Source organism: Pseudophaeobacter sp. EL27 (assembly GCF_900313025.1).
Lineage (GTDB): Bacteria > Pseudomonadota > Alphaproteobacteria > Rhodobacterales > Rhodobacteraceae > Pseudophaeobacter.
The window spans coordinates 512,796-696,091 of record NZ_OMPQ01000008.1; the positions used below are offsets into that span (position 1 = coordinate 512,796).

The following is a 183,296-nucleotide window of genomic DNA, read 5'->3' on the forward strand; positions in this document are numbered from 1 at the left end:
CATCATCAAAGACACCTTCGCTGTCGCCAGTGCCGGCGATATCGACGCGAATGCAGGCGTAGCCTTCACTGGCAAAAACGGTATGCGTGGTCTCATCCCGGGGCGCAGTGCCATCGGCTTGGCGATAGGGCAGATATTCCAAAATGGCCGGAACCGGTGTTGCCACCTGAGGCAACCACATCCGAGCGGCAAGGCGGCGTCCATCGGGCAGATCGATCCAGGTTGTCTCGATCAGGTCATAGGCATTTGGCATCGGGCGGTCTCTTTCTGACTGGCTGTTTCGCATCAAACTCGCCCAGGTAGCTGAGTTCAGCTATTGCGTGATTGTGAGCAAAGTGACGCTAATGTAAGCACGTAGGCATATCGACCCAAGCAGAGTGCCACATGCCCACCTCCTTTTCGCAAAATCTGCGCTGGCTTTGTGCCGAAGCAGGCCCGATTGCCCAGACCTGTCGCGGCATCGGCATCAATCGCCAGCAGTTCAATCGATATCTGAATGGCAACGGGGCCCCCTCTGCGCATAACCTGCGGCGCATTGCCAAGTATTTTGGCCTGACAGAGACAGAGCTCTCGGCACCCCACGCGGAATTCTGCCTGGCCCAGGAGCTGCAACAACCGCAAAGCTCCAGCTCTGGCCTACTGCCCTTCAACAGGTTGTTTCAAAACCAGGCCCGGCCCCTGCGGCGGTTCTTGGGGGTATACCATGCCTATTTCTGCACCCCCACCTGGCCGGGACAGATCCTGCGCAGTCTGGTGCAGCTCCGGGCCGAGGACGGGCTGGTTGTCACCCATACCTATGAGCGGGCGACATCCGGCGATGGCAGCATTCGCCAGCGCGGGCGGTATCACGGGTTGGCCAGTTTTCAGGGAAACCGGCTTTGCATGTATGAGACCCCCCGGCGCGCAGGGGGGTTTTTGTCGGAAACGGTTCTGATGCCCGAACACCCGCAGCAAACCACCTATCTGCAGGGCTTGACGCTAGGGGTCTCGGCACGCCCCGGTCAGCAGCCCTTTTCCACCCGCACCGTCTGGGTGCGCATCGCCGAGCGCACCAGTGCGCGCGAAGCCCTCGCCCTGACGGGGGCCTACCCCAAGGCCAGCGCAAAGCTGGACCCAAAGGTACGCCGCCTTTTGGGGGATCAGCCCCCCATCAGCATCAACACCCAGACGCCCTAGGGCTGCCGCCGGATCAACTCGGCAGCTTGGGCAGCTTAGGAGCGGATTTGTCCAAAGCCAGCTCTGCATCAGAAAACTTCCAGGGGCCGCGCACACCGGGGATGCCTTCTGGGGAAATCTGCATGCCACGATGTTGGATCTGTGGATCCTCAAAGGCCTGACCCACGGTATTGATGGGCCCGGCCGGAACTGTTGCAGCCTCCAGCGCTGCCAGTAGGCCTTCCTGGGTCCAGCCTGCCACTACCGCTTCCAGCAGGGTGGTCAGGGCAACACGGTTGGCAACCCGCAGCTGGTTCGTCGCAAACCGCGCGTCTTCCTTGATGCCCGCAAGGCCCAAAACATCGCAGAGCCGCTGGAACTGGCCGTCATTGCCCACTGCCAGAATGATATGCCCATCCTGCACCGCCATGACCTGATAGGGGGCAATATTGGGATGTTCATTGCCCAACCGAGTCGGGCTATTGCCTGTCGCCAGATAGTTCATCGCCTGATTGGCCAGAACGGCGGTGGCGCAGTCCAGCAGGGACATATCGATATGCTGGCCCCGCCCCGTCGTGTGGCGTTGTTCAACCGCTGCCAGGATGCCAATGGTGCCATAAAGCCCCGTCACCACATCGGTGATCGCCACGCCGACCTTCTGCGGCTGGCCTTCGGGCTCGCCGGTGATCGACATCAGCCCTGACATGCCTTGCAGCAAAAAGTCATAACCGGCGCGTTTGGCATAGGGCCCATCCTGACCAAACCCGGTCACGGAGCAATAGATCAGCCGCGGGTTCACCTTGGCCAGGCTGTCGTAATCCAGACCATATTTGGCCAAACCGCCGACTTTAAAGTTCTCGATCAGGATATCGGCATCCCGGATCAACTCCAGCACCTTTGCGCGGCCCTCTTCGGTGCGAAAATCCGCCACCACGCAGTCCTTGCCGCGATTGGCCGCGTAGTAATAGGCTGCAGTTTTGTCCTCTTCACGCTCGATAAAGGGAGGCCCCCAGGTTCGGGTGTCATCACCATTCGGGCTTTCGACCTTGGTGACCTCAGCGCCCAAGTCAGCCAGCGACTGGCCAATCCAGGGCCCTGCCAGAATACGCGCCAGTTCAACAACTTTGAGGCCAGAAAGCGGGGTCATGGGCAATTCCTATCCGGGGCCGTGCCCCTTGCATTCATTCCTGACCGCTACCTAACCCATCTCGCATTTCCCTTGCAATAATTTGATCAAAAATAGGACTGCGGCGCGCCGTCGCTTCAGTTTCCCTTGATCCGAACCGTAAAGCTGGTCCGCGCCCCAGAAGGCGGTGGCGGAAAAGGCGCGGCGCGGCGGACCTGCGCCAAGGCAATCCCGTCCAGCTTGGCTGAGCCAGAACTGCGCGCGATGCTTAAGCCCGACAAGCCACCTCCGGCAGTGACCCGGAAGCGGACCACAGCCACGCCACGGACATTGGCCCGGCGCTTGGCGCGCTGGATGCGTCGCATCACCAGCCCGGGGTAATTGCTCACAGCTGCATTGCCCTGCACCTTGGCACGGCCGCCAGTGTTTGACGCCTGACCACCAGGTGCATTGCGGGTCGCGTTCACCTCTCCCTGAGTTGCACTGGCCTCGCTATTGCCGCGCGGTTTGGCCGTGGGCGCAGGTTTGACCGCTGGTTTTTCAACCCGCTGCGCGGCGGGTTCAGGCTCTGGCTGCACCGGAGGCTCAACCGGGCGTTCTGGTGGGCGCAGGGAATGGGTGACGACGGGGCTTTGCGGCTCAGGCGGTTGCACCTCGATGGGTTCTGCGTGAACTGCGCTCTCCTGCAAGTCCGTAGTTTCCAATACTGGTGCAGGTGATGGCTCAGGAAGTACAGCAGGCTCTGCTGGTTTCGCGGTTTCCGCCAATTCTGTCGCCACCTCCGTAGCGGCGTCAGCAGCAGGTTGCGAAACAGGCACAATGGTCGGGTCCTTGGCGGGTGTAACCGATGACCGCTCGGGCGAAACAACACCCAAGGGCACCCCGCCCTGAACGGCTTCGATCTGCGCAACAGGATTCAGAACCTCAGCGACAGGCTGTTGGGCAAGGGGTTGCTCAGCCGGCGCAACGGCTTGCGGCTGAACCGGTGGTAGTGGGTCGGCCTCCAGTGTTTGCTCCGGCACATCGGCCTCTATTGGAGTTTCAACGCCAATGGCCAGATTGACAAAACTATTGCCCTCGCCTGCCAGTGCTGTGTTCCCCCCCGCCAGCTCCACCACCTTGGGCTGGTTTTGTAGGACAGGGACAGCGTGCAGCCCTAACGCCAACATAAGCGCCGAAACCGCCACCAGATAGGAATGCGGCACCTGCCGCAGTACGGCATTCACTTGCGCGGTCATCGCTACAGAGCCCTTTCAGAGATCAGGACCACCCGCTGTGCGCCAGCCGCCCGCAGAGCGTTGCCAAGCCGCACCAGTTCCTTGGCGGGCAGGGCCTGATCCGGCACTATTTTCACCACCTCTCGCGCCTCGGCGGGCAGACCGAGGACATAGCTGACGGCATCCGGCACAGGCTCACCACGCAAGGACAGCCGACCATCTGCGTGCACAACCAAGGTATCCGGAGGCTCACGCCCTTCCAGATCTGTAGTCTTGACCAAGGAGAGATCCTTGTCGATCGGCGGCGCCAAGGTGCCCGCGATCATGAAAAAGATCAGCATCAGAAACACGATATTGATCAGAGCGATGGTCGGCTCTTTCTGTGCCTGTGCCAGTGCTTTCAATTGCATCAGCCCAGCACCACCGTTTGCAGGTTTTCTACCTGGCGCAGCGCCGCCAACAAATCCACAAGCCGCTGCGAGGACGCCGCATCATCAGGGCTGATCAGGACCAGATGCCCCTGCCCGTCCTGCGGTTGACTGCGCACCAGATCTGCAATCCGGCTCAGATCAACGGGCTGCCCGTTCAGTGTCACCTGATCTGGCCCCAGCGTGACAAACAGTTTTTGGCGCTCTTCCGCAGTCGTGGCTTTGCCAGCCGCCATCAGCTCAACCTCGCCATATTTGGAGAAGGTCGAGGTCAGCATGAAAAACAGCAACAACAGGAAGATCACATCGATGAGCGAGGTCATCGACATACGCCCGCGTTTGGGTGGTGAAAGCTTAACCGGCATGCGCCAAAGACCCCATGGCCTGTGCCGGATCCGCTTCAGCAGAACTCTGCGGTGCAAAAGCAACCCGCAGCGCCTGGTTGGCAAAGACGCGTTCCCGCTGCATCCGCGCCGTGAGCCAGCTCAGCACCAGCGAGGTCGGCATTGCAACTGCAAGGCCCGCAGCCGTGGTCAAAAGCGCCACCCAGATCCCACCCGCCAGCAGCGACGGATCCACGGAAGAGCCCGCAGATTGCAGCTTCTGAAAGGCTTCGATCATACCAATCACGGTGCCAAACAGCCCCATAAGTGGCGCCAGCTGCGCCACCACATCCAGTGCCCCCAACCCGCGTTCAAGCTGGGCAAACTGGGTTTCCGCTTCGGCATCGACCCGCGCCGACAGCTCAGCGGTCTGGGGCGCACTCAGCGCCATGCGCAGGACCGGGCCAAGATAAGACCGGCTTTCGCCCAGCATTCTCAGCGCGTGCTCCCGATCGCCAAGATCCCAGGCGGCGACAGCTGCTGCCAGCTGCCGGTGGCGCCCCACCCGCGCCGCCTGGTATTGCCACAGTTTGTAGAGCACCAGCGCCGCTGTCAGCACTGAGACACACAAAAGCAGCAAAACAACGGGACCACCCAGATCCAGAACACGCGAGATTGCATCTTGGATCAGGGTCATCCCAACAACTCCATCTTGGTCCGGCTGGTCAGGGTCAGCCCCTTGGAGCAGCCCGTCTCCTCCAGCCCCGCCCCGGAACAGGTCTGTGCCCCGTTGATCAGCACCCGGCTGATATCAGCGCAGGCCTGCGGGAATTGAAACTGCCGCACACGCAGGCGCCCGGCAGGAAGGTTTTGAAAATCCAACAGAGTCAACCGGGACACTTGGCCGGCACCATCAAAAAGCACGGTCTCATAGACCGCCTGGGAAATGTCCTTGTCGTGGCCATTACGTACCACAAAGGACAATTTACAGGCCCCAGAAGTCTCTTCAGCCGAACTCAACTCGATTGCGATGCCTGGTGTAGGGGCGGTGGTCTGCGCCACGATTTCTGCCCCTGCCACGCCTGCTGCCCCTGCCCATCCTGACAGCGCAAGCGCTGCCAGAGTGCGTTTTTTTTGTGCCAGATGTCCCATTGGTTTCCTCTCGGTTGCGATTGGATCAGAAGGTTTTTGCCACGCTCAGTTTGATGTTGCGGCCTGCGGCAACCTGAGTAGCAAGGTTTGGCTGATAAACGCGGTCAAAGGCGTTTTCGATCCCCAGACGGACCTCGGCCCCGGCCAGCACGCCATTCTGCGGACGATAGGTGGCCCGCAAGTTGCTGATGCCATAGCCACCGCGGTTGTTGTTGCCGTTCTTGGCCACCACCTGTTCCCAGCTGAGGTCCCAGGTCTCGTTGATGCGTTTGCCGACGGTCAGACGTACGCCATTGGCTGGCGCATTATCCCAAAGCTCCCAGACCCCGGTTAGGACAGACGTATTAAACGCCTCGTAATCCCCATATGTGGCATTCAGATCAAAGTAGGTTCCATTGGACATGGCATAGGTCAATTCGACCTCCACCCCGTGGCTATCCACCCTGCCAATGTTTGAATACGAAGTCACATCCCATAGGTCAGTAAAGAAGACATTTGCCTTCACTTGCAACGAGTCATCACCTGTAAAAACATCGCTGGACACATAAGAGGCACCCACTTCATAGGTGGTCGATTTCTCCGACTGATTCATTCGGCTGGGGACGCTCAGATCGTCGATAATTGGCAGGTTTTCAGTATAGGCGGCGCTGGCAAACAGAGCCAGACCGGAGTCAAACTCATAGCGTGCAGAGATACCCCCCATCAGCGCAGAATTGTCATAGCGAGCACCTGCAAATGTCGCCGCACCGGTGATCTTCTGGTCCTCCCAGCGCAGGGCCGGAGTGATCGTCCAGTTGTTGCCCAGAGCGATTTCATCAATGATGAACAGAGCAATCCGCTCGTCCTTGCCACCGGGAACCGAGACGCTGCCAGAGGTCGGGCTAACCTGGCTTTCCAGCCGGTCCTTGCTGGTGAATTCAACACCAAAGCGCAGATCATGCGAGACAGCACCGGTCTGGAAAAACATGGCATTTTTGATGGTCAGCTTGTCGATGGTATAGTCGTGATCGCCATCCAGCAGGTAATCAACAAACCCACCTGGGTTGGTTGGCTCACTTTCGATATAGATGTCGGAATAGGAGTATTGAACTGACAGATCGATCAGATCATTGCCAACTGGACTATATTCGTATTTCAGTGTGGCAACCTTGGATTCCGTGCTCCGGTTCACATTACCAAAGTTGACCACATTGAACTGGTCATAAGGTGAGTCGAACTCATCCGAATAGGACTGTTGATAAGCAAAGGTCAGGGCATGTTCGTTGGCTTCGCCAAAGGTGTATTTGGCCTTTGCCAGTGCTGAGTAAGGCTCTGTCGAAGTATTGTCGACTAGATTGCCATTGCCATCATCATAGGAATCGGTGTCCCGCTTGACGTAGCTCAGCAGAACTTCGAAGTTCTCCATGGGTTGCCAGGCCAGGATGGAAGAACTGTTGTAGCCCTCACCATTGGAAGAATAACCAAGTTGCTGGCGGAACCGCAGGCCGATCTCGCCACCGGTGAAGTCTGAGGCGTCTTTGGTTTCCAGTTGAACCACCCCACCAATAATACCCGACCCCCATTCAAAGGAACCGACGGTACCGCGGATCACCGAGACGCTTTTGTAGAGTGCAGGATCGGTAATCAGCTGTGTGCCGATGCGATAGATTTCTTCCGAACCAGTTGTGGCCCCATCGATAACGATGGCCACCTTCTGGTCGGTCCCGTAGGTGCCATTGGCACCAAAGCCGCGAATATTGATCCCCGAGCCTTCTGGGCGCGACCCGTTCACCAGGGAAACCCCGGGAACCGAATCGATCAGCTCGGCGATCGTACCGGCCTGACGGTCATCGATTTCTTCCTGATTAATGACTGTAAGGGGGACAGCGGTGCCGACCTGCACTTCGCGTTTGCCCTGCCCCAGTTCCACTGTTCCCAGGAATTCTTCGCCCTGCAATTGCTCCTCAGGTGGCAGTTCATCCAGCAGATCTTGCGCCATAGCGCCCGATCCGAGCGTCAAACCCAATACGGAAACGGTCCCCAGCAAATGCTGCGTCAGCCGAAATTTCCCCATCTCATGTCCCTTTGCATCTTGGTCTTTTAACCGATGCTTGCAGGTAGGGCTGGCGCGGTAGTTTGGTTGTTTCTGGTGGAACCGTTGATTTCCACTTGAGCCTGATAGTAAAGGTGATAAAAACAGTCAACATAAATTAACCACTGCTAAACAGCAGCCGCCAGCCTGAATTTTCTCCCCAAACCACATGGGGCAAAACTTCGGAGCCAGCCCTTTCCGCAGAACTTGCAACTTTGAAAGGGCCCAAAATGAGCCTTACTCCGCCGCTGGATCCGCAGGCCATCCGCGAGATGCGCCAGGAAAATCCCAAGATCCGTGATCGCGATTTTGCCGCGCAGTTCGACATCAGCGAAGCCCAGCTGGTGGCTGCATACCTGGGCGAAGGCGTCACCCAGCTTGACGCAAATATCGACGAGATCTTCCCCAGGCTTGCCGCATTGGGCGAGGTCATGGCCCTGACCCGCAACGCCTCCTGCGTGATCGAAAAGGTTGGTACCTATAACGATTTTCGCCCCGGCAAACATGCCTCCATGGTGTTGACCCCAGAAATTGATTTGCGGCTTTTCCCCCGCCACTTCGCCACGGCCTTTGCGGTTGAGCGCAATTCGGACGCGGGCATTCGTCGCTCCGTCCAGTTTTTTGATGCTGCCGGGGATGCGGTGCACAAGGTCCACCTGCGCGCTGCTTCCAATCTGGAGGCCTGGGCCACACTTGTCAGCGATCTGGCCCTGCCTGAGCAAGAGCCACATCTTAGTGTGACACCACGCCAGCCTGCAGAAGCCCCCAAGGCGGATCCACAAAAGGCCGAGCATCTGCGCAGCGCATGGGCTAAAATGACCGACACCCATCAGTTCCGCCAACTGACCTCCAAACTGAAGATGAACCGACTTGGCGCCTATCGGATTGCCGGGGAGCCTTTGGCGCGCCAGCTCGAGGCCGGTTCGGTTGACACCATGCTGCATGCTCTGCGCGATCAGGGCATTGAAGTAATGATTTTTGTCGGCAACCCAGGCTGTATCCAGATCCACGCAGGCCCGGTGCAAAACCTGCGCAGTATGGGCCCCTGGCAGAACATTCTGGACCCCGGATTTGATCTGCACCTGCGTCTCGATCATTTGACCGAGGTCTGGGCGGTGAACAAACCTACCCAACGCGGAGATGCCATCTCGGTTGAAGCCTTTGACAGTCAGGGGCAAGTGATCCTGCAGGTCTTTGGTCGCCGCGACGGTGATCGCGATCACCGGCCGGAATGGGCAGAGATCGTCGCCGCCCTTCCCTCACTTTCTGACACCAATACAGGGCAGCGCACCCTACCAGAAACGGAGGCAGCCCTATGACGCTGAGTTCTTCCTTTTCTGCTGGCCTAAAAGCCGCAGGAGCCCTCGCTCTATGTGCCCTCCTCCCCGTTCAGGCTGTACAGGCTGAAGAGCCAAGTCGGATCGTCTCAATCGGTGGTGCTGTAACAGAAATCGTCTATGCCCTAGGCCAAGAAGATCGCCTGGTGGCACGCGACACCACCTCCAACTTCCCCGCCAAAGCTGCGGCCTTGCCCAATGTTGGCTACGCCCGCGCCCTCTCTCCCGAGGGCGTGTTATCAGTTGATCCCGACTTGATCCTGGCCTCCGAAGGCTCCGGCCCGCCAGAGACCCTGGCAGTACTGAAACAGGCCGGTGTGACCTATGTGGAAGTACCGGAAATCTATTCCGCCGCTGGCGTTATTGCCAAAATTCAAACCGTGGCGGATGCCTTGGATCAATCCGAGGCAGGACAAGCCCTGATCACCCAAGTCAGTGACGAGCTTTCAGCCGCGCAGGCGCTGGCGCAGAAGACTGCGGGCGACAGTCCCAAGCGGGTGCTCTTTGTGCTCTCGACCCAGGCCGGTCGCATCACCGCAAGCGGCACGGGAACCGGTGCCGATGGCATCATCACCATGGCCGGGGCGGTCAATGCGATCTCCGAGTTTGAAGGCTACAAACAGCTGACCGATGAGGCAATTGCCGCAGCAGCGCCGGATGTCATTCTGGCCATGGATCGCGGCGGCGACCATGGGTTGACCAAAGACTCCATCCAATCCCTGCCCGCCCTGATGCTGACCCCGGCTGCGCAAAATGGTGAGCTGATACGCATGGATGGCGCACTGCTTTTGCAATTTGGCCCCCGTGCCGCCAGCGCGGTCAAGGATCTGTCACAGGCAATCTACGGAGCCGCCCAGTGAGCGCCCTGACGACGGATATCAATGATGCAGATCCAAGCGATGGATCTGCACCCCTTGTTGATCGGCGCATTCGGGCCCGTCAGCTCACTGTCCTTTTACTGCTTCTCCTTCTGGTGACCTCGATCCTGTCCCTCACCACCGGGGCCTCCAGCGCCTCGCTTTGGAATGCCTTGACGGATCTGGCTGCAGGGCGAGATCTGTCAACGATGGATCGCGTGGTGCTGTTGGATATTCGCTTGCCACGTCTGTGCATGGGTATTCTTGTTGGGGCCTCACTCGCCGTTTCTGGCGCCGTGATGCAGGGGTTGTTTCGCAACCCACTGGCGGACCCCGGTATCGTTGGCGTCAGTGCTGGGGCAGGCCTCGCTGCCATCTGCGCAATTGTCCTGGGCAGCCTGCTGCCAAGCGCGATCCAGCAATTCCTTGGCACCGCTTTGGTGCCCATTGCCGCCTTTTTGGGGGGCTGGGGATCTACCATTTTGCTCTACCGGGTCTCGACACGTGGCGGTCAGACATCGGTGGCAACCATGCTGCTGGCCGGGATCGCACTGGGAGCTCTGGCCGGGGCCGCCTCTGGTGTCTTGGTCTATTACAGCGATGACAGCCAGTTGCGGGACCTCACCTTCTGGGGCATGGGATCCTTGGCCGGGGCCACCTGGACCAAGGTTCTGGCGGCCCTTCCCATCATCGGCCTGGCCCTTGCAGCCGCACCTTTTCTGGCGCGTGGCCTCAATGGCATGGCCTTGGGAGAAGCCGCAGCCGGGCATATCGGCATAGCGGTGCAACGCGTGAAAAACACCGCGATCCTATCCGTTGCCGGAGCCACAGGAGCTGCTGTTGCCGTTTCGGGCGGGATTGGGTTTATCGGCATTGTGGTGCCACATCTGCTGCGCCTTGCAACTGGTCCGGATCATCACAGCCTGCTGCCCAATGCCGCCCTGCTTGGGGCTTCGTTGCTTCTGGGCGCAGACATGATCGCGCGGGTGGTGGTTGCCCCGGCAGAGCTGCCGATTGGCATCATCACCGCCATCCTTGGCGCCCCGGTATTCCTGTGGATTCTGCTCAATCGACGGGGGAACCTGGGCCTATGATCACGTCATTGGAAGCCCGCAACATCAGCGTCAAACTGGGGGGCAAAGAGGTGCTGCATGGCGTCGACTTCACCGCCAGATCTGGCAAGGTAACCGCGATTGTTGGTCCAAATGGGTCGGGTAAGACAACTCTGTTGCGTGCCATGACCGGTGAAGTGCCTCATCATGGCCAGGTCAGCATCAACGGCGTTGATGTGGCCAGTTTGCAGCCCTGGCAACTGGCGGCAATCCGGGCCGTTCAACCTCAAAGCAGCACGATTGCCTTTCCCTTTACCGTGCTTGAAATCGTTCGCCTGGGCCTGAGTGCAGGCCTGTCTGCTGCCGACAGTTCCGTGCCACTGCAGGCGCTGGCCTGCGTAGGGTTGGGCAGCTTTGCCGGGCGCATGTATCAGGATCTGTCCGGCGGGGAGCAGCAACGCGTGCAGCTCGCGCGGGTCATCACCCAGGTCTGGGAGCCCATAGTAGACAATGTGCCACGCTGGCTGATCCTGGACGAGCCTGTCGCCAGCCTCGACATCGGCCATCAGTTCACCGTGATGGATCTGGCCCGTTCTTACGCCGCCCGTGGTGGGGGTGTTGTTGCGGTAATGCATGACCTCAACCTCACCGCGATGTTTGCCGATCATGTGGTACTGATGCAGGCGGGTCAGGTGGCAGCAACCGGCTCTCCAGCCCAGGTTCTGACCAATGAGACCCTGGCCAGCACCTACGGCTGCCCGATCCCGGTCAATACCACGCCCCCCGCTGAGATGCCCTTTTTACTGCCCCAGGCGCGGGCTGCCCTGGCCATTCAGCCGGGTGAATGACCCCTGCATCGAGCCCAGCCTCACCTCTGGGCTCGAATGGATTTATGCCTCTCGAGGTTATTCAAACCACTGCGCCCAGCCATCCAGGTAATATCCGACCAGAGCATGTGATTGCAGCGTATTGACTTCCACCTCCGTGGGGCCACTTTGCGGGTCAAAGACCCCTGCGGCCTGCCAGACTTCAGGTGTGAGGTATTTCAGCTCTGTGGCGAGAGTTTCCGGCAGGTCAAGCCCTGTCGCGGCAGGCATTTGCGGGCTTGCCAGCACAAAGCCCCAATCGCCAAAACTGGGCAGATAGGCGTGATAGGGCTGTGTCGCCAACCCAGCCCCAGGCGCCCATGGGTTGCGGCTGGATTGCAGCGTTGCATTGATGGACCAAAACGCCTCGCGGGCAAAAAGCGGTGATCCCGCCTGGGTCACCATGATCCCCTGTGCGCTCAGCTGCTCGACCAATGCTCCGTAAAACTGACGGCTGTAGAGCTTTGACAGGGCGAGGTTTTTGGGGTCAGGCAGATCGATGATAATGACATCATAGACCGTGCTGCTATCTTCAACAAAGCGCCAGGCATCTGCGTTTTCGATCTCGACCCGTGAATCGGACAAAGCACCTTCGTTCAGCTGTGACAGATCTGGATGATCGCGAAACAGCTCGGTGACACGGGGATCCAGATCCACCAGTGTGACGTGCTCTACCTCTGCCCAGCGCAGCACTTCACGCACCGCCATGCCATCACCGCCGCCAAGCACCAGAACCGACTTGCGCCGCGAGGCCTGCGCCATGGCCGGATGTACCAGACTTTCGTGATAGCGGTGCTCATCCAGACTATCGAACTGGATCGAGTAGTCGAGAAACAACCGGGTGCGGTCGCGGTAGCGGGTGACCGTGATCTGCTGATAGGGCGTTGCTTCGCTAAGGATAATATCATCCTCAAACAGATTGGCCTCGGTCACCGAGACCAGACGCTCGGCCTGCCAGAGACCAAGAAGTGTCACCAAGAGCGCAACCGCCCAGACGCCGACCTGCGCTCCACTGGTATCGCGGCGAAAAATCCACAGGGACAGCCCGGCCACGCCAAGGTTCAGCGCCCCAAAGGCGAGGCTCCCGGCCATCAGCCCGAGATGCGGAATGATCAACAGCGGAAAGGCCAAGGATGCCACAAGCGCGCCAATGTAATCGACGCTCAGAACATTCTCAAAACGGAACTCAGGCGCGCCAATCTCTTTCAGCACACGGGCGATCAGCGGGATCTCCATCCCTGACAGCACCCCCACAGTGATTAACAGCCCATATAGGGGCAGGCTGACGCTCTCCATCCAGGCAAAGCTGAGAAACACCGCTGGCGCCATAAAGCCACCGGCAATTCCCAACAGGATCTGTGCCCAGACAAACCCCGACATGGCACGGTCAACATAGCGTGACAGCCAGGCTCCCAGCCCCATGGAGGAAAGGAAAACCCCGATCACATATGAAAACTGGCGTACAGAATCGCCCAGCAGGTAGCTCGACAAAGTGGCCGCGATCAGCTCATAGATGAGCCCCGCCACAGCCACCAGAAAGGTCGCCACCAAGAGCCAGGTTTCGCGCAGGCGCAGGGCGGCGGTTGCCGCAGCCGGGTCAGCGGATGCGCCCGCGTCCTGTGCCTGTGACACCGGCGCTTCAGGAGACAATGACGGCCGCGATGATGATTGAGATCGACACAAACAACATGCCAATCAGCACCGCCAGAGCCATGTTCTGATCCTGCTCGATCTCTTTCATGATCGGAAACGGCGTCATCCAGTCGATCACCTTCCAGACCGCCCCCATAAGCGCCACACCCAGGAAGGTATAGACAATGGTGCTGATCATTTCAGCCAGCTGAACTGCGGCAAAATACTCCATGAGAGTCCTTTCTATTTGATACTTCCATTCAATCCCCGCCCAGCGCTGACGGCGCGAATAGAGCGATCCAAATCACGGCTTTCGCCGCCATGTCCCAGATAGGCAACATAGGTGGTTCCGGCGATGGCCGTGGCCGAGAGCAGGACAAAGATCAGGCGAAACAAAATCATCTCAATCGTCGTCCTCATCAACCCAGTCGCTGTCGCGCCAACGGGCCTTGTTGTGCAGATAGCGGCGCAGCAGTGGCAGCCCGCCAATGCAGCCAAATCCAAGGCCCAACAAGACCAGCCAGAAACCGCTGGAAACACCATTGCGAATTTGTAGCGACACCTGCGTCATTTGATGTTGCGGCGAAGACGAGCGATTCACATTAGGCGCCCAAAACCCGCTCTCTTCCAGGTCCAGCGTCACCGAATAGGTGCCTGTCACTGGCGGGAAAAAAGCCAGGCTCGCCCTATTGCTCCCCTCGCTCCAACTGCCATCCTTATCCCGGCCAGAGTAATATTCCACGGTGCGGCCCGATTCAAACAGCACCTCCCCCTCTGGGTCTTCCAATTCAACCGCCAGATAGTTCCAGCTGTTACGCCCATTGCCACGCAGATTTATCTTCGTCAAACGGCCCGCTTCTGGCACGTCAAACGATATGCTCACCGGCAATTGGGCGACATTAAACTGGTGCTGGCGGTCAACCAAGGTGCCGTTTTGCAGGCCCATCATGGCCCCCAGCACAAAACACAGCACCATGGCACAGAGCCCTGCCACCATCAGAAAGCCAGCGTTGGCCCCGGCCTTCATCTTCTTCAGCGCATGTATACCGCTGGGCTTGAAAGTTGAAGGCAGGTCAAATCCAGTTATCTCTACCGACTCCAAGTAAACCGTATGATAGATCTCACGTTCCCGATTGGTGGTGGAAAAGCCCAACATGGCATTTTCGGACATCGCAGTGATCGTGGTGGTCTTGGCGCCCTTGCGCGGTGCCCAGGTAAATTCCCCCTCAGCATATATGACCTCGCTGGTGGAGGTGTCGTAGTACTTGAACCGTTCCCCCTCGGAGCGCAGAGTTGGGCAAATCTCGGCCCTATTGACCTCGCCCTCCGACAGCCAGCGCACCGGCTTGCGGTAGCGACGCGAAAAGGTCAGATGCCCCTCTTCCAGCGTCACCCAGGCATAGCCATGGGTCGGGGAAAACACCTGATGATCCACCCATTTCCAGCTGCGCGGCCCCCAGGTCTCTTCGTGTTCCAACAGGCCAATGATGGTGTAATCCACGCCAAAGATCTGCCCCGCCGCACCAATCTTGAGCGGGGTCTCCGGGCGGTTCAAAATATTGAATTTCATCAGCGTTTTATAGCTGTCCAGAGCATCCAACGCGGTGCCGCAATAGCTGCAAATATGGGTGGTCACCCGGCCACCACCCAATATGTCCAGCCCGGCCCCACAGGCGGTGCAATTGATCGACTTCAACTCGGGGTTAAGGCTCATGCGGTTTTTACCACGACCTCAAAGGGGTCGATCCATTGGCCAATGAACCATTCAGTCTCCTGACCGGAAATCTCGGCTGAGAGCACCGTCCCACTCTCGCCTTGCAGGTTGAGAAAACGATAGGTCTCCCCCACAGTCAGCGGATGGCCGAAGCTGCCCTTTAGACCCACACAGGTGCCGGTGCCATCCTCGTCGACCCGAAACCCCTCAGCCTTGTAGCGCAGATTACGCCCCAGGCGCAGCGTGCCCCGGTATTCAGGCCAACCTTTTGGAGGCAATACCCGTTGCAGGATCAGATCGCCCTCATCGACGGAGATCCAGACCGGTTCACCAGATGAATCGATTGCCCAAAATTCGTCCCAGGTGCCACGCCCGTAGGAAAACCGCGCATGACCCAGGATCTGATAGCGCCCCTTACCGATCTTCAACTCGTCACCCAGCTGACAAATCAGCGGCACCTCATGCAGCACCCCCTGGTCGCCCGCCAAACGCAGCCCAGCATCTTCAAGAAGCAGGGTTGTCGTGCAGGCATCGCAAGTAATCATTTTGGCGCTCTTGATCGCTGGGGCGACCCGATTGCCACAATTGGGGCAGTTCAATTCACTCATGAGTGAACTGTTATCATCGATACATGGATCGCAAACGGGAAAAATCACCAAATCCCCTCATGCTTTCATTTTTCAGCTGATCGCTTGTTCCATGCGACAGGCCTGACGGTTTCACATGACGCGGAAAACCTATCCGAAATGCTACTCCTGTGCCTGAGATTTGAGCCTGCATGTTTTCTGCGCTCGGCGCATAACGGCTATGCCAGCACAAGAGCTACTCGCACTAAGACCCACCGCCTATGTTCCCTGCATGGGAGACTTTTATCAGGAGTGACCTGCAATGGCACATACCGCCCACTTCACGACCCCCGCCACCTATGGCGTACTGAACCTTCTGGCAAAGCCCTTCACCGCCCTGGGCAAAGGCCTGATTGCAATCGCCGAAGCCAACAGCCGTTCTCAGACCCTCAACTCTCTGATGGCCATGAGCGACGCTGAGCTGACAAAACGAGGTCTGAAGCGTGATCAACTGGTGCATCACGTCTTTTCCGACAGCTACTACCTTTAAGGCAGGTCTTGCGACTTAGCGGGCACGCCCTGTTTGAATTGCGGTCTGCAGTTCACCACTGTTCAGAACAGGGCGCACCCGGCCTTTGTCCGGCTCATCAACAAGCCACTGATCGGGACCCTTGATCTAGGCGGAACGCGAAAGCACCTCTTCCTCATAATCGATCACCCCGGTTTCGAAATTCTCGGCAACCTCAGCAATTGGCGGCTCAGAGACCCTGCCCTGCCACTGGCCGTCTCCGGTGGCCAGAGTCGAATCTTTGTGTAGTACGAACTGACCGACCAGCTGAGTAAGCCCGCTCGTTTCGTTGTTCAAAGACAAGATTGCCGAGCTTGAATCCTCCACCATGGTTGCATTTTTCTGAGTCACCTCGTCTAGTTGAGACATGCCAATATTGACCTCGTTGATACCTGTGGCCTGATTGGCAGAGACCGCAGAGATACCGGACACCAGCTCTGATATCTGGGCGACCTGAAGGACAACGGCTTCCAGGGCTTTGCCCGCCCCGTCAACCTGCTGCACCCCATCCTGAACATGGGCTGAACTGGTGCCGATCAGGATTTTGATCTCTTTTGCCGCTTCAGAAGACCGTTGTGCCAGACCACGGACTTCTGAGGCTACAACCGCAAAGCCCCGCCCGACCTCGCCTGCCCGTGCCGCTTCGACCCCAGCGTTGAGCGCCAGAAGATTGGTCTGGAAGGCGATATCATCAATAACACCGATGATCTGGGAAATGCGGCTGGAAGAGGCCTCAATCTCATTCATCGCCGCAATTGCCCCCTCAACGACCCTGCCGCTGTGTTCAACATCGCTGCGCGCGGTCACAACGGCTTGCTCAACTTCTTTGGTGTTTTCCGCAGCTGTATTGACGCTAATGGCCATCTGCTCCATCGCCGCCACTGTTTCCTCTAGTGTTGCGGCCTGGCTGGCAGTGCGCGTCGACAGATCCTCAGAAGCAACCCGAATTTCGCTGGATTTCCCCTGAATGCCCTGGCTGGCCAGAACCACCTTGGAAATCAATTCGTTCAAGTTATCCACCGTTTCATTGTAATCAACACGCAAAGGATCGTATTCATCGTCAAAAACTTCAGAAATACGGTCGCTGAAATTTCCTTTCGACAGGTTTTGCAACCCACTCCCGAGACGCGTAATGACACGTTCACCTTCGGCACGTCGTTTTTCCTGTGTGGCAAGCGTTTCCACCACACGTTCTGAAATCAGATCAATATCATGGGCAATTTCGCCAAACCCGTCTGCCCGCATACGTGAGGCGATTCTGATTCCAAAATCCCCTTTTGCCACTTCTTTCAGGGCAGATCGCAACCGTTCGATTGGTCTGGTAATGGTCAATGTCGTCTTGCGCGCATTATAGAGCATGATAGAAACTGTAAGGACGGATACCGCCAACAAAGTATACAGCATATTCATATCATGCTCTCTCGCTGCGATAGCAGTATCATGCGCAAACGCCTCTAGGTTTGCACCGAGGGGTTTTAACAGGTACTCGAGATCCACAAACTCCTTCATAAAGGATGGCAACATCTGCCTTGCCTGCGCATTATCGCTAAAGGCCAGCTTTTGAAGAGAAAGGCTAGAATTCACATAGCTCTCTGAAGACGGAAGAGCTGCTTCAATCAGGGCCGTGATCTCCGGTGTGCTTGGCATCGCATGAAACTCGCGCAGAGATCTCAAGAAGACATCGGCCTCTTCCGCAAGCTGCAATGAAAGTGCAGTCTGCTGGCCAGCGGGCAACGTCTCCCCTGCAAGCAAACTGTAAATAACAAGCCCCTCCATCGATTTATGCTTTATATCTGCAGTTAACTCCTGGCGCACGGCCTCGGTTACGGAAATTTGCCGTTCAAGTTCCAGCTCACTCTGCCAAAGACTATAGGTCGCCAAAGCAGCCAAAAATAGGATAGATGACACCGCGGCAAACCCAGAAATCAAAAGTCTGGCATTTATTGATATATTCCTTAACACCTTAAAACTCCAACTGGTTGCTTTTTTCTTTTCTAAATCAACTTTCTTAAAATTTCAAAAATTGAATAAGTAGGCAAAATCTTGGCTTAGAGAAAAATCTCAAGCCAAATCCGAATTCACGTTTTTTTGCGGTATTTTTATTTACTACCGAAAATGATGGCGTCTCGCCGGTCGCATCAATTTGGGTTTCTTCTGTGCAGGGCTTTGAAGGATGCAGGGCATGACAGGTTCTAGCAGGACGCCAGCCAATCTCGCCCTAAGACTTGCGAACCTGCAATAAGGTCTCTGCGACACATCTCAGATGATCCTGCATCGCCTGTCTGGCCGTAACGCTATCACCCTGTAAGATCGCAGCAGCAAGTGCCTGATGCTGCTGCCCCAGAACCACCATCACTTCGGGCGAGTAGACCGCCGCCCGGGTGTTCGCCCAACTGGCCTGTGCCCGCACCGATCGGATCGCCTCATAGACTGTCAGAAACAGAGGGTTCTGCGCCATCTCGGCAATTTTGTAATGAAAGAGATCATCCGCCGCATCATAGCTCTGCTGGTCAGATGCATCGAGCGTCGCCTGGGTTGTCTGGGCAAAGACCTCGCGCATTTTTGCATCTGCACGCAGGGCCGCCAGCTCTGCCAGGGCTGGCTCGATCTGCAGGCGCACCTCCATCACCTCTTGCAGGCTCACCCGCCGCGCCAGGCTTTTGAGCCGCGCCGCATCGGTGGCAGGGGGCGGTTGTACAAAGGTGCCCTGCCCACGACGGCGAAAGAGCAGCCCCTCCCCCTCTAGCTGGTCCAGCGCCTGTCGCAGCCGGGCACGGCTCACCCCCAGGTGCTGTGCCATCTCCCGTTCCGGCAACAGCCTGTCGCCGCGCAGCACTGCCCCCTTTGAGATTTCTAATCGCAACTTTGCCGCCAGCAGCTCTTGCGGCTGAGGGGTATCAGAGCTCTCTTTGGTGGTCTCCCGAGGCGCATGATCCGTCATCGGCTGCTACAGTCCCGCAAGATCGGAAAACATGCGCGCAGAGGTAAGCATCAGGAACAGACCAAAGGCCAGACGCAGGGCACGGCGCGGAATGCTATGGGCCAGCTTCACCCCGAGCCGCGCAAAGCTGGTGCTCAAGGGAATGATCACCGCTGCCAGAAACAGATTGACGTAGCCAAAGGAAAACGGCGGCAGGCCGTCGGCGCCAAACCCGGTCGCCATATAGATCAGAGCTCCGGGGACGCCGATCACAAACCCAATGGCCGCCGAGGTGCCAACGGCCTTGCGAATATCATAGCCGAGGAAATTCAACAGCGGCACGCAGACAGTGCCGCCGCCAATCCCCATCATCGCAGAGATCGCCCCGGCCACAACACCCAAGGCTGCCCAGACCGGTTTGGCAAAGCTGCGGGGCGCAGATTCTCCGCCGCCGCTACGCAGGATCATATCAAGGGCGACGATGGCTGCCACAGTGGCAAAGACCGCGATCAGCACCTTGCCGGACACCAACCCTCCCAAGACACCGCCAATCACCACGCCAAGCAGGATCGATGGCGCCCAGAGCTTGAGCAGCCCCATATCGATGGCGCCTTTGCGGTAATGGCCATAGCCCGATGACAAAGAGGTAAACACAATTGTCGCCAGCGATGTCCCAACCGCCACCTGCATGGTGAGGGCGCTGTCCATCCCGGTCAGCGACAAGGCCAGGTAAAGGGCCGGCACAATAACAATGCCGCCACCAACCCCCAACAGACCGGCCAATATGCCGCCCACAACGCCCGAACCGGCAGCCACAGCTGCCAGGGTCAATAGGGTCTCGGTTTCAAACATGGCTCTGTTTCCTGTTCTTGCTTGTGTCTTGTTCGCGCTGGTGCTCGAGTGCTGCCCTTAGCGGCCGACCGCGTAGGCCTGCATCAATCGTGGCGTTGCCGCCGCTTGCAGGCTGCCGTCCGCATGACGCAAAGCAGCGGTCAAACGGCCCACGGTCCAATCCTCCGCCACTGTCACCAGATGACCGCGCTGGCGCAGATCAGTGATCACCGCATCGCCGTAGGCTGCCTCAATCATCATTTCCCCGGGCAGGGCCGCACGTGGGAAAAAGCTGCCCTGAAAATGCATGGAATGAAACAGTGGCGCGTCTAACCCTGCCTGCAGATCCAGCCCATGATGCACAAAGCGCAGGAACCAGATCAATTGCCATTGATCCTGCTGATCCCCACCCGGAGTGCCAAAGACCAACCGGGTGCCATCTTTCTCTGCCAGGCTTGGTGTCAGGGTGGTACGCGGGCGTCGCCCCGGGGCCAAGGAGGTCGGCAGGCCTTCTTCCAGCCAGAACATCTGGGCGCGACTGTTCAGAGGAAAGCCCAGCCCCGGCACCACGGGGCTCGATTGCAACCAGCCGCCTGATGGTGTTGCAGAGACCATGTTGCCCCAGCGATCAATCACATCCAGGTGCACGGTATCGCCGCGCTTTTCCGTGAGATGCGCCATGGTCGGTTCCTGAGGCGCAGCATCCGTGACACCAAAATCCTTCGCAGCACGGGCTATATAGGCCTCGGCCTGATGCTCAAACCCCGGCACCCGCCCCGGGCGTTGCTCCAGCGAGGCCTGATCGGTGATCAGCGCCGCACGCGCGGCATTATAATCCTCTGACAGCAGCACATCCATCGGCACAGCACTGTGATCCGGGTCACCGTAATAGGCCTCGCGGTCGGCATAGGCGAGTTTCATCGCCTCAATGACTGTATGCGTGAATGCGGCCCCCATGGGATCCATCGCTGCCAAGTCAAAATGTTTCAGGATCGCCAGGCTTTGCAACAGCACGGGCCCCTGCGACCAAGCCTGGGTCTTGTGGACCTTCCAGCCGTGGTACTCATAGCTCAGCGTCTCTTCATAGCCAGCCCGCCATTGGGCCAGATCCGCTGCCGTCAGCACGGCACTGTTCTTTTGCTCAGAGACGTCATGCACATGTGCTGTTTTCAAATAGTCACAAATTGCCTCGGCAACAAAACCTTCCGCCCAGGCACTGCGGGCGGCGTCAATCTGTGCCACGCGGTCCTCTCCACTTGCCTCACCCAGATCCACCAGGCGCTGATAGGTCCGGGCAAGGTCGGGGTTCTTGAAATTGCTATTGGGTGCAGGGGCCGTGCCATCCGGGCACCAGGTTGCAGCGGAGGAGGGCCACTCATCGGCAAAGTACTCCGCAAGCCCGGCAATTGTATGGGCGACCCGCGGCAAGACGGGATGGCCATCACGGGCATAGGAAATCGCCGGTTCCATCACCTGCGCCAGGGACAGGGTACCATGGTCACGCAGCATCAGCATCCAGCCATCAAAGGCGCCGGGAATGACCGTCGCCAACAATCCAGACCCCGGGATGAGCTGCAAGCCCTGCGCCCGGTAATGCGCAATCGTAGCTCCTGCGGGTGCAGGTCCCTGGGCCGCAAGCACCTCTGTCTTGTCACTTTGAGCCGAATGGAAAATGGCCGGCAAATCCCCTGCCGGGCCGTTCAGATGAGGCTCCACCACCTGCAGCACCAACCCGGCTGCAACGGCCGCATCAAAGGCATTGCCGCCGCGTTCCAGAATGCCAAAGCCCACCGCAGAAGCAATCCAATGGGTCGAGGTGGCAACCCCAAAGGAGCCGCGAATTTCCGGCCTTGTGGTAAACCCCTGCATCCTTGCCCCCTCGCTACCAGTTGAACCAATGTTGAATTGGTTCAACAAGCACGCAAAGACCTGCCCGAGTCAAGCCTTGCAGCAAGGCAAAGGGGATCAGATAGGTCAGAACAGCGTGGGTCAATTTTTGCGGGGTGGTCCTTCGTTAATCAGATCAAACACCGTGGCGCCGGTATCCGCCGAGGTCACCGTACGGCGGAACATCCCAAACATCTCGCGCCCTACGCCCTGTTGATAGGCGCTGAGATCAGCGCTGGCACAGGCACGCTCCAATACTCCGGGCGTGAGAATCTCCAGCACGCCAGCAGAGGCGTCCAAACGGATCACATCGCCATCGCGAAGCTTGGAAATGGGGCCGCCATCCAGCGCTTCGGGCACCACATGAATGGCCGCAGGCACCTTGCCCGAGGCCCCTGACATGCGCCCATCAGTGACCAGCGCCACCCTGTGCCCCCGCCCCTGCAGGATCGCCAGCATCGGGGTCAGGCTGTGCAGCTCTGGCATGCCATTGGCCTTGGGGCCCTGAAACCGCACGACAACAATCGTATCGCCAGTGAACTCGCCTGCCTTAAAGGCCGCCTTGGCGTCCTCCTGATCATGAAACACCCGCGCAGGCGCCTCGATCACATGGTGCTTTTCATCCACTGCCGAGACCTTGATCACTGCGGTTCCCAGCGAACCTGTCAGGCGCTTGAGCCCGCCAGAGGCCTGAAACGGCTCTGCGGCGGGGCGAACAATCGCCTCATTCAAGCTCTCCGTGGTGCCAGGGCGGAAGGTCAGCCCCTCCTCCGACAGGAAGGGCTCTTGGGTGTAGTTGGCCAGCCCATCGCCCGCCACAGTTTTGGTGTCGCCATGCAGGAAGCCCGCGCCCAAGAGCTCTCCGATCAAAAAGCCAAGACCACCTGCGGCGTGGAAGTGGTTCACATCGGCCAGCCCGTTTGGATAGACCCGCGCCAGCAATGGCACCACCTCGGACAGATCCGCAAAATCCTGCCAGTCCAGAATGATGCCCCCAGCCCGCGCCATGGCGATGAGATGGATCAGCAGATTGGTTGACCCGCCCGTCGCCATCAGCCCAACAATGCCATTGGCATAGGTCTTTTCATCCAGGATCTGACAGACCGGCGTGTAGCTGTTGCCAAGCGCTGAAAGCGACAGCGCCCTATTGGCGCCTTCAACAGTCAACGCCTCACGCAGCTTGGTGCCCGGATTGACAAAGCTGGACCCAGGCAGATGTAACCCCATGAATTCCATCAACATCTGATTGGAATTGGCAGTGCCATAAAAGGTGCAGGTGCCGGGGCCATGATAGGCGGCCATTTCTGCCTTCAGCAATTCATCCCGCCCGATCTCTCCGGCGGCGAATTTCTGGCGGATCTGAGCCTTTTCATCATTGGCCAATCCGCTGGTCATAGGGCCGGCTGGCAGGAAAACCGCCGGAATATGGCCAAAGGCCTGCGCCCCAATCACCAGCCCCGGCACGATCTTGTCACAGACCCCGAGGTAGACCGCCGCATCAAAAACATTGTGGCTCAGCGCGATGCCCGCCGCCATGGCGATGGTATCGCGGGAAAACAGGCTCAGCTCCATGCCTGCCTCCCCCTGGGTGACGCCATCACACATGGCAGGCACCCCGCCCGCCACCTGAGCAGTACCGCCAGCCCCCCGCAGAGCCTCACGGATCAGCGCCGGATATGTCTCAAAGGGTTGATGCGCCGACAGCATATCATTGTAAGCCGTCACAATGCCCAGATGCCCCAGGCTGGCCTGCGCCAAAGTTGCCTGATCAGCACCAGCAGCCGCATAGGCATGGGCCTGCCCCGAACAGCTGAGATGCGCCCGCGCCGGCCCCTTGCCAGCAGCGGCCTCCATGCGTTCAAGATAGGCCCTACGACTTGAGGCGCTGCGGGCGATGATCCGGTCGGTGACCTCGGCGAGAGTTTTATTTGGTCGCATGTTGGAGGCCTTTCGGGTGTCTGACGGGGCTAGCCATGAGCGGGCAAGGGGTGGCGGCGGATCATATCAGGCGCCTATCGTGCGCCAACGACGGTTGTCGCGGTGCATCAACAAGAGTGAATCTTCAGGTCCGGAGCTGCCACGATCATAGGCCTGTGGCACCGCTCCTGCCTGGCTCCAGCCAGCAATGATGGGATCGGCCCAGGCCCAGGCGGCCTCAACCTCATCGCCACGCATGAACAGAGTTTGATTGCCACGGATGACATCCATGATCAGCCGCTCATAGGCGTCCTGGGGCCGCCCCGCTTCGGGCAGAGAGTCGGCAAAGGTCATGTCCAGATTTGCAGCCGTCAGGCGCATACCGCCCGGACCCGGATCCTTGATGGTGGTGCGCAGGATGATGCCTTCATCAGGTTGCAGGCGGATCACCAGCACATTGCCATGCACCCCCGCCGCACCTTCAAAAATATTGTGGGGCGGGTCGCGAAAATAGACCGCAATCTCACTTTCGCGCGCACGCAGGCATTTGCCTGTCCGCAGATAAAAGGGCGTTCCCGCCCAGCGCCAATTGGCCACCTGCACCTTCATCGCAATAAAGCTCTCGGTACGGCTGCTGGGATCGCCGGCGTGATCCAGATAGCTGTCTGCATCAGAGGTGGCCGGGTTGGCGCGATATTGCCCTCGCGCCAGATCATTCTGTGAGACCGGCTCCAGGGATTCAATCACTTTGACCTTCTCATCGCGCACCGCATTGGGCGTAAACCTTGAGGGCGGTTCCATCGCGGTGAGGCAGAGCAGCTGCATCAGGTGGTTTTGCACCATGTCCCGCATCGCACCGGAACGGTCATAATACTCTCCGCGCCCAGAGACGCCGATGCTTTCGGCAACAGTGATCTGCACATGGTCGATATGGGTGGAGTTCCACAAAGGCTCAAACAGGGAATTGGCAAAGCGCAGCGCCATCAGGTTCTGCACGGTTTCCTTGCCCAGATAGTGGTCGATCCGGTAGATCTGGCTTTCGTCAAAATGATCTCCCAGCGCCGCATTCAGGGCCTGCGCCGAGGCGAGGTCATGGCCAAACGGCTTTTCCAGAACGATCCGGCTGTCGGGGGTGGCTATGCCACAGCTGCTGAGACGGCTGGCGATTTCAGGGAACAGACTGGGGCCAACCGAGAGATAGAAAGCCCGGATCACATCCGGGCGCAGATGGGCCTTCAGCTCCTGCCAGCCGCTATCGCCCTTAGCCTCCACTGGCACATAGTCCAACAGCTGCACGAAAGCGGCGATATCCTCTTCTCCAGTTTCGCCTTCCTGGCCAAACTCCCGAATGGCCTCGGCCACCAGCTCCTGAAACCCTGCCCGATCCAACCTGCTGCGCGAGGTGCCGACAATGCGGCTTTTGGGACAGAATTGAGCGATCTGGAAACGATGAAACAGGCTGGGCAGGATTTTGCGCCGTGCCAGATCTCCAGTGGCACCAAAGAGAACCAAATCAAAGGGATCAACGGGGATGACGCGAGAAACCATAGTGTATCAGATCCAGTTATGATGGGCGCCCCTCTGGGCGTTCCTCAGGGTGTGGGTTTGGGCGCTGTCAGTTTGGCCACCAGCCCAAGGGTGGAACCATCCTTGCTCATATCCTTGGCGCCCTGAATGAGGGGCAGCAGATCAACGGCAAGTTCCTTGCCCAGCTCGACGCCCCATTGATCAAACGAATTGATACCCCAGATGACGCCTTCGGTGAAAACACGATGCTCATACAGGGCAATGATCTGACCCAGTGCAAAGGGGGTCAGGCGCGGATAAGCCAGCGTAACCGATGGGCGATTGCCGGGAAAGGTCAGATGGGCTGTCATGCGATCGAGGTCATCTTCGGCAATGCCTCGGCTCTCGGCCAGGGCCCGGGCCTGCTCTGATGAGCGCCCCCGCATCAAGGCTTCGGATTGGGCCAGACAATTGGCTTTGAGCAGATCATGCTGATGCGTCAGCGCGGGTTCATGCCCTTCTGCGGCAATAAGGAACTCTGCCGGCACCACATGGGTGCCCTGGTGCAGCAATTGATAAAAGGCATGCTGGCCATTGGTGCCGGGCTCTCCCCAGACAATAGGGCCAGAGGCGCGCGCAACAGGAGCCCCCTCCAGCGTGACACCCTTGCCGTTGCTCTCCATATCCAGCTGTTGCAGATAGGCCGGCAGCCGCGCCAGCCGCTGTTCATAGGGCAGGATTGCCCGGGTGGCGTAGCCGCAGATATTGCTGTGCCAGATCCCTACAAGCCCAAGCAGCACCGGTAGGTTGTTACGAAGATCCGCACTTTGAAAATGCCGATCCATTGCCGCCGCCCCGCTGAGCAGAGCCCGGAAGTTTTCACTACCAACCGCAATCAGGATGGGCAGACCAACTGGCCCCCAAAGCGAATATCGCCCACCGACCCAATCGCCAAAACCAAAGACGCGCTCCGGAGAAATACCCATTTCGGCAGTTTTGTCCAAAGCAGTTGAAACCGCCGCCAAATGCTGGCTTGCCTGATCGCCAAGGGCGGCGCGCAGCCAGTTGATCGCCGTTGCTGCATTGGTCATGGTCTCAACAGTGGTAAAGGACTTGGAGGCGATGACGATCAGCGTGGTTTGCGGGTCCAGCCCTTCCAGGCTATCCGTGATATCGGCACCATCCACATTGGAGATAAAGTGGCAGCGTGGCCCATCGTGATAGGGCGCAAGAGCTTTGACCGCCATCACCGGGCCCAGGTCGGAACCCCCGATGCCGATATTCACCACATCCGTGAAACGCGCCCCTGTTGCGCTTTTGTGTAGGCCATTGCGCAGACCGCCGGCAAAACTCTCCATCCGTTGCTTAGTATGGTGAATGTCATGCATAACATCCTCACCATCGACCAGCACCACGGGTTCGCCCTGTGCCCGCAAGGCAGTATGCAACACGGCCCGGCCTTCTGTCACATTGATCGGGTCACCGCGGAACATGCCCTGGATCTTGCTGGCCAGGCCAGCTTTCTCTGCCAGGTCGATCAGCAAGTTCAGCCCGACATCATCCAGGCTGGTTTTGGAGTAATCCAGTAATAGCCCGTCAGCTTCGCAAGAAAAGGTCTGAAACCTGTTTGGATCCAGCTCAAACAGGTCGGCAATCGTCGTCGCGCAAGTCTGCCGACGATGTTCGCTCAGCCCTGACCAGATTTTGTTCATTTTCAAATACCTTTACGAAACCACTTAGCCGAATCACACCTCCTGCCCTTATGCAATACAGTTAGCGCTAACAGGGAGGGGTGAGAACCCCTTATTCTTGATTGCCTCCACACCACCCGGCAGAGAAGAAAGCAGCGGGCAACTGTAGGGAATGGGAGGGCTGAGGCTCCTCACCGCACAAAGGGTGTCCTTGCGCAACACCCCATGTGAGCACGGTGACCTGGGAGGGTTTCACCCCCCTGGTCGCCCTGCGGGCACCAGGCTGCTGAATGGTTTTCCGGTGGCCTCTTCATATTCCTGCTCATCCCAGAACCCGATCAGGATGCCGCCCTCGGCGGCAATTTTCTGGCTGGCAAGGACCGCCGGTGTCGCTGTGATGCGGGTGTGATGGCGCCGCGACCAATCCAGCAACGCGGCCTCCATACGGGCGCGCACGGCGATGTGTTCTGCCGCATCCGAAGCGCCAAGGTCGGTCAATTCCTGCGGATCCGTTTCCAGATCAAACAGTACCGGACGGAAGGTTTCGCAGCGGATGAACTTCCAACGGCCGTCAAAAATCATCACCGTATGGGCCTGTTCCTGCGCCACACCCAGCTCGCGCGCCATTTCGGACCAGTGATAGTCATGTTCGCAGATAGCATAGCGCCGGGAGAAGCCATCCGTCCCGGTCAGGATCGGGGTCAGGTCGCGCCCCTCGATGATATGGGGTTTGGCCTCCGCACCAAGTGCATTCATGAAGGTTGGCGCCAGGTCGATCATCTCGACCAGCTCTTCAGCAACCGAGCCACGCGACGCATCGGCCTCTGGGCGGGGATCCGCAATGATCAGCGGTACTTTGGCAGCGACATCGTGGTAGAAATCCTTGTCCCCCATCCAGTGATCACCCATGTAATCACCATGATCCGAGGTAAAAGCGATGATGGTATTGTCGCTCAGCCCCGCCTCATCCATCCAGGCAAAGAGCCGCCCCAGATTATCATCCAGCTGCTTGATCAGCCCCATATAGGCGGGGATCACATGTTCGCGCACATGATCGCGGGCAAAGCTGCGACAGACGCGGGCATTGAGATAGGCCCCCAGCAGCGGATGATCGGTGTCGCGCTCGGCCTCACTGCGGATCGGGTCAACCACATGTTCGGGCCCGTACATGTCATGATAGGGCGCGGGCACGATATAGGGCCAATGCGGTTTGATATAGGACAGATGACACATCCAGGGTCGCCCATCAGCACTGGCCTCGGTCATAAAATCAATCGCCCGGTTGGTCATATAGGCGGTCTCGGAATGCTCTTCCGGCACATCGGCTGGCAGGCGCGAGTTTTTCAGCAACCAGGCCGACAGGCGCTCGCCCTCTTCATCCAGACCGGAATTGGCAAAGTCACCCCAGGGGTTTTCCGACTTGTAGCCGTTTTTCACCAGGTAATCGTCGTAGGCAGACCAGTTCTGCCGCGCGCTGTCGGGATGCAGCCCATCGTCGCGCTCAAAGGGTTCAAAGCCGCATTCCGAGCGGCTCACTCCGATGGTGCTGTTGGGATCAATACCTAGCCAGGCCATGCCCTCCAGATCTGCGCGCATATGGGTTTTACCCACCAAAACCGCCCGCGCCCCTGCTTCGCGCAGATGATCGCCCAGGGTCGGCTCGCCCACCCGCAGCGGCATGCCGTTCCAGGTCGATCCGTGACTGCGTACATAGCGCCCCGTATAGGCCGACATCCGCGAGGGGCCACAAACTGGCGACTGGATATAGGCCTTGTTGAACTGCACGCCACGCTTGGCCAGCGCATCAATATGCGGCGTGTGCAGATGCGGATGGCCATAGCAGCTCAGGTAGTCAAATCGCAGCTGATCCGCCATGATCCACAGGACATTGGGGCGTTTACTCATGGGTTTTTCTCCTCCTCCAGCAGGTCCTCTACGGGCTGGCGAAGAAACTCTTCGAGCCGATCAAATAGACCTGCAAACTGCTCTAATTCCTCTGCAGAAAAGACACGTCGAAGCCCTTCCCGCCGTTTTCTCATGATTGGGGCGGCCTGTGCATAGGCCGCGCGGCCCGCTTCGGTCAAAGCGACATTCATCTGGCGGCGGTCTTCCGCGTCCCGCTCCATGGTGACAAAACCCTTGCGCCGCATCCCCGGCAGGGCGCGGCTCAGCTGCGAATGATCCACCCGCTGGATTGAGGCCATCTCGCGGATCGACAAAGGGCCCGCCTCACTGAGATCCCAAAGCACCCGCCATTCCACCACCGACAGCCCACCAGCACGTTGCAGGAATTTCGCCGCCTGCCCGCGAGATGCAGCATAGGCCGCAGGCATCCGGGCAAAGATATTCACCTCTTCCCGGGCGCGCCGCGCTTTGATCCGCTCGGCCTTTGTTAGGACAGGTTTTGGCATGCGTTCCTCCGAGATCCCATAAAGCCGCAAAACCACATACATGACAAGTCATGTATTGGAACACCCCCACCCAGGTAGCGGACATGCCACTGCCCCAAGCACAGCGGCCTGACGTTCAAGGATGATGCCAGAGCCCTATTCAGCCAGGCTGGAGCCCGCAGGAGCGTTTTCACGCAGGGCGCCGCGGTAGGCTTTTGGGGTTTGACCAGACCAGCGTTTAAAAGCGCGCGAAAAGGCGCTTTGTTCGGAGAACCCGGTCAAAAAGGCTATCTCGGAAAAGGAATAGGTTGATGAGCGAATAAGCTGCTGGGCAAGTTTGCGACGGGCCTCATCGGTGAGGGACTGAAAGCTATGGCCCCTCTCACTCAGACGTCGTTGAAAGGTACGCCCGCCCAGCCCCATGTTTTTTGAAACCTCTGACAGCTGCGGCACCCCGCCACTGAGCAGTTTTGCTATTTCTTCCACAACACGGGCTTCAAAGCTTGGCTCTTGGTCCGGCTCTTTTTCCATCATCTGATCTAGATGAGAGATCAGGTATCTCCAGACCCCAGCATCGCCAATGGCACAGGGTTGATCAACGTCCCACAGATCAAAATGCAAAGCATCAGACGGCGCTCCAAATTCCGGTTCGCAGCCAAAATGTTCAACCAGGGCCTCAATAGATCCCTGTCTTTCATGCACGAACTGAACATGACAGGGCTTTAGATCCTGCGTGGTTGTTTCGCGACAAAGCGTCAGTGTGGTGCCCATTGCGGCCTCTCTGGACAAAAAGCTGCCAATCCCGCCAGGGTCAGGGACCTGCATGGACCAACAGAACCGATCGCCCTCTTGCATGGCAGAGAAACTGGCAAAGCGGTTATGCAGCCGAGTGTAGCGCCAAATGCGCTGAAACCCGTGACGCAGGGTTGGGGCAGATTTAAAGGCAAGCCCAAAGACCCCAAATTCATCGCACCGCATGCTCTGGCAGGTCTTCATGTGGAACTTCAGGTCGGGAAGTTCGCTTTCGGCGATGACTTCCATCAGGGCATGATAGGTGGCAACCGGCACCATCACGGAAGGATCATCGATCATTTCCGGCGTCAGCCCAATCAGATCCAGCAGCTTTCCCTTGTCTGGGATCTGATCCGCATTCTCGATCTGTTTTTTGGCGTAGATAGTCGAAACGGAGGTCAATTCTCTACTCCAGAAGAACACTCATAGGGGAGAGGAAGCATTTTGGCTGCGAACAAAACCCCATAACAAATACGTTACCACAGGTTCAGCCTTTGGCATGCGCTGTCAAGTCTTTGGCACATCCAGTCAATATTTCGGCACCGCTAGTCACCTATTCATTCAGGCATCCGAAGGGTTTGGAGCTGTCGCTTCGCTGCAAAATCAAGCCCGGCCCTTCTGCGCTTCGTTTGGACACAAGGAATAGATCAATGAACAGCTCTCTCATGCCGCTCTTCAAATTCATCATTATTGCCTTACTCGGGGGCTGTGCGACCCTGACAGCAGCCACACTGGTTCTGGATCTTGGCCCCCCGCAGGCCCGGGCCGAGATCCAGCCTATCGCTGCGTTTTTATTGTTCGATCAGGCCCTATCCCACCTGACGTAGAGGCGTTTAGGCTCTAAGGATCGGTACTCGAATAGGGTTACCCCCCCATTGCCCCACTCCTGGCAAAGCGGGCTGTGCCACCAAAGAGGGTCAATCTTCCAAAAGGTGTCTGATCTTGGAGATCAAAACAGGTCCGGAAATCGGCTTGTTCAGCAGAAGGCATCTTGAAAGATCTGAGAGGCCGTCGAGAGCATCCGAGCCATAGCCGGTTAAGACGACAATTGGAACTTCGCCAAATGTGTCTCGGGCCTGGCGCACCCAATCCACCCCCTGAATGGACCCCGGCATTGTCAGGTCAGTGACCAGCAAATCAAAACCCGTTGAGCTGGTAGCCAACTCCAAAGCCGCCGCCCCGTTGCTGGCCTCTGTCACGTTGAAGCCCGAGGCTGAAAGCCGCTTGCTTAGCGCGTGCCGGACATCTTCGTCATCTTCAACCAACAGGATTTTTTCATCGCCCAACAGCTCTGTGGAGGTATCACTGCCCGCGACCGTCTCCAGCTCCTCTGATGTGACCGGGAACCTCAGTTCAACCGTTGTCCCCTGTTCCCAGATGCTATGAATACGAATTTGGCCACCTGACTGGGTCACAAAACCATGCACCATCGCCAGGCCCATTCCAGAGCCTTTGTCGATTTCCTTTGTTGTGAAAAAGGGTTCAAATACCTTGTTCAAAGCCTCCTCTTTGATCCCTATTCCAGTATCGGTGACAGACACGACCACCTGATCAACCAAAGGCTCCCTGCCTTCTGTCCCATCTGAACTCAGGTTGGAGACGGAAAGTGTCAGCCTGCCACCACCCGGCATCGCATCCCGGGCGTTCAACACCAGGTTCAAAATCGCGTTCTCTAGCTGCCCCTGATCCAGAAGAACGGCCTTTAAATCCGGGTCATATGAAAACGCTACAGAGATGTTCTCAGGCAAGGTCCGACGCAGCATTTCCTCAATACCGCCCAAGACCAGATCAATTCTGAGCACCTGCGGAACCAATTGGGCACGGCGCCCAAAGGACAGCAGGTCATAGGTCAGCTTTGCCCCGCGTTTGGTCGCCAGAAGCGCCTGATCGGTGAATTTCTGCGATGTCGCGTCGAGCTCCTTTTGGTCCTTCAGTAGTTCAAGATTCCCCATGATCACCGAAAGCAAATTATTGAAATCATGCGCAACACCCCCAACCAACCGCCCGATCGCGTCAAACTTTTGCGTCTCCAGAGCAAATTTCTCCGCTTTCTTACGCAGGTCCATCTCTGCACTCAGCGCTTCAACTGTCGTGGCAAGGTCCGAGGTACGTGCCTGAACAACACGACGCAGGATGAAGATAAGCGCCCCCGACAGTAACAGCACTGAAGCTGTGATAAGGGCGGCAGTCGTCAGCCAACCGGGGAGTGGTGCTTTGTGAAATGAGATCCATTCGTACTCAGCTGAATGAAACTCCGATCCAAATGTCATTTGCTGTCGGTAAGAGGCCAGATTCATCGCCTGCACAAAGCTGTGCGGGGCATCTGTCGGGACGATGTAATGATAGGAATTGACCTGAAATGGCAATTCAGGAATGCGCAGGCTGTTTTGCTCGGCCATTTTGACTGCAAAGAAGGTGTTGGTAATTGCCATATCCGCATCACCGACCAGAATGGCATCAATCGCGCCCTGCACGGATGACGTCCAGATCAGCTTGCTCTTCAACCCCTCCTCCCGCAATACCCGGCTCAGGTCGCGCTCCTGAATGCTATTGGCAAGAACGGCGATCCGCTTTCCTTCAAAATCCTGTAGCGATGCAATCTCAACCTTCTCGGAGGTGACAATTGTGGACCAAGAATAGATGAGCGCCTCATTGATGAACTGAAACTGCTGCGCCCGTTCTTCAGAAAAGGCCACGTCCGGCATCAGGTCGAGCTGCCCCTGCCGCACCATTTCCAGACAGGTTTCCCACTCACAGTCGATATATTCAAAGTCATACCCCAATCCGGTGAGTATGGCCTCCGTCACCTCCGGCCAGAACCCTGTCGGTTGCCCCTTCTCATCGCGAAAGATCTTGGGAGGGTTTTCATAAAACCCGACCCGCAGCGGATCTGCATTCCCCTGTCCGGGCAATGCTGCAAGGACAGCCAAACCGACCAGGGCGCCGCAAAGTCTATACAGGTATTCCTTTATCACTAGATGTGCCCTTTGACGTCTCAAGCCCAATCCGTTCTGAACATTCCCACAGGTCTTTGCAGGAGAGGGGATGCCTAGTCCAAGCACCAGTTTCACTCGGGTTTATACCCTGCATTTCGCAGGATATCCCGATTGATGTCGTTGACCGCCTCGTTCAGCATCTCCTGAACATCGGCCCCGCCGGCGATCTCGACCAATGCTCTTTCAAACACTTTTGCGATCACAACATAGCTGGGGGATACCGGACGCAGCATTGCCTGCTGTCGTGACAAATCGACAAACCCCGACAAGCGCCCATCGGGGCCGTAGTTCTTCGACGCCTTTGCCGCGGCAGGGGTCGGCGGGATCAACCCCAAGGTATCCGCGATGCTAGAAAGGTACCGGTCCTGGATCGCAAATTCCACAAAGGCACTGGCTCCGGTGACATGCTCTGACGTGGCAGAAACACCAAACTGCCAACTGCCTGCGCCAATCACGCTGCCCTTGCCAAAATCAGGCGCAGGCAAATACACAACGTCCTCACCATGGGCTTCGATAACGTCCAGCACTGTCCAGTTGCCATTCCAGGCCATAGCATAGGTGCCATCAATCAAACCTTCGGTCCGATCTTTCTGGGCTAATCCTACAGCTGGAACCAGCGCGCGCGTAAACAGGGATTGCCACCATGCCCCAAAACGCAATGCGGCCTCGCCATTCAGCACCCCCTGCGCGGTCATATAGGTGGATCGGTCAACCAGATCGCCCCCGTAGCTTTGCAAAAAGGGGCTTAACGCATAGGGAAACCATTCCCCCTCCCCGGAGACCCCCAGGTCGAGCGGATAATCGAACTCTCCTGAAGCCTTGATTTTAACCAGGGCCGCTTCGAACTCGGTGGCGGTCCATGGCTCAGCAAGGCTAGGCAAACGTATGTCATATTTTGCCAAAGTGGATTTGCGTGTCAGGATCGCAAGGGCGGCCTCCCAGAGGCCAACCGAGTAGATCTCGCCATTCCAGCGCCCGACGGTAGAGGGCAGAAAAGGATCTACAAGAGAGGCATCAATTGCCAAGGGCTGCAAATACCCCTGCCAGGCCCAATTGGCGACCACGGGTGCATCGACGTCAATAATATCAGGCAGGTTCCCGGTCCAAGCCGCCTGAACAACAGCATCGTTATAACTGCCTTCCGGGATACTCTTCAGTATGACTTTCCAATCCGGTTGGCTGGCGTTGAAGTCATCAACAATCTCCAGAATGATTCCCCGTTCAAGCTCATTCTGAGATCCATGATACCACATGCTCAGCTCGGTTTGCGCCGCGGCCGGACGGGCAAAGAACATTGAGGCAAGCAAGGGTATGATGAGTCCAAACCGCGAAACCACTATCGATCTACCTTCCAATAACTGACCCAACCGCCCTTTGAAGCAAGAACTCAACCCTGGGCGCACCTCCACAATCTTAGGGCTAACGTAATCCGACTTCGCCACAGACGACCACCCTAAACTTTGCAGCGCCAGCCTCTGCAAAAATGCCCGCTCAAAATCTGACGTCGCGTCCCCCCAAATGATCGGCAGCCTGTCTTGACTCAAGAAATGAACCCATGTTCATTATTTCAAAATGAATCTGGATTCACATCATGGCCTATCGGGCGACTGAAAAGACCCGCAGACACAAAGAAGACATCCACCAAAAGATCCTGAGCGTGGCGCGAGAAGCCGTCGCCGAGGGCGGATTTGCGGCCGTTCATATGTCTTCGATTGCCGCCGCTGCAGGCCTGGCAACTGGTACGCTCTATCGTCACTTTCCTTCAAAAGCGGACCTTCTGGCCGAAGTTTTTCGCCGTGTCACCAAGCGTGAAGTCCAGGTGATGGCCGAGATTGCCGCCTCTGACGGGCCTGCAATCCCACGGCTGAGCGATGCGCTGGATGTCTTTGCCCGCCGCGCTCTGCAATCACCAGTGCTGGCCTATGCGCTCATCTTTGAACCCGTCGACTCCATGGTCGACAGCGAACGCCTGGTGTTTCGCAGGTCCTATGCGGCTGTTTTGGGCCGCATCATCGATGATGGCATTAGGAGCGGCGAATTCCCCGAGCAACCGACACAGCTCGTTGCCAACTGTATGGTTGGCGCCCTGGCAGAGGCCTTGATCGGGCCTCTCGCCGACAAACCCAATAGCAGCCCTAACGACAGAAGCACTGAAATCGCGGCGATCGTTCGTTTTTGTTTAAACGCCGTTACTGGACACCTGAAGGGGAGCCCCTCATGAGCATTCGTAACCCGGTCGCTGTGTTGCCGACCCACGAAGTCACCAATACGCCACCCCATATGGGGGACCAGGATCTTTGGACATCGGATCTGGCCCTGCGCGAAGGCATCACGCGTGAAGGAGCCGCCTGGGCCGAACCTCAGATGGCAGCTTTTGGCAAGGCCGCAGGCCGTGAGGACGTGCTCGAACAAGCCGATCAGGCCAATCGCTCTGGCCCCGAGCTAAAGCCCTTTGATCGCTACGGGATGCGGGTCAATCAGGTGAGTTTTCACCCCAGCTACCACGCGCTTCAGGATTTGGCGGTGTCAAACGGTTTGCCAAATTTTGCCTGGAACAACGCCGGGGCTGGCGGCCACGTGGCCCATGCGGCTCTGAACTATATGCTCAACCAGATCGAGGGCGGCGTCCTGTGCCCCATCGCCATGACCTATGCAGCCATTCCAACCCTGAAGGCGAGCCCGGCCATTGCCGAGGAATGGTTGCCGAAACTGCTGTCAACCAAATATGACAAACGTGACATTCCCGTTGGCGAAAAAACTGGCGCCCAGATGGGAATGTTCATGACCGAAAAGCAAGGCGGATCAGATGTGCGGGCAAACACCACCCGGGCAACCCGTGATGGCGAGGGCTACCGCCTGACGGGGCATAAGTTTTTCTGCTCGGCCCCGATGTCGGATGCCTTTTTGACACTGGCCTATGCCGAAGCGGGCCTGTCCTGCTTCCTGATCCCGCGCTTTCAGCCCGACGGGCAGCGCAACGGGTTGTTCCTGCAGCGGCTCAAGGACAAACTGGGCAACACATCAAATGCCTCCAGCGAGATGGAGCTGCAAAACACCTGGGGGCTACTGGTCGGCCCCGAGGGCAAAGGCATCAAGACCATCATCGAGATGGTACAGGGCACCCGGTTTTACTGCGCCTTTGGCTCTGCGGCCCTGATGCGGCAGGGGCTGGTTCAAGCACTGCACCATACCTCGCATCGCTCAGCCTTTCAGAAACGGCTCATTGATCAGCCGTTGATGCAAAATGTCCTTGCGGACCTTGCCCTGGAATCCGAGGCGGCCACCACGCTCAGCCTGCGGCTGGGTCGGGCCATTGACGAAGGTGAGGCTGGCAACACAGAGGCCGCTGCCCTGGCACGCATCGGCACCGCCATCGGCAAATACTGGATCTGCAAACGTGCCCCCAATCACACCTACGAGGCGATGGAGTGCCACGGCGGGCCGGGCTATGTCGAAGAAAGCATCATGCCGCGCCTCTACCGCGAAGCCCCGGTGAACTCGATCTGGGAGGGCTCTGGCAATGTGATCTGCCTGGATGTGTTGCGCGCCCTCCAACGCGATCCCGAGGCGGGTGTCGCGTTTCTGAACGAAGTGGAAAGCGCCAGAGGTGGCAATGCGCATTTTGACAAATCCCTGGATGATTTGAAGGTGGCTCTGGCCGATACCAGCGATATTGAACTGCGGGCCCGTCGCATGACCGAACACATGGCGCTGGTCTGGCAGGCTGCGCTCTTGGTGAAACACGCCCCGGCTCCTGTATCGGATGCCTTCTGCGCCTCGCGTCTGGGCGCCCCCTGGTCTGGCAGCTACGGCACCTTGCCAACCAGCGTAGACTGTGGCGCCATTGTGCAAAGAGCCCGGGGGCTCAGCTGAAGTGGCAGGCCAGACAGTCGCGATTGCACCAACAGTTTCTTGTTCGTGCGCAGCCTAACAGCGCAACAGAGCGCCTAGTCGATTGCAAGGTCCATCAGAGCATTTCGCCTCTGTCCAGACCGTGCTAGGCCTAGCCTTATGAAAGCATGGATAGGATCAATGATATTGGAACGGTTCCTCTGGCTTGCAATCCTGCTGGCCATCATCTGGGCAGTTGAGGTGGTGAACCTGATCTCGGGCTACGCGCTGAATGGTCTGTTCGGGCTGCTGCCGCGCTCCCTTGGCGGGCTGGATGGCATCCTGTTCATGCCCTTTCTGCACGGCTCTTTGAGTCATGCCGTCGGCAATTCAGTTCCCCTGCTCATCCTCGGCGGTCTGCTGGCGGCCACCGCTCAGAGATTGGTTCTACCAGCCTCGGTCATCATTGTCGCTTTGGGCGGGTTCGGTGTTTGGCTGTTTGGTAGCACCGCGCTCCATGTCGGCGCCTCGGGGTTGATCTTTGGCTGGTTTGGTTTTCTGCTGACCCGAGGGGTGATAGAAAAACAGCTGGTGCCGTTATTGGCCGCCACCGGAGTCGCTTTCCTGTATGGCACGATGCTCTGGGGCCTCCTGCCCGGACAACCCGGTGTCAGCTGGGAGGCCCATCTCTTTGGCGCTGCCGCAGGGGTTTTTGCAGGCTACGCCCTACGCAACAAAGCCTAAGTTCGCAGCCTGCTTGAAGGATGGTTGGGGCGCTCAGTCCCCTTCTGCGACCCCCTGCGCCCGCAGCCTGGCGCGGCGCGCCCGGTAGCTGGGCAACAGCACCAGCAACGCGGCAATCACCAACAGACCTAGCGTCAGCGGTCGCTCCCAGATGAATGCCGCCCCATCATATAGCTGCATCGAGCGTGAGAAATTATCCTCCAGCATGCCGCCCAGAATGAAACCGATCAACAGAGGTGCCAGCGGGTAATCTGCAAAACGCAGCGCCGTGGCACAGACGCCAAACCCAACCAGCAGCAACAATTCAGTTGCGTTATTCTGGCCGATATAGGCCCCCATCAGGGTGAAGAAGAGGATGAAGGGGATCAGATAGCTGCGCGGCACCGACAGCACCTTGGCAATATAGGGGATCAGCGGCAGGTTCAGGATCAGCAGTACCAGGTTGCCAATGAACATCGACATGATCACCGCCCAGAACACCTCTGGCTGATCAATCATCAACCGCGGCCCCGGCGTCACATTGAGTGCCACCAAAGCGCCAAGCAAAATGGCGGTGGTGCCAGACCCCGGAATGCCCAGGGTCAACAGAGGCACAAAGGACCCGGTGCAGGCAGCATTATTGGCGCTTTCGGGCGCTGCCAGCCCCTTGATGGAGCCTTTGCCAAATTCATCCTGCTCATGCTTTGGCGCGATATTACGCTCCACTGCGTAGCCCAGAAAACTGGCGATTGTGGCCCCGGCTCCCGGCAAAACACCGATGAAAAAGCCCTGGACGGACTGTCGCCCAATGACGGGGGCAATGGATTTTGCCTCCGCACGGCTGATGCGCAGATCCTTGATTGCACCGCTGTCGCCCTCTTGGGCGGTCTTGGGCTTCAGCACCAGAAACAAGGCCTCAGGTAGAGCAAACATAGCCATCGCCAGGGTGATAAATCCAAACCCTGACTGAAGATCCATCAACCCCATGGTAAAGCGCGGCAGATTGAACAGCGCGCCCTCGCCCACCGTGGCCATGATCAGGCCAAGCACCGTCATCAGCAGCGCCTTGGCCACCTGCCCGGTGCCCGCAAAGGCGGCGATCGCCGAAAGACCCACAACCATCAGCGCAAAGTATTCAGGGGAATGAAACAACAGCGCCACCGAAGACAAAGCGGGTGCAAAGATCATCAACAGCAAGGCGCCAATCGTGCCCCCGGCAAAGCTGGCAATGGCAGCAATGGTCAGGGCCTTGCCAGCCTTGCCCTGACGGGCCATGGGGTAGCCATCAAAACTGGAGGCGACAGTTCCCGCCACCCCCGGCGCATTCAGCAGGATCGAGGAGGTCGAACCGCCAAAGATGGCGCCATAATAGACCCCCGCCAAAAGGATCAGCGCCGCCGAAGGATCTCCCATCGAAATCGCCACCGGTATCATGATCGCGATGATCGACATCGGCCCAAGCCCGGGCAGCATGCCAATAAAGGTGCCAATCAGGCAGCCGCCAATCACCATCAGAAGATTTTGCATCGACAGGGCCGTTTGTAGGCCAATCAAAAGTCCTTCGAGCATGTCAGCCTCCCCAAAAACCCGGCAATGGGCGCATATAGATGCCCAGAACCTGTTGAACCAAAAACCAGACGACCAGTGTCGCCGTCACTGCGACCGGCAGCAGAATAGGCCATTTGCGCTCCCCCAGGATCAAAGACCCCAGAATGAGGAATGCGGAGGTCGAGACAATAAACCCGACAGGGCGCAGGCAGAGCGCATAGGCAACCATCAGCCACAGCAGCAGCAGCGCTTGGCCCAGATGATAATCGCCCAAGCGGCGGTAATTGATCTCGGCGGGTTTCTCCTCGGCCTTTTCCAACCCCAATAGGATGGCACAGGAGGAAATCAGCCCCAGAATGGAGAGCACCTTGGGAAAGGTACTAGGCCAGATCGGGTTGCGTTTCATGAATGGAGCCAACCCGGCATCCATGGTGAACCAGGCCGTATATCCATAGGCCAGACAAATGCTTAGCAGGATCAGTGCGATCCATCGATCAAGCGCCATTTTCCCCTCCCTGCGCGTTTCATGCGGCAAGGCGGTCGCCGCCCTGCCACATTCGGTCTCACCGTCAAATCAGAGCTACAGGAAGCCCAGCTTTTTCATCAAATCGCCAATGACCTGCTCCTGCTCTTCCAGGAAGCCTTTGAAATCATCACCCGAATTATGGATGTTCACCCAGCCATTGCGGGCGCGGACCTCTTCCCACTCAGGGGTCTCATACATCTTGGCCAGGGCCGCCTGATACATCGCCAGTTTGTCCTCAGAGAGGCCGGGGGCGGCAAAGAAACCACGCCAGTTGACAAAGCTGGTGTCGATGCCCTGCTCCTTCATGGTCATGGCCTCCGGAGCGGCACTCACGCGCTCCTGCGAGGTGACACCGATGATTTTGACCTCACCCGCATTGGCCAGATCGACCGCCTCGGAGAATCCGGTGGACAGGGCTGCGATCTCCCCCGACAGCAGCGCCGCCATGGCTTTGCCACCGGCATCATAGGGGATGTATTTCACCGCCAGCGCATCCTTGCCTGCGGCCTCCATCACCATGGCAGCAACCAGGTGGTCCATACCGCCGGGAACCGATCCGCCCCCAATGGCGGTTTTGGACGGGTTGGCATCATAGGCTGCCAAGAGATCACTCATCGAGTTAACCGGGCTGTCCTTGCCCACAACAATGGCGGCGTAGTCGCCAATCGTGCCGGCAACCAGCGTCAGATCACGAAAGTTATGCGGGAACACCCCGGTCAGCGAACGGATCACGATCGGGGTCGAATTGACCATCAGCGTGCCCTGATTGCTGTCGGCATTTTCGATCAGGTAGCCAATGGCTTTGCCACCACCGCCGCCAGACATGTTCTCGTACGAGGCAGTGGCAACCAGCCCCGCCTTGGTCAGGGCTTCACCCGTTCCACGTGCAGTCCCGTCCCAGCCACCACCGGCACCGCCGGGGATCAGAAAGTGAATGCTCTCGAGGGTGTTTTCCCCCTCGGCCAGAACCGGTGTTACAAGGCTCAAGGTGGCGATTGCACCCGCCATCAGGGCGCGGCGACCCAACTCAAATGTCATCATGATTTCCTCCCATTTGACAACTGTCCGAAAGGCGGCTCAGTTGAGGGAGACAAACATGAGAAGCTGACACCGAGCTGTCACGCCCTGAAAAAAGTGAACGAAGAGCATGAAATTCCTGCTGGTCGAAGACAATCCAGACCTTGCAAAAGCTGTTTGTGACCGGATGCATCTGGACGGTCATACTATTGATCATGCTGAAAATATTTCGGATGCAATTGGATTTTCCGAAACCGGAGACTACGATCTGATCCTGCTCGACATTATGCTGCCTGATGGCGACGGGCGCAGCTTTCTGAAACGCCACCGCGACCAGAAACGCGACACCCCGGTCATTGTCCTGACGGCGCGCTCACAGGTTTCCGACAGAATCAGCATGCTGGACCTGGGGGCCGACGACTATGTGACCAAACCCTTTGATCACGAAGAGTTACAGGCCAGATGCCGGGCAGTTCTGCGCCGTAAAGCGGGCACCGCACAGAGTGTTTTGCAGATCAAAGATGTCTCCTTTAATCCGGTGGCCGGGGTGGTCACTGTCTGTGGCAAGACCATCAACCTGCGCAATCGGGAGTTGCGATTGCTTGAACTGTTGTTCAATGCTCCGGGACAGATTTTCCCCAAGCAAAAGCTGGTCGACCGGCTGTTTTCCTATGAAGAGGATGTCTCTGAAAATGCGGTGGAGGTCTATATCGCACGGCTGCGCAAACATCTCGAAGGTTCCGCCCTAAAGATCACCACCCATCGCGGGCTGGGGTACCGGCTGGACCATGACTGAGTCACCAAAGGTCTCAGGATCCCTACGAAATCGGCTTGCAGTGACGCTGATTGGTGGCGCCTCACTGCTTGCGGTGCTGTTGTTTCTGGTGGTGCGCACCTACGCTGCCCAGATCGCACAACAGGGGCAGGACAGCATCCTGGGCGCCTCTGTTACCTCGATTCTGGACGCCGCAGTGCTGCGTGATGATCAGGTAGAGATCGACTTTCCCTACGCCGCCTTTTCCATGCTGACCACACCAGCGCATGACCGCGTGTTCTATGCGATCTACCGCGATGCCGAACTGCTGTCCGGATATGCGGACCTGCCCCTGCCAAAGGGTTCAGACAGCGGTGAGCGGCGCTATCAGAGCGCTGAATTCATCGGCAAACCCATCAGGATATCTACCGCGTCACGTACCCTGCTCGGTGCCGATGTCAAAACCCGCATCACCGTTTCGGTGGCCCAGACCCAGGATGCGCTGTCGGACAGATTGAATGCGATCTCGCGAAATATTGCCTCTTTTGGCATTGGCTTCTTTGTTCTGGTGGTGCTTTTGTCCTTTTGGGCCACCTCCAGCACCATCGCGCCGCTCAATCGTCTTGCCACCTCGGTTACCAGGCGCGGCCCCCAGGATCTGAGCCCGGTCATCAAACCCGTGCCCACAGAGATGCTGCCCCTGGTCGCCTCTCTCAACCGGTTGATGGCGCGGCTGAATCAATCGCTGACCCAATCCGAAGATTTCATCGCAGAGGCCGCCCATCGCGTCCGCACCCCATTGGCGACAGTGCGTTCCCATGCTGAAACCACCCTCCAGCGGGTCGATAAGGAACAAAACCGGCAGGCCCTGCGCGCGATGATCCGCGCCATCGATGAAAGCTCACGCGCGGCGGGGCAGCTGCTGGATCACGCCATGATCACCTTCCGCGCGGATCAGCTGGAGTACCAACAACTGGATCTGGTGGAATTGGTTCAAAAACTGGTGCTGCGCCTGTCCCCAGTCGCCGAAATGAAAGACATCGACCTGCGGTTTCTTGGCGATCAGCCGGTCCTGTGTCAGGGCGATCCTATCCTGTTGCAAAATGCCATTCGCAATCTGATCGACAACGCCCTGAAATACTCCCCAAGCGAAAGCGCAATCGACATTTGGGTGACATCACAGCCCCAACCACAGGTGGAAATCCGCGATCAGGGGCCAGGGTTCCCCATTGATGAGATCTCGGATCTGGCCCAGCGGTTTTCACGCGGCAATAACGCAGCCGGGACCATCGGCTCAGGGCTGGGGCTGACAATTGCGCAGGATGTCGCCATCGCCCACGGTGGGAAACTGGCCCTGTCCAACCACACTGGAGGCGGTGCATGCGTTATATTCTCGCTCTGATCTTTGCGCTTTTGCCGCTGATGGCACTGGCACAGCAACAGGAAACCTGGGAAGACCGGGCGATGTTTCACGGCAGTGGCAGTGGCAGCGGACCGACACTCACGATCCTGTCCAGCACCGACAGATCCTTCTTTGCGCCGATTATCACCAGTTTTCTAGCCCAGCGGCCCGATTTGTCTATCGAATACCTTGTCTCGGGAACGGCTGAGATCGACCGCATTTTCCGTCAGGATCCCAGCGGGTTTGATCTGGTCATTTCCAGCGCAATGGATCTGCAATTCAAACTGACCAACGATGGCCATGCCTTGGCGATTGAAGGGGTCACGACGCCGGATTGGGCTCAGTGGCGGCAAAGCCTCTTTGGTTTTACCACGGAACCCGCAGCCATTGTTGTTCGGCGCGCCGATTTTGCGGGGCATTCGCTGCCGCAGACCCGCCAGGATCTGATCAAGGCCCTGCGCGCCCGCCCAGAAGTTTTTCGCAACAGACTGGGAACCTATGACATTCGTCAATCTGGTCTGGGGTATCTTTTTGCCACCCAGGATGCCCGTGCCTCTGAAACCTATTGGCGGCTGATGGAGGTGATGGGGAGTCTGGGGACACGTCTGTATTGCTGTTCCGGCGATATGATCACCGATCTGCAAAAGGGGGAGCTTGCTGTCGCCTATAATGTGCTCGGCAGCTATGCTGCAGCCCGCACCAAAGACAGCGAGGAACTGGCCATTATCCTACCTGCCGATTTCCCGATCACCATGATGCGGAGCGGATTTGTATCTGCCCAAACCAAGCAGCCAAAACACGCGAGAGATTTTATCCGCCACTTGCTTAAGGTCCAATCCGCCCCAGTGGACCCCGGCATCTTTCCTCTGCCGCCTCTGATCCCGGCACTGGACCCACGACCGCAATCCGCAATTGGGCTGGGTCCCGCCCTGATGACCTATCTGGACCCCCTAAAACGGCGCACCTTTTTGCAGGAATGGACAAGCGCCGTCATTCAATAGACAGCCCAGCGATCTCACCTGCCCACCCAGCCTCGGCAGAGGCGTCACGGCGCAGCATCAGGGTCCGATAAAATCAACACGCCGCTCCTGCAGGGCAGCATGAAGGTAATCCACCAGCAGGCGCACCCGCAGGACCCGGCGCAGATCCCCATGCAGCAACAACCAGGTGGAGCGCTCCTGGTTCAGTTCCGTGCCCGGAACCCGCTGCAATTCGGGGAACTCCTTTTGCACCCAGCTGGCCAGAAAGGTCATCCCTGCCCCGGCCCGCGCCATGTGCAAATGCATTTGTGGATCGGGAATGGAGTGGCGTATCTTTGCCTCAGGAAAGGGCGAATTGGCGATCATCGCCATCAAACTGGGCTCAGCGCCATAGCCGATCCAGGTCAGCCCCCGCCCCTTTGGTCCCGAGGCGGGCAGCATCTGATCGATGTGAATATCGGGATAGAGCTTGCAAAATTCGGCCAAGACCGGCGCCAGAAGATAATGCGCGGTCATCGGGTCGGCGGACAGGCGCACCCGCCCGGTTGCTTCACGGTCCAGCCCCTGCACCGCGTTGAACCCTTTCAGCAATAGCGCCTCTGCCTCCAGTGCCTGCGGCAGCAGTGCCCGGCCGGCGGCGGTCAAATGCAGCCCATCCCCGCCGCGTCGGAACAGTTGCACCCGCAGCCCGGCCTCTAGCGCCTCAATCTGGCGGCGCAGGGTTGCATGGGTGCTGTCGATTGCCACGGCCGCCGCCCGAAGCGAGCCATGTCGGGCCACAGCCAAGAAGGCGGGGAGAGGTTTCCAGTCCTGCATAGCGGAACAATATCAAACCGTACTGGACCACCTCAAGCCCTTATCGGAGTGCAAACAACCCATCATAACGCCCCTATTCCTGACTACAGAAGGCAAAGCAATGACAGAGACATTCCGCGCCTGGGCGATCCCCCATTATGGCCCCACAGAAGTTTTACAGGCCGTGACAACCAGGCTCACTGCCCCTCAAGGGCAGCAGTTGCAAATCGAAATCAAGGCCTCGGCGGTGACTCGCGCCGATTGCATGATGCGGGCGGGGGAACCACAATTTGCCCGCGCCTTTCTTGGCCTGAAACACCCACGCAACAATCTGCTGGGCACGGGGCTATCCGGTTTAGTCACCGCCATTGGTCCTGAGGTCAAAGGTTTTGCCATTGGCGACAGCATCTTTGGCGAGAGCGGGCTGCACTTTAGTGCCAATGCCAGTCATATCTGTCTCGACGAGAGCGCCCTGCTGCTGAAAAAGCCCGAGAACCTGTCACATGCCGAGGCCAGCACGCTTTGTGATGGTCCTTTGACTTCGCTGCATTTTCTGACCCGCGTCACCAGATTGCGCCCCGGCGCGCGCCTGCTGGTGCTGGGTGGCTCTGGTAGTCTGGGCAGTGCAGCCATCCAGATTGCCCGCCATTTGGGTGCCGAAGTCAGCGCTACCTGTAGCGCCCGCAACGCAGATCTGGTTACCGCGCTCGGGGCGCATCACGTAATCGACTACAACCGCATCGATATCGCTGACACGGCCAGGACCTATGATGTGATCTACGACACGCTGGGTATCTCTTCCTATGGGCGGCTCAGAAATAATCTGGCGCCACAGGGCCGCTATCTCTGTCCGGTGCTGAGCGGCGAACTGCTCCGCGCAGCGCTAAAAACTGCGCTCTGGGGCGGACGTAAAGCAAGGTTCTCAGCGGCGGGTATGCAGACGACATCCCATCTGCGGGGGCTGCTGACACAGCTGCTGTCCCTGACGCGCAGCGGGGCTTTGACGCCCCTGATGGATCGTGACTATCCCCTGGCCGACCTGATCACCGCCCAGCGCTATGTCGAGACCGGACGCAAGACTGGCAATGTGGTGTTGCGCTGACCCCAGCGTCCGGGACCAGCTATTCCAGATCTGATCGAGGGCCACCTGTACAAGGGCCCTGTGCAGGGATCAGGCCTGCACAGCCTTCATGAACCGATCTTTGATCACCACCGGATCCAGGGTGATCACCGGCATCTTGGTATTGCCGCTGTCACATTTGACCACCAGTACCGTTGCCTGGCCCGCCGCCAGCGCCTGTTTCAGTGCCGCACTGGTGTCCACATCCTGCACCTCAACCACATTGTCACAGCCCGCCGCCCGCGCCATGCCGGCCAGGCTGGTCTTTTTGCCAGTGTAGGTCGGTTGATCCCCGGTCGAGCCATAAGAGCCATTATCGATGATCATCAGGATATAGTTGGACGGGGCGTTATTGCCGATTGTCGGCAGCGTGCCAAGGTTGGTCAGAACCGAGCCATCACCATCAATTACCACCACGGGCTTAGGCTGTGCCAAGGCAAGGCCCAGACCAATGCTGGAGGCCAATCCCATGGTGCCAAGCATGTAAAAATTGCTGGGTTGGTCATCGATGGCATGCAATTCCTGGCTGGGAATACCAATGTTACAGACAACCAGTTGATCCCGCAGCAGGGGTGCGATCTCCGATAGGATTTCAGAACGGATCATTATTCGCCATAGCCTCCCCAGAAATTGGCGTCCGTCAGGATCGCCACCGGTTTGTTGCTCATGAAGGTATATTTCAGGATCATATCAAGTTCCTCCACATCGGACTGTTTGTGGAAATGGTAGGTCGGGATATTCAACTGCGCCAGCAGGGCCTTGGTATGCACCGCCATCTCGACCTGACAGGCCACCGGTTCGCGCAGCTCACCGCGATAGGAGATCAACATTGGCAGGGGCATGCGGTAGTACTGGATCAGCGTGGCAAGGGTGTTGATTGTGCCCCCGATCGCCGTGTTCTGCATGATGATCGCCGGACGTTTGCCCCCCATCCAGGCCCCCGCACAGAGCCCCATACCCTCATCCTCCTTGTTGGAAGGGATATGAAAAACCTCGTCGCGTGCCTCGACTTCTTCAATCACCCCGGCCAATTGTTTGCAGGGAACAGTGGTGACAAAGGAAATACCGTTGGCAACAAGATCATCCACGATCTTCTTGTCGATGTTCATTTTGGACATGCCTTTTCTTTGCGCTGTGAACCCTTCCTCTACCACAAGAGGCGGTTGCAGGCATAGTTTGGCGCTCCTCAACATTTGCGACCTGCGGGTCGGTGCGATCTTTGGAGCAAAATGGTGTTGAATTCCCGTGCGGAAGCCATCTTGCCTCAGTCACCTTTCATGCTACCTTTCTCCTGTATTGAGGAGAGTTGTTATGAGTATTGTTAAGCGAGTTGTTGTCGCTGCGCCCCTGATTGCCCTGTTTGCGCTGGTACAAAGCCCTGCTCCTGTTCTGGCAAGTGATGGCGGGGGAGATGGTGGTGGGAGCGGCGCCTCATATGGGTTGAGCAACTCAACAACCCGATCCGTGGTAAAGATTCTATCCCGGGGGGGCGACCGCTGCGCCGAGCAGCCAAAGGTCTACCGTTTTGACTGTTATCGCTGGGTCTATAGGCGCGCAGCAAACAAGTTGGTGGGGAATGGTGCCTATTCTGAAGCCCAAGAAGCACTGGAGCAGGTCGAGCGTCGATTGCAGGCCGTGGTCGCGCAAAACCGCGACACCACCCAGCCCAATCGCCGCCGCGCTCTTGAAACCTACACACCTGTAAAACCGGCGTCCGTTCCTAGGGTGAAACGCGAAGCTGTTCGAGCAATGGCCCAGGCTGAAACCGTTTTGTTGCGCTCTGCACCCAACAAACAAGAGCACTATGCCCGCATTGCTCAGGCCGTTAATTCCAACAAGGTTCTGTTGCGTTCCGCCCTCTTGCCCGGTGGCATGATCCGCTTCGCCAATAGATTGATCACGGGTTTTCTACGCCAGATTTGACACAGAGCCTGCCCCCTCGTTGCGCCCTCACTTCTCGCGCAACGGGGAGGCGGCAAAGTCATAGCCTCTCCCGCTGAATCCCTAACTGCAGAGCTCTGGCATTAGATCGTCGCGCCATAGAGGTCAGCGGACCACATGCACCGCACAGGCTGCATGGCGCACCACCTGACTGGCCGTCGAGCCCAGCAGCAAATCCTGCATACCCGGACGATGGGATGAGATAATCACAAGATCGGGTTTGTTTGCCTCTGCCCAGTCGAGGATAGACCGCCCGGAATGCCCCTCGATCACCAGGCTGCTGGCCTTGCCTGGCAGGGTCTTGGCCAGGGCGGCCAGCTCTGTCTCCAATGCCCTGCGTGTCTCTGCCATATAGTCTGCCGACATGTATGAAATCGCATAGGCCGGCACCTGTTCGACCACATGCAGCAGGGTGATCTTGGCCTCTGGCGTGGCCAAGAGCTGTGCTAGTTTGAGCGGTGCCGATACATCGCGATCAGGATCAAACGAAATTGGCACGAGAATATTGTGATACATGAAAAGCCTCCTTGGCTACTCGCCTAAGGTGAGCATGTACCCAGATCATCCGGCGGGCCTTGATTCAAATCAGGGACTTTGCCCTTTCTGAAGCGCCCCTGTTTGGGGTCAAATACTCTCGAACGTCGCTGAAACCTCATACATCACCGGCTCGAAACTCCGGCAAAGCTCGTTGATCTTGCGGTTGCGCGCCCGCATCTCGTCAGAGCGCAACATCGCCATAAAATCCTCGCGGCGGCGCCATTGCGAGTAATTTGCAATCCGTGTCTGGGCGTCATTTACATGCAGCCCCGCAGAGATAAACCCCGGCTGTTTTGAGATGAATGCGCCATAGGCGTCCCTCAGTGCATCCAACAGATCCTGGCAGGTCCCTGGTGTCATTTCAAAGGTCGTAATGACCGTTTGGATATCCGCACCATCGGTAATTTTAGGCATTGGCTTCTCCTTGGCTATCTCGCTGAGTGTGACCAGCCTACGATGGTTGCGCCAAGAAACAGACTCGTTTTTACCACAGGAGTTTTCCAACCGGAATAATACTCGTAAAAAGAGTGCATGATATCATTTTTTCCACGATAACCCCATGTTCCGCCCAGAATATCTGGCTCTGGCGCTTTGCACCGCAGCCCTGCCTCTGCCCGCTACCGCCGGTGCCTGGAAGCACCCTGTCGACGGTGGCTTTGCCGCGACCAGCTTTACCCTGCGCAGGTCAGATCAGGGGCTGGTCAGCGAGTTTGGCTTTTACCGTGATTTTGGTGTTTCACCGCATTTTGATCTCGGAATTGATCTGACCCATCAAGGGAGCCAGCGAGTTGGCCTGCCAGGTCGTCATTCCGGGCAGCAATCCGGCCATGTGCTCGTCTTTGCCCGTCTGCCCCTGCGCCAAGGCGCCAGTAAAACCCAAATCGCGGCTGAGTTGGCCCTTGGCAGCAATCATACAAACCTTCTGTGGCATCCGATGTACCGGGTCTCCCTGTCGGCCGGGCGCAGCAAGGCAACACAGCATGGAAATCTATGGGGTAACCTCGACCTGATCTATGAACAGCGTGGCGATGCCCCGCACCCTCTATGGAAGGTGAATGGTAGCTTTGGGTTAGACAGCAACCGCCGGGTCTCGCCGCTTTTGCAGATTGAGACCTCCTTTGGCCGGGACACCGATCTGAGCTATTCGCTCACCCCATCTCTGCGTATCAAACTCGCTGGCTTTTCCTTTGCCGGCAAACAACGCTTCGAGAACAGTGAACTGACCATCGGGCTTGAATATCGCCGTGCAAACACGCAGAGTCTTGGCCTCAAGATAGCCCTGTGGCAACGCTTCTGATGCATCGCTCTAGCCAGATCTTTCCTTGCTCAAATGACGAAGAGACTGACCCGATGACAAACCCGATCCGCCCAACCGATGAGGATGCCCGCGCCCTGGCACAGGCCCTGATGACAGAGGCACGCTTTGCCGCCCTCGCCACACTGGACACAGAGGGCTGCCCCCTGGTCACAAGGATCGCCTTTGGCCTGTGTCCCGCAGATCAGCCGATAAGCCTGATGTCCAGCCTCGCACAACACAGCCAGAACCTGCGCATCAATCCCGCCTGCTCACTGCTGGTCGGGGAACCTGGCCCCAAAGGCGACCCGCTCACCCATCCCCGGCTCAGCCTGGTGGGCACGGCGCGGCCTGTCGACAACCAAAGCCTCGAACATGCGGAATTGGCCACGCATTACCTGCGCAGCCACCCCAAATCCAAGCTTTACATCGGATTTGGTGATTTCTCCTTTGTCCGGTTTTCTGTGCGACTGGGCAATTTGAACGGTGGCTTTGGCAAGGCGTTCAACCTCACTCCTGATGATCTTGCCCAGTCCAGATAAACGCCACTCTATTTGTCGACCCGCAGCACCACCTGCACCTCACCGCGCAGGGCCTCGCCCCAGTTCAACCGGATCTCATCCTTGTTGCTGCCCTGTTCCAACTGCACCCAGGGGCGCGGATAGCGATAGGTGCCACTGGAATTGCGCATCGGTCCAATCGCAACCACCGCATCCGCCGCCCGTGCCCGCCCTTGAAACGGCAGGGCCCCTGCAGCCGAGACCGCCCAACTGGTAGACACTGAGGCCTGCTCATGGCGGATCCGCAGCGGGCTGGCCACCGCAGTTGTGATCCCGTGAAAGGTATTGCCTTCAAAGAACACCGATTTGCTACGGCTGAAATCCAGATCAGAAAAGCTGGTATCCACCCGGTCTGCCCGATCAATATTGCCATTGATCGACCGAAACTTATTTCCGGAAATGCTCACCCCATTGAGGAAATGCCCAGTGCCATAGGGTTTGATCACCACATAGCTGAACCAGGGCGCCACATCGCTGGACAGAAACACATTGTCGGTGATCGACAGCGCAGAAAAGGAAAACCCCCCAGTGAAATTTGGTGTCGGATCCTGCTCATTGGTCCACTCAATGAAGCAATTGTCGACATAGTTATCCGAGATCGTCGAAGCACAATAGGTCGAGGCCATGACCAGCCCCGCCGTACGCACCCCGCCCGCGATACTGTCACCTTGGAAAAAGTGATTGCCGGTGATGGTGTTATTGGCGCCCGCAAGCAAAGCAAAATGGCGGAACTTGGTCACCCGGTTGTTGCGCAGCTTGGCGTCATTGGCGTTCACATTGATCCCGACGCTGCTGCGATTGGGCACCGTTTCGGCCTCCTCCGACGACAGGAACTGGCAATTATCCACCAGAATGCCCTGACACCCCGACCCAATCGAAGTAATGCCACGATCCTTGGGTCGGGAAATAAAGCAATGATCCAGGCTGAACACCGTCCCGGCCGAAGGCAGGCGTAGTGCCGAGCAATGGGAATTACACTGGATCTCCACTTCGGTCATGCCAAATTTGCTCAGCGCGCTAAAGCCGCTGAAATCCAGCAGGTATTTGAAATCCTTGAAGGTAAAAACCTGGGTGCCTGCCGCATCATAGAGCGGCGCGTTCAGAGTGATCTCACCGGCGCCAGTGTTTTTGCTGCGCACATAGATCTCGCGCCCAACGCCTGCCCCCTCGACCAGCGCGCCAATGGGAATATTGGCGATATTGCTCACGCTCTTCAGCTTGCGCGGATCATTGGGGTCATAGGTGGCCTGCTCACTCCAGACCTGCGTATCCCAGGCCGCCCCGCCCGAGGCCGTCAGCTGGCCATTGCGGATCACCCGCCGGGTCGCATAGGAGCTGCGATTGGGCACCGCCGCCTGCATGTCGATCGGAGCGGTGACCGTGACCATCCGCCCACCCAGGTCCAGCGATTCATGGTCCGAGGAATTCAGCAGTGCCTGAAAGGCCTTCCGGAACCCCTCTTCCTCATTGCCAAAAGCTGCCGCATAGGAAGAGAAGTCAAAGCTTTTGCGCAGCAGCAGCATCCTGTCCACAGGCATACGCAGGCTGCCCTCAAAATGCACCGGGCTATTCAGGGAAACCGTCTGAGCCAAAAAGAACTGCCCCGCAGGCACCAGGATCTGCCGCCCTGCAGCCGCGGCATCCGCCGCCTCAAAAGCCGCGGTATTGTCGGTGACATCGTCCCCAATCGCGCCAAAATCCGTGACATCCACCACGCTCACCATATCGCGCAGAAAGGCGCTGGTCAGATCGGTGATCTCGATGTCATCAATACGGACCACGCCCCCATTTGGGCCAATCAGATCCAGCCCCAAATGGCCATAGCTGGCCTCCAGCCCCCAGGGCATGTCGACACCCGTACGACTGCCGGTGCCGACAATGGCGCTCACCTCAACCACCGACCCATAGGAGGTCAGCGTGGTACTGCTGCCCACCTCGGTGACCCCAGCAACATGATTGTCACTGCTATCCCCGGCCCAGCCGGCAATCCGCACCGTTGGCAGGGCACCGCTGACGGCTTTGATCCGGGCCTTTACCTGCAAATAGAATCCCGGCAAAAGCGGCGTTTTCCCCATGTAGCGCAGCTTCTGGGTGGCCTGCAATTTCTGCAGTTCCAGACAGCCGGCAAAATCCGCATCCGCCACCACAATTGCTGCATTTGTCGCCCCGTCATAGGTGTCAGAGCCCGGCGTGCCATCACCGCTCGACCAGACATCCAGTCCGGCCTCAAACTCCGGCGGCATCAGCTCCAAACCCGCAGTAATCACCTTGTTCATCCCAAAACCCTTTCCAAAAGCGCCCATGCATATCGCCGCCAAGAGATAGAGCCCCGGGTTTAAGACTGCTCCATCAGGGCGCGCGCTGCCCCTGCACCTCGCGCCTCACCTGGCCTGGCTTTGCTTTGGAGCCTGCCTCTCGCCTGAGGACCGCCCGGCAGGGAAAGGCGGCTGCCCCGGACCAAATCGCCGAGGGGCCCCGCCCCTTTAGGTGGGGATACGGCTATTTTGTTTGGGACGCAGCCACCGGCCCCTGCCAGGACCTCAGATCAGGCGAGGGGTGAGGTCTTCAAAGCATTGCTTGGGTGGGATCTTGAGCTGAAAACACTGCTCTTAAACAAAAAGAGAGCGCCCAGAGGGCGCTCCCAATTCTTAATAGAGACCAGGTCTCGAGAGACTAGTCCGCCAGGGCTTTCTCGATCAGTGTGATGGTCTCTTCCACCCCATATAGTGCGATAAAGCCACCAAAGCGCGGGCCTTGGGAGGCCCCCAGAAGCACCTCATAGATTGCGGTAAACCAATCGCGCAGAGGGTCAAACCCATGGATCTTGCCAATGGCAAAGACCACGGATTGCAGGAATTCCTCATCTGCAAGATCGGCCTCAGGCAGGGGATCATCCTTGCCCAGAACCTCGTTTTTCTTGGCAATCGCCGCAAGGGCAGCATCCGCCGATTTCAACGCATCCGCCAGGTCCTGCAGGGCGACACGTTCCTGATCGCTGGGCGCGCGGAACACCTTGGTGGGTTTGACCTTGTCATTGAAATAGGCCACCGCAAAACCCGCCGCCTGATCCATGGCCGGATTGCTTTCAGGTGTCGCATCGGGGGCGTATTTATTGATGAACCCCCACATGGTTTCCTTATCTTCGGCACTGGAGGCAGAGGCCAGGTTCAGCAACATGGAGAAGGGCACCACCATATCCGAGGCTGGCACATCACCCGCATGGATATGCCAGACCGGGTTGTTCAGCTGCGCCTTGGTGTCCTGCGTCGCATAGGCGCGCAGCTGCTGGTGGTATTCATCCACCGCTTTGGGGATCACGTCAAAATGCATCCGCTTGGCGGTCTTGGGCTTTTGATACATGAAATAGGACAGGCTCTCGGCGCTGGCATAGGTCAGCCACTCGTCAATCGAAATCCCGTTGCCAGAGGTTTTGGAGATCTTCTGCCCATTGGCATCCAGGAACAATTCATAGGTGAAATGCTCCGGCGCCCGCTGGCCCAGCACCCGGCAGATGCCATCATAGATCGGCGTATTGGTGCTGTGGTCCTTGCCGTACATCTCAAAATCCACGCCCAGCGCCGCCCAACGGGCGCCAAAGTCCGGCTTCCACTGCAGCTTCACATTGCCGCCGGTGACCGGCAGGGTCCATTCCTTGCCGTCCTCATCGTCAAAGGTCACGGTATAGGTTTCGGCGCAGACCTTTTTCATCGGCACATAGAGCACCCGGCCGGTCTCGGGGTGGATCGGCAAAAAGATCGAATAGGTCTGGCGGCGTTCTTCGCGCAGAGATTTCAACATGATCGCCATGACATCATCGTATTTATCGACAGCGCGTTTCAGCACTTCGTCAAATTGGCCGCTCTCATAGAAATCCTTGGCCGAGTAGAAATCATACTCGAAGCCAAAGGTATCGAGGAACCGGCGCAGCATGGCGTTGTTGTGATGCCCAAAGCTCTCATGGGTGCCAAAGGGATCCGGCACCGAGGTCAGCGGTTTTTGCAGGTATGACGTCAGGCTATTGGCATCGGGCACATTACCCGGCACTTTGCGCATACCGTCCAGATCATCGGAAAAACAGATGAGCTTGGTTGGGATATCACTGATCACCTCAAAGGCATTTTTGATCATCGTGGTCCGGGCCACTTCGCCAAAAGTGCCGATATGGGGCAGGCCCGAGGGACCATAGCCGGTCTCAAACAGCACATAGCCCTTCTCTGGCGCGCCCTTGGCATAACGTTTGAGCACCCGGCGGGCTTCTTCAAACGGCCAGGCTTTGCTCTTCAGAGCGGTGTCGCGCAAGTCAGACATTGCTGTTCTCCATCAGCGGCCCCTATGGCCGCCTCATTCCTGTCCCACTGCCCCATGCAGCAGGTCGGCTTGGTCTATGGTGCAGATGCAGCATGAGTCAATGAAGAGAGCCGCGCTTGCGCCCGTTTCAACCGCTAAAATGCGCCTTTTCAACAATCCAGTCCAGAATCTGGCGCACATCCTGCTGAGCGGCAGCCCCGTCCCGCAACCCGGCAAAGTAACCCCGTGCCGATGTGGTGGTTGGCGCCTCTAGCCGCAACAGCGCACCGGTCTCGATAAAACTGTCGAGAATGCCCCCCCAGGCGAGAAAGATCCCCTGTCCCGCTAGGCCAGCATTTACCAGCATCGCATAGGAACTGAAATCCAGCACCCGCGCCCCCCGTGGCATCACCTGACCCGCAGATTTGAACCAGCTTGGCCAGTCATGCCACTGGCTGCGGGCGGCCTCCATCGTCAAAAGGGTCATGCGGGAGAAGTCATAACCCTGTGCGGTCATGCCCAGCCGCGCCAGATAGAGCGGGCTGGCCGCCGCATAGACCTCATCGCTCAGCAGTCGGGTCTCTGCATCGCCACCACCGCCGGGCAATCCAAAGCGGATCGTCAGATCGCCGGGGCGCACTGCCTCTCCATACTCCTGGCTTATGATACGAATCGTCACATCAGGAAAGGCCTGCTCCAGTTCCCCCAAGCGCGGAATGAGCCAGAAACCGACAAAACCAGAAGGTGCCGTGACCGTCACCACCCGCGTTTCCGCCGCTTTTCTGATCTGTGAAACCGCGTCGTCGATCTGCCCAAAACCACTGTGTAGGGCCTGCAAAAGATCCTTACCTGCATGGGTAATTCGGGCGGGTTTGTGGGTTCGGTCAAACAGATCACAGCCCAGATCCGCCTCCAGCGTCGCGATCCGACGTGAAACTGCCGGTTGCGAAACATTCAGCTCATCCGCAGCCGCGGTCAGTGTACCATGGCGTGCCGCCGCATAGAAAGCCGTAAGCCCCGAAAAGCTGGGAAGACGCTGCATCTAACATAACCTCACCGTATATTAGACTGCAGCTTTACCGCATTGAGCCAAACATCAAAAGCCCCTTATCTACATTCAGTCAACCTGCACACCAACCTCACGGAGGCCCAGCACATGCAACAGGAAATGCCCCAGGATATTGCAACGGATATCACCACCCTTGCCACTGATCTCAGCGAAACCGAACAGCTGCATCAGGCCTCCAACCTGCCTTATGCCCCCCAGGACAACCTATTGGTGGTGGATGCGGCACAGGTTCCGCTTTCTGGTGGCACAGATGCCGCCTATGGCGAGGTCCGCTGGCGCACCCTGATCAACAGTTGTTCTGAAAAGTCCCGCGATATGGTGCTGGGCATTGCCGAGTTCGAACCCCATGGCCGTCTGCTGCCCCATCGCCACGACCCCGCCGAGTTCTACCTTGGCCTTGAGGGGTCCGGCATCGTCACCATCGATGGCATCCCTCATGAAATGCGCCCCGGCGTTGCCATCTATGTGCCCGCCAATGCCGAGCACGACACCAAGGCCGGCCCCGACGGGCTGAAGTTTGCCTATGGGTTTGCCGAAGGCAGTTTTGAACAAATCACCTACCGCTTTACCGCCGCGACAGAGGCTCAGGGCTAAATCCACCAGCGCGCAGGCTGTTTCCCGCCAGTTTCGCATCAATTGACCAGAGGCAGCAGTTGAACCTGTCTCTGGCCATGCCTATCCTTTGGCTTGAAATTTCGCGCAAAAAGGATCTCCCATGCCCGAGCAAAACGCCCAATCCATGTCCCAGCAGGACTGCCTCGTGGCCCTGATGGTGGCGGTCTCTGCCTCGGACGAAAACATCCGTACCGCCGAGCTGATCAAGATCCAATCCGCCGTCAACATGCTGCCGGTCTTTGCCGATTACGACATCGACCGCATGACCCGGATTTCCAAAACCGTGTTGGATCTGTTTGAACAGGAAGACGGGCTGGAAGCCCTGTTTGGCCTGATCCGCGACGACCTGCCGGAACGCCTCTATGAGACCGCCTATGCTCTGGCCTGCGACGTTGCTGCCGCCGATGGCAAACTGGCCGAGACCGAGCTCGAGTTCCTCGCTGAGGTGCGCTATGAGCTCAACATCGACCGGCTGCACGCCGCCGCTATCGAACGCGGTGCCCGGGCCCGTCACATGGTCTAAAGCGCCCTCGGAGCCTGCCCATTTAGTCTTTTGGCGGGACAGGCGCCGACCAGCTCTTGGAATAGCTCTCCATCAATCCCCTTAGATCCTCGGTACTCTCAGGAAACCGAGAATAGCTGTAGGCGGCAGCAACCTCAGCCCAGTCCTGCTTTTCATCTGTCATCACCTCAACATAGGGCGGCAGTGCCCCTGCATTGTCGAGCACGGAAATTCGCAGGTTCACCCGATCATCAGCTCCGGCGATGCGGGAATAGACAAAGGTCAGGCAGGAGCGGCAGTAGTAGTGTTCTCGGCCTTCGCTGCGCAGCCCTCCTCTCATCAGATCTCCGGTGACAGAAAAACTGTCCACCGGAAACATCGCGGTCAGGGAATAGGCGCTGGCGCATAGTTTCTGGCAATCACGACAGTGACAGGCCAGAGTCAAAAGAGGCAGGGCAGTCAAGCTGACATGCACGGAACCACACAGGCAGGAACCTTCTAGTGGAAGTTTGGGAGGTTTCATGGGGGGGGGCCTCATAGGGGGTGCCCGGAAGGCGCCGCAGCTGAATTGAGCCTGACCAAAGCTACCGCGCCCAATTGGTCTGGTCAATTTCCCCATTTTTGGCACTTAATGACATGACCCTCTGGGCGATAGACTGGCACCAACACCGCCTTTGGAGCCAGATCATGAACCAGCCCCTCGACATAACCACCCTCCCCTCAGTCTGCCCATTGGACTGCCCCGACACCTGCAGCCTCAGCGTCAAGGTTCAGGGGGGCACGGTGTTAGAGGTCAAAGGCTCCACCGCAAATCCCTATACGGCCAATGTGATCTGCAACAAGGTGGCGCGCTATTATCCAGAGTTTGTGCACGGCAAAGCCCGCCTGACCCATCCGCTCAAACGGGTCGGCCCGCGCGGCTCTGGCCAGTTTGAACAGATCAGCTGGGACGAGGCTTTGGACATGGTCCACGCGGGTTTCACCCAGGCGATTGAGGCCCATGGCCCCCAATCCGTGCTGCCCTTCAACTATGCTGGCCCCCATGGTGAGCTGGCTGGCGGCTCGATGGATCGGCGGTTCTTTTACCAGATGGGGGCCAGCATGCTCAATCGCGGCCCGCTCTGTGGTGGCGTGCGTGGTGGCGCCTACGCCAGCCTGTTTGGCGCCGCTCCCGGCATGCCGCCGGTTCAGCTTGAGCACTCCGATCTGGTGCTGGTCTGGGGCAATAATGTCACCGTCTCCAACCTGCATCTGGCGCCCCTGCTGAAGAAGCTGCGCGCCCGCGGTGGTAAGCTGGTGGTGGTGGACCCCAAGCGGATCAAGATTGCCGAGCAATGCGACATGTACTTGCAAATCAAGCCTGGCACCGATGTGGTGCTGGCCATGGGGCTGGCTGCCGAGTTGGAGCGCCGGGACGCACTGGACCAGGGATTTATTGCGCAATGGGTTGCGGGCTTTGATCCCTATATGGCCCAGGCCCGGCAATATGGGCTGGATCAGGTGGTCGAGACCTGCGGGATTTCAGCTGCCGAATTTCACGCCCTGGCCGATATGATGGTGGCGGCCAAAAAAATGGCCTGCGCCTTTGGCAACGGGATCGAGCGCGGTCGCTCCGGCGGCTCGGCGCTACGGGCCGGCATGGCGCTGCCCGCTCTGTTGGGCCACCACGGGCGGCTGGGTGCCGGGGTCATGGCAAAGTCCGGCGGTGCCACCCCCAAAACCCAAAGCCGTCTGCACGGCGATCACCTGATCAGGCCCGGCACCCGGACCTTCAACATCGTCGATCTGGCCAACATCCTGCAGGACGACGGCCTGGAGGTGCCGATCAAAGCAACCATGATCTACAATCACAATCCGGTGGCCACGCATCCAGATCAGGCCAATCTGATGCGGGCGCTGATGCGCGAGGATCTGTTCATTGCGGGCTGCGATGTGGTGATGACCGACAGTATGGCCTATTGCGACGTGATCCTGCCAGCGGCTTCGCATTTTGAATTCGACGACATCTACGGTGCTTACGGCCAGAACTACCTGCAACGGGCCGCGCCAGTGATCCCTCATGTCGGGGAAAGCCTGCCCAATACCGAGATCTTCCGCCGCCTGGCTGCGCGTTTTGGCTATACGGATCCGCTGTTTCAGGCCAGCGACACTCAGCTGATGGATGAGGCCATCGACGCCAGCCATCCACAGCTGGAGGGCAAGCGCCCCAGCGAGATCCCACTGGATCGCGCGATTGAGATGATGGCCTCTGACGGGGAACCGCTGGTGATGTGCAAGAACGTACGCCCCGCCACCGCCTCGGGCCGGATTGAACTGTTCAGCCAGGACTATGAGGTCCGCTATGGCTTTGGCGTGCCGCGCTACGATCCAGCGCCACAGGATCTGCCTTTGACGCTGATCACCCCCAGCTCCTCCAAACGGACCAATGCCACCTTTGGCAGCGACTCGGCCTCTACCGGGCCGGAACTCCTGGAGATGCACCCCAAGGATGCGGAGGAACGCGGATTGCAGGATGGCGAGATCGTCTCGGTCTGGAACGCCCTTGGTGCGGTTACTCTGCAGCTCAAAGTCACCGAGGTGACCCGCCCCGGCGTGCTCTACTCGCCCAAGGGCACCTGGCGCGGCACCTCGCAGACAGGCTTCACCGTCAATGCGCTGATCCCGGCGGATATCCGTACCGATATCGAGGATGGCGCCTGCTATCACGAAACCTTTGTCGAAGTGAAACCTACACAGTAGCGACCCGGGCACTTTGGCTCTGCCTCTCGTCTACTTGAGGCAGGGCTTTAGGTGCCGTAGCTCTGCCCCCAGCGTTCAATCAACTGCTGCTGCAAGCGCTTGGCCTTTTTGTTCCAGCTCCGGGCGCCTTGTGGGCGTTCGCGTTCTGCCCGGCTGATGCGGGCCCGTGCCTTGGTATCAGCAGCAAAAATCGCAAAGGCCAGTACCGTGCCACTGGAGGTGGTCAGGAAGCCACCCAGCCCTGAGACAAAATTCAATGTTCCGGTTTTTGCGGCCACCTTGATCGGATGGCTTTTGATTACCCGGCCATTGCCATCACGCATCGGAAAGCTCTTGAGCAGCGGCTTCAGACTGCCTGATTTATAGGCCGCCACCAGCACCTTGAGCATCGCGTTGGGGGTCACTCGTGACGCCTCTCCCAGGCCGGAATGATCGACCATGCGAATAGAGCTGGCACCATATTTGGCTCGGGCCCAGCGCGACATCTCAGCCGCAGAATCTTTCAACCCCTTGGGGCGTTTGCCGCGTTTACTGGTGGCGGTCATACCAATCATTTCAGCCATCAGATTGTTGGAATACTTCAACATCGCCTTGAGCATCATATCCAATGGCGGACTGTGGTGCTGTGCCAGCAGGGTGGCGGTTGGCAGGGATGAGATCTTTTTTGCCGCCTTGAGCTTGATGCCATGAGCCCGCGCCATGGTGCGAAACACATCGGCGGCATATTCTGCCGGGCGGCGCACCGGCAGCCAGCGCGCGCCCCCTTTGCCCAGCGCCTGCGAGGCCACGGTCCACTGATCCGCACCATTGCGGTCTGCATAGGTATAAACTGGCAAGGACCGATTGGCGATTTTCATCCGCGCCATGCTGACCTCGGGGCGGTATTTTTCCGTGCGGGCATCCATGTTTACCGTCCAGCTATTGCCGGCCCGCTTCCATTCAAAATGTACCCGGTTGAAGTTCAGGGCGATCCCCGCGACCGCCGGGCTGTAGCCCACTTGGTCCGGCTGCCCCGCATCAATTGTGCGCACGCGGGGTAGTGCCCCGTCCCAGACCTTAAAGGCGCCGCGCACTTCGCGAATACCGGCCTTTTTCAGCGCGGCTGCCAGCTGTGCCAGGTGATCGGTGTTCAGCAGCGGATCACCGCCCCCGGCCAGGATCAGATCGCCCTTCAGCACCCCGCCCGTCACCGTGCCAGCCGCCAGAACCCGGGTGGTAAACCGGTAGTTTGCCCCCAGAGTGTCGAGCGCATAAAGCGCCGTCAGCGCCTTGGCGACACTGGCTGGCGGCAGCGCCTCTGCCCCTGCATGGGCTTCCAGCTCTTTGCCATTTGCAACCTCGGCCACCGCACAGCCGATCTGACCAGACAGCCCGGAGCGCGCCAAAAGCACCTTCAGACTGGACGCGGCATTGGACTGGGCGGCGCCCGCTCCGGACCTCAGCCCAACCGCTGCACGGGCCTGGGGTCGCAGGGAGGTTTTAGGCGCATTGGCCAGCGCCGCCGGCGCGGCCAGAGCCGCCGCGGCGGCTGAAAGGAAAGAGCGTCTCGAAAACATGTCAGTCAATATCTAATAAAAATGCATTCAAACGGCAAATGAAGACCATATTTTTTGTTCGTGCCATAGCTCATACCCTATCTGCGGCAAATGCGCCTGCAAAAAGTTCCAGCCCAGTATCTTCCTGCTGCGTGAGAGACCATGGGCACTCAAACCCTGGCACGGTAAAGGGTCGCCAAAAAGGCAGCAATTTGATCTTTTCTGGTCAGGTGATCACTCCGCCCTGGAGGGCCAGCCCCCGGTAGCGCGGATCGCAGAGGAGCTCTCTGCAATCATCGGCACATTGACAAAACACCAGGCCGGAGCCACTGATCGCGCCAAATTTTGACTCTGACTGTCCTGGAGCATCTGGCGGCGATAGATGCGCGCGGCAGGCGATAATCGCGCAGAAATCCGGTCTCCGGGACGGGCCAGCACACCAATCGGCACCGTCTCCATAATCTGTTGCCAATCCTTCCAATGATGGAAATGCGCCAGATTGTCCGCCCCCATCAGCCAGACAAAGCGCACATGAGGGTAAAGCCGCCGCAATGCCCGCAGGGTTTCAGCCGTGTAACGTGTCCCCAGACGCGCCTCGACATCGCTGATCTGCACTTTTGGGTGATCCATCAGCTCCCGGGCAGCTGCAACGCGCCGCTCCATACTGGCGGGTGCGCGGGACTTTAACGGATTGCCGGGCGAGACCAGCCACCAGAGTCGATCCAGATTGAACCGCTGCAAGGCCGCCCGGCTAATCTGCACGTGTCCTTGGTGGGCCGGATCAAAGGATCCGCCCAGTAATCCCACGGTCATGCCGGGGCGCAGATATGGAAAACCCTGCTTCATGCGGAGGTTGATGCACATAAATTTCCGAAATTCCAAGCCCCAAGCCCAGGTTGATGCCACACCCAACACACCTGTCTGTCCAGCCGGCCGACTTGCGCTGCCCTGCGCACCCTCTAGAGTTGCGAAAGTTTTTTCATGTATTGGAGACTTCCATGCACATGATCTTGCAAGTGATTTCGCTAGAGGGCGCACAATGAAAACTGAAAATTTGAATGTACGATTTGGTGAGCTGACAATAACAAAGGCAGACTTAGAAAGGCTTGGACCCCGGCTAGCTCAAGCCTTTGTTTCAACCTCTTTTGTCTCACAAGAGATCAGAGAATTCATTCGCCTCGTTGATGGCGCGATCGTCGAGAATGATACTGAACAAAAAGTACAGCTAATGGAGACGACACAGAGAGGTATTCTCCTTCGCACCTTAGCAATGAAAGTTGAGAACTTTCTAGCGATTTGGGCCAACCTGCTGTCAAAGGCGACGATTCACAAAGAGGACGAATTTGGCATTCTGAAAGAGCTATATGACCATCACAAAAAGAACTTCGCTTCGCTGGACGGACATCCAGGAAAAGAAATCGCGTCACACATCCGCAACAGGATAACAGCGCATGCAGACCTTGTAGGCATCCAAACCGCTATTGAAATGACCATGGAAAACTGGACCCACAGCATTTTGTACTGTGAGGATCAAGGGAATTCCTTCTTTGCAATCGGTGAGGATATTGTCTTTGGTCTAGGTCTCCGGCACGAGAACGGACGCAAAAACGGTAGCCCGGAAAAACGGTACACTCCGAGCGAGGGGTTAGATAGGCTAGGCATTTGGCAAGGCTATGTTATCTTGGCAGCAAAGATCTGCTTAGACTACCATTTTGACCTCATACACGACGTACCTCCTAAAGCTCTAGGCAAGGAAAGTGTCACTTGGGTCCACACATCAATCCCAAACGGGCGTCACAGCACGCTTGAAGACTTTCGACTTCCTGTCTACAGCCATAGACCAGTTTCTGAATAACCCCATCATGGAGCAGTCACATGGCCGCCTATCAATATGTCTACCACATGCAGGGTGTCTCCAAGACCTACCCCGGTGGTAAAAAATGCTTTGAAAACATCCACCTCTCCTTCCTGCCCGGCGTAAAAATCGGTGTGGTCGGCGTCAACGGTGCCGGTAAATCGACCCTGATGAAAATCATGGCCGGTCTCGACAAGGACTTCACCGGCGAGGCCTGGGCCGCCGAAGGCGCCAAAGTCGGCTATCTGCCGCAGGAGCCTAAGCTCGACGAGAGCCTGACAGTCCGCGAAAACGTCATGCTGGGCGTGGCGGAGAAAAAGGCCAAGGTCGACCGCTTCAACCAGATCGCTGTCGAGATGGCTGAGAACTACACCGACGAGCTGATGGAAGAGATGACCGCTCTGCAGGACGCCATCGATGCGGAGAACCTCTGGGATCTGGACAGCCAGATTGACATCTCAATGGAGGCGCTACGCTGCCCCCCCGATGACGCCGAGATCGCCAATCTCTCAGGCGGTGAAAAACGCCGGGTGGCCCTGTGCAAACTGTTGCTCGAAGCCCCCGAGATGCTTCTTCTCGATGAACCGACCAACCACCTGGATGCGGAAACCATCGCCTGGCTGCAACAGCACCTGATCGACTACAAAGGCACCATCCTCTGCGTCACCCACGACCGGTATTTCCTCGACGATATCACCAGCTGGATCCTCGAGCTCGACCGCGGCAAGGGCATCCCCTATGAGGGCAACTACTCTGCCTGGCTGGAGCAAAAGGCCAAACGCCTGGAGCAGGAAGCCCGCGAGGACAAGAGCAAGCAGCAGACCCTGCAGCGGGAACTGGATTGGATGCGCCAGGGCGCCAAGGCGCGTCAGGCCAAGAGCAAGGCCCGGATCAACGCCTATAACGATCTGGCTGGCCAGTCCGAGCGCGAAAAGCTCACCCGCGCCCAGATCGTCATCCCCAACGGCCCGCGTCTGGGCAGCAAGGTGATCGAGGTCGAGGGCATCTCGAAACACTATGGCGACAAGCAGCTGGTCGAGAACCTGTCCTTTGACCTGCCCCCCGGCGGGATCGTCGGTGTGATCGGCCCCAACGGCGCCGGTAAATCCACCCTGTTCCGCATGCTGACCGGCCAGGAACAACCCGATGCGGGGTCGGTCTCCTATGGCGACACCGTCAAACTCTCCTATGTGGATCAGTCGCGCGATGACCTGAAAGACAACGAGACCGTCTGGGAGGCGATTTCAGGTGGCGCCGAGATCATCGAGCTGGGCGACGCCCAGGTGAACTCCCGCGCCTATTGCTCCTCGTTCAACTTCAAGGGTGGCGATCAGCAAAAACCGCTGAACCTGTTGTCCGGTGGTGAGCGCAACCGTGTCCACATGGCGCGTCTGCTGAAAGAGGGCGGCAACGTGCTCCTCCTTGATGAGCCGACCAACGATCTGGACGTGGAAACCCTGCGGGCACTGGAAGATGCGCTGGTAGATTTTGCCGGCTGCGCCGTGGTGATCTCCCACGACCGCTTCTTCCTTGACCGGATCTGCACCCATATGCTCGCCTTTGAAGGCGACGCCCATGTGGAATGGTTCGAGGGCAACTTCGAGGACTACGAGGAAGACAAGAAACGCCGCCTCGGAGCCGACGCGCTGGAGCCCAAGCGCCTGAAGCACAAGAAGTTTGTGCGGTAGGAGTTAGATCACAAGGCCCGCCCATTTTGGCGGGCCTTTTTTGTTTAAGGAAAAGTTATGGCAACGGGACGATCAGTACGTCTATTTCTTGCAGAAGGTATTCCAACAGGCATATTAACTGCCGAAATCGTCAATTGGACTGGCCACGTTTTGGCTGCTCCAAGAACGAAAATTGAAACAGCCTTGCGACGCGAAGAGTTATCCAGAACTGGTGTCTACGTTCTTTTAGGTCAGTCTGTGGAAAGTACATTGCCTTCGGTATATATTGGAGAAGGCGACGACATTTCCAAACGTTTATATGCCCATTCGAAGGACGAAGGAAAAGAATTCTGGGATCGCTTCGTGGCAGTCACAAGCAAAGATATGAACCTGACGAAAGCCCATGTTAAGTTCTTAGAAGGAAGGCTAATTTCGATTCTTTCCGACGCTAAGAAATCAGTTTTGGTAAACCGCACCGAGCCAACTTTCGATCGACTTCCAGAAGCTGACATTTCGGACATGGAAGCTTTTCTTCTGGAAATTCAACTAATCTTACCAGTTGTCGGGATCGATGTTTTTAGGAAAGCAAGCGACGCCAAGAAACAACAGATATCTGGAAAAAGTCAGAAGACAGTTATTTTCATCCTTCAACATCAATCCAAGGGCATTAATGCAGAGGCTGCCGAAGTCGACGGAGAGTTCGTAATGCAAACTGGTAGTATCGGAGATCTCTACGAAGCATCATCTTTCTCACCAAAAATCAAAGAACTACGGGAGCAATTGATAGAAAGTGGCCGGGTTGAGGTCTTGGGTGGCAAGAAATTGAGATTGACCGAGAATGTTGCCTTTACGAGTCCCAGCGCCGCTGCTGTTTTTCTCTTCGGAACCTCAAGAAACGGGCGCTTCGACTGGAAGCTTAAAGGTAGCGGGAAAAGCTACGGCGACTATAAAGACTCCTTGATAAATCAGAATTAGTCTCGAAATTCGAACAATGGTGGCTCGTGCAACCCACTTCAAGGCCCACACCTGATCTTGGGGAGGTGAGAAAGAAAGCGCCTTCCCGTGGGAAAAGTCAGGCGCGGGCCTGGCGGCCCAAGGACAAACCCGCAATCGTCGCCTTCCTTAGCAGCCTGCACCAGCGAAGGGCTCCGCCCGTCCACACTTCAAACAGTGTCCCACACTGTTTGTCCCTGCGGGAACCAGTGTGAACTCCACGGGGGGAAGGTCAGGCGCGGGCCGTGCGGCCCAGGGACCAGCCCGCAATTGCCACCATCCAGAGTCTGCACCAACTGCGGTAGGCTCTACCCGTTCCAGGCTCTGTTAGCAGCGGTACAAACGGACAGCCTATCATCTTTCTAAAAATATTCCCGCCGGAGGCAAGGCAGGATGGCGCTTACTCTGCGCCCCACTCCCCCTTGCATTTTGCCCTTTGGCCGCGCTGCGCTAGGCTTGTTTCATCACCACGTCTCCAGTTCACGATTGTCCTGTTTAAAAGGTTCCTCCCATGCCGATCTCTCCCGAAGAAATCACCGCCAAAATTGACGCCACCAAGGGCCGCAAGGCCAAGCGTCGCAAGCTCACCTCCACACCCGAAGGCACCAAGGGTAAAAAGCTGCCCAGCGATCTGCGTAAAGGGCTGGAGGCGCATTTTGGCAGCAAGCTCTCCAAGGTCAAAGTCCATATCGGTGGCAATGCCAAAGACCTGTGCAAAGAGCTGCGGGCCAAGGCCTTTACCATCGGGAACGATGTTTATTTCGCCCGCCCCGCCAGTGCCAAGAACACCGATCTTTTGGTGCATGAGCTCACCCATGTTCTGCAACAGGGCCGTGGCCGGATGCCAAAACCACGCGAAGGCCAGGCCTTGGTGTCAAAGTAATCACCGCAAACTCACAGGGAAAACCCGCCGCAGGGCTGGGCGCTTTCTCTTTGGTTTTCTGCACCTTGAAACCTGCGCAATCTATCCGGGCCTCAGAGTGCACACGGTTTAAACAAAATCTTAACCAATTACCCCTGTATTGGAAGGGCACCGCCGCGCTACCTTCTGTTTGTGGCCGTGCTGAGGGAGAGGTATTTTGGCTTTTGTGAGTATCATGTTTGGCTCGGTCTTTGGGCTCCTGTCGGCCGTCACCGGCTTTGCACTGTTCGACCTGCAGGTCTGGCAGAGCCTGCTGCTCTACACGACCTCCGGCACCCTTTTTGCAGCAGTGGCAATCACCCTATTGGTTCTGCGCAGTGGCCTTGCCACAAAGCTCCCCTTGGAAAAACCGACAACAATTGGCGCCTGAAAAATCAAACCCGACAGCCAGTGTCGAACGATCGGGGCCAAATAGTCAGAGCCTGAGCCGCGCTAAATGCGGCACAAGCAAGCGCTAGCGGGCCTTGACCCAGTTCACAATCTGCCCTTCCCGCAAAGCGCCTGACTGGCGCTTTTTCTCTTTGCCCCGTTCAAAGGCCACCAGAGTGGGAATACCTTTGATCCGGTAACGCCCGCCTGTGGACTGATGCCGCTGAGTGTCCAGCTTGACCAGACGCGCCTGCCCAGCCAGCTTCCTGGAAGCCTTGGCAAATTCCGGGCCCATCATCTTGCAGGGGCCACACCAGGGCGCCCAAAAGTCCACCACCAGCGGCAAATCGTCGTTTTGAGCCGCCTTTTGCAGCACGGCCGGGTCCACATCCACGGGTTGCTTTGGGAGCAAAGCCGCGCCACAGCTGCCGCATTTTGCCTGCGCCGTAAGCCTGTCTTCTGGAACCCTGTTCAGCTGTGCACAGCTAAGGCAGGTCAACGTCTTCATGGGCCTTTGCTCCGCCATCAGGAGGTCTCCAATGCTCTAACCAATCTGTTGTTGCGGCAAGATATAAGCCCTCATTTACCTTCTGCAAGCCAATGGGCAGGCCTGCAGGCTTGACCCCACTGGCAGCGAAACGCAGACTGCAGAGACCCTGTTCCAACATGTGAGGCCCAAATGGTTTCTCGCCGCGCGTTTTCCACCTCTGCTCTGGCAGCATTTTCTGCTGCATCGCTGACCGGCCTTGCCCTACCAGCCCCTGCCCTGGCCAAAGAGGCCCCGGCATATGATCCAACCCCACAATATGTGCGGATCAAAAAGGAGTTTCTTCCCGGCCAAATTCTGATCCTGACCCGATCCTACTATCTCTATTTGGTGACCGATAAGCGCGAGGCAATCCGTTATGGCGTTGGGGTCGGGAAAGCCGGATTGGAATTCACAGGCAGTGCGATCATCGAACGCAAACGCGAATGGCCCAGCTGGCGTCCCACTGCGGAGATGATCAAACGCAGCCCCCGCACCTACAGCCGCTTTGTTGACAATGAATATATTCAACCGGGAGGCCCCAATAATCCGCTGGGGGCCAGGGCGCTCTATCTGTACCAAAACGGCGTGGATACCTATTTCCGTATCCATGGCACCACCCAGCCCGAGACCATCGGCTCGTCAGCCTCCAACGGCTGCATACGGATGTTGAACGAACATGTCACCGATCTCTACGATCGGGTCCCTGTCGGAACCAAAGTCACAGTCATGTAGCAGGTCTGACAACGGTCAGAGCCCCGCGAATTGCCTCCAAAACCACCAACCAATGGCCTAATTGACCCATTGGGACGCTTTTCGCGCGCCTGAGGCAACGCTTCTGGCCATGACGCCAAGTACAGCAAGAATTTTTCTTGCGTGGACGCTTCTTCTGTCCAATGCTGTCATCGCGAGGTCATAGAAGGGGTGCTATTGGTCCCTGACAGGGGATTTCCCCCAGTATGAGCGAGCCATACTGCCGCATGTTGCGGGCAGAACGCGTGAGAAGAAACTAGGAGAAGAGACGATGGCTACTGGCACCGTCAAATGGTTCAACACCACAAAAGGCTTCGGCTTTATCGCCCCCGATAATGGCGGCAGCGATGTATTTGTTCACATTTCTGCAGTTGAGCGGTCCGGTCTGACTGGTCTCGCAGACAATCAGAAAGTGAGCTACGAGATGCAGCCCGGCCGTGACGGTCGTGAATCTGCGGTGGATCTCGCGCTGCTATAAGTCGCCATAGATAGGTAATTCTTGCGGCCCCTGTTTCGGGGCCGCTTTTGCGTTCAGGCCCCTAGCTGCCCTGTTCGGAGCCCCTGATCCGGTTTGCCAGCTCCTGCACCACTGGTCCAAGAGCCGCGACATTCAGCGCAACCCCAGCCCTGTTGGGGTGGATATTATCCGCCTGCATATAGGGCTGCGCTGCCGCCGGATCTGCACCTGCAACACCGCGAATTCCGGCAAAGGCATCTGGATGCAACAGGGCGTCAAATTCCTGCGCCAGCTCTGCATAGATCACATCAAAGCTTGCCTTGTACTCGGGGCCAAAATTCCCCGGGGCCTGCATGCCGACCAGTAGCACCTCAACCTCGCGCTCCCGCGCTGCCTGCACAATCTGGCGCAGGTTGGCACGCGCCTGCTCTGGGGAGAGCCCCCGAAGCAGATCATTGCCACCCAAAAGCACAATAATCCCCTGTGGCTGGTCTGACAGCGTCCAGTCGATTCTGGCAGCGCCGCCAGCAGTGGTATCGCCGGACACCCCGGCATTGCTCAACCGAACTGCAACGCCATGCTCCTTAAGCCAGGCCTGCAACTGCGGCACCAACCCGTCCCCCTGAGGCAGGCCATAGCCCTGCACCAGACTGTCGCCAAACGCAGTAATCCGCAGATCTTCGGCCCGAATCCCGGAGGCGAGGGTGGCAAAAATAATAATCCCAAACAGGGCCAAAACCTTGCGCATCGCAGCAAATGCTCCATATCCGATACAGTATATTTAACAGGCGCAGCTTCATGACAGAAACAGACAGACCCGTTCTTCACCTTAAAGATGCGTCTTTAACGCTGAATGGCAATACCGGGCCGGTGCGAATTTTGCAGGATATCTCTCTGGATGTCTCGCGCGGAGAGACCCTGGGCCTGATCGGCCCCTCCGGGTCCGGCAAATCCTCGCTGTTGATGTTGATGGGGGGGCTGGAGCTGGCAACCGGAGGGCACATTTCCGCACTTGGGCAGGATCTCACTGCCATGGATGAGGACGCTCTGGCACGGTTTCGCCGCAACCACATGGGGGTAGTGTTCCAAAGCTTCCACCTGATCCCCACCATGACGGCCTTGGAAAACGTCGCAACCCCGCTGGAACTGGCCGGGCGGCGCGATGCCTTTGAGGTCGCTCAGGCAGAGCTGGAAGCTGTGGGCCTAGGTCATCGCGCCGGTCACTTCCCGGCGCAGCTATCCGGTGGCGAACAACAGCGCGTGGCCCTGGCCCGCGCCCTGGCCCCCCGTCCTGAAATTCTGCTGGCGGATGAACCCACCGGCAATCTGGATGAGGCCAATGGGGCAGCGGTGATGGACCTGCTTTTTGGTCTGCGGGATCGCTCAGGTGCAACGCTCATCATGGTCACCCATGCGCCAGAACTGGCCAGCCGGTGTGATCGGGTGATCCGTCTGCGCGATGGGCAACTGGCTGAACCTGAAGTCGCAACCGAGGCGGCGGAATGACGGCTTTGGCCCGCAGCCCCGCCTCCTCTTTCCGACTGGCCTGGCGTTTTGCCCTGCGGGAATTGCGCGGCGGCGTCAAAGGCTTCCGCATCTTTCTCGCCTGTCTGGCCCTTGGGGTGGCTGTCATCGCTGCCATTGGCTCGATCCGGGCCTCGATCGAGGCCGGGCTGACCCAGGAAGGCGCCAGCCTGTTGGGTGGCGATGCTGAGATGACCTTCACCTACCGTTTTGCCAATGACGAAGAACGGGCCTGGATGGTTGACCAGGCCGAGGCGGTCTCGGAAGTGGTCGAGTTCCGCTCGATGGCAACTTTGGGCGAAGAACGCGCACTGACCCAGGTAAAGGCCGTGGATACGGCCTATCCGCTGGCCGGTACCCTGACCCTGCAACCCGACATTCCTCTGGCGCAGGCACTGGCTGGCAACGGAGAGCTGCCCGGTGTGGCAATGATGCCGGTTCTGGCCGACCGATTGGGACTAAAGCCCGGTGATACCGTCCGCTTTGGCACCCGCGATTTTGTGCTGATGGCCACCATCAAGGCCGAGCCGGACGCCGCTGCCTCTGGCTTTGCGCTGGGGCCACGCACGCTGGTGGCCCTACCTTCGCTGGAAGGCTCCGGCCTCTTGGCGCCTGGCTCGCTCTATTCCACCAAATACCGCCTTGCCCTGCCGCCAGAGAAAAATCTCGACGCGCTCCAGGCTGAAGCCCGGGCCCAGTTCGAAGACAACGGCATGCGCTGGCGTGATGCGCGCAATGGCGCCCCCGGCATTGCCACCTTTGTGGAGCGCCTGGGCGGGTTTCTGGTATTGGTAGGTCTGTCTGGCCTCGCCGTGGGCGGTGTTGGCGTCTCTGCTGCGGTGCGCGCCTATTTGGCGACAAAAACCGAAACCATCGCCACCCTGCGCACGCTTGGGGCCGAGCGACAGGTGATATTCCTCACCTATTTCCTGCAGATTGGCGCGCTGACCCTGCTGGGGGTCAGCATCGGACTGATCCTTGGTGGGCTGGGCCCGATCCTGCTGGGGCCAATGATTGCCGCGCAATTGCCCTTCCCGGCGCTGTTTGCCATCTATCCCGCCACCCTGATTGAGGCCGCCCTTTATGGCTTTCTCACTGCTTTTATCTTTGCCCTCTGGCCGCTGGCCCGGGCCGAGCGTATCCGCGCCGCTTCGCTGTTTCGCGGTGCCCTGGGCGAGGTCAGCCGCCTGCCCGCTCTGCGTTATATTCTAGCCACCGCTTTGGCGCTGGCCCTGCTTGTCGGCTCTGCTGCCTGGTTCTCCGGCGCGGCTGAGTTGACGCTCTGGACCGCTGGTGGGCTGATGGGTGCGCTTTTGGTGCTGCTGGTTGCAGCCCTGGGCCTCGGCTGGTTGGCGCGACGCGGATCTCACATCACCCGTGGCCGCCCGGCGCTGCGCTGGGCGCTGGCTGCCATTGGCACCTCGCGCGATGGCGCGGCTCCTGCAGTGCTGGCGCTGGGTTTGGGGTTGACGGTTCTGGCTGCCATTGGCCAGATCGACGGCAATATGCGCCGCGCCATTGCCGGCAATCTGCCCGATGTGGCGCCCTCCTATTTCTTTGTCGATATCCAACGCGATCAAATGCCCGCCTTTCTGGCGCGCGTCGACGGGGATCCGGCAGTCAGCAAGGTCGAAAGCGCCCCGATGCTGCGCGCTGTGATTACCAAAATCAACGGCGTGCCCGCTCAAGAGGTTGCCGGCGATCACTGGGTGGTGCGCGGTGATCGCGGCATCACCTATGCCGCCGCCCAACCCAAAGGCACCGAGGTCGTGGCCGGCAGCTGGTGGCCCGAGGATTATACCGGCCCACCCCAGGTCAGCTTTGCCGCCGAAGAGGCCGAAGAGCTGGGCCTGAGCCTGGGCGACACCATCACCCTGAACGTGTTGGGCCGGGATATCCAGACAGAGATCACCAGCTTTCGCAATGTCGACTTCTCCACCGCTGGCATGGGCTTTGTGCTGACTCTCAACGAGGCCGCTCTGGCCGGTGCGCCGCATAGTTTCATTGCCACTGTCTACGCAGAAGCCAGCTCGGAAGCGCAGATCCTGCGTGATCTGGCCCAGGCAATGCCCAATATCACTGCCATCCGGGTGCGCGATGCCATCGATCGGGTCTCTGATATTCTGCGCCAGTTGGCGGCAGCCACCAGTTATGGCGCGGCAGCCACCCTGCTCACCGGGTTTTTGGTGCTGCTGGGCACCGCCGCCGCAGGTGAGCCCGCCCGCCGCTACGAAGCGGCCTTGCTCAAGACACTCGGGGCCTCGCGCCGCAAGATCCTGCTCAGCTTTGCGCTGCGTTCGATCATTTTGGGGGCCGGTGCCGGGGTTGTGGCGCTCAGCGCCGGCATCGCCGGGGCCTGGGCGGTGAATCTCTATGTCTTTGAAACCACCTATGTGGTGATCTGGCCCAATGCACTGGCAGTGATCTCTGGCGGCGTTGCAACCACGCTTCTGGCGGGCTTGATCTTTGCCTGGCGCCCACTGGCAGCCCGTCCGGCCCGCATTTTGCGCGCCCGAGAATAGTCAAACTGCTCCTTAAGGATAGGGATTTTGGAGCAGTGCAATCGCCAAAAGAAAACCCCTGGCCGGATCGGACCTGGGGTTTTCTTTTATTTGGAACAGGCGACCTGACTGTCAGGGTAGCAAGAGATTGCAGGCAGGCTATCAGGTCCAACTCAGCTTGCAGTCGCAGCACCAGCGCAGGCGACCGGCTGCAGGATGCGCATCAGGTCGTGATTGTCGCAAATCAGCGATTCCAAAGTGATGTCATCCAGCGAGGCATAAAAGGCCTGTGCAGCCGCTGAGAGCGCCACCTTCAGGCGGCAGGCATTGGAGAGCGGGCAGGTGTTATCCGCATCAGCAAAGCACTCCACCATTGGCAGCGCCCCTTCGACATCGCGAAAGACATTGCCAATCTGGATCTCCTCCGGTTGACGCCCCAGAGCCATGCCCCCATTGCGCCCGCGTTGCGTATGCAGATAGCCCAGCTGGCTGAGCTGGTTGATCACCTGCGCCAGATGGTTCTCCGAGATATTGCAGCATTCGGCAATTTCAGCCTTGGTGACCAGGCGATCCGCATTTGCAGCACAATACATCAATAGCCGGACGGCAATATTGGTCCTTTTTGTAATGCGCATAGTCCAAGCTCCCGCTACTTTAGGCTCAGCCTATATTGCACGGCCCAGCAAAAGGCGGTTTGACATACATCAATTGGGCTTTTTTTCAAAAATGGAATGACGATCAAATGACGCTGCGCCCTCCCTACTTCTTTGGCTATGGCAGCCTGGTGAACACGGCCACTCACGACTACCAGGATCCACAGCCCGCGCGGCTCGATGGCTGGCGTCGCAAGTGGTGTCATACGGCGCTGCGGGATGTGGCGTTCTTGACCGTGGAACCCGCCCCAGAGGTGCAGATAGACGGGTTGATCGCCGCCGTTCCAAATGCCGACTGGCAGGGGCTGGACAGGCGCGAGTTCGCCTATGATCGCCTTGCTGCGGATCACCAGATCCAGCACCCGCTGCCAGGCAATCCCGAGATTTCGCTCTATGCGGTGCCCCTTGAGGCACAGAACCAGGGCAGCGCTCGTCACCCCATTTTGCTGAGCTATTTGGACGTGGTGGTGCAGGGTCATCTTCAGGTCTTTGGCGAGACGGGCGTGGATGATTTCTTTGCCAGCACCAGGGGCTGGGACGCCCCGATCCTGAACGATCGGCAGAAGCCGCGCTACCCGCGCCATCAGCTTCTGACAGCGGTTGAGCGGCAATTGGTCGACCACCATCTGAACCAGCTAAAAGCACAGATTTTGACCTGAGCTCACTCTTCCCGTTCGGCAATGAAGGGCAATGAGGTCGGCGCCGCACGCCGCGCCGGGCAGAGCCCGGCGCCCGGCCCAACTGTGTTGTCCCATTCTTTGAATGGGGCTGAACAGGCGGGAGCCCCCCCTTTTTCTGGGCGCTCTTCTGAAATTGAAAAAGGCGGCCCTCTTCAGGACCGCCTCTTGTATCATCTGATATCGTCAGCGCGTTTAGCCGCGCGCCTGAACCACCGACATCAGCGCCAAAAGCGCACTCATGTCGGGTCCGCGTTCACGCCCCGTAACCGCCTTGCGCAGCGGCATGAACAAGCCCTTGCCCTTGCGGCCGGTGGCCTCCTTCACGGCTGTGGTCCAGCTTTTCCAGCTGTTGTCGTCATAGGGACCTTCGGGCAGCAATTTCATTGCTTCAGCGATGAACTCCGCGTCCTCATCGGCGATCAGCGGCGCAGCCCCCTTCTCACAGAGCTCCCACCAGCCGCTGAGATCCTTCAGCGTGGTGATGTTTTCCTTGGCCATCGCCCAAAAGGCTTCCTGCTTCTGTTCAGGTACGCCCAGGGCCTCCACATGCGGTTTCACCTGTTCCAGCGTCAACATCTGCAGATAACGCGCTGTCAGCGGATAAAGATCCTCAACATCAAACTTGGTTGGCGCCGCACCAAAACGGTTGATGTCAAAACCCTCAACCAGTTCCGCCATCTCGGAGCGAATTTCCACCGGATCCGAGGAGCCCAACCGTGCCATCAGGCTCAGCAGCGCCATGGGCTGCACGCCGGCTTCGCGCAGATCGCGCAGCGCCAGGGTGCCAAGCCGCTTGGACAGTGCTTCGCCCTGTGGGCCCGTCAGTAGCGAGTGATGAGCAAATTCCGGTACCGTGCCGCCCAGCGCCTTGATGATCTGGATCTGGGTCGCGGTATTGGTCACATGGTCTGATCCGCGCACCACATTGGTGACGCCCATCTCGGTGTCATCCACCACAGAGGCCAGCGTATACAGGAACTGGCCATCGCCACGGATCAGCACCGGATCCGAAACCGAAGCCGCGTCAATCGAGATGTCACCCAGAACCCCATCCGCCCATTCAATGCGTTCGTGATCCAGTTTGAAGCGCCAGACACCATCGCCGCGCTCAGCCCGCAGAGTGGATTTTTCATCCTCCGACAGAGCCAGGGCTGCACGGTCATAGACCGGCGGCTTGCCCATATTCAGCTGTTTCTTCCGCTTCAGATCCAGCTCGGTCGGGGTTTCAAAGGCCTCATAGAAACGGCCTATGCTGCGCAGTTCTTCGGCGGCGGCGACATAGCGGTCCAGGCGGCTCGACTGGCGTTCAAGCCGGTCCCAGGTCAGGCCAAGCCATTCCAGATCCAGCTTGATCGCATCAACGTATTCTTCTTTCGAGCGCTCCGGATCGGTGTCATCGATGCGCAGAATGAATTCACCGCCTGCTTTGCGGGCGATCAAGAAGTTCATCAGCGCGGTGCGCAGATTGCCGACATGGATATATCCAGTGGGCGACGGGGCAAAACGAGTGGTTGTCATCAGATATCTCCTGTTGCCTTGCCCATCTCATATGGGGCTGGATTTGTCCAGTTTTTGCCACACCCAAGATCCAGGCCAGTCCTCAAGCCAGTCCTCAGGTCAGTCAACCGGACACACAGTTGCGTGATAGCCGCTCCCAGGACCCCCGATCTGTGCAATGCTGAAACAATCCAAGGTGGAATACCACGTTTCGACCAAACCAGACCTGAAGAAAGTCAGCGATCCCCCACAGCCCAGCACAGAGGACCTCCCATGACCGCAAAATTCTCCCGCCGTTCAGCCCTTGCCGCCGCAGCCGCCATTCCCCTGGCCGCAACTGCCCGCAAGGCCAGTGCCACAACCGCCAGTGCGAAACCGGGAATTGCGCCTGCCTCCCACACCCGCAGCGTCAAGCTGGGCGGTTTTATAGTGACCACGCTGCTGGATGGCAGCCGCCCCGTTGGCGATGCCAAGGCCATTTTTGGTGGTGGTGCCACTGACGCCGAGTTTGCTGCGAGTTCAGCACAGAACTTCATTCCCGCCGATATGGCGCAGTTCTTCTTTACTCCCACCCTTGTCGACACCGGCCAGGAGAAAATTCTGTTTGATACCGGTCTGGGTCGGGGAGGCATCCAGATGGCCCTGGCCGAAGTGGGACTGACCCCGCAGGATATCGACGTGGTCGTGCTCACCCATATGCACCCGGACCATATCGGCGGCATGACGACAGATGGCGCCGAGACATTTTCCAAGGCCCGCTATATCACCGGTCGCCAGGAATATGATTTCTGGGGAGGCCAGGACAAAACCAGCGGCATAGGCGGCTTGATGGCCCAGAAGCTAACGCCTTTTGCCGAGAAGCTCTCCTTTCTGGAGGATGGCGGATCGGTCGCCTCTGGGGTGAGCGCCGTTGCCAGTTTTGGCCATACCCCCGGCCATATGGGCTATATGCTGGACAGTGGCGGTCAGCAACTGATGCTGACCGCAGACCTGGCCAATCACTATGTCTGGTCCTTTGCCCATCCGGACTGGGAGGTCAAATTCGACATGAACAAGGAGGCTGCAACCACATCACGGCGGAAGATCCTGGATATGCTGGCCAGCACCCGCACCCCTATGATTGGCTACCACATGCCCTTCCCGGCAGCTGGCTATGTGGAAACACGTGGCTCCGGCTTTCGCTTTGTGCCGGTCAGTTATCAAATGATGGGCTGAGGCCAGACAGAAGAGCTGTCTCAGACGAGTCGCCTGGGCAGCTCATCAATAGCGTCACGCAAGTGAGATCAGGCAGAAGAAACCAAGCCGACGGTCAGGACGCTTGTCGGGTTACTTCTTACAAAAGCGCGACAGGCGGAATTCATGGGGGTCCACCACGGGGCGATCTCCGGTGACCAAATCCGCCGTCAGCCGCCCTGCCGCCGGGCCAATGCCAAAGCCATGCCCGCTAAAGCCGGTTGAGACAAACAGCCCCGGCAGATCATCCACCTGCGAGATCACCGGCACCGCATCCGGGGTGACATCAATCATGCCGCCCCAGCTCTGCACCACATCGGCGCCCTGCAGCACAGGAAAGGCCTTTTGTGCTGCTTCCCAGCCCTGTTTGATCGCCTTTTGTGACGGCGCTGGGTCCAGCACGCGCGTGTTCTCAAACGGAGTGGTTTGCTGTGGCGACCAGCGCCGATCCTGTGACGCCTCTTCGCGCCAACGCCCCGAGCCGGTGAGGCGCAGCTGAAGCGAACGCCATTCCTGCAGATAACTGGGCAGGAACTTCAGCCCCAAACGCAGTGTGTCAGGGACGATATCGACAATATTCTCGGTGCCATTTGCAATAGTATAGCCGCCATCCAACCGCTTGCGCAGCGAAAATCCATCATTCCAGATCGCGGTTTCCGGCCCATCCTGAACAGCAGAGGTCCGCAAAACAGAATTCAAAACCTTGAGCTGCGGCAAAGAGATGCCAGCATTGCCGAGGAACAGGCGTGACCAGGCACCACCTGCGACCACCACGGCAGAACAGGCCACCCGGCCACGTTCCGTGATAACACCACTGATGCGCCCTGCTTCGGTTTCCACCGAACGCACCGCGCATTCTGTCATCACTTTGGCCCCCGCAGCCTGCGCCGCCCAGGCGATGGCATGGGTTGCCAGTTGCGGCTCGGCACGACCATCCTGTGGAGTATAGTAGCCGGAAATCACCTTGCCTTGGAAACCGGGCATCACCTGTTTCAGCAACTCGCCGCGCAGCATTTGGCCCGGCAGGTCCATCGCCGCCAGATGCGGTGCCCAGGTTTCCAGTTTGGCCTCTTCGCGGCCACGTTCAGCCGTATAGAGAATACCAGATCTCTGATAGCCCGTGGGATGGCCGGTGCGTGCTTCCAGCCCCTCCCAGATCCGCATGGCCTCGGCCATCAGCGGCAGCTCACGCGGGTCACGCTGGGAGATTCGCACCCAGCCCCAATTGCGCGAACTCTGCTCACCGGCAATCTGGCCTTTTTCGCACAGCAGCACAGAGAACCCGCGCTCGGCCAGTTCTAGTGCCGTTGAGGCACCAATAATCCCGCCGCCAACTACAACCGCATCAACGCGTTTGGGCAGGGCAAGATCGGCTTGGAAATGGGGCAGCTTAGGTCCAGGCATGCTGGTGTCTATGCCGCGCTACTGGCTTTGGGTCTAGGGGACAAAACAGCCCTCCTGCGGGCTGGGAACAAAATGTGATCTTTGGGACGCATCAATGGCTCACTCGGTACAGGTTATTACTCATAAATCACTTGAGATCAGGCAAATTCCAGCAGTCCAGCACAAGATCCCTGCTGCCCAGTCTCAATGTAATAGTCAGGATGAATCACGAAAACGATTGACAATAGGGTAGCGACGATCCAGCCAAAATGCCCGCGGAGACAGCCGTGCGCCGGGGGCCGATTGGTAGCGTTTATACTCGCTGATATAGATCAGGTGTTCCACCCGCTTGGCTGTTTCGCGCGCGAAACCTTTGGCGACGCAATCCGCAATCGAGCCCTCCTGATCAACCAGAATCTCAAGAATGGCATCCAGCTCCGGGTAATCCGGCAGGCTGTCGCTGTCCTTCTGATCGTCACGCAGTTCCGCCGAGGGCGGTTTGTCGATCACATTGGGGCGAATGACCTCTCCGGCCGGCCCCATCATCCAGGGGCGGTGATTGGCATTGCGCCAGCGGCAGGTCTCAAACACCCGTGTTTTATAGAGGTCCTTGATTGGGTTGTAGCCGCCATTCATGTCGCCATAGATCGTCGCATAGCCCACGGCCACTTCGGATTTATTGCCGGTGGTCAGCAGCATTTCGCCAAACTTGTTCGACATCGCCATCAGCAACAGCCCGCGCAGGCGGGACTGGATGTTTTCCTCGGTCAGGTCCTCGTCATACCCGGCAAAGAGCGGCGCCAGGGTGTTTGAGATGGCACTGCGGCCTTCGGCAATTGGCACATAGTCGTAGTGCACGCCCAGGGCCTCGGCCACAGCTTCGGCATCGTCCAGCGATTCCCGACTGGTATATTCCGAGGGCAGCATGACACAGCGCACATTCTCCGCCCCGATGGCATCGACAGCAATGGCTGCAACAATGGCGGAATCCACCCCACCGGAGAGCCCCAGCAGCACCTTCTTGAACCCGGTTTTCCCCATATAGTCACGCAAGGATTCGACCATGGTGCGATAGTCCTGCTCCCACTCATCCGGCAAATGCGCCTTGTCGCCCTCGACCGCGCGCCAGCCATCTGCTGTGCGTTCCAGATCCAACTGCGTGATGGCCTCGTCAAAGACCGGCATCTGCAGTGCCAAAGCGCCATTGGGGTTCAACACAAAGGTGCCGCCATCAAAGACCTGATCATCCTGCCCCCCCACCAGATTGAGATAGATCACCGGCAGGCCGGTCTCGACCGCACGGGCCACCATGTGATTCTGCCGCACTTCCATCTTGTTGCGATAATAGGGCGAACCATTGGGGATCAGCAGGAATTCGGCGCCAGTCTCTTCTAGCGTTTCGGCCACATCCTCATGCCAGCCATCTTCGCAAATGGGTGACCCAATACGGGTATCGCCCACCGCATAGGGACCACCCAGAGGCCCCACATCAAAGATGCGCACCTCGTCAAAGACGGTTTCATTGGGCAGATGGTGTTTCAGACAGCGCGAGGCGATTTTGCCATCCTTGAGGATCAGATAGGCATTATAAAGCTTATCTCCTTCGACCCAGGGACAGCCGATTGCCAGCGCCGGCCCATCGGCGCAGTCCAGCGCCAATTGCTCGGCTGCGGCTATGGCGGCCTGATGGAACACTGGCTTCATCACCAGGTCCTGGGTATTATAGCCCGTCAGGAACATCTCGGGCAGCGCTACCAGATCCGCGCCCGCCTCGCGGCCCTCGGCCCAGGCCGCGCGGGCCTTTGCAGCATTGCCTGCAAGATCCCCAACGGTGGGGTTCAATTGCGCCAGTGTCACCCGGAAACGATCAGCCATCTTGCACAAGCCCTTTGCAAAACATGTTCCCAGTCGTTTATCAGATCAGCAGCCAAGGAAAAGGGGCGAGCGCAAAAGACATTGCGACAAGCTGTTTGCTCGCTTAGTTTCCCAGCAAGTCGCCCGAAGTAACCCATTGGCAAAACAAATCCCGTGTTGGCTCAGGCCGGTCTCGGGTTAGACAGAGGTTTTTATGACCGGTTTCAGCAGAACGCTTGCGATACTCTCCCTTCTGACCCTGGCCAGCACCGCCGGGAGCCCTTCCTGGGCCCAGGAGGGTACGATCATCACCAGTCAGGACGAAATCGGTGGCGTCTATGAGGGCACCTTCAAAGGTGGGCTGCAACATGGCACCGGCACCTATCGTCTGCCCAATGGCTATGAGTATTCTGGCGAATGGGTCGAAGGCGAAATCCTCGGCCAGGGCGTGGCGCGGTTCCCTAATGGGTCGGTCTATGAAGGCGAATTCGTCAAGGGCAAGCCCGAGGGTCTGGGCAAAATCACCCTCTCTGATGGCGGCACCTATGAGGGCGAATGGATGGCGGGTGTCATCAACGGCCAGGGGGTCGCGGTCTATGCCAATGGGGTGCGTTATGAGGGCAGCTTTGTTCAGGGGCAGCACCAGGGCAAAGGCGTCTTACAGATTCCTGGCGGCTACGAATATAATGGCGATTGGGTTGAAGGCCGCAAAGAAGGCACTGCAACCATCACCTACTCGGACGGCGACACCTATCAGGGCGAAATCGCCGATGGGCTGCTGCACGGCAAAGGCACCCTGCAGATGTCGGACGGGGTCCATTATGAGGGAGACTGGGCCAACAACCAGATGCATGGCACTGGTACGCTGACCCAACCCAATGGTGATATCTATACCGGCCCGCTGGATCAGGGACGACGCCAGGGAATTGGCACTCAGACCTATGCCAATGGCGATATCTATGAAGGCATGTTTCAGGACGATCTGCGCCATGGCACCGGCACTTTTACTGAAACCGACGGCTTTACCTATACTGGCGATTGGCTGGCAGGTCAGATTGAGGGCAATGGTCGGGTGACCTATCCCGATGGCTCGATCTATGTCGGGCAGTTTCAGGACGACCTCTCTCATGGCACCGGCAAGATCACCTATCCGGATGGCTCCACCTATGAGGGCGACTGGATTGCCGGGGTGATCGAGGGCACCGGCACCGCCACCTATACCAATGGTGTCACCTACACCGGCGCCTTCGAGAATGCCCGCAACCATGGTCACGGAGTGATGACCGACGCCAACGGCTATCGCTATGAGGGCGGCTGGCAGGATGGTCAGCGCCACGGCGAGGCCCGTGTCACCTACGCAGATGGCTCGATCTACAGCGGTCGTTTTGTGAACAGCCAGCGCCACGGCAAGGGCAAGATCGACGTGCCCAATGGCTTCTCCTATGAGGGCGACTGGACCGAAGGCAAAATCACCGGATCAGGCACCGCCACCTATGCCCATGGCGATATCTACGTTGGCAGCTTTGTAAACGGCAAACGCCAGGGCCCCGGCACCATGACCTATGCCGGCGGCCAAACCGTTAGCGGCGAATGGGTCAATGGCGCGCCTCCCACTGCCGAAGGCGCGGCAGCCGATACTGAAACCAGCGCAGATGACAGTGCCGATAGCAACTAAGACGAATTCATCCAGGTTTCAGGTTTCCCCCTAAGGCAGCCAAAATCTCTTAGGCCATTTGAATTCTGGTCAGTTGCCGGCGGGTTGTCAGGACCAGTAGGCAAAAGACCACCAGGGCACTGACCGTCAGGATCACTGGCTCGACGCCAAATGCCTCGACCATCGCGCCCATGGCAAATGTTCCAAGAGTCGCAAGGCCCCAAAAAGCCGTTTGCTCGACTGCGATCAACACCCCGCGCGAGGGCTCAGGGCTGTTATGCAGATAGCGGCCATAGACCAGCGCCTTGCCCAGTTTGCCCCCACCCATGATCAGGACAACAAGGCACATCTGCCAGAAACTCTGCACCAACAAGAGCACACTCAGAAGTACAGCCCAGGAAAACCAGATCATCAGTGCAAACCGCCCAGGACGCTGCAGCCGCGCTGCGTAGCGCCCTGCAAGAGCGGTTAACGCAATGGCGCCGATCCAGGATGAAATATAGAGCAATGCCACCAGATCCCCCTGGTCAGGAAAACGTTCTCGCAGCAGCAGTGGCCAGAGAATATATCCAACCGGCACGATCAACAGCCCCAACATGGCGCTGGACAGCAGAATGTCGAAATTCTCGGGACAGCTGCGATAGTGCTGCACAATACTGGTCCGCCGCGAAGGGCCATCCGACGCGGTCACTGCCACATTAGACCTAGGCCCCTTGGCCTGAAAATGCAGACGTAACAGTAGAACGCTTGCGCCCATCAGCAGCGCATTGAGCCCGAATCCCCCAAGGGCCAGCAACCAGGGCAGCAGCAACCCGCTCAGCGTGCCAAACAGTTTGGCAATATTGTGAGCAGTGGCGGCCAGAAGGGCATTCGCCTGGGCCGAGCGTGGCGTTGCCTCGGGGACGAATGTGTCAATCGCTGGGTTAGAAATCGCACTGGTGATCCCGGCTGCCAGGCAATAGGCAAAAAACGCCCAGGGCAGAAACCCGACCATCTGATCCGCCAGACCATAGACTGCCAGAACAATCGCAAAACACAGGGTGGACCAACTATAGCTTCGTGACGCGCCAATGCGATCACTCAAAGCCCCACCAGCGATGGTAAATATGAGAAAGGGCGACAGGACCAGTGCCTGGTAAAAACCAATCTGCGCCGCCGACAACTCAGCGTGAAATGTCATGTACCAGGTAAAGAGAACTGTCTGCAGCCCCTCCCCCCAATGCCAAAGCCCGTAGGCACGAAAGAAAGGTGAGCGGAACATGAATGTACCCTTGCAGCTGTTTATCTGAATTCGGAAATGAATTATGATTCATTATCTTAATTTTCACCCTCAAATTATGATGAGTCAAGTTGAATGGACAAATCTGCCCCAAAATCCACTTCACGGGAAACCCAAACAATAATCGGCCAGCGCATGCGAGAACTGCGAAAGGCTAAGGGTTTGACGCTGAAACAACTGGCCGCGGCAACAGGGCTCTCAATCGGCTACCTCAGCCAGCTTGAGCGCCAGGATGCGGATCCCTCCATTCGCGCGCTCAATGTGATCGGTAAGGCCTTGGGCGTGGGAATAAACTGGTTTTTCCCCGACTCACAGGACGCGCAAAACCTCGAGGCCGACTTTGTAGTGCGCGCCGATCGCCGCCGTGCCTTGCGATTTGATTCTGGCCTCAGGGATGAATTGCTAAGCCCGTCCCTGTCGGGGCAGCTGGAACTGGTTCTGACCACCTTTGAGCCCGGCGCCAGCTCCGGGGCCGAACTCTATTCTCACAAAGGCGAAGAAGCGGGTTTTGTTGTTGAGGGTCAGTTGGAGGTCACAATTGAGGATCAGGTCTTTCTGTTAGGCCCAGGTGACACCATCCAATTCACCTCTGACCAACCGCATCGCTATCGCAATCCCGGTCCCAGTCCCACCCGGCTGATCTGGGCTGTCACCCCGCCGCATTACTGAGCCGGACTGGCAGCCCCGCGCAGTGAATTTCTCTCTTTTCATTCGCTGCTGCCTCTGTATAAATCACCCCCATGACACGTTTCGCAGATATCCCCATGACCGACGCCGCTCTTCGCGGCGCGTCTCTGCGTGCCCTACTGCTCCTAGCCCGCCTCTGAGCGTGCCTTTTGGCGCGTCCGCTCAGAGGAGACAGGCTTGCGCGTCAAAAATGGACCTAGGACAGAACCAGAAAGCTACCAACATGACCAATATTATTGACAAAGATCGTGTGCTGATCTTCGACACCACTCTTCGTGATGGCGAACAAAGCCCCGGTGCGACCATGACCCATGACGAAAAGCTCGAGATTGCCGAGCTGCTGGATGACATGGGCGTCGACATCATTGAGGCCGGTTTCCCAATCGCCTCTGAAGGTGATTTCAAAGCCGTCAGCGAGATTGCGGAACGCTCAAAGAACTCGGTGATCTGTGGGCTGGCGCGCGCCAATTTCAAGGATATCGACCGCTGCGCCGAAGCCGTGCGCAACGCGGCCAAGCCGCGTATCCATACCTTTATCGGCACCTCCGCCCTGCACCGCGCCATTCCAAACCTCACCATGGATGAGATGGCCGACAAGATCCACGAGACCGTCACCCATGCCCGCAATCTGGTGGACAATGTGCAGTGGTCACCTATGGATGCCACCCGCACTGAATGGGACTATCTGTGCCGGGTGATCGAAATCGCCATCAAGGCCGGCGCCACAACGATCAACATCCCCGATACCGTCGGCTATACTGCCCCGGCTGAAAGTGCAGACCTGATCAAACGTCTGATCGAGACCGTTCCGAGGGCTGATGAGGTGATCTTTGCCACCCACTGCCACAACGACCTTGGCATGGCGACCGCCAACTCGCTGGCTGCGGTGGCTGGCGGTGCGCGTCAGATCGAATGCACCATCAATGGATTGGGTGAACGGGCTGGTAACACCGCACTGGAAGAGGTGGTGATGGCGCTGAAGGTGCGCAATGACATCATGCCCTGGAAAACCGGCATCGACACCCAGAAGATCATGCATATCTCCCGCCGCGTTGCCACTGTCTCTGGCTTCAACGTGCAGTTCAACAAGGCCATCGTCGGCAAGAACGCCTTTGCCCATGAAAGCGGCATCCATCAGGATGGCATGCTCAAGAACAAAGAAACCTTTGAGATCATGCGCCCCGAAGACGTGGGCCTGTCCGGCACCTCGCTGCCGCTTGGCAAACACTCGGGCCGCGCGGCCCTGCGCGACAAGCTCTCTACCCTGGGGTTTGAGGTTGGCGACAACCAACTGAAAGATCTGTTTGTGCGTTTCAAAGACCTGGCTGATCGCAAGAAAGAAGTCTTTGACGACGATATCGTCGCATTGATGCGTTCTGGCGAAGATGCTGACGACCATTTGCAACTGGTCTCAATGAAGGTTGTCTGCGGCACTGGCGGACCGGCAGAGGCCACCGTTGAGATGGAGATCGACGGCGAGGATCTAACCGCAGTCGAAAATGGCGACGGGCCGGTCGATGCGACCTTCAAGGCGATCCGCAAGATCTACCCAAACACTGCCCGCCTGCAGCTCTATCAGGTGAACGCCGTGACCGAAGGCACCGATGCCCAGGCCACCGTATCAGTACGGCTGGAAGAAGACGGCATCATCGCCACGGGTGAGAGCTCCAACACCGATACAGTCATGGCCTCGGCCAAGGCCTATATCAACGCGCTGAACCGGGTGATCATTCGTCGCGGCAAGGTTGGCGAAGGCGCCGACACCCGCGAGATCTCGTACAAAGACGTCACCTGAAGGTAGACCCACTGCCATCGCGCGCTGCAAAACACTGCGGCGCGCGATGCACAATGGCCTCAGGTGAAGAGGACGCGCCTAGGTCAGCGCAGCAAAAATCTTATCCAACCGCGCACATTCGGCTTCGGTGCCAAAGGGCGTGTTGACCAAAAACATTCCCGATCCAATCATCCGGTGCCCCTCACGCGCGGGAGGAAAGCGGACCTCGTGGCGCAATGCCCCCGGCAGGGCCTGATTTTCCAAGGCCCGCAGCATGGGCGCGTGGCTGCCATCCTTCAGGATCGGATACCACAGCGCGATCACCCCCACATTCCACTTGCGGTGCAGATTGGCGATGATGCCGGGAATTCGGCCATAGTCGCTTTTGATTTCATAGCTTGGGTCAATCAGCAAAACCCCGCGTCGGGGCGTTGGCGGCGCCAGGGATTGCGCCAGTTCAAACCCGTCCTGCAAATGCACCTTGGCCCGCCCCCTTGGCAGGGCCTGACGCAGGGCCTCGTGTTCGCCGGGGTGCAGCTCGGCAAAATGCAGTGTGTCCTGAGATCGCAACAGGTTTGCAGCAATCAGCGGTGAGCCCGGATAGGCCGTGTCACCATGTGTGGCCTGACAGGCGGCCAGCGCCTGCCGCAAGGGATGGTCCGCCGGCAACAATCCATCACCAAGCACCCGATCAATGCCCGCTGCGGCCTCGCCGGTTTTGACCGCCTCTGGTGCGTCCAGTTGATAGAGCCCCCGCCCGGCATGGGTCTCGATATAGCTGACCGGCTTATCCTTGCGGGTGAGGTAGGACAGAATCACCGCCAGAAGCGCATGTTTCTGTACATCGGCCAGATTTCCGGCGTGATAGATATGTTGATATGAAAGCATAGCACCGGCTTTAGCCCGAATTTGCCTGGCACGGAACCCAAAGAAATCACGAAGAAACCCCCTCCCTCCTCCCTCACACTGCCCTGTGGCCCCACCTCCCCCGGGCAAAGAGATCGCGGCGAAAATACAAGGTGGCTGCCCAGAATATCGCCCGGGCCGGCGAAAAGGCGCTAGTTGACCTTAAAACGCCCTTTCGCGGCGGGGCTGCGCTGGTATAAGACCTTGATCTGCGACCCTCGCGGAGTCGCCCCTCGTTGCAGTTCAATAGGATCACATTTTACATGGCGCTTTTCGGAAATCTTGGCGGGTTGTTCACCACGGACATGGCCATCGACCTCGGCACCGCAAACACTCTGGTCTATGTCAAAGGCCGCGGCGTGATCCTCTCAGAACCCTCGGTGGTGGCCTATCACATCAAAGACGGTATCAAAAAAGTGCTGGCCGTTGGCGAGGACGCCAAGTTGATGCTGGGCCGGACCCCCGGCAGCATCCAGGCGATCCGCCCGATGCGCGAAGGGGTGATTGCCGATTTTGACACCGCCGAAGAAATGATCAAACATTTCATTCGCAAAGTGCACAAACGCTCGCCCTTCTCCCGCAAACCAAAGATCATCGTCTGCGTCCCTCATGGCGCCACCCCGGTTGAAAAACGCGCCATTCGGACTTCAGTGCTGTCAGCCGGTGCCGGGCGCGCCGGCTTGATTGCGGAGCCAATTGCGGCCGCCATTGGCGCGGGCATGCCGATTACCGATCCTACCGGCAACATGGTAGTTGATATCGGCGGCGGCACCACCGAGGTGGCGGTTCTGTCGCTGGGTGACATCGTTTATGCCCGCTCGGTGCGTGTTGGGGGTGACCGCATGGACGAAGCCATTATCTCTTATCTGCGCCGCCAACAGAACCTGCTGATCGGTGAGGCCACGGCTGAGCGGATCAAAACCTCTATCGGTACTGCCCGGATGCCCGACGATGGCCGCGGCCAGTCGATGCAAATCCGGGGTCGTGACCTCTTGAACGGCGTGCCCAAAGAAATCGAAATCAGCCAGGCCCAGGTGGCCGAAGCGCTGGCAGAACCCGTGCAGCAGATCTGCGAAGCGGTGATGACCGCGCTGGAAACCACCCCGCCAGATCTGGCGGCTGACATCGTCGATCGTGGCGTTATGCTCACCGGTGGTGGTGCGCTGTTGGGGGATCTGGACCTTGCCCTGCGCGAACAGACCGGGCTGGCCGTCTCGATTGCCGATGAATGCCTGAACTGTGTGGCACTGGGCACCGGCAAGGCGCTGGAGTTTGAAAAACAGCTGCGCCACGCCATCGACTACGACAGCTAAGCCTGAGGCTGCCTTTGCTTTGCCTAAGGCAGCAGTGACAGGCGCCGGAAAGGAGCCCCTTGGCGAAAGACCGCTCCCAGCGCGAAGACTATACAACCCCGCTGCGTCGCCTACTGGTGGGAGTGGCCTGTCTGTTTCTGGCCGCCTTGTTTCTGGTCTGGCGGATCGACAGCCCCAGGGTCGAGCGGTTCCGTGCCCAGTTGATTGATGCGGTTGTGCCCAATATGGACTGGGCCATGGTGCCGGTGACCGGGGTCGTCAACCTGTTTCGCGACTTCCAAAGCTACCAACGCCTGTCTGAACAGAACCGCGAGCTGCGCTCGGAGCTGCGCCAGATGCGCGCCTGGAAAGAGGCCGCCTTGCAGCTGGAGCAGGAAAACGCGCGGCTGCTGGATCTGAACAATGTGCGGTTGGACCCAAAGCTCACCTTCATCACCGGCGTGGTGATGGCGGACAGCGGCTCACCCTTTCGCCAGTCGGTGATTTTGAACGTGGGCGCCCGCGATGGCATTCAGGATGGCTGGGCCACCATGGATGGCATCGGCCTGGTTGGGCGCATTTCCGGCACGGGCCGCAATACGGCACGGGTAGTGCTGTTGACCGATGCCGCCAGCGCGGTTCCCGTGACCATCCAGCCCTCGGGCCAGACGGCACTGGTCACTGGCGACAACAGCACCGCTCCGCTGCTCACCTTTCTGGAGAATGCCGATCTGGTGCGCCCCGGTGACCGGGTGATCACCTCAGGCGATGGGGATGTCTTTCCGGCCGGGCTGTTGGTGGGACAGGCGACCCAGGACCGCAGTGGCCGGATGCGCGTACGGCTATCAGCGGATTATGAACGCCTCGAGTTTCTGCGGGTTCTGCGCCATCACGGCACTCAGGTGATCCGTGATCCCGGCGGCTTGATCGTCCCCGCCCCCGGCGCCAACACCCCCAGATCCCGCCCCGGCTCTCTGGAGCTAGCCCCCGCTGCCAACGAGGCACAGGACCCTGGTGCAAGTGGAGCCGGAAATGGCTGAAGTTGCGCCGGGCAAAATCCAGATCATGCGGGTCAGTTTTGCGGCGCTTGCCTTTTTGATCATCTTCTTTCACCTGCTGCCTCTGGACACGCAGGCGCGCAGCTGGGCACCACCGGATCTGATCCTCTGCCTCGCCATGGCCTGGTCGCTGCGCCGCCCCGACTATGTCCCGGTGCTGCTTCTTATTCTGGTCCTGTTGATGGCCGATCTGCTGTTTCACCGCCCCCCCGGCCTGCAAACGCTGCTGGTGGTGCTGGGCTGCGAATTCCTGCGGTCGCGCTCTCAGCCACATCATGAGACAACCTTTGCAGCCGAGTGGCTATCGGTGGCGCTGGTGATCACCGTGATCACCCTTCTGAACCGCGTCACCCTTTCCGTCTTTTCCATCCCCCGCGCCCCGCTGAGCTTGTCGGGGATTGAAATGTTTGCCACAATTGCCACCTATCCTTTGGTGGTACTGTTTAGTCAAACTCTCTTGGGAGTGCGTAAACTCACTGCCGCCGAAGCCGAAATTCTGGAAGCCCGCAAATGAGACGCTCTCCCAAAGATCTGGAAGGAGCCCACCGCAAGCTGAGCCGTCGCGCCCTGCTGCTGGGTGGTTTGCAATTGGGATTTGTCGGCGCCTTGGCGGCGCGCATGCGCTATTTACAGATTGATCAGGCGGATCAGTTCCGCCTGCTGGCCGAGGAAAACCGCATCAATATTCGCCTGCTGGCCCCTGCGCGCGGCGAGATATTTGACCGCAACGGGCAGACCTTGGCGCATAATTCGCCTTCCTACCGGATCATTCTGGTCCCTGAAGATGCCGGCGACGTTGAGCAGGTGATCGCCAAGCTCTCGGAGCTGATCACCCTGCCACCAGAAGACATCGAACGGGCCCGCACCGAAATAGGTCGCAACCGTCCTTTCCTGCCCATCACCCTCGCGGATCAGCTGAATTGGGAAGATATCTCCAAGGTTGCGGTGAATGCCCCGGCCCTGCCCGGCATCACCCCCGAAGTGGGCCTGACCCGCATCTACCCGCAGCTAAGTGATTTTGCCCATGTGGTTGGCTATGTCGGCCCGGTGTCAGACTATGACCTCAACAAGCTGGAAGCCCCCGACCCGATCCTGCGGATCCCCCGGTTCCAAATTGGCAAGGTCGGGTTTGAGGCCAAGCGCGAGGATGTACTGCGGGGCACCGCCGGGGCCAAGCGGATTGAGGTAAACGCCGGTGGTCGGGTGATGCGCGAGCTGGACCGCAAGGAAGGCCAGGCTGGGGCCGATATGCAGCTGGCAGTCGACGCCGATCTGCAAAACTACGCTCAGGCCAGACTTGGCGGCGAAAGCGCCGCCGTTGTGGTGATGGACTGCGAAAACGGCGATCTGCGGGCCATTGCCTCAGCGCCGAGCTTTGACCCCAACCAGTTTGTGCGCGGCATCTCGGTGGCGGATTACCGGATGCTGACCGAGGACCCTTATCGTCCGCTCGCCAACAAAACCGTGCAGGGCACCTACCCGCCCGGCTCCACCTTCAAAATGGTGACCTCCCTTGCGGCCCTCGAAGAAGGGCTAATCGGCCCCGAGGACACGGTCTATTGCCCCGGTCATCTGGAAGTTTCGGGACGCAAGTTCCACTGCTGGAAGCGCGGCGGTCATGGTCATGTCGATCTGAATACCGCGCTCAAACAATCCTGTGATGTCTATTACTACGATCTCGCCATCAAAGTTGGCATCGACAAAATTTCTGCCATGGCCAAGCGGTTGGGCCTTGGCATTCGCCATGACCTGCCCATGTCAGCTGTGGCCAGTGGGCTGGCGCCCAACCGCGAGTGGAAGTCACGGGTGAAGGGACAGGACTGGCTGGTAGGCGATACCGTCAATGCCTCCATCGGCCAGGGCTTCATGCTGGCGTCGCCGCTGCAGCTGGCAGTGATGACCGCCAGACTGGCCACCGGGCGGGATATATCCCCGCGCCTGATCAAATCCATTGACGGTGTTGAACAGCCCTCCGGCGCGGGTGAAATGCTGGGCATGAACGAAAACAACCTGCGTATGATCCGGCGTGGCATGTTTTCGGTCAGCAACGACCGGCGCGGCACCGGCTATCGGTCACGTATCATCGCCGAAGGCATGCGCATGGGTGGTAAAAGCGGCACCAGCCAGGTGCGCAACATCACCGCCGCCGAACGCGCCGCCGGCGTGATCAGCAACAAGGACCTGCCCTGGGAACGCCGCGACCATGCGCTTTATGTCTGTTTTGCCCCCTTTGATGACCCCAAGTTTGCCGTTTCGGTGATTGTTGAACATGGCGGCGGTGGCTCCAAGGCGGCCGCGCCGATTGCCCGCGATGTGATGTTGCAGGCGCTTTACAATGGCACCCCGCCGCTGGAGGCCTACCCCAAAGGCGACCGCAGCCGCATCAAGGCGCAACAGGAGCGGCTGGAACGCGAACGTCTCAAACGTGCCGAAAACCCGGACAGTGACCGCGCATGAGCTATCTTGAGTATAACGCCAAATCGACGCCCTCGGGCCTGCACAAGATCCTGTATCTGAACTGGCCCCTGACCCTCTTGCTGGCCTCGGTGGCGGGGGTTGGGTTTTTGATGCTCTATTCAGTTGCGGGCGGCTCTTTTTCTCCCTGGGCGGAGCCTCAGTTCAAACGGTTTTTGCTCGGTATGGGCGTGATGTTGGTGGTGGCCCTGATCCCGATCTGGTTCTGGCGCAACATGTCGATCCTGGCCTATCTGACCTCCGTTGTCCTGCTCTTGGCGGTTGAGTTCTTTGGCACCGTTGGTATGGGCGCACAGCGCTGGATCGATCTTGGCTTTATGCGCCTGCAGCCTTCCGAACTGATGAAAATCACCTCGGTGATGTTGTTGGCCGCCTATTACGACTGGCTACCCCCAGAGCGCAGCTCGCGCCCGATCTGGGTTCTGATCCCGGTGATGATGATCCTGCTGCCAACCTTTCTGGTGCTGCGCCAACCTGACCTCGGCACCTCGATCCTGCTAATGGCAGCTGGGGGCGGGGTGATGTTTTTAGCGGGGGTTCACTGGGCTTATTTTGCCGCTGTCATTGCTGCGGGCCTTGGTCTGGTGACTGCTGTCTTTCAAAGTCGCGGCACCGAATGGCAATTGCTGAAAAACTATCAGTACCTGCGTATCGACACCTTCCTTGACCCCTCGCAGGATCCGCTGGGAGCGGGCTATCACATCACCCAGTCCAAAATCGCCCTGGGATCTGGAGGATGGTCCGGGCGCGGCTATATGCAGGGCACCCAGTCACGGCTGAACTTCCTGCCGGAAAAACACACCGATTTCATCTTCACCACCCTGGCCGAGGAGTTTGGCTTCATCGGCGGCCTCACCCTGCTCAGCCTCTATGTGCTGATCATCGTGTTCTGCGTGGTTACCGCCCTGGCGGCCAAGGACCGCTTTTCCTCTCTGGTCAGCCTCGGCGTCGCCATCACCTTCTTCTTGTTCTTTGCCGTAAACATGTCGATGGTCATGGGGCTGGCCCCGGTGGTCGGCGTGCCTTTGCCATTGGTCTCCTATGGGGGCTCTGCGATGCTGGTACTGCTGGCCGCCTTTGGCCTGGTCCAGAGCGCCAATATTCATCGCCCGCGCTGATCCGCCCCTGCAACCTGAGTGCCATTGCCCTTTAGGATCTCCAACAGCAGGCTGAGCACCGGCCTGCCGCGATCCCGGCTCCAGCTCAACAGGCCAAGTTCACGGTAAAGCCCGGCAATCGGCACAAAACGCGCGTTTGCGGCATAGCGATCAAGCGTGGCCCACCTGGGCAGAACCGACCGGCCCAACCCATCCTGCACCAACATTGCAATACTCTCTAACGCGTCCATCTCCGCCAGAACCTTGGGGCTGCTCTCCTGCACCTGCAGGGCCTGCCAGCAGGCAACACCGCCCCAGGCCTCGCGACTATAAAGAATGCAAGGCAACTCCCCTTCCGGCACAGCGCCCCCTCCGGCTTCGGGCAGCAGCCAACCGATCTGTTGTCTTGATATCGGCGTAAACTGCATGGTCTTGGGCAGCGTAAACTCCGGCTGTACGATCAGTGCTGCGTCCAAACCTTCTGCTTCGAACTCAGCAAACAGGGCACTGGACGCCCCCGGGATCAATTGTAGCTCGACCTGTGGCGCCGCGCTCCGCAGCCCGGCAACCAGATCCTTGGCATGATCGCTGATCACCGTGGAAATGGCTCCCAATCGCAACTGACCTTGCAGCCCGTCGGCCTGCAACAGACCCTTAAGCGCCGCCTCGTCGCGCAGCAATTGCCGCAACCCCGGCAACAGGCGGCGGCACTCGGGCGTCGGCTGCATCACCCGCCCCGCACGCACCAATAGCGACACCCCCAACAGGGCTTCCAATGTGGCAATCCGCTGCGCCACCGCCGAAGGCGTGATACCTCCCATCCGGGCTGCCGCCGCCAAAGAGCCCGCGTCGATAACCAAAATGAGGCTGCTGACAAATCTTAGATCCATGAGAAAAACTTATGTCTGAACACAGTAAAGCAAGCTAGGGCTTTCTTTTGTCTTCGCGTAAATCAAGGGCACACAAACAGGAGAACGCGACATGAGCATCTTTCACCTCGCTTACCATGTAGATGACCTGGACAAGGCCCGCGCCTTTTACGGCGGCCTGTTGGGCTGCACGGAGGGGCGCAGCACCGAGACCTGGGTCGACTTCAACTTCTTTGGCCACCAGATTTCCCTGCACCTGGGACCGGTCTTTGCCACCAGAAACACCGGCAAGGTCGGCGACCATATGGTCCCCATGCCCCACCTCGGGGTGATCCTGCCGCAGGAGGAGTGGCAAGTGCTCGCCGACCAACTGACCGCTGCCGGTCTTGACTTCACCCTGGCGCCAGTGACACGTTTTGCCAATATGCCCGGTGAGCAAAGCACCATGTTTTTCCATGACCCAGCCGGTAACCCGATTGAAATCAAAGGCTTCAAAGACATGTCCGGAGTATTTGCCACATGATCAAGGTTCAGTTTGCCGCCCGCCCGGAACGCTGGGACACTTACCAGACCCCACTGCGGGACGCCTTTGCCAAGGCTGGGCTCCAGGTCGATCTGCGCCAGAACCACCCACCGGGTGAGGTGGACTATGTGATTTATGCGCCCAATTCCGACCTGCAGGATTTCACAGGCTATACAGCCTGCAAGGCCGTCCTCAGTCTCTGGGCCGGGGTGGAGAAAATCACCGGCAATACGACCCTCACTCAGCCACTGTGTCGAATGGTGGATCCAGGCCTGACGGCGGGCATGGTGGAATGGGTCACGGGCCATGTCCTGCGCTACCACCTGGACATTGACCGCAGCCTCAAAACCCAGGACTGCTGGGATCCGGTCGTGCCTCCCCTGGCTCAGGAGCGCCCAGTCACCGTGCTGGGGCTCGGCGCTCTGGGCGCTGCCTGCGCCACGGCTCTGGCGCAGCTTGGCTTCCCGGTCACCGGCTGGTCTCGCTCCGCAAAATCTCTCGACCAAATAGCCTGCGCACATGGTAGTGACGGTTTCCAACGCGCCTTGAGCCAGGCCCAAATCCTGGTGCTGCTGCTGCCAGACACGTCAGCAACCGAAAACACGCTTAATGCAGAAACCCTGGCAATGCTGCCCAGGGGCGCGCGTATCATCAATCCAGGCCGTGGCCCCTTGATAGAGGATACAGCCCTGTTGGCAGCTCTGGACAGCGGCCATATCGCCCATGCCACCCTGGATGTCTTCCGTCAGGAACCCCTGCCCCAGGAACACCCCTTTTGGGCACACCCCCATATCACAGTGACACCGCATATCGCCGCCGAAACCCGCCCTCTGACAGCATCACAGATGATTGCCCAAAACATCCAGCGCCGCGAAACAGGCCTGCCCCTCCTCAATCAAGTCAACCGGGAACTCGGATACTGACCCCCAATTCCCCAACCACTCTTTATCATCTTTCCAAAAAATATTCCGGGGGAGGTCGCAGACCGGGGGCAGCGCCCCCTCCCCCGGCTCAAAATGACAGCCTATTCAGCAGCCAATCCGCGCCCTTTCAACAGGGCCTCCACCCCGGGCAGACGCCCCCGAAACGCAGTATAAAGCTCCGCCGGATCCACTGATCCGCCCCTCGACAGGATATGGCGCTCCAAAGCGCGGGCGCGCTCAGGATCAAAGGCACCTCCTGCCTCTTCAAAGGCGGCAAAGGCATCTGCATCCATAACTTCGGACCACATGTAGCTGTAGTAGCCCGAAGAATAGCCGTCCCCGGAGAAGACATGGGCAAACTGCGGCGTCGCGTGCCGCATTTTGATAGCAGAGGGCATGCCGATCTGTTCCAGAACCTCCGCCTGTTTTGCCATCACATCCTCAGGCGCCACCCCCTCGTGGAAGGCAAGATCAACCAGCGCCGAGGCGACATATTCAACGGTCTGGAACCCCATATCAAAGGTCGAAGCACCAAGCACCTTGGCCAACAACTCCGGCGGCATGGGCGCACCAGTCTCGGCATGGGTGGCAAACTCACTCAGGACCTCGGGCACCTCCAGCCAATGTTCATAAAGCTGACTGGGCAGTTCCACAAAATCACGCGCCACCGAGGTGCCGGAAATGCTCTCGTAGCTCACATTCGACAACATCTGATGCAGCGCATGGCCAAACTCATGAAACAGGGTGCGGGCGTCATCCCAGGACAAAAGTGCGGGCTCACCCTTGGCGAAGTTGCAGACATTGATCACAATCGGGTTGGTTGGTTTGGGGAAATTGGCCTGGGCGCGCATCGCGGAACACCAGGCACCAGAGCGTTTGGAACCGCGGGCGAAGTAATCACCAATAAACACCGCCAGATGTTTGCCGTCGCGGGTGACCTCCCAGGCGCGGCAATCCTCATGATATAGCGGCACCTCCAGCGGGCGGAACTCCAGGCCAAACAGCCGCGTGGCACAGGCAAAGCTGGCCTCGATCATCCGGTCCAGCTGCAGATAGGGCTTCAGCTCGGCCTCATCGAGATCATGCTCGGCCTTGCGGCGCTTTTCCGCGTAGTAGCGCCAATCCCAGGGTTCCAGATCACCGTTGATGCCCTCCTCGTGCATCATCTGCGCCAGAATTTCCGCGTCCCGGTTGGCCCGTGCCACCGCAGGCTCCCAGACATCCATCAGCAGGCCCCGCACCGCCGAGGGTGTCTTGGCCATCTCGGTTTCAAGTTTGTAGTCGGCAAAGCTGTCATAGCCCAACAGTTCTGCGCGTTCGGCGCGCAGGGCGAGGATCTCGGCAGCGATCGCCCGATTGTCCGTCTCGCCCCCATTGGCCCCCCGCGCCGTAAAGGCGGCAAAGGCCTTTTGGCGCAAATCCCGACGCGGCGAGAACTGCAAAAACGGCGTAATGATTGATCGTGACAGGGTCACCACTGGCCCAGCAGCGCCCTTTTCCGCCCCGGCCGCGCGTGCGGCATCGACCACAAACTCTGGCAGCCCTGCAAGATCCTCCTCACCAAGCTCCATGTGCCAGTCGCGTTCATCCGCCAAAAGGTTCTGGGTGAACTCCGTGCCCAGAGTGGCAAGCCGTCCCTTGATCTCCTGCATCCGGGTATCAGCGGTCCCTTCCAGTGCTGCACCACCGCGCAGAAATCCACGGTGAGTGATCATCAAAACCCGTTGCTGCTCAGAGGTAAGGTCAAGGCTGTCGCGTTGATCCCAGACCTGCTTGATCCGAGCATACAGCGCCTTGTTGGCGGTGATGGTGGAAAAATGCGCCGCCAGTTTCGGAGAAAACTCCCGCTGCAGCGCCTCGCGCTCGGGATTGCTATCCGCACCTGCCACGGTGAAGAACACCGACAGCACCTGTTCAAGCGCCGGAACCGGGGTCTCCAGCGCCTCAATCACATTGGCAAAACTCGCCGGGGCTGGATTGTCAGCAATTTTGCCTATCCAGGCCTGGTGCTGTGCCAGCGCCTGATCCAAAGCCGGCGCAAAATCCGCATCCTTGATCTGATCAAAGGGGGCCAATTCAAAAGCAGTGTCCCAATGGGCCAAGAGGGGGTTTGTCATCGTTGCGTTCTCCTTTGAGAAGAGGCTAGCGATGATGCGCAGCGGCTGCAATCAAGCAAGGGCTTCTCTGGCGTTTCACGACAGCATTTAGCCCCACAAAGGGAGCTCTCCCGCCAGCGCCAGCTGCATCAAAGATGCCGCCTTGCTGTTGGGCCCGGCCGCGCGCCAAAGCGCGCGGCGCAGGCGTCCAGTCTCACCGTTGCGAAGCCTTCCGTTGACCGCTGACAGTTGAAAACAAGGCTTAGCCCGGGGCACAGACCGGGCAATCCTCCCGGCGGCTCAGACGGATTTTGCGGCTTTCGCCATAAAGCGCATCATAGATCAGCAACTCCCCCTGAACTGTGGTGCCCGCCCCGGTCAGCGCCTTGATCGCCTCCAGCGCCATCATTGCACCAACCACCCCCGGCAACGGGCCAACAACACCGGCCTCAGAACAGGAAGGGGCCAACCCGGCAGCCGGTGCTTCGGGGAAGATACATTGGTAACAGGGACCGCCACTTTTGGGGTGAAACAGGCTCAGCTGGCCTTCCCATTGCGACAGGGCGCCGGAAATCAGCGGCTTGCCTAGTTTCACTGCTGTTTCATTGACGAGATAGCGGGTCTCAAAATTATCGGTTCCGTCCAGGATCAGGTCAAAATCGGCAAACAGCTCTTCCGCCAAATCTGCGGTCAGCCGCCGATGATAGGGGCGCACCTCGACATAGGGGTTTTGCGCCCGCATCGCGGCCTCGGCAGAAAAGACCTTTGGCATGCCGATATCCTGATCACGGTGGATCACCTGACGTTGCAGATTGGCATTTTCCACCTCGTCATCGTCAATCACGCCGATGGTGCCAACCCCAGCAGCGGCCAGGTATTGCAGTGCTGGTGCACCCAACCCCCCGGCGCCGATCACCAGGACCTTGGCCTGTTTCAGTTTTTTCTGCCCCGGCCCACCCAGCTCTCGCAGGACGATATGGCGGGCATAACGGTTTAGCTCAGTGTCTGAGAACAGGGAGGGAGGCTGTGACATGGGGCTGGGGCTGCCTTTTGATTGCGCGCGAAGCTTGAGCCAAGAGATAATCCAGCCATATCCCGCCGCCAAGAGGCCAAATCCGCCGAGCATCAGCAAGGGTGCCGGCGTGCCCCCGGTGGCTTCGCGCAGGGCGTGGCCCTCAGGCAGGGTCAACTGTAGCGCCAAGACCGTCATAAACAGCAGCCCCAGAAGGAGCAAACGCAGGGAACGTGGCAGGTGAACCAAACGACCGCCCCACCAGATGAGCCCCGCAAGAAACAGAACAAGAAACATCAGCCAACCCCGGTTGAGCCAAAACCGCCGCTACCGCGGTCGGTTCCGGACAGGGCATCAACCAGAGTGATTTGCGCCTGTAGCACCGGGGCCACCACCATCTGGGCAATCCGGTCACCATGGGCAATGGTAAAATCCGCCTCTCCCGCGTTCATCACGATCACCCCCAGGGGGCCGCGGTAGTCGCTGTCGATGGTGCCGGGGCTATTGGGCAGGGTAATCCCGTGCTTCAAGGCAAGCCCCGACCGCGGACGGATCTGCACCTCGTATCCCAGAGGGATCTCCAGCCGCAGCCCGGTCGGCACCAGCGCACGGGCACCGGGGGCCAGGGTCAGACTGCTGCGATCTGGCAGATTGGCCCGCAGATCTGCGCCGGCCGCTCCGGGCGTTTCATAGGCTGGCAGGGGCAGACTTTGATCTGCGCCTTCGTCGTGGATCACCTTGATCTCAACCATAGGGGCCTCGTTCATTGAATTGGAAACTTATGGGGGATGCTCTATGGCCAGTCCCGTGCCGCATAAATTTGATAGCTTGGAGTCAGTCTAGGCTCTGTAGCGCGGTGGCGATACGACTGGCGAGCCGGGTGGCGACCTCTGCCTTACCCATGCGCGGCCAGTCCTCTGCGCCCTGATCCGAAATCAGGATCACCGCATTCTCCTGCCCCCCCATGTTTCCCGTCGCCGGTGAAACATCATTGGCCACGATCCAGTCGCAGCCTTTGCGCAGGCGCTTGGCGGTGGCGTTTTCCACCACGTCATTGGTCTCGGCGGCAAAGCCAACCACCAGAGCGGGGCGGCCCCTCTCCATCCGGGACACGGCCTTGAGGATATCCGGGTTCTCGGCAAACTCCAGCACTGGCAGCCCGTCCTTTGATTTCTTCAGTTTGCGATCCGAGGCACTAGTCACCCGCCAATCGGCAACCGCTGCCGCAAAAACGCCTGCATCCACCGGCAGGGCTGCCTGCACTGCCGCTTCCATCTCTAGCGCGCTTTGCACCGAAACGACCTCTACCCCCTCAGGGGGAGGGACCTCCGCAGGGCCCGTGACAAACACCACCTCAGCGCCCTGATCGCGCAGAGCACGGGCCAGCGCTGTCCCCTGCGCCCCGGAGGAGCGATTGGCGATATAGCGCACCGGATCAATTGGCTCATGCGTCGGACCGGAAGTGACCAGAATACGCCGCCCTGCCAGGGCACCCGGCTGGGTCGCTTCAGCGAGCTGCGCCGTGATCGCGGCCAGGATCTCGGCGGGTTCTGCCAAGCGGCCTGGGCCATATTCACCACAGGCCATGCCGCCCTCATTTGGTCCAACAAAGCTCACCCCATCCCCGCGCAGGGTTTTGATATTGCGCTGAGTCGCGGCATGTTCCCACATCCGGACATTCATCGCAGGCGCCAGCAGAACCGGGGTATCCGTCGCCAACAGCAGGGTTGAGGCCAGGTCATTTGCAAGCCCCTGCGCCATCTTGGCCATCAGGTCAGCGGTGGCAGGAGCAACAACAACCAGATCAGCGCTGCGCGACAATTGGATATGGCCCATTTCGGCCTCAGACGTCAGGTCAAACAGATCCCGGTGCACCGCCACCCCGGCAAGGGCAGAAACGGACAGAGGCGTGACAAACTCTTCGCCCGCGCGGGTCAGAACCGGCGTCACAGAGGCGCCTTGATCCTGCAGCCGCCGGATCAGCTCCAGTGATTTATAGGCCGCGATGCCACCACCAATGATCAGAAGAATTTTCTTTCCTGCCAGCATCTCGCCTGCCCTTTGTTTTCCGGGCTTGGCCACAAGCCCCCGGCAACATTAGCCTCTGCGCAACAAAGAGTGAAACGGTTTTGCCTCGCCCCGAACCCTGCCTGTGCCTGTCCTTGCTGGACAGCTATTCGGATTTGGAGAAGGCAAGGCAGGGATCGGGGCGAGGCACTGCCGGAGCCGAGAGCACAACATCAAATTGCCCCTGGATAGACCCATCTTCCATTTGCCCCAACGCGCGGATCACGCTGTCTGGCATGGCACGTGCCAGGTAGATCGCAAGGCCGCGATCCAACCGCGCATGACCATTGCCTGTGATCACCACCACCGGCCCGCCAGTCTGGCGCAGAGCCGCTTCGGCGGCAGCGGCAAGGCTGGTGTCTCGCAGCCTTTGAAAATCGACAAGCATCGGCAGGATATCTTCCGGCATAGCATTGCAATGATTGGCCATCTGCTCAGCCTCGCGCACGGTTTGCTCTGCTTTTGGCAGCGCTTGATCCAGTCCAAACCGTTTTGCATCCGCCCCAAAATGACTGGCCACCCCGGCCTTTAATGCCGCCTGCGACTCAGCACGCGGCACCAATGCGCCAAAATGCGCGGCCTGCTCCGCCGCCTTGAACACCGGCGCATAAAGCGAAAAATCTGGCCAACCAGAGGCCTGCCAGTCCAAAGCTCGCGCGGTCGCGTCTGGATCCTGCAGGATCTGCGGTGTCAGACCCTCCGCCTGTGCCTGGGTGATCATCTCCCAAACCAAGGCGTGTGGCTGTAGCGCGGCGATCAGCTCCGCCTGAACCTGATGATGGTGCGGGTTATCATGCACCTCGCCCAGGATGATCACATCCGCCCCGCTCAAGGCCTCAGCAACCTCTGCCAGGGTCTCAGCCCGGGTCCCAAACTGGGGCTCAGCCTGAACCACAGAGGCTGTATCATCCGCCCTGATGGCTGTCCCGAGACCTGTCACAAGAGCCGTTGCAATGCTGATAGTTGCGAGGCCAGAAACGAACCTCGACGTAATTCCGAGTAAAAAACTATGTTTTTTCATGAGAGCAGTTTGTGCACTTCTCGCGATCGGGTATCAAGCGTTTTCCGCATTTTCACAAATGCTCCAGCCTCCAGCTGACGCACCCGCTCTTTTGACAGGCTCAACTCGCGGCCCAGCGCCTCCAATGTGCGCGGCGGGCTGCTCAATTTGCGCGCCACCACAATTCTCTGTTCACGCCCGGTCAGGGTCTGCATCGCCTCCACCAACCATCGACGCAGTTTGCGGCGATCATGACTGCTCTCAACCAGTTCAGCCGCCTGGGCGCTGTCATCTTCCAGGATCTCGATCCATTCGCGCCCCTCAGCCTCGCTCGACTGCACCGCATTGAGAGAAAAATCAGACCCCGACAGGCGGCCATCCATCATTTCAACATCGCGGAGAGGCACCCCGATTTCAGAAGCAATTTGTTGATGCAGCTGATGTTTGTCCAATCGCTGGCCCTGAGTGTGCGCCTGCCGTTCCAACTGGGCCTGTACTCGGCGCATGTTGAAAAACAGCGATTTCTGCGACGCGGTCGAGCCCGTGCGCACCATGGACCAATTGCGCATCACATAGTCCTGCACCGAGGCTTTGATCCACCAGATCGCATAGGTGGAAAACCGCACCCCCCGGTCGGGATCAAATTTATCCGCCGCCTTCATTAGCCCCAGCCCCGCCTCCTGGATGAGGTCATTCATCGGTGCTCCGTAGCGTTTGAACTTCACCGCCATGGAAATCGCCAATCGCATATAGGCATTGGTCAGCCGATGCAGCGCCTCGACATCGCGGTGATCGCGCCAGGCATAGGCCAGCCTTTTCTCAGTTTCTGCATCCAGCAGCTCTGCCTTCATCGCCTTCTTTGGCAATGGGTTATCTGTGCTACGGTCAAGCGCCATTGTTCCCCCCGGAATCAGTTCGTCTTGAAAACGAGACACTCCGGCAGCACGTAATTTGGTGAACTCAAATCGGGCCGGATGTCTCAAACTCCGCAGCGCAATGCCACGGCACAGTCTCGAGAAGTTACTCATTGCCCTATCATCAGAGCTCTGGTCCTCGCCAAATCCGCGAGCCAGCTATGCGAGTGGATGCTGTCTTCGCCCTTGTTTTGGGCGTCTTCAGCAGGTACGCACAAGAGCGAAACCGTTCATTTCTAAGGATAAAGAACTTGTCGGCACCTGTCACATTCATTCTGGGCGGCGCCGCTTCGGGAAAGTCCAAATTTGCGGAAGATTTGTGTTTTAAAACAGCAAAACCAAAGTCTTACCTCGCAACATCACAAGTATTTGATGATGAGATGAAAGCGAAGGTCGCTGCCCATTTACGGCAGCGCGGAGCTGATTGGACAACCTATGAAGAGCCTCTGGAGGCCGCAAAGCTGTTGCACCAATTGCCGAGCAATCATGTCTGCCTGCTGGACTGCGCCACCATGTGGTTGACCAATCACCTGCTGGCCGACCATGATCTGGCTGCGGCCCAGGCTGAGCTGCTGGAGGCCATTCACGCCTGTCCGGCAGAGCTGGTGGTGGTGTCCAATGAGGTTGGTCTTGGCATTGTGCCGGAAAATTCCCTGGCCCGCCGCTTCCGCGAGGCGCAGGGGCGGCTCAATATTGCACTGGCCGCAGGCGCCGATACCGTGGTGCAGATTACCGCTGGCCTGCCGCTGGTTTTGAAAGGTCAATTATGAATGCCCGCCTGTACCTTGTCCGCCATGGTCCTACCCATGCCAAAACCATGGTTGGTTGGTCGGACCTGCCCGCAGATCTCTCTGACACTGCGGCGCTGGCGCGGCTGGAGGCCGCCTTGCCGCCTGAGGCTCTGGTGGTTTCCTCCGACCTGATCCGTGCAGTGGATACTGCCACAGCGGTTCAGGGCAATCGCCAACGTCTGCCCCATATGCCCGGCTTGCGCGAAATTCACTTTGGTGACTGGGAGCTGCGCAGCTGGAAAGAGATCGACGCCGAGGATCCCACCCGCATCCGCGCCTATTGGGAGACCCCCGGCGATACCACCCCACCGGGTGGGGAAAGCTGGAACCAGGTCTGTGCCCGCGTCAACGATGCCATTGACAGCCTGCTCACCGCGCATGCCGGGCGCGATCTGGTGGTGGTCGGTCACTTTGGCCAGATCCTCACCCAGATTCAACGCGCCGAGGGCCTCAGCCCCGAAGCCGCTTTTTCGCACCGTATTGACAACCTGTCGCTCACTGAGCTGTTCTATGGGCCAGATGGCTGGCGCAGTGGCGCCCTCAATCAGCTTATCTGACCCCAATATATCAATATTTGTAATTTGTTTTCACACAAATATTCGATTTTAGAATGTCTCTTGCGGCGTTAGTCTCCCAGCATGGCTTATGAACTCTATATTGGTGATCGCATGTATTCCAGTTGGTCGTTGCGCGGCTGGCTCATGCTCGAAAAATTTGCAATCCCGCATAGCACCCATCTGGTCGGGCTTTACTCCGGCAGTATGGCGCAGGACCTAGCGCATCTAGCACCGGCCCGGCTGGTGCCGACGCTAAAGACCGACCAGGGGCTGGTGATCGGGGAGAGCCTCGCCATGGGGGAAACCCTGGCCGAGCACTTCCCCACTGCAGGTCTATGGCCGAAATCCGCAGATCAGCGCGCCACGGCCCGCTGGCTGGTGACGGAAATGGTGGCAGGGTTTTCCGCCCTGCGCGGTGATTGCCCGATGCAGCTCTCCCATGTCTGGAAGGACTTTACCCCCTCCCAAGCAGTGCTGGCCGATGTCACCCGGATCGAGGTGCTTTTTGCCCATGCCCGCAGCATTTCAGGCGCGCAGGAGGGATACCTCTTTGGCCACTATTCGCTGGCTGAGGTGTTCTATACCCCGGTCGCTGCGCGGATCATTGGCTATGACCTGCCAGTCTCTGCCGCGACCCGCGCTTATTGCATGCTGCTTTTGTCGGACCCGGCAGTGCTGAAATGGCAGGCCCAAGCGCGCGAGGTCACCTATGACCCGGAGCCCTACCTGCTGGATCTGGACCGTGCGACCTGGCCCATCGGCTAGTCTTTTCCCATCTCGCAGGTCTTTCGCCTGAACCGGCCCAAACTGCCCAAGAGCGTAAGGTCTGCGAGAAATCATCACAAAAATCGCTCTCATCATCCCTATCCTTGCTGACTCCAAAACCACGGCGCCTATGGTTTTTCCTTGTTTGTTCAAAGAAATGGAGAGGCATGATCAGCCGCGCCAACACAGTGGCCTTTCACGGCATAGAGGCCCGACCGGTTGAGGTGCAATGCTCGCTGGTGGCAGGGCTCCCGGCCTTTGCCATCGTCGGCCTGCCGGACAAGGCGGTATCGGAAGCGCGCGAACGGGTACGTGCCGCCTTTGCCTCCATGTCAATCGCGCTGCCTGCCAAGCGGATCACCGTCAATCTCTCGCCTGCGGATCTGCCCAAAGAGGGTAGCCATTTTGATCTCCCCATCGCCCTGGCCCTGCTGGCGGCCATTGGCCTTATCCCGCCGGACGCGGTGGCGCAAACTGTCGCATTGGGGGAGCTGTCACTGGATGGGGTGCTGATGCCCGTCACTGGCGCCCTGCCCGCCGCGATGGGGGCGGCGGCCCTGGATCGCCACCTTCTCTGCCCAAAACCCTCCGCCGCCGAGGCCGCCTGGGCCGGTGATGCACTGGTCATTGGTGCCGCTTCCCTGACCGAAGTTGTACGCCATTTCACCGGCGAGATGCCCCTCGCTCCGGCCCGCCCCGGTGAAATACGCAGCGATCCCACCCAACGCGACCTTCGCGACATCAAAGGTCAGGAACAGGCCAAACGGGCCCTGGAGATTGCCGCCGCCGGTCGCCACCACTTACTGTTGGTCGGCCCACCCGGATCCGGCAAATCCATGCTGGCTGCCCGCCTGCCCTCACTCCTGCCGCCACTGACCCCGACGGAGGCCTTGGAGACCGCGATGATCCACTCTCTTTGTGGTCTCATTGACGAAGGCGGCATCAGCCGCAGCCGCCCCTTTCGCGAACCTCATCACACCGCCTCCATGGCGGCTATTGTGGGGGGTGGCAGGCGAGCGCAACCCGGTGAAATCAGCCTGGCCCATAATGGTGTCTTGTTCCTGGATGAGCTCCCCGAGTTCAATCGCGCGGTGCTGGAAACCCTGCGCCAGCCGCTGGAGGCCGGCGAGGTGATGATTGCACGGGCCAATGCCCATATCCGCTACCCCTGTCGGTTTATGCTGGTGGCAGCCGCCAACCCCTGCAAATGCGGTTATCTCGCCGATGCCGCCCGCGCCTGCGCCCGCGCGCCCGGCTGCGGCGAGGACTATCTGGGGCGTATCTCCGGCCCGATGCTGGACCGCTTTGATCTGCGTATCGAAGTCCCCCCTGTGGCCTATAAGGATCTGGAGCTGCCTGCGGCCTTTGAGGGGTCAACCGAAGTGGCCCAGCGCGTTACAATCGCCCGTGAGATCCAGACAGCGCGCTACCATACCCTTTCCGAGGTCTGGCAGAACGCCGATGCCGAGGGGGAGGTGCTGGAACAGGCAACCGCGCTGAGTGCTGAGAGCCAGGAGTTATTGCAGCGCGCCGCCGAGCAGTTTGGTCTCTCGGCGCGCGGCTATCACCGGGTGATGCGGGTGGCGCGCACCATTGCTGACCTCGCCTGCTGTGATCAGGTCGAGCGAGGGCATCTCGCTGAGGCCCTCAGCTTTCGGCTGCCGCTCATCGGCTGATGCACCCCACCGCCAGCCGCCCGTAAAACAGCGGCCATGTTCTCGCAAGGCTTTGCCAGCACGATCCTGGATCAACACGCACGGCAGGTCGGAAAACCGGCAATCGATGGTGAGCACCAAACTCTGTTGGTGCATCAGCTAACCTTGGCTTCAATCGCTTGCCAGATCTTCTCAGCGATGTTCACCCCGTCAAAGCGTTCCAGCTCCTGGATGCCGGTAGGAGAGGTCACGTTGATCTCCGTCAGGTAGTCACCAATCACGTCGATGCCGACAAAGACCTGGCCCTTTTCTTTCAAAAGCGGCCCGATGGCGGCGCAGATCTCCAGATCCCGCTCGGTCAAGCCAACCTTTTCGGGACGCCCACCGACATGCATGTTCGAACGTGTCTCACCCGCCGCAGGTACGCGATTGATGGCCCCAACGGGTTCGCCGTCCACCAGGATGACCCGCTTGTCGCCATTACTCACGTCAGGCAGGAATTTTTGCACGATCAGCGGCTCGCGGCTAAATCCGGTGAACAGCTCATGCAGGGAGGTCAGGTTGCGATCCTTGGCGTCCAGACGGAACACCCCGGCGCCGCCATTGCCATACAGCGGCTTGAGGATGATATCACCGTGGCGCGCCTTGAACGCCTTGATGGTGTCCAGATCGCGGGCAATCGCGGTGGGCGGTGTCAGGTCCGGGAAATCCAGCACCAGCAGCTTTTCCGGGTAGTTACGCACCCAGAAGGGATCATTCACCACCAGGCAGTCATCCTTCAACCGGTCCAGAAGATGGGTCAAAGTGATGTAATGCATGTCAAAGGGCGGGTCCTGGCGCAGCCAGACCACGTCAAAATCAGCCAGATCAACTTCGCGCATCTCACCCAGGATGGCAGGTGTACCCGCCACCCGCTGCACCGTCATGTCCTGACCACGCGCGGTGATCTTGCCTTCCTGATAGGCCAGCTGATCGGGCAGGTAGAAAAACAGCTCATGGCCGCGCGCCTGCGCCTCTTCCGCCAGGCGAAAGCTGCTGTCGGCGTTGATGTCCACACCCATAATCGGGTCCATCTGAAAGGCAATTTTCATAGCAGTTTCCCTTTTGCTTTCGCCATAGATGGCGCAGCGGGCTGTCAGGTTCAATATGCCTTGTTCAAATTGCGCGCCGCAGGGTCAGCCCTGACCATAGGCGTTTTCCAGGATCTCGACCTCGCCCGCGCCAAAAACCAAAACCACATCAAGACGCGCCTCGCTCAGGCTGCCATGCGGTTGCTGATCCAGAAACAGGGCGGCAGAGGCCTGAACGCGCCCCATCTGACGGGGGTTGATCCGGGCAACAGCCGCCTCATAGCTGGGCCCGGTCTTGACCTCGGCAAAGACCAGCAGAGGGCCTTTGCGCAGGATCAGGTCAATCTCACCCGCTGCCCCGCGCCAACGCTGCTCAACCAGCTCATAACCAAGATCGACATAGGCGCGCGCTGCCTGATCCTCAGCTGCGGCCCCTGATAGATGGGCCCGCAATCCGGCAGAGGCAGGCGGTTTGGCCATCTCAGCTCTCTTTGGCCAGTTTCAAGGCCATTTGATAGACTTTGCGGCGCGGCATCTCATGGGCTTCCGACACAATGGCGGCGGCGTCCTTGACCGAGTTGTCAGCAAGTGCGGCCCGCAGATCGCTCTCGATATCGCCATCGCTCACCGCCACCTCCGAGGCCCGATCCACCAGGACGACAATTTCGCCCTTCACCGGGTTTTCCTCCAAGCTGGCGGCCAGCTCGGACAGGGGCATGCGGCGTACCTCTTCGAATTTTTTGGTCAGCTCCCGACACAGGGCTGCGGGTCGATTGCCCAACACCTGGGCCATATCCGCCACTGAGGCCGCCACCCGTTTAGGGGATTCGTAAAAGGCCAGGGTACCGGGAATCGACGCGACTTCCTCGAGCCGTTTGCGTCGCGCCCCACTGGCATTGGGTAAAAACCCCGCAAAAAAGAAGGCATCCGTCGGCAGTCCAGCCAGCGCCAGCGCGGTGGTTACCGCCGTGGCCCCTGGTGCGGAGGTCACCAGATGCCCGGCCTCGGAAGCGGCTTTGGACAGGGCATAGCCGGGGTCAGCTATCAGGGGCATGCCCGCCTCGGACGCATAGGCGACAGATTTTCCGGCCTCCAATACCGAGAGCAATTTGCCGCGCGCACCCACTCCGCTATGGTCGTGATAGGCAATCACTTGCCGCTCCCCCAGTGGAACGCCATGGATCTCCATCAGGCGACGCAGGGATCGGGTGTCTTCTGCGGCAATCAGATCCGCCGAGGCCAGCACATCCAGCGCCCGCAGCGTGATGTCGCGCGCCGTGCCCAGAGGTGTTGCCACAAAATACAGTCCCGGCAACAAATTGACGATCTGATGATTCACGCTGGACCCGCCTTTTTGGTCGTTTATGATTGCCCCAGAACCAACACGGCGCACAAGCGCCGGACAAGGGGAGTTACAAGTCCATTATGTTTGCTGTTTTCAAGCGGGCCCGCAAGGCAACTTTGTCTGCAATCGCCGCGATTTCCACATTTGCCCTGGCCGCCTGTGATCCGATTACGATCGGCGGTGGCCCCACAATCAATACATCCAAACCCGTGCCTGTGGCGCTGCTGGTGCCGCGTGGCTCGGCGCAGTCCGGCGATAGCGTATTGGCACAGAGCCTGGAAAACGCAGCTCGTCTGGCCATTGCCGATCTGCAAGGCGTGCAGATTGACCTGCGCATCTATGACACTGCAGGCGATCCCACCCGGGCCGCAGCTGCTGCCACCGAAGCCGTCAACGCAGGCGCGCGGATTATTCTGGGGCCGGTCTATGCCGAGGCCGCCAATGCCGCTGGCATTGCTGCCGCTCAAAAGGGCATCAACGTCCTGGCCTTTTCCAACACCACCTCGATTGCCGGGGGCAATGTTTTCATCCTCGGGCCAACCTTTGACAATACCGCCCGCCGCCTGACCGCCTATGCCAAGTCGCAGGGCAAAAACAACATCCTGATCGCGGGCGGCAATAACTCATCTGGTCTGGCCGGACAGGCCGCAATCCGCAATGCAGCGGCGCGGTCCGGTGTGAACATCACCAGCAGCGTTGGCTATGAACTGTCGCAAAAAGGCGTCATCAACGCCATTCCACAGATCCAGTCCGCCACAAGCGGCGGCGGCGCAGACGCGCTGTTCCTGACGGCCACCACCGCCGGGGCGCTGCCGCTGTTGACCCAGCTGCTGCCCGAAGCTGGCGTCAAACCCGAAGACATTCAGTACATTGGCCTCACCCGGTGGGACGTTCCTGCCCAGACCCTGGCCCTGCCTGGCGTCCAGGGCAGTTGGTTTGCCATGCCCGACCCTGGCAAGGCTCGCGGTTTCCGGGATCGCTACGAAGCCACCTATGGCAGCGCGCCTCATTCCATTGGCGGCTTGGCCTATGATGGGATTGCAGCAATTGGCGCTCTGGTCGGAGCTGGCAAGGCCGATGCGCTGACAGCAGCAGCCCTGACCCAGGGGGCGGGCTTCCAGGGCACTGGCGGCATCTTCCGTCTGCGCCCCGATGGGACCAATGATCGCGGTTTGGCCATCGCAACGATTCAAGAACAGAAGGTAGTCATCATTGACGCAGCCCCCAGCAGCTTCTCCGGCGCAGGATTCTGATCCAGCCCGGATGGCCCCTCGTGATCAGCTCGGAACGCTCCCCGCTTCCGAGCTGATCTGCGATGCTCTTAGCATTTTCAACCTCTCCGAGATGCAGGAAAAGATCGCTGCTCTGGCCAAAGAGGTCGAGCCAGAAGCCCTGCGTAGTGAGACTGTGGCTCTGCTACGGCAGGCCAACAAACAAGGGCGCGCGGCCATTGAAGAGGCCTTTGCCAAGGCGCCTTTTGCGGCCCGTGCCCTGACCAAATCCTATAGCTATCTGACCGATGGGCTGGTTCTGACGGCCTTTCATGTCGCCACCACCTATCTGCATCCGGTTGGCACGCCGACCTCTGGTGAACGGATCGCTCTGATCGCCGTGGGCGGCTATGGCCGTGGTGAAATGGCGCCGTTTTCAGACGTCGACCTGATGTTCCTCACCCCCTATAAAGTCACCGCCTGGGCCGAGAGCGTCATTGAATCGATGCTCTATATCCTTTGGGATCTGCGGCTCAAGGTCGGCCATTCCAGCCGCACCATCAAGGATTGCATCCGGCTTGGCACAGAGGATTACACCATCCGCACCGCCATGCTGGAACAGCGTTTTTTGACCGGCGACCAGGACCTCGCTGATGAGCTGGAGGACCGGCTGCGGGCGGAGCTGTTCTCTCGTGATGCCCATGATTTCATCGAAGCAAAACTGACGGAACGCGACGAGCGCCACCTCAAGCAAGGCCAGCGCTATATGGTCGAGCCCAACGTCAAAGAGGGCAAAGGCGGACTGCGCGATCTGCAATCGCTTTATTGGATCGCCAAATATGTCTACCAGGTTCAACACGCCGCTGATCTGGTCTCGATCGGGCTGTTTTCGCCAGAGGAGCTCGACACCTTTTCCACCGCAGCCAATTTCCTTTGGGCTGTGCGCGCGCATCTGCATCTGACCACCAAACGCGCCACCGAGCAGCTCAACTTTGATCTGCAGGTCGAGGTCGCCAGCCGCATGGGCTACAAGGACCGCGCCGGTCGGCGCGGCGTTGAAATCTTCATGCAGGAGTATTTTCGCCATGCCACAACCGTTGGTGACCTCACCCGGATCCTGCTGACCAAACTTGAGGCCAGCCAGCAAAAAAGCGCGCCACTCTTGGAGCGGATCTTCCGTCGCCGCCCGCGGGTAAAACCTGGCTACAAGGTCATTCACAACCGTCTGGATGTGGCCGATCCCGAGACATTCCTCGACAGCAAGCTGAACCTGCTGAAGATCTTTGAAGAAGCCCTGCGCACCGGCATGTTGATCCACCCGGATGCCATGCGGCTGGTCACGGCCAATCTGGATCTGATCGACGACGAGATGCGCGGCGACAAGGAAGCTCGGCGGATTTTCCTGGATCTGCTGCTGAAACACGGCAATCCGGAACGCGCCCTGCGCCGCATGAATGAGCTCGGCGTGCTCTCGGCCTTTATCCCAGAGTTCGAACCGATCGTGGCGATGATGCAATTCAACATGTATCACTCCTACACGGTGGATGAACACACCATTCAGGTGATCTCCAACCTCACCGCCATCGAGAAGGGCGAGCTGGAAGAAGAGCTACCCCTGTCGTCGGAAGTGATCCGTCAGGGGCTCAACCGCAAGGTTTTGCTGGTGGCCATGCTGCTGCATGACATCGGCAAGGGCCGCGAGCTGGATCATTCCATCCTTGGTGCGCAGATCGCCCGCAAGGTTGCCCCCCGTCTGGGATTGAACAAGGCTGACAGCGAAACCGTGGAATGGCTGGTGCGCAACCATCTGTTGATGTCGGACATGGCGCAAAAACGTGACATTGCCGATCCGCGCACCGTGCGGGGCTTTGCCAAGGCGGTGCAATCGGTCAAGCGGCTGGATCTGCTCCTGGTACTGACCGTCTGCGATATTCGCGGCGTTGGCCCTGACACCTGGAACAATTGGAAGGCCGCCCTGCTACGCGCGCTTTATAACCAGACCCGCGAGGCGCTGGACAACGGCATGGAGGCGCTGAACCGCGAACACCGTGGAGCTGCCGGCAAAAAGGCCCTGCGCGCCGCCCTGCCTGATTGGTCCAAATCCGATCTAAAACGCGAAACCGGACGCCACTATGATCCCTATTGGCAGGGGCTGCACGTCACCGCCCATGTCGATTTTGCGGAGATGCTGAAGGAGCTGGAGGCCAAGAATGACGACGCCGGAATTGTCATCCGGCTCTATCCGGATGATGACCGTGATGCGACCCGCGCCTGTTTTGTCATGGCTGATCACCCTGGTATCTTTGCCCGCGTCTCTGGTGCATTGGCCCTGGTTGGGGCCAATGTGGTCGATGCCCGCAGCTATACCACCAAGGATGGCTATGTAACGGATGCCTTCTGGATCCAGGATGCCGATGGCCACCCGTTTGAGGCCTCCCGGCTGCCACGACTGAACCAGATGATCCTCAAGACACTGAACGGTGAGGTGATCACCGGCGAGGCATTGGAGACCCGCGACAAGTTTAAAAAGCGCGAAAAGGCCTTCAAGGTGCCCACGCATATCACCTTTGATAATGAGGGCTCGGAGATCTACACCATCATCGAAGTCGACACTCGCGACCGCACCGGATTGCTCTATGATCTGGCCCGCACTCTGGCCGGCGCCAATGTTTATATCGCCAATGCGGTGATCGCGACCTATGGCGAACAGGTGGTCGATACCTTCTACGTCAAGGATATGTTTGGCTTGAAGTACCATGCAAAGTCAAAGCAGGATTTCCTCGAACGCAAACTGCGCGAGGCGATCTCCGAAGGGTCAAAACGGGCGCGATCATGAAACCGGTAAAACTGCTGTCGGGCTTTATGACCGTCGGGTTCTGGACCCTGGCCAGTCGTGTCTTGGGGTTTGCCCGCGACATCATGATTGCCAGCTTCTTAGGCACTGGCCCGGTGGCCGAGGCCTTTCTGGTGGCCTTTAGCCTGCCCAATATGTTTCGCCGTTTCTTTGCCGAGGGGGCCTTTAACACCGCCTTTGTGCCGCTGTTTTCCAAAAAGCTGCAAAAGGATGAGGATCCGGTTGGCTTTGCCCGCGATGCCCTGACCGGCCTAGCCACTGTGTTGATCGTTTTTACCCTGGTGGCGCAGCTGGTGATGCCCTGGCTGGTCATGGCTATGGCCAGCGGTTTTCGCGGTGATGCCCGCTTTGATCTGACCGTTGATTTTGGCCGCATCACCTTTGCCTATATCCTGTTCATCTCGCTGGCGGCACTGCTCTCTGGCGTGCTCAACGCCTCGGGGCGCTTTGCGGCAGCAGCGGCGGCTCCGGTCTTGCTCAACATCATCCTGGTCGGGGCACTGGTATTGGGGGAAAGCGGGTTGCTTGATGCCTATCTTCCGGCCAGCAAGCCGGAATTGCTGGGCTTTTCGCAGGGCACCTTGCTGGTCTGGTCGACGCTGCTGGCCGGGGTGGCGCAGATGGCGCTGGTCTGGATTGCCGCCAGCCGAGCCGGCTTTCGCCTGACGCCACGCCGCCCTCGGCTCACTCCGGATCTCAAACGCCTGGCTGTAATCGCTGCTCCGGCCATACTGGCAGGCGGGGTTGTGCAGATCAACCTGCTGGTTGGTCGTCAGGTCGCCAGTTTCTTTGATGGGGCCATCGCCTGGCTCAGCTATGCCGACAGGCTCTATCAACTGCCCCTCGGCGTGGTTGGCATTGCTGTTGGTATCGTCCTGCTTCCGGATCTGTCGCGGCGTCTGGCCGCCGAAGACACAACGGGCGCGCAACACGCCTTCAGCCGCGCAGGGGAGATTTCGCTGGCGCTGACCGTGCCTTCAGCCATCGCGCTCATGGCCATTCCGCTGCCACTGGTCTCGGTTCTGTTTGAACGGGGCGCTTTCTCCTATGAGGACAGCCAGGCCACCGCCCTGGCCGTGGCGATCTACGGGCTCGGCCTGCCTGCTTTTGTGCTGCAAAAAGTCCTGCAGCCGCTCTATTTTGCCCGCGAAGACACCCGCACCCCCTTTCGCTTTGCGCTGAACGCGATGGTGGTCAACGCGGTGGTGGCCATCGCAGGGGCTGCCCTTCTTGGCTTTATCGGCGCCGCCATAGGCACCACCATTGCCGGCTGGGCCATGGTCTGGCAGCTGGCGCGTGGCACCGGTGCGATGGGGCAAAGCGCGCGCTTTGATGCCCGGTTCAAACAGCGGATCTGGCGGATTCTCATCGCTTCTTTGCTGATGGGGGCCCTGCTCTGGGGCCTGGCCTGGATGCTAGAGCCCTGGCTCTATAGCGCCAGTATCCGCTATCCTACACTGGCCTTACTGGTCGCGATTGGTATCATCAGCTATTTTTCCATTGGTGCTAGTATCGGCGCCTTCCGGCTGTCGGATTTCAAGGCCAGCCTGCGTCGAAACAAGGGCTAAATCAGCGCCTCAATTGCATCAGGCGCAACCGCGCCGCGCGGTAGCGCGGCGCCCGGCCCAACGGGATAAAGCATCTTGATGCTGCAAGACGGGCGGGAGCCCCCGTTGCTACAGCCACGTTAGTCGCGCCGGATATTGCTGCGGATCCGCGCCCAACCGCCCGGGGCCAAAAAGAACGACAGGCCAAAGCCGGTGGCAAAGCCGCAGAGATCGGCAACCCAGTCCTGGGCGCCACCAAACAGCAGACCAAACAACAGCTGGATCCCCATCAAAAAGGCAATCAGCGAGAAGGCGCGGCTTTGCTGCGCCCCCACCAACGACAATTGCCGCCACAGAATATAGGTAAAGGCACCGATCAAGCCGTAGACCGCCGGAAAGCCACCGATCAGCGGCACCGATGCATTCATCAAAACCGCATATCCAACCGCACCGCCAATGGCCGAGAGCAAAAAGATGATGACCATCGCCAGATCGCCCATCACCTCGCCCACCATCTTGCCCATGGCCAGCACAAAGACGCAGACAAACAGCGCATGGGTAAAGGCCCCATGCACAAAGGCATAGGACAGGAACCGGATCAGATGTTCGGCTGGCCATTGCCCGGTCTCCTGCATCCACCAGAAGATCTCTGAGGAAAACGCATAGGACTGAAACGCCTCCAGCCGCCATCCAATGGCCTCGGGGCCACCAATGATGCCCCGCATCCCCAAAGAGAACGCCGCTTCAATCCCCATGATCACCAGCACCAGCGCCACCACGGCCGGGGGCAGCGGGTTGACGGGAGAGATATTTGGATCGTCACTCATAGTTTGTCGTTCTCCTTGACCTGAAGCGGTCGTTTTACGGCCCGCGCAGCCTGCCTGTGGGCGCTGCCCTGTTGACCCTGCGCTGGCCCATGGGTAAGCGACTAGGGACCATAATTCCAGACGGGAGTTTCGCCCCCATGAGCGATACGACATTTACGCCGCGCGTTTTCTCCGGCATTCAGCCTTCCGGCAACCTGCACCTGGGCAACTACCTGGGCGCCCTGAAGCGCTTTGTCGACTGGCAGGCCAAAGACATGGAGACCATCTATTGCATGGTGGATCTGCATGCGATCACCGTTTGGCAAGACCCAAAGGATCTGCAGAAATCCACCCGCGAGCTTTGTGCCGGGTTTATTGCCGCCGGTCTAGACCCCGAAAAATCCATCCTGATCAACCAAAGCCAGGTGCCCGAGCACGCGCAATTGGCCTGGATCTTCAACTGCGTCGCCCGCATGGGCTGGATGCAGCGCATGACCCAGTGGAAGGATAAGGCCGGCAAGAACGCCCAGAACGCCTCGCTGGGTCTCTTTGCCTATCCGGCGCTGATGGCGGCTGACATTCTGGTCTATCACGCCACTCATGTGCCTGTGGGCGAGGATCAGAAACAGCACCTCGAACTGGCCCGCGATATCGCTGCCAAATTCAACCATGATTACGGCGTCGACTTCTTCCCACTGACCGAACCTGTTATCGAAGGTGCCGGCACCCGGGTGATGTCCTTGCGCGATGGCACCAAGAAGATGTCAAAATCCGACGTCTCCGACGCCAGCCGCATCAATCTGACCGATGACGCCGATACCATCGCCAAGAAGATCCGCAAGGCCAAGACCGACCCGGATGCCCTGCCCTCTGAAGCCGAGGGTCTGGAAGAACGTCCCGAGGCGCGCAATCTGGTCAATATCTATGCAGCGATGAACAGCCAGTCGGTTGATCAGGTGCTGGCCGATGTCGGCGGCAAGCAGTTCTCCGAGTTCAAGCCGATGCTGGCGGAACTGTCGGTCGAGAAAATGTCTCCGATCACCACCGAAATGACCCGCCTGATGCAAAACCAGGATGAGATCGACAAGATCCTCACCCGCGGTTCCGAGCGCGCCCGCGCCATCACCGCACCGATCCTGCGCCAGACCTATGAGATCGTCGGCATGGTCCCCCCGGCCGAGATCTGATCAGATCCAACCTTCGGAAACTTAGCAGGCCCTCCAAGTTGATTTGGAGGGCCTGTCTTTTCTGGTTCGCCCGAAATCTTAGGGCAGCGCCTGACCCTGGGTGGGTGCGCAAGCGCCCTCCCGCGGGGAGGGTCGGGCGCTGCCTGGCCTATCGGCCAGGTATTCAATGGCAATAATCGTGAAGCTCAACCCGCCTCGCCGGTGCTGCAATGGCGGTCCACCATGCGCTGCACCATGGGGGCAAAATGCCAATAGTCCGGCGTCTCCATGTCGGCGCGTTTCCCCGCCTCATCGAGATAGCGCACTGCGATGATCTCTTTCAGGTTGGGATTGCCCTCAAACTCGGCAACCTCTTCGGCATTCATCGGCCCGCCCTGCAATTCCAGCGTATGCACCGAGGCCGGGCTTAGCCGTTTGAAATACTCGGGTTTGGTGGCGCAGAGATAGCGCTTGGCCGCCACATGATAGCGGCAGCAATCGGTGATCACGCTGGGAAAGAACTGCTCCAGCACCTCGGCGCCCGCGTCTTCGTGATGACGGTCTTCGGTGTCATCCGGGTGATATGTGCCAAACTCCGAAGTGAAGTGACCGATGTCATGCAGCAACGCACCGACAATGATCTCTTCGGCCTGACCGTTCTGCTCGGCAATGGTGGCGCCTTGTAGCATATGCTCGCCCATGGTCACGGGTTCACCCAGGTATTCCTCCCCGCCGCGGCGCTCAAAGATAGAGCCGAGGAAGTCGACGATATTGCTGTGGTTCAGGCTGGCGATATCTGGCTTGCTCATGAGCTCATCCTTCCTGGTGTGCTGACAGGGCGGCATATTTCGAACGCAGCCCATCCTTATCGGCGTAGCAGCCCTGCAACCAACGGGTTCCCGCGCCGCTATAGGCTTTGCGCGCATGCAGAACCCGGGTGTTATCAACCACAAAGCTCTCACCGGGCTCCAGACGGAAGGTCACTTCCATGGCCTCATCATCAATGATTTCGCCCAACCGGCGATAGGCGGCATAATAAGTGCCCATATCCTCAAAGGGCACATCCTGCACGGCAGCCAGCGAACGGTTGTTGAAACGCACGCCGATCAGCTCGCCATCCGGTGCCAACTCGATCATCGGGCGACGTGACTGCAGGCAGGTATCGGCATCGCCGGCATATTCAAACCGGGCGCAGTATTTGGCCAGCACGTTAAAATAGGCCTCATTCTCGGCCCGCAGGCGCAGTGCTGCGGCGAAGCCGTCGACCACCATGTTTTCACCACCCGCGGCGGAGCTCTCAAGGCAATAGAGCACCTGGATCGAGGGCACCGGGTCGCGATATGGATTGTCGGTATGGGCCTGCAGCCCCAATCCGGTGAAGGCCAGATTGGTTGGGTTCACCTCGGTGCGGACCTCAAAATGGCGGCCATAATTGGTCTCGCGCACATAGCCAAACAGATCAACCACCTTAAACAGCGAGCCATCTTCGGTCGGACCATTCTCGATCTTGCCAAAACCATAGCGCGTGACCTGCCCCAGCCAGTCGCGCAGCGCATCACCACCCCCGCTCAGCGCCTGAAAATCACCAGTGGGCACATAGGACATCAGGCTGCTGTTCCAGGGTTCTACCCCCTCGCCCAGCCAGCCTGCCTCTGTCGGGGTGGCCTTGTCATAGCTATTGGCAGCCAGCCAGCTTAGATCAAACTCTACTGTCTTGTCTTCAGGGGCAAAGCTCACCTTCAAGGTATTTTCTGCAATCTCGGCCGCCACCAGCTTGGTCTCGGCGGGAATGTCGCGCAGGGCCACCAGACGCTGGCCATTGCCCGGTGCGCGGGTCTCTGGATCCCAGGCGTTGTCGCGCAGCCAGATGGCGTGAAAGCGGTGGGGCTGACCATCCAGGTCTAGGGTCAGGAAATCGCCATTGGCGGAGAGGGATACGGATGTCATCGCTTGAAAGGTCCTAGCTGATCTATTCACGGGTGACAGTCTCAGCCAGCCCGCCTATAAAATCAAATCAGCAAAAGCCCACATGAGACTCAGGTTTTCTTATGAGTGATTCCAAATTCGACAGCATTCCGCTGGAATGGGTGCGCGCCTTTGAAACTACCGCGCGGCTGGGCAGCTTTACCGCTGCGGCGCGGGAAACGGGCTTGACCCAACCCGCCATCAGCCAACGCATTGGCAACCTCGAACATCAGCTGGGCACCAAGCTCTTTGTGCGCAAAACCCGCGCCATCCATCTGACCACCGAAGGCGAGGCCTGGTTGCCGCATGTGCAGGCTTCGCTGAACGCGCTGCGCGACAGCTCAGAGGCGCTGTTTGGGGTGGGGCGCAACAAGATCGTGATTTCTGCAAGCTCCTCGATCGTGCAGCACTGGATCACGCCGCGCCTGCCCGCCCTGTTGGCGGCCAGCGGTGCCGAAGTCACCATCAACACCATGGTCCTGTCCGGGGATGCCGCCGAGGAGGACGGCACCGTCAAGATCCGCTATGGTGCCGGCGACTGGCCGGGCATGTACAAGGCGCCCCTGTTTGAAGAACGCATTGCCCCCATGGCTGCGCCCGCCCTGTTGCAAACCACCAAGGATTGGCGCGATCTGCCGCGCCTCTCCGTCTCTGGCCCCCGCCCCAGCTGGCGCGATTGGCGCGAGTTCAGCGGCCAGGTCACCACCTCCCCCACCGCGCTGCGCTATGACACCTTTGCCTCGGCCTTGGCGGCCGCGCGTGCAGGACTTGGAGTGCTGCTCGGCTCGCTGCCTCTGTGTCAGGCGGATCTGGACAGCGGCGCATTAATACAGGTGAGCGCAGAGGTGATGCCGCATCACGAGAGTTATTGGCTGCTGGCCTCCAAAGAGCGCATGTCCCGGCGGCAATGGGAAGTGCTGCGGATAAGCTTAGCAAGCTAGTTTCACCCCTTAGCTGCAGGTTGCGAAAGCGAGGGGCAAAAGGACTTATTCTGGTAGCGCACCCAAAAGTGAACAACCAACTTTCCCAATCTTTTGAGACACATCTAGTGGAAAGGGAAATTGCGAATAGAGCCGCCTAAACAGGCCGAAAACAAGACCATCGTAGCACCAGCCCACGCGTCCCCAAAGTCAATGAAGACTTGCGCACATCCCATGAAGCCAATGCTCAAACAAATGGCCCACCCCAGAAACCGCACTCCGCTCCCCAATGGTCTTTGCCTAAGCAAATGCCAGCACGACACAATTGTGAATAATCCCGGTACGCTTCCAAGGAAAACAAGCAAAACTCCCAAGGAAACATTGGAAAGAATAATCTCTCCGCGCCCCATACAATCCGAAATCGAGCACAACCCTGCAAAGCTAAAAATGGATAGCAGGAGCATAGACAAGACAAAAGTTGGGATAAGAAAAAATAAGAACTTTGAATAGTCTGTCATGCCAGACGACTAAGACACCCTCACCACAAAAGCAACCAGGAGGAGTATCGGGTAGCTTACATACCAAGGACAGCGCCCGAGCCTGGGTGGGTGCGAAAGCGCCCTCCCATGGGGAGGCTCGGGCGCTGCCCGGCCTGAGGCCGTACTTCAGCGGTTCGAGTGCTACAGCCCCCGCACCCCGTTCAGGGTCAGGTTGGCGACCAGTTCGGCATAGTCCTCGCGCGCCTTGGGGCCGGCGCCGGAGTTCCACATATAGTACCAGTTCAACATGCCAAAGACCGACATGGTGGCGGCGCGCAGCTTGCCTGGGTCTGCGGCAAAGACCTCGGGCGCCACGGCCTGCAGTGTATCGCTGAGGAACTGCACCATTTCGCGCTGATAGGCGCGCAGCAGCTTTTGCTGTTCTTCCGGCAATGCCCCCATCGAACCGGACTGCACCTTATGCTCGTAGTCAGCCCCCTGATAGGCGAGCAGCACCTCTGCCACCACCTGACGCAGGGCTTCATCCGGGGCAAGATCCGTAACCTCGATCCCGCAAACCCGGTCGCGCAGGTCGCACAGATAGGTATCAAGGAGGCCAAAAAGCACGGCCTCCTTGCTGTCATAGTAGTGATAGATATTGGCCTTGGAGATCCCGCATTCGCGCGCCAATTGCGTCATGGACGCGCGATCATAGCCCGCCTCGGCAAAGACCTTGGCCGCAGATTTCAGAATCTGGGCGCGCTTTTCATCGTGGTCTTTTGCAATGGTGCGGGCCATGGGCTCAGCTCTCTCCTTGGTTAGTCAGCGTCGCGGTTGTCAACAACGCGCTTGGCCTTGCCCTGGCTGCGCTCAACCTCGCCGGGCTCTCCTACGATGATCTCGGTGGAGACACCAACCATATCCTTGATGCGCTTGGTCAGCATCCGCGCTGCGGCGGTCTTGGACAGCTCATCGGTGGCATCGGCTTCGGCCTCAACATAGACCCGCATCGCATCCATGCGACCGGCTTTGTAGAGCTCGATCTGATAGTGCGGGGCCAGACCACCGGTGGCCATCAGCTGTTCTTCGATCTGGCTGGGGAAGACATTGACCCCGCGCAGGATGATCATGTCATCCGAACGACCGGTGATCTTTTCCATCCGCCGCATCGAACGCGCGGTGCCGGGCAGCAGACGCGTCAGGTCGCGGGTGCGGTAACGCACCATCGGCAGGCCTTCTTTGGTGAGGGTGGTAAAGACCAGCTCGCCCATTTCACCGTCCGGCAGCACTTCGCCGGTCTTGGGGTCAATGATCTCGGGCAGGAAGTGGTCTTCCCAGATCACCGGCCCGTCTTTGGTCTCGACACATTCGCTGGCTACACCGGGGCCCATGATCTCGGACAGACCATAGATATCAACCGCATGCATATCAAAGGCCGCCTCAACCTCACGGCGCATCGCATCAGTCCAGGGCTCGGCACCAAAGACACCAACCTGGAGCGAACTGTCGCGTGGATCCATGCCATTCTTGCGATATTGCTCAAGGATGTTGAGCATGTAGGACGGCGTCACCATGATGCCATCGGGTTGGAAATCGGTGATCAAGCCGACCTGCTTTTCGGTCTGGCCGCCGGACATCGGCACCACGGTCGCGCCCAGACGTTCGATACCGTAATGCGCCCCCAGACCGCCGGTGAACAGCCCATAGCCATAGGCATTATGCACCATATTGCCCTTGCGCAGACCCGCAGCCCGCAAAGAGCGCGCCACCAGATCGGCCCAGTTGGAGATGTCATTGGCGGTATAGCCCACAACAGTCGGCTTGCCTGTCGTACCGGAGGAGGCATGCAGACGGATGATTTCTTCGCGTGGCACCGCAAAAAGACCAAAGGGATAATTGTCGCGCAAGTCGTTTTTGTAGGTAAACGGGAACTTCGACAGATCCGACAGCTGCTGCAGATCATCCGGGTGTACACCAGCCGCGTCAAAGCGCTCTTTGTACATTGGCACGTTGTCATAGGCGTGACGCAGCGACCACTTCAGGCGCTCCAGCTGCACGGCGCGGATTTCATCAATCGAGGCAATCTCGATCGCGTCGAGGTCAGCCTTATTCGGGGTCAGATCTTTCATGGCGTTCTCCTCACTTATTCTTCAAACAATTGGCCCTTGATCGCACGGGAAAGCCCGCGAAAGGCAGCGATCATCTGGCCGGATTGGTTTTCAACTGTCACGTCATAAATGCCGCTGCGCCCGGTGAGGGATACCTCAGTGGCACGGGCAATCAACCGCTCGCCCAGCTTGCCGGGGGCTGTAAAGGTAATGCTGTTGCTTTGCGCCACCGTGGATTGGTTGCGGCTGTTACAGGCAAAGGCAAAGGCGCTATCGGCCAGCATGAAGGTCACGCCCCCATGGCAGATACCATGGCCATTGCAGTGATGCGCCTCGACCGTCAGTTCCAGCGTAGCAGAGCCTTCGTCAATCGCGGTGATCTCCATCCCCGCCCATTTTGAGGCATTGTCGCTGGCCCACATGGCCTCTGCGGATTTTTCAGCACGCTGTTTAGGCGTGAGTTCTGCGGTCATGCTCATTTCCCCTGAAACTTGGGCGCGCGTTTTTCCAGAAAGGAGGCAACACCTTCCGCATAATCGGCGCTTTCGCCGCAGGTCTTCATCGCGTCGGCCTCTTGTTCCAGATGATCCTGCAGCGTGGCAACAGCGGCATCCTGAATGCAATGTTTGCTGAGGCCTAGACCCAGGGTGGGCCCATTGCCCAGCTGCGCGGCCATGGCGCGGGTGGTCTCCATCAGATCGGCATCCGGAACAGCCTTCCAGATCAGCCCCCAGTCTTCGGCCTGTTTGGCGGGTAGGGGCTGCGCGGTAAAGGCCAGCCCCTTGGCGCGGGCCTCGCCCAGCAGCCGTGGCAGATGCCAGCTGCCGCCGGTGTCCGGTATCAACCCGACCTTGGAGAAAGACTGAATGAACTTGGCGCTTTCCGCCGCGAAAACCATGTCACAGGCCAGCGCGATATTGGCACCAGCCCCTGCAGCGACACCGTTGACCGCACAGATCACCGGAAACTCAAGCGAGCGGATCAGATTGACCAGCGGCGCATAGAAGGTACGCACGGTGTTGCCCAGATCCGGCGGGCCATCCATCTTGCGCGGGTCGCGGTCGCCCAGATCCTGGCCAGCGCAGAACCCTCGACCGGCACCGGTCAGCAGGATCGCCCGCGCACTACCATCACGCGCGGCCTCGATGGCTGCGCGCAGGGCATAGTGCATTTCATCGTTGAAACTGTTGAGCCGATCCGGCCGGTTCAGGGTGATCTCCACCCAAGTGCCGTGATCCGCGACCAGAATAGAATCGCTCATGTCTTTTTCCCTCCTGCAGCCCCGTCTCGCTGGATCTGACCAGTCGAAACAGGCGCGATGCAAAACTCCGTTGACAAATTTCTTGCATAAACCGACCAGTCGGTCAATATATCATTGAATGCGAATTTGAGGCCCCGGCGCGGCGAGTCGTCTCACTGCGGGGAGGTCGGCCTCACTCATAGGAATGAAAAGGACAGAGCATGAGCCTTCTAGACATATCGAGTTTTGCCGCTGGTGAATGGATCGCCCCGGGTGCCGGCGCCCGCAATATCGCCAGCGCCGTCACTGGTGCCCCGCTGGCGCAGGCCGGCAATGACGCTCTGGATGTGCAGGCCATGCTGTCCTATGCCCGCGACGTGGGTGGCCCTGCCCTGCGGGCGCTGACCTTCCATGACCGCGCACGGATGCTCAAGGCGCTGTCGGCGCATCTGAATGAGCACAAGCAGGCGCTTTATGATCTCAGCTTTGAGACCGGCGCCACCCAGGCGGACCACATGATCGACATCGACGGCGGCATCGGCACCATGTTTGTCTTTGCCTCCAAAGGTCGCCGTGAAATGCCCAATGCCAAGGTCTATCTGGATGGCGAGGTCGAGCAGCTGTCGCGCAACGGCACCTTCCTCGGCCAGCATATCTGCACGCCTTTGCAAGGGGTTGCGGTCCATATCAACGCCTTCAACTTCCCCGTCTGGGGCATGTTGGAGAAACTCGCCCCCACCTTGCTGGCGGGTGTGCCTGCCATCGTGAAACCTGCGACCGCCACCTGCTATGTCACCGAACTGGCCGTGCGGCTGATGCTCGACAGTGGCATCCTGCCTGCCGGTGCGCTGCAACTGGTTTCGGGTGGTCTGGGCGATATGCTCGACCATCTGACCATGCAGGATGTGGTCAGCTTTACCGGCTCGGCCCAGACCGCACTGAAGCTGCGCCAGAACCCGGTAATTCTGGAAAACTCGATCCGCTTTGTTGCTGAACAGGACAGCCTGAACGCGTCCATTCTGGGACCAGATGCCATGCCCGGCACGCCGGAATTTGATCTGTTCATCAAAGAGGTCAGCCGCGAGATGACCACCAAGGCGGGACAAAAATGTACCGCTGTGCGCCGCATCATCACCCCGGAATCGCAGACTGAAGCGGTGATCGAAGCGCTGTCAGCCCGCCTGGCCAAAACCACCATCGGTGATCCCCGTCTGGAAGGCACCCGTATGGGCGCGCTGGTCTCTATCGGTCAGAAACGCGACGTGCTGGAAAAGGCCGCGATCCTCGCGACCGAGGCCACCCGTGTCTACGGCAACCCTGATGATTTTGCGGTTGAAGGCGCCGACGGCGAAAAAGGCGCCTTTATGCCGCCGATGCTGTTCCACTGCGAAAACCCTGATGCCGCCCAACGCGTCCATGACACCGAGGCCTTTGGCCCGGTTTCCACCGTGATGGGCTACCGCGATCTGGATCACGCTGTTGCATTGGCAAACCGTGGCGAGGGCTCGCTGGTGGCCTCCTGTATCACCAATGACCCCGAGGTTGCCCGCGAGGTTGCCCTGGGCTCCGGCGCCTATCACGGTCGGATCTATTTCAACAACCGCGCCTCGATGAAGGAAAGCACCGGTCATGGCTCGCCCCTGCCCCATATGGTGCATGGTGGACCCGGTCGTGCCGGTGGCGGCGAAGAGCTGGGCGGCGTGCGCGGTGTGAAACACTACATGCAGCGTACCGCCATTCAGGGCAGCCCCGACATTCTGGCCGCCATCGGCGAACAATGGGTGCCCGGTGGTACTGAGATCGCCGCCCCGACGCATCCTTTCACCCGCAAATATGGCGAGTTGGCCATTGGTGAGACGCTCAACAGCCCTTCGCGCGAGGTGACGCTGGAAGATATCGAGCATTTTGCCACCTTCACCGGTGATACTTTCTACGCCCATATGGATGACGAGGCCGCCAAGCGGAACCCCTTCTTCCCCGGTCGCGTCGCGCATGGCTATCTGCTGCTCTCCTTTGCAGCCGGCCTGTTTGTCGAACCCAATGAGGGCCCGGTTCTGGCCAACACGGGTTTGGACAATCTGCGATTCATGAAGCCGGTTTCGGCCGGCGACAGCATCAAGGTGCGCCTGAGCGTGAAGAAAAAGACGCCTCGGAACGAGGAATACGGCGAGGTCCGCTGGCACGTCACCCTGACCAATCAGGACGACGAAAAGGTCGCGGAATACGAACTGCTGACCATGAACGCCTTCTAAGCGGCGAAACCGATATGCCCTCACGCTCCGGGCTGGTCTAACTGGCCCAGAGCGCTTATCCTGCTGTCATGACAGCACTATCCTCTCAAACCTTTGAGGCGAGCATCGCCCAGCTCACCGATCTGCAGAACCTGCGGGTCTGGTCGATCATTGTCTCGCTGTTTGGCGATCTGGCGCAGATACCCGGCGATCAGATCAGCGGCACCACCCTGACCCAGATCATCACCCCCATGGGGATCAAGCCCGAAGCCATCCGCGTGGCGCTGCATCGGTTGCGCAAGGATGGCTGGATCGAGAGCACCCGATCGGGACGGGCCTCGGTGCATTACCTGACCGAATTTGGCCGCAAGCAATCCACCGCCGTGACCCCGCGCATCTATGCCCGTACACCGCAGCCACCAGAGCTCTGGCATCTGCTGATCGCAGAGGACGGCAGCGGCCAGACCGTGCTGGAAGAGACGCTGTTGTTACCGCAATATACTCAGGTCAACCGCCGGACAGCACTGGGGTATGGCCCGGCCCCAAAAGGCCTGGATGATTTGTTTGTGGCAAGTGTTTCTGATCTCTCGGTGCCCGGATGGCTGCAGGCCCGCCTGTTCCCGCAGGATCTGGTCGAGGCCTGCCAGTCGCTGCTAGAGGCCTTGAACAACATCGCACTGCCCGAGCCAGGTCTGGCCCCGGTGCAGGTCGCGACCCTTCGCACCCTGATCGTGCACCACTGGCGCCGTATAGCCCTGCGTCACCCGGTTCTGCCAGTAAGTTTCGCCCCCGATGCCTGGGCCGGAGAAGCTTGCCGGGCCCGTGTCTTTCAGCTCTTGGACCGCTTGCCGCAGCCACAGCTTCAGGCACTGGAGAGCCCCCCTTCTGCATAGCGCCCCCCGTTTCCCTCGGAGTATTTTGATGTCAGCCCTTAGCAGTCTTGCCCTCATCGCCCTCGCCGCCCCTGCGGCGCTGCTGGGGGCATCGCATCTCAAAACCCGAAGGCTGGCACGCGAGGCCCGACACTTGGTGCCGCCCATCGGCCAGTTCTGCAACACGGTACAGGGCAAGATCCACTATATCGACATCGGACCGCGTGATGCGCAGCCTCTGGTACTAATCCACGGGTTGAGCGGTCAGTTGCAGCATTTCACCTATGCCCTGGCCGAGGACCTGGCCAAGGATCATCGGGTCATCGCTCTGGACCGACCTGGATGTGGCTATTCAACACGCAACAGCGATGCCCTGGCCCGCCTGCCGGAACAGGCCAAAACCCTGCTGGATGTGCTGGATCAGCTAGAGATCCAGCAACCAGTTCTGGTCGGGCATTCCCTGGGCGGTGCGGTCTCACTGGCCATGGCGTTGCAGGCCCCTGAGAAAATTCGTGGCCTGGCCCTGCTGGCGCCACTGACACATCCCTCGCCTCAGGGCGCTGAGGCGTTTAAAGGATTGATCGTCCACACCAGTGTCATGCGGCATCTGATGGCGCAGACTGTTGCGGTTCCGACCGCAGAACGCACCGCCGCACCGGTTCTACAGCAGATCTTTGCCCCGGAGGTCTGCCCGGATGACTTCCTCATCAAGGCTGGCGGCGCATTGGGCCTGCGCCCTGAGAGCTTTGTCGCGGCCTCGGCAGATGCCTCCTACCTCTACCCCGCGATCGAAACCCAGGCCGACCGCTATGCCAAGGAGCTCCGCACGCCTGGGGCGATTCTCTTTGGGGCAGAGGATGCCATTCTCGCACCGCAATCTCAGGGCAAAGTGATGGAGATCTATGGTTTGGGCTGCGAAATCGCCCCGGATCGTGGCCATATGCTGCCGATCACCGCGCCTGAGCTGTGTATTGACTTCATTCGCGCCACTTTGCGGGACCTGCCCAGCGCCTAGCAAAGCGCTGAAAATCAAGGAAACTGCCGGGCGAGACAAAAAAACATCTCCGAAAGCGGGTTTCTCCTGCATTTGCGCCTTGACCCCAGGGGCGCCATTCCGTAAATCGCCCCTCACAGAAGATGGCGCGGTAGCTCAGTTGGTTAGAGCGATCGACTCATAATCGATAGGTCGGGAGTTCAAGTCTCCCCCACGCCACCATTTCTCTCCTGCAAATCAGTAGTTTGTCATTCGGCCCCCGGGCCGAGACCATTCCGTCTACGACCTGTAAACCGGCTACCCTTTGGTGGGCCAATCTGGGGCTGGCTCCCTTGGAGACAGACACTTATACCTGAATCCATGACACAGAGACCTCCCTCAGCACTCCTGGCCATTGATGGCGGCGGTACCCGATGCCGCATCGCGCTGGAACGCGCCGGTGAGATCCTCGTGGTGGAAAGCGGGCCTGCCAATGCCTCCAGTGATTTTGACGAAACGCTTGTGCAGATCCGTTTGGGGCTGGAACAGTTAAGTCACAAAGCCAACCTGCCGCTGGCGCAACTGACCGAAGTCCCCGCGTTTGTTGGGCTCGCCGGTGTTGTCAGCTCTGACATTGCCCAGCGCCTTGCGCAGCACCTGCCCCTCACCCGGACCCACATCGAAGACGACAGGCCCGCAGCCCTGCGTGGGGCGCTTGGCAACGCCGAAGGCGCCATTTCCCATTGTGGCACCGGATCCTTCCTGGCCAGTCAAATCAAGGGGGAGCGCCGCATCATTGGCGGCTGGGGTCAGCATCTTGGGGATCAGGCCTCAGCCCAGTGGCTGGGGCGCCTGGCCCTGGCCCGCACCCTGAATGTCATCGACGGTCTGGAGCCCGCCTCACCTTTGAGCGCCACCCTGTTGAGCCGGTTTTCAAATTCCGCGCAGATTGTCGCCTTTGCCGCCCAGGCCAGCCCGATGGAGTTTGGCGCCTTGGCCAGAGATGTCACCCGCCATGCCAGCGCAGGCGATGCCCTGGCCATGGACTTGATGCGACAAGGCGCCCACTACATTAGCGAGATCCTGCCACGAATTGGCTGGACCCCCGGGCAAGCGCTCTGCCTGACGGGCGGTCTGGCCCCTGAGTATCGCGCCTATCTGCCCTGCCAGATGCAAGACGATCTGCAGCCCCCCCAGGGCGATCCTTTGTCCGGAGCGCTTGCCCTGGCGCGGGACTTTGCCACCAAGGCCCAGACCATCGCACAGACTGAGGCACCGCCCCCTATCAGGACAGATCAATGAACAAACCTCCCATTCTCTACGGTGGCGGCCCGATCTTTGATGGCCAAAGCCTGCACCAGGGCAGGATCGCCCGGTTTGAGGCAGGCAAGCTGGTCAGTCTCTTGCCAGACACTTCCGCCACAGCGCAGGAGCACTATGTCGACCTTGACGGCGACATCCTCAGCCCCGGTTATCTGGATCTGCAGGTCAATGGCGGCGATGGCATCATGCTGAACGCTGAGCCCAACTGCGACGGTCTTGCGCGTATCGCCAAGGCCCACAGGCGGCTGGGCGCGGTGCAGATCCTGCCGACCTTGATCACTGACACCCCTCAAAAGACTGCGCAGGTCATCGACGCCACCCTTAAGGCGCTCAGGTCTGGGGTGCCCGGCATTGCCGGGCTGCATCTGGAAGGCCCCCATCTGGCCCAGAGCCGCAAAGGCGCCCATGACGCTGCACTGATCCGTCAGATGAGCGCGGCTGATCTGGATATGCTGCTTGCAGCTGCCAAGGCGCTGCCCGTTCTGATGGTGACCCTGGCGCCGGAAAACACCAGTCTGGATCAAATCAGAGCCCTGCGTGCGGCCGGGGTGGTCCTGTCGCTTGGACATAGCGATGCCCCCTGTGAACAGGCCATGGAGTATGCCGAGGCCGGCGTCTCCTGTGTCACCCATCTGTTCAACGCCATGAGCCCGCTGAACCATCGTGCTCCCGGCCTGGTCGGGGCCGCGCTGAGCGCTCCCAATCTAAACGCCGGGCTGATTGCCGATGGCATTCATGTACATCCTGCGGCGATGCGTGCCGCCTGGGCTGCCAAAATGTGTCGTCCCAGCCCCGAAGGTAAAATCTATCTAGTGAGCGACGCCATGGCCCCGGCAGGCAGCGATATCTCCTCCTTTGAACTGGAAGGCCGCCAGATCCTGCGAGGGGACGGGCGTCTCACCCTGGAGGACGGCACCCTGGCGGGGGCTGACCTTGACCTCACCACCGCGCTGCGGGTGCTGGTGACCCAGTGCGATATTTCCCTGCAAGAGGCCCTAACGGCCGCTGTCACCACCCCCCGGCAGGTGATCGGTCAATGGCCACAAGACAGCACCGCGCTTGGCATGGATGAGCTCGATTTCATTCGTATCCGAAGCGACCTGAGCACAGCGGCGCCACTCTGTGAGATCTCGCTCTAGCAGGCGCTCTGTTAGGGTGCCCAGAGATTTTGCTCGGTTGATTGAAACCACTTGGCCAGATGTTCGATCAAGGCGCGAATGCGCGCCGTCAGGTGGCGGCTGGGCGGATAGACCACATAGAGCGGCAGCGGCTTGTCTTCGCGATCCGCAAAAAGCAGCTGCAGGCGTCCGGCGTCGATAAAGGGTTTCACGGTATAATAGGGACAGCGGGCAATGCCCTGTCCTCCGGCCGCCATATGGGCAACCGCGCGCGGGGAATTGGCGCGGAAACTGCCGTTCACCAGAACCGACGTGACCTTATCCTTATCCTTATCCTGAAACCGCCAGGTTTCCGGCTGCGCCGAGGATTGCAGCATAAGACAGTTATGGGTCGCCAGTGCCTTTGGGTGCCCCGGCTCACCATGTCGTTGCAGGTAGTCCGGCGCGGCCACAACCACCAGGCGCATGTCGCAGAGTTTGCGCGCCACCAGAGTCGAATCCTGCAGCTTGCCAAAACGAATGGCCAGATCAATGCCCTCTTCAACGATGGGTGCGTGGTAGTCCGACAACAGCATTTCGATCTGCACCTTCGGGTGGCTTTGCTGAAACGGCGTCACCGCCTGGACCAGCTCGCGGCTGCCAAATCCGGTGGGGGCTGTGAGCCGGATAGGGCCACCCAGCTCGGATTGGCGCTCCTGTATGACCCCCTCCATCTCGTCGATCTGATCCAGCAAAGGCAGGCAGCGCTCCAGATAGGCCTGGCCGGTATCGGTCAGGGTGACCGACCGTGTGGTGCGGTTAAACAGCTGCGCGCCCAGCCGTTCTTCCAGCCGGGCCACATATTTGCTGGCCAGTTTGGTGCTGATGCCGATCTGGCGCGCGCCCGCGGTAAAGGAGTGCTGCGCCGCAACCGCAACAAAGGTCCGCATACAATCTAACGTGTCCATCGCCTGTTCCTTGGCCCGTACCTCACCTGATCAGGATATCTCATTATCCCCAATACGTACATACTCACTCCACAAATGGGTGTATTATCACCCCTACGTTCTGAATGTATTTCTTCCTCATCGAAACGGCGGCTCTCATCAGCTGCTTCCCACTCCCACCGCACCAGCGGTAAATCTCTGAGGAACATCCAATGTCCAATACTCTGCGTATCCACAGCTTCCCTCTTTCCGGTCACGCGCACCGGGTTGAACTTTTTGCCAGCCTGGCGGGCATCGCTCATGAGGTGATCAACGTTGATCTCGCCAGCGGCGAACAAAAGGGCGAGGCCTTTCTGGCGCTGAACCCTGCCGGTCAGGTGCCGGTGATCGAAGACGGTGAAGCTGTGATCAGCGATGCCAACGCCATCCTGGTTTATCTCGCCCGCAAATACGCCCCTGCCTATCTGCCCAGCGATCCTGTGGCCGAGGCCGAGGTGCAGAAGTTCCTGACCCTGGCCGCAGGCGAAGTCGCCTTTGGTCCCGCAGCAGCGCGGCTGATCAATGTCTTCAACGCGCCGCTTGATGCGGAATTCTGCAAGACCGTGGCTGAGCGTGTGCTAGGCAAGCTGGACGCCCACCTCGCGGGACGTGACTTTCTGGTTGGCACCACGCCTACAATCGCGGATGTGGCGATCTACTCTTATGTGGCTCATGCCCCCGAAGGCGGCATCTCACTTGAGCCCTACGCGAATGTGCGCCGCCTGCTGAGCAATGTTGAGGGCCTGAAAGGCTTTAAGCCAATGCCAGTCACCCCTGTTGGCCTGCGCGCTGCCGCCTGATTCTGCCCACTCACGACAGGTTCCGGGGCGTCACGCGCGCGCCGGAAACCCCTCCCTTGCAGTCTATCCTCCGCCCCCTTTCCGTCTTTACCCGTGATGAGGTCCGCCATGTCCCCCGCCATCCCCGCCCCGCTTGACGACAGCCAAAATGCCTCCCCCTTCCATGCCGGGGAGCAGCAATTGCAAAGCGAAAACGGCAGCCGCGAGATGATGGAGAAGTTTGGCCGCAAGGTGATCCGTCCCTTTATGCCGGATCAACACCGGGCGTTTTTTGCCCAGCTGCCCTTTGTGGTGGTGGGGGCTGTAGACGCCGAGGGTTGGCCCTGGGCCAGTCTGTTTCCAGGTGCTCCGGGTTTTGCCCATAGCCCGGACAATCGCCACCTGGACATCGCTTTGAACGCCGCACAGGCAGATCCAGTGCGCAGCGCCCTGCGCCCTGAGACGCCGCTCGGGCTGCTTGGGATTGAGCTGCACAGTCGCCGCCGCAACCGGATGAACGGCCGTGTCGCAACGCTGGGGGAGGCCCAGATCCAGCTGCGTGTGGATCAGTCCTTTGGCAATTGCCCGCAGTATATCCAGCATCGTGACATCACCTTTCTGCGCGATCCCACCGACAGTACCTCGGCGCAGGCTTCGCCGCGCTTCACCGAGTTGGACGCGGAGGCCCGCAGAAAGATCGGATCGGCAGATGTCTTTTTTGTCGCCAGCGCAGTCGAAGCGCGTGACAATCCCACCAATGAAGGGGTCGATGTCTCGCATCGCGGCGGGCGGCCTGGTTTTGTACAGATCGATGGCAATAGCCTGATCATTCCCGATTTCCCCGGCAACAACCACTTCAATACCTTTGGGAATTTCCTGCTCAACCCCAAGGCCGGGCTGGTGTTTCCCGATTTTGCAACCGGCACATTGTTGATGCTCACCGGCACCACCGAGCTGCTGTCAAAGGATGCACCGGAAATTCGCGGCTTCCACGGCGCTGACCGGGGGTGGCGCTTTACCCTGGACCATGGGCTTTGGCTGCGCGATGCCTTGCCGTTTCGCGCAAAACTCGGCGCCTTCTCCCCGAACTCACTGATGGCAGATACCTGGGCAGAGAGCAGCGCACGCGCCAAACAGGAAGATGGCCGCAATGCCTGGCGCCGTTTTCGGGTCGCCCGGGTTGAGCAGGAAAGCGCGGTCATTCGCTCTTTTTATCTGGAGCCTGCTGATGCAGCCCCCCTGCTGCCCTTTGAGGCGGGTCAGTTTCTCACCCTGCGCGCCAGATCCCAAACCCCGCCCTCTGGGCAGGCGACAGGGCAAGTGCTGAGCCGAAGCTACACCGTCTCTTCTGCACCCGGCGAGCCCTACTACCGGATCTCGGTCAAACGCGAAGAACAGGGCGAGATGTCGCGACTGCTGCATGACCAGATCACACCGGGCGATATACTTGAGGTGAAGGCGCCGCGCGGCTCTTTCTATATTGATCCTGCAGAGACCCGCCCGGCGGTGCTCTTGGCGGGAGGGGTCGGCATCACACCGATGATTTCCATGGCCAACCATGTGATGCGCGAAGGGCTGCGCACCCGACATCTGCGCCCGCTAACCGTCTTGCATGCCAGCCGCGACAGTGCCCAACGTGCCTTTGCGGATGCCTTCCGCGCCATGCAGCAGGCAACCGAGGGCCAGATCCGTTACCTGTCCATCATCAGCAACGCGGCTGAGGGTGAAAAACCCGGAGTGGACTACAACGGCACCGGGCATATCTCCGATGACACCCTGCGGCAGGTGCTGGCCCTGGATGACTATGATTTTTTCCTCTGCGGCCCGCCCCCCTTCATGCAGGGGATCTATGACAGCCTGCGCCGCCTCGGTGTGCGGGACGCCCGGATCTATGCCGAGAGTTTTGGCCCCGCCGCCCTGACTCGCACCGCCGACACCTCCGCCCCCTCCCAGCCTGCGGATCAACCCGCCAAAGATGAAGCCAAGGCCGCCGAAGTCCGCTTTGCCAGCCTTGAGGCCGCTGCCCCGTGGAGCGCAAAAGACGGCTCCTTGCTGGAGCTGGCAGAGGCCCAGGGGCTGACGCCCAGTTTCAGTTGCCGATCGGGATCCTGTGGCAGTTGCGCGACCAAACTCTCCCAAGGCAGCGTCAGTTATCGCAGCCCTCCCGCAGCGGAAGTGGACGCGGGTGAAGCCCTGCTGTGCTGCGCCCGCCCCGCCAAAGACAGTGCCCCCATAATTCTCGACATCTAACCCCTTCAACTTCTCATTTGAACAAAAGGAGCCTCCCTATGGAAACCCGCCCACCTCTGCCGCCCTTTACCCGTGACAGCGCCATCCAAAAGGTGCGCCTGGCTGAAGATGGCTGGAACAGCCGCGATGCCGCCAAGGTGGCGCTGGCCTATACGCCGGACACCAAATGGCGCAACCGCGCAACTTTTGTCAGCAACCGCGCCGAAGCCCAGGCCTTTCTCGAGGCCAAATGGATCCGCGAGCTGGACTACCGCCTGATCAAGGAGCTCTGGGCCTTTACCGAAAACCGCATTGCAGTGCGCTATGCCTATGAATGGCACGATGACAGCGGCAACTGGTATCGCTCTTATGGCAATGAAAACTGGGAGTTTGCCGAAAACGGCTTGATGCAGAACCGCTTTGCCTGCATCAATGACCTGCCCATCCAGGAAGCAGAGCGCAAGTTCCACTGGGCGCTGGGGCGTCGCCCCGATGACCACCCCGGCCTGTCAGATCTGGGGCTCTGAAAGGACAAGGAGCGACACTTTCAAGAAAGCTGTCGCTCCTCTATGCGGATCAAGTGCTCAAAGCACATTCTCGCTGCGCTGGAACTGATCCACCCATTTGCGCACATCCACCATGTCAAAATAGACCGCGATCAGGGCCGGCAGCACAAGCAGCACTAGAACCATTGAGGCCAAGAGACCAAAGGCCACCGAGACCACGACAGGCACCAGAGTCTGTACCTGCGGGCTGGCCTCAAACAGGATCGGCACCAGCCCGGCAATGGTGGTTGAGGTCGACAGCAGGATCGGCCGGAAACGGGCCCGCACCGCATTCAGAGAAGCGGCGACATAGTCATCCCCCTTCAGGTGAGTTTGGAAAAATGTCAAAAACAGGATCGCATTGTTGACGACAATCCCGGCCAGTGAGGCAAAGCCAATCAGGCTGGGCATCGAGATATCCATTCCCATCCCCCAATGGCCCAGAATGGTCCCAACCAGCGCAAAGGGGATCGACAACATCACCACAACCGGCAGCGAATAGGACCTGAACTGAAAGGCCAAAACCATATAAACCCCGACAAGTCCCAGCAGCAGCAGCTTCATCATGGAAGACTGCGATTCAGCCTGTTCAGCCGAAGCGCCGGAGATGCCAATCTCTACACCGGGAAAGCTCTTTTGCAGCTCCGGGCCCAGCTCCTGCGTGATCACTGCGGAAATCTGCGCCGAGGTCACAGTGGCATTGTCGATCTTGCCGCGAATGCGTGCCAGCGCCTTGCCGTTTTTACGGGTGATCGTCGGATAGCCCTGCGACAGGGTCATCTCGGCCACCGTCGACAGCGCCACCAGCTTGCCATCACCCACCAGGATAGGGAAGCGCTCCAATTCGACCAGATTGGCCACCGTATCATCCAGTTTGACCCGCACTGCCATATCGGACTGGTTTGAGCGGAAGCTATCGGTCTCAGTGCCCTCAAAGGCGCTGCGCAACTGGTCCGAAACCACCTGGGGTGTCAACCCGACGAGGTAGCCATATTCATTCAGCGTCAGCTGCACCTCCTGTCGGCCACCATAGAAATCCTGAAAGGCCTCAACCACGTCGGACCGCGCCAGCAAGTTATTGCGCAGCTCCGTCGAGGCCGCCTCTAGCTCTTCCAGGTCATACCCTGTGAGTTCAACATCCAGATCAAAGCCCCCAGGGCCCATCTCAGACTGCGAAAACGAAGACTGAACCAGATCGGGGATTGGCCCTGCAGCCGCGCGCCAGGCCTCGAGCACCGCATCAGCCGTGACATTGCGGGCAGAGCTGGTGAGCAGATCCACGGTGATCGTGGCGGTGTTGGATCCGTTGTCATAGACCTCAGAATTGACCGCATATTGGACCAGAACCCGCTCCACCAAGGGGGCGCCGCCCTCGGTATGTGGAGTCAGATCCTCATCCACCTGCCGCAGGCCTTCCAGCACCTGATCAACCGTCGCAACCGTGCGGTCCCGGTTGATCCCGGAGGTCAGCGAGAAGCGGATTGTCAGAGTGTCGCTTTCGGTGGAAGGAAAACCGATCATCTTGACCGAGCCAGAGGCGATAAGGCTGATCGACAGGATCAGAACCGCAAAAACCGAGCCCATCGTCAGATAGCGCCAGGACACCAGCCAAGTCACAACGGGGAGCACGCAGCGCTCTTTTACCCATTCCAGCCCACGTTCCGCCAGACGGGGTTTATGAACCTCTGGTTTCCCCGGTTTACCATGGCTCAGGTGGTGCGGCAGGATGAAAAAGCCTTCAAACAGCGAAATCGCCAGGGTGATCAGCAGCACCAACGGGATAAACCGCAGGATCTGCCCCATGTCGCCAGCCAGGAACAGCAGGGGACCAAACACGCAGGCGGTTGTCAGAAAGGACGAGGAGACACCAGGCAGAACCTCCAGCGCCCCCCGCGCGGCGGCCTCAGCAGGACCGACCCGGGCGCGCCATTTGTCGATGTTTTCCGCAATAACAATGGAATCATCCATGATCAGCCCAACCGCCATCAGCAGCGCCACCAGAGTGATCATATTGATGGTGATGCCCAGCAGGCTCATGACAAACAATGTGCCTAAAAAGGACACCGGCAGAGCCGCTGAAATCCACAGGGCTTCCTTCAGGGAAAAGAACAGCCACATGGTGAAAAACACCAGAACCAGCCCAACCGCGATATTCTCGCTAATCAAGTTCAGACGTTCTTCGACCAGTTCGGTCATATTGTTGGTCACGGTAATCCGAAACGGATCCGGATAGGCCGCCCGTTCGGCACTCAAGACCTTTTCGACCTCCTCAAACACCCGAATACTGTCGGTGTTCTTGGATTTGGAAACCGAAATGATCGCAGCCTGATCGCCATCTATGTATGAGGCGATGTTTTCATCGGTATCCATCATCCGGACTTCGGCCAGATCGCGTAGCCGGACAAAGCTACCGGATGTGTTTTGCAAAACGATCAGGTCTTCAAGATCGGCAACCGAGCGCCGGGTGTCGGCGTAGCGCAGCACCAGACTGTTTTCTGCCAGATCAGCACTGCCAAGCGGTTGGCTCAGGCTTCGGGCCTTGATGGCATCAACGATATTGCGCGGCGACAGGCCAAACCGGTGCAGCGCCCCCTGATCAAACACCACCTGCAACTCGCGATCGGTAATGCCCGAAACAGTGATTTCGGCAACGCCGGGCAATCCCCGCAATCTGTCCGCCAGCTGGTCGGCGTATTCGATCAGCCCCTGTTTTCCAGAAATCCCCGAAACCGCCACCAGGGCAACCAGATCGCTGCGCGCCTGAATTTCCACCGTGGGGGTTTCGGCGTCGGTGGGGAAATCATTGATGCTCGACACCGCCGAAAAGACATCGTTGAAGAACAAGGTCAGATCGCCGCCCTCCTCCAACTCGGCGGTGGCCGTTGCCACACCATCAACCGAAAGGCAGGTCAGCTCGGTCATTCCAGAGGTGCCGATGAGGGCCGCTTCCAACGGTGTACAGATTTCCTCATCCACATCCCGCGCCGAAGCACCGGGGTAGACCACACGGGCCGCCACGGTAGAGGCCGTGAACTCGGGGAAGGTCTCGCGCTCCAGATTGCTGAGAACACCAACACCCAGGATACAAAGCAGCGCCATGATCAGGTTGGAGGCAACCGGGTGGCGAACAAAAAAGGGGATCATTTCAATTCCCTTCAGCCGCAGCAGCAACAGGCACCGGCGCAAGTTTCATGCCCGCAACTGGGGGGCTGGGCAGGCCCAGAACCAGCGTCTCGCCGCCACTCAGACCAGACTGGATGATCACATCGCCGCCGACCACCTCACCAGGCACCACCTCACGGATGGCCAGTCGATCATCCTTATCCGCCAGATAGACAAAGGGCTTTCCCTCATCGCTCACATGCAGGGCGTGGCGCGGCACCGCGATACTATCCGGCCTCGGTGCGCTGGAGAAAACCACACGGACAAAGCTGCCGGTATGCAAGGGCGGACGGCGCAGCCCCTGTTGCGCCACCAGCGGATCCGCGACCCTGACCACGATCCCCATGGTGCCGGTATCTGCGTCCATTGTACCACGCAGGCGCACAACTTCGGCCTCCCAGGGGGCAAATTGCTCCAGCGTCGGCAGCTCCACATGGGCGCTCACCCCGGCGCGCTGCAGGGCCTCGATGAATTGACTGGTGTCAAAACTGCTGCTTTGCAAAAACGTGTTCTTCGGACCAGAAAAGACAACTGGACCAAAGCTGCTAGGCTGCACCTCGGCCGTCACCTCAGCCGCGGCGGTGCTGTCCAGGGACAACAGCGTATCACCAGTTCTGACAAACTGCCCGACCTCGATACTCTTGCTGGCCACCCGGCCCCGGAATGGTGCCGTGATAGTCGATTTCTCCAGCGCCCGGTCGGCCTCTGCCAATTCCGCCTGACGCACCGCCTGCGTGGCCAGCAACGCATCCCGCTTGGCTGGGAAAAGCGACAGGGTATTGGTGAGATTGGTCACCGAAGTCTGCTGCGCCAGATAGGATTTTTCTGCGGTATCAACCGTGGCCTGGGTGCCCGCCCCGCGCTCCAGCAAGGATTTCACCCGTGCCAGTTCGGCCTCGGCCACCTTGAAAATGCGTTGCTCGACCAAAAGCAGCCGCTCAGCGTTTTCTTCCTCGCGGGCCAGCTCGGCCAGGTCGGCCTCGACCGCGGATATATTGGCCAGTGTCTTTTGCCGTGACAGCTCATTATCCGTCTGGTCGATCTCAACCAGAATGGTGCCCGCCCCGACGATGCTGCCCGTATTTAACCCACTAGATACTGCGAGAACGCGGCCCTCGACCTCGGAAATTGCCGTCCAGCTATGCTCCGCTTCGACCCGGCCAAAGCCCTCGGCGCTGGCGATGATCTCCCGACGCACCACTGGCTGAACCCGCACCGCCAATTCGGCCTCTGGTGGTGTGCTCACCTGTGGTTCCGGACGAGAGGTCATCCAGACAAAACCCAGAATGCCCACGGCAAGCGGGGGCAAGACAAGAAAAGGGCGAAGGTTCATTGCGGCTACCTTTGTAACGGGCTCAAGAGCTGCCCAAGAAAAAGGGCCATGAGACATAAACGTAAAACCATATGGTTTCCGTCGCAGGTAGTTTGACTTTTTCCTTTGGGAGAACTCAACCGGCAAACGCACTCCGGCTGAACCCTGCCTCATCTAAAATCCTATTCCAATTCAAGGAACTCTTTCTGCCAGCCCTCAACTTGAAGGCCGCAATTACACCCATCTTTGGCAAATTATTTTAACATCAAATTCGATACTTAGAATATTGAAGCGCCGATACAGGAAACACGTCTTCTTTGTTGCAGAGCAAACTTCGCGAGCATAGCTCCCGTTAGGGTCGCCGCAGTTCTAGCAACGAATCTGGCGATTGATGACCCATAGTTCTCACCATATTTTCCTGTTTTGCAGCGGATTTTTTCGCCGCCTTGCAGGCTATGGTGTGGCCTTGATGTTGGTCGTACAACTGCTGTTTCCGAGTCTCGGCAAGGCCGAAACCCCGGCGACCTGGATCGAAATCTGTAGTGAATTTGGTGCCATCGAAGTACAAATCACGCTGGACGAAGATGAACACCAGGACAAAGACTGCCCCGATTGTGACAAATGCCTGATGTGCATTGCACAAAACGGACAGTTCCGGACCACTTCGGCAGCCTTTGCAACTCTGGTCCTTGCGACAGCAGGCACAGGCCATATGCACCCCAATGCAGAAGCGTCAAATCCGGCGCAGTTCTGGCATGACGGCAGGGGCCCTCCGCGCCTGACCACATTTAATATGAAACGCGCATGCGGCGCGTCCATGACGACCACTCAATTTAAGGGGGAGGCGTCGTGAGACTAACGCGCACCCTTTGTGGCTGGATCACAGCCCTGATGATTTCTCTCGCGGCCCTTGCAGCCCCGAGCCCGGCCCAGGCAGACAACCTCGCCTCGTTCCTCACTGACCTCACACCAGATGATCTCTACCCCGGTGCTGATGCCTTTGGCCCGATCCGTGCGGACGTTCCCGTCGCGCCGATCCTCAAGGCGGGTGAGACCCTTGGCTATGCCTTCCTGACCTCGGATTTTGTCGGCACCACCGGGTATTCCGGCAAACCCATTCATGTGGTTGCTGGCATTGATACCGACGCGGTGCTGACCGGTGTCAAACTGGTCAAACACTCTGAACCCATCGTGCTGATCGGTATTCCCAACTCCAAGATGGTCGCTCTGACCGAAAGCTACACCGGGCTTGACCTCAAGGCCGAGGCGGCAACTGGTGGCGAAGCGCATGATCTCGACATTATCTCGGGTGCCACCGTGACCATCATGATCATCGACGACTCTCTGGTACGCGGCGGCATCAAGGTTTCGCGCGCTTTGGGACTGGGTGGTCTGTCGCCCAATGTGGCAGATGGCCCCAAGCGCGAAGTCGATATGGCCCAGCGAGAGGCCTATGACTGGCACACCATGGCAGGTGACGGCTCCACCCGCCGCATGACCCTGGATATCGGCCAGATCAACGCCGCCTTTGAAGAAACCGGCGATGCCCGTGCCATCAAACGCCCCGAGCCGGGTGCGCCTGACGACACCTATATCGACATGCATGTGGCCTTGATCTCGGTGCCCTCAATCGGTCTGAGCCTGCTGGGCGAAGCCGAATACAAGAATTTGACCGAATGGCTGGAAGAGGGCGAAGAGGCCATCCTGCTGCTGGGCCGTGGCGCCTATAGCTTCAAGGGCTCGGGCTATGTCCGCGGGGGGATCTTTGATCGCATCCAGTTGATTCAAGGTGACAATTCGGTGCGCTTCTTTGACAAGCAACAGCGCCGCCTGGGCGCGCTGGCAACGGATGACAGCCCCAGTTTTACCGAGCTGGACATCTTCAAGATCCCGGCAAATTCCGAGTTCAACCCAGCCGAGCCCTTCCGCATCCAACTGCTGGCCCAGCGCGTGGTTGGCGCCATCGACAAGACATTCCTGACCTTTGATCTGGGATACAAGCTGCCCGAACAATACCTGCTGCCCCTGCCTGCCGCTGTGGTGATTGACAGCGCCAGTGATGAGGCCGCCGCAAAATCAGCACTGTGGCAGCGGATCTGGCGTGACAAACAGGTTGAGATTGCCGTGCTCGGTGCCATGCTTCTGGTGCTGACTGCGGTGTTCTTCTTCCAGTTCCAGGCCACCATGAATGCCCGCGCCTTCTACTGGTTCCGTATCGGCTATCTGAGTTTCACTCTGGTCTTCCTGGGCTGGTATGCCAATGCACAGCTCTCGGTGGTCAATCTGATGGCTCTGGTGGGTAGTCTGCGGTCGGGTTTCACCTGGGACGCTTTCCTGATGGATCCGTTGGTGTTCATCCAGTGGTTCGCCATCGCCGCCGCGCTGCTGTTCTGGGGCCGTGGTGCCTATTGCGGCTGGCTCTGTCCCTTTGGTGCGCTGCAGGAGCTGACCAACAAGCTGGCGCGTGCCCTCAAGGTGCCGCAGTGGACCCTGCCCTGGGGCCTGCATGAGCGCCTCTGGCCGCTGAAATACATGATCTTCCTCGGATTATTTGGGCTCTCCATGGTGTCGATGCCGCTGGCGGAAACCTATGCCGAAGTGGAACCCTTCAAGACCGCGATCATTCTGAAATTCGTGCGCGACTGGCCCTTTGTCGTCTTTGCTCTGATCCTGCTGCTGGCTGGGCTGTTCGTCGAGCGCTTCTACTGTCGCTACCTCTGCCCGCTGGGTGGTGCGCTGGCGATCCCCGCGCGGATCCGCATGTTTGACTGGCTGAAACGCTATAAGGAATGCGGCAGCCCCTGTCAGACCTGCTCGAATGAATGCCCTGTCCAGGCCATTCACCCGACTGGCGAAATCAACCCCAATGAGTGCGTCAACTGCCTGCACTGTCAGGTTCTGTACCAATCGGAAACCAAATGCCCGGTGGTGATCAAACAGATCAAACGCCGCGCCAAGACCGGCACCCCCGGTCCCAAACTGAACATTGGCCACCCCCCGGCCAATCATCCCAACGCGAACAAGACACCTGTTTCCTAAAGGAGGACACCATGTCTGAAGAAGAGAAAACAAACCTCAACGTCACCCGCCGTGGTCTGCTCGGGGCCACCGCCACCGGCGCCGCCCTTGCCGCCACCGGTGTTGGCACCTCGATGATGAGCGCTAGCCCCGCCAAAGCAGCCGGCAACGAGGCCAGCCTGGCCCCCGGTGAGCTGGATGAATACTACGGCTTCTGGTCCTCGGGTCAGACCGGCGAGCTGCGCATCCTTGGCGTGCCATCCATGCGCGAATTCATGCGGGTGCCCGTGTTCAACCGCTGCTCCGCCACCGGTTGGGGCCAGACCAATGAATCGCTGAAAGTCCTGACCGAGGGCCTGCTGCCCGAGACCAAGGAATTCCTCGCGGCCAATGGCAAGGTCACCTATGACAACGGCGATTTGCACCACCCGCACATGTCCTTCACCGATGGTGTTTATGACGGCCGCTTCCTGTTCATGAACGACAAGGCCAACACCCGTGTAGCCCGTGTGCGTGGCGACGTGATGAAATGCGACAAGATCATCGAGATCCCCAACGCCCATGACATTCACGGTCTGCGTCCGCAGAAATTCCCCCGTACCGGCTATGTCTTTGCCAATGGTGAGCACGAAGCACCGCTGGTCAACGACGGCAAAGTGCTGGACGACCCGTCCCAGTACGTGAACATCTTCACCGCCATCGACGGCGACGAGATGGAAGTGGCTTGGCAGGTGATCGTTTCCGGCAACCTCGACAACACCGATTGTGACTATCAGGGCAAATACGCCTTCTCGACCTCCTACAACTCGGAAATGGGTATGAACCTGGCCGAGATGACCGAGAACGAGATGGACCACGTTGTTGTCTTCAACATCAAAGCTATCGAAGAGGCCATCGCAGCTGGCAACTACCAGGAGCTGAAAGGCGCCAAGGTTGTAGACGGTCGCAAGGGCGCGGGCGGCAACCTGACCCGCTACATCCCGATCCCCAACTCGCCCCATGGTGTGAACGCCGCACCAGACAAGCGTCACATCATGATCAACGGCAAGCTGTCGCCCACAGTTTCGGTGATTGACGTCGAAAAGCTGGACGCCCTGTTCAACGACAACGCCGATCCACGTTCGGCCATCGTGGCAGAGCCAGAGCTGGGTCTTGGCCCACTTCACACCGCCTTTGACAACAAGGGCCGGGCCTATACCACCCTGTTCCTCGACAGCCAGGTGGTGAAATGGGACATCGCCAAAGCGATCGAAGCCTACGCCGGTGGCGACGCCGATCCGATTCTTGAAAAGATCGACGTGCACTACCAGCCTGGCCACAACTCGACTTCCATGGGTGAAACCGCCGAGGCCGATGGCAAATGGCTGATTTCTATGAACAAGTTCTCGAAAGATCGCTTCCTGAACGTGGGTCCGCTGAAGCCTGAAAACGAGCAGCTGATCGACATCTCTGGCGACAAGATGAAGGTGGTCCACGATGGTCCAACCTTTGCCGAGCCCCACGACAGCATCATCGTTCATCGCTCCAAGGTGAACCCGGTGAATGTTTGGGATCGGAATGACCCAACATGGGCCGATGCCCGTGTTCAGGCCGAGGCAGACGGTGTTGATCTCGACGACTACCAGGACACCATCATCCGTGATGGCAACAAGGTGCGCGTCTACATGTCGAGCCAGGCGCCGAACTTCAGCCTCGAGAGCTTCACCGTCAAACAGGGCGACGAGGTCACCGTCATTGTCACCAACCTGGATGACATCGACGATCTGACCCACGGCTTCTGCATGGCCAACTTTGGTGTCGCAATGGAGATCGGGCCTCAGGCGACTGCCTCGGTGACCTTCATCGCGGAACGCCCTGGTGTGCACTGGTACTACTGCCAGTGGTTCTGCCACGCGCTGCACATGGAGATGCGCGGCCGGATGTTTGTTGAGCCTCGGGGAGCCTAAGATGCGCTGGCTCCTGCTCACAGCAGCTCTGTTGATTGGTGGTGGCGTAAGCGCCGCCGATTGGCAGGTGCCCAATCAAGCGGGAGCCATCGCTGATGCGCTAAACCAGGCGGCAGATGGGGATACCCTCCATCTGGCGCCTGGCACCTATTTTGAAAACCTGACCCTCGATCGTCCCGTCACACTGAACGGTCAGGGCCATGCCACCATTGATGGTGGCAATACCGGCAGCACCATCACCGTGACTGGCCCCGGCGTTTTTGTGCAGGGCCTCACCGTTCAAGGCTCTGGCTCAGATCACGGCACCATCGACAGCGGTATCCAACTGACCAAAACCGCCAAAGCGCCAGTGATCCGTGACAATACCCTACTGGGCAACCTCTACGGCATCGACATCCACGGTGCCCGCGACGCGCTGGTCTCTGGCAATACCATCGAGGGTCGCCAGGATCGCCATATGAACAAACGCGGCAATGGCGTCTATGTCTGGAACGCACCGGGCGCAGTGGTAGAGGGCAACGACATTCGTTGGGGCCGCGACGGCATCTTTGTGAATTCCTCCAAGCGCAATTTTTTCCGCGACAACCTGTTCCGCGACCTGCGCTTTGCCGTCCACTACATGTATGCCGACAATTCCGAGGTTTCGGGCAATGTCTCTATCGGCAACCACCTGGGCTATGCGGTGATGTTCTCCACCCGCGTCAAGGTCACCGACAATGTCTCGCTGAATGACCGCGATCACGGCGTCATGCTGAACTACACCAACCGAAGTGTCATTCGCGGCAATTTCGTCAAAAGTGCCAAGAACAAATGCACTTTCCTCTATAATTCCCACAAGAACGATTTCTCCGACAATTGGTTCCAGGGCTGCGGCATCGGCATTCATTTCACCGCTGGCAGCGAGGGCAACCGCATGGTCGGAAATGCCTTTGTCGGCAACCGCCATCAGGTGAAATATGTCGCCTCCAAATGGGTTGAATGGTCCGAAGAGGGCCGCGGCAACTACTGGTCCGACAATGCCGGCTTTGACGTTGATGGCGATGGCATCGGTGATGCGCCCTATCGCCCCAACGACAGCATGGACCACGTGCTCTGGACCCAACCCGCCGCCAAGATGCTGATGGGCTCGCCTGCCGTGCAATTGGTGCGCTGGTCGCAATCAACCTTTCCCGCGCTGCTTCCTGGTGGCGTGATCGACAGCAACCCCCTGATGCGACCGGAGAAACCCGCGGTCGCCAACAAGGTTGAAGACAATGGATAAAACAGACCACAACCCGGTTCTGGTGATTTCTGGCCTCGACAAGTTTCGCGGCAAGACCCAGGTGTTGCACGGGGTTGATCTGAGCGTGAAAGCTGGTGAACGCCTGGCGCTTTTGGGTCACAACGGGGCAGGTAAATCGACACTGATCAAATCGGTTCTGGGCCTTATCCAAGCTGAGGGCGGCAGCATCCGCATCTGTGGTGCCCAGCCCGGCAGTGCGGCGGCGCGCGCCGATACGGCATTCCTGCCCGAAGCCGTGAGCTTTCACCCGGCCCTGACCGGACGGGAACAACTCACCACCTTTGCGCGGCTGATTGGCGAGAAAGCCGACATTCCCGGCCTGCTCAAGCGGGTTGGATTGGGCGAGGCCATGGACCGCCGCATTGGCGCCTATTCCAAGGGCATGCGGCAACGTCTGGGCCTGGCGCAGGTTCTACTGGGCCGCCCCAAACTGGCATTGCTGGATGAGCCCACAAGCGGGCTCGACCCGATCTCGCGGCAGGATCTCTATGCCATCATTGATGAGCTGGCAGGCAATGGCACCGCCGTGCTGATCGCCAGCCATGCGCTGACCGAGGTCGAGGCCCGCACTGACCGCATCGCCATCCTGCGCAAGGGCGTCAAGGTTGCCGATGACACGCTGGCGGATCTCTCGGCCAAAGCAGGCTTGCCGGTAAAACTGCGGGTCAAAGCCCAGGCCTCCGAGGCAGATCACATTGCCCAACAGACCGGCGGGCGCCGCATCAACGGGGCCTCGGTCGAGATCCTCTGCGCACCACAGGACAAGATGGCCGAGCTGCGCCGCATTACAGCTCTGGGGGATGTGGTGGTCGATGTCGACATGGTGCCGCCGCGGCTGGAAGATCTCTACCGCCATTATTCACAAGAGGAGCTGAACTGATGCGTATCCTCGCCATTTTCCGCAGTGAGATGCTGATCCTGCGGCGCAATCGCTGGATCTTTATGGCCACGCTGATCATGTTGGCCTTTGCCCTGGCACTGTCCTTTGCGGGCTCTGCCCCCACCGGCACACTGGGGGTTGATATGCTCACCGTCTCCGTGGCCTCGATGACGACCCTGTCGGTTTATCTTGCCCCCCTTCTGGCCCTGATGATGGGGTTTGACGCCATCTCGGGTGATCGTGACCGGGGCTCGCTGGCGCTGCTGCTGACCTACCCTGCCGGGCGTGGTGAGATTCTGGCCGGCAAATTCCTTGCCCATGTTGTGGCGCTGAGCATTGCCATGGGCATCGGCTTTGGTGCCGCTGGTGCCATTGCCGCCTGGTTTGGGGGTGCAGGCACTGAAAGCCTGATGGCCCTAGCCCGGCTGGTGCTGACTTCGATCCTTCTCGGCGCCGCCTTTTTGGTGCTGGGCTATGCGATCTCCGCTTTTGCGGGTAGCACCACGGCCGCTGCCGGTCTCTCGGCCGGGCTTTGGCTGGTTTTTGTGGTGCTCTTTGATCTGGCCCTGCTTGGCGCCGTGGTGATGGACGGCGACGGCACCTTTACCCAGAGCCTGTTTCCCTGGGTGATGGTCGCCAATCCGGCAGATGCCTTCCGCCTGTGGAACATCGCGGCTTCTGAAAGCGTGGCTTTGACCAGCGGCATGGCCGGAGCCGCCGCCAACCTGCCTGCCTGGGCAGCGCCGCTGTCACTGCTGGCCTGGCCATTGATGGGCTTTGCCCTCGCCCGCGCCGCCTTTCGAAAGGTAGAACCATGACACGCCTTGCCCTGCTGCCGCTGCTTGCAGCCCTCGCCCTGCCGCTGGCCGCCTGCCAGGAAGAAGAGGCCAAACTGCCGCCAGTCCCGGTTGAGCTGACCGAAGTTGCGCTCAGCTACTTTTGCCAGATGAATATCGCCGAACATGGCGGCCCCAAGGGGCAAATCCATCTGGAGGGTTTCCCGGCGCCGCTGTTCTTTGCCCAGGTGCGTGACTTGGTGGCCTATCTCAAAGGTCCCGAACGTGACGCCGATATCACCGCCATCTATGTCAGCGACATGGGCGTGGCCCCCAGCTGGGCCGAACCCGGCACCGACAATTGGATCGCAGCCACGGACGCCTTTTTTGTCATCGACAGCAATGTGGCCGGTGGCATGGGAGCGCCCGAGATCGTGCCCTTTGCCAGTACCGCTGACGCCGAAAAATTTGCTGCACGCTATGGCGGCTTTGTCACCTCTCTTGCGGATATCCCCGCCGAGACCGCTCTGGGTCCGGTGGATCTGGACCAACAACTGGAGACCCCCTCATGACTGCGCGCCTCTCCCGTCGCCGCTTTCTCAGCATTTGTGCCGCAACAGTCGCGGCTGGCCCTGCCATCGCCACCACTCACACAACCGCAAAGTGGCAGGGCCGCGCCATGGGGGCCCCGGCCCATATGGTGATTTCCGGCATGGAGCAGCACAGCGCCGCGCCGCTGTTTGCCCGCGTCGAGGCCGAGCTCTTGCGGTTGGAGAAGATCTTCAGCCTGTTTCATCCCGGCTCGCAGGTGACCCATCTCAATACCAATGGTGAACTTGCCGCCCCGGCGCCCGAGCTGCTGGACGTGCTCAGCCTTTCCGCCAGCCTCAACGGTGCCAGTGACGGGGCCTTTGATCCAACGGTGCAGCCGCTCTGGCAGGCATTGGCACTTGGTCAGGACAGCCAAGCCGCCATCGGCTGGCAGCATGTCCGTTTTAACAGTGCAGAGGTACGCCTGATGCGCCCTGGCATGGCGCTTACACTCAATGGTATCGCGCAGGGCTATATCACCGATCGAATTGCTGATCTGTTGCGCAGTGCGGGTCTAAAGGACGTGCTCTTGGATATGGGGGAAGTGGCGGCCCTGGGCCAGCGCCCAGATGGCACTGACTGGCAGGTCGGCGTTGCTGCACCTGACGGAGATCTGCGTGCAAAACTCACCCTGTCAGATCGCGCCCTGGCGACATCGGCAGCGGCGGGGACCTTGGTTGGCAAGGGGAAAAGCCATATTCTTGATCCAAGGACAGGACATGGTGCAACACAGACGCGCCTGATCTCGGTAAGTGCACCACGGGCCGCATTGGCGGACGGGCTCTCCACCGCTCTCTGCCTCCTGCCTGAAGCGGCAGCGCCTGCTGTCATTGGTCAGTTTGCCGGGGCAAAGCTGGAATACCTCGCCTGACCCAACCTAAGTTTGAGACAAAAACGCCCCACAAACCATCCGGTCTGTGGGGCGTTTTCTTTGGATCATGACGCGACTCGGTCAGGCTAAAACATTGCCTGGCTTTACAAAAGCGCGCGCACCTTCTCCAAGGTTGCCGAGTTCACAGCGACACCTTCGGTTGCGGCACGAGCGCGGGCCTTGGCACGGCCATCGCCGGGCAGACGCCCGCCATCCTGATCGCGGATCGAAGCCACCAGCGTCGAGATACGCTCGGCAAAGCTGCCCGCAGAGGTCGCACCGGGATCAATGGCAATGAAGAACTGGCCAGTTTTGGGTGGACCACCCACAGGGCCAGAGAAAGGGCTGGCCTCAGTCCCGAGGGAGGCACCGGTCATGGCGGAGGCCATCATCTCAACCATCAGTGCAATACCAACACCCTTATAGCCACCCGAAGGCACCATCGAGCCCTTGAGGCCCGCATCGGGGTCGGTGGTTGGGTTGCCATCCACGTCCAGCACCCAGCCCTCGGGCACGGCTTTGCCTTCGCGGGAGTGCTTCATCACTTCGCTTTTCGCGATGGTGCTGGCGGATTGGTCGATCAACACCAGGGCTTCGCCATCCGCGCCGGGCGCCGCGATGGAGATCGGGTTGGTGCCCAGAACAGGCTTGGCCCCACCTGAAGGCGCGATGGAGGCTGGCGCATTGGTGAAACCAAAGCCCAAGAGACCCGCCTGTGCCAGACGCTGAGTATGCACACCCAAGACGCCGCAGTTATAGGAGTTCTTCACCGCCAAAACCGCAACACCCTGCTCGCGTGCCATCGGGATCAGGGTCTCAAACCCCTTGTCGATGGCCGCATGGGCAAAACCGGTGGCCGCATCAACGGCGACAACGCCGGGGCGCGGTTGGCTCAGCACCGGCACGGCCTTGCCGTCTACCTTGCCACAGTCAACGTGGCCGGCATAAATCGGCACATAGGCGAGACCGTGCGAAGCAACACCGTCGGCCTCGGTCATGGCGGTTGCCACGGCCAGGGGACGGGCGCTTTCGGGCGCAGTGCCCGCCGCCACCAGGGCGTCATAGGCGAGGGTTTCGATTTCACCTAGGGTGAGAGTTTCAGTGGCGGACATCTGGAGGTTTCCTCTTCTTACAGTTTTGGAACGAGGGGCGCAGGCTGCGCCCCTGCAGTTCACGTCAATCGTTGTCGCTGAGACCAGCACCGGCCCCCAGCAGACGCGAGCTTTCAGTCGCCGGCGCATAGGTGCGATGGGCAAATTCACCCAGTTTCGCCCAGGCCGCCTCATCCACATCGGCACGCATGACTGGCTCGCTCTGGCCGGTCATCGCCGCAGGGGCCGCACAGCTGAGCTGTGTCGTATGCCTGGTCAGAATGGCATCGCGTTCCCCCTGCACACAGAGGCGCTGACCGTCAGTGGTGAGTTTGACGCCTTCCCAGGAGACGGAAACCGGCACGCCAAGGCGCAGCGCAGCACCGCCCGCAAAAGGCACCACCAGCAAGGGGAATGAGACGTTTTCCATCTCGATCACCTGACCGGCCTCCATGCGGATGGCGCAGTCGCTCATCGCGGCACCAGCAATCAGCGGGCTCATCCGGCCAGCAGGGGCCGACCATCGACCAGTCAGGGTCGCAGGTGAGAAATCCACCGCAGGCAGACGGTCATTCAGCGTCAGCAGGCCTTCCAGCATCTCGGTGCCGGGAAAGCTGAAGGCCGAAAGCCAGCGCGTGCCCTTTGCGGCCTCTTCTGCAAGGCCCCAGGCCAGACCAGCGCCGCGGGCGGCGCGTTTGCTCATGGCTTCGATTTCGTTCAATGAATGGCTCATCACTTTAGCCCTCCTTCGCAACTGACTGGGCATCTGGATAGACCCAGAAATCGCCGTCCCGTGCCGACAGCTCTTCTGGATAGGGCGCGTTTCCATACATGCAGATCCGGACCCAACGGTCCGAACGGGGGTCGAAATGCATCGCCCCAAAGAATGCCAGCTTGCAGCGCAGCATGTCGATTGGCAGCACATCCTCGGAGATCGTGTTGTCACGGATCTCAGCATAAGGCGCGCGATTGGCAATCTGAGCCCGGCGCACCGAGTGGCGGTGCTCGGGGTGGCGCAGCAGGAATTCGGCGACGGGAGTCTCATCTGGCCAATGGGCCAAGGCAGCAAAGAGCTGGGTGGCATCGCGCCCCGGTGCCAATGGCTGCTCATATTCCTCGATCGGCTCTTCAAAGCGTTCACCCAGACGCGGCTCCAGCTTTTCTTCCGAAACATACCAGGCGCGGGCCTTGTTGGCCGCAAGGGTCCAGTCGGTCTTGAGCGCCCAGCCGTAGACATCCTGTAGGACTTCGCGCAGACGCGCGACGGTCATGGCGCCGGCAATACGGAAGGTGGCGGTGTTATCCGCCGACATTTCATCCGCCAGATCATCCACCAGATCGCCATAGGGCTCCAGCATCAGTGAGACCAGCCATTCCTGACCCTCAACGGTCAGCGACTGCGTGCTCCACTGATAGAGACTCTCCCAGGGGGAGCTCTGCGCCAGGCCTTCATCTTCCAGTTTGGCGCTGATCAGATCAACGTCAGCCTGTAGGGCCGCCAGCTTCTCCAGCTGGACCGGGTGTTCGGAATGCCAGTTGGCAACCGATTGTTTGTTGCGGGCAAAGATATCGTTGAAAACAGCGATCTCTTCGGCGCTGGCTGAGGCAACGCCGCGCACACGCTGCAGCGCGGTTTCACGAACCTGGACCCAGTTGCTGAACAGCACCGGGTGATTCAACAGGAACGGCGCCATGCCGAGGCCGGTGGAGTTGCCAATGCCCATGCTGCGCGCCAGATCGGCGTCCAGTTGGGCAGCACTGGCCCCCTGCGCCTTGGCGCGGGTATCTGCCATATACTGTACCAGATCGCGCACGAACCAGCGGGTCAGATAGACCGAAAGCATCTCGACCTGGAACGGCACACGGAATTCAGGACGATCGGCGATCATTTCGCGATCCGCCGCACCCAGTTTGCCAGAACCATAGACGGCAGTGGTGCGCATCAGGTAGCCAACGGCATCGATTTGGGCTGCATCGGGCTGATCCCCAGCCGCAAGCGCGCTCACCACATGTTCCCACAGACGCACAGAGCGGTTGGCGCGCGAAACTGACAACTCAGTGCCATTGACACGGCCCGCTTCCTGTACCGGGATATTATGCGACAGGCGCTCGATATCGGCGGCAGACGGAATACCGTCAAATAGGGTAAAGGTCGCATCCCAAGCATCAGCAATGACCCGGTCCGAGCGTTTTTCGGCTGGCAGATCATGGGCATAGGCAATCAGAGAATAGGCGCGTTCCGGGCCATAGGCGGTGTAAACCGCATGACCAACGCCCTGGTCATTGATCTCAAAGGCGGTTTGTTCAAAACGCCATCCTTCACGTGCCATGCGGCGGGTCAGGATACGCATAAAGGAGAGGCGTGATTGGTGGATGGAACCAAGGCGGGCAAGGCGCATCACCAAATTGGGGTCGCGGCAGGTGACTTCGGTCATACTAGAGAGCCTTTACAATCTGGGTGTTCGCGCGTTTCCATTTCCTGCCGATGCAGGCAACGGATGGGCACCAGTTAGTGCCCACCCGGAATTTTCAAGTCTGACTTCAGCCTTCTTTGCCTTTTGCCAGGGTAATGCGCAGAGCATCCCAAAGCGAGGGCAGCAGGATCAGCGAAACAGGCACTGCGGTCACCACGATGAAGCTTTGCAGCTTGGAGACACCACCGGAACCAACCGAGATCAGGATCACGGCCATGACGCCCATTGCGATACCCCAGAAGACACGTACGGCTGTCGGTGGGTTGTCACCTTCGCTCATGGTCGCGGAAATCACGTAGCTCATCGAATCCCCTGTGGTGGCCACAAAGATGGTGGTCAGGATCAGGAACAGGATGGAGATGATAAAGCCCATGGGCAGGTTGTTGGTGATCGCCAGCAGCGCCGCGGGCAGGTTGAAGCCCTCGAATGCCTTGGAGATGGTGCCGGGCTCGGCCAGTTCCATCGAGATGCCGGTGCCGCCGATGATGGTGAACCAGAAGTTGGTCACGATGGGGGCAATGATCGACAGCATGATGATGATGGAGCGGATCGAACGACCGCGGGACACCCGGGCAATGAACATCGCCATCAGCGGGCCATAGCCCATGAACCAGCCCCAGAAGAACACGGTCCACCAGCTCAACCAGCCAGGCTCGCCAAACACACCGGCATCACCACGGAACAGCGCCATCTGGAAGAAGTTGCCCAGATAAGTGGCAAAGCCCTCAAAGAAGGAGCTGAAGATAAAGCCGGTTGGGCCAGCAAGCAGCACAAACAGCAGCAGTGCAGCGGCCAGGATCACGTTGACCTTGGACAAAAGCTGAATGCCCTTGGACAGGCCGGTCATTGCCGAAATCGTATAGAGCCCAGCCAGACCAGCAATCACCAGCAGCTGGGTGACAAAGACATCGGGAATGCCAAACAGATCATTGAGACCATAGCTCACCTGCAAGCCGAGGAAGCCGATGGGACCCACGGTGCCGGCAACCACAGCGATGATCGAAGACGCATCTGCAATCAAACCGATGGGACCGTTGATCGCCTTGTCGCCAAACACCGGGTACAGCAGGGTACGTGGCGCCAGTGGCAGGCCTTTTTCATAGTGGTAATGCATCAGCATCACGGTGCTGAGCGAGCCCAGGATGGCCCAGGCCAGGAAGCCCCAGTGCATGAAGCTTTGGGCAATCGCCGGATTCACTGCGGCCTCTGTCCCACCTTCGGCACCATAAAGCGGTGGCGAATAAAGGAAGTGGGCAATCGGCTCACCAGCCGCCCAAAACACGCCGCCACCTGCAAGCAGGGTACACATGATCATCGAGCCCCACTGGAACAGGGTGAACTCAGGCGCAGCCAGGCCACCCATGATGGCACGGCCACCGGGCAGAACGCAGAGCACCAGACCAATCAGGAATGTCGCCAGCAGCAGCACCTGCCAATAGAGGCCAAAATAGGTCGCGGCAAAGTTAAAGCCCCAGTCAACCATGGCCGAAAGCCCATCCAGATTGACCAGCGCAGCCACGCAGAACAGGGCAATAAAGCCCCCGGAAATCAGAAAGAGCGGCTTGTTGACCGAGCCTTCCTGTCCCTTGGTTTCGTTAGTTGTATCAGACATAGTTTTCCCTCCCCGGGAAACGGGTCGCGCGTTCCCGTCACTCACATTTGCAGCTACTGATCCGCAGCTGCGTCGAAATTCTCTTTAAAGAAACGGTACCAGTTGCCGCCCATGATCCCGGCAACCTCCGCATCGCTAAGACCTGTTGCCTTTAGGCCTGTCTCGACATTGCCGAAGTCACGGTTGTCCTTGAACCAGCTGGGCATCTCAGGGAAACCGGGGGCGGCGGCAGAGCCTTCGCCATAATCGATTTCCTTGCTCCAGCGGCCAACCCGCATCCATTCAACGATGCTGTCCGGTTGGTCCTGACACAGGTCAGTGCCAATCCCGAGATGCTCAGCGCCATACTTCCCTGCCGTATCGGCGATCATCTGGCAAAAGCTCTCGAGCGTGCAATCGCCCTTGCCTTTGAGGTGATGCGGATAGACCGAAAAGCCCAGCATGCCGCCGTTTTCAGTCACGGCGCGGATGACATCATCCTTCTTGTTACGCAGTGCCGGCGACCAGTCATAAGGGTTTGCATGGGTGATCGCGATGGGACGCTCAGAGATATCCGCCGCCTCGATGGTGGAGCGATCGCCCGAGTGGCTCATGTCGACCACCAGGCCAACACGGTTCATCTCTTTGATGACCTGCTTGCCCATACGGGTGATGCCGCTGTCGTAGGATTCATAGCAGCCTGTCGCCAGCAGCGACTGGTTGTTATAGGTCAGCTGCATGAAGCGGGCGCCCAATGTGTGCAGGATTTCAACCAGACCAATGTCATCTTCCATCGGGCTGGGGTTCTGGAACCCAAAGAACACAGCGGTGCGGCCCGTTGCGCGGGCCACATCGATATCGGAGGCCCACTGCCCCTTCATGATCAGGTCCGGATATTGCTCGAACCAGCGGTTCCACTGCTCGAAGTTCAGAACCGTTTCACGAAAACTCTCGTGGTAGGCGATGGTGACGTGGATCGCATCCACGCCCCCTTCTCGCAGTTGGCGGAAAATCTTTTCCGACCAGTTGGCATATTGCAGACCGTCGATCCGCATCAGACGGGCTTTCCGGCGCTGATGTAGGCTGTCTTGACCGTGGTGTAGAACTCAGCCGCGGTCTTGCCCTGCTCACGCGGGCCATAGGAGCTGTCACCACGACCACCAAAGGGCACGTGATAGTCAGTGCCTGCGGTGGGCAGGTTGACGGTAACAACACCGGTGCGCGCATTGCGGCGGAAATGGGTGGCGCGGGCCAGGTTCTGGGTGACGATGCCGGAGGTCAGGCCAAAGTTGGTGTCATTCACCACGCTCAGGGCTTCCTCGTAGCTGCCAACCTTGATCACGCTGGTCAGCGGCGCAAACATCTCTTCGCGGTTGATGCGCATGTCGTTAGTGGAGTTCAGGAAAACACCGGGGGACATGTAGAAGCCTTCGGTTGGCATCTCGAGACGCTGACCACCACAGGCCAGCTCGGCACCTTCGGATTTGCCCAAGTCCACATAGGCCAGGTTTTCATTGAGCTGCTGTTCGCTCACCACTGGGCCCATCTGGATGCCTGCTTCCAGCGCGTGGCCAACTTTCATTGCCTTTGCGCCGGCAACCAGCTTTTCGACAAAGCTGTCGTGAACGGCGGAGTGGACAACCAGACGCGACGAGGCGGTGCATTTCTGACCGGTGCTGCCAAAGGCGCCACCAAGGGCCAGGGTCACTGCCAGATCGATATCGGCGTCATCCATCACCGCCAGCGCGTTTTTGGAGCCCATTTCCATCTGAACTTTGGTGAAGTTCTGAATTGCTGCTGTTGCAATACCACGACCAACGGGAACCGAACCGGTAAAGGAGATCGCGTCAATCTTGGGGCTTTCCACCAGGCGCTGACCAATGGTGCGACCAGCACCAACCACCAGGCTGAACAGACCCTTAGGGATGTCTTGACGGTCAATGATTTCCGCCAGAGCCACAGCCGACGCCGGGGTCACATTGGCAGGTTTCCAGACAACCGCGTTGCCGTAGCACAGCGCTGGCGCAATCTTCCAGGAGGCGGTCGCAGTGGGGAAGTTCCAGGGGCTGATGATGGCCACGGTGCCGATAGGCTCGCGGCGCACGTCGATTTCAACGCCGTCACGGACGGAATCTGCATTCTCGCCCAGCTGGCGCAGGCATTCAGCAGCGTAGTAGGTAAAGAACTGACCAGCGCGATAAACTTCGCCTTTGCCTTCGGCCAGCGGCTTGCCTTCTTCGCGGCTCAGCAGCGTGCCCAGCTCTTCGGCGCGGGCCATCATTTCGTTGCCGATGGCGTTCAGCACAGCCTGTTTGCGCTCCAGACCATAGGCAGCCCATTCGGCCTGTGCCACGCGGGCCTGATCCAAAGTGGCTTCCAGCTGATCCGCCGATGCCTGTGCATAGATGCCAACCAGGTCCGACAGATCAGACGGGTTGCGGTTCTCGATCTCGCTTTCGCCAGCCAGCCATTCGCCAGCAATCAGGTTCTTGTGAAGTTCGCTCATGAGATAGGTCCCCGTATCAGTCAGCATGCAATTGAGTTCATTGCTTATGGACTCCGAGAGCCGCTTCATTCAAACTCAAACTAGTGAAGCTAATTTCAGGAAAACTGAAATGACGATCAAAATTGAAATGCTCCGTTGCTTTGCCATCGTGGCGCGGCGCGGCAAGTTGAGCGAAGCGGCCCAACAGCTGGGGCGCACCCCTTCTGCCGTCTCGATGATGCTCAAGCAGCTTGAGGGGCATCTGGGCGAACCCCTGTTTGAAACCGACCGCAAGAATAAGCTGAGTGCTCTGGGCGAGTTTGTGCTGGAACAGGCCGAGCATGAATTGCGCCAGTTCGACAACACCATTCAAGCCATCGAAGGATTTGCCAAGGCCCGCCAGGGACAGGTGCGCATCGCGGCTGTGCCCTCCGTCGCAGGCTCCATCCTGCCCCAGGCAATCCTGAGCTATTCCAAAGACTTCCCCGAGGTAAAGATCGAGCTGCGCGATATGGACTCGGCCTCGGTACTGCGTGAATTGGCCCGCGAGAGGGTGGATATCGGCCTTGCCACCGCCAATCTCTCTGGCAGCAATCTGCACCGTCAGGAATTGCTCTCGGATGCCTTTGGGCTGGTCTGTGCCGCCCATCATCCGCTCGCCGCTCTGGCACGTCCGCTCACTTGGGAAGACCTGACGCCGCATCGTTTCATCGCCAATGCGCTGTCGGCCCTGATCCCTGCATCTGCCTCACAGCGGCTGCACGAGCTCTCCCTGCTCAAAGTTCACAATATGACGTCGCTTTTGGCCATGGTTCAGGCCGATCTTGGGGTTACGATTCTGCCGGAAATGACCGCAAAACTGGCCGAATCATCCGGGCTTGTGTTCTGCCCACTGGCCGATGCCAGCGCGCGGCGCCAAATCCATCTGCTGCGCAAAGCAGGTAATCCGGTATCGCCGGCGGCGCGGGAATTGGAACGCCAGATCATCGCCACCGTCGCCGAGTTGCAACCCAGCAAGCAGATCACCACCGCACGGTCGACACCCCGGAAAGAGGAAGCCTAGATGAACGACGCATCCCAAACTCCACGCGCGCCAGCCAAGCCTATCACCCTCGGCTTCCTGATCTTCCCCGGATTTCCCATGGCCTGCCTCACTTCGGCTATTGAGCCACTACGAGCGGCCAATGAAATCTCCGGCGAACAGGCCTTTCGCTGGCAAATTCTGGCAGAGGGCACGGGCCCCATTGCTTCTTCAGCCGGTGTCAGTTTTGCACCTGATATGCGGCTTTCTGAGGCCACAGAGCTGGACCATGTGTTTTTTGTCGCCAGCCCGGACGGCAGCTTTGACGACCCGGCCAAGGCCAATGCAGCGCTCCAGCGACATCTGCGCCGGGGGGGCAAGGTTGGCGCCTTTAGTGGCGGAATTTTTCCTCTGGCACGCAGCGGTGTCATGGCCAAACAGCCCATGTCGGTGCATTGGTGCTACGAGGCTGCCTTTCAGGCTGAGTTCCCGCAGATCGAAATCCTGCAAACGGTCATGAGCGATGAAGGAAGCTGTCAGACAGCCTCTGGTGCGGCGGCAGTGTTTGATCTGATGCTCAACCATATCGAGGCCCGTCTTGGCGCGGCGATAACCACCGAGACCGCCTGTTGGTTTCAGCATCCCTTTGTGCGCGGTGCCTCGGTGCCGCAAAAACTGCCAGCCCTGGGCAATGCCGTCAGCAATGACATGCTGCCCGCCAAGGTCGCTCAGGCCATCGAGATCTTTGCACAGAATATCGAAACGCCGATCCAGATCAGTGTTGTGGCCGAGGCGCTTCATATGTCATCGCGCAGCCTGGAACGCAGCTTTAAGCGGGCAACAGGCCAAAGCCCGCTGAAATACTACCGGCAAATGCGGATGAAAGAGGCGCGGCAATTGGTGCTTTATGGTCAGGAATCGGTGACCAGCATTGGCTATATGGTCGGCTATAGCTCGCCCGCCGCTTTTCAACGTCACTACCGCGAGACCTTTGGCATCAGCCCACATAAGGAACGTCAGGCCAAGACCTCGCTTCGGGTCATCGACGACAGTGTCTTGCCGTCGATGTGAGGCTTTATCGGCGCTTTACAGCGCCGATAAAGCCGCCCCAACCAAGGCGTGATGCAGCGAGGCCGCAGAAGAACGCGGCCCCAATATTGCCACGGCCTGCCCGGGGTCTAGGCACCAGATAAAACAGCCCAGATGCTCAAGACGCACACGGCGCGCATCGCCAAGCGCCATGCTGGTCAGATCGGCGTTACACAACCGCTCCACCACGGCCTTTAATCCAGGGCCTGACAGATCAAAGCGACACCAGCCGTCTGTCTGTTCGCTGACCGACCCCGCATCGCCCACGGCAGTTTTCAGCGCTGCTGCGAGATCTTCGTGGCTGGCCTGGGGCGCCGAGATCATCCATTGATCCGCCCCCATCCAGAACCCCGAATGGGGGTCTGCCAAATGCCCCTGCCCGGCCGCGGGTAAATCAAAACCCAGATGGGCCTTTGCCAACTCGGCGCATTGGGCCTCTGCGCCCTGCCGCGCCGCAAGGCTGGCGAGGGCAAAATCGGGGCGCTCTGCAATTTCCAAACCGTCAAATTGATCAATCTGGGGCTTGTCCGCGCCAAGGGCGGTGGTGGGTTTCAATTTATGCACGAAGACGCTCCCCTTCCGGATCGATGAAATGCGCCGAGACCACTTCGACCTCGACAGTGCTGCCCTCCAGCGGGTTGGCGGCGCGCAGCACCTCGCCCAGACGATTGGCGCCGTCCTTGAGGAAGCCAATGCCGATAGAACAGCCCAGATTGGGTGAGAAACAGGCCGAAGTGATATAGCCTTGATCGGTACTGGCGCTGATCTCGCCGCTAGCATTCATCAGATGCGCTCCGGCGGTGACAGGCTCGGTAGCCGAGACGGGTTTAAAGCCAACCAGGCGCAGACCGCTTTCATCACTCAATCCTTCGCGTTCGCTCAGAGTATTGCCGATGCAGTCCTTTTTCTTGCTGACCATGCGCCCCAGACCAAGGTTGAGCGCCGTGGTGGTGCCATTGAGCTCATTGCCTGCAGCATGACCTTTTTCAATCCGCATCACGCCCAGGGCTTCGGTGCCGTAAGGCGTGACTTCGAACTCTTCTCCGGCCTCCATCAAGGCGCGTACCAAGGCATCGCCATAGCGGGTTGGCACTGCGATTTCATAGGCCAACTCGCCCGAGAAGGAGATCCGGAACAGCCGCGCCCGCAGCCCGCCACAGACGGTGATTTCACCGCAGGCCATGAAGGGGAAGCCCTCGTTCGAGATGTCTACATCGGCATCAACGACTTTTTCCAACAGCTTGCGCGCATTGGGACCGGCCACGGCATATTGCGCCCAGGCCTCGGTGGTGGAGATCAGCTGCACGTCCAGATCGGGGAACAGGCACTGACGGGCGAACTCCATATTGCGATAGGCCAGCACCGCATTGGCGGTGGTGGTGGTGACGACAAAGTGATCCTCGGCCAGACGCGCGGCGGTGCCATCGTCATAGGCAATGCCATCTTCGCGCAGCATCAAGCCATAGCGCACCTTGCCCACCGGTAATTTGGCAAAGGCATTGGCGTAGACTTTGTTGAGGAAAGTTGCTGCGTCTTTGCCCTGCACGTCGATCTTGCCCAGGGTGGTCACATCGCAGACCCCCACCGATTTACGGGTCTGCAGCACTTCGCGGTCCACAGATTGGCGCCAATGGGTTTCACCCTGGCGCGGGAACCACTGCGCCCGCAGCCAGTCCCCCACTTCGGTAAAAACCGCGCCCTGTTCTTCGGCCCAGTGGTGCGAGGGCGTCTTGCGGGTGGGGTGGAAGTGCTTGCCGGTGGCGCGGCCTGCCATGGTGCCCATGGGCACAGGTGTGTAGGGCGGGCGGAAAATGGTGGTGCCGGTTTCGGGGATGGATTTGCCGGTGAGCTCGGCCATCACTGCAAGACCGAGCATATTGGAGGTCTTACCCTGATCGGTGGCCATGCCAAGCGTGGTATAGCGTTTCAGGTGTTCGACCGAGACAAAGTTCTCCTGATGCGCCAGCTTCACATCCTTGACGGTCACATCGTTCTGCAGATCGACCCAGGCGCGTGATTTGCCACCCTGCACGTGCCAAAACGGCTTTAGTGCAATCGGGGCATCCTCGGCCTGTGGCACATCAATCGCCGAGGCAGAGATGCCAAGATCGTCAAGCGCCGCAATGGCGCCGGTGGCGCCGCCCGCCAGGGCCCGCGCGGTTGAGAGCTGACCATTGGCGGCGCCTGCAACCGTCATGCCACTTGGCAGGTCGGGTCCGGGCACAAAAGCCGCGAGCTCGGCATTCCACTGCGGGCGTCCACGCTGATGGCAGGTGAGATGCAGATTGGGGTTCCAGCCACCAGAAACTGCCAGAGCACCGCATTTAATCTTGCGGGTCTGACCATTGGCGAGGCGCACGGTGACAGATGTGAGTCCCAGACGACCTTCGGTGCCAATCACCTCTGCCCCTGCCAAGAGCTCAGCCCCCACAACCGCAGGCGCATCCGCGCGCACATCGATGACAGCCGGGACTTTGACGCCCCTGGCGATCAGATCGGCGGCGGTGCGATGGCCATCGTCATTATTGGTGAAAATCGCGATCTCCTGCGCCGGCGCGGCAGCCCAACGGTTCACATAGGACCGTACTGCCGAGGCCAACATAACCCCCGGGCGATCGTTGTCGGCAAAGGCAATCGGGCGCTCCATCGCACCCGCGCAGAGCATCGCCTTACGCGAATAGATCCGCCACAGGATCTGACGGGGCTTGTCAGCAATGGCTTGCGGCAGGTGATCCTGCACGCGCTCAACCGCGCCGTAGATACCATGATCAAAAGCGCCAATAACAGTTGTACGGGTCATCAGACGCACGTTATCGAGGCTGGCCAGTTCCGCCAGGGCTTCAGCCGCCCAGTCAGACCCGGATGCATCGCCCAGCGCCAGGGTCTCAGCATTGAGACGCCCGCCCATACGGAAATCCTCATCTGCGAGGATCACGCGCGCGCCGGAACGACCCGCCGTCAATGCAGCAGCCAATCCTGTAGGGCCAGCGCCAATGATCAGCAGATCGCAGTGCAAGAAGCCCTTGTCGTAGAGATCGGGATCTTCCTCAAATGAAATACTGCCAAGGCCGGCGGCCTTGCGGATGATTGGCTCATAGACCTTTTCCCAAAAGGGTTTTGGCCACATGAAGGTCTTGTAATAGAACCCCGCCGTCAGGAAGTTGCTGAAGCGGTCGTTCACCGCCATGGCGTCAAACCGCAGCGACGGCCAGGCGTTCTGGGCACTGGCCTCAAGCCCCTCAAACAGCTCGGCCACTGTGGCGCGGGTGTTGGGCTCCTGCCGGTTGCCTTGACGCAGCTCGACCAGCGCGTTGGGCTCTTCCGACCCAGCCGTCAGCACGCCGCGGGGGCGGTGGTATTTGAAGGAGCGGCCCATCAGGCGCTCGCCATTGGCCAGCAGCGCCGAGGCCAGGGTATCGCCCTCATAGCCCTTGAAACTGCGGCCATCAAAGCGGAAGCTCAGTTCCTTGGCGCGGTTGATCTGGCCGCCTGCCAGTCGGTTGATCTGGTTCATTTGCTGCGCCCTCGCGCTCGGGCCACATCGCGGGCCAGTTCCACCTTGGTGATTTCATGGGTCAGAGTATTGCGGGTCACCACCAGCCAGGAACGATCCCCAGTCTCGTGGAACCACAACTCGCGGTGCTCACCTGCCGGGTTGTCACGCAGGTAAAGATAGTCGTGAAACGCCTCTTGCGCGTTCTCGGCCTGCCAATCAGGACGGTCGATCAGGCTGGCGTCGCCCAGATAGGTGAATTCCTGTGCGTCACGCAGACCCAACAGGGGATGGTCGATCATCATCGCTCAATATCCTTCTTTGCGGGTCAATGCAGGTTGGGTTGGGCGCCCTGGCCCTTTTCATCGATCATGTGACCGCTGCGGAACCGGTCCAGACGATAGGCGCGGGCCACCTCATGCGGGGTGTCCGTCGCCATCAGATGCGCAAAACACAGGCCCGAAGCGGGCGTTGCCTTGAAACCGCCGTAGCACCAGCCGCCGTTGAAATAGAGGCCGTCGATGGGCGTTCGGTCGATAAAGGGAGAGCCATCCATCGACATATCCATGATGCCGCCCCAGCTGCGCAGCAGGCGCACCCGGCCCAGCGCCGGGATCAGCGAGATGCCGCTTTCCAGAACATCCTCGACCACCGGCAGATTGCCGCGCTGAGCGTAGGTATTGTACATGTCGATATCGCCGCCAAAGACCAATCCGCCCTTGTCCGACTGGCTGCAATAGAAATGGCCAGCACCATAGGTAATGACGCCCGGGATCACCGGCTTCAGCCCTTCCGAGACAAAGGCCTGCAACACGTGGCTTTCCAATGGCAGGCGCAGTCCCGCCTTTTGCATCACCCGGCTGGAGGAGCCGGCAACGGCAACGCCAACCTTACCCGCGCCAATAAAGCCGCGGGTGGTTTCCACCCCTAGGCATTTGCCACTCTCGATCTTGAAGCCGGTGACTTCGCAATTCTGGATGATGTCGACACCGCGCCGGTCAGCGCCACGCGCATAGCCCCAGGCCACCGCATCGTGGCGCACGGTGCCACCACGACGGTGCAGCAGGCCACCTTTGATCGGGAAACGCGCATTTTCAAAATTGAGGAAAGGGTACAACTCCCGCACCCCATCGGTATCGAGCAGCTCGGCATCATCCCCAGCGAGGATCATCGCATTGCCCCGGCGCCGCGCCGCATCGCGTTGTGCATCCGTGTGTACCAGGTTCAGAATGCCCCGCTGCGAGACCATGGCATTGTAGTTCAGATCCTGTTCCAGATCCTCCCACATGCGCAGGCTGAGATTGTAGAAAGACTGATTGCCATCCAGCAGATAATTGGAACGCACAATGGTGGTGTTGCGCCCCACATTGCCGCCACCGATCCAGCCTTTTTCCAGCACCGCCACCCGGGCTGTCTGATAGCGCGAGGCCAGGTAATAGGCCGTTGCCAGACCATGACCACCACCGCCAACGATGACAATATCGTAATGCCCCTTGGGTTCTGGATCGCGCCAGGCTGGCTTCCAGCCCTTGTGCCCGCTCAGGGCTTCCTTGATGATTCTCAGTCCGGAATAGGCCATAGCACCCTCATTAATAGCGCCCATAGAAAAGCAGCTCAGCAAAGCAGGAACTGCGCCGCTTTTGGACAAAAACACCACCAAAACCGACAGGCTGCCGAGACAGGCCACCAAACCCCAAAGCACAACAGAGTTGGGTAAACGCACAAATTTCCCAAACAGCACCCGCAGCGCATATTTTTTAAACAAATATCCCAAGAGCTTGTGAGAAACAGGAAAGTATTCTTGCCATGGCCGGTGGATATTTTTACCCTTTGGTCAGGATCCGCAAAGGATCGGCATTTCCACAGGGGGACTTTCAATGACCAAATCCGTTTTGGGCGCACCGACGCGCCGTCAATTCCTTGGAACCAGCGCCGCTGCTGCTCTGACAGTGGGCCTGGGCCTGTCCCCAGCACGGCTATTGGCTGCCGAGCCGATCAAAGTGGCCGGCATCTATACGGTTCCGGTCGAGCAGCAATGGGTCAGCCGTATCCATGTCGCCGCTCTGGCCGCGCAGGACCGGGGCGATATCAGCTACACCTATTCTGAGAACACCTCGAACTCGGACTATTCCCGCGTCATGCGCGAATATGCCGAAAGCGGCTATAAGATGATCATCGGTGAAATCTTTGGCGTCGAGGCCGAGGCCCGCGAAGTCATGGCAGACTATCCCGATGTTGCCTTCCTGATGGGCTCCTCCTTCAAGGAAGACGCCGCCGTGCCGAACCTGTCGGTCTTTGACAACTACATCCAGGACGCCGCCTATCTGTCCGGCATCATTGCCGGTGCCATGTCCAAATCCGGCAACATCGGCATGGTTGGTGGTTTCCCCATTCCCGAGGTCAACCGCTTAATGCATGCCTTCATGGCCGGCGCTAAAGAGATGAATCCGGACATGAAGTTCCAGGTCTCCTTTATCGGCTCCTGGTTTGACCCGCCCAAGGCCAAGGAAACCGCCTTTGCCATGGCCGAAAACGGCGCCGATATTCTCTATGCCGAACGCTTTGGCGTCTCGGATGCGGCCAAGGAAAAGGGTCTACTGGCCATTGGCAATGTGATCGATACCCAATCTGACTACCCCGACACGGTTGTGGCCTCGGCGATTTGGCATTTTGAACCAACGCTGGATGCCGCCATTGCTGCGGTGCAGGCTGGCAGCTTCACCGCCAAGGACTACGGCACCTATTCCTTCATGAAGGAGGGTGGCTGCTCGCTGGCGCCCTATGGCACCTTTGAGGGCAAGATCCCGCAGGCGGCGCTTGATCTGGTGGCCCAGCGCACTGCAGCGATCAAGGATGGCTCCTATACGGTTGCCATCAACGACGAAGAGCCCAAATCCTCTTGATCCGGGTCTGATCGCATGAGCACAAAAACAGAGGCGCAGGTTGTCCTGCGCCTTCAGGGCATCACCAAACGCTTTGGCCCGGTGACGGCCAATGAGGACGTGAGCTTTGACCTGCATCGCGGTGAAGTCATCGCTTTGTTGGGTGAAAATGGCGCCGGTAAGACCACACTGATGAATATCCTCTTCGGCCAATATACCACCGATGCCGGCGCGGTTGAACTGTTTGGCCAGCCCCTGCCGCCCGGTGCGCCCCGCGCCGCATTGGATGCTGGCGTTGGCATGGTGCATCAGCATTTCACCCTGGCCGACAATCTGACGGTCTGGGAGAATATCGTTTTGGGTGTTGATCACCTCTCAGGACTATCGCTAAAGCCCAGAGAGGTGAAATCCCGCATTCGCGCCCTGTCGGAGCGGTTTCATCTCAAGGTCGATCCAGGCGCCAAGGTTGGCCGCTTGACGGTGGGCGAGCGCCAGCGGGTCGAGATCCTCAAGGCGCTGTACCGCGACGCCAGAATTCTGATCCTGGATGAACCAACAGCGGTGCTGACACCGCAAGAGGCCGAGGCGCTGTTTGCCACACTCGAGGAGGCCATCGCCACCGGGCTGTCGGTAATTTTCATCAGCCATAAACTGCATGAGGTCATGGCAATTTCGCACCGGGTTCTGGTGCTGCGCCATGGCAAATTGGTGGCCGAACGCGCCACAGGCAGCACCAATCGCGAAGAACTGGCAGCGCTGATGGTTGGCGCCGAAGTCACCGCCCCCAGTATTGAGAGCGCAGCCCCCGGCGCTCCATTGCTGTCGTTGCGCGATGTCAGCACCCCCGATCAGGGCGCGGCACCGGGGTTAAAATCCCTGAATCTCGCCTTAGCAGCCGGCCAGATCACCGGGCTTGCCGGGGTCTCTGGCAATGGGCAAGCGGCCCTATCCGATCTGCTCTCCGGGCTGATCAGCCCTGCGAGCGGCGAGTTGGTTCTGGCCGGGCAGAAGGTCAACAACTGGTCCGCCCGCAGCGCCATTGCACAGGGCATCGCCCGCATTCCCGAAGACCGGCACAAGACCGGCACCATCGCTGATTTTGACCTCACCGAGAACGCCATACTGGAAACCTATGCCACCCGCTTCAGTCGCGGTGGCTGGATGGACTGGGCCCGAGCGCGCGCCTTTACCAAGGATCTGATCCAGACCTATGATGTGCGCTGCCCTGGTCCTGATATCCGCATTCGCCTGCTCTCGGGCGGCAATATGCAGAAACTCATTCTGGGGCGCGTGCTGGAAGAGGCACCTCAGATCATTCTGGCCAATCAGCCCGTTCGGGGCCTGGATATTGGCGCGGTGAACTACGTACATGGGGAACTGGCCAAGGCCCGCGATCGCGGTGCTGCCGTTTTGCTCATCTCTGAGGACCTGGACGAAATCATGCAATTGTCAGACGTGATCCACGTGATCTCGGAAGGCCGTCTCAGCCCGGGCTTTGCCCGTGGCAGCATGCGTCCCGAAGAGCTGGGCGGCTGGATGGCCGGCCATGGATTTGACGCGGAGGCCCCTGATGCGGCTTGAACCTATTGCAGCCCCCAGTGCTGCCCGGCGCCTTGTGCCCCCTGCCATGGCCATTACTGCGACCTTTCTGGTGGCTGCCGTCTTGGCAATGATTGCGGGCGGCAATCCCTTTGCGGTCTTTGGCCTGATCCTGAAAGGCGCCTTTGGCTCCAAATTTTCCCTGTTGGAAACGCTCAACAGCGCCACGCCGCTGATCTTTACCGGGCTCGCCATCGCCGTCGCCTTTCGCGCCAAACTTTGGAACATCGGCGCCGAGGCGCAGCTCTATGCTGGCGCAGTGCTCACCGTGATCCTGGGCACCGGAGCCCTGGGGCTGCCCAGCTATCTGATGCTGCCGCTCTGTGCCCTTGCTGCCATGTTGGCCGGGGCGATCCTGCTACTGGCACCAGCTTTGCTGAAAACCCGGCTGGGTGTGGATGAGGTGGTTACAACCCTGCTGTTCAACTTCATCTTTTTGCTGTTTGTCTCCTATCTGCTGGAAGGACCGCTGAAGGATCCCATGGGGATGGGCTGGCCAAAATCGGCACGGCTGACGCCCGAGGCCCGCCTGCCCCGCATTGTCGAAGGGCTGCGCCTGCACTGGGGTTTTGCTCTGGCACTGCTCGCCGCCGTTGTGGTCTGGGTCATCAACACCCGCACCACCCTGGGCTATGAGATGCGCGCTGTCGGCCAGAATGCCGAGGCCGCAGGCTTTGCCGGTATCCCCGTCACCCGCGTCATCCTAAAAACCGCTCTGCTCTCTGGTGGCTTGGCCGGGCTTGCAGGCTTCTCTGAGGTCTCAGGCCTGAAGGGCGCGCTGACGCTCGATCTGTCGCCCGGCTTTGGCTACACCGGCATCGTGGTGGCCATGCTGGCGCTGTTGCACCCGCTTGGTGTGGTGCTGGCCGCGCTGTTTGTCGCCGCGATCTTTGTCGGCGCCGACAGTATGAGCCGCGCCGTAGGCGTGCCCAGCTATATCGCCGATATCATGCTGGCCTCGGCGCTCTTGTTCATGGTGCTGGCCATCCTGCTGACCAAATTCCGTGTGCGGAGAGACTGATATGGATCTGTTCGATATTCTCCTTTCTGCCAGTTTCTGGGCCGCCGCCATCCGCATTGCCTCGCCGCTGATCTTTGCCACCATTGGCGAGCTGATCTGCGAACGCGCCGGGGTGCTGAACCTCGGGATTGAGGGCATCATGGTGGCGGGCGCCTTTGCCGGCTGGATTGCGGTTTGGGGCGGCCTGCCATTGTGGGGCGGTGTCGCCGTGGCGATGATCACCGGCATGATGCTGGGGCTGGTGCATTCCACCCTCAGCGTGCCCTTTGGGCTTTCGCAGCATGTGGTGGGCATTGGCCTGACGCTGCTAGCCACCTCGCTCACCTTCTACACCTACCGCGTGGTCCTGCCCGAGGTCTCCTCGCCCCCAAAGATCACCGCCTTTCAACCCTATGAGATCCCACTGCTGTCGGACCTACCGATTGTTGGCCCGGCGCTGTTTTCACAAACGCCGCTGACCTATGCCGGGTTCATCCTGGCCGGGCTGACGGCTGTTGTTCTCTACCGGACACCACTGGGCCTTGCCGTGCGCGCCGCGGGCGAGAACCCCTCTGCGGTGGCGGCACAGGGCCTGTCGGTCACGGCCATTCGCATGGGGGCGGTCATTGTTGGATCCGGCTTTATGGCCGTGGGCGGCGCTTTCCTGACGCTCTCAGCCTTTGACAGTTTCTTTTTTGACATGGTCAACGGGCGCGGCTGGATCTGCATTGCGCTGGTGGTCTTTGGCGCCTGGAAACCGGGCAAAGCGGTGCTGGGCGCCGTTCTGTTTGCCGCCTTTGACGCCTTGCAAATCCGGCTGCAACAGACCGGCATTGGTGCCGTGGTGCCCTATCAGGTCTTTTTGATGCTGCCCTATTTCCTGTCCATTCTGGCCTTGGTGGTAATGTCCCGCCGCGCCGAAATCCCAGCGGCGCTGATGGTGCCCTTCAACAAAGGCGAGAGATGATGTTTGACCTGCTTATCAAAGGCGGCACCCTGCCCGATGGCTCCCAACAGGATATCGCCATTTCCGGCAATCGCATCACCGCTATCGCCCCGCAGATTGAGGGAGAGGCCGGCGAGGTGATTGACGCCAGTGGCGATCTGGTATCGCCCCCTTTTGTCGATCCGCATTTCCATCTGGATGCAACGCTCTCTTATGGTCTGCCACGGGTCAATGCCTCCGGCACCCTGCTCGAGGGCATTTCCCTTTGGGGCGAGCTGCGCGACCAGGCATCGGTTGATGAGATGGTGGAGCGCGCCCTCACCTATTGTGACTGGGCAGCGAGCCTCGGGCTGTTGACCATTCGCAGCCATGTAGACACCACGCCGGATCACCTCAACACTGTCACCGCCATGCTGGAGGTGCGCGAAAAGGTCAAAGATTACATCGACCTGCAATTGGTCGCCTTCCCACAGGATGGATTGTACCGCAGCCCCACCGGGCGCGAAAACCTGCTGCGCGCGCTGGATATGGGCGTCGAAGTGGTCGGCGGTATTCCCCATTTTGAGCGCACCATGGCGGATGGGACGGCCTCGGTCCGCGATCTCTGCGAGATTGCCGCCGCGCGGGGTCTGATGGTGGATATGCATTGTGATGAGAGCGACGATCCGCATTCCCGCCATATCGAGACCCTGGCCTATGAAGCCCAGCGTCTGGGGCTTCGGGGACGGGTTGCGGGCTCACATCTGACCTCGATGCATTCCATGGACAATTATTATGTCTCCAAACTGCTGCCATTGATCGCCGAGGCCGGGGTCTCTGCCATCCCCAATCCGCTGATCAACATCATGCTGCAGGGGCGCCACGACACCTTCCCCAAACGGCGCGGATTGACGCGGGTCAAGGAGATGCAGGCGCTAGGTATTCCGGTGGGCTGGGGGCAGGACTGCGTGCGCGATCCCTGGTATTCGCTTGGCACCGGCGACATGCTGGATGTCGCCTTTATGGGGCTGCATGTGGCGCAGATGAGCCATCCAGATGAGATGGCGCGTTGTTTCACCATGGTGACCGAGACCAATGCACAGATCATCGGGGCCGAGGATTATGGCCTGAAGGTCGGCGCCCTGGCTTCGCTGGTGGTGCTGGATGCGGCAAACCCGACAGAGGCCGTCCGCCTGCGCCCGGCCCGTCTGGCTGTTGTCTCTAAGGGGCGAGTTATCTCTCGTATGCCCCGTGGAGATGCGGATCTATCTTTGCCCAACCGCCCCGCAACCTCGCGCCGCAGACATGTCGTTTAGGAATTACCTGTAGGTCTGGTTAGAGCCCAAATTACCGGATGCTGCGAAGGGCGCGAAGATCTACTTTTTAGACATTATGACTTTGAGACTCATAACTGTGCTGTGTAGTCTAAGGATATGTTTGGGAAAAAGAAGAACGACAAATTTGATGTAGTTACGGAGACTCTCAGCAGAGCAATGGTTGTTACAGAAACCACTGGTTGGAAGCGAACAGCTGAAGTTGTTGTTGGTGGTTTGGTAGCTCTAGGTTTCTACGAAAGTAAGGATAGTCCTCAACTTGATAAATTGGTGGCAATTGGTTCCCAGGGGCAAACGGTTGTTGACTGCCTTTCAGGACAAATCACCTACCGAAATCGTGAGCGGGACGGATACGATCCAGAAACACTTTCTGCTTGGGATTTGAGTGGTGGAACAAATGAACTCGTCAGAATGAGTGGTATAGATGGCGGCGGGCTCAAGCCCTATACAAAAGATGGATGGTCTGTTGAGGCGCTGCCAGTCGCATGGCCGATTTACTATTACATTCTACAGCATCCGGGAAGTTCAATTTTTACTGATCATACGCTTGGAAGAGAACCCAAGTTCGACTTGCTCGACGCTGACTATAAACAAATGGCTTGGGGTTTCTCAAACTCGGGGAATTCTTTGCTGCTTTCAAGTTCAAGTGACATAATAATATGGACGAGAACCGCCCCCCTTTGACTGCAAACGACAACAGACCACGGCGCGACTGCAGCCAAGATCCGCTTCGTCCGCTCAGCTGACATTTAATGATCTTAGCAATCAAGTGTTGCACAAATTGCCAAAGTACCGCTTTGACAGCGCCCGAACCGCCCCCACGGGGCAGGCGCGGCAGTGTAGTGATACGGCTCATAGGCTGCAGGTATCTGTGGCCCGGCGCAAGCCACGCACCTTTTGCCCTCGCTCAAACCCCTAAGTAGAGATCAGTTAGATCCGGTGTAAGATCCTGCATGCCGCCAGACCAGACGGTCTCTCCCTTGTTCAGGATAACCGCCTTATCCGCGACCTGTGCCAGCTCCTTCAGGGTCTTGTCGACCACCAGAATGGCCATGCCCGTCTGCGACTTGAGCTGGCCAATCGCTGCCCAGATTTCCTGCCGCACCACAGGGGCTAGGCCCTCGGTCGCCTCATCCAGGATCAGCAACCGCGGGTTGGTCATCAGGGCGCGGCCAATCGCCAGCATCTGCTGCTCACCGCCCGAAAGCGACGCGGCCATTTGGTGACGCCGCTCTGCCAGACGGGGAAACAGCGCGGCCACTTTGTCAAAACCCCACTCCCCCGCACGGGCAGCGGCGGTCAGGTTTTCCTCGACGGTCAGCGGCGCAAAGCAGCGCCGCCCTTCGGGCACCAGGCCGATACCCAGCTGTGCAATCCGGTGCGATTTCATCTGCCGCAGATCAGCCCCGGCAAATTCCAGCCCCCCATCAGAGGCCGCAAGCATGCCGCAGATCACCTTGATGGTAGTGCTTTTGCCCATGCCATTGCGCCCCATCAGCGCCAGCACCTCGCCCTCATCAAGGGAGAGGTCAACGCCAAACAACGCCTGCGAGGGACCATAGGAGGCCTTGAGCCCCTGAACAGTCAATAGGCTCATACCAAATCCTCCTCGCCCAGATAGGCGCGGCGCACCTCGGAGTTGTTGCGGATCTCATCCGCAGTGCCAGTGGCGATGACTGCGCCATAGACCAGCACCGAAATACGATCCGCCAGGGCAAAAACCGCATCCATGTCATGCTCCACCAACAGGATCGGCGCCTCATGGCGCAGGGTGTCCAGAAACCCCGTCAGATCTTTTGACCCACTGGCGCCAAGCCCCGCCATGGGCTCATCCATCAGGAATAAACGTGGTTTCAGAGTCAGGGCCACAGCCACTTCCAGCTGCCGACGTTGCCCGTGAGACAGGTCAGCAGTGCGCTGTTGAGCTGCTGCCTGCAGCCCCACCCGTTCCAAGGCTTCCTGCGCGGTGGCAAGCAGCGCCTTGTCCTTCATCACATTGCGAAACAACCCAAAGGCCCGCCCCCGCGCGCCCAGCGCCCCCAGCACCACGTTTTGCAGGACCGAGAACTCCATCGCCAAGGAGGAGATCTGAAAGGTGCGCCCCAGACCCAGATGCGCCCGCGCCACAGTGTCCAGCGCTGTCACATCCTGGCCCAGCGCCTCGATCCGGCCTGCATCCGGGCGCAGGCTGCCCGAAATCTGTTTGATCAGCGTGGATTTCCCGGCCCCATTGGGCCCAATCAGCGCGTGGATTTCCCCGGGGCGCAGATCCAGCGAGATATCGTTGCTGGCCTTCAGAGCGCCAAAGCTTTTGGACAGGTTTTCAACCTTCAGAACCACATCAGTCATGTGCCACCTCCCGGCCCAGCAGGGCGCCGATCAAGCCACCCCGGGCAAAGAGCACCATGCCAAGTAGCAGCAACCCAAGGAAGATCTGCCAGTACTCGCTGATCCCTCCCAAGAGATGCTCGAGCAGGATATAGACCGCCGCGCCCACGACAGGCCCATAAAGCCGCCCCACGCCGCCGAGAATGACAAAGATCATGATCTCACCGCTGGTATGCCAGCTCAGCATGGTCGGGCTGACAAAACGGTTGAGATCGGCAAACAACGCGCCCGCCAGACCGGTAATGGCGCCGGAAATAACAAAGGCCATGAGCCGCAGCTTGAACGGTGCCAGACCTACGGTTTCCACCCGTTCCTCAGACTGGCGTGCTGCAGACAGAGCAAGGCCAAACGCCGATTGAGCGAGGCGTGCGGCGAACCACAGGGAGAGGCCGAGGATCACAAAGGTGACGGCAAAAAACTGGATCGGGTCCAGGGTGTTCACCCCCGGCATCTCATTACGCACCCAGATCGACAGCCCGTCTTCGCCGCCATAGGCGGACCAGCTGATGGCAAAGTAATAGAGCATCTGCCCAAAGGCCAGGGTGATCATGATGAAGTAAACGCCCGAGGTGCGCAGGGAAAGCGCCCCGATCACCAGCGCAGCACCGGCGCTGGCCAACACCGCCACCAGCCAGATCAATGGCATCTGGTTGCTGCCTTCAAACAGAAAGGGCCAGGCAAACAGCGGCTCATAGTTCTGCGCATGCGAGGCCAGAATACCCATGGCATAGCCGCCAATGCCAAAAAAGGCCGCATGCCCCAGGCTGACCAACCCGCCAAGACCCAAGGCGATGTTCAGCCCCACGCCTGCCAGTGCCAGGATTGCCACTTTGGTCGCCAAAGTGATGATAAAGGGTTCGTCCATTTGCCAGGCTAATATCGGCACAGCCAGCAGCGCCAACAAAATTGCGGCGTTAAATAGTCTTTCGCGTCCCATCTTAGGCGCTCCCCCCAAACAGGCCGGATGGGCGGACCAGCAGGACTGCCGCCATCAGAATATAAATCAGCATTGAGGCCAGTGAGGCCCCCAGTGAAGCCGCATTTGCGGGCTCCATCATCAGCGCAAAGAGCCGTGGCAGGAACACCCCGCCCAATGTGTCCGTCAACCCCACCAACAGCGCGCCCACAAGCGCGCCCTTGATCGAGCCGATGCCACCAATGACGATGACCACAAAGGCCAGGATCAGCACCGGCTCCCCCATGCCGACCTGCACCGACTGGATCGCACCGACCAGTGCCCCAGCCAGACCAGCCAGCGCAGCGCCGAGTGCAAAGACCAACGTGTAGAGCTTGGAGATATCCACGCCCAGCGCCGCGATCATCTCACGGTCGGCTTCACCAGCGCGGATCTGCACGCCGATGCGGGTGCGGGCAATCAGCCAGAACAGCCCGGCCCCGACCACCAGCCCGATGACGATGATCGCCAAACGGTAGAGCGGGTACTGAATACCGCCCGGCAGTGTCACCGGCCCGGACAGATAGCTCGGCACGTCCAGAAACAGCGGAAAAGATCCAAAGAGCCAGCGGGTGCCCTCGGAAAAGATCAGGATCAGTGCAAAGGTCGCCAGCACCTGATCCAGATGGTCGCGATCATACAATCGGCGAATGACGGTGACCTCGACCAGCGCACCAGCCGCAGCGGCAGCCGCCAGGCTGGCCATCAGCGCCAGCACAAAAGATCCGGTCCAGCCCGCAACAGCGGCCGCCGCAAAGGCGCCAACCATATAGAGCGCACCATGTGCGAGGTTGATCAACCCCATGACGCCAAAGACCAGGGTCAGACCAGCAGCCATCAGGAAGAGCATGACCCCGAACTGTAAACCGTTCAGGACCTGCTCAAGAATGAGAATAAGAGACATGGGAGTTCTTTCCTTGGCATGGGGCCACGATCATGCGCGGCCCCAGCTTTCAAGGTCGCTTACATATTGCACTCAGACGCATAGGCGTCCGCGTGATTGCTCAGACCGGTGGCGATGATCTTGTTGGTGAAAACATCACCTTCCTGGATCACTTCGCGCACATAGATGTTCTGCACCGGATGATGGTTGTCGCCAAACTTGAAGTCACCGCGTACCGAGTCAAACTCAGCAGCCTTGAGCGCGGCGCGGAAGGCGTCCTGATCCGAGACCTCGGCCTTATCCAGCGCGCTGAGGATCAGATTGGCCGTGTCAAAGCCCTGACTGGCATAGAGCGACGGCAGACGGCCATATTTCTCTTGGAAGTCAGCCACAAAGGCGGCATTGGCCGCATTGTCGATATCCTTGTTCCACTGCGAGGTGTTCTTGATGCCCAGAGCTGCGGCGCCCACGGCCTGCAGGATGCCCTGATCAAAGCTGAAGGCCGGGCCTACAACTGGCAGGTCGACACCGCTGTCGGCATATTGCTTGAGGAAGGAAATCCCCATGCCACCGGGCAGGAAGAAATAGACCGAGTCAGCGCCGGAGGCGCGGATCTGCGCGATCTCGGCGGCATAATCGGTCTGACCCAGCTTGGTGTAGATTTCACCGGCCAGCTCGCCGCCATACATGCGTTTGTAGCCCGTCAGCGCATCCTTGCCCGCCGGGTAGTTCGGCGCCAGGATAAAGCTGTTCTTCAGATCCGCGTCATTGGCATAGGCGCCGGCGGCCTCGTGGAGGTTGTCATTCTGCCAGGCGACGTTGAAGTAGTTCTTGTGGCAACGCTTGCCGGCCAGAACCGAAGGGCCGGCATTGGGCGAAAGGTAAAACACATCCTGCGCCGTGGCCGCTGGCACCACCGCCATGGCAAGGTTCGACCAGATGATGCCGGTCAGGATGTCGACCTTTTCCGACTGGATCATGCGGTCAGCAATCTGCACGGCGCTTTCGGGTTTGCGCTGATCGTCCTCGATCACCACTTCAATATCGTCGCGGCCTGCGGCCTCAATGGCCAGCATAAAGCCATCGCGCACATCAACGCCCAGCCCAGCGCCACCGCCGGACAGGGTGGTGATCATACCAATTTTGGTCTCCGCCTGCGCGGCAAGGGCCAGCGTCGACACAGCTGTCGCCATCGCGAGTGATTTCAAAATCTTCATTGTTCGCATACTCCCTAAGTACTTCAATGTGCCTGCCCCGCGTTGGTCGCAGGTGCCATGACGTTACTATCCCCAGATCAGGCAGGGGGCGCCAGTTTTTCTTGCCCAGATTTGGCCCTCTTAAACGGGACCTGCGTGAAATCAGGCAACCCCAAATGCTGTTGGGGTGGATCTTGTTCAAAATTGTAAGCGCCAAATGCATTTTATTTCAAGATTAAAATATTCAACCCTAAAACAATAACCCCCCTCCTCACTTTGGCCGGAGCGAAAAACAGCGCAGTCTCCTGAGATTGCAGACTATGGCCCCGCCCTTACCAATGCGCAGGCAAGAATGTTCAGTTAAGGGAGGGGCACCCCCTCCTACTGGGATTTTTTCTTGTTCTCTAAGAGGGGCTTGGGGCTGAATTTGGTTTGCGGCGCGCCGAGTTTGCGCGCAACAACCAGGGCAACAGGCGCAGACACAACAAGGCAAAGGAGAGGGTCCAAAGCCCCCCAGACAGATGCACCCCGTCGAACTCGACCAGCGGCAGGGCATTGCCCGCAATCCGGGCCAAAGCCGCCAGTAGCAGCAAGACAAAACCAATGCTGAGCACCCATCCGGCGACCAGTGGGCGTGCCGTATGGCCAAGCGAAGCCCGCATCATCACTGCTACGGTCATGCCCCCAACCGCACCGATTCCCAACAGATGGACCGCAGCAACCTGCTCCATCAGCCCAAAGGCAGCGAAGCCCGACACCATCAACCCGATGGGAACAAAGAAATAGGCCAGATGCAGCATGACCAGCAGGGGAGAGGCCAGAACCGCATGTCCCCGCCAGCGGGTCAGTCGCGCCACATGCAAGACGCCTGCCAGCAGCAACAAAAGACCCGACACAGAGGCTTCGGGAGCCAGAACCCATCCAATCATTGCCATAGCCCCAACCGCGAGACACAGCCCGTCAAAGCGGGCAAAGGCCACCGGCATGGGCGCCTCCTTGCCGCGCTCTTTGGCCAGCCAGTTGCGGGTAAAGCTGGGAATGATCCGCCCCCCGATCAACATGATCAGAAAGACCAGCAGCGCGATCCCCAGTCGGCGCCCATAATCTGAACTGCCGACCAGCAGGACTTCGAGGTGATACAGAACATTGCCCGCAGCCAAGAGCAGAACCGGCACCAGGACCTTGAGATTACGCCAGTTTTTCCCGGCGATGACCTCGCGGGCAATCATGGCGGCAACCAAAAGCAAAAAGATCCCATCTACGGCGAGAACCACAAGAGGCGCGGCTGCCAAAGCCCCCCAAAGCGCAAGGCGCCCGAGAATCCAGACAAAAAACAACAGCGCCAGGGGCCAGCCCTTGATTGGCATCCGCCCGGTCCAATTTGGCACAGCCGTAAACAAGAACCCGGCCAGAACCGCGCTGCCATAGCCAAAGATCATTTCATGGATATGCCAGTCAACAATGGGGAAATGACCCTGGAACTCCAGACTCCCCTCCCAGATCAGCAGCCAGACCGGCACCACAATCAGCGCAAAGATACTGGCCCCGCCGAAGAAAGGGCGAAACCCGTAAGAGAACAGTGCGGGACCTGTGCAAGCGGGGCGGGAGGTCATTGGCGGCTCCTTGCGGCAGGGAACAGCCCTGCTGATCCCGTGATGTTTCCTTCCAACCCCGAAGCAATCCACCGATTTACGCGGTTTGGCCCCTGGCCGGGTATTTTCTAAAGCCAAGCTATGATCTATCAACAGGGAGAGAACTTTGACACACCACAAACTCAACACCGATTGCCCGACCCTATACAGCTGCCACCCAGGAGATCCCTTGGCCCAACTCGATGAAAGCCTGCTGAGCGACCTGCCTCCGTTTTCGCGCCTCTCCACGGGGCAAATTCGCGAGATCCTCGATCAGGCCAGCCCAAAGCGCTACGATGCCGAGACCGAGATCTTTCGGGAAGGATATGAGGCGGATCGCTTTTATCTGCTGCTGGATGGGCATCTGCGGGTGGTGCGCACAACAGAAGATGGCGAGCAGATCATCGCTCTGCATATTCCCCCCGGCCAGCTGTTTGGCATCGCCCCGGCGCTACAGCGCGACACCTACCCGGCAACAGCCTTTACCGCCTCAGAGAGCCTGGCGCTCTCCTGGCCGGTGCGGCTATGGGAGCCTTTTGTTCAGGCCTACCCCGGCTTTGCAACCGAGACCTACAAGACCCTGGGGCTGAGGCTCGACGAGATGCAGACCCGAATTACCGAGCTGGCAACCCAGGCGGTGGAACGGCGGGTGGCCGCGGCCCTGCTGCGGCTGGTGCGCCAGTCCGGCAGTGAGGTTGACGGCGGTGTCGAGGTGGCCTTTCCCATCACCCGCAAACATATCTCTGAGATGACCGGCACCACGCTACATACCGTCAGCCGGTTGCTGTCGGCCTGGGAAAAGGTCGGCACGGTCAAATCAGCGCGCAAACGCATTGTGGTCACCAATGCCCATCACCTGTCGACACTAAGCGGCACAGAGTGCTGATCCGACAGCCAAAGGGAATTTGAAACCAATGAGTGACTGGCTGGATTTTGCCCTTGCCCTGACTGCTTTCCTCAGCAGTCACATCATCCCCCGCATTGGCGGTTTACGCGACAGGCTGATCGCCAATCTGGGGCGGGCGATCTATTTCTCGATTTATGGCGCGCTCTCGCTCATCCTGTTTGCCTGGGTGATCAACGCCGCCTGGGGCGCGCCGCGGATCGAAGTCTGGCCGCATTTCCCCTGGATGCGCTGGATCCCCAATCTGACCATGCCGCTGGCCTTTGTGCTGATCTTTTGTGGCATGGGCCTGCACAGCCCCAACACATTGGGCTCCAAACGGGAGGCGGAGTTTGATCCCGCCAACCCCGGCTTTGCCGCCATCAGCCGCCACCCCCTGTTGCTGGCCTTGCTGATCTGGGCTGGCGCGCATCTGCTGGTCAACGGCGAGCTTGCCCATGTCATTCTCTTTGGCACATTCGCCAGCTTCCCGCTTATCGCCATGTGGGGTTTTGACAAAAAATCAGCGCGTCTCATGGGAGACAAAGCTGAGGTGTTTTTTGCGCAGACCTCCTGGCTGTCGCTCAAGCCATTGGCACAGCGTCACTGGTGGCAGCAAAATGCCCGCGCTCTGGCGCCCCGCTGTCTGCTTGGCTTGCTGTGCTGGCTCTCACTGCTGCCTCTGCACGAAGCGGTGATTGGTGTCTGGCCTTTTCCCTAGCGGCTTTTGAGCTGAAGACGTTTGAGGCTCATGGAGATATGCGCCCGCTGAATATGTGCCACAGCATCAATATCGCCGGCACGCAGGGCCAGTTGGATGGCTTCCAATTCGTGCTGAAAGATGCGGAACTCTTCTTCCAGATCCAGCTGCGCCTCTTCGGCGGCTCTAAGCCAGAGCCGTTTGGTCTGGAAGTAATAGCGCTCAAGCGTCTGGCGCAGGGGCAGGTTAGCGGTCAGTTGCAGCAACACCTGAAACACGTCGATATCAAACTGGGTAAAGGCCCGCGCGGTCCCAGTGGCTACGATATCTGCACCGCGCAGCACCAGCCGATCAAACTCGGCCATGAACTCGGCACTGGGCTGCACCGGATCCAGCCGCGCAGTCAGCGCAATCAGCTCCACCCGCAGACGGTAGACCTGTTCCAGCTCCGCAAGGTCGGCATCGGTCACAACCGTGCCAACCCCGTGGAAGGACTGCACCAGCCCTTCATCTTCCAGCCGGGCCAGAACCCGCCGGATCGGTGTGCGGCTGGTGCCAAACTCCTCGGCTAGGGCGACCTCCGAGAGGCGCATGCCCGGCAGGTAGTCCAGCAGGCAGATCCGTTGGCGGAGTTCGTGGTGCATCAGGGCATGTCGGTCCCGTACCGACAGCCCTGCGTCTTCCAAAGCCTCTTGCGGTGAAGGGGTGTCAGTCACCTAAAGATATCTCCCAAGTCGCTGCAGAACAGTCAGGCATTGGTCCAGTTGATCCAAGGCGAGATATTCATCCGCCTTATGCGCCTGGGCAATCGAGCCCGGACCACAGACCACCACATCCATGCCAAGTGCCTGGAAAATACCCGCCTCAGTGCCAAAGGCAACCAGATCAGCGCCATTGGCACCGGTCAGTTCAGCCATGATCTGGCGGGCCTCATTCTGATCCATCGGCTCCAGCCCAGCCACTTCGCCAATGGTTTCCAGCGTGATCTCCGCCTGCGGATAGGTCTGGCGCATCTGAGGCAGCAGCTCCTCATCGCATAATTGGCGCAGCGCGGTTTTGACAAAATCGGCATCACTGGCCGTGACCGGACGCATTTCCCAATCGACCTGCGCCTTTGAGGCAATCACATTATGGGCAACGCCCCCCTGCAAGGCACCGACATTCACGGTGGTCCAGGGGGGATCAAAACGGCTACCAGCAGGGGCCATGGCGCGCAGGCGCTGTTTCAGCTGCAACAGCTCCGCCACATAGCGCACCGCATATTCCACCGCATTGACACCCAGATCCGGTGCCGATCCATGACCCTCAAGCCCATGAAAATGCGTGCTGTATTCATAACAGCCCTTGTGACCCTCGATCACCCGCATCTCTGTGGGCTCGCCAATGATGGCCACCCCCGGCGTTAGCCCCCGCGCCTTCAGATCTACCGCCAGATGCTGCGCCCCGAAACAGCCGATCTCTTCGTCATAGGTAAAGGCAAAATGCATCGGCCGGGCGTTGACCTGTGTCGCATAGGTCGGCGCCATGGCCAGGCAGGCGGCAATGAAACCCTTCATATCGCAGGTGCCACGGCCATAGAGCCGCCCGTCTCGCTCTTCCATCACAAAGGGATCTGAGCTCCACTCCTGATCGGTCACCGGCACCACATCACTGTGACCCGACAACAGAATGCCGCCATCCATCTCTGGCCCCAGCGTGGCAAAGAGATTGGCCTTCGTCCCACAGGGAGAAGAGGCGAGATCAACCTTGGCGCCGCACTCCTCAAGCAGCCCGGCCGCATAGGCAATCAGCGCCTGATTGCTCTCACTGGACACAGTGGGAAAGGCAATCAGATCGCTTAGGATCTCACAGGTGCGCGCCCGTACATCCATCACCCTAGCCTTTGATGAAGAGCTTGCGCTCCACATCACACAGGGTTTCTGCCGCACCGTTTTCAGTGATCAGGATGGTCTCAGTGGTTTCTAATCCCCAGGTATCCATCCAGAGCGCTGGCATAAAATGGAACACCATGCCCGGTTCCAACACAGTGGTGTCCTCGCTACGGATCGAAGCGCTGCGCTCGCCCCAGTCTGGCGGATAACTGAGCCCGATGGGGTAGCCACAACGCCCCTCGCGGTGGATGCCATGGTTTTTCAACACATCAATAAAGGCATTGGCGATATCGCAGGTGCGATTGCCCGCCCGCGCCGCCTGCAGACCTGCCTCGATGCCCTCCAACTGCGCGGCCTCAGCCCGCAGCACCTCCTCTGGGGGGGAGCCCAGATAAACCGTCCGGCACAGCGGCGCGTGGTAGCGGCGATAACAGCCTGAAAGCTCAAAGAAGGTCGCCTCGCCTTCGCGCATCGGTGCTCCATCCCAGGTGAGATGCGCCGCTGTTGCATCCAATCCCGAGGGGGTCAGCGGCACAATCGCCGGGTAATCCCCCCAGTCATCGCCAACGCCGGTGATCCCGGCATGATAAATATCAGCCACCAGGTCGTTCTTGCGCACCCCCGGCGCGGCGCGCTCGATGGCTGTGGCCATGACCTTTTCCGAGATTCGCGCGGCCTTGCGGATAAAACCGATCTCATCTTCGGATTTCACCAACCGCTGCCAATTGACCAGCGCAGTGGCATCCGAGATCTGCGCCTGAGGTAGCTCTGCGGTCAGCACGGCATGGGCCTTGGCCGAGTAATAGTAATTCTCCATCTCGACGCCAATGCGCCCCCCCTCATACCCCAGTGCGCGGATATGGCCTGCCAGATCCTGCATCGGGTGGCGCTCGGTTGATTGCACGTAGTGGTCACCGTAGCCATGGATATTGTCAGCAGACATCCAGCAAGTGCGCCCTGCCCCGATACTGTCCATGTAACGCCCCCACCAGATCGGCTCGCCTTCCAACCCCAAAAGCACCCCCTGATGCACATAGAAGGACCAGCCATCATAGCCGGTCAACCAGGCCTGATTTGACGGATCCGTCACAAAGAGCAGCTCAATCCCGGCCTGCTGCATGGCGACACGGGTCTTGGCGATACGGCGGTCGTATTCAGCGCGGCTGAACGGGGCATTTCCTGGGGCCACTGCGTTGTCCTTCCTGAGGTATAAGGAGTTGTGATGTGTACAACATCAAAAACATCATGGATGTTTTTGAAGATTACTGCCAAGTTTCACCGCAAAGGCAAGTGATTCATTTGCCGTTGTACACAAATATGCAAATTCTACGCGACAGAAACGGGAAGACATGATGCTGAAGAACGATCAACTGGACAGCTGGGACCGCGACAACTTCTTTCACCCCTCCACCCATCTGGCACAGCATGCCCGCGGGGAAAGCCCCTCGCGCGTGATCAAAACCGCTTCTGGCGTCCATATTGAGGATCGCGACGGCAATCGGCTGCTGGATGCCTTTGCCGGGTTGTACTGTGTCAATGTCGGCTATGGCCGCCCCGAAATTGCCGAAGCCATTGCCGCCCAGGCCAAGGAGCTGGCCTATTATCATTCCTATGTCGGCCACGGCACCGAGGCCTCGATCACCCTGTCCAAAATGATCCTGGATCGCGCGCCTGCCAATATGTCCAAGGTCTATTTTGGCCTTGGCGGCTCGGACGCCAATGAAACCAATGTCAAACTGATCTGGTACTACAACAATATCCTGGGCCGCCCGGAGAAGAAAAAGATCATCTCTCGTTGGCGTGGCTATCACGGCTCAGGGTTGGTCACCGGCTCGCTCACCGGGCTGGAGCTGTTTCACAAGAAGTTCGATCTGCCCTTGGCTCAGGTCCTGCACACCGAAGCCCCCTACTACTTCCGCCGCGACGACCTGGACCAGAGTGAAGAACAGTTTGTCGCCCATTGCGTGGCCGAGCTGGAAGCCATGATCGAACGCGAAGGCGCGGACACCATTGCTGCCTTTATTGGCGAGCCGGTGCTCGGGACCGGCGGCATTGTTCCGCCCCCCGCAGGCTATTGGCCAGCCATTCAGGCGGTCCTGAAGAAACACGACATTCTGCTGGTTGCAGATGAGGTCGTCACCGGCTTTGGCCGCCTGGGCAGCATGTTCGGCTCTGATCACTACGGGCTGGAGGCTGATATCATCACCATCGCCAAAGGGCTGACCTCGGCCTATGCCCCGCTCTCTGGCTCGATTATTTCGGACAAGGTCTGGAAGGTGCTGGAACAGGGCACCGACGAAAACGGCCCCATCGGCCATGGCTGGACCTATTCCGCCCATCCCATCGGCGCGGCGGCCGGGGTGGCCAATCTCAACCTGATCGATGAGCTGAACCTGATTGAGAATGCAGGCAGCACCGGCGCCTACCTGCAGAAAACCATGCGCGAAGCCCTCGGCGATCACCCCAACGTTGGCGATATCCGCGGCGAAGGCATGCTCTGCGCGGTGGAGTTTGTGCAGGATCGGGACAACCGTCACTTCTTTGATCCCACTGACAAAATCGGCCCGCAGATCTCTGCTTCACTGCTGGCGCAGGACAGTGTCATTGCCCGCGCCATGCCCCAGGGCGACATCCTCGGCTTTGCCCCCCCCTTCTGCCTCACCCGTGCCGAGGCCGACAGCGTGGTGGCGGCAACCAAACGCGCTGTTGAAGCCGTTCTTCCTGGCTAACCCGACTGCCTTGGATACCTAGCTGAATTTAATCAAAATACACCGGCCCGTTTAGTTGCGGGCCGCTTCAGGCCAAATCTGAAATCAAGCCATCAACCAGGCAGAATTGGCTCTGACCGAACATCGACCGAAAAAATATGACAGCGCTCATTTTTGGGCCTTGTCACCCCCGATCACCGGACATATACGGGTCAACGGAGACGTGGCCGAGTGGTCGAAGGCGCTCCCCTGCTAAGGGAGTAGGCCCGGAAGGGTCTCGAGGGTTCGAATCCCTTCGTCTCCGCCACAATTTTCCTTTAAGTCATTGATCTTAAAGGAAAATTGTGGCGGAACATTTCCAAAAATGGTACATCCCGCAACAAATCCCGTAACATTTCCCGTAACAATCTTGAACGCTTGCCCCTCCAAATCGGTTCTGTCTATCCTGAGTTGACGTCATTTTGGAGACTCACTTAATGGATGAAACACAGAGAAAGTTGGCCAAACTGTTCATGCCTCACGCAATGGGCAAAATGGAGGCAATTCAAGCAAACAAGACAAGGTTCTCCCACTACACCAGCGCTTATGCGGCAACCCAGATAATCAAGCATGAAGAAGTTTGGCTACGTAACGCACAGGCTATGAATGACTTCAGCGAAGTTCGCCATGGAGAAATCTGCCTAGCCCAAAGTTGGAATGACCCGAATGTAGGCGGACGACTGCGCAACCTTCTTAACAGTCTTGATGACGATTTAAGCAAGCGTTTCCAAGAAGTATTTGACTCTCATTCAAACCATCGAAAATTTCAGAGCTTTCTGCTCTCGGTAAGTGAACATGACGATTTGAGTTCAGGTGAAAATTACCATGGACGCCTTTCGATGTGGCGAGCGTATGGTGGAGACACAAATGTCGCGCTTGTTTTTAACAACACTCCATTCATGTCAGAAGATGGGGGGCTTCAAGCAGTCTCTAGCCCAGTCCTCTACACAGACCCAAATGGCTTCAAAGAACCCTTTGTTGAACTCATTCAAGGGCTTGAAAATGAAATGCCCCTATTGGAGTCCCTAGGTGCAGAGGAAGTATTCAAATACTTGTACTGGGCGTTCCATATGGCATCTCTGTCCGTAAAACACCCAGGCTTCTCAGAAGAAAAGGAATGGAGGGTGGTCTACTCCCCGTCCCTTTACGGTCGATCTCCCCTGATGAAAGAGGAGGTTGAAAATATAGCTGGTGTTCCCCAAAAGATAATAAAGCTCCCCCTAAAACCAAATGTCCAATCTGGCTTTGAAGGCTTCGCCATCTCAGAAGTGCTTGAAGAGATAATCATCGGCCCTACTGAAACGCCCGGACTTATTAAGGAGGCATTAGCTCTGCTACTGGAAGAACGCGGAGTGCCAAATGCCTCGGACAGAATACGTATATCCGACATTCCACTGCGACGCTGACTCGCCACATCCCGTAACAATTCCCGTAACATTTTGGTGCAAAATTCACCATAAGTCATTGAAAACAAAAACATCCTCTGCGAAGCTAAAATCCCTTCGTCTCCGCCAGAATTCATAAAACTCGATGTGTCTCACATCGGCTTTTTTCATGTTTATTCATTGCAAAACAAGAACTTAAAACAAACTCCAGCCTGATGGCATGATTCCCACCCCTCAATCCCGCAACATTTCCCCGCAACATTTGACACCAAACAGTCCGGGAATGTTAACATGGATGGGCAAACAGATGGATGAACGCTTGGTGGCTGCCTTCTGTGCGGAATACACCACGCGGATGAATGCCCTGCGCAGCCAACACAACGCCTCACGCAATGACTTCATCAAGGAACAGCGCAAGCTGGAACGCGAGAAACAAAAGATCGTACAGTCCATCTGCGATGGTGTGCCTGCCGAGATGATCAAGGACCGCGCTGTCATCGTGAACAATCGTCTCAATGAGCTAGAACAGCTTCTGTCCACGCAGAAAGAAGAGAAGGTCATCTTCCACCCCAATATGGCGGACCGCTACCACAAGGAAGTGCGCGGGCTGATGGAGACCATGAACAACCCCGAGACACGTGCCGAAGCGTCACAGCATCTGCGCGCGTTGATCGACAAAGTGATTCTGACCCCCAACGAGACGGGTGAAGAATTGACGGTTGATCTGATTGGCGACCTGACAGGCATTCTGTCGGTTGTAACGACGTCGGAAAGCATCCGCATTGCAGCGGAGCTTTCTAAACTTCAACAAGTGCATCAGGAGCTTAGCGGTAGAACGCGCAAAGCCACCCCGAAGGGGCTTTGGTGTCGTGTTCTACTTTACAAGTATATTGGTTGCGGGAGTAGGATTTGAACCTACGACCTTCAGGTTATGAGCCTGACGAGCTACCGGGCTGCTCCATCCCGCGACACTTTATTTGGGCTACCGCGCGGAGCGCTATTTGAGCCCGTTTGTCCTCTTGCCCGTTGGGCTACTTGAGGACAATTGCAGTATTGCCG

General features: G+C 59.0%; 165 protein-coding genes and 3 tRNA genes (1 of these 168 only partly in view). 81 read left to right on the forward strand and 87 right to left on the reverse strand.

The genetic code is table 11. The annotated features are described in order from the left end of the window. Positions 1 to 253 carry the 5' portion of a CocE/NonD family hydrolase gene (locus ED661_RS07015; protein ID WP_122073177.1) on the reverse strand. It extends 1,733 nt beyond the left edge of the window, so only the first 253 of its 1,986 coding nucleotides appear in the window; its start codon is at positions 251 to 253; its stop codon lies off the left edge, out of view. A 131-nt stretch (positions 254 to 384) separates the two neighbouring features. Here ED661_RS07015 and ED661_RS07020 point away from each other — a divergent pair, with 131 nt between their 5' ends. Further along, entirely contained in the window at positions 385 to 1,176 is a 792-nt protein-coding gene (locus ED661_RS07020; protein WP_122073178.1) for a helix-turn-helix transcriptional regulator, read from the forward strand. Between the two features lie 13 nt (positions 1,177 to 1,189). Here the strand turns inward: ED661_RS07020 and ED661_RS07025 are convergent, their stop codons facing one another. From ED661_RS07025 to ED661_RS07055, 7 genes are all read right to left on the reverse strand, one after another. Next, positions 1,190 to 2,302: a CaiB/BaiF CoA-transferase family protein gene (locus tag ED661_RS07025; protein WP_122073179.1), complete on the reverse strand. Its 1,113-nt coding sequence runs from the start codon at positions 2,300 to 2,302 to the stop codon at positions 1,190 to 1,192. A 116-nt stretch (positions 2,303 to 2,418) separates the two neighbouring features. Then, a complete protein-coding gene (locus ED661_RS07030; RefSeq protein WP_122073180.1) occupies positions 2,419 to 3,519 on the reverse strand; it encodes an energy transducer TonB in 1,101 nt (366 codons plus the stop codon). Between the two features lie 2 nt (positions 3,520 to 3,521). Beyond that, positions 3,522 to 3,908: a biopolymer transporter ExbD gene (locus ED661_RS07035; RefSeq protein ID WP_122073181.1), complete on the reverse strand. Its 387-nt coding sequence runs from the start codon at positions 3,906 to 3,908 to the stop codon at positions 3,522 to 3,524. Next, a complete protein-coding gene (locus tag ED661_RS07040; RefSeq protein WP_254054783.1) occupies positions 3,908 to 4,291 on the reverse strand; it encodes a biopolymer transporter ExbD in 384 nt (127 codons plus the stop codon). Before ED661_RS07040 ends, ED661_RS07035 begins: the two co-directional genes overlap by 1 nt. Beyond that, positions 4,281 to 4,946, reverse strand: coding sequence for a MotA/TolQ/ExbB proton channel family protein (locus ED661_RS07045; protein WP_122073182.1), 666 nt, complete (start codon positions 4,944 to 4,946; stop codon positions 4,281 to 4,283). The genes ED661_RS07040 and ED661_RS07045 overlap by 11 nt, the downstream gene beginning before the upstream one ends. Then, entirely contained in the window at positions 4,943 to 5,401 is a 459-nt protein-coding gene (locus ED661_RS07050) for a hypothetical protein (RefSeq protein WP_254054784.1), read from the reverse strand. Before ED661_RS07050 ends, ED661_RS07045 begins: the two co-directional genes overlap by 4 nt. Before the next feature lie 25 nt (positions 5,402 to 5,426). Further along, positions 5,427 to 7,454, reverse strand: a complete 2,028-nt coding sequence (locus ED661_RS07055) for a TonB-dependent receptor domain-containing protein (RefSeq protein WP_122073183.1) — start codon at positions 7,452 to 7,454, stop codon at positions 5,427 to 5,429. A gap of 248 nt (positions 7,455 to 7,702) precedes the next feature. Here ED661_RS07055 and ED661_RS07060 point away from each other — a divergent pair, with 248 nt between their 5' ends. From ED661_RS07060 to ED661_RS07075, 4 genes are read left to right on the forward strand one after another with little or no spacing between them, the layout of a single operon-like run. Beyond that, positions 7,703 to 8,791: a hemin-degrading factor gene (locus ED661_RS07060; protein WP_122073184.1), complete on the forward strand. Its 1,089-nt coding sequence runs from the start codon at positions 7,703 to 7,705 to the stop codon at positions 8,789 to 8,791. After that, positions 8,788 to 9,669, forward strand: coding sequence for a hemin ABC transporter substrate-binding protein (locus tag ED661_RS07065; RefSeq protein WP_122073185.1), 882 nt, complete (start codon positions 8,788 to 8,790; stop codon positions 9,667 to 9,669). Before ED661_RS07060 ends, ED661_RS07065 begins: the two co-directional genes overlap by 4 nt. Positions 9,670 to 9,674: 5 nt before the next feature. Continuing rightward, positions 9,675 to 10,760, forward strand: a complete 1,086-nt coding sequence (locus ED661_RS07070) for a FecCD family ABC transporter permease (protein ID WP_371412414.1) — start codon at positions 9,675 to 9,677, stop codon at positions 10,758 to 10,760. Continuing rightward, positions 10,757 to 11,566: a heme ABC transporter ATP-binding protein gene (locus tag ED661_RS07075; protein WP_122073187.1), complete on the forward strand. Its 810-nt coding sequence runs from the start codon at positions 10,757 to 10,759 to the stop codon at positions 11,564 to 11,566. Before ED661_RS07070 ends, ED661_RS07075 begins: the two co-directional genes overlap by 4 nt. Positions 11,567 to 11,623: 57 nt before the next feature. Here the strand turns inward: ED661_RS07075 and ED661_RS07080 are convergent, their stop codons facing one another. From ED661_RS07080 to ED661_RS07095, 5 genes are read right to left on the reverse strand one after another with little or no spacing between them, the layout of a single operon-like run. Beyond that, positions 11,624 to 13,216 carry a polyamine aminopropyltransferase gene (locus tag ED661_RS07080; protein WP_122073188.1) on the reverse strand — a complete coding sequence of 531 codons (1,593 nt, stop codon included), beginning with the start codon at positions 13,214 to 13,216 and terminating at the stop codon, positions 11,624 to 11,626. A 7-nt stretch (positions 13,217 to 13,223) separates the two neighbouring features. Next, positions 13,224 to 13,448 (reverse strand): DUF350 domain-containing protein, encoded by a 225-nt coding sequence (locus ED661_RS07085; protein WP_122073189.1) that lies wholly within the window; start codon positions 13,446 to 13,448, stop codon positions 13,224 to 13,226. Positions 13,449 to 13,459: 11 nt separating this feature from the next. After that, positions 13,460 to 13,618: a hypothetical protein gene (locus ED661_RS21895; RefSeq protein ID WP_009810983.1), complete on the reverse strand. Its 159-nt coding sequence runs from the start codon at positions 13,616 to 13,618 to the stop codon at positions 13,460 to 13,462. A gap of 1 nt (position 13,619) precedes the next feature. Continuing rightward, a complete protein-coding gene (locus ED661_RS07090; RefSeq protein ID WP_122073190.1) occupies positions 13,620 to 14,930 on the reverse strand; it encodes a DUF4178 domain-containing protein in 1,311 nt (436 codons plus the stop codon). Further along, on the reverse strand, positions 14,927 to 15,538 hold the full coding sequence (locus ED661_RS07095; RefSeq protein ID WP_122073191.1) for a DUF4178 domain-containing protein: 612 nt from the start codon (positions 15,536 to 15,538) through the stop codon (positions 14,927 to 14,929). The genes ED661_RS07090 and ED661_RS07095 overlap by 4 nt, the downstream gene beginning before the upstream one ends. Before the next feature lie 280 nt (positions 15,539 to 15,818). On the opposite strand from ED661_RS07095, the gene ED661_RS07100 reads away from it, so the two are divergent. Further along, positions 15,819 to 16,046, forward strand: coding sequence for a DUF1127 domain-containing protein (locus tag ED661_RS07100; RefSeq protein WP_122073192.1), 228 nt, complete (start codon positions 15,819 to 15,821; stop codon positions 16,044 to 16,046). Positions 16,047 to 16,172: 126 nt separating this feature from the next. Here ED661_RS07100 and ED661_RS07105 read toward each other — a convergent pair whose 3' ends face one another. The 10 genes from ED661_RS07105 to ED661_RS07150 all read right to left on the reverse strand — a co-directional run bounded on the left by ED661_RS07105 (position 16,173) and on the right by ED661_RS07150 (position 30,400). Beyond that, the gene (locus ED661_RS07105; protein WP_254054785.1) at positions 16,173 to 18,026 is read right to left on the reverse strand and encodes a methyl-accepting chemotaxis protein; all 1,854 of its coding nucleotides are present in this window, start codon (positions 18,024 to 18,026) and stop codon (positions 16,173 to 16,175) included. A 256-nt stretch (positions 18,027 to 18,282) separates the two neighbouring features. Continuing rightward, entirely contained in the window at positions 18,283 to 19,005 is a 723-nt protein-coding gene (locus ED661_RS07110) for a FadR/GntR family transcriptional regulator (RefSeq protein ID WP_122073193.1), read from the reverse strand. A 6-nt stretch (positions 19,006 to 19,011) separates the two neighbouring features. Next, positions 19,012 to 19,836: a sulfite exporter TauE/SafE family protein gene (locus ED661_RS07115; protein WP_122073194.1), complete on the reverse strand. Its 825-nt coding sequence runs from the start codon at positions 19,834 to 19,836 to the stop codon at positions 19,012 to 19,014. Between the two features lie 57 nt (positions 19,837 to 19,893). After that, the gene (locus ED661_RS07120; protein ID WP_122073195.1) at positions 19,894 to 21,684 is read right to left on the reverse strand and encodes a gamma-glutamyltransferase family protein; all 1,791 of its coding nucleotides are present in this window, start codon (positions 21,682 to 21,684) and stop codon (positions 19,894 to 19,896) included. 120 nt (positions 21,685 to 21,804) lie between these two features. Beyond that, a complete protein-coding gene (gene edd, locus ED661_RS07125; RefSeq protein ID WP_122073196.1) occupies positions 21,805 to 23,640 on the reverse strand; it encodes a phosphogluconate dehydratase in 1,836 nt (611 codons plus the stop codon). Between the two features lie 66 nt (positions 23,641 to 23,706). After that, the gene (gene zwf, locus ED661_RS07130; RefSeq protein WP_122073197.1) at positions 23,707 to 25,167 is read right to left on the reverse strand and encodes a glucose-6-phosphate dehydrogenase; all 1,461 of its coding nucleotides are present in this window, start codon (positions 25,165 to 25,167) and stop codon (positions 23,707 to 23,709) included. A gap of 44 nt (positions 25,168 to 25,211) precedes the next feature. Then, positions 25,212 to 26,837, reverse strand: coding sequence for a glucose-6-phosphate isomerase (gene pgi, locus ED661_RS07135; RefSeq protein ID WP_122073369.1), 1,626 nt, complete (start codon positions 26,835 to 26,837; stop codon positions 25,212 to 25,214). 231 nt (positions 26,838 to 27,068) lie between these two features. After that, positions 27,069 to 28,721 (reverse strand): sulfatase-like hydrolase/transferase, encoded by a 1,653-nt coding sequence (locus ED661_RS07140; RefSeq protein WP_122073198.1) that lies wholly within the window; start codon positions 28,719 to 28,721, stop codon positions 27,069 to 27,071. Then, positions 28,718 to 29,227, reverse strand: a complete 510-nt coding sequence (locus ED661_RS07145; RefSeq protein ID WP_162930066.1) for a MarR family winged helix-turn-helix transcriptional regulator — start codon at positions 29,225 to 29,227, stop codon at positions 28,718 to 28,720. Before ED661_RS07145 ends, ED661_RS07140 begins: the two co-directional genes overlap by 4 nt. Before the next feature lie 135 nt (positions 29,228 to 29,362). Then, entirely contained in the window at positions 29,363 to 30,400 is a 1,038-nt protein-coding gene (locus ED661_RS07150) for an AraC family transcriptional regulator (RefSeq protein ID WP_122073200.1), read from the reverse strand. Between the two features lie 248 nt (positions 30,401 to 30,648). Between ED661_RS07150 and ED661_RS21900 the strand changes: the two genes are divergently transcribed. Further along, entirely contained in the window at positions 30,649 to 30,825 is a 177-nt protein-coding gene (locus ED661_RS21900; RefSeq protein ID WP_162930067.1) for a hypothetical protein, read from the forward strand. A 90-nt stretch (positions 30,826 to 30,915) separates the two neighbouring features. Here the strand turns inward: ED661_RS21900 and ED661_RS07155 are convergent, their stop codons facing one another. Together ED661_RS07155 and ED661_RS07160 are read right to left on the reverse strand one after the other, a co-directional pair. After that, positions 30,916 to 32,928 carry an ATP-binding protein gene (locus ED661_RS07155; RefSeq protein WP_162930068.1) on the reverse strand — a complete coding sequence of 671 codons (2,013 nt, stop codon included), beginning with the start codon at positions 32,926 to 32,928 and terminating at the stop codon, positions 30,916 to 30,918. 137 nt (positions 32,929 to 33,065) lie between these two features. Then, positions 33,066 to 34,301, reverse strand: a complete 1,236-nt coding sequence (locus ED661_RS07160) for an extracellular solute-binding protein (protein ID WP_254054786.1) — start codon at positions 34,299 to 34,301, stop codon at positions 33,066 to 33,068. 284 nt (positions 34,302 to 34,585) lie between these two features. On the opposite strand from ED661_RS07160, the gene ED661_RS07165 reads away from it, so the two are divergent. The 3 genes from ED661_RS07165 to ED661_RS07175 all read left to right on the forward strand — a co-directional run bounded on the left by ED661_RS07165 (position 34,586) and on the right by ED661_RS07175 (position 37,569). After that, positions 34,586 to 35,215 carry a TetR/AcrR family transcriptional regulator gene (locus tag ED661_RS07165; RefSeq protein WP_122073202.1) on the forward strand — a complete coding sequence of 210 codons (630 nt, stop codon included), beginning with the start codon at positions 34,586 to 34,588 and terminating at the stop codon, positions 35,213 to 35,215. Continuing rightward, positions 35,212 to 36,867: an acyl-CoA dehydrogenase family protein gene (locus tag ED661_RS07170; RefSeq protein ID WP_122073203.1), complete on the forward strand. Its 1,656-nt coding sequence runs from the start codon at positions 35,212 to 35,214 to the stop codon at positions 36,865 to 36,867. The genes ED661_RS07165 and ED661_RS07170 overlap by 4 nt, the downstream gene beginning before the upstream one ends. Before the next feature lie 159 nt (positions 36,868 to 37,026). Next, a complete protein-coding gene (locus ED661_RS07175; protein WP_254054787.1) occupies positions 37,027 to 37,569 on the forward strand; it encodes a rhomboid family intramembrane serine protease in 543 nt (180 codons plus the stop codon). Between the two features lie 33 nt (positions 37,570 to 37,602). Here the strand turns inward: ED661_RS07175 and ED661_RS07180 are convergent, their stop codons facing one another. The 3 genes from ED661_RS07180 to ED661_RS07190 form a co-directional block, all read right to left on the reverse strand. Next, positions 37,603 to 39,117: a tripartite tricarboxylate transporter permease gene (locus ED661_RS07180; RefSeq protein WP_122073205.1), complete on the reverse strand. Its 1,515-nt coding sequence runs from the start codon at positions 39,115 to 39,117 to the stop codon at positions 37,603 to 37,605. A gap of 1 nt (position 39,118) precedes the next feature. Then, entirely contained in the window at positions 39,119 to 39,601 is a 483-nt protein-coding gene (locus ED661_RS07185) for a tripartite tricarboxylate transporter TctB family protein (protein WP_122073206.1), read from the reverse strand. A 75-nt stretch (positions 39,602 to 39,676) separates the two neighbouring features. Further along, a complete protein-coding gene (locus tag ED661_RS07190) occupies positions 39,677 to 40,663 on the reverse strand; it encodes a tripartite tricarboxylate transporter substrate binding protein (protein ID WP_122073207.1) in 987 nt (328 codons plus the stop codon). Positions 40,664 to 40,769: 106 nt separating this feature from the next. Between ED661_RS07190 and ED661_RS07195 the strand changes: the two genes are divergently transcribed. Genes ED661_RS07195 through ED661_RS07205 form a run of 3 tightly spaced genes read left to right on the forward strand, consistent with a single transcriptional unit; the run spans position 40,770 to position 43,796 of the window. Continuing rightward, positions 40,770 to 41,435, forward strand: coding sequence for a response regulator transcription factor (locus tag ED661_RS07195; protein ID WP_122073208.1), 666 nt, complete (start codon positions 40,770 to 40,772; stop codon positions 41,433 to 41,435). Further along, positions 41,428 to 42,795, forward strand: a complete 1,368-nt coding sequence (locus ED661_RS07200; protein WP_122073209.1) for a sensor histidine kinase — start codon at positions 41,428 to 41,430, stop codon at positions 42,793 to 42,795. Before ED661_RS07195 ends, ED661_RS07200 begins: the two co-directional genes overlap by 8 nt. After that, entirely contained in the window at positions 42,774 to 43,796 is a 1,023-nt protein-coding gene (locus tag ED661_RS07205; protein WP_122073210.1) for an ABC transporter substrate-binding protein, read from the forward strand. Before ED661_RS07200 ends, ED661_RS07205 begins: the two co-directional genes overlap by 22 nt. A gap of 57 nt (positions 43,797 to 43,853) precedes the next feature. Here ED661_RS07205 and ED661_RS07210 read toward each other — a convergent pair whose 3' ends face one another. Further along, the gene (locus ED661_RS07210) at positions 43,854 to 44,591 is read right to left on the reverse strand and encodes a LysR family transcriptional regulator (protein WP_122073211.1); all 738 of its coding nucleotides are present in this window, start codon (positions 44,589 to 44,591) and stop codon (positions 43,854 to 43,856) included. Between the two features lie 100 nt (positions 44,592 to 44,691). Between ED661_RS07210 and ED661_RS07215 the strand changes: the two genes are divergently transcribed. Beyond that, positions 44,692 to 45,672, forward strand: a complete 981-nt coding sequence (locus ED661_RS07215; RefSeq protein WP_122073212.1) for an NAD(P)-dependent alcohol dehydrogenase — start codon at positions 44,692 to 44,694, stop codon at positions 45,670 to 45,672. 69 nt (positions 45,673 to 45,741) lie between these two features. Here the strand turns inward: ED661_RS07215 and comE are convergent, their stop codons facing one another. Both comE and comD read right to left on the reverse strand, forming a co-directional pair. Continuing rightward, positions 45,742 to 46,296: a sulfopyruvate decarboxylase subunit beta gene (gene comE, locus ED661_RS07220; RefSeq protein WP_122073213.1), complete on the reverse strand. Its 555-nt coding sequence runs from the start codon at positions 46,294 to 46,296 to the stop codon at positions 45,742 to 45,744. Beyond that, positions 46,296 to 46,799 (reverse strand): sulfopyruvate decarboxylase subunit alpha, encoded by a 504-nt coding sequence (comD, locus tag ED661_RS07225; RefSeq protein ID WP_122073371.1) that lies wholly within the window; start codon positions 46,797 to 46,799, stop codon positions 46,296 to 46,298. The genes comE and comD overlap by 1 nt, the downstream gene beginning before the upstream one ends. 202 nt (positions 46,800 to 47,001) lie before the next feature. On the opposite strand from comD, the gene ED661_RS07230 reads away from it, so the two are divergent. Beyond that, entirely contained in the window at positions 47,002 to 47,613 is a 612-nt protein-coding gene (locus tag ED661_RS07230) for a hypothetical protein (protein WP_122073214.1), read from the forward strand. Between the two features lie 123 nt (positions 47,614 to 47,736). Here ED661_RS07230 and ED661_RS07235 read toward each other — a convergent pair whose 3' ends face one another. Together ED661_RS07235 and ED661_RS07240 are read right to left on the reverse strand one after the other, a co-directional pair. Next, the gene (locus ED661_RS07235; RefSeq protein ID WP_122073215.1) at positions 47,737 to 48,147 is read right to left on the reverse strand and encodes a universal stress protein; all 411 of its coding nucleotides are present in this window, start codon (positions 48,145 to 48,147) and stop codon (positions 47,737 to 47,739) included. A 108-nt stretch (positions 48,148 to 48,255) separates the two neighbouring features. Further along, positions 48,256 to 48,582, reverse strand: a complete 327-nt coding sequence (locus ED661_RS07240; RefSeq protein WP_122073216.1) for an antibiotic biosynthesis monooxygenase — start codon at positions 48,580 to 48,582, stop codon at positions 48,256 to 48,258. A 145-nt stretch (positions 48,583 to 48,727) separates the two neighbouring features. On the opposite strand from ED661_RS07240, the gene ED661_RS07245 reads away from it, so the two are divergent. Both ED661_RS07245 and ED661_RS07250 read left to right on the forward strand, forming a co-directional pair. After that, positions 48,728 to 49,465, forward strand: coding sequence for a hypothetical protein (locus ED661_RS07245; RefSeq protein WP_122073217.1), 738 nt, complete (start codon positions 48,728 to 48,730; stop codon positions 49,463 to 49,465). Between the two features lie 53 nt (positions 49,466 to 49,518). Continuing rightward, on the forward strand, positions 49,519 to 50,004 hold the full coding sequence (locus ED661_RS07250; protein ID WP_122073372.1) for a HugZ family protein: 486 nt from the start codon (positions 49,519 to 49,521) through the stop codon (positions 50,002 to 50,004). 8 nt (positions 50,005 to 50,012) lie between these two features. Here ED661_RS07250 and ED661_RS07255 read toward each other — a convergent pair whose 3' ends face one another. The 3 genes from ED661_RS07255 to ED661_RS07265 form a co-directional block, all read right to left on the reverse strand. Further along, the gene (locus tag ED661_RS07255) at positions 50,013 to 52,298 is read right to left on the reverse strand and encodes a glycosyl hydrolase family 28-related protein (RefSeq protein WP_122073373.1); all 2,286 of its coding nucleotides are present in this window, start codon (positions 52,296 to 52,298) and stop codon (positions 50,013 to 50,015) included. A gap of 397 nt (positions 52,299 to 52,695) precedes the next feature. Next, positions 52,696 to 54,330 (reverse strand): lysine--tRNA ligase, encoded by a 1,635-nt coding sequence (locus ED661_RS07260; RefSeq protein WP_122073218.1) that lies wholly within the window; start codon positions 54,328 to 54,330, stop codon positions 52,696 to 52,698. A 127-nt stretch (positions 54,331 to 54,457) separates the two neighbouring features. Beyond that, positions 54,458 to 55,351, reverse strand: coding sequence for a LysR family transcriptional regulator (locus ED661_RS07265; RefSeq protein ID WP_122073219.1), 894 nt, complete (start codon positions 55,349 to 55,351; stop codon positions 54,458 to 54,460). A 114-nt stretch (positions 55,352 to 55,465) separates the two neighbouring features. On the opposite strand from ED661_RS07265, the gene ED661_RS07270 reads away from it, so the two are divergent. Then, a complete protein-coding gene (locus ED661_RS07270) occupies positions 55,466 to 55,972 on the forward strand; it encodes a cupin domain-containing protein (protein ID WP_122073220.1) in 507 nt (168 codons plus the stop codon). Between the two features lie 121 nt (positions 55,973 to 56,093). Next, the gene (locus ED661_RS07275) at positions 56,094 to 56,516 is read left to right on the forward strand and encodes a tellurite resistance TerB family protein (RefSeq protein WP_122073221.1); all 423 of its coding nucleotides are present in this window, start codon (positions 56,094 to 56,096) and stop codon (positions 56,514 to 56,516) included. Between the two features lie 22 nt (positions 56,517 to 56,538). Here the strand turns inward: ED661_RS07275 and ED661_RS07280 are convergent, their stop codons facing one another. Then, positions 56,539 to 57,018: a GFA family protein gene (locus tag ED661_RS07280; RefSeq protein ID WP_122073222.1), complete on the reverse strand. Its 480-nt coding sequence runs from the start codon at positions 57,016 to 57,018 to the stop codon at positions 56,539 to 56,541. Between the two features lie 164 nt (positions 57,019 to 57,182). On the opposite strand from ED661_RS07280, the gene ED661_RS07285 reads away from it, so the two are divergent. After that, positions 57,183 to 59,234 carry a molybdopterin-dependent oxidoreductase gene (locus ED661_RS07285; RefSeq protein WP_122073223.1) on the forward strand — a complete coding sequence of 684 codons (2,052 nt, stop codon included), beginning with the start codon at positions 57,183 to 57,185 and terminating at the stop codon, positions 59,232 to 59,234. 47 nt (positions 59,235 to 59,281) lie between these two features. Here ED661_RS07285 and dacB read toward each other — a convergent pair whose 3' ends face one another. Then, a complete protein-coding gene (dacB, locus tag ED661_RS07290) occupies positions 59,282 to 60,790 on the reverse strand; it encodes a D-alanyl-D-alanine carboxypeptidase/D-alanyl-D-alanine-endopeptidase (RefSeq protein ID WP_122073224.1) in 1,509 nt (502 codons plus the stop codon). Positions 60,791 to 61,003: 213 nt separating this feature from the next. After that, the gene (locus ED661_RS07295) at positions 61,004 to 61,615 is read right to left on the reverse strand and encodes a nicotinate-nucleotide adenylyltransferase (RefSeq protein ID WP_122073374.1); all 612 of its coding nucleotides are present in this window, start codon (positions 61,613 to 61,615) and stop codon (positions 61,004 to 61,006) included. A 193-nt stretch (positions 61,616 to 61,808) separates the two neighbouring features. Here ED661_RS07295 and ED661_RS07300 point away from each other — a divergent pair, with 193 nt between their 5' ends. From ED661_RS07300 to ED661_RS07320, 5 genes are all read left to right on the forward strand, one after another. Then, positions 61,809 to 62,624 (forward strand): hypothetical protein, encoded by an 816-nt coding sequence (locus ED661_RS07300; RefSeq protein ID WP_162930069.1) that lies wholly within the window; start codon positions 61,809 to 61,811, stop codon positions 62,622 to 62,624. Between the two features lie 20 nt (positions 62,625 to 62,644). Then, entirely contained in the window at positions 62,645 to 64,312 is a 1,668-nt protein-coding gene (ettA, locus tag ED661_RS07305; protein WP_122073226.1) for an energy-dependent translational throttle protein EttA, read from the forward strand. A gap of 57 nt (positions 64,313 to 64,369) precedes the next feature. Then, positions 64,370 to 65,266 (forward strand): GIY-YIG nuclease family protein, encoded by an 897-nt coding sequence (locus tag ED661_RS07310; RefSeq protein ID WP_122073227.1) that lies wholly within the window; start codon positions 64,370 to 64,372, stop codon positions 65,264 to 65,266. Positions 65,267 to 65,795: 529 nt separating this feature from the next. Beyond that, a complete protein-coding gene (locus ED661_RS07315; protein WP_122073228.1) occupies positions 65,796 to 66,167 on the forward strand; it encodes a DUF4157 domain-containing protein in 372 nt (123 codons plus the stop codon). Positions 66,168 to 66,363: 196 nt separating this feature from the next. Further along, entirely contained in the window at positions 66,364 to 66,576 is a 213-nt protein-coding gene (locus ED661_RS07320) for a hypothetical protein (protein ID WP_122073229.1), read from the forward strand. A gap of 84 nt (positions 66,577 to 66,660) precedes the next feature. Here ED661_RS07320 and trxC read toward each other — a convergent pair whose 3' ends face one another. Then, positions 66,661 to 67,083 (reverse strand): thioredoxin TrxC, encoded by a 423-nt coding sequence (trxC, locus tag ED661_RS07325; protein ID WP_254054788.1) that lies wholly within the window; start codon positions 67,081 to 67,083, stop codon positions 66,661 to 66,663. Positions 67,084 to 67,254: 171 nt separating this feature from the next. Between trxC and ED661_RS07330 the strand changes: the two genes are divergently transcribed. Then, positions 67,255 to 67,836: a L,D-transpeptidase gene (locus tag ED661_RS07330; RefSeq protein WP_122073231.1), complete on the forward strand. Its 582-nt coding sequence runs from the start codon at positions 67,255 to 67,257 to the stop codon at positions 67,834 to 67,836. Between the two features lie 289 nt (positions 67,837 to 68,125). Beyond that, complete coding sequence (locus ED661_RS07335; protein WP_009809472.1) at positions 68,126 to 68,332, forward strand: cold-shock protein; 207 nt, start codon at positions 68,126 to 68,128, stop codon at positions 68,330 to 68,332. A 61-nt stretch (positions 68,333 to 68,393) separates the two neighbouring features. Here the strand turns inward: ED661_RS07335 and ED661_RS07340 are convergent, their stop codons facing one another. Continuing rightward, positions 68,394 to 69,059, reverse strand: coding sequence for an arylesterase (locus ED661_RS07340; RefSeq protein ID WP_122073232.1), 666 nt, complete (start codon positions 69,057 to 69,059; stop codon positions 68,394 to 68,396). Between the two features lie 50 nt (positions 69,060 to 69,109). On the opposite strand from ED661_RS07340, the gene ED661_RS07345 reads away from it, so the two are divergent. Beyond that, positions 69,110 to 69,817, forward strand: a complete 708-nt coding sequence (locus tag ED661_RS07345) for an ABC transporter ATP-binding protein (protein ID WP_122073233.1) — start codon at positions 69,110 to 69,112, stop codon at positions 69,815 to 69,817. Next, positions 69,814 to 72,357, forward strand: a complete 2,544-nt coding sequence (locus ED661_RS07350; RefSeq protein WP_122073234.1) for an ABC transporter permease — start codon at positions 69,814 to 69,816, stop codon at positions 72,355 to 72,357. Before ED661_RS07345 ends, ED661_RS07350 begins: the two co-directional genes overlap by 4 nt. Before the next feature lie 152 nt (positions 72,358 to 72,509). Here the strand turns inward: ED661_RS07350 and ED661_RS07355 are convergent, their stop codons facing one another. Continuing rightward, positions 72,510 to 72,971: an Rrf2 family transcriptional regulator gene (locus tag ED661_RS07355; RefSeq protein WP_122073235.1), complete on the reverse strand. Its 462-nt coding sequence runs from the start codon at positions 72,969 to 72,971 to the stop codon at positions 72,510 to 72,512. Between the two features lie 107 nt (positions 72,972 to 73,078). Here ED661_RS07355 and ED661_RS07360 point away from each other — a divergent pair, with 107 nt between their 5' ends. Next, entirely contained in the window at positions 73,079 to 73,648 is a 570-nt protein-coding gene (locus ED661_RS07360) for a gamma-glutamylcyclotransferase family protein (RefSeq protein WP_122073375.1), read from the forward strand. Between the two features lie 213 nt (positions 73,649 to 73,861). Here ED661_RS07360 and gltX read toward each other — a convergent pair whose 3' ends face one another. Beyond that, positions 73,862 to 75,187, reverse strand: a complete 1,326-nt coding sequence (gltX, locus tag ED661_RS07365) for a glutamate--tRNA ligase (RefSeq protein WP_122073236.1) — start codon at positions 75,185 to 75,187, stop codon at positions 73,862 to 73,864. Between the two features lie 252 nt (positions 75,188 to 75,439). Between gltX and ED661_RS07370 the strand changes: the two genes are divergently transcribed. Then, positions 75,440 to 76,381, forward strand: a complete 942-nt coding sequence (locus ED661_RS07370) for an MBL fold metallo-hydrolase (RefSeq protein ID WP_122073237.1) — start codon at positions 75,440 to 75,442, stop codon at positions 76,379 to 76,381. Between the two features lie 111 nt (positions 76,382 to 76,492). Here the strand turns inward: ED661_RS07370 and ED661_RS07375 are convergent, their stop codons facing one another. Then, positions 76,493 to 77,803, reverse strand: a complete 1,311-nt coding sequence (locus tag ED661_RS07375; RefSeq protein WP_122073238.1) for an FAD-binding oxidoreductase — start codon at positions 77,801 to 77,803, stop codon at positions 76,493 to 76,495. Positions 77,804 to 77,998: 195 nt separating this feature from the next. Further along, complete coding sequence (locus ED661_RS07380; protein ID WP_122073239.1) at positions 77,999 to 79,657, reverse strand: NAD+ synthase; 1,659 nt, start codon at positions 79,655 to 79,657, stop codon at positions 77,999 to 78,001. A gap of 193 nt (positions 79,658 to 79,850) precedes the next feature. Between ED661_RS07380 and ED661_RS07385 the strand changes: the two genes are divergently transcribed. Next, on the forward strand, positions 79,851 to 81,311 hold the full coding sequence (locus ED661_RS07385) for an MORN repeat-containing protein (protein WP_122073240.1): 1,461 nt from the start codon (positions 79,851 to 79,853) through the stop codon (positions 81,309 to 81,311). A 49-nt stretch (positions 81,312 to 81,360) separates the two neighbouring features. On the opposite strand, the gene ED661_RS07390 is transcribed toward ED661_RS07385, so the two are convergent. Continuing rightward, positions 81,361 to 82,551 carry an MFS transporter gene (locus ED661_RS07390; protein ID WP_122073241.1) on the reverse strand — a complete coding sequence of 397 codons (1,191 nt, stop codon included), beginning with the start codon at positions 82,549 to 82,551 and terminating at the stop codon, positions 81,361 to 81,363. A 153-nt stretch (positions 82,552 to 82,704) separates the two neighbouring features. Between ED661_RS07390 and ED661_RS07395 the strand changes: the two genes are divergently transcribed. After that, positions 82,705 to 83,238 carry a helix-turn-helix domain-containing protein gene (locus tag ED661_RS07395; protein ID WP_256385552.1) on the forward strand — a complete coding sequence of 178 codons (534 nt, stop codon included), beginning with the start codon at positions 82,705 to 82,707 and terminating at the stop codon, positions 83,236 to 83,238. Positions 83,239 to 83,479: 241 nt separating this feature from the next. After that, a complete protein-coding gene (locus ED661_RS07400) occupies positions 83,480 to 85,051 on the forward strand; it encodes a 2-isopropylmalate synthase (protein ID WP_122073243.1) in 1,572 nt (523 codons plus the stop codon). A 78-nt stretch (positions 85,052 to 85,129) separates the two neighbouring features. Here the strand turns inward: ED661_RS07400 and ED661_RS07405 are convergent, their stop codons facing one another. Beyond that, positions 85,130 to 85,918: a 23S rRNA (adenine(2030)-N(6))-methyltransferase RlmJ gene (locus ED661_RS07405; protein WP_122073244.1), complete on the reverse strand. Its 789-nt coding sequence runs from the start codon at positions 85,916 to 85,918 to the stop codon at positions 85,130 to 85,132. Between the two features lie 281 nt (positions 85,919 to 86,199). Here ED661_RS07405 and ED661_RS07410 point away from each other — a divergent pair, with 281 nt between their 5' ends. Genes ED661_RS07410 through rodA form a run of 5 tightly spaced genes read left to right on the forward strand, consistent with a single transcriptional unit; the run spans position 86,200 to position 91,879 of the window. Next, positions 86,200 to 87,249 (forward strand): rod shape-determining protein, encoded by a 1,050-nt coding sequence (locus ED661_RS07410; RefSeq protein WP_122073245.1) that lies wholly within the window; start codon positions 86,200 to 86,202, stop codon positions 87,247 to 87,249. A 59-nt stretch (positions 87,250 to 87,308) separates the two neighbouring features. Next, the gene (gene mreC, locus ED661_RS07415) at positions 87,309 to 88,268 is read left to right on the forward strand and encodes a rod shape-determining protein MreC (RefSeq protein WP_122073246.1); all 960 of its coding nucleotides are present in this window, start codon (positions 87,309 to 87,311) and stop codon (positions 88,266 to 88,268) included. Then, a complete protein-coding gene (locus ED661_RS07420; protein WP_122073247.1) occupies positions 88,261 to 88,800 on the forward strand; it encodes a rod shape-determining protein MreD in 540 nt (179 codons plus the stop codon). Before mreC ends, ED661_RS07420 begins: the two co-directional genes overlap by 8 nt. After that, a complete protein-coding gene (mrdA, locus tag ED661_RS07425; RefSeq protein WP_122073248.1) occupies positions 88,797 to 90,743 on the forward strand; it encodes a penicillin-binding protein 2 in 1,947 nt (648 codons plus the stop codon). Before ED661_RS07420 ends, mrdA begins: the two co-directional genes overlap by 4 nt. After that, positions 90,740 to 91,879 (forward strand): rod shape-determining protein RodA, encoded by a 1,140-nt coding sequence (gene rodA, locus ED661_RS07430; RefSeq protein ID WP_122073249.1) that lies wholly within the window; start codon positions 90,740 to 90,742, stop codon positions 91,877 to 91,879. The genes mrdA and rodA overlap by 4 nt, the downstream gene beginning before the upstream one ends. On the opposite strand, the gene ED661_RS07435 is transcribed toward rodA, so the two are convergent. Next, entirely contained in the window at positions 91,864 to 92,748 is an 885-nt protein-coding gene (locus tag ED661_RS07435) for a LysR family transcriptional regulator (protein ID WP_122073250.1), read from the reverse strand. The genes rodA and ED661_RS07435 overlap by 16 nt on opposite strands. Positions 92,749 to 92,839: 91 nt before the next feature. On the opposite strand from ED661_RS07435, the gene ED661_RS07440 reads away from it, so the two are divergent. Then, positions 92,840 to 93,250, forward strand: a complete 411-nt coding sequence (locus ED661_RS07440; protein WP_122073251.1) for a VOC family protein — start codon at positions 92,840 to 92,842, stop codon at positions 93,248 to 93,250. Next, positions 93,247 to 94,173 (forward strand): glyoxylate/hydroxypyruvate reductase A, encoded by a 927-nt coding sequence (locus ED661_RS07445; protein ID WP_122073252.1) that lies wholly within the window; start codon positions 93,247 to 93,249, stop codon positions 94,171 to 94,173. Before ED661_RS07440 ends, ED661_RS07445 begins: the two co-directional genes overlap by 4 nt. A 101-nt stretch (positions 94,174 to 94,274) precedes the next feature. On the opposite strand, the gene ED661_RS07450 is transcribed toward ED661_RS07445, so the two are convergent. From ED661_RS07450 to ED661_RS07475, 6 genes are all read right to left on the reverse strand, one after another. After that, positions 94,275 to 96,290, reverse strand: a complete 2,016-nt coding sequence (locus ED661_RS07450) for a M3 family metallopeptidase (RefSeq protein ID WP_122073253.1) — start codon at positions 96,288 to 96,290, stop codon at positions 94,275 to 94,277. Between the two features lie 241 nt (positions 96,291 to 96,531). Beyond that, positions 96,532 to 97,578, reverse strand: coding sequence for a HesA/MoeB/ThiF family protein (locus tag ED661_RS07455; protein ID WP_122073254.1), 1,047 nt, complete (start codon positions 97,576 to 97,578; stop codon positions 96,532 to 96,534). Continuing rightward, positions 97,578 to 98,033, reverse strand: a complete 456-nt coding sequence (gene dut, locus ED661_RS07460; protein ID WP_122073255.1) for a dUTP diphosphatase — start codon at positions 98,031 to 98,033, stop codon at positions 97,578 to 97,580. Before dut ends, ED661_RS07455 begins: the two co-directional genes overlap by 1 nt. Positions 98,034 to 98,115: 82 nt before the next feature. Further along, positions 98,116 to 99,330 (reverse strand): bifunctional phosphopantothenoylcysteine decarboxylase/phosphopantothenate--cysteine ligase CoaBC, encoded by a 1,215-nt coding sequence (gene coaBC / locus ED661_RS07465; RefSeq protein ID WP_122073256.1) that lies wholly within the window; start codon positions 99,328 to 99,330, stop codon positions 98,116 to 98,118. A 124-nt stretch (positions 99,331 to 99,454) separates the two neighbouring features. Then, a complete protein-coding gene (locus tag ED661_RS07470; RefSeq protein ID WP_254054790.1) occupies positions 99,455 to 100,288 on the reverse strand; it encodes a ChaN family lipoprotein in 834 nt (277 codons plus the stop codon). A gap of 77 nt (positions 100,289 to 100,365) precedes the next feature. Next, complete coding sequence (locus ED661_RS07475; protein ID WP_122073258.1) at positions 100,366 to 101,244, reverse strand: RNA polymerase factor sigma-32; 879 nt, start codon at positions 101,242 to 101,244, stop codon at positions 100,366 to 100,368. A 179-nt stretch (positions 101,245 to 101,423) separates the two neighbouring features. Here ED661_RS07475 and cobU point away from each other — a divergent pair, with 179 nt between their 5' ends. The 4 genes from cobU to ED661_RS07495 all read left to right on the forward strand — a co-directional run bounded on the left by cobU (position 101,424) and on the right by ED661_RS07495 (position 105,051). Beyond that, a complete protein-coding gene (cobU, locus tag ED661_RS07480; RefSeq protein ID WP_371412408.1) occupies positions 101,424 to 102,032 on the forward strand; it encodes a bifunctional adenosylcobinamide kinase/adenosylcobinamide-phosphate guanylyltransferase in 609 nt (202 codons plus the stop codon). After that, on the forward strand, positions 102,029 to 102,610 hold the full coding sequence (locus ED661_RS07485) for a histidine phosphatase family protein (RefSeq protein ID WP_122073260.1): 582 nt from the start codon (positions 102,029 to 102,031) through the stop codon (positions 102,608 to 102,610). Before cobU ends, ED661_RS07485 begins: the two co-directional genes overlap by 4 nt. A gap of 81 nt (positions 102,611 to 102,691) precedes the next feature. Next, positions 102,692 to 103,375, forward strand: coding sequence for a glutathione S-transferase (locus ED661_RS07490; RefSeq protein WP_122073261.1), 684 nt, complete (start codon positions 102,692 to 102,694; stop codon positions 103,373 to 103,375). Between the two features lie 167 nt (positions 103,376 to 103,542). Beyond that, the gene (locus ED661_RS07495; RefSeq protein WP_122073262.1) at positions 103,543 to 105,051 is read left to right on the forward strand and encodes a YifB family Mg chelatase-like AAA ATPase; all 1,509 of its coding nucleotides are present in this window, start codon (positions 103,543 to 103,545) and stop codon (positions 105,049 to 105,051) included. Between the two features lie 134 nt (positions 105,052 to 105,185). Here ED661_RS07495 and gshB read toward each other — a convergent pair whose 3' ends face one another. The 3 genes from gshB to rsmI all read right to left on the reverse strand — a co-directional run bounded on the left by gshB (position 105,186) and on the right by rsmI (position 107,439). Then, positions 105,186 to 106,121: a glutathione synthase gene (gshB, locus tag ED661_RS07500; RefSeq protein WP_122073376.1), complete on the reverse strand. Its 936-nt coding sequence runs from the start codon at positions 106,119 to 106,121 to the stop codon at positions 105,186 to 105,188. Positions 106,122 to 106,205: 84 nt separating this feature from the next. Next, the gene (locus tag ED661_RS07505; RefSeq protein ID WP_122073263.1) at positions 106,206 to 106,580 is read right to left on the reverse strand and encodes a YraN family protein; all 375 of its coding nucleotides are present in this window, start codon (positions 106,578 to 106,580) and stop codon (positions 106,206 to 106,208) included. 1 nt (position 106,581) lies between these two features. Then, positions 106,582 to 107,439 carry a 16S rRNA (cytidine(1402)-2'-O)-methyltransferase gene (rsmI, locus tag ED661_RS07510; protein ID WP_122073377.1) on the reverse strand — a complete coding sequence of 286 codons (858 nt, stop codon included), beginning with the start codon at positions 107,437 to 107,439 and terminating at the stop codon, positions 106,582 to 106,584. A gap of 86 nt (positions 107,440 to 107,525) precedes the next feature. Between rsmI and ED661_RS07515 the strand changes: the two genes are divergently transcribed. The 3 genes from ED661_RS07515 to murJ are packed head-to-tail and all read left to right on the forward strand — an operon-like array spanning position 107,526 to position 113,078. Further along, positions 107,526 to 108,698, forward strand: a complete 1,173-nt coding sequence (locus ED661_RS07515) for a penicillin-binding protein activator (protein WP_122073264.1) — start codon at positions 107,526 to 107,528, stop codon at positions 108,696 to 108,698. Positions 108,699 to 108,708: 10 nt separating this feature from the next. Beyond that, positions 108,709 to 111,492 (forward strand): [protein-PII] uridylyltransferase, encoded by a 2,784-nt coding sequence (locus ED661_RS07520; RefSeq protein WP_174214164.1) that lies wholly within the window; start codon positions 108,709 to 108,711, stop codon positions 111,490 to 111,492. Continuing rightward, a complete protein-coding gene (gene murJ / locus ED661_RS07525) occupies positions 111,489 to 113,078 on the forward strand; it encodes a murein biosynthesis integral membrane protein MurJ (RefSeq protein ID WP_122073266.1) in 1,590 nt (529 codons plus the stop codon). Before ED661_RS07520 ends, murJ begins: the two co-directional genes overlap by 4 nt. Before the next feature lie 119 nt (positions 113,079 to 113,197). On the opposite strand, the gene ED661_RS07530 is transcribed toward murJ, so the two are convergent. Further along, entirely contained in the window at positions 113,198 to 113,884 is a 687-nt protein-coding gene (locus ED661_RS07530; protein ID WP_122073267.1) for a rhomboid family intramembrane serine protease, read from the reverse strand. A gap of 137 nt (positions 113,885 to 114,021) precedes the next feature. Here ED661_RS07530 and trpS point away from each other — a divergent pair, with 137 nt between their 5' ends. Continuing rightward, entirely contained in the window at positions 114,022 to 115,050 is a 1,029-nt protein-coding gene (trpS, locus tag ED661_RS07535; RefSeq protein ID WP_122073268.1) for a tryptophan--tRNA ligase, read from the forward strand. A 185-nt stretch (positions 115,051 to 115,235) separates the two neighbouring features. Here trpS and ED661_RS07540 read toward each other — a convergent pair whose 3' ends face one another. Together ED661_RS07540 and ED661_RS07545 are read right to left on the reverse strand one after the other, a co-directional pair. Then, positions 115,236 to 115,838 (reverse strand): HD domain-containing protein, encoded by a 603-nt coding sequence (locus ED661_RS07540; RefSeq protein ID WP_122073269.1) that lies wholly within the window; start codon positions 115,836 to 115,838, stop codon positions 115,236 to 115,238. Positions 115,839 to 115,842: 4 nt separating this feature from the next. Continuing rightward, a complete protein-coding gene (locus ED661_RS07545; protein WP_122073270.1) occupies positions 115,843 to 116,976 on the reverse strand; it encodes a TauD/TfdA family dioxygenase in 1,134 nt (377 codons plus the stop codon). A gap of 101 nt (positions 116,977 to 117,077) precedes the next feature. Here ED661_RS07545 and ED661_RS07550 point away from each other — a divergent pair, with 101 nt between their 5' ends. Next, entirely contained in the window at positions 117,078 to 117,935 is an 858-nt protein-coding gene (locus tag ED661_RS07550) for a LysR family transcriptional regulator (protein WP_122073271.1), read from the forward strand. Between the two features lie 659 nt (positions 117,936 to 118,594). Here the strand turns inward: ED661_RS07550 and ED661_RS07555 are convergent. Genes ED661_RS07555 through paaG form a run of 4 tightly spaced genes read right to left on the reverse strand, consistent with a single transcriptional unit; the run spans position 118,595 to position 121,762 of the window. After that, positions 118,595 to 119,191 (reverse strand): TetR/AcrR family transcriptional regulator, encoded by a 597-nt coding sequence (locus ED661_RS07555; RefSeq protein ID WP_122073272.1) that lies wholly within the window; start codon positions 119,189 to 119,191, stop codon positions 118,595 to 118,597. Between the two features lie 20 nt (positions 119,192 to 119,211). Beyond that, positions 119,212 to 120,522 carry a phenylacetate--CoA ligase PaaK gene (gene paaK / locus ED661_RS07560; protein ID WP_122073273.1) on the reverse strand — a complete coding sequence of 437 codons (1,311 nt, stop codon included), beginning with the start codon at positions 120,520 to 120,522 and terminating at the stop codon, positions 119,212 to 119,214. A 14-nt stretch (positions 120,523 to 120,536) separates the two neighbouring features. Continuing rightward, on the reverse strand, positions 120,537 to 120,980 hold the full coding sequence (paaI, locus tag ED661_RS07565) for a hydroxyphenylacetyl-CoA thioesterase PaaI (RefSeq protein ID WP_122073274.1): 444 nt from the start codon (positions 120,978 to 120,980) through the stop codon (positions 120,537 to 120,539). Beyond that, on the reverse strand, positions 120,977 to 121,762 hold the full coding sequence (gene paaG / locus ED661_RS07570; RefSeq protein WP_122073275.1) for a 2-(1,2-epoxy-1,2-dihydrophenyl)acetyl-CoA isomerase PaaG: 786 nt from the start codon (positions 121,760 to 121,762) through the stop codon (positions 120,977 to 120,979). Before paaG ends, paaI begins: the two co-directional genes overlap by 4 nt. Before the next feature lie 200 nt (positions 121,763 to 121,962). Here paaG and paaZ point away from each other — a divergent pair, with 200 nt between their 5' ends. From paaZ to nagA, 6 genes are all read left to right on the forward strand, one after another. Continuing rightward, a complete protein-coding gene (paaZ, locus tag ED661_RS07575; protein ID WP_122073276.1) occupies positions 121,963 to 123,993 on the forward strand; it encodes a phenylacetic acid degradation bifunctional protein PaaZ in 2,031 nt (676 codons plus the stop codon). Positions 123,994 to 124,061: 68 nt separating this feature from the next. Then, positions 124,062 to 124,865: a PaaX family transcriptional regulator C-terminal domain-containing protein gene (locus ED661_RS07580; protein ID WP_122073277.1), complete on the forward strand. Its 804-nt coding sequence runs from the start codon at positions 124,062 to 124,064 to the stop codon at positions 124,863 to 124,865. A 28-nt stretch (positions 124,866 to 124,893) separates the two neighbouring features. Continuing rightward, positions 124,894 to 125,859, forward strand: coding sequence for an alpha/beta fold hydrolase (locus tag ED661_RS07585; RefSeq protein ID WP_122073278.1), 966 nt, complete (start codon positions 124,894 to 124,896; stop codon positions 125,857 to 125,859). 124 nt (positions 125,860 to 125,983) lie between these two features. After that, positions 125,984 to 126,060, forward strand: a tRNA-Met gene (locus tag ED661_RS07590). A gap of 138 nt (positions 126,061 to 126,198) precedes the next feature. Beyond that, positions 126,199 to 127,119, forward strand: a complete 921-nt coding sequence (locus ED661_RS07595) for a BadF/BadG/BcrA/BcrD ATPase family protein (RefSeq protein WP_122073279.1) — start codon at positions 126,199 to 126,201, stop codon at positions 127,117 to 127,119. After that, on the forward strand, positions 127,116 to 128,279 hold the full coding sequence (gene nagA / locus ED661_RS07600) for an N-acetylglucosamine-6-phosphate deacetylase (protein ID WP_122073280.1): 1,164 nt from the start codon (positions 127,116 to 127,118) through the stop codon (positions 128,277 to 128,279). The genes ED661_RS07595 and nagA overlap by 4 nt, the downstream gene beginning before the upstream one ends. Positions 128,280 to 128,290: 11 nt before the next feature. Here the strand turns inward: nagA and ED661_RS07605 are convergent, their stop codons facing one another. Then, positions 128,291 to 129,205: a LysR family transcriptional regulator gene (locus ED661_RS07605; protein WP_122073281.1), complete on the reverse strand. Its 915-nt coding sequence runs from the start codon at positions 129,203 to 129,205 to the stop codon at positions 128,291 to 128,293. Positions 129,206 to 129,396: 191 nt separating this feature from the next. Here ED661_RS07605 and ED661_RS07610 point away from each other — a divergent pair, with 191 nt between their 5' ends. From ED661_RS07610 to ED661_RS07620, 3 genes are all read left to right on the forward strand, one after another. Further along, complete coding sequence (locus tag ED661_RS07610) at positions 129,397 to 130,023, forward strand: glutathione S-transferase family protein (protein WP_122073282.1); 627 nt, start codon at positions 129,397 to 129,399, stop codon at positions 130,021 to 130,023. Positions 130,024 to 130,131: 108 nt separating this feature from the next. Further along, the gene (locus ED661_RS07615; RefSeq protein WP_122073283.1) at positions 130,132 to 132,252 is read left to right on the forward strand and encodes a pyridoxamine 5'-phosphate oxidase family protein; all 2,121 of its coding nucleotides are present in this window, start codon (positions 130,132 to 130,134) and stop codon (positions 132,250 to 132,252) included. A 38-nt stretch (positions 132,253 to 132,290) separates the two neighbouring features. Further along, positions 132,291 to 132,758, forward strand: a complete 468-nt coding sequence (locus ED661_RS07620) for a nuclear transport factor 2 family protein (RefSeq protein WP_122073284.1) — start codon at positions 132,291 to 132,293, stop codon at positions 132,756 to 132,758. A gap of 57 nt (positions 132,759 to 132,815) precedes the next feature. Here the strand turns inward: ED661_RS07620 and ED661_RS07625 are convergent, their stop codons facing one another. Beyond that, positions 132,816 to 135,920 (reverse strand): efflux RND transporter permease subunit, encoded by a 3,105-nt coding sequence (locus ED661_RS07625; RefSeq protein WP_162930070.1) that lies wholly within the window; start codon positions 135,918 to 135,920, stop codon positions 132,816 to 132,818. Between the two features lies 1 nt (position 135,921). Beyond that, a complete protein-coding gene (locus ED661_RS07630; protein ID WP_162930071.1) occupies positions 135,922 to 137,271 on the reverse strand; it encodes an efflux RND transporter periplasmic adaptor subunit in 1,350 nt (449 codons plus the stop codon). 439 nt (positions 137,272 to 137,710) lie between these two features. On the opposite strand from ED661_RS07630, the gene ED661_RS07635 reads away from it, so the two are divergent. The 8 genes from ED661_RS07635 to ED661_RS07670 are packed head-to-tail and all read left to right on the forward strand — an operon-like array spanning position 137,711 to position 146,614. Continuing rightward, positions 137,711 to 138,103, forward strand: a complete 393-nt coding sequence (locus ED661_RS07635; protein WP_162930072.1) for a hypothetical protein — start codon at positions 137,711 to 137,713, stop codon at positions 138,101 to 138,103. Beyond that, entirely contained in the window at positions 138,100 to 140,289 is a 2,190-nt protein-coding gene (locus tag ED661_RS07640; RefSeq protein WP_122073288.1) for a NosR/NirI family protein, read from the forward strand. Before ED661_RS07635 ends, ED661_RS07640 begins: the two co-directional genes overlap by 4 nt. A gap of 11 nt (positions 140,290 to 140,300) precedes the next feature. Next, entirely contained in the window at positions 140,301 to 142,214 is a 1,914-nt protein-coding gene (nosZ, locus tag ED661_RS07645) for a TAT-dependent nitrous-oxide reductase (protein ID WP_122073289.1), read from the forward strand. Position 142,215: 1 nt separating this feature from the next. Beyond that, on the forward strand, positions 142,216 to 143,475 hold the full coding sequence (locus ED661_RS07650; RefSeq protein WP_122073290.1) for a nitrous oxide reductase family maturation protein NosD: 1,260 nt from the start codon (positions 142,216 to 142,218) through the stop codon (positions 143,473 to 143,475). After that, positions 143,468 to 144,376 (forward strand): ABC transporter ATP-binding protein, encoded by a 909-nt coding sequence (locus tag ED661_RS07655; RefSeq protein WP_122073291.1) that lies wholly within the window; start codon positions 143,468 to 143,470, stop codon positions 144,374 to 144,376. Before ED661_RS07650 ends, ED661_RS07655 begins: the two co-directional genes overlap by 8 nt. Continuing rightward, complete coding sequence (locus ED661_RS07660) at positions 144,376 to 145,194, forward strand: ABC transporter permease (protein WP_371412410.1); 819 nt, start codon at positions 144,376 to 144,378, stop codon at positions 145,192 to 145,194. The genes ED661_RS07655 and ED661_RS07660 overlap by 1 nt, the downstream gene beginning before the upstream one ends. Beyond that, positions 145,191 to 145,724, forward strand: coding sequence for a nitrous oxide reductase accessory protein NosL (locus ED661_RS07665; RefSeq protein WP_174214165.1), 534 nt, complete (start codon positions 145,191 to 145,193; stop codon positions 145,722 to 145,724). The genes ED661_RS07660 and ED661_RS07665 overlap by 4 nt, the downstream gene beginning before the upstream one ends. After that, positions 145,721 to 146,614: an FAD:protein FMN transferase gene (locus ED661_RS07670; RefSeq protein WP_122073293.1), complete on the forward strand. Its 894-nt coding sequence runs from the start codon at positions 145,721 to 145,723 to the stop codon at positions 146,612 to 146,614. The genes ED661_RS07665 and ED661_RS07670 overlap by 4 nt, the downstream gene beginning before the upstream one ends. 104 nt (positions 146,615 to 146,718) lie before the next feature. Here the strand turns inward: ED661_RS07670 and ED661_RS07675 are convergent, their stop codons facing one another. The 6 genes from ED661_RS07675 to ED661_RS07700 form a co-directional block, all read right to left on the reverse strand. Next, positions 146,719 to 147,726, reverse strand: a complete 1,008-nt coding sequence (locus ED661_RS07675; protein WP_122073294.1) for an Ldh family oxidoreductase — start codon at positions 147,724 to 147,726, stop codon at positions 146,719 to 146,721. A gap of 64 nt (positions 147,727 to 147,790) precedes the next feature. Then, positions 147,791 to 148,438 carry a DUF3726 domain-containing protein gene (locus tag ED661_RS07680; RefSeq protein ID WP_122073295.1) on the reverse strand — a complete coding sequence of 216 codons (648 nt, stop codon included), beginning with the start codon at positions 148,436 to 148,438 and terminating at the stop codon, positions 147,791 to 147,793. A gap of 4 nt (positions 148,439 to 148,442) precedes the next feature. Further along, positions 148,443 to 150,140 carry a hypothetical protein gene (locus ED661_RS07685; protein WP_122073296.1) on the reverse strand — a complete coding sequence of 566 codons (1,698 nt, stop codon included), beginning with the start codon at positions 150,138 to 150,140 and terminating at the stop codon, positions 148,443 to 148,445. A 106-nt stretch (positions 150,141 to 150,246) separates the two neighbouring features. Next, positions 150,247 to 151,791, reverse strand: coding sequence for a BCCT family transporter (locus ED661_RS07690; RefSeq protein ID WP_122073297.1), 1,545 nt, complete (start codon positions 151,789 to 151,791; stop codon positions 150,247 to 150,249). Between the two features lie 53 nt (positions 151,792 to 151,844). Next, on the reverse strand, positions 151,845 to 152,825 hold the full coding sequence (locus ED661_RS07695) for a membrane dipeptidase (protein ID WP_122073298.1): 981 nt from the start codon (positions 152,823 to 152,825) through the stop codon (positions 151,845 to 151,847). Beyond that, positions 152,825 to 154,276 carry an aldehyde dehydrogenase family protein gene (locus ED661_RS07700; protein WP_122073379.1) on the reverse strand — a complete coding sequence of 484 codons (1,452 nt, stop codon included), beginning with the start codon at positions 154,274 to 154,276 and terminating at the stop codon, positions 152,825 to 152,827. Before ED661_RS07700 ends, ED661_RS07695 begins: the two co-directional genes overlap by 1 nt. 109 nt (positions 154,277 to 154,385) lie before the next feature. On the opposite strand from ED661_RS07700, the gene ED661_RS07705 reads away from it, so the two are divergent. After that, positions 154,386 to 155,318, forward strand: coding sequence for a LysR family transcriptional regulator (locus tag ED661_RS07705; protein ID WP_122073299.1), 933 nt, complete (start codon positions 154,386 to 154,388; stop codon positions 155,316 to 155,318). Continuing rightward, complete coding sequence (locus tag ED661_RS07710; RefSeq protein WP_122073300.1) at positions 155,319 to 156,347, forward strand: GlxA family transcriptional regulator; 1,029 nt, start codon at positions 155,319 to 155,321, stop codon at positions 156,345 to 156,347. 15 nt (positions 156,348 to 156,362) lie between these two features. Here ED661_RS07710 and ED661_RS07715 read toward each other — a convergent pair whose 3' ends face one another. The 4 genes from ED661_RS07715 to ED661_RS07730 are packed head-to-tail and all read right to left on the reverse strand — an operon-like array spanning position 156,363 to position 161,437. Next, positions 156,363 to 156,929, reverse strand: a complete 567-nt coding sequence (locus ED661_RS07715; RefSeq protein WP_122073301.1) for a sarcosine oxidase subunit gamma — start codon at positions 156,927 to 156,929, stop codon at positions 156,363 to 156,365. Continuing rightward, positions 156,922 to 159,879, reverse strand: coding sequence for a sarcosine oxidase subunit alpha family protein (locus ED661_RS07720; RefSeq protein ID WP_122073302.1), 2,958 nt, complete (start codon positions 159,877 to 159,879; stop codon positions 156,922 to 156,924). Before ED661_RS07720 ends, ED661_RS07715 begins: the two co-directional genes overlap by 8 nt. Next, positions 159,876 to 160,163 carry a sarcosine oxidase subunit delta gene (locus ED661_RS07725; protein WP_122073303.1) on the reverse strand — a complete coding sequence of 96 codons (288 nt, stop codon included), beginning with the start codon at positions 160,161 to 160,163 and terminating at the stop codon, positions 159,876 to 159,878. The genes ED661_RS07720 and ED661_RS07725 overlap by 4 nt, the downstream gene beginning before the upstream one ends. 23 nt (positions 160,164 to 160,186) lie before the next feature. Continuing rightward, complete coding sequence (locus ED661_RS07730; protein WP_122073380.1) at positions 160,187 to 161,437, reverse strand: sarcosine oxidase subunit beta family protein; 1,251 nt, start codon at positions 161,435 to 161,437, stop codon at positions 160,187 to 160,189. A 298-nt stretch (positions 161,438 to 161,735) separates the two neighbouring features. Between ED661_RS07730 and ED661_RS07735 the strand changes: the two genes are divergently transcribed. The 6 genes from ED661_RS07735 to ED661_RS07760 all read left to right on the forward strand — a co-directional run bounded on the left by ED661_RS07735 (position 161,736) and on the right by ED661_RS07760 (position 168,282). After that, a complete protein-coding gene (locus tag ED661_RS07735) occupies positions 161,736 to 162,761 on the forward strand; it encodes a BMP family protein (protein ID WP_122073304.1) in 1,026 nt (341 codons plus the stop codon). Positions 162,762 to 162,776: 15 nt separating this feature from the next. Then, entirely contained in the window at positions 162,777 to 164,321 is a 1,545-nt protein-coding gene (locus tag ED661_RS07740; protein ID WP_122073305.1) for an ABC transporter ATP-binding protein, read from the forward strand. Beyond that, the gene (locus ED661_RS07745) at positions 164,311 to 165,360 is read left to right on the forward strand and encodes an ABC transporter permease (protein ID WP_122073306.1); all 1,050 of its coding nucleotides are present in this window, start codon (positions 164,311 to 164,313) and stop codon (positions 165,358 to 165,360) included. The genes ED661_RS07740 and ED661_RS07745 overlap by 11 nt, the downstream gene beginning before the upstream one ends. Position 165,361: 1 nt before the next feature. Then, entirely contained in the window at positions 165,362 to 166,306 is a 945-nt protein-coding gene (locus ED661_RS07750) for an ABC transporter permease (protein WP_122073307.1), read from the forward strand. Then, positions 166,306 to 167,580, forward strand: coding sequence for an amidohydrolase family protein (locus tag ED661_RS07755; RefSeq protein ID WP_122073308.1), 1,275 nt, complete (start codon positions 166,306 to 166,308; stop codon positions 167,578 to 167,580). Before ED661_RS07750 ends, ED661_RS07755 begins: the two co-directional genes overlap by 1 nt. A gap of 117 nt (positions 167,581 to 167,697) precedes the next feature. Then, positions 167,698 to 168,282 carry a hypothetical protein gene (locus ED661_RS07760; protein ID WP_122073309.1) on the forward strand — a complete coding sequence of 195 codons (585 nt, stop codon included), beginning with the start codon at positions 167,698 to 167,700 and terminating at the stop codon, positions 168,280 to 168,282. Positions 168,283 to 168,505: 223 nt separating this feature from the next. Here the strand turns inward: ED661_RS07760 and ED661_RS07765 are convergent, their stop codons facing one another. From ED661_RS07765 to ED661_RS07790, 6 genes are all read right to left on the reverse strand, one after another. Further along, entirely contained in the window at positions 168,506 to 169,195 is a 690-nt protein-coding gene (locus ED661_RS07765) for an ABC transporter ATP-binding protein (protein WP_122073310.1), read from the reverse strand. Then, positions 169,192 to 169,947, reverse strand: a complete 756-nt coding sequence (locus ED661_RS07770) for an ABC transporter ATP-binding protein (RefSeq protein ID WP_122073311.1) — start codon at positions 169,945 to 169,947, stop codon at positions 169,192 to 169,194. Before ED661_RS07770 ends, ED661_RS07765 begins: the two co-directional genes overlap by 4 nt. Continuing rightward, complete coding sequence (locus ED661_RS07775) at positions 169,940 to 170,923, reverse strand: branched-chain amino acid ABC transporter permease (protein ID WP_122073312.1); 984 nt, start codon at positions 170,921 to 170,923, stop codon at positions 169,940 to 169,942. The genes ED661_RS07770 and ED661_RS07775 overlap by 8 nt, the downstream gene beginning before the upstream one ends. 1 nt (position 170,924) lies before the next feature. Next, on the reverse strand, positions 170,925 to 171,845 hold the full coding sequence (locus tag ED661_RS07780; protein WP_122073313.1) for a branched-chain amino acid ABC transporter permease: 921 nt from the start codon (positions 171,843 to 171,845) through the stop codon (positions 170,925 to 170,927). Between the two features lie 59 nt (positions 171,846 to 171,904). Next, a complete protein-coding gene (locus tag ED661_RS07785) occupies positions 171,905 to 173,041 on the reverse strand; it encodes an ABC transporter substrate-binding protein (RefSeq protein ID WP_122073314.1) in 1,137 nt (378 codons plus the stop codon). 383 nt (positions 173,042 to 173,424) lie between these two features. Continuing rightward, entirely contained in the window at positions 173,425 to 174,633 is a 1,209-nt protein-coding gene (locus ED661_RS07790; protein WP_122073315.1) for an NnrS family protein, read from the reverse strand. Positions 174,634 to 174,841: 208 nt separating this feature from the next. Between ED661_RS07790 and ED661_RS07795 the strand changes: the two genes are divergently transcribed. Both ED661_RS07795 and ED661_RS07800 read left to right on the forward strand, forming a co-directional pair. Beyond that, positions 174,842 to 175,537, forward strand: coding sequence for a Crp/Fnr family transcriptional regulator (locus ED661_RS07795; protein ID WP_122073316.1), 696 nt, complete (start codon positions 174,842 to 174,844; stop codon positions 175,535 to 175,537). Between the two features lie 28 nt (positions 175,538 to 175,565). Further along, complete coding sequence (locus ED661_RS07800) at positions 175,566 to 176,255, forward strand: NnrU family protein (RefSeq protein ID WP_122073317.1); 690 nt, start codon at positions 175,566 to 175,568, stop codon at positions 176,253 to 176,255. Here ED661_RS07800 and ED661_RS07805 read toward each other — a convergent pair. Genes ED661_RS07805 through ED661_RS07815 form a run of 3 tightly spaced genes read right to left on the reverse strand, consistent with a single transcriptional unit; the run spans position 176,252 to position 179,294 of the window. Next, positions 176,252 to 176,950, reverse strand: coding sequence for a GntR family transcriptional regulator (locus ED661_RS07805; RefSeq protein ID WP_122073318.1), 699 nt, complete (start codon positions 176,948 to 176,950; stop codon positions 176,252 to 176,254). The genes ED661_RS07800 and ED661_RS07805 overlap by 4 nt on opposite strands. Further along, positions 176,951 to 178,105, reverse strand: a complete 1,155-nt coding sequence (argE, locus tag ED661_RS07810) for an acetylornithine deacetylase (protein WP_122073319.1) — start codon at positions 178,103 to 178,105, stop codon at positions 176,951 to 176,953. A gap of 4 nt (positions 178,106 to 178,109) precedes the next feature. Next, the gene (locus ED661_RS07815; protein ID WP_122073320.1) at positions 178,110 to 179,294 is read right to left on the reverse strand and encodes a M24 family metallopeptidase; all 1,185 of its coding nucleotides are present in this window, start codon (positions 179,292 to 179,294) and stop codon (positions 178,110 to 178,112) included. Between the two features lie 163 nt (positions 179,295 to 179,457). On the opposite strand from ED661_RS07815, the gene ED661_RS07820 reads away from it, so the two are divergent. From ED661_RS07820 to ED661_RS07835, 4 genes are all read left to right on the forward strand, one after another. Continuing rightward, positions 179,458 to 180,834 carry an aspartate aminotransferase family protein gene (locus tag ED661_RS07820; RefSeq protein WP_122073381.1) on the forward strand — a complete coding sequence of 459 codons (1,377 nt, stop codon included), beginning with the start codon at positions 179,458 to 179,460 and terminating at the stop codon, positions 180,832 to 180,834. Positions 180,835 to 181,030: 196 nt separating this feature from the next. Next, positions 181,031 to 181,120: transfer RNA gene (locus ED661_RS07825), tRNA-Ser, on the forward strand. Positions 181,121 to 181,289: 169 nt separating this feature from the next. Further along, on the forward strand, positions 181,290 to 182,258 hold the full coding sequence (locus tag ED661_RS07830) for a DUF2971 domain-containing protein (RefSeq protein ID WP_122073321.1): 969 nt from the start codon (positions 181,290 to 181,292) through the stop codon (positions 182,256 to 182,258). 274 nt (positions 182,259 to 182,532) lie between these two features. Then, positions 182,533 to 183,150: a hypothetical protein gene (locus tag ED661_RS07835; protein ID WP_122073322.1), complete on the forward strand. Its 618-nt coding sequence runs from the start codon at positions 182,533 to 182,535 to the stop codon at positions 183,148 to 183,150. Here ED661_RS07835 and ED661_RS07840 read toward each other — a convergent pair. Then, a tRNA-Met gene (locus ED661_RS07840) sits at positions 183,129 to 183,205 on the reverse strand. The genes ED661_RS07835 and ED661_RS07840 overlap by 22 nt on opposite strands. Between the last annotated feature and the right edge of the window lie 91 nt (positions 183,206 to 183,296).

What these genes read in the sequence shown, in the direction of transcription:
- ED661_RS07020 (WP_122073178.1), top strand. Translation starts at nt 385, where the DNA reads ATGCCCACCTCCTTTTCGCAAAATCTGCGCTGGCTTTGTGCCGAAGCA.
- ED661_RS07025 (WP_122073179.1), bottom strand. Translation starts at nt 2,302, where the DNA reads ATGACCCCGCTTTCTGGCCTCAAAGTTGTTGAACTGGCGCGTATTCTG.
- ED661_RS07030 (WP_122073180.1), bottom strand. Translation starts at nt 3,519, where the DNA reads ATGACCGCGCAAGTGAATGCCGTACTGCGGCAGGTGCCGCATTCCTAT.
- ED661_RS07035 (WP_122073181.1), bottom strand. Translation starts at nt 3,908, where the DNA reads ATGCAATTGAAAGCACTGGCACAGGCACAGAAAGAGCCGACCATCGCT.
- ED661_RS07040 (WP_254054783.1), bottom strand. Translation starts at nt 4,291, where the DNA reads ATGCCGGTTAAGCTTTCACCACCCAAACGCGGGCGTATGTCGATGACC.
- ED661_RS07045 (WP_122073182.1), bottom strand. Translation starts at nt 4,946, where the DNA reads ATGACCCTGATCCAAGATGCAATCTCGCGTGTTCTGGATCTGGGTGGT.
- ED661_RS07050 (WP_254054784.1), bottom strand. Translation starts at nt 5,401, where the DNA reads ATGGGACATCTGGCACAAAAAAAACGCACTCTGGCAGCGCTTGCGCTG.
- ED661_RS07055 (WP_122073183.1), bottom strand. Translation starts at nt 7,454, where the DNA reads ATGGGGAAATTTCGGCTGACGCAGCATTTGCTGGGGACCGTTTCCGTA.
- ED661_RS07060 (WP_122073184.1), top strand. Translation starts at nt 7,703, where the DNA reads ATGAGCCTTACTCCGCCGCTGGATCCGCAGGCCATCCGCGAGATGCGC.
- ED661_RS07065 (WP_122073185.1), top strand. Translation starts at nt 8,788, where the DNA reads ATGACGCTGAGTTCTTCCTTTTCTGCTGGCCTAAAAGCCGCAGGAGCC.
- ED661_RS07075 (WP_122073187.1), top strand. Translation starts at nt 10,757, where the DNA reads ATGATCACGTCATTGGAAGCCCGCAACATCAGCGTCAAACTGGGGGGC.
- ED661_RS07085 (WP_122073189.1), bottom strand. Translation starts at nt 13,448, where the DNA reads ATGGAGTATTTTGCCGCAGTTCAGCTGGCTGAAATGATCAGCACCATT.
- ED661_RS21895 (WP_009810983.1), bottom strand. Translation starts at nt 13,618, where the DNA reads ATGATTTTGTTTCGCCTGATCTTTGTCCTGCTCTCGGCCACGGCCATC.
- ED661_RS07090 (WP_122073190.1), bottom strand. Translation starts at nt 14,930, where the DNA reads ATGAGCCTTAACCCCGAGTTGAAGTCGATCAATTGCACCGCCTGTGGG.
- ED661_RS07095 (WP_122073191.1), bottom strand. Translation starts at nt 15,538, where the DNA reads ATGAGTGAATTGAACTGCCCCAATTGTGGCAATCGGGTCGCCCCAGCG.
- ED661_RS07100 (WP_122073192.1), top strand. Translation starts at nt 15,819, where the DNA reads ATGGCACATACCGCCCACTTCACGACCCCCGCCACCTATGGCGTACTG.
- ED661_RS07110 (WP_122073193.1), bottom strand. Translation starts at nt 19,005, where the DNA reads ATGACGGATCATGCGCCTCGGGAGACCACCAAAGAGAGCTCTGATACC.
- ED661_RS07115 (WP_122073194.1), bottom strand. Translation starts at nt 19,836, where the DNA reads ATGTTTGAAACCGAGACCCTATTGACCCTGGCAGCTGTGGCTGCCGGT.
- ED661_RS07120 (WP_122073195.1), bottom strand. Translation starts at nt 21,684, where the DNA reads ATGCAGGGGTTTACCACAAGGCCGGAAATTCGCGGCTCCTTTGGGGTT.
- edd (WP_122073196.1), bottom strand. Translation starts at nt 23,640, where the DNA reads ATGCGACCAAATAAAACTCTCGCCGAGGTCACCGACCGGATCATCGCC.
- zwf (WP_122073197.1), bottom strand. Translation starts at nt 25,167, where the DNA reads ATGGTTTCTCGCGTCATCCCCGTTGATCCCTTTGATTTGGTTCTCTTT.
- pgi (WP_122073369.1), bottom strand. Translation starts at nt 26,837, where the DNA reads ATGAACAAAATCTGGTCAGGGCTGAGCGAACATCGTCGGCAGACTTGC.
- ED661_RS07140 (WP_122073198.1), bottom strand. Translation starts at nt 28,721, where the DNA reads ATGAGTAAACGCCCCAATGTCCTGTGGATCATGGCGGATCAGCTGCGA.
- ED661_RS07145 (WP_162930066.1), bottom strand. Translation starts at nt 29,227, where the DNA reads ATGCCAAAACCTGTCCTAACAAAGGCCGAGCGGATCAAAGCGCGGCGC.
- ED661_RS21900 (WP_162930067.1), top strand. Translation starts at nt 30,649, where the DNA reads ATGAACAGCTCTCTCATGCCGCTCTTCAAATTCATCATTATTGCCTTA.
- ED661_RS07165 (WP_122073202.1), top strand. Translation starts at nt 34,586, where the DNA reads ATGGCCTATCGGGCGACTGAAAAGACCCGCAGACACAAAGAAGACATC.
- ED661_RS07170 (WP_122073203.1), top strand. Translation starts at nt 35,212, where the DNA reads ATGAGCATTCGTAACCCGGTCGCTGTGTTGCCGACCCACGAAGTCACC.
- ED661_RS07175 (WP_254054787.1), top strand. Translation starts at nt 37,027, where the DNA reads ATGATATTGGAACGGTTCCTCTGGCTTGCAATCCTGCTGGCCATCATC.
- ED661_RS07180 (WP_122073205.1), bottom strand. Translation starts at nt 39,117, where the DNA reads ATGCTCGAAGGACTTTTGATTGGCCTACAAACGGCCCTGTCGATGCAA.
- ED661_RS07185 (WP_122073206.1), bottom strand. Translation starts at nt 39,601, where the DNA reads ATGGCGCTTGATCGATGGATCGCACTGATCCTGCTAAGCATTTGTCTG.
- ED661_RS07190 (WP_122073207.1), bottom strand. Translation starts at nt 40,663, where the DNA reads ATGATGACATTTGAGTTGGGTCGCCGCGCCCTGATGGCGGGTGCAATC.
- ED661_RS07195 (WP_122073208.1), top strand. Translation starts at nt 40,770, where the DNA reads ATGAAATTCCTGCTGGTCGAAGACAATCCAGACCTTGCAAAAGCTGTT.
- ED661_RS07200 (WP_122073209.1), top strand. Translation starts at nt 41,428, where the DNA reads ATGACTGAGTCACCAAAGGTCTCAGGATCCCTACGAAATCGGCTTGCA.
- ED661_RS07205 (WP_122073210.1), top strand. Translation starts at nt 42,774, where the DNA reads ATGCGTTATATTCTCGCTCTGATCTTTGCGCTTTTGCCGCTGATGGCA.
- ED661_RS07210 (WP_122073211.1), bottom strand. Translation starts at nt 44,591, where the DNA reads ATGCAGGACTGGAAACCTCTCCCCGCCTTCTTGGCTGTGGCCCGACAT.
- ED661_RS07215 (WP_122073212.1), top strand. Translation starts at nt 44,692, where the DNA reads ATGACAGAGACATTCCGCGCCTGGGCGATCCCCCATTATGGCCCCACA.
- comE (WP_122073213.1), bottom strand. Translation starts at nt 46,296, where the DNA reads ATGATCCGTTCTGAAATCCTATCGGAGATCGCACCCCTGCTGCGGGAT.
- comD (WP_122073371.1), bottom strand. Translation starts at nt 46,799, where the DNA reads ATGAACATCGACAAGAAGATCGTGGATGATCTTGTTGCCAACGGTATT.
- ED661_RS07230 (WP_122073214.1), top strand. Translation starts at nt 47,002, where the DNA reads ATGAGTATTGTTAAGCGAGTTGTTGTCGCTGCGCCCCTGATTGCCCTG.
- ED661_RS07235 (WP_122073215.1), bottom strand. Translation starts at nt 48,147, where the DNA reads ATGTATCACAATATTCTCGTGCCAATTTCGTTTGATCCTGATCGCGAT.
- ED661_RS07240 (WP_122073216.1), bottom strand. Translation starts at nt 48,582, where the DNA reads ATGCCTAAAATTACCGATGGTGCGGATATCCAAACGGTCATTACGACC.
- ED661_RS07245 (WP_122073217.1), top strand. Translation starts at nt 48,728, where the DNA reads ATGTTCCGCCCAGAATATCTGGCTCTGGCGCTTTGCACCGCAGCCCTG.
- ED661_RS07250 (WP_122073372.1), top strand. Translation starts at nt 49,519, where the DNA reads ATGACAAACCCGATCCGCCCAACCGATGAGGATGCCCGCGCCCTGGCA.
- ED661_RS07255 (WP_122073373.1), bottom strand. Translation starts at nt 52,298, where the DNA reads ATGAACAAGGTGATTACTGCGGGTTTGGAGCTGATGCCGCCGGAGTTT.
- ED661_RS07260 (WP_122073218.1), bottom strand. Translation starts at nt 54,330, where the DNA reads ATGTCTGACTTGCGCGACACCGCTCTGAAGAGCAAAGCCTGGCCGTTT.
- ED661_RS07265 (WP_122073219.1), bottom strand. Translation starts at nt 55,351, where the DNA reads ATGCAGCGTCTTCCCAGCTTTTCGGGGCTTACGGCTTTCTATGCGGCG.
- ED661_RS07270 (WP_122073220.1), top strand. Translation starts at nt 55,466, where the DNA reads ATGCAACAGGAAATGCCCCAGGATATTGCAACGGATATCACCACCCTT.
- ED661_RS07275 (WP_122073221.1), top strand. Translation starts at nt 56,094, where the DNA reads ATGCCCGAGCAAAACGCCCAATCCATGTCCCAGCAGGACTGCCTCGTG.
- ED661_RS07280 (WP_122073222.1), bottom strand. Translation starts at nt 57,018, where the DNA reads ATGAAACCTCCCAAACTTCCACTAGAAGGTTCCTGCCTGTGTGGTTCC.
- ED661_RS07285 (WP_122073223.1), top strand. Translation starts at nt 57,183, where the DNA reads ATGAACCAGCCCCTCGACATAACCACCCTCCCCTCAGTCTGCCCATTG.
- dacB (WP_122073224.1), bottom strand. Translation starts at nt 60,790, where the DNA reads ATGTTTTCGAGACGCTCTTTCCTTTCAGCCGCCGCGGCGGCTCTGGCC.
- ED661_RS07295 (WP_122073374.1), bottom strand. Translation starts at nt 61,615, where the DNA reads ATGAAGCAGGGTTTTCCATATCTGCGCCCCGGCATGACCGTGGGATTA.
- ED661_RS07300 (WP_162930069.1), top strand. Translation starts at nt 61,809, where the DNA reads ATGAAAACTGAAAATTTGAATGTACGATTTGGTGAGCTGACAATAACA.
- ettA (WP_122073226.1), top strand. Translation starts at nt 62,645, where the DNA reads ATGGCCGCCTATCAATATGTCTACCACATGCAGGGTGTCTCCAAGACC.
- ED661_RS07310 (WP_122073227.1), top strand. Translation starts at nt 64,370, where the DNA reads ATGGCAACGGGACGATCAGTACGTCTATTTCTTGCAGAAGGTATTCCA.
- ED661_RS07315 (WP_122073228.1), top strand. Translation starts at nt 65,796, where the DNA reads ATGCCGATCTCTCCCGAAGAAATCACCGCCAAAATTGACGCCACCAAG.
- trxC (WP_254054788.1), bottom strand. Translation starts at nt 67,083, where the DNA reads ATGAAGACGTTGACCTGCCTTAGCTGTGCACAGCTGAACAGGGTTCCA.
- ED661_RS07330 (WP_122073231.1), top strand. Translation starts at nt 67,255, where the DNA reads ATGGTTTCTCGCCGCGCGTTTTCCACCTCTGCTCTGGCAGCATTTTCT.
- ED661_RS07335 (WP_009809472.1), top strand. Translation starts at nt 68,126, where the DNA reads ATGGCTACTGGCACCGTCAAATGGTTCAACACCACAAAAGGCTTCGGC.
- ED661_RS07340 (WP_122073232.1), bottom strand. Translation starts at nt 69,059, where the DNA reads ATGCGCAAGGTTTTGGCCCTGTTTGGGATTATTATTTTTGCCACCCTC.
- ED661_RS07345 (WP_122073233.1), top strand. Translation starts at nt 69,110, where the DNA reads ATGACAGAAACAGACAGACCCGTTCTTCACCTTAAAGATGCGTCTTTA.
- ED661_RS07350 (WP_122073234.1), top strand. Translation starts at nt 69,814, where the DNA reads ATGACGGCTTTGGCCCGCAGCCCCGCCTCCTCTTTCCGACTGGCCTGG.
- ED661_RS07355 (WP_122073235.1), bottom strand. Translation starts at nt 72,971, where the DNA reads ATGCGCATTACAAAAAGGACCAATATTGCCGTCCGGCTATTGATGTAT.
- ED661_RS07360 (WP_122073375.1), top strand. Translation starts at nt 73,079, where the DNA reads ATGACGCTGCGCCCTCCCTACTTCTTTGGCTATGGCAGCCTGGTGAAC.
- gltX (WP_122073236.1), bottom strand. Translation starts at nt 75,187, where the DNA reads ATGACAACCACTCGTTTTGCCCCGTCGCCCACTGGATATATCCATGTC.
- ED661_RS07370 (WP_122073237.1), top strand. Translation starts at nt 75,440, where the DNA reads ATGACCGCAAAATTCTCCCGCCGTTCAGCCCTTGCCGCCGCAGCCGCC.
- ED661_RS07375 (WP_122073238.1), bottom strand. Translation starts at nt 77,803, where the DNA reads ATGCCTGGACCTAAGCTGCCCCATTTCCAAGCCGATCTTGCCCTGCCC.
- ED661_RS07380 (WP_122073239.1), bottom strand. Translation starts at nt 79,657, where the DNA reads ATGGCTGATCGTTTCCGGGTGACACTGGCGCAATTGAACCCCACCGTT.
- ED661_RS07385 (WP_122073240.1), top strand. Translation starts at nt 79,851, where the DNA reads ATGACCGGTTTCAGCAGAACGCTTGCGATACTCTCCCTTCTGACCCTG.
- ED661_RS07390 (WP_122073241.1), bottom strand. Translation starts at nt 82,551, where the DNA reads ATGTTCCGCTCACCTTTCTTTCGTGCCTACGGGCTTTGGCATTGGGGG.
- ED661_RS07395 (WP_256385552.1), top strand. Translation starts at nt 82,705, where the DNA reads ATGCGAGAACTGCGAAAGGCTAAGGGTTTGACGCTGAAACAACTGGCC.
- ED661_RS07400 (WP_122073243.1), top strand. Translation starts at nt 83,480, where the DNA reads ATGACCAATATTATTGACAAAGATCGTGTGCTGATCTTCGACACCACT.
- ED661_RS07405 (WP_122073244.1), bottom strand. Translation starts at nt 85,918, where the DNA reads ATGCTTTCATATCAACATATCTATCACGCCGGAAATCTGGCCGATGTA.
- ED661_RS07410 (WP_122073245.1), top strand. Translation starts at nt 86,200, where the DNA reads ATGGCGCTTTTCGGAAATCTTGGCGGGTTGTTCACCACGGACATGGCC.
- ED661_RS07420 (WP_122073247.1), top strand. Translation starts at nt 88,261, where the DNA reads ATGGCTGAAGTTGCGCCGGGCAAAATCCAGATCATGCGGGTCAGTTTT.
- mrdA (WP_122073248.1), top strand. Translation starts at nt 88,797, where the DNA reads ATGAGACGCTCTCCCAAAGATCTGGAAGGAGCCCACCGCAAGCTGAGC.
- rodA (WP_122073249.1), top strand. Translation starts at nt 90,740, where the DNA reads ATGAGCTATCTTGAGTATAACGCCAAATCGACGCCCTCGGGCCTGCAC.
- ED661_RS07435 (WP_122073250.1), bottom strand. Translation starts at nt 92,748, where the DNA reads ATGGATCTAAGATTTGTCAGCAGCCTCATTTTGGTTATCGACGCGGGC.
- ED661_RS07440 (WP_122073251.1), top strand. Translation starts at nt 92,840, where the DNA reads ATGAGCATCTTTCACCTCGCTTACCATGTAGATGACCTGGACAAGGCC.
- ED661_RS07445 (WP_122073252.1), top strand. Translation starts at nt 93,247, where the DNA reads ATGATCAAGGTTCAGTTTGCCGCCCGCCCGGAACGCTGGGACACTTAC.
- ED661_RS07450 (WP_122073253.1), bottom strand. Translation starts at nt 96,290, where the DNA reads ATGACAAACCCCCTCTTGGCCCATTGGGACACTGCTTTTGAATTGGCC.
- ED661_RS07455 (WP_122073254.1), bottom strand. Translation starts at nt 97,578, where the DNA reads ATGTTTCTTGTTCTGTTTCTTGCGGGGCTCATCTGGTGGGGCGGTCGT.
- dut (WP_122073255.1), bottom strand. Translation starts at nt 98,033, where the DNA reads ATGGTTGAGATCAAGGTGATCCACGACGAAGGCGCAGATCAAAGTCTG.
- coaBC (WP_122073256.1), bottom strand. Translation starts at nt 99,330, where the DNA reads ATGCTGGCAGGAAAGAAAATTCTTCTGATCATTGGTGGTGGCATCGCG.
- ED661_RS07475 (WP_122073258.1), bottom strand. Translation starts at nt 101,244, where the DNA reads ATGGCGCTTGACCGTAGCACAGATAACCCATTGCCAAAGAAGGCGATG.
- cobU (WP_371412408.1), top strand. Translation starts at nt 101,424, where the DNA reads ATGCGAGTGGATGCTGTCTTCGCCCTTGTTTTGGGCGTCTTCAGCAGG.
- ED661_RS07485 (WP_122073260.1), top strand. Translation starts at nt 102,029, where the DNA reads ATGAATGCCCGCCTGTACCTTGTCCGCCATGGTCCTACCCATGCCAAA.
- ED661_RS07490 (WP_122073261.1), top strand. Translation starts at nt 102,692, where the DNA reads ATGGCTTATGAACTCTATATTGGTGATCGCATGTATTCCAGTTGGTCG.
- ED661_RS07495 (WP_122073262.1), top strand. Translation starts at nt 103,543, where the DNA reads ATGATCAGCCGCGCCAACACAGTGGCCTTTCACGGCATAGAGGCCCGA.
- gshB (WP_122073376.1), bottom strand. Translation starts at nt 106,121, where the DNA reads ATGAAAATTGCCTTTCAGATGGACCCGATTATGGGTGTGGACATCAAC.
- ED661_RS07505 (WP_122073263.1), bottom strand. Translation starts at nt 106,580, where the DNA reads ATGGCCAAACCGCCTGCCTCTGCCGGATTGCGGGCCCATCTATCAGGG.
- ED661_RS07515 (WP_122073264.1), top strand. Translation starts at nt 107,526, where the DNA reads ATGTTTGCTGTTTTCAAGCGGGCCCGCAAGGCAACTTTGTCTGCAATC.
- ED661_RS07520 (WP_174214164.1), top strand. Translation starts at nt 108,709, where the DNA reads ATGGCCCCTCGTGATCAGCTCGGAACGCTCCCCGCTTCCGAGCTGATC.
- murJ (WP_122073266.1), top strand. Translation starts at nt 111,489, where the DNA reads ATGAAACCGGTAAAACTGCTGTCGGGCTTTATGACCGTCGGGTTCTGG.
- ED661_RS07530 (WP_122073267.1), bottom strand. Translation starts at nt 113,884, where the DNA reads ATGAGTGACGATCCAAATATCTCTCCCGTCAACCCGCTGCCCCCGGCC.
- trpS (WP_122073268.1), top strand. Translation starts at nt 114,022, where the DNA reads ATGAGCGATACGACATTTACGCCGCGCGTTTTCTCCGGCATTCAGCCT.
- ED661_RS07540 (WP_122073269.1), bottom strand. Translation starts at nt 115,838, where the DNA reads ATGAGCAAGCCAGATATCGCCAGCCTGAACCACAGCAATATCGTCGAC.
- ED661_RS07545 (WP_122073270.1), bottom strand. Translation starts at nt 116,976, where the DNA reads ATGACATCCGTATCCCTCTCCGCCAATGGCGATTTCCTGACCCTAGAC.
- ED661_RS07550 (WP_122073271.1), top strand. Translation starts at nt 117,078, where the DNA reads ATGAGTGATTCCAAATTCGACAGCATTCCGCTGGAATGGGTGCGCGCC.
- ED661_RS07555 (WP_122073272.1), bottom strand. Translation starts at nt 119,191, where the DNA reads ATGGCCCGCACCATTGCAAAAGACCACGATGAAAAGCGCGCCCAGATT.
- paaK (WP_122073273.1), bottom strand. Translation starts at nt 120,522, where the DNA reads ATGAAAGATCTGACCCCGAATAAGGCTGACCTCGACGCGATCGAGATT.
- paaI (WP_122073274.1), bottom strand. Translation starts at nt 120,980, where the DNA reads ATGAGCATGACCGCAGAACTCACGCCTAAACAGCGTGCTGAAAAATCC.
- paaG (WP_122073275.1), bottom strand. Translation starts at nt 121,762, where the DNA reads ATGAGCGATTCTATTCTGGTCGCGGATCACGGCACTTGGGTGGAGATC.
- paaZ (WP_122073276.1), top strand. Translation starts at nt 121,963, where the DNA reads ATGAGCCTTCTAGACATATCGAGTTTTGCCGCTGGTGAATGGATCGCC.
- ED661_RS07580 (WP_122073277.1), top strand. Translation starts at nt 124,062, where the DNA reads ATGACAGCACTATCCTCTCAAACCTTTGAGGCGAGCATCGCCCAGCTC.
- ED661_RS07585 (WP_122073278.1), top strand. Translation starts at nt 124,894, where the DNA reads ATGTCAGCCCTTAGCAGTCTTGCCCTCATCGCCCTCGCCGCCCCTGCG.
- ED661_RS07595 (WP_122073279.1), top strand. Translation starts at nt 126,199, where the DNA reads ATGACACAGAGACCTCCCTCAGCACTCCTGGCCATTGATGGCGGCGGT.
- nagA (WP_122073280.1), top strand. Translation starts at nt 127,116, where the DNA reads ATGAACAAACCTCCCATTCTCTACGGTGGCGGCCCGATCTTTGATGGC.
- ED661_RS07605 (WP_122073281.1), bottom strand. Translation starts at nt 129,205, where the DNA reads ATGGACACGTTAGATTGTATGCGGACCTTTGTTGCGGTTGCGGCGCAG.
- ED661_RS07610 (WP_122073282.1), top strand. Translation starts at nt 129,397, where the DNA reads ATGTCCAATACTCTGCGTATCCACAGCTTCCCTCTTTCCGGTCACGCG.
- ED661_RS07615 (WP_122073283.1), top strand. Translation starts at nt 130,132, where the DNA reads ATGTCCCCCGCCATCCCCGCCCCGCTTGACGACAGCCAAAATGCCTCC.
- ED661_RS07620 (WP_122073284.1), top strand. Translation starts at nt 132,291, where the DNA reads ATGGAAACCCGCCCACCTCTGCCGCCCTTTACCCGTGACAGCGCCATC.
- ED661_RS07625 (WP_162930070.1), bottom strand. Translation starts at nt 135,920, where the DNA reads ATGATCCCCTTTTTTGTTCGCCACCCGGTTGCCTCCAACCTGATCATG.
- ED661_RS07630 (WP_162930071.1), bottom strand. Translation starts at nt 137,271, where the DNA reads ATGAACCTTCGCCCTTTTCTTGTCTTGCCCCCGCTTGCCGTGGGCATT.
- nosZ (WP_122073289.1), top strand. Translation starts at nt 140,301, where the DNA reads ATGTCTGAAGAAGAGAAAACAAACCTCAACGTCACCCGCCGTGGTCTG.
- ED661_RS07650 (WP_122073290.1), top strand. Translation starts at nt 142,216, where the DNA reads ATGCGCTGGCTCCTGCTCACAGCAGCTCTGTTGATTGGTGGTGGCGTA.
- ED661_RS07655 (WP_122073291.1), top strand. Translation starts at nt 143,468, where the DNA reads ATGGATAAAACAGACCACAACCCGGTTCTGGTGATTTCTGGCCTCGAC.
- ED661_RS07660 (WP_371412410.1), top strand. Translation starts at nt 144,376, where the DNA reads ATGCGTATCCTCGCCATTTTCCGCAGTGAGATGCTGATCCTGCGGCGC.
- ED661_RS07665 (WP_174214165.1), top strand. Translation starts at nt 145,191, where the DNA reads ATGACACGCCTTGCCCTGCTGCCGCTGCTTGCAGCCCTCGCCCTGCCG.
- ED661_RS07670 (WP_122073293.1), top strand. Translation starts at nt 145,721, where the DNA reads ATGACTGCGCGCCTCTCCCGTCGCCGCTTTCTCAGCATTTGTGCCGCA.
- ED661_RS07675 (WP_122073294.1), bottom strand. Translation starts at nt 147,726, where the DNA reads ATGTCCGCCACTGAAACTCTCACCCTAGGTGAAATCGAAACCCTCGCC.
- ED661_RS07680 (WP_122073295.1), bottom strand. Translation starts at nt 148,438, where the DNA reads ATGAGCCATTCATTGAACGAAATCGAAGCCATGAGCAAACGCGCCGCC.
- ED661_RS07685 (WP_122073296.1), bottom strand. Translation starts at nt 150,140, where the DNA reads ATGACCGAAGTCACCTGCCGCGACCCCAATTTGGTGATGCGCCTTGCC.
- ED661_RS07690 (WP_122073297.1), bottom strand. Translation starts at nt 151,791, where the DNA reads ATGTCTGATACAACTAACGAAACCAAGGGACAGGAAGGCTCGGTCAAC.
- ED661_RS07695 (WP_122073298.1), bottom strand. Translation starts at nt 152,825, where the DNA reads ATGCGGATCGACGGTCTGCAATATGCCAACTGGTCGGAAAAGATTTTC.
- ED661_RS07700 (WP_122073379.1), bottom strand. Translation starts at nt 154,276, where the DNA reads ATGAGCGAACTTCACAAGAACCTGATTGCTGGCGAATGGCTGGCTGGC.
- ED661_RS07705 (WP_122073299.1), top strand. Translation starts at nt 154,386, where the DNA reads ATGACGATCAAAATTGAAATGCTCCGTTGCTTTGCCATCGTGGCGCGG.
- ED661_RS07710 (WP_122073300.1), top strand. Translation starts at nt 155,319, where the DNA reads ATGAACGACGCATCCCAAACTCCACGCGCGCCAGCCAAGCCTATCACC.
- ED661_RS07720 (WP_122073302.1), bottom strand. Translation starts at nt 159,879, where the DNA reads ATGAACCAGATCAACCGACTGGCAGGCGGCCAGATCAACCGCGCCAAG.
- ED661_RS07725 (WP_122073303.1), bottom strand. Translation starts at nt 160,163, where the DNA reads ATGATGATCGACCATCCCCTGTTGGGTCTGCGTGACGCACAGGAATTC.
- ED661_RS07730 (WP_122073380.1), bottom strand. Translation starts at nt 161,437, where the DNA reads ATGGCCTATTCCGGACTGAGAATCATCAAGGAAGCCCTGAGCGGGCAC.
- ED661_RS07735 (WP_122073304.1), top strand. Translation starts at nt 161,736, where the DNA reads ATGACCAAATCCGTTTTGGGCGCACCGACGCGCCGTCAATTCCTTGGA.
- ED661_RS07740 (WP_122073305.1), top strand. Translation starts at nt 162,777, where the DNA reads ATGAGCACAAAAACAGAGGCGCAGGTTGTCCTGCGCCTTCAGGGCATC.
- ED661_RS07745 (WP_122073306.1), top strand. Translation starts at nt 164,311, where the DNA reads ATGCGGCTTGAACCTATTGCAGCCCCCAGTGCTGCCCGGCGCCTTGTG.
- ED661_RS07750 (WP_122073307.1), top strand. Translation starts at nt 165,362, where the DNA reads ATGGATCTGTTCGATATTCTCCTTTCTGCCAGTTTCTGGGCCGCCGCC.
- ED661_RS07755 (WP_122073308.1), top strand. Translation starts at nt 166,306, where the DNA reads ATGTTTGACCTGCTTATCAAAGGCGGCACCCTGCCCGATGGCTCCCAA.
- ED661_RS07760 (WP_122073309.1), top strand. Translation starts at nt 167,698, where the DNA reads ATGTTTGGGAAAAAGAAGAACGACAAATTTGATGTAGTTACGGAGACT.
- ED661_RS07765 (WP_122073310.1), bottom strand. Translation starts at nt 169,195, where the DNA reads ATGAGCCTATTGACTGTTCAGGGGCTCAAGGCCTCCTATGGTCCCTCG.
- ED661_RS07770 (WP_122073311.1), bottom strand. Translation starts at nt 169,947, where the DNA reads ATGACTGATGTGGTTCTGAAGGTTGAAAACCTGTCCAAAAGCTTTGGC.
- ED661_RS07775 (WP_122073312.1), bottom strand. Translation starts at nt 170,923, where the DNA reads ATGGGACGCGAAAGACTATTTAACGCCGCAATTTTGTTGGCGCTGCTG.
- ED661_RS07780 (WP_122073313.1), bottom strand. Translation starts at nt 171,845, where the DNA reads ATGTCTCTTATTCTCATTCTTGAGCAGGTCCTGAACGGTTTACAGTTC.
- ED661_RS07785 (WP_122073314.1), bottom strand. Translation starts at nt 173,041, where the DNA reads ATGAAGATTTTGAAATCACTCGCGATGGCGACAGCTGTGTCGACGCTG.
- ED661_RS07790 (WP_122073315.1), bottom strand. Translation starts at nt 174,633, where the DNA reads ATGACCTCCCGCCCCGCTTGCACAGGTCCCGCACTGTTCTCTTACGGG.
- ED661_RS07800 (WP_122073317.1), top strand. Translation starts at nt 175,566, where the DNA reads ATGAGTGACTGGCTGGATTTTGCCCTTGCCCTGACTGCTTTCCTCAGC.
- argE (WP_122073319.1), bottom strand. Translation starts at nt 178,105, where the DNA reads ATGGATGTACGGGCGCGCACCTGTGAGATCCTAAGCGATCTGATTGCC.
- ED661_RS07820 (WP_122073381.1), top strand. Translation starts at nt 179,458, where the DNA reads ATGCTGAAGAACGATCAACTGGACAGCTGGGACCGCGACAACTTCTTT.
- ED661_RS07830 (WP_122073321.1), top strand. Translation starts at nt 181,290, where the DNA reads ATGGATGAAACACAGAGAAAGTTGGCCAAACTGTTCATGCCTCACGCA.
- ED661_RS07835 (WP_122073322.1), top strand. Translation starts at nt 182,533, where the DNA reads ATGGGCAAACAGATGGATGAACGCTTGGTGGCTGCCTTCTGTGCGGAA.